188 protein-coding genes, 1 tRNA gene and 3 pseudogenes (1 of these 192 cut by a window edge) are annotated in these 230686 nt (G+C 33.4%); 98 read left to right on the plus strand and 94 right to left on the minus strand.

The window, feature by feature from the left end; genetic code table 11:
- Positions 1–88 precede the first annotated feature (88 nt).
- The 10 genes from E0F76_RS02170 to E0F76_RS02215 form a co-directional block, all read right to left on the minus strand.
- Positions 89–1273: a beta-ketoacyl synthase N-terminal-like domain-containing protein gene (locus E0F76_RS02170; RefSeq protein WP_132001630.1), complete on the minus strand. Its 1185-nt coding sequence runs from the start codon at positions 1271–1273 to the stop codon at positions 89–91.
- A 162-nt stretch (positions 1274–1435) separates the two neighbouring features.
- Positions 1436–2707: an adenosylmethionine--8-amino-7-oxononanoate transaminase gene (gene bioA, locus E0F76_RS02175; protein WP_132000803.1), complete on the minus strand. Its 1272-nt coding sequence runs from the start codon at positions 2705–2707 to the stop codon at positions 1436–1438.
- Positions 2708–2798: 91 nt separating this feature from the next.
- Positions 2799–3416 carry a dethiobiotin synthase gene (gene bioD, locus E0F76_RS02180; RefSeq protein ID WP_132000805.1) on the minus strand — a complete coding sequence of 206 codons (618 nt, stop codon included), beginning with the start codon at positions 3414–3416 and terminating at the stop codon, positions 2799–2801.
- Positions 3417–3468: 52 nt separating this feature from the next.
- On the minus strand, positions 3469–4659 hold the full coding sequence (locus E0F76_RS02185; RefSeq protein ID WP_132000807.1) for an aminotransferase class I/II-fold pyridoxal phosphate-dependent enzyme: 1191 nt from the start codon (positions 4657–4659) through the stop codon (positions 3469–3471).
- Positions 4660–4840: 181 nt separating this feature from the next.
- Positions 4841–5122 carry a F0F1 ATP synthase subunit epsilon gene (locus E0F76_RS02190; RefSeq protein WP_132000809.1) on the minus strand — a complete coding sequence of 94 codons (282 nt, stop codon included), beginning with the start codon at positions 5120–5122 and terminating at the stop codon, positions 4841–4843.
- 70 nt (positions 5123–5192) lie between these two features.
- Positions 5193–6704: a F0F1 ATP synthase subunit beta gene (gene atpD, locus E0F76_RS02195; RefSeq protein ID WP_132000811.1), complete on the minus strand. Its 1512-nt coding sequence runs from the start codon at positions 6702–6704 to the stop codon at positions 5193–5195.
- Between the two features lie 251 nt (positions 6705–6955).
- Positions 6956–9811 carry a TonB-dependent receptor gene (locus tag E0F76_RS02200; protein ID WP_132000813.1) on the minus strand — a complete coding sequence of 952 codons (2856 nt, stop codon included), beginning with the start codon at positions 9809–9811 and terminating at the stop codon, positions 6956–6958.
- Between the two features lie 321 nt (positions 9812–10132).
- Positions 10133–11980, minus strand: coding sequence for a glutamine--fructose-6-phosphate transaminase (isomerizing) (glmS, locus tag E0F76_RS02205; RefSeq protein ID WP_132000815.1), 1848 nt, complete (start codon positions 11978–11980; stop codon positions 10133–10135).
- A gap of 33 nt (positions 11981–12013) precedes the next feature.
- Complete coding sequence (locus E0F76_RS02210; RefSeq protein WP_132000817.1) at positions 12014–13672, minus strand: DUF4270 domain-containing protein; 1659 nt, start codon at positions 13670–13672, stop codon at positions 12014–12016.
- A 21-nt stretch (positions 13673–13693) separates the two neighbouring features.
- Complete coding sequence (locus E0F76_RS02215) at positions 13694–14500, minus strand: glycogen/starch synthase (RefSeq protein WP_132000819.1); 807 nt, start codon at positions 14498–14500, stop codon at positions 13694–13696.
- Between the two features lie 78 nt (positions 14501–14578).
- Between E0F76_RS02215 and panC the strand changes: the two genes are divergently transcribed.
- From panC to E0F76_RS02270, 11 genes are all read left to right on the plus strand, one after another.
- Positions 14579–15457 carry a pantoate--beta-alanine ligase gene (gene panC, locus E0F76_RS02220; protein ID WP_132000821.1) on the plus strand — a complete coding sequence of 293 codons (879 nt, stop codon included), beginning with the start codon at positions 14579–14581 and terminating at the stop codon, positions 15455–15457.
- Between the two features lie 14 nt (positions 15458–15471).
- Entirely contained in the window at positions 15472–15822 is a 351-nt protein-coding gene (gene panD / locus E0F76_RS02225; RefSeq protein WP_132000823.1) for an aspartate 1-decarboxylase, read from the plus strand.
- 108 nt (positions 15823–15930) lie between these two features.
- Positions 15931–16497 carry a phosphatase PAP2 family protein gene (locus E0F76_RS02230; protein WP_132000825.1) on the plus strand — a complete coding sequence of 189 codons (567 nt, stop codon included), beginning with the start codon at positions 15931–15933 and terminating at the stop codon, positions 16495–16497.
- A 19-nt stretch (positions 16498–16516) separates the two neighbouring features.
- On the plus strand, positions 16517–16801 hold the full coding sequence (locus tag E0F76_RS02235) for a hypothetical protein (protein ID WP_132000827.1): 285 nt from the start codon (positions 16517–16519) through the stop codon (positions 16799–16801).
- A gap of 81 nt (positions 16802–16882) precedes the next feature.
- On the plus strand, positions 16883–17095 hold the full coding sequence (locus E0F76_RS02240) for a response regulator (RefSeq protein ID WP_132000829.1): 213 nt from the start codon (positions 16883–16885) through the stop codon (positions 17093–17095).
- A gap of 2 nt (positions 17096–17097) precedes the next feature.
- Positions 17098–18459: a DNA repair protein RadA gene (radA, locus tag E0F76_RS02245; RefSeq protein WP_132000831.1), complete on the plus strand. Its 1362-nt coding sequence runs from the start codon at positions 17098–17100 to the stop codon at positions 18457–18459.
- A gap of 46 nt (positions 18460–18505) precedes the next feature.
- Entirely contained in the window at positions 18506–20149 is a 1644-nt protein-coding gene (locus E0F76_RS02250) for a carboxylesterase/lipase family protein (protein WP_132000833.1), read from the plus strand.
- A gap of 190 nt (positions 20150–20339) precedes the next feature.
- Entirely contained in the window at positions 20340–20750 is a 411-nt protein-coding gene (locus E0F76_RS02255; RefSeq protein ID WP_132000835.1) for a hypothetical protein, read from the plus strand.
- Between the two features lie 80 nt (positions 20751–20830).
- Positions 20831–21277, plus strand: coding sequence for a hypothetical protein (locus tag E0F76_RS02260; protein WP_132000837.1), 447 nt, complete (start codon positions 20831–20833; stop codon positions 21275–21277).
- A 169-nt stretch (positions 21278–21446) separates the two neighbouring features.
- Positions 21447–23408: a transglycosylase domain-containing protein gene (locus E0F76_RS02265; protein WP_132000839.1), complete on the plus strand. Its 1962-nt coding sequence runs from the start codon at positions 21447–21449 to the stop codon at positions 23406–23408.
- 140 nt (positions 23409–23548) lie between these two features.
- Complete coding sequence (locus E0F76_RS02270) at positions 23549–24916, plus strand: PQQ-dependent sugar dehydrogenase (protein ID WP_132000841.1); 1368 nt, start codon at positions 23549–23551, stop codon at positions 24914–24916.
- On the opposite strand, the gene E0F76_RS02275 is transcribed toward E0F76_RS02270, so the two are convergent.
- From E0F76_RS02275 to E0F76_RS02285, 3 genes and pseudogenes are all read right to left on the minus strand, one after another.
- Positions 24917–25954 (minus strand): NADP(H)-dependent aldo-keto reductase, encoded by a 1038-nt coding sequence (locus E0F76_RS02275; RefSeq protein WP_132000843.1) that lies wholly within the window; start codon positions 25952–25954, stop codon positions 24917–24919.
- An 83-nt stretch (positions 25955–26037) separates the two neighbouring features.
- Positions 26038–26980, minus strand: a pseudogene (locus E0F76_RS02280) (OmpA family protein).
- A gap of 67 nt (positions 26981–27047) precedes the next feature.
- Positions 27048–27812, minus strand: coding sequence for an exodeoxyribonuclease III (locus E0F76_RS02285; protein WP_132000845.1), 765 nt, complete (start codon positions 27810–27812; stop codon positions 27048–27050).
- A 110-nt stretch (positions 27813–27922) separates the two neighbouring features.
- On the opposite strand from E0F76_RS02285, the gene E0F76_RS02290 reads away from it, so the two are divergent.
- Positions 27923–29725, plus strand: coding sequence for a GNAT family N-acyltransferase (locus E0F76_RS02290; RefSeq protein WP_132000847.1), 1803 nt, complete (start codon positions 27923–27925; stop codon positions 29723–29725).
- A 53-nt stretch (positions 29726–29778) separates the two neighbouring features.
- Here the strand turns inward: E0F76_RS02290 and E0F76_RS02295 are convergent, their stop codons facing one another.
- The 3 genes and pseudogenes from E0F76_RS02295 to E0F76_RS02305 form a co-directional block, all read right to left on the minus strand.
- Complete coding sequence (locus E0F76_RS02295; protein ID WP_132000849.1) at positions 29779–30243, minus strand: DUF2752 domain-containing protein; 465 nt, start codon at positions 30241–30243, stop codon at positions 29779–29781.
- Entirely contained in the window at positions 30218–30601 is a 384-nt protein-coding gene (locus E0F76_RS02300; RefSeq protein ID WP_132000851.1) for a DUF4234 domain-containing protein, read from the minus strand. Before E0F76_RS02300 ends, E0F76_RS02295 begins: the two co-directional genes overlap by 26 nt.
- Before the next feature lie 449 nt (positions 30602–31050).
- Positions 31051–31989 (minus strand): annotated as a pseudogene (locus E0F76_RS02305) (2-hydroxyacid dehydrogenase); the annotation flags it as partial.
- A gap of 170 nt (positions 31990–32159) precedes the next feature.
- On the opposite strand from E0F76_RS02305, the gene nhaA reads away from it, so the two are divergent.
- Complete coding sequence (nhaA, locus tag E0F76_RS02310) at positions 32160–33326, plus strand: Na+/H+ antiporter NhaA (protein WP_132000853.1); 1167 nt, start codon at positions 32160–32162, stop codon at positions 33324–33326.
- A gap of 71 nt (positions 33327–33397) precedes the next feature.
- Here the strand turns inward: nhaA and proC are convergent, their stop codons facing one another.
- The 9 genes from proC to E0F76_RS19220 all read right to left on the minus strand — a co-directional run bounded on the left by proC (position 33398) and on the right by E0F76_RS19220 (position 41685).
- On the minus strand, positions 33398–34174 hold the full coding sequence (gene proC / locus E0F76_RS02315) for a pyrroline-5-carboxylate reductase (RefSeq protein WP_132000855.1): 777 nt from the start codon (positions 34172–34174) through the stop codon (positions 33398–33400).
- Positions 34175–34184: 10 nt separating this feature from the next.
- The gene (gene mgtE / locus E0F76_RS02320) at positions 34185–35534 is read right to left on the minus strand and encodes a magnesium transporter (protein WP_132000857.1); all 1350 of its coding nucleotides are present in this window, start codon (positions 35532–35534) and stop codon (positions 34185–34187) included.
- The gene (rsmA, locus tag E0F76_RS02325) at positions 35524–36303 is read right to left on the minus strand and encodes a 16S rRNA (adenine(1518)-N(6)/adenine(1519)-N(6))-dimethyltransferase RsmA (protein WP_132000859.1); all 780 of its coding nucleotides are present in this window, start codon (positions 36301–36303) and stop codon (positions 35524–35526) included. The genes mgtE and rsmA overlap by 11 nt, the downstream gene beginning before the upstream one ends.
- A 236-nt stretch (positions 36304–36539) precedes the next feature.
- The gene (locus E0F76_RS02330) at positions 36540–36851 is read right to left on the minus strand and encodes a DUF4286 family protein (protein WP_132000861.1); all 312 of its coding nucleotides are present in this window, start codon (positions 36849–36851) and stop codon (positions 36540–36542) included.
- A gap of 71 nt (positions 36852–36922) precedes the next feature.
- Positions 36923–38701, minus strand: a complete 1779-nt coding sequence (locus tag E0F76_RS02335; protein WP_132000863.1) for a tetratricopeptide repeat protein — start codon at positions 38699–38701, stop codon at positions 36923–36925.
- A gap of 258 nt (positions 38702–38959) precedes the next feature.
- On the minus strand, positions 38960–40231 hold the full coding sequence (gene serS / locus E0F76_RS02340) for a serine--tRNA ligase (RefSeq protein WP_132000864.1): 1272 nt from the start codon (positions 40229–40231) through the stop codon (positions 38960–38962).
- A 231-nt stretch (positions 40232–40462) separates the two neighbouring features.
- On the minus strand, positions 40463–41002 hold the full coding sequence (locus tag E0F76_RS02345; RefSeq protein ID WP_132000866.1) for a DMP19 family protein: 540 nt from the start codon (positions 41000–41002) through the stop codon (positions 40463–40465).
- A 167-nt stretch (positions 41003–41169) separates the two neighbouring features.
- Positions 41170–41397, minus strand: coding sequence for a CDGSH iron-sulfur domain-containing protein (locus E0F76_RS02350; protein WP_132000868.1), 228 nt, complete (start codon positions 41395–41397; stop codon positions 41170–41172).
- 117 nt (positions 41398–41514) lie between these two features.
- Positions 41515–41685 carry a hypothetical protein gene (locus E0F76_RS19220; RefSeq protein WP_165932619.1) on the minus strand — a complete coding sequence of 57 codons (171 nt, stop codon included), beginning with the start codon at positions 41683–41685 and terminating at the stop codon, positions 41515–41517.
- Between the two features lie 230 nt (positions 41686–41915).
- Between E0F76_RS19220 and metG the strand changes: the two genes are divergently transcribed.
- From metG to recA, 5 genes are all read left to right on the plus strand, one after another.
- On the plus strand, positions 41916–43988 hold the full coding sequence (gene metG / locus E0F76_RS02355) for a methionine--tRNA ligase (protein WP_132000870.1): 2073 nt from the start codon (positions 41916–41918) through the stop codon (positions 43986–43988).
- 57 nt (positions 43989–44045) lie between these two features.
- Positions 44046–44732, plus strand: a complete 687-nt coding sequence (locus E0F76_RS02360; protein ID WP_132000872.1) for an HAD family hydrolase — start codon at positions 44046–44048, stop codon at positions 44730–44732.
- A 161-nt stretch (positions 44733–44893) separates the two neighbouring features.
- Positions 44894–46159: an OmpA family protein gene (locus E0F76_RS02365; protein ID WP_132000874.1), complete on the plus strand. Its 1266-nt coding sequence runs from the start codon at positions 44894–44896 to the stop codon at positions 46157–46159.
- A 340-nt stretch (positions 46160–46499) separates the two neighbouring features.
- Positions 46500–47720 carry an OmpA family protein gene (locus tag E0F76_RS02370; protein WP_132000876.1) on the plus strand — a complete coding sequence of 407 codons (1221 nt, stop codon included), beginning with the start codon at positions 46500–46502 and terminating at the stop codon, positions 47718–47720.
- 450 nt (positions 47721–48170) lie between these two features.
- Entirely contained in the window at positions 48171–49178 is a 1008-nt protein-coding gene (recA, locus tag E0F76_RS02375) for a recombinase RecA (RefSeq protein WP_132001632.1), read from the plus strand.
- Between the two features lie 103 nt (positions 49179–49281).
- On the opposite strand, the gene E0F76_RS02380 is transcribed toward recA, so the two are convergent.
- Complete coding sequence (locus E0F76_RS02380; RefSeq protein ID WP_132000878.1) at positions 49282–50061, minus strand: lysophospholipid acyltransferase family protein; 780 nt, start codon at positions 50059–50061, stop codon at positions 49282–49284.
- A gap of 77 nt (positions 50062–50138) precedes the next feature.
- Here E0F76_RS02380 and trpS point away from each other — a divergent pair, with 77 nt between their 5' ends.
- The gene (trpS, locus tag E0F76_RS02385; RefSeq protein WP_132000880.1) at positions 50139–51110 is read left to right on the plus strand and encodes a tryptophan--tRNA ligase; all 972 of its coding nucleotides are present in this window, start codon (positions 50139–50141) and stop codon (positions 51108–51110) included.
- A 181-nt stretch (positions 51111–51291) separates the two neighbouring features.
- On the opposite strand, the gene E0F76_RS02390 is transcribed toward trpS, so the two are convergent.
- Complete coding sequence (locus E0F76_RS02390; protein ID WP_132000882.1) at positions 51292–51600, minus strand: GIY-YIG nuclease family protein; 309 nt, start codon at positions 51598–51600, stop codon at positions 51292–51294.
- A gap of 155 nt (positions 51601–51755) precedes the next feature.
- A complete protein-coding gene (dprA, locus tag E0F76_RS02395) occupies positions 51756–52856 on the minus strand; it encodes a DNA-processing protein DprA (protein WP_132000884.1) in 1101 nt (366 codons plus the stop codon).
- Between the two features lie 102 nt (positions 52857–52958).
- Between dprA and E0F76_RS02400 the strand changes: the two genes are divergently transcribed.
- From E0F76_RS02400 to bioB, 7 genes are all read left to right on the plus strand, one after another.
- Positions 52959–53894: an HU domain-containing protein gene (locus E0F76_RS02400; RefSeq protein ID WP_132000886.1), complete on the plus strand. Its 936-nt coding sequence runs from the start codon at positions 52959–52961 to the stop codon at positions 53892–53894.
- 304 nt (positions 53895–54198) lie between these two features.
- Positions 54199–54873, plus strand: coding sequence for an aminoacyl-tRNA hydrolase (gene pth, locus E0F76_RS02405; protein WP_132000888.1), 675 nt, complete (start codon positions 54199–54201; stop codon positions 54871–54873).
- A gap of 126 nt (positions 54874–54999) precedes the next feature.
- A complete protein-coding gene (locus tag E0F76_RS02410; protein ID WP_132000890.1) occupies positions 55000–57102 on the plus strand; it encodes a M43 family zinc metalloprotease in 2103 nt (700 codons plus the stop codon).
- Positions 57103–57190: 88 nt separating this feature from the next.
- Entirely contained in the window at positions 57191–59326 is a 2136-nt protein-coding gene (locus E0F76_RS02415) for a M43 family zinc metalloprotease (protein ID WP_132000892.1), read from the plus strand.
- A 102-nt stretch (positions 59327–59428) separates the two neighbouring features.
- A complete protein-coding gene (locus E0F76_RS02420) occupies positions 59429–60355 on the plus strand; it encodes a bifunctional riboflavin kinase/FAD synthetase (protein ID WP_132000894.1) in 927 nt (308 codons plus the stop codon).
- Between the two features lie 140 nt (positions 60356–60495).
- Positions 60496–60933, plus strand: coding sequence for a hypothetical protein (locus tag E0F76_RS02425; RefSeq protein ID WP_132000896.1), 438 nt, complete (start codon positions 60496–60498; stop codon positions 60931–60933).
- Between the two features lie 99 nt (positions 60934–61032).
- Complete coding sequence (gene bioB, locus E0F76_RS02430; RefSeq protein ID WP_132000898.1) at positions 61033–62118, plus strand: biotin synthase BioB; 1086 nt, start codon at positions 61033–61035, stop codon at positions 62116–62118.
- A gap of 123 nt (positions 62119–62241) precedes the next feature.
- Here the strand turns inward: bioB and E0F76_RS19825 are convergent, their stop codons facing one another.
- The 3 genes from E0F76_RS19825 to E0F76_RS02445 all read right to left on the minus strand — a co-directional run bounded on the left by E0F76_RS19825 (position 62242) and on the right by E0F76_RS02445 (position 73329).
- Positions 62242–65076: a glycine-rich domain-containing protein gene (locus tag E0F76_RS19825; RefSeq protein WP_165932621.1), complete on the minus strand. Its 2835-nt coding sequence runs from the start codon at positions 65074–65076 to the stop codon at positions 62242–62244.
- A 239-nt stretch (positions 65077–65315) separates the two neighbouring features.
- Positions 65316–69230 (minus strand): T9SS sorting signal type C domain-containing protein, encoded by a 3915-nt coding sequence (locus E0F76_RS02440; RefSeq protein ID WP_132000900.1) that lies wholly within the window; start codon positions 69228–69230, stop codon positions 65316–65318.
- 373 nt (positions 69231–69603) lie between these two features.
- A complete protein-coding gene (locus tag E0F76_RS02445; RefSeq protein ID WP_132000902.1) occupies positions 69604–73329 on the minus strand; it encodes a T9SS sorting signal type C domain-containing protein in 3726 nt (1241 codons plus the stop codon).
- A 246-nt stretch (positions 73330–73575) separates the two neighbouring features.
- On the opposite strand from E0F76_RS02445, the gene E0F76_RS02450 reads away from it, so the two are divergent.
- Positions 73576–74058: a regulatory protein RecX gene (locus E0F76_RS02450; protein WP_132000904.1), complete on the plus strand. Its 483-nt coding sequence runs from the start codon at positions 73576–73578 to the stop codon at positions 74056–74058.
- 411 nt (positions 74059–74469) lie between these two features.
- Here E0F76_RS02450 and atpG read toward each other — a convergent pair whose 3' ends face one another.
- The 12 genes from atpG to E0F76_RS02510 all read right to left on the minus strand — a co-directional run bounded on the left by atpG (position 74470) and on the right by E0F76_RS02510 (position 85784).
- Complete coding sequence (atpG, locus tag E0F76_RS02455; protein WP_132000906.1) at positions 74470–75330, minus strand: ATP synthase F1 subunit gamma; 861 nt, start codon at positions 75328–75330, stop codon at positions 74470–74472.
- 85 nt (positions 75331–75415) lie between these two features.
- A complete protein-coding gene (gene atpA, locus E0F76_RS02460; RefSeq protein ID WP_132000908.1) occupies positions 75416–76993 on the minus strand; it encodes a F0F1 ATP synthase subunit alpha in 1578 nt (525 codons plus the stop codon).
- A 16-nt stretch (positions 76994–77009) separates the two neighbouring features.
- Positions 77010–77543 carry an ATP synthase F1 subunit delta gene (gene atpH / locus E0F76_RS02465; protein ID WP_132000910.1) on the minus strand — a complete coding sequence of 178 codons (534 nt, stop codon included), beginning with the start codon at positions 77541–77543 and terminating at the stop codon, positions 77010–77012.
- Position 77544: 1 nt separating this feature from the next.
- A complete protein-coding gene (locus tag E0F76_RS02470) occupies positions 77545–78045 on the minus strand; it encodes a F0F1 ATP synthase subunit B (protein WP_132000912.1) in 501 nt (166 codons plus the stop codon).
- A gap of 84 nt (positions 78046–78129) precedes the next feature.
- Positions 78130–78321 carry an ATP synthase F0 subunit C gene (gene atpE, locus E0F76_RS02475; RefSeq protein ID WP_073367797.1) on the minus strand — a complete coding sequence of 64 codons (192 nt, stop codon included), beginning with the start codon at positions 78319–78321 and terminating at the stop codon, positions 78130–78132.
- Between the two features lie 102 nt (positions 78322–78423).
- Positions 78424–79557 carry a F0F1 ATP synthase subunit A gene (atpB, locus tag E0F76_RS02480; protein ID WP_132000914.1) on the minus strand — a complete coding sequence of 378 codons (1134 nt, stop codon included), beginning with the start codon at positions 79555–79557 and terminating at the stop codon, positions 78424–78426.
- A gap of 117 nt (positions 79558–79674) precedes the next feature.
- Positions 79675–80073, minus strand: a complete 399-nt coding sequence (locus E0F76_RS02485) for a hypothetical protein (protein WP_132000916.1) — start codon at positions 80071–80073, stop codon at positions 79675–79677.
- Positions 80074–80081: 8 nt separating this feature from the next.
- The gene (locus tag E0F76_RS02490) at positions 80082–80315 is read right to left on the minus strand and encodes an AtpZ/AtpI family protein (protein WP_132000918.1); all 234 of its coding nucleotides are present in this window, start codon (positions 80313–80315) and stop codon (positions 80082–80084) included.
- Positions 80278–80688 (minus strand): bactofilin family protein, encoded by a 411-nt coding sequence (locus tag E0F76_RS02495; protein ID WP_132000920.1) that lies wholly within the window; start codon positions 80686–80688, stop codon positions 80278–80280. Before E0F76_RS02495 ends, E0F76_RS02490 begins: the two co-directional genes overlap by 38 nt.
- Before the next feature lie 5 nt (positions 80689–80693).
- Positions 80694–83495: a type IX secretion system periplasmic lipoprotein PorW/SprE gene (porW, locus tag E0F76_RS02500; protein ID WP_246021957.1), complete on the minus strand. Its 2802-nt coding sequence runs from the start codon at positions 83493–83495 to the stop codon at positions 80694–80696.
- A gap of 68 nt (positions 83496–83563) precedes the next feature.
- Positions 83564–84259 (minus strand): ABC transporter ATP-binding protein, encoded by a 696-nt coding sequence (locus E0F76_RS02505; RefSeq protein ID WP_132000922.1) that lies wholly within the window; start codon positions 84257–84259, stop codon positions 83564–83566.
- A 61-nt stretch (positions 84260–84320) separates the two neighbouring features.
- Positions 84321–85784: a DUF5687 family protein gene (locus E0F76_RS02510; protein WP_132000924.1), complete on the minus strand. Its 1464-nt coding sequence runs from the start codon at positions 85782–85784 to the stop codon at positions 84321–84323.
- 122 nt (positions 85785–85906) lie between these two features.
- Here E0F76_RS02510 and E0F76_RS02515 point away from each other — a divergent pair, with 122 nt between their 5' ends.
- The 5 genes from E0F76_RS02515 to yiaK all read left to right on the plus strand — a co-directional run bounded on the left by E0F76_RS02515 (position 85907) and on the right by yiaK (position 90184).
- Positions 85907–86959, plus strand: a complete 1053-nt coding sequence (locus tag E0F76_RS02515; protein ID WP_132000926.1) for a 2Fe-2S iron-sulfur cluster-binding protein — start codon at positions 85907–85909, stop codon at positions 86957–86959.
- A 259-nt stretch (positions 86960–87218) separates the two neighbouring features.
- Entirely contained in the window at positions 87219–87527 is a 309-nt protein-coding gene (locus E0F76_RS02520) for a hypothetical protein (RefSeq protein WP_132000928.1), read from the plus strand.
- A 40-nt stretch (positions 87528–87567) separates the two neighbouring features.
- On the plus strand, positions 87568–87942 hold the full coding sequence (locus E0F76_RS02525) for a ribosomal maturation YjgA family protein (protein WP_132000930.1): 375 nt from the start codon (positions 87568–87570) through the stop codon (positions 87940–87942).
- A gap of 151 nt (positions 87943–88093) precedes the next feature.
- Positions 88094–89083 (plus strand): aldo/keto reductase, encoded by a 990-nt coding sequence (locus E0F76_RS02530; RefSeq protein WP_132000932.1) that lies wholly within the window; start codon positions 88094–88096, stop codon positions 89081–89083.
- 87 nt (positions 89084–89170) lie between these two features.
- A complete protein-coding gene (gene yiaK, locus E0F76_RS02535; RefSeq protein WP_132000934.1) occupies positions 89171–90184 on the plus strand; it encodes a 3-dehydro-L-gulonate 2-dehydrogenase in 1014 nt (337 codons plus the stop codon).
- Positions 90185–90335: 151 nt separating this feature from the next.
- Here yiaK and E0F76_RS02540 read toward each other — a convergent pair whose 3' ends face one another.
- Complete coding sequence (locus E0F76_RS02540) at positions 90336–91358, minus strand: glycosyltransferase family 9 protein (RefSeq protein WP_132000936.1); 1023 nt, start codon at positions 91356–91358, stop codon at positions 90336–90338.
- A gap of 47 nt (positions 91359–91405) precedes the next feature.
- On the minus strand, positions 91406–92011 hold the full coding sequence (locus E0F76_RS02545; RefSeq protein WP_132000938.1) for a DUF4254 domain-containing protein: 606 nt from the start codon (positions 92009–92011) through the stop codon (positions 91406–91408).
- Positions 92012–92099: 88 nt separating this feature from the next.
- On the opposite strand from E0F76_RS02545, the gene upp reads away from it, so the two are divergent.
- Positions 92100–92753: a uracil phosphoribosyltransferase gene (upp, locus tag E0F76_RS02550; RefSeq protein WP_132000940.1), complete on the plus strand. Its 654-nt coding sequence runs from the start codon at positions 92100–92102 to the stop codon at positions 92751–92753.
- Here upp and E0F76_RS02555 read toward each other — a convergent pair.
- Positions 92748–93677 (minus strand): DUF6427 family protein, encoded by a 930-nt coding sequence (locus E0F76_RS02555; protein ID WP_132000942.1) that lies wholly within the window; start codon positions 93675–93677, stop codon positions 92748–92750. The two genes, upp and E0F76_RS02555, sit on opposite strands and share 6 nt — an antisense overlap.
- A gap of 134 nt (positions 93678–93811) precedes the next feature.
- Here E0F76_RS02555 and E0F76_RS02560 point away from each other — a divergent pair, with 134 nt between their 5' ends.
- On the plus strand, positions 93812–94045 hold the full coding sequence (locus tag E0F76_RS02560; RefSeq protein ID WP_132000944.1) for a DUF6341 family protein: 234 nt from the start codon (positions 93812–93814) through the stop codon (positions 94043–94045).
- Here the strand turns inward: E0F76_RS02560 and purD are convergent.
- Positions 94034–95314 (minus strand): phosphoribosylamine--glycine ligase, encoded by a 1281-nt coding sequence (purD, locus tag E0F76_RS02565; protein ID WP_132000946.1) that lies wholly within the window; start codon positions 95312–95314, stop codon positions 94034–94036. The two genes, E0F76_RS02560 and purD, sit on opposite strands and share 12 nt — an antisense overlap.
- Positions 95315–95527: 213 nt before the next feature.
- Between purD and E0F76_RS02570 the strand changes: the two genes are divergently transcribed.
- From E0F76_RS02570 to E0F76_RS02585, 4 genes are all read left to right on the plus strand, one after another.
- Positions 95528–96862: a phenylacetate--CoA ligase family protein gene (locus tag E0F76_RS02570; RefSeq protein WP_132000948.1), complete on the plus strand. Its 1335-nt coding sequence runs from the start codon at positions 95528–95530 to the stop codon at positions 96860–96862.
- A 61-nt stretch (positions 96863–96923) separates the two neighbouring features.
- Positions 96924–97403: an ORF6N domain-containing protein gene (locus E0F76_RS02575; RefSeq protein WP_132000950.1), complete on the plus strand. Its 480-nt coding sequence runs from the start codon at positions 96924–96926 to the stop codon at positions 97401–97403.
- A gap of 59 nt (positions 97404–97462) precedes the next feature.
- Positions 97463–98548 carry a non-hydrolyzing UDP-N-acetylglucosamine 2-epimerase gene (gene wecB / locus E0F76_RS02580; protein ID WP_132000952.1) on the plus strand — a complete coding sequence of 362 codons (1086 nt, stop codon included), beginning with the start codon at positions 97463–97465 and terminating at the stop codon, positions 98546–98548.
- Positions 98548–99732 carry a glycosyltransferase family 4 protein gene (locus tag E0F76_RS02585; RefSeq protein WP_132000954.1) on the plus strand — a complete coding sequence of 395 codons (1185 nt, stop codon included), beginning with the start codon at positions 98548–98550 and terminating at the stop codon, positions 99730–99732. The genes wecB and E0F76_RS02585 overlap by 1 nt, the downstream gene beginning before the upstream one ends.
- Here E0F76_RS02585 and E0F76_RS02590 read toward each other — a convergent pair.
- Genes E0F76_RS02590 through E0F76_RS02605 form a run of 4 tightly spaced genes read right to left on the minus strand, consistent with a single transcriptional unit; the run spans position 99729 to position 104847 of the window.
- Positions 99729–101084: an exopolysaccharide biosynthesis polyprenyl glycosylphosphotransferase gene (locus tag E0F76_RS02590; RefSeq protein WP_132000956.1), complete on the minus strand. Its 1356-nt coding sequence runs from the start codon at positions 101082–101084 to the stop codon at positions 99729–99731. The genes E0F76_RS02585 and E0F76_RS02590 overlap by 4 nt on opposite strands.
- A gap of 56 nt (positions 101085–101140) precedes the next feature.
- Positions 101141–102823, minus strand: a complete 1683-nt coding sequence (locus tag E0F76_RS02595) for a DUF6909 family protein (protein ID WP_132001636.1) — start codon at positions 102821–102823, stop codon at positions 101141–101143.
- A 38-nt stretch (positions 102824–102861) separates the two neighbouring features.
- Positions 102862–104343, minus strand: a complete 1482-nt coding sequence (locus E0F76_RS02600) for a GH3 family domain-containing protein (RefSeq protein ID WP_132000958.1) — start codon at positions 104341–104343, stop codon at positions 102862–102864.
- A gap of 3 nt (positions 104344–104346) precedes the next feature.
- On the minus strand, positions 104347–104847 hold the full coding sequence (locus E0F76_RS02605) for a peptidase (RefSeq protein ID WP_132000960.1): 501 nt from the start codon (positions 104845–104847) through the stop codon (positions 104347–104349).
- A 212-nt stretch (positions 104848–105059) separates the two neighbouring features.
- Here E0F76_RS02605 and tatA point away from each other — a divergent pair, with 212 nt between their 5' ends.
- A complete protein-coding gene (gene tatA / locus E0F76_RS02610) occupies positions 105060–105239 on the plus strand; it encodes a twin-arginine translocase TatA/TatE family subunit (protein WP_132000962.1) in 180 nt (59 codons plus the stop codon).
- 228 nt (positions 105240–105467) lie between these two features.
- On the opposite strand, the pseudogene E0F76_RS19960 reads toward tatA, so the two are convergent.
- The 3 genes and pseudogenes from E0F76_RS19960 to E0F76_RS02625 form a co-directional block, all read right to left on the minus strand.
- Positions 105468–105809: pseudogene (locus tag E0F76_RS19960) on the minus strand (DUF5615 family PIN-like protein).
- 69 nt (positions 105810–105878) lie between these two features.
- Positions 105879–106037 (minus strand): DUF433 domain-containing protein, encoded by a 159-nt coding sequence (locus E0F76_RS02620; protein ID WP_246021961.1) that lies wholly within the window; start codon positions 106035–106037, stop codon positions 105879–105881.
- Between the two features lie 39 nt (positions 106038–106076).
- Positions 106077–108200 carry a Tex family protein gene (locus E0F76_RS02625; RefSeq protein ID WP_132000964.1) on the minus strand — a complete coding sequence of 708 codons (2124 nt, stop codon included), beginning with the start codon at positions 108198–108200 and terminating at the stop codon, positions 106077–106079.
- 57 nt (positions 108201–108257) lie between these two features.
- On the opposite strand from E0F76_RS02625, the gene E0F76_RS02630 reads away from it, so the two are divergent.
- Positions 108258–108533, plus strand: coding sequence for a DUF1294 domain-containing protein (locus tag E0F76_RS02630; protein ID WP_132000966.1), 276 nt, complete (start codon positions 108258–108260; stop codon positions 108531–108533).
- A gap of 85 nt (positions 108534–108618) precedes the next feature.
- On the opposite strand, the gene E0F76_RS02635 is transcribed toward E0F76_RS02630, so the two are convergent.
- The 3 genes from E0F76_RS02635 to E0F76_RS02645 all read right to left on the minus strand — a co-directional run bounded on the left by E0F76_RS02635 (position 108619) and on the right by E0F76_RS02645 (position 110838).
- Entirely contained in the window at positions 108619–109530 is a 912-nt protein-coding gene (locus tag E0F76_RS02635) for a cation diffusion facilitator family transporter (protein ID WP_132000968.1), read from the minus strand.
- A gap of 3 nt (positions 109531–109533) precedes the next feature.
- The gene (gene rpiB / locus E0F76_RS02640) at positions 109534–109965 is read right to left on the minus strand and encodes a ribose 5-phosphate isomerase B (protein ID WP_132000970.1); all 432 of its coding nucleotides are present in this window, start codon (positions 109963–109965) and stop codon (positions 109534–109536) included.
- Between the two features lie 639 nt (positions 109966–110604).
- Positions 110605–110838: a DUF2007 domain-containing protein gene (locus E0F76_RS02645; RefSeq protein ID WP_132000972.1), complete on the minus strand. Its 234-nt coding sequence runs from the start codon at positions 110836–110838 to the stop codon at positions 110605–110607.
- A 108-nt stretch (positions 110839–110946) separates the two neighbouring features.
- Here E0F76_RS02645 and rnr point away from each other — a divergent pair, with 108 nt between their 5' ends.
- From rnr to E0F76_RS02660, 3 genes are read left to right on the plus strand one after another with little or no spacing between them, the layout of a single operon-like run.
- Positions 110947–113127, plus strand: a complete 2181-nt coding sequence (gene rnr / locus E0F76_RS02650; protein ID WP_132000974.1) for a ribonuclease R — start codon at positions 110947–110949, stop codon at positions 113125–113127.
- A gap of 11 nt (positions 113128–113138) precedes the next feature.
- Complete coding sequence (locus E0F76_RS02655) at positions 113139–113804, plus strand: head GIN domain-containing protein (protein ID WP_132000976.1); 666 nt, start codon at positions 113139–113141, stop codon at positions 113802–113804.
- Between the two features lie 35 nt (positions 113805–113839).
- On the plus strand, positions 113840–114520 hold the full coding sequence (locus E0F76_RS02660) for a LysE family translocator (RefSeq protein WP_132000978.1): 681 nt from the start codon (positions 113840–113842) through the stop codon (positions 114518–114520).
- 864 nt (positions 114521–115384) lie between these two features.
- Here E0F76_RS02660 and E0F76_RS02665 read toward each other — a convergent pair.
- A tRNA-Cys gene (locus tag E0F76_RS02665) sits at positions 115385–115455 on the minus strand.
- Between the two features lie 115 nt (positions 115456–115570).
- Positions 115571–115930 (minus strand): dihydroneopterin aldolase, encoded by a 360-nt coding sequence (folB, locus tag E0F76_RS02670; RefSeq protein WP_132000980.1) that lies wholly within the window; start codon positions 115928–115930, stop codon positions 115571–115573.
- 107 nt (positions 115931–116037) lie between these two features.
- Here folB and E0F76_RS02675 point away from each other — a divergent pair, with 107 nt between their 5' ends.
- The 4 genes from E0F76_RS02675 to E0F76_RS02690 all read left to right on the plus strand — a co-directional run bounded on the left by E0F76_RS02675 (position 116038) and on the right by E0F76_RS02690 (position 119422).
- On the plus strand, positions 116038–118158 hold the full coding sequence (locus E0F76_RS02675; RefSeq protein WP_132000982.1) for a glutamine--tRNA ligase/YqeY domain fusion protein: 2121 nt from the start codon (positions 116038–116040) through the stop codon (positions 118156–118158).
- Between the two features lie 283 nt (positions 118159–118441).
- The gene (locus E0F76_RS02680) at positions 118442–118771 is read left to right on the plus strand and encodes a YtxH domain-containing protein (protein WP_132000984.1); all 330 of its coding nucleotides are present in this window, start codon (positions 118442–118444) and stop codon (positions 118769–118771) included.
- A gap of 34 nt (positions 118772–118805) precedes the next feature.
- Positions 118806–119156 carry a competence protein gene (locus E0F76_RS02685; RefSeq protein ID WP_132000986.1) on the plus strand — a complete coding sequence of 117 codons (351 nt, stop codon included), beginning with the start codon at positions 118806–118808 and terminating at the stop codon, positions 119154–119156.
- A 2-nt stretch (positions 119157–119158) separates the two neighbouring features.
- Positions 119159–119422: a DUF6327 family protein gene (locus E0F76_RS02690; RefSeq protein WP_132000988.1), complete on the plus strand. Its 264-nt coding sequence runs from the start codon at positions 119159–119161 to the stop codon at positions 119420–119422.
- Between the two features lie 28 nt (positions 119423–119450).
- On the opposite strand, the gene E0F76_RS02695 is transcribed toward E0F76_RS02690, so the two are convergent.
- On the minus strand, positions 119451–120434 hold the full coding sequence (locus E0F76_RS02695) for an SPFH domain-containing protein (protein ID WP_132000990.1): 984 nt from the start codon (positions 120432–120434) through the stop codon (positions 119451–119453).
- A gap of 77 nt (positions 120435–120511) precedes the next feature.
- On the opposite strand from E0F76_RS02695, the gene E0F76_RS02700 reads away from it, so the two are divergent.
- Positions 120512–121150: an outer membrane beta-barrel protein gene (locus tag E0F76_RS02700; RefSeq protein ID WP_132000992.1), complete on the plus strand. Its 639-nt coding sequence runs from the start codon at positions 120512–120514 to the stop codon at positions 121148–121150.
- 33 nt (positions 121151–121183) lie between these two features.
- On the opposite strand, the gene gltX is transcribed toward E0F76_RS02700, so the two are convergent.
- Positions 121184–122689, minus strand: coding sequence for a glutamate--tRNA ligase (gltX, locus tag E0F76_RS02705; RefSeq protein WP_132000994.1), 1506 nt, complete (start codon positions 122687–122689; stop codon positions 121184–121186).
- Between the two features lie 155 nt (positions 122690–122844).
- On the opposite strand from gltX, the gene E0F76_RS02710 reads away from it, so the two are divergent.
- From E0F76_RS02710 to E0F76_RS02735, 6 genes are all read left to right on the plus strand, one after another.
- Positions 122845–126150 carry an ABC-2 transporter permease gene (locus E0F76_RS02710; protein ID WP_132000996.1) on the plus strand — a complete coding sequence of 1102 codons (3306 nt, stop codon included), beginning with the start codon at positions 122845–122847 and terminating at the stop codon, positions 126148–126150.
- Positions 126147–126566: an rRNA maturation RNase YbeY gene (ybeY, locus tag E0F76_RS02715; protein ID WP_132000998.1), complete on the plus strand. Its 420-nt coding sequence runs from the start codon at positions 126147–126149 to the stop codon at positions 126564–126566. Before E0F76_RS02710 ends, ybeY begins: the two co-directional genes overlap by 4 nt.
- Positions 126567–126856: 290 nt before the next feature.
- On the plus strand, positions 126857–128728 hold the full coding sequence (mnmG, locus tag E0F76_RS02720) for a tRNA uridine-5-carboxymethylaminomethyl(34) synthesis enzyme MnmG (RefSeq protein ID WP_132001000.1): 1872 nt from the start codon (positions 126857–126859) through the stop codon (positions 128726–128728).
- A 155-nt stretch (positions 128729–128883) separates the two neighbouring features.
- Positions 128884–129732, plus strand: coding sequence for a class I SAM-dependent methyltransferase (locus tag E0F76_RS02725; protein WP_132001002.1), 849 nt, complete (start codon positions 128884–128886; stop codon positions 129730–129732).
- A gap of 244 nt (positions 129733–129976) precedes the next feature.
- Positions 129977–130594, plus strand: coding sequence for an OmpH family outer membrane protein (locus E0F76_RS02730; protein ID WP_246021962.1), 618 nt, complete (start codon positions 129977–129979; stop codon positions 130592–130594).
- Positions 130595–130694: 100 nt separating this feature from the next.
- Entirely contained in the window at positions 130695–132962 is a 2268-nt protein-coding gene (locus E0F76_RS02735; RefSeq protein ID WP_132001004.1) for a helix-turn-helix domain-containing protein, read from the plus strand.
- Between the two features lie 107 nt (positions 132963–133069).
- Here E0F76_RS02735 and E0F76_RS02740 read toward each other — a convergent pair whose 3' ends face one another.
- The 7 genes from E0F76_RS02740 to E0F76_RS02770 form a co-directional block, all read right to left on the minus strand.
- A complete protein-coding gene (locus tag E0F76_RS02740; RefSeq protein WP_246021963.1) occupies positions 133070–133993 on the minus strand; it encodes a DMT family transporter in 924 nt (307 codons plus the stop codon).
- 1 nt (position 133994) lies between these two features.
- On the minus strand, positions 133995–134819 hold the full coding sequence (locus E0F76_RS02745) for an NAD-dependent epimerase/dehydratase family protein (protein WP_132001006.1): 825 nt from the start codon (positions 134817–134819) through the stop codon (positions 133995–133997).
- Positions 134820–134880: 61 nt separating this feature from the next.
- Positions 134881–135738 (minus strand): L,D-transpeptidase, encoded by an 858-nt coding sequence (locus tag E0F76_RS02750; RefSeq protein WP_132001008.1) that lies wholly within the window; start codon positions 135736–135738, stop codon positions 134881–134883.
- Between the two features lie 465 nt (positions 135739–136203).
- Positions 136204–136599 (minus strand): hypothetical protein, encoded by a 396-nt coding sequence (locus E0F76_RS02755; protein ID WP_132001010.1) that lies wholly within the window; start codon positions 136597–136599, stop codon positions 136204–136206.
- A 74-nt stretch (positions 136600–136673) separates the two neighbouring features.
- Entirely contained in the window at positions 136674–139052 is a 2379-nt protein-coding gene (locus E0F76_RS02760; RefSeq protein ID WP_246021965.1) for a M28 family peptidase, read from the minus strand.
- Positions 139053–139069: 17 nt separating this feature from the next.
- On the minus strand, positions 139070–139417 hold the full coding sequence (locus E0F76_RS02765; protein ID WP_132001012.1) for a hypothetical protein: 348 nt from the start codon (positions 139415–139417) through the stop codon (positions 139070–139072).
- The gene (locus E0F76_RS02770; RefSeq protein WP_132001014.1) at positions 139417–140943 is read right to left on the minus strand and encodes a bifunctional GNAT family N-acetyltransferase/carbon-nitrogen hydrolase family protein; all 1527 of its coding nucleotides are present in this window, start codon (positions 140941–140943) and stop codon (positions 139417–139419) included. Before E0F76_RS02770 ends, E0F76_RS02765 begins: the two co-directional genes overlap by 1 nt.
- Before the next feature lie 188 nt (positions 140944–141131).
- On the opposite strand from E0F76_RS02770, the gene E0F76_RS02775 reads away from it, so the two are divergent.
- Positions 141132–141467, plus strand: a complete 336-nt coding sequence (locus tag E0F76_RS02775; protein ID WP_132001016.1) for a single-stranded DNA-binding protein — start codon at positions 141132–141134, stop codon at positions 141465–141467.
- 332 nt (positions 141468–141799) lie between these two features.
- Here the strand turns inward: E0F76_RS02775 and E0F76_RS02780 are convergent, their stop codons facing one another.
- The 7 genes from E0F76_RS02780 to E0F76_RS02810 all read right to left on the minus strand — a co-directional run bounded on the left by E0F76_RS02780 (position 141800) and on the right by E0F76_RS02810 (position 149769).
- Positions 141800–142312: a ferritin gene (locus tag E0F76_RS02780; RefSeq protein WP_132001018.1), complete on the minus strand. Its 513-nt coding sequence runs from the start codon at positions 142310–142312 to the stop codon at positions 141800–141802.
- 99 nt (positions 142313–142411) lie between these two features.
- Positions 142412–142921 (minus strand): acyl-CoA thioesterase, encoded by a 510-nt coding sequence (locus tag E0F76_RS02785; protein WP_132001020.1) that lies wholly within the window; start codon positions 142919–142921, stop codon positions 142412–142414.
- Between the two features lie 104 nt (positions 142922–143025).
- Positions 143026–143409, minus strand: coding sequence for a DoxX family membrane protein (locus E0F76_RS02790; RefSeq protein ID WP_132001022.1), 384 nt, complete (start codon positions 143407–143409; stop codon positions 143026–143028).
- A gap of 3 nt (positions 143410–143412) precedes the next feature.
- On the minus strand, positions 143413–144561 hold the full coding sequence (locus tag E0F76_RS02795) for a DNA polymerase III subunit (RefSeq protein ID WP_132001024.1): 1149 nt from the start codon (positions 144559–144561) through the stop codon (positions 143413–143415).
- Positions 144562–144653: 92 nt separating this feature from the next.
- On the minus strand, positions 144654–147740 hold the full coding sequence (locus E0F76_RS02800; protein WP_132001026.1) for a glycoside hydrolase family 95 protein: 3087 nt from the start codon (positions 147738–147740) through the stop codon (positions 144654–144656).
- 18 nt (positions 147741–147758) lie between these two features.
- Positions 147759–148097: an L-rhamnose mutarotase gene (locus tag E0F76_RS02805; RefSeq protein ID WP_132001028.1), complete on the minus strand. Its 339-nt coding sequence runs from the start codon at positions 148095–148097 to the stop codon at positions 147759–147761.
- 28 nt (positions 148098–148125) lie between these two features.
- Entirely contained in the window at positions 148126–149769 is a 1644-nt protein-coding gene (locus tag E0F76_RS02810) for an alpha-L-fucosidase (RefSeq protein ID WP_132001030.1), read from the minus strand.
- A gap of 253 nt (positions 149770–150022) precedes the next feature.
- On the opposite strand from E0F76_RS02810, the gene E0F76_RS02815 reads away from it, so the two are divergent.
- From E0F76_RS02815 to E0F76_RS02870, 12 genes are all read left to right on the plus strand, one after another.
- Entirely contained in the window at positions 150023–150901 is an 879-nt protein-coding gene (locus tag E0F76_RS02815; RefSeq protein ID WP_132001032.1) for a helix-turn-helix domain-containing protein, read from the plus strand.
- A gap of 467 nt (positions 150902–151368) precedes the next feature.
- On the plus strand, positions 151369–151827 hold the full coding sequence (locus E0F76_RS02820; protein WP_246021967.1) for a hypothetical protein: 459 nt from the start codon (positions 151369–151371) through the stop codon (positions 151825–151827).
- A 155-nt stretch (positions 151828–151982) separates the two neighbouring features.
- Positions 151983–153272, plus strand: a complete 1290-nt coding sequence (locus E0F76_RS02825) for a hypothetical protein (protein ID WP_132001034.1) — start codon at positions 151983–151985, stop codon at positions 153270–153272.
- A 164-nt stretch (positions 153273–153436) separates the two neighbouring features.
- Positions 153437–154822 carry a T9SS type B sorting domain-containing protein gene (locus E0F76_RS02830; protein ID WP_165932622.1) on the plus strand — a complete coding sequence of 462 codons (1386 nt, stop codon included), beginning with the start codon at positions 153437–153439 and terminating at the stop codon, positions 154820–154822.
- 1 nt (position 154823) lies between these two features.
- On the plus strand, positions 154824–157769 hold the full coding sequence (locus E0F76_RS02835; RefSeq protein ID WP_132001038.1) for a PorP/SprF family type IX secretion system membrane protein: 2946 nt from the start codon (positions 154824–154826) through the stop codon (positions 157767–157769).
- A gap of 150 nt (positions 157770–157919) precedes the next feature.
- Positions 157920–171197 carry a T9SS type B sorting domain-containing protein gene (locus tag E0F76_RS02840; protein ID WP_132001040.1) on the plus strand — a complete coding sequence of 4426 codons (13278 nt, stop codon included), beginning with the start codon at positions 157920–157922 and terminating at the stop codon, positions 171195–171197.
- 45 nt (positions 171198–171242) lie between these two features.
- Positions 171243–172205 (plus strand): PorP/SprF family type IX secretion system membrane protein, encoded by a 963-nt coding sequence (locus E0F76_RS02845; protein WP_132001042.1) that lies wholly within the window; start codon positions 171243–171245, stop codon positions 172203–172205.
- A 379-nt stretch (positions 172206–172584) separates the two neighbouring features.
- Positions 172585–173772: a phosphoglycerate kinase gene (locus tag E0F76_RS02850; protein ID WP_132001044.1), complete on the plus strand. Its 1188-nt coding sequence runs from the start codon at positions 172585–172587 to the stop codon at positions 173770–173772.
- A 107-nt stretch (positions 173773–173879) separates the two neighbouring features.
- Positions 173880–175922 (plus strand): LysM peptidoglycan-binding domain-containing protein, encoded by a 2043-nt coding sequence (locus E0F76_RS02855; RefSeq protein ID WP_132001046.1) that lies wholly within the window; start codon positions 173880–173882, stop codon positions 175920–175922.
- A 71-nt stretch (positions 175923–175993) separates the two neighbouring features.
- Complete coding sequence (locus E0F76_RS02860; RefSeq protein ID WP_132001048.1) at positions 175994–176653, plus strand: 3-keto-disaccharide hydrolase; 660 nt, start codon at positions 175994–175996, stop codon at positions 176651–176653.
- Positions 176654–176736: 83 nt separating this feature from the next.
- Entirely contained in the window at positions 176737–177711 is a 975-nt protein-coding gene (locus E0F76_RS02865) for a DUF4837 family protein (RefSeq protein ID WP_132001050.1), read from the plus strand.
- A 12-nt stretch (positions 177712–177723) separates the two neighbouring features.
- A complete protein-coding gene (locus tag E0F76_RS02870; protein WP_132001052.1) occupies positions 177724–178170 on the plus strand; it encodes a GNAT family N-acetyltransferase in 447 nt (148 codons plus the stop codon).
- On the opposite strand, the gene E0F76_RS02875 is transcribed toward E0F76_RS02870, so the two are convergent.
- The 3 genes from E0F76_RS02875 to rnpA all read right to left on the minus strand — a co-directional run bounded on the left by E0F76_RS02875 (position 178171) and on the right by rnpA (position 181070).
- Positions 178171–178953, minus strand: a complete 783-nt coding sequence (locus tag E0F76_RS02875; protein ID WP_246021969.1) for an OmpA family protein — start codon at positions 178951–178953, stop codon at positions 178171–178173.
- 8 nt (positions 178954–178961) lie between these two features.
- Complete coding sequence (locus E0F76_RS02880) at positions 178962–180599, minus strand: S41 family peptidase (RefSeq protein ID WP_132001054.1); 1638 nt, start codon at positions 180597–180599, stop codon at positions 178962–178964.
- A gap of 78 nt (positions 180600–180677) precedes the next feature.
- The gene (gene rnpA / locus E0F76_RS02885) at positions 180678–181070 is read right to left on the minus strand and encodes a ribonuclease P protein component (protein ID WP_132001057.1); all 393 of its coding nucleotides are present in this window, start codon (positions 181068–181070) and stop codon (positions 180678–180680) included.
- Positions 181071–181196: 126 nt separating this feature from the next.
- On the opposite strand from rnpA, the gene E0F76_RS02890 reads away from it, so the two are divergent.
- The 4 genes from E0F76_RS02890 (at position 181197) to E0F76_RS02905 (ending at position 184758) form a co-directional block, all read left to right on the plus strand.
- Complete coding sequence (locus tag E0F76_RS02890) at positions 181197–181928, plus strand: lysophospholipid acyltransferase family protein (protein ID WP_132001060.1); 732 nt, start codon at positions 181197–181199, stop codon at positions 181926–181928.
- Between the two features lie 139 nt (positions 181929–182067).
- A complete protein-coding gene (locus E0F76_RS02895; RefSeq protein WP_132001062.1) occupies positions 182068–182802 on the plus strand; it encodes a lysophospholipid acyltransferase family protein in 735 nt (244 codons plus the stop codon).
- Between the two features lie 66 nt (positions 182803–182868).
- Positions 182869–183855: an acyl-ACP desaturase gene (locus E0F76_RS02900; RefSeq protein WP_132001065.1), complete on the plus strand. Its 987-nt coding sequence runs from the start codon at positions 182869–182871 to the stop codon at positions 183853–183855.
- Between the two features lie 249 nt (positions 183856–184104).
- Positions 184105–184758, plus strand: coding sequence for an HD domain-containing protein (locus E0F76_RS02905; protein ID WP_132001068.1), 654 nt, complete (start codon positions 184105–184107; stop codon positions 184756–184758).
- 117 nt (positions 184759–184875) lie between these two features.
- Here the strand turns inward: E0F76_RS02905 and E0F76_RS02910 are convergent, their stop codons facing one another.
- From E0F76_RS02910 to E0F76_RS02935, 6 genes are all read right to left on the minus strand, one after another.
- Positions 184876–185271 (minus strand): hypothetical protein, encoded by a 396-nt coding sequence (locus tag E0F76_RS02910; protein ID WP_132001071.1) that lies wholly within the window; start codon positions 185269–185271, stop codon positions 184876–184878.
- A gap of 93 nt (positions 185272–185364) precedes the next feature.
- The gene (locus tag E0F76_RS02915) at positions 185365–186147 is read right to left on the minus strand and encodes an enoyl-CoA hydratase/isomerase family protein (protein WP_132001074.1); all 783 of its coding nucleotides are present in this window, start codon (positions 186145–186147) and stop codon (positions 185365–185367) included.
- Positions 186148–186159: 12 nt separating this feature from the next.
- Positions 186160–187632, minus strand: a complete 1473-nt coding sequence (locus E0F76_RS02920) for an ATP-binding protein (RefSeq protein ID WP_246021971.1) — start codon at positions 187630–187632, stop codon at positions 186160–186162.
- A 69-nt stretch (positions 187633–187701) separates the two neighbouring features.
- A complete protein-coding gene (locus E0F76_RS02925; protein ID WP_132001077.1) occupies positions 187702–188250 on the minus strand; it encodes a CopD family protein in 549 nt (182 codons plus the stop codon).
- Positions 188251–188332: 82 nt separating this feature from the next.
- Positions 188333–189346 carry a ferrochelatase gene (gene hemH, locus E0F76_RS02930; protein WP_132001080.1) on the minus strand — a complete coding sequence of 338 codons (1014 nt, stop codon included), beginning with the start codon at positions 189344–189346 and terminating at the stop codon, positions 188333–188335.
- Positions 189347–189389: 43 nt separating this feature from the next.
- Positions 189390–190262, minus strand: coding sequence for an AraC family transcriptional regulator (locus E0F76_RS02935; protein WP_132001083.1), 873 nt, complete (start codon positions 190260–190262; stop codon positions 189390–189392).
- Positions 190263–190489: 227 nt separating this feature from the next.
- Between E0F76_RS02935 and hemA the strand changes: the two genes are divergently transcribed.
- The 9 genes from hemA (at position 190490) to E0F76_RS02980 (ending at position 198117) form a co-directional block, all read left to right on the plus strand.
- Complete coding sequence (gene hemA / locus E0F76_RS02940) at positions 190490–191794, plus strand: glutamyl-tRNA reductase (protein ID WP_132001085.1); 1305 nt, start codon at positions 190490–190492, stop codon at positions 191792–191794.
- Positions 191795–191839: 45 nt separating this feature from the next.
- Positions 191840–192766 carry a hydroxymethylbilane synthase gene (gene hemC, locus E0F76_RS02945; RefSeq protein ID WP_132001088.1) on the plus strand — a complete coding sequence of 309 codons (927 nt, stop codon included), beginning with the start codon at positions 191840–191842 and terminating at the stop codon, positions 192764–192766.
- On the plus strand, positions 192767–193432 hold the full coding sequence (locus E0F76_RS02950; RefSeq protein WP_132001091.1) for a uroporphyrinogen-III synthase: 666 nt from the start codon (positions 192767–192769) through the stop codon (positions 193430–193432).
- 77 nt (positions 193433–193509) lie between these two features.
- The gene (gene hemE / locus E0F76_RS02955) at positions 193510–194538 is read left to right on the plus strand and encodes a uroporphyrinogen decarboxylase (RefSeq protein ID WP_132001094.1); all 1029 of its coding nucleotides are present in this window, start codon (positions 193510–193512) and stop codon (positions 194536–194538) included.
- Between the two features lie 186 nt (positions 194539–194724).
- Positions 194725–195276 carry a hypothetical protein gene (locus E0F76_RS02960; protein WP_132001097.1) on the plus strand — a complete coding sequence of 184 codons (552 nt, stop codon included), beginning with the start codon at positions 194725–194727 and terminating at the stop codon, positions 195274–195276.
- Positions 195277–195400: 124 nt separating this feature from the next.
- A complete protein-coding gene (locus E0F76_RS02965; RefSeq protein WP_132001100.1) occupies positions 195401–195781 on the plus strand; it encodes a hypothetical protein in 381 nt (126 codons plus the stop codon).
- On the plus strand, positions 195781–196683 hold the full coding sequence (gene hemF / locus E0F76_RS02970) for an oxygen-dependent coproporphyrinogen oxidase (protein WP_132001103.1): 903 nt from the start codon (positions 195781–195783) through the stop codon (positions 196681–196683). The genes E0F76_RS02965 and hemF overlap by 1 nt, the downstream gene beginning before the upstream one ends.
- A 46-nt stretch (positions 196684–196729) precedes the next feature.
- Complete coding sequence (gene hemB / locus E0F76_RS02975) at positions 196730–197722, plus strand: porphobilinogen synthase (protein WP_132001106.1); 993 nt, start codon at positions 196730–196732, stop codon at positions 197720–197722.
- 2 nt (positions 197723–197724) lie between these two features.
- Positions 197725–198117 carry a c-type cytochrome gene (locus E0F76_RS02980; RefSeq protein WP_132001109.1) on the plus strand — a complete coding sequence of 131 codons (393 nt, stop codon included), beginning with the start codon at positions 197725–197727 and terminating at the stop codon, positions 198115–198117.
- Between the two features lie 444 nt (positions 198118–198561).
- Here E0F76_RS02980 and E0F76_RS02985 read toward each other — a convergent pair whose 3' ends face one another.
- On the minus strand, positions 198562–199629 hold the full coding sequence (locus E0F76_RS02985) for a T9SS type A sorting domain-containing protein (RefSeq protein ID WP_132001112.1): 1068 nt from the start codon (positions 199627–199629) through the stop codon (positions 198562–198564).
- A 245-nt stretch (positions 199630–199874) separates the two neighbouring features.
- On the opposite strand from E0F76_RS02985, the gene E0F76_RS02990 reads away from it, so the two are divergent.
- The 6 genes from E0F76_RS02990 to E0F76_RS03015 all read left to right on the plus strand — a co-directional run bounded on the left by E0F76_RS02990 (position 199875) and on the right by E0F76_RS03015 (position 206668).
- Positions 199875–200348 (plus strand): methylated-DNA--[protein]-cysteine S-methyltransferase, encoded by a 474-nt coding sequence (locus E0F76_RS02990; RefSeq protein ID WP_132001115.1) that lies wholly within the window; start codon positions 199875–199877, stop codon positions 200346–200348.
- A gap of 71 nt (positions 200349–200419) precedes the next feature.
- The gene (locus E0F76_RS02995) at positions 200420–201574 is read left to right on the plus strand and encodes a serine hydrolase domain-containing protein (RefSeq protein WP_132001118.1); all 1155 of its coding nucleotides are present in this window, start codon (positions 200420–200422) and stop codon (positions 201572–201574) included.
- 12 nt (positions 201575–201586) lie between these two features.
- Positions 201587–202300, plus strand: a complete 714-nt coding sequence (locus tag E0F76_RS03000; protein ID WP_132001121.1) for a 3'-5' exonuclease — start codon at positions 201587–201589, stop codon at positions 202298–202300.
- A 186-nt stretch (positions 202301–202486) separates the two neighbouring features.
- Positions 202487–203926 (plus strand): nucleoside recognition domain-containing protein, encoded by a 1440-nt coding sequence (locus tag E0F76_RS03005; protein WP_132001124.1) that lies wholly within the window; start codon positions 202487–202489, stop codon positions 203924–203926.
- Between the two features lie 243 nt (positions 203927–204169).
- Positions 204170–205771, plus strand: coding sequence for a fumarate hydratase (locus tag E0F76_RS03010; RefSeq protein ID WP_132001127.1), 1602 nt, complete (start codon positions 204170–204172; stop codon positions 205769–205771).
- A 180-nt stretch (positions 205772–205951) separates the two neighbouring features.
- On the plus strand, positions 205952–206668 hold the full coding sequence (locus E0F76_RS03015; RefSeq protein ID WP_132001130.1) for a (Fe-S)-binding protein: 717 nt from the start codon (positions 205952–205954) through the stop codon (positions 206666–206668).
- A gap of 25 nt (positions 206669–206693) precedes the next feature.
- Here the strand turns inward: E0F76_RS03015 and mfd are convergent, their stop codons facing one another.
- Positions 206694–210056 carry a transcription-repair coupling factor gene (gene mfd, locus E0F76_RS03020; RefSeq protein ID WP_132001133.1) on the minus strand — a complete coding sequence of 1121 codons (3363 nt, stop codon included), beginning with the start codon at positions 210054–210056 and terminating at the stop codon, positions 206694–206696.
- The gene (locus E0F76_RS03025; protein WP_132001136.1) at positions 210049–210651 is read right to left on the minus strand and encodes a hypothetical protein; all 603 of its coding nucleotides are present in this window, start codon (positions 210649–210651) and stop codon (positions 210049–210051) included. Before E0F76_RS03025 ends, mfd begins: the two co-directional genes overlap by 8 nt.
- A gap of 220 nt (positions 210652–210871) precedes the next feature.
- On the opposite strand from E0F76_RS03025, the gene E0F76_RS03030 reads away from it, so the two are divergent.
- The 3 genes from E0F76_RS03030 to E0F76_RS03040 are packed head-to-tail and all read left to right on the plus strand — an operon-like array spanning position 210872 to position 215682.
- A complete protein-coding gene (locus tag E0F76_RS03030; protein WP_132001139.1) occupies positions 210872–211816 on the plus strand; it encodes an NAD-dependent epimerase/dehydratase family protein in 945 nt (314 codons plus the stop codon).
- Between the two features lie 46 nt (positions 211817–211862).
- The gene (locus tag E0F76_RS03035; protein ID WP_132001142.1) at positions 211863–213899 is read left to right on the plus strand and encodes a M3 family metallopeptidase; all 2037 of its coding nucleotides are present in this window, start codon (positions 211863–211865) and stop codon (positions 213897–213899) included.
- A gap of 31 nt (positions 213900–213930) precedes the next feature.
- Positions 213931–215682, plus strand: coding sequence for a DUF885 domain-containing protein (locus E0F76_RS03040; RefSeq protein WP_132001145.1), 1752 nt, complete (start codon positions 213931–213933; stop codon positions 215680–215682).
- Between the two features lie 55 nt (positions 215683–215737).
- Here the strand turns inward: E0F76_RS03040 and E0F76_RS03045 are convergent, their stop codons facing one another.
- The 3 genes from E0F76_RS03045 to E0F76_RS03055 all read right to left on the minus strand — a co-directional run bounded on the left by E0F76_RS03045 (position 215738) and on the right by E0F76_RS03055 (position 220248).
- Positions 215738–217633 carry a M1 family metallopeptidase gene (locus E0F76_RS03045; RefSeq protein ID WP_132001148.1) on the minus strand — a complete coding sequence of 632 codons (1896 nt, stop codon included), beginning with the start codon at positions 217631–217633 and terminating at the stop codon, positions 215738–215740.
- Between the two features lie 48 nt (positions 217634–217681).
- Entirely contained in the window at positions 217682–219322 is a 1641-nt protein-coding gene (locus E0F76_RS03050; RefSeq protein WP_132001151.1) for a S8 family serine peptidase, read from the minus strand.
- Between the two features lie 65 nt (positions 219323–219387).
- On the minus strand, positions 219388–220248 hold the full coding sequence (locus E0F76_RS03055; protein WP_132001154.1) for an MBL fold metallo-hydrolase: 861 nt from the start codon (positions 220246–220248) through the stop codon (positions 219388–219390).
- A gap of 207 nt (positions 220249–220455) precedes the next feature.
- Here E0F76_RS03055 and E0F76_RS03060 point away from each other — a divergent pair, with 207 nt between their 5' ends.
- The 7 genes from E0F76_RS03060 (at position 220456) to sufD (ending at position 225511) form a co-directional block, all read left to right on the plus strand.
- Positions 220456–220785 (plus strand): HesB/IscA family protein, encoded by a 330-nt coding sequence (locus E0F76_RS03060; RefSeq protein WP_132001157.1) that lies wholly within the window; start codon positions 220456–220458, stop codon positions 220783–220785.
- 71 nt (positions 220786–220856) lie between these two features.
- The gene (locus tag E0F76_RS03065) at positions 220857–221264 is read left to right on the plus strand and encodes a four helix bundle protein (protein ID WP_132001160.1); all 408 of its coding nucleotides are present in this window, start codon (positions 220857–220859) and stop codon (positions 221262–221264) included.
- 119 nt (positions 221265–221383) lie between these two features.
- Entirely contained in the window at positions 221384–222832 is a 1449-nt protein-coding gene (sufB, locus tag E0F76_RS03070) for a Fe-S cluster assembly protein SufB (RefSeq protein ID WP_132001163.1), read from the plus strand.
- Between the two features lie 41 nt (positions 222833–222873).
- Positions 222874–223071 (plus strand): DUF2683 family protein, encoded by a 198-nt coding sequence (locus E0F76_RS03075; RefSeq protein ID WP_132001166.1) that lies wholly within the window; start codon positions 222874–222876, stop codon positions 223069–223071.
- A complete protein-coding gene (locus E0F76_RS03080) occupies positions 223062–223334 on the plus strand; it encodes a Txe/YoeB family addiction module toxin (protein ID WP_132001168.1) in 273 nt (90 codons plus the stop codon). The genes E0F76_RS03075 and E0F76_RS03080 overlap by 10 nt, the downstream gene beginning before the upstream one ends.
- Before the next feature lie 14 nt (positions 223335–223348).
- On the plus strand, positions 223349–224101 hold the full coding sequence (gene sufC, locus E0F76_RS03085) for a Fe-S cluster assembly ATPase SufC (RefSeq protein WP_132001171.1): 753 nt from the start codon (positions 223349–223351) through the stop codon (positions 224099–224101).
- A 93-nt stretch (positions 224102–224194) separates the two neighbouring features.
- Positions 224195–225511, plus strand: coding sequence for a Fe-S cluster assembly protein SufD (sufD, locus tag E0F76_RS03090; protein ID WP_132001174.1), 1317 nt, complete (start codon positions 224195–224197; stop codon positions 225509–225511).
- A 149-nt stretch (positions 225512–225660) separates the two neighbouring features.
- On the opposite strand, the gene E0F76_RS03095 is transcribed toward sufD, so the two are convergent.
- Complete coding sequence (locus E0F76_RS03095; RefSeq protein WP_220398889.1) at positions 225661–225930, minus strand: hypothetical protein; 270 nt, start codon at positions 225928–225930, stop codon at positions 225661–225663.
- A 293-nt stretch (positions 225931–226223) separates the two neighbouring features.
- On the opposite strand from E0F76_RS03095, the gene E0F76_RS03100 reads away from it, so the two are divergent.
- Together E0F76_RS03100 and E0F76_RS03105 are read left to right on the plus strand one after the other, a co-directional pair.
- Complete coding sequence (locus tag E0F76_RS03100) at positions 226224–226979, plus strand: DUF5995 family protein (protein ID WP_132001177.1); 756 nt, start codon at positions 226224–226226, stop codon at positions 226977–226979.
- 135 nt (positions 226980–227114) lie between these two features.
- On the plus strand, positions 227115–227552 hold the full coding sequence (locus E0F76_RS03105; protein ID WP_132001180.1) for a c-type cytochrome: 438 nt from the start codon (positions 227115–227117) through the stop codon (positions 227550–227552).
- Positions 227553–227562: 10 nt separating this feature from the next.
- Here the strand turns inward: E0F76_RS03105 and E0F76_RS03110 are convergent, their stop codons facing one another.
- The 3 genes from E0F76_RS03110 to E0F76_RS03120 form a co-directional block, all read right to left on the minus strand.
- Positions 227563–228195 (minus strand): nucleotidyltransferase family protein, encoded by a 633-nt coding sequence (locus E0F76_RS03110; RefSeq protein ID WP_132001183.1) that lies wholly within the window; start codon positions 228193–228195, stop codon positions 227563–227565.
- Positions 228185–228946 (minus strand): xanthine dehydrogenase accessory protein XdhC, encoded by a 762-nt coding sequence (gene xdhC / locus E0F76_RS03115; RefSeq protein WP_132001186.1) that lies wholly within the window; start codon positions 228944–228946, stop codon positions 228185–228187. Before xdhC ends, E0F76_RS03110 begins: the two co-directional genes overlap by 11 nt.
- A gap of 258 nt (positions 228947–229204) precedes the next feature.
- On the minus strand, positions 229205–230686 hold the 3' portion of the coding sequence (locus E0F76_RS03120) for a xanthine dehydrogenase family protein molybdopterin-binding subunit (protein ID WP_132001189.1). The gene runs 699 nt beyond the window's last position; only the last 1482 of its 2181 coding nucleotides appear in the window; its start codon lies beyond the right edge, outside the window; its stop codon occupies positions 229205–229207.

Here is a 230686-nt window from a genome sequence, read left to right on the forward strand (position 1 = left end):
ACCTAATTTAATTTTTAAGAATAAATGTAGGAGTCAACATGAGATATAAAAATTCACTTTTGCTGTGACCTAACAAACACGACAAAGTTTAGATAGACAGCAAAACACTCACGGCATTTCCACCAAAACCCACTGCATTAACCAATACTTTTCGGATTTGTTTTCTTGGTTTTTGAACTTCGGCAAATGGAACGCCTATAAATTGCTGATGTTGCATCATTAAAATGGCCATTTCAATACTCAACATTCCTGAAGTACCAAAAGTGTGGCCAATTTTCCATTTGTTGGTAGTAAGCATTGGTAAATCACCCTGAGCTGAGACTGAAGGTAAATCTGTTGTAGAAAATACTTTTTGAATCGCTTTATATTCAGTTAAATCTCCTGCTTTTGTTCCTGGAGCGTGCATCACGATGGCATCCACTTCGGATAATTTAGTGTTTTCTAAAGCCATTTTCATCGATTTCTGAAAACAAATTGCTTCTGCCGAAATAGAAATGTTGTGTTCCAATATTTCAGTAGCATAACCAATGTTTTCTATATAAGCCAATGCATTATCTTTTTTTCCAATTTCCAAACAACATACTGCTGCTCCTTCACCAAGAATTAATGTGTTTTGTTTTTTATCAAAGTCTAAAGCACGGCAAGGAAATTCTTCGTCACTATTCGAATAAATTTTCAGCGCTCGCATTTGGGCTATTGTGAAATCGGTCAACGGTGCTTCGCTTCCTCCAACCAAGAATTTGCTGGCCATTCCAGATCGAAGCCATGCTACACCATTAAGCATCGCATGCAAAGCGGTAGAACAGGTTATTGAATGGGAAATCTCTGGTCCTGTACTTTGTAAATCATGAGCTACCCAAGACGAAATATTCCCCAAAGTAGTCGTAGGCGAAGCCAAGGTTTGCGCTTTGCCTGTTGCTAAATATTCGATATGATGTTTTTCAAACAATTCTGTTGCCCCACGGGAGGAACCTATGTTGATTCCGAAATTATCAATATCATTCCAACCTGCATTTTGAATCGCTTTTCGTGAAGCGGCCATCGCATACAAAACCGTTTTGTCGAGTGATTTGTATTTAATGTCAGCATTTTTTAAATCTTGAACCGACTCTCTAGATTCATTATCGAGTGCTGCAACAACGGTGTTTTTATGGTCTAAAAACAGTTGCGTAAAACAAGGTTTGCCACTGAGGTAATTTTCCCATATTGTTTTGGGATTATTTCCTAAAGGTGAAATCGAAGCTAAAGCGGTTATAGAGATAATTTGTGACAAGGCTACTTTATTTTGACGCAAAGGTCGGGAAGTTTTTGCGAAAATGGCACACGGATGACACAGATTAAAACAGATTAAAAACGGATTTCTTTTTTTAAAGATTTGACCCTTTTAAATAATCCGTGCCAATCCGTTCAATCGGTTTAAATCAGTGGCTAATTACTATGCTATTTCTAACGCATTCTCAACAACCTCATATACTTTTTGCAATTGCGCATCGGTAATGACATAAGGAGGTAAAATATAGACAATATTGCCAACTGGTCTCAGAACCACACCGTTTTCAATAAAGAAATCATAGAGTTTGTTGCGTAAGGTGCCATAATAACTTTCAGCACTTTCTATCTTAATTTCCAATGCAAAAACAACTCCAAGGACTCGAGTTGTTGTAACTTTTGGATGAGATTCGATGTGCTTTTGAAATGCCAAATGGTTTTGGTGTACTCGAGCAATATTGGCTTGCATTTCTGGGGTCTGCAACAAAGCCAAACTTGCTAATGCCGCTGCGCAACCTGTTGGATTAGCAGTAAAAGTATGCCCATGAAATAACGCTTTGTTGATGTCGTCATCATAAAAAGCATCGAAAATGTCTTGGGTAAAAGTAGTAATCGCCATTGGAATGGTACCTCCAGTCAAGGCTTTCGACACACACATCATATCGGGTTTTTCAGATAAATAATCACAAGCAAAATTTTTGCCCGTTTTCCCAAAACCTGTCATTACTTCATCGGCAATCGTGAGTACTTTGTTTTTTTGACAAATCCTGATTAATTCGTCAAGCGATACTGGTTCATACATTACCATTCCTGCAGCTCCTTGAATCAGCGGCTCAAATATAAATCCAGCACAATTATTGTTTTTTATGACTTCCTCTAATGTTTGAAAACTTATATGTTCCTGTCCTTTTACAGGAACTGGAATCCGAATAACATCAATCAACATTCCTTGAAAAGCTTCGGTAAAAAAAGAAATTCCACTTGCGGCCATTGCTGCAAAAGTGTCGCCATGAAAGGCATTTTCGAACGCAATTATCGTTGTTCTTTTTTCGCCTTTATTAAAAAAATATTGCAAGGCTACCTTTATTGCCACTTCAACAGCGGTTGAACCATTATCAGTAAAAAATAATTTTTGTTGGTTATTTGGCAAAATTTCCATCAGCTTTTCAGATAATTCAACTGCTGGAGTATGAGTAAATCCTCCAAAAAGGACATGCTCTAAAGTGGTAAGTTGTTTGTAAATCGCATCGGCAATAAATTTGTTGGAATGTCCATAAGGATTCACCCACCAAGATGCAATCGCGTCGATATATTCTTTGTTATTTTCATCCCAAAGTAATGCGCCTTCACCTTTAGTTATCGCAATTGACTTTTGAGCGGTTTTGTGTTGAGTATAGGGATGCCAGTTGTGCTTTAGATCTCTTTCTGATAAAGTCATTTGATTGTAGATTTTTTGATTTTAGATTTCTGAATTGAGATTTGAGATTGCTATTGATTTTTGCTATTGAAATTGTAATTGAATTTTGCTATTAAAGTTCCAACAGTTTTTCTCGAAACAAATCGGCGTATTCCCTAATAACATTCTGGTCGAAATACGGTTCTTCTTCTATTCTTCCAATAGTTTGTAATCCTGTTTTCTTAAGGATAATTGATTCGGTGGCGATATTTTCGTCTCCACTAAAAATAATTCCAGCGATGTTTATTTTTCTGTTTTGTAATGCTTCAATCGTCAATAAAGTGTGATTGATACTTCCCAAATAATGTCTGGCTACCACAATCACTTTATAGTCATTTTGGATTACATCAATAATACATTCGGTGTCGTTCAAAGGTACAAATAGCCCTCCAGCACCTTCAATGACAAGATGGTTTTTTGTTTTAGGTTCTTTGATTTTATTAAAATCAATCGTGATTCCATCCAATTCAGCTGCTAAGTGCGGACTGGCTGGTGTATTCAATTTATAACTATTATCGTGAATGATCGTTTTGCCATTTGAAATATACTTTTTGATTTTATGGCTATCGGAATTTTCCAATTCACCTGCTTGAATTGGTTTCCAATAATCTGCTTCAAGTGCTTCGACTATAATTGATGATGCAATGGTTTTGCCCACATCGGTTGATATTCCTGTTATAAATAATTTCATATACTATATTTTATCCCTGTCAGGGTTCTGAACCCTGACAGGGATGTATCGACTAAAAAACAAAAGTACTCAACAATTCCAAGACTTCCGAAATTTGCTCCTTCGAATTGTAACTATGAATACAAAACCTGAGTCTTTCTTGACCTTCAGGAACCGTTGGTGATAAAATTGCTTTGACATCAAATCCTTTTTCTTGAATTTGACTGGCAATGTGCTTTACATTTTGATTTCCTGGGATAATTGCAGATTGAATCGCTGATTTACTTTTGACAAACATGGGCTTTAAGCTTAATAAATGCTGAGCTTGATTGAAATGAATAATGTTTTCTCGTAATTGTTCTATGGCTTGTTTTTCTGATTCCAAATGTTGATATCCTATTAAAATCGTAGCGACCGAGTGCGGCGAAAGTCCAGTAGTATAAATAAAACTTCGTGCGAAATTGACGAGATATTCTTTTAACTCAAAACTTCCAACAATCGCGGCTCCATGACAACCCAATCCTTTTCCGAAAGTCACAATTCGAGCAAAAACCTGATTATGCAAACCTAACATCTGGACTAATCCTTCCCCTTTATCTCCAAAAACCCCTAAAGAATGCGCTTCGTCAACAACTAAATAACAATTATATTTGAAAGAAAGTGTTGCCAATTCTTCGAGATTAGGTGTATCTCCGTCCATTGAAAAAACAGATTCTGTTACGATATAAATGATTGAATTTTTTAAATTGAAATTCTCATCGTCACTGAAATTACTATTGTTATTGCTACTGCTACTGAATTTGACAATTTTTTTTTCTAAATCTTCAAAGTCATTGTGATCAAATTTATACGCTTTAGCATTTGAAAGCTGGATTCCGTCACGTATGGAAGCGTGACACAATTCATCGTACAATATTATATCGCCTTTTTGAGGAACTGAACTAAAAAACCCCACATTGGCATCGTATCCCGAATTGAATATTAATGCGCTTTCCGTTTGATGAAATTGAGCGATATAATCTTCAGTATCTTGATATACTTTGTGATTACCAGATATTAATCGAGAACCTGTAGCTCCGTTTTGAATGCAATTAGTATCAATTAAATACTGGTGAGTCATATCAAAAATGGATTTATTTCTTGAAAACCCAATGTAATCATTAGACGTAAAATCGATTAAATTGTTTGCTATAGGTAATTGCCTTAAAGCATTGTTTTGTTTTCTGGTTTCGAGTTTGGATGTTATATTTTTTGGAAACTTCATATTAGCAAAGTTATCATTTTAAAAATAAATTGTATTGTTTTCTTGTTTTTTAGCCCAGATGGAAACGGCATCCTCTTGTGGCGGTGTTCGCCACAAGAGATATAGTGGACAGCTGGATTAGCTTCAAAAAAAAAAGTCACACATTGCTGTATGACTTTTTGGTTTTTATATAGAAATTGAATTAGTCGGCTAAAACAATTACTTTATTGTCTTTCATTTCGATAGTTCCAGAATTGATAGCAATCGTAAAATTTTGATCATTTACTTTGGTAAACAATTTTTCTGATTCACTAGTAAATTTGAAACTTGGAGCTGTAATCTTTACATTCCCTTTTTGAAGAATCGAAACTATTGGCGCGTGATTATTTAATATTTGAAAATGACCATCAACTCCCGGAAGGGAAACTGAAGTGATTTCTCCTGAAAATAATTTTGCTTCTGGTGATACTATTTCTAATAACATATTTTTTAGTTTACAGTCTCAGTTCACAGTTTCAGTACTATTACTGAACACTGAACACTGAACACTAATTTTAAGCTTCCGCCAACATTTTTTCTCCTGCTTCGATAGCGTCTTCAATAGTTCCTTTAAGGTTGAAAGCTGATTCTGGCAAGTGATCTAATTCTCCATCAATGATCATGTTGAATCCTTTGATGGTATCTTTAATATCAACCAAAACTCCTTTTAATCCTGTAAACTGTTCTGCTACGTGGAAAGGTTGTGACAGGAAACGTTGAACACGACGTGCTCTAGAAACTGACAATTTATCTTCTTCAGAAAGTTCTTCCATACCAAGAATCGCAATAATATCTTGCAATTGTTTGTATTTTTGAAGAATTTCTTTTACTCTTTGTGCACAGTCATAATGCTCATCTCCAATAATTTGTGGAGTCAAAATTCTTGAAGTAGAATCTAGAGGATCCACTGCAGGATAAATACCTAGCTCAGCAATCTTTCTAGACAATACTGTTGTTGCATCAAGGTGAGCAAACGTTGTTGCTGGTGCTGGATCCGTTAAATCATCCGCAGGTACGTACACCGCTTGTACAGATGTAATAGATCCTTTGTTTGTAGAGGTGATACGCTCTTGCATCGCTCCCATTTCGGTAGCAAGAGTCGGCTGATAGCCTACCGCAGATGGCATACGACCTAAAAGTGCCGATACCTCAGAACCTGCTTGTGTAAAACGGAAGATATTATCCACGAAGAACAATACATCTTTACCTTGGTCTGTACCTGCTCCATCACGGAAATATTCTGCGATAGACAAACCTGAAAGTGCTACACGAGCACGAGCTCCAGGTGGCTCATTCATTTGTCCGAAAACGAAAGTAGCTTTAGACTCTCTCATTCCTGGCATATCCACTTTAGATAAATCCCATCCTCCATTTTCCATAGAGTGCATGAATTCATCACCGTATTTTATAATTCCTGACTCCAACATCTCACGAAGTAAGTCATTTCCTTCACGTGTTCTTTCTCCTACTCCTGCGAATACTGAAAGTCCACCGTGACCTTTTGCAATATTGTTGATCAACTCTTGAATTAATACTGTTTTACCAACACCAGCACCACCAAACAATCCAATTTTTCCTCCTTTTGAGTAAGGCTCAATCAAATCGATTACTTTAATACCGGTAAATAAAACTTCAGATGAAGTTGATAAATCTTCGAATTTTGGTGCTTGACGGTGAATTGACATTCCGTTGTCACCATCTTTTGGTAAATTTCCTAAACCATCAATTGCATCTCCAATTACATTGAATAAACGTCCGTAAACATCTGCTCCAATTGGCATTTTGATTGGGTTTCCTGTTCCAACTACTTCATAACCTCTGCTCAAACCGTCTGTTGAGTCCATTGATATGGTACGTACAGTGTTTTCACCAATGTGAGATTGTACTTCAAGAACTAATAAAGTTCCGTCTTTTTTTGTGATTTCTAACGAATCATAAATTTTTGGAAGTTCAACATCTTTACCGTTGAAAACTACATCGACAACTGGTCCGATGATTTGGGCAACTTTTCCTATTACTTTTGACATTGCTTATGTATTTATTAAATAGCTATTCAGGTTATATAAATGTAATGAGCCGAATACAATCGGAACAGATACATTTTCAGTGCGCAAAGGTAATTTTTTAAAATCTAAAAATCAACACTTTTTTTATAAAAAATCAACAGCTTATTAAAGGATTGTTTGTAAACAGAAAATAAATCAAGAAAAGTGCTTATAAAGAACAAAAACCATCCCTTATGAGGGATGGTTTTAGATAAAAATTTGATTTGAAATAATTATGGATTAATGGTCCATGAAACAAAATATTGTTGTCCTATAGATCCTGCTCCTAATACTTGAGTGTATTCTTTACCCGCAATATTAGTCGCTCCTGCTTTAATTACAGATTTTAATTTTGGCAGACCATAGTTTATTTGCGCGTCTACAACTGTTGCAGCAGCAATTACCCCATCAGCAAATGTTGATTGCCATAAATATTCACTATTCCACCTTACACTAGCATTAAATCCAAAGTTTTCGAACAACTTGTTATTACCAACAGAAGCTTTTACTCTATGTTTTGGTGTATTGAAACTTGCTTCAAAATCTGGGTCTTTTGCTTGGTCAAAATCAAATTGAGCATAGTTATAGCTAATTCCAAAATCATAATTTCCAAACATTTTTTCAGAAAGCCCAATTCCAACACCAAGTGAATGAATTTCTAATGGAGTATTGGTATATAACTGATATCCTCTAAAATTACTATTTTGAAGTGCATGTAGCGTCTGCGTCCCTAGATCAGTTGCACCACCAGCAGGATTTGGGGCATCTTGTGCTTTACCATAATATGGGGCAACGGCAGATACATTTCCTATAAAGTTATTATAAACATTATAATAGCCGTTAAGATCAACATTGATTTTGTTAATTTGAGAACGGTATCCTAACTCAAAGGCTTTTACTTCTTCTGGCTTTACTAATCCCACATTTGTTTTCCGTAACAATGCTGGATTACCCGTAGCCAATAATGCCCCTACTGAAGCTTTTGTATAAGAATTGTAATAAGCGTTTTCACCATTCAAAGTCGCTGTTGCTCCACCTGCGAAAAATTGACCTGTTGGGGTTGCTACAGCGAAAGTTTCTTTATATCTTGTTAAGTTATCAGGTGCTGAACCAATAAGTGCACCATATCCAACATTGAATCCAATATATTGGTCTTGGGTAGTTGGATTTCTAAAACCAGTTTGATAAGATGCTCTGAAATTATGTTGTTTATTTTCGCCCGCAGCATATACTAATGAAACTCTTGGAGAATAATTTCCGTCAAAGTTTTTTGCTTTATCATAACGAACAGATCCCGTAAATTTAAATCGATCATCCATAAATTTCTTTTGCAATTGTGTATAAAAACCATATTCATCATATTTAATTGGCCCATTGGCATCGGTATAAATTCTTCCATGAGAATCTAATTGATAGGCTCTATAAGAACCTCCAACTTGAATTTCACCAAATTTAATAATGTCTTTTAAATTATAATTGGCATCTGAATGGTAGATCTTTGAATTATCCACTAATTTCGATCCTGTCAAAGAACTTGGATCCGCAATTACTGTATTGAATGCGGATTGAAAAGCAGCAGTACCAGGCAATAACCTACCTACATCTGCTTTTCCTCTTGCAAAAGCATTAGATCCAGATACATTCCCAAATAAAGGACTTGCAGGATTGTTAATTGCCCCAGCATAATTTGCTGCATAAGTACCATACCAAACGTTATCTGATTTCCACATTTCGTTTATATGAGTGGCTGTAAAATTCATGTCATAAGATTTACCTCCATCTTCTGTTGTGGTATATCCTCTCACAAAAAAGTTATTTCCTTTAAATTCTAATTTATGCTGTTGCATAAAAAAATTGTTTAGATAATACCTATCAGCACCTTGATACACCGCATTACCATAGCCAAATTTACTTTGCCAAATGACTTCGAGCTTTTCATTTCCGAATGGTCGAAAATGAAGAGAAAAATCAATCTTAGTGTTAGACGCTTTATTGTTAGTTAAGTCAACTTCATCGTAACCCGTTCTAGTCACATAATCTTTTGGTAAAGTAGCAGCCCATGCCGCTGGCAAACCGGCCGCAGCCCAACTTCCATTTGCCACCATTGCTTGTCCAAACTGATTTAAATTATATGTTTTTGCTTCATCACCATATATGTTGATTCCATCATAACTGTTATTACTTCTAGTAATTCCTTGTCCTTGACGGTTTCTATCATCATAATTAGTTGCATACCAATCCGTTCCATTCAAATAAGTAAAATTAGCTTTGGCAGCAAAATAATTATTGAAGGCATGTGCCATTCTTATACCGTAATCATAATATTCATTCGTTCCAGCTGCTTTTTGACTAGTTGAGCCGTATTTTAAATACGTTGAAATTCCTTGATAAATAAAAGGACTTTTACTATTCATAAACATGATACCATTAAATGCATTGGCACCATATAATGCTGATGATGCACCAGGTAATAATTCTACATTTTGAACATCGATTTCTGAAACTCCAATCATATTTCCCAAGACAAAGTTTAATAAGGGTGAAGAGTTGTCCATTCCGTCTACTAATTGCATAAAACGAGTGTTCGAAACAGTTGCAAATCCACGCGTGTTTATAGACTTAAAAGTCAAACTACTCGTATTCATTTGCACTTCTTTTAAATTCTCCAATCCATCATAATAACTTGGAGATGCAGTACTTTTAATATCCTTAAGACTCATTCTTTCGATTGTTACGGGCGACTCCATAATTCGTTCCGGCGTTCTAGAGGCCGAAATAACAACTTCATTAAGCTTAGTCTCTGCTCCAGAAAGTACTACGCTTACATTTTGATTTTTTGAAGTAATGTTTATTTTTTTTGATTCAAACCCTAAACTGCTAACTTCAATTGTAAATGGAAGTTTATTAGATGAATTTAAAATAAATTTTCCCTCACCATCAGTGATAGTTCCTAATTTTTCACCATTAATCTGGATATTAGCTCCAGGTAATGGTTGATTGTTATTATCAGTAACTAACCCTGAAATTGAATTTTGGGCAAAAGCAATGCTACAAAAAAACATCATTAAAATAAATAAGTAGTTTCTCATTTGGTTAATTTTTAGATTTAGGACAATTAATTTTAATAATTTATATAGTAAAAATAAAAATATTTTTTATATTATCACAAAAAGACGCATAAAAAATAATTATCAACAATGAATTTCATTAATTTGTATTAATTACATAATTATTGTTTTACATGTAATTTAATAAAATCATTGCCAAAAGAGTTGTTATTTAGTATGCATGCATATTATTTTATTGCAATTTGATAATTATTTTTAACAATTTAACATTACAGCACTAAAATAAAAATAAAAAAGCGAGAAAATATCTCGCTTTTAAATTAATCTTATATAAGAATTTACTTATTCAACAGTAACCGACTTTGCTAAATTTCTCGGCTGATCTACATTACAACCTCTCATTACAGCGATATGATAAGATAAGAGTTGTAAAGGAATTGTAGTTATAAGTGGAGAAAGTGCATCAGAAGTTTCTGGAATTTCAATAACATAATCTGCTAATTCACGAACTTGAGTATCTCCTTTTGTTACTACAGCTATAATAATACCGCTTCTGGATTTAATTTCTTGTATATTACTTACAATTTTATCGTAATGTCCTAATTTAGGAGCAATAACAACAACAGGCATATACTTATCAATCAAAGCAATAGGGCCGTGTTTCATCTCTGCAGCTGGATAACCTTCGGCATGTATGTAAGATATCTCTTTAAGTTTTAAAGCCCCTTCGAGTGCAACAGGAAAATTATACCCTCTTCCTAAATACAAACAATTATTTGAATTTTTAAAAACTGCAGCAATTTCTTTTGCTTTGTCATTCGTGTCTAAAGCTTCTTTTACTTTTTCAGGAATAAGTTCCAATTCTAGTAAATATCTATGAAAGTCAGTATTCGACATGGTTCCTTTTGCTTTCGCTAATCGTAAGGCAATCATTGTCAAAACAGTGATTTGGGTAGTAAATGCTTTTGTGGAAGCGACACCAATTTCTGGACCTGCATGTGTATGCGAACCTGCATGTGTTTCGCGAGAAATCGAAGAACCAACAACATTACAAACACCATAAACAAATGCTCCTTTTTCTTTAGCTAATTTAATAGCGGCCATAGTATCAGCAGTTTCACCTGATTGTGAAATAGCAATTACAACATCTTTTGCAGTAATAATTGGGTTTCTATATCTAAACTCTGAAGCATATTCTACTTCAACAGGAATTCTTGTAAATTCTTCAAAAACATATTCTGCGACTAATCCCGCATGCCATGATGTCCCGCAGGCAATAATTATAATTCGTTCGGCATTCATGAATTTCTCCAAATTATCTTCAACACCTGACATTTGAATAATTCCTTCATTGGCATGAAGCCTACCGCGATATGTATCTTTTATAACACTTGGTTGCTCATAAATCTCTTTCAACATAAAATGTTCATAACCCCCTTTTTCTATTTGCTCCAAATTCATTTTAAGCTCCTGAATATAAGGATCAACTAAAGAGTCGTCTTGTATTTTTCGAACTTTAATAGGTTTATGCAATCTAATATTTGCCATTTCACCGTCTTCTAAATATACAGCATTTTGGGTATATTCAATAAATGGTGACGCATCTGATGCTATAAAATATTCTCCTTCGCCAATACCAATTGCCAATGGACTACCTAATCGAGCAACAACTATTTCATCTGGATTTTTTTTATCAAAAACAGCAATTGCATAAGCTCCTACTACTTGGTTTAGTGCCACTTGAACGGCTTTACCTAGTTTTAATTTCTCGTTTATTTGAATCTCTTCTATAAGATTTACAAGAACTTCTGTATCAGTATCGGAGTGAAAAACATATCCTCTTTTTATTAATTCTATCTTTAATGGAGCATAGTTTTCTATAATTCCGTTGTGAATTATAACTAAATCTCCAGAATTTGAAACGTGAGGGTGAGAATTCACGTCATTTGGAATCCCGTGAGTTGCCCATCTTGTATGTCCAATTCCAATTGTACCGTTTGTTGTAATTTCTTTTGCAGCTTTCGTTTCAAGATCTACAACTTTTCCTTTTGTTTTGGACAGTTTTAAATCTTTTCCGTCATATAGCATAACTCCTGCACTATCATATCCTCTATATTCCAGTCTTTTTAATCCTTTAATTACTATAGGATAAGCTTCTCTATATCCAATATATCCGACAATTCCACACATAATATCAGGTTTTAATTTGGTTAAAATTTATTCTTAATTCGGTTTTGTGTAATAAATTTTTAGTTTTAATCTTTTATCTTCAGCAACATTTGCACTACTTCCGTATAGAATTGTTCCTAATGGGTTCATTACTGAAGACACTGGATAAAAATATGCATTTTTTTGTAATGCGGATAGGTCTTTCCATATAGAATAAGCAGGGCTATTGAATTTTTTCTTATAGATAATATTCGAAATTGCTTGTGAAACTGAAACTCCTATTTGCACATTTGTAGAATCATGGTTTACTAGATTTCGAATATAATTAGTAACTCTGATCTTGTATTTTAAACCACGACCATTTGCGTTTTTTTCGATGATTCCACCATAAATTTGTTTAGTATAGTTGGCAGAATTTCCTGTTGAACTGTCATAATAGTAATCTAAAAGCGGACGTTTATTATTTATTTCATATAAAAATATTCTACTTGGTTCTGTAACTCCTGCCATTGCAGTTTGATCTACGTAAAAAGTCAAACTGGCTTCGTTAATTAACCATCCTTTAGATTTTATATAATCTAACTCGTCAGGGATATTGTTATTACCTGCTTCTATCTTTTTTGTCGTTCTATTGTACTTCACTACATCAACCGCAGAATTAAACAATTCAATTTGACCAACACTACCCTCACCTCCTCTTAAATACATTCGGTCTGCTATCGGACTCGAATTGTATGCTGTGCCAGATGCACTAAAATCATTGTTTAATAAATTTACAGAATTTCCTGTTAGATTTAATGCGATCGATTTATCTACTAAGGTAGCGTCAGTTGCTGATGTTTTTTCTTTGTAGTATACAATAATTTTTCCGCTTTTAAAATTCATCAGTGCTAATACACCTTTAACATCTGCTTTTTCGACATCAAAATACAATCCTTTAAAATATTTTTCGAAAACGAGATTAGTTGTCATATAAGTACTTGAACCTGCACCAAAAAATAAAGTTTGAAAAAAAGCTTTGTCTAATTTCAATTTCAATCCTGGAGCGGTATATGTTGTAATTGCGGCTGTTGTTCCAACTGCTGGTGTCACAACTTTAAATTCTTTTGGACTAAAAACAAATTCACTAGTGGTATTTAATAATTGTCCTTTGTAACCATTAAAAATACTATTTTGATTTGTATAATAAAATTGAGGATAATTTGGGTCTAAAAGTGGCGCTCCTCCACCTTCGGTGTTTTTAGAATCAAGTAAATATTTATTTTCATAAACACTTAATTTAATTTTCGCTGTTTTTTCACCATAAATAGAATCTAATGTATAAGTATGGGCGCCAGTAGTAGCATTTGTAACAACTGTAGCATTGGTAAAATAAGGTACATAAAAGGATACACTATCTATAGCTTGTAATAAAGCTAAGTCAATTACAGGATTTTCACTAGCTAATTGAACTTGTGTTGCAAACCGAGCGTTTGTTTGACCAAAGGCACTATTATCTAAAACACCCAATGCATTTACATCCAAATTATTTGATGCAATTGCTCCTGTTTTCGACCAAGACGATTGCACTGTACTCAAAGAATCATTCGCTAAATCAAAATGGTTTTGTCCAATTAACGAAGCTCCTATTTCATTATATTCTTTATCACAGGAAACAAAAAAGACAACAGTTAAAGCGAATAGAATTTGCTTAAAAAAAAATTTATTATACATATTTAATAGAAAATATTTAATTTACAGGACAACGTTTTTATAGAAATCTGAATACACTTCAGCGAATTTATCTTTCGGGGTGAAAGGTAAAAAAGGTTTTCCTGAAGATTCTATAAATTTTGTTAAACTTGGTGACAGACTTTCGGAAGCAATGATAACGGCATCCGAATGATTAATGGCGACTTTCATTATGTTTTCGTAATCAGGATTTTCCAAGTCTTGAATAGCTTCTTTTGGAATACCGTCAAATGCAACTTTATTAATCATTTCTGTATCTAAAGTGCCGTCAAATGACTGTCCATAAATAGAAGTAACAATTTTAGTCTCTGAAAATAAAGCTTCGTTTTTATAATAATGTTTCATATAAATGGGTAACATCGCTGCCATCCATCCATGAACATGAATAATATCGGGAACCCAATTCAGTTTTTTAACTGTTTCTACCACCCCTTTTGCAAAGAAAATAGAGCGTTCATCATTATCAGGAAACATAATTCCAGCTTCATCAGTAAAAGTAGCTTTCCTCTTAAAATATTCGTCATTATCAATAAAGTAAACTTGAATTCGTTCTTTTGGAATCGAAGCTACTTTAATAATTAAAGGCATATCAAGGTCATTTACCACCAAATTCATTCCTGAAAGTCGTATTACTTCGTGTAATTGATGCCTTCTTTCATTGATATTTCCATATCTTGGCATAAATATACGAATTTGTCCACCTTGATTATTTATCATTTTTGGAACTTCATAAGACATCGAAGAGACCTCATTTTCAGCCAGATAAGGCACAACTTCTGAGGACACATATAATATTCTCTTATCTTCCATATTGTAATTTACTTTGTTTATTGTCAATAAAAATCATGCAAAATTACAAAAATTTATGCAGTTATGGACTAAAATATTATGTTTGCATATTATTTGAACAAAACACTTATGCATATTTTCTATAAGAATGCAGCTTTGACTGATTACTTAAAATCCATAAATATCCAACAAACCTCAATAGGATTTGTTCCCACGATGGGAGCTTTACATCAAGGACATTTATCTTTGATGGAGCGATCAATGTTAGAAAACGAAATTACTGTAGTAAGCATTTTTGTCAACCCAACTCAATTTAACAACTTAGAAGATTTAGCTAAATACCCAAGAACATTAGACGAAGATGTTAAAAAAATTGAAAGTTTAAACCCAAAAATAATAATTTTCGCCCCTAATGTTGAGGATATTTATGACGGAAAACCAAGTTCAGAATCTTTTGATTTTGATGGGTTAGAAAACCAAATGGAAGGTAAATTTAGACCTGGACATTTTAATGGCGTTGGTACCGTGGTACAACGCCTATTTGAAATTGTAAAACCAACGAACGCCTATTTTGGTGAGAAAGATTTTCAACAATTACAAATCATAAAGAAAATGGTTGCCAAAAAAAATATGGGTATCAATGTAATTGGATGTCAAATATTCCGAGAACCGAACAAATTAGCCATGAGTTCCAGAAACGAGCTTATGTCGCCAAATGAAAAACAAGAAGCTTCACTAATTTACGAAACTTTACTAAATGCAAAGGAAAAATTTGAGACCAACAGTGCACACGCAGTTACGGATTATGTTCAAAAAACATTTAAGAAAAACACCGATTTTAAATTAGAATATTTCCAAATTGCTGATGAAGTTACACTTTTGCCTTGTTTAAGAAAAAACAAAAACAAGAAATACCGTGCATTTATTGCCGTTTTTATCAATAAAATAAGATTGATTGATACCATTTCATTAAATTAAATTACTTTTGCAAAATGCAAATACAAGTCGTAAAATCAAAAATTCACCGGGTTAAAGTAACTGGCGCCGATTTAAACTATATCGGCAGCATAACCATTGACGAAGCATTAATGGAAGCTTCTAATATTATTGAAGGTGAAAAAGTGTCTATTGTAAACCTCAATAATGGGGAGCGATTAGAGACTTATGCTATCAAAGGAGAGAAAAATTCGGGAGAAATCACCCTGAATGGTCCAGCTGCCAGAAAAGTACAAAGAGACGATATTATCATCATAATTTCTTATGCAACTTTAGACTTTGAAGAAGCAAAAACCTTCAAACCTTGGATCGTTTTCCCTAATGAGAAAGACAATTCTTTAACTTAGACTTATTTTTATTTTATTCAAATTAGATTGTTTTTTAATTAAAATTTTATCGAACTATTGTATTTCTTTGTCTAAATTTGAATTTCAAATTAGTTAGGAATATAAAAAATGCTCGAAAAAATAAACCATATTGATACAGAATTGTTTTTATACCTCAATAGTAAACACAATACTTTTTTTGATCCAATTATGTATTGGGCAAGCGATAAACTATTTTGGATCCCTTTCTATTTATTTATTATATTCCTACTAATCAGGGAATATAAAAAACAAAGTGTTTATGTGCTAATCAGTATAGGCATTCTTATCACACTTTGCGATCAGATTGCATCACATTTAATAAAAAATGCAGTAAAACGCTTGCGTCCTTCTCACGAACCTTTTTTAGAAGATTTAATCCATCTTAGCAAAGCGGGATCCGGAGGTCAGTATGGCTTTGTGTCGTCCCATTCTGCAAATGCTTTCGGACTGGCTACTTTTCTAATACTTTTACTTCCCAAAAGTTACAATCCGTTAAAATGGGTTTTAGGATTTTGGGCATTTTTAGTGGCTTATAGCCGAATTTATAATGGAGTTCACTATCCTTGTGATGTAATTGTTGCCGCGCTAATTGGTATCCTTTTAGCGATTATGATCTTAAAAATTTTGAAATATAAATTTTTAAGATCTTTGTAAATTAATAAATAATAAACCTATGAAGAATAAAACGGCCTTTCGTATTTATTTCGAAAGCGGCACCAAAATTAAAGGTCTTTCATTTTGGAAAAACTTGTGGGATAATAATTTTGCTCCCGAATTAATTAAAAGAGCGAAAGAAGCTGGTTTAGAACAAGCTATTTTTTTTAATGTAACATCCGGGTATTTGAAAAATCAATTTGATATTATAGAAGTAAAAAACATAAATCTCCTTCAATGCGTTGAAATAACAGACGCCAAAGATAAAATTGATTTATTTTTATTAGAAAATAAAGTTTTTTAGCCGATTGTACTGTACTTATGGTAAAAAGTAAAATAGTTCTAAAACCATAATAAATTAAAAATTAATTCCTCCATTTACCAAATGAAAATTTTACTAATAGAAGACGGAAAACAGTTAGCTAATAGCATTCAAAGTTATTTATCTGGCAATGACTTTATTTTTGAATGGGTATCTAATATTCATTTGGCACTGGATAAAATTTCAGTTTATGAATACGATTGTGTTTTATTAGATTTAATTGTATCTGATGGAAATGGATTTGGAATATTGAACAACCTAAAAAAAATGATTTAAAAATGTCAAAAGTAAAAACTTCCTTTTTTTGCCAAAACTGTGGTGCACAATATTCAAAATGGCAAGGTCAATGCAATTCGTGCAAAGAATGGAACACCATCGCTGAAGAAATCATTCAAAAACAAGAAAAATCAGCTTGGAAAAGCGAATCTGTTTCCAATTCGAAAGCTCCAAAACCATTACGCATCAACGAAATTGATTCTAGTCAAGAAATCCGAATGGACACAACAGATGGTGAACTCAATCGTGTTTTAGGCGGAGGAATTGTTCCTGGTTCTTTAATACTTTTGGGAGGCGAACCCGGAATTGGAAAAAGTACGCTTTTACTTCAAATTTCCTTAAAATTACCTTATAAAACTTTATATGTTTCGGGTGAAGAAAGCCAAAAACAAATCAAGATGCGTGCCGAAAGAATCACACCAAACGGTGATAATTGCTACATTCTTACAGAAACCAAAACCCAAAATATCTTCAAACAAATTGAAGCAATACAACCTGAAATAGTCATTATTGATTCTATTCAAACGTTACATACGGATTATATCGAATCAACTCCAGGAAGCATTTCGCAAATTCGTGAAACCACAGCCGAATTGATAAAGTTTGCTAAAGAAACCAATATCCCTGTGATTCTGATTGGACATATTACAAAGGACGGAACGATTGCTGGACCAAAAATTCTGGAACACATGGTGGATACCGTTTTGCAATTTGAAGGTGATCGTAACCATGTGTATCGTATTTTACGCTCCCTAAAAAACCGTTTTGGTTCGACTGCCGAAATTGGGATTTATGAAATGTTAGGCAATGGTTTACGAGAAGTTTCTAATCCCTCCGAAATTTTAATTTCACATAAAGACGAAGAATTATCAGGAACCGCAATTGCTTCAACACTAGAAGGAATGCGTCCGTTGATGATCGAAATTCAATCATTAGTAAGCACCGCCGTTTACGGAACACCACAAAGAAGCACAACAGGTTACAATGCCAAGAGATTGAATATGATTTTGGCCGTTTTAGAAAAAAGAGCCGGATTTAGGCTTGGTGCCAAAGATGTCTTCTTGAATGTCACTGGAGGTATTTCAGTGGATGATCCCGCAATTGATTTGGCTGTTGTCGCTGCCATTTTATCCTCAAATGAAGATATTCCGGTAAACAAAGATTTTTGTTTTGCTGGCGAAGTCGGACTTTCAGGCGAAATACGTCCTGTAAACCGAGTTGATCAACGCATTCAGGAAGCCGAAAAACTAGGATTTTCCACCATTTTTGTATCCAAATACAATAAAGTTTCCTTGAAAAACACCTTGATAAAAATCCGATTGGTCGCAAAAATTGAAGATGTAGCAAGCGAATTGTTTGGATAGAAAACTGTTTTTAGAAATAATACACACACAATAAAACAAATAAATTATGAATCTAAAAACCTCATTTATTGGACTGTTATTTGTCGCAATTCCTTTTATTTCGAATGCACAGAACGCCATAAATAAAAATTCGTTTCCAGTCCAAGTAACCACAACAAATGGAATAATCGAAGGTGAATTTGACGTCAAGACGAGCATTCAAAGTTTCAAAGGAATACCGTTTGCTCAACCGCCAGTTGGTGATTTACGTTGGAAAGCCCCTCACGCAGTTTTGAATTGGACTGGAGTAAAACAAACCAAAAAATTTGGTCCAAGAGCCGTTCAATCGTATATATTTGGTGATATGGTTTTTAGAAGTGATGGTATAAGTGAAGATTGTTTGTACTTAAACGTTTGGACTCCTGCCAAATCCTCCACTGAAAAACTACCCGTTTTAGTCTATTTTTATGGTGGTGGTTTTGTTGCCGGCGATGGTTCAGAAAATCGCTACGACGGTGAAAACATGGCCAAAAAAGGAATCATAACGCTAACTGTAAATTACCGTTTGGGGATTTGGGGATTTTTCTCCCACCCAGAATTAACCAAAGAATCTCCTAATCATGCTTCGGGAAATTATGGTTATTTAGACCAAAATGCGGCCTTAAAATGGGTTCAGGCAAATATTGCACAATTTGGTGGTGACCCAAAAAGAGTAACCATTGCTGGAGAATCTGCAGGTTCAATTTCAGTAAGCGCACAAATGGCTTCTCCATTATCCAAGAATCTAATTGCAGCTGCCATTGGCGAAAGTGGCGGCTCTTTCTTCCCTACTTCAGCACCAATTCCATTGGCGGAAGCCGAAAAAATAGGTCTTGAATTTGCACAGAAAATTGGTGCAAAATCGTTAAAAGAGCTTCGCTCTATGTCCACTTTAGAACTCTACCAAAAATCAAGCGGAGCAAATATGGGATCCTTCAAATCAACTATAGATGGTTATTTTCTTCCAAAATCGTTACCAGAAATTTTCGAAGAAAAACAACAAGCAATGGTTCCATTGTTACTGGGATGGAATTCAGAGGAAATGACCTATCGTACTTTAACTATTGGAAAAGACTTGAGTACTGAAAGTTATATTCAAAAAATTAAAGAATTATACGGCGACAAAGCTCCAGAAGTTTTGCAATTATACCCAGCGGGAACTCCAGAAGTAACAGAACAATCTGCCACAGATTTAACCGGCGACCGGTTTATTGCTTACAGTACTTGGAAGTGGTTCGATTTGCATCGAAAAAACAGCAATCAACCAGTATACCGATATTATTATACACATCCTAGACCTGATATGCGTAAGAAAGATGTACAAACTGGCCTTGCGGATGGCGTTATCAAAAAAGATAAAAATGCACCAAAAACTAGCAAACTTAAAGGTGCAGTTCACTCTGCAGAAATTGAATATGCGATGGGAAATTTGGCAACCAATAAGGACTATAACTGGACAGAAGACGATTATAAAGTTTCGGAAACAATGATGAATTATTTCGCCAACTTTATCAAAACTGGGAATCCAAACGGTGATAAACTTCCCGTATGGCCTGTTGCTTCTGAAGATAAAAATCCAGAAATTATGGTAATTGATTTGGATTCCAAATCAATAAAAACCAACAACGATGCGCGTTACTTATTCTTGGACAAAGAATATATAAAAAAGTAAAATTGACCCCTCGAAAATCTTCTGCAAAAGGCGGTGTCAAATAAATGACAGCGCCTTTTTTATTGAATTCATAAAGCTGTAAATCAATAGTTTAACTTATTTTATTTTTAATAAAAACAAAAAGTCGTATGCTATTCATTGTTTTTTTGTAAATTTAGGTGTTAATTATTTTACAATTAAAGATACAAAAATGAAACCATCAGATAAAACCATGATTCATTTTTACCAACAACTAGGTAAATTGTTCTACAGCATTGCATCAGCAGATAAAGAAGTTCAAAAAGAAGAAGTTGCTCAACTCAATAAATTAGTTAAAAAACAATGGGTTCCACAGGAAGATTCCATAAATGAATTTGGGGATGATGCGGCTTACCAAATTGAAATTGTATTTGACTGGTTATTGGCAAATGAATGGCATTTTAGAAATGTAATCCCTAATTTAAAAAATTATAAAAAAGAACACCCAAGTATATTTACTCCTCAAATGAATGACTTAATCCTAAAAACAGCACATGCAATTGAAGAATCTTTTTCGGGCGAACAAAAATTGGAATTGGATTTAATTAATGAATTAACAGATCTTTTACATCAAGAAAATTAAATTTATAGAAGCATATTCATTTCTCGAAAAGTCTAATATAGTATTAATAAATTATTCGTTTTAACGTTAAAAATAATATTATGGAAAAACTAGTAGGAATATGGATTGACACCAAAAAGGCAATTATTGTAACTTTAGATGGCAAAAAAGAAGCGAAAATCACAGAAATAGACTCAAAAATTGAAAACAGAATGTATCACAATAAAGAAAGTGACAAAGGAACATTTTCGGGCAATCGTAACTTCGATAACAAATTAAATTTTGACCGTAAACGAAACGAACAAATGAACCATTATTTGGATGCTGTTACGAACTATATTAAGGGTTCTAATTCCCTTTATATTTTTGGCCCTGCTGAAGTTAAAATAAAATTGGAACAACGAATACATAACGAAAAACCACCTTCTAAAATCACCTTAAAAGGAGTCGAAACAGCCAACAGCATGCCTTTGAACCAAATTGTAGCTCAAGTTAAAGATTTTTATAATCAGCTCCAACGCAAAGCAATCATGCTGTATATGATCTAAGTTTATGATACTCTTTTCAACTTATAGCCACAACGTATTTTGTTGTGGCTTTTTTATGATTCAAAAAATAAGAGGTAACAGAAAATAGCAAAGAGAATCATAAAATTATTTCTGTTACGGATTTTTTCCTTTTCTTTATAAACCTAAAATATCGATTGGATATTAATTTATGAGAACCCCTAAGCAAAAAATACTATTGGCATTAAAAATTATAGTTGTAACTTTTATTACAACGATAATAGCTTTTTTTGTTTTTAGAAATTTACTGTTAAAACAGGAGATTACTAGGGTTTCTTCCAAGATGGAACGCGATTATAACTGTTCTTTTTCTATAAAAAACGCTGTATTTGTTGGTTTATCGGGATTAAAATTGTCTGAAATAATATTAGTCCCAAAAAAAGCCGATACCCTTTTTAAAATTCATCAATTGGAAACTAGCGTAAGTTTAATTCACTTGTTAGTTGGAGAAATTCAACTTGGAACTTTAGAAATTAATAACGGATATGTTCAATTAGTCAAAAACAAAAACGGAAGAAATTTTCAAGCTTTTCTAAAAAAAGACAAGGACGACAAATTATATTCCGAGAAAAGAGATTATGCCAAATTCGTCTATAGAATCATCTCAAAAGTGCTCAATTTAGTCCCGACAGATATGAAAATTGAGAATCTTACTTTCAAACTTAACGACGACGGCAAAAAAGCCACGATTAATTTTCAAAAGTTGCGATTGGTCAACAAACAACTTGAAACTTCAATAAAAGTCCAGACTAAAAACTTTACACAAAGAATCCGAATTCAAGGATTTGCAGATCCAAGAAATAAAGTGGCCGATATTCGATTCTTTAATATTGATACTGGCGCTATAAAAATGCCGTATCTCGACGAAAGATTCAACTTGAAATCGAGCTTTGATTCCATACGATTAAATATTCAAAACATTGATAAATCAGGAGGGGAATTGCATATCGATGGTTTTGCTTCCATCACTAATTTAATGATCAATCATGCTAAAATTGCCAACAAAGATGTGGTGATAAAAAATGCTCGTTTCGATTATCGTTTTCTATTGGGGTCTGATTTTATTTCGATTGATAGCAGTTCGACTGTACAATTCAACAAAGTAAAATTTCATCCTTATTTGGCTTATGAAACCGAGGAAGACACGATTTACAAACTCAAAGTCGCTATTCCAAAGATGAAAGCACAAGATTTTATTTCATCACTTCCTGATGGTTTGTTCACTCATTTTCAGGGAATGGAAGCTGAAGGTGATTTTGAATACAAATTGGATTTTAATTTCAATAAAAACAAGCCCAATCAACTGGTTTTTGACAGTAAAATGAAAAAAAATAACTTACTTATCACCAAGTATGGCGAAGCCAACCTCAACAAACTCAATGGCGAATTTGTGTATCGAGCTATCATCAATAATGTGCTACAACGTCCTGTTTTGATTGGCTCAACCAATCCAAATTACACCCCAATAGACCAAATTTCTCTTTACTTGCAAAAATGTGTTTTAACGTCGGAAGATCCTTCCTTTTTCTCACATCGGGGTTTTATCAACGAAGCGTTTAAGCAATCCATTATCAAAAATATTCGTACTAAGAAATTCTCTCGTGGTGCCAGTACGATTAGCATGCAATTAATCAAAAATGTTTTTCTAACAAGAGAAAAAACTGTTTCTCGAAAACTAGAAGAAATCTTATTGGTTTATATACTCGAAAATAATCGAATCGCTTCTAAAGAACGAATGCTTGAAGTGTATTTCAATATTATCGAATGGGGACCAAATATATATGGTATTGGCGAAGCGGCGCAGTTTTATTTCCAGAAAAAACCTGCCGATTTAACTTTGAAAGAATGCCTATATCTCGCTACAATTGTTCCAAAACCAAAGAAATTTATGTGGCAATTTGATAAAGAAGGAAAACTAAAACCGTTTGCAAAACAACAGCAAAAATTTCTGAGTACTATAATGTTGAGAAGAGCTGTTTTAACCCCTGAAGACACCATCGGCTTTTCTAATCCTTTAATTTTAACCGGTGTGGCTCATTCCCTATTGAATTTGAAAGTAAAAGATTCATCAGCTATTGATTCTCTTACTGTTGAAGAACCGTTTGGGTTGTAATAAAAAAATTAAGGTCAACGTTTAAAAATGTATTATTATTTTCTATTTAAAAAAAATTAAATCATTAATATACAGCTAGTTTAATATTTTAAATTATTTTTATTTGTAAATTTGAGATTATGAACTAACCTCATTTGATTATGAAAATAGCTGTTTTATTGCTCACGTTGTTTTCTTTGCACTATTCAAGTTCCCAAACCATCGGATTGGAAACTTTTGCATCAGGTTTCTCAAGTCCTGTAGAAATTACAAATGCCGGAGACAGTAGGTTGTTTGTTGTAGAAAAAGGTGGCAGAATAAAAATATTAAATTCAAATGGAACTATAAATCCCACTGCTTTTCTTAACATTTCTGGTCTAGTAAGCACTGGTTCAGAGCAAGGTTTGTTAGGTTTGGCTTTTCACCCTAATTATTCCTCTAATGGACTTTTTTTTATCAATTACACAAACACTTCTGGGAATACTGTAATTGCCAAATACGCTGTGGATTCAGGAAATCTAAATAGTGCCAATGCTTTAAGTGGTAGTGTTCTTTTAACAATTGTTCAGCCTTATGCCAATCACAATGGAGGAACCCTGAAATTTGGCCCCGATGGTTTCTTGTACATTGGTACGGGTGATGGCGGTAGCGGTGGAGATCCTGAAAATAGAGCCCAAAACAGTACTGTATTATTGGGAAAAATGCTTCGAATAGATGTGAATTCTGGTATTTCTTATGGCATCCCAAATGACAATCCATATGTGGGAGTTACGGGAGCCGATGAGATTTGGGCTATTGGACTCCGAAATCCATGGAAATTTTCCTTTGACAAAATCAGAAACAATTTATATATTGCCGATGTTGGGCAAAATAACATTGAAGAAATCAACATCGCAAGCACAGCCCAAGCAGGTTTAAACTATGGTTGGCGTTGTTATGAAGGAGATGCGGCGTATAACACAACAGCGTGCCCTACTCAATCTTCCATGAAGTTTCCACTCACTGTAATAAATCACTCCACAGGAGCTTGCTCAATTACAGGTGGATACGTTTATAATGGCACAAGCTACCCTAACTTTAAAGGATTGTATTTCTTTACTGATTACTGTAACCCAAAAATAGGAATGATGACAACAGCTGGAACAATTAGCTATTCTGAAGTTTTTACAGGAAACAATTTTTCAACTTTTGGAGAAGATACTAATGGTGAACTATATATTGCAGCCATAAATAAAGGCACCATTTTCAAAATTAACGACACATCATTAGGCATAAACACTCCTGATATTTCTAAATTTACAACTTATTATAATGCATCTAAATCAGAAATTGTAATCCAAAAATCAAAAAAAAATTATCCTATAGAAATTACCCTATATGATTTGCAAGGTAAAAAGGTACTTCAGCAAAAAACCGAAAATAAAACCGAAAATAGTATCAAAACCAATAGTCTATCTAAAGGTTTTTACATTTTGACAATTAAAAACGACCAAGGACAACTTTCAACACACCGTTTTGTAATTAAATAGTTAAGGTGCTGGATTAGGAATCATAGCTTGCACCGCATTTATTTCTGCAATAATTTCATCAGTCAGAACCACATCAATCGAAGCGATGTTTTCCTTTAATTGTTCCATAGTCGTAGCGCCTATAATAGAACTTGTTAAAAAAGCTTGTTGGTTTACAAATGCCAAAGCCATTTCGGTTAGTGTCAAACCGTTTTTTTGTGCAATTACTTGGTACATTTTTGTCGCTTCGGTACATTGAGGGCTACTGTATCTAGTATATTGCGGAAATAAATTAATTCGGGCATTTGGGTGACTTTCGCCTGTTAAAAATTTTCCAGATAAAACTCCAAAAGCCAAAGGTGAATAGGCCAACAAACCTACATTTTCTCTCATACAAACTTCGGAAGAAGCCACTTCGAACACGCGATTGAGCAACGAATACGGATTTTGAATCGTTTTTATTCTTGGCAAATTATGATATTTGTTTTCTTCGATAAAACGCATAATTCCCCAAGCATTTTCATTTGAAACACCAATGTTTTTAATTTTCCCTTGTTTGACAAAACCTTCTAATGTTTCTAAAACTTCATGTATATTGTCTTCCCAAGAATCGTCTTGGACTTTAAAACCACGTTGTCCAAACATATTTGTTTTACGTTCTGGCCAATGCAGTTGATATAAATCTAAATAATCAGTTTGTAATCGGCGCAAACTTTGTTCTAAAGCCACTTGTATACTAGCAGCTGAGAAGTCTATTTTATCTCGCATATAGGTAAATGTCGGACTTGGTCCTGCTATTTTTGATGCTAAAACAATTTCTTCTCTACGTTTTGATTTTTTAAGCCAGGTTCCAATTATTTTTTCAGTGCTACCATAAGTTTCCTCACGCGCTGGAACCGAATACATTTCGGCTGTATCAAAAAAATTAACGCCTCTTTCAAGTGCATAATCCATTTGGGCGTGACCTTCGGCTTCAGTATTTTGTTGTCCAAAAGTCATGGTACCAAGGCATATTTTACTGATTTTAATATCGGTATTGGGTAATGTGGTGTATTTCATAAAGTCTCAAAGTTATAAAGCCGAAAGTCATAGAGCTAAAGATTTTTCTTTAAGACTTTATGACTTTCGCCTTTTGACAAAATTTAGTTGATTTCGTTTAACATTTCTGCTATTTCGTCTAATCTTGGCGTTAGAATAATTTCGATTCTACGATTTTTAGCTTTTCCTTCAGCAGTAGCATTACTTACTAAAGGTGAGAATTCACCTCTACCAGCAGCCGTAAGATTCTTTTTGTCGATTGCTTTGTTTTCGCTCAAAATCGCTACAATTGCTGTAGCTATTTTTGGTAGATAAATCCCAGTTATCAGCAATCGGTCCTGAACCTCCATAAGGATCATTATCCGTATGACCTTCAATTAAAACAGAAATGTCTGGGTTATCTCCTAAAACACTCCCTAGTTGAACTACTGCTTTCTTTCCTTCTGTACCTACAGCCCAACTACCGGAATTAAACAGCAATTTATTTTCCATAGACACATACACTTTACCATTTTTTTTCTCAATTGTCAAGCCTTTGCCTTCAAAACCATTTAAGGCATTTGATAAAGTTTCTTTTAATTTAAGCATGGCTGCTTCTTTTGCAGCAATCAAAGCTTCTAATTCGTTTAATCTCTTACTGCTAGCATTCAAACGGTCTTGTTCTAGTGCCAATGCTTTTTCTTTAGCTCCCAGTTGTTCTAACAATTCACGGTTTTTCGCCATATTGGCCTTCAACGCTTCACTGCTATTTTTTTCTAATGCATCATAAGAGTCGTTCAATAATCCATTTTTTTGATTCAAAGCATCGTAGTCTGCTTGTAACTTATTGCGATCTTCTTTCAATTTTAATAAATCATATTGCAAGGCTTTTTTCTCTATTTCGAGTTGACTTTTGGCTTTTTGTAAATCGGCATTTTCATCAGAAATGCTTCTATTTTCTTTTTTGGAATCGGCATATTTACTTTGCAAATCATTGTATACTTTCTTAGAAACACAGGAAGTTGAAAGCGCTAGTATTAACAAACCAAGGGAGATTTTTTTTATCATTTTTTTATTATTTTATTATTCTTATTTTCATTGAAAGTGTCATTGCCATTGAAATTGAAATTCCTATTTATTCTATTTCCACCATAATCGGACAATGGTCAGAGTGTTTGGCTTCTGGTAATATAACGGCTCTTTTCAGTTTTTGTTTTAAAGGTTCGCTAACCAAACAATAATCGATTCTCCAGCCCTTGTTTTGGATTCTTGCTGTGGGAACTCTTACCGTCCACCAAGTATAATTATCGGGTTCTTTGTTGAAAAATCGAAAACTATCTATAAATCCGTTTTTCATAAAAGTGTCCAACCAAGCTCTTTCTTCGGGTAAAAATCCCGATACTTTTTTGTTACGAACAGGATCATGAATGTCTATTGCTTCATGGCAAATATTATAATCTCCACAAATCACAAGATTTGGAATTTCTTTTTTCAATTCATTAATATAATTTTGAAAGTCGTCCATAAACATAAATTTATGTTCTAATCTTTCAATATTAGTACCTGAAGGCAAGTACAAACTCATTACGGACAAATCTTCAAAATCAACACGAATGGTTCTTCCTTCAAAATCCATATGTTCAATACCAGCACCAAAAACCACTTTTTTAGGTTCAATTTTAGACAATATGGCCACGCCACTATAGCCTTTTTTGGTAGCTGGAAACCAATAATGATAAGGATAACCCGCTAATTCAAAATCCAATAAGGGAATTTGATCCGGATTGGCTTTTATTTCCTGAAGACAAATCACATCTGGATTAGCTTGTTGTATCCAGTCAATAAAACCCTTTGAGATTGCGGAACGAATGCCGTTTACGTTATAAGAAATGATTTTCATTGTGTGTTTTTTGAAATTCAAATGTAATAAAAACTATAAAGATTGAAGGCTAAAAAGAAAGAAAATGGAGTTTTTTGCTATCTTTGTTTTTCGCTCAACACAAAAAAAATATGGGTTTAGTTACTGCTAAAGAAGTTGCCAAAACAATTAATACAGATAAGTACGGATTTTTAGGCACTTTTTCTGGATGGTTATTGATGAAAGTACTTAAAATTTCTACGATTAACAAACTATATGACAGAAATAAACATTTAAAAGAAGTAGAATTTTTAAATGCTTTATTAGATGATTTACAAATAAAATTCGAAATTCCCGAGCAGGATTTTAAACGATTACCTAAAGACGGTGCTTATATAACTATATCAAACCATCCATTAGGTGGAATTGATGGTATATTACTTTTGAAATTAATGCTCGAAAAAGAGCCAAATTTTAAAATTATTGCCAATTTCTTACTACATCGAATTGATCCGATAAAGCCTTATATAATGCCTGTTAATCCTTTTGAAAACCTCAAAAATGTTAAATCAAGTGTGGTGGGAATTAAGGAAACTTTACGCCATTTGAGAGACGGAAAACCACTAGGTATGTTTCCTGCTGGGGAAGTTTCTACCTATAAAGATGGGAAATTAATGGTCGATAAACTCTGGGAAGAAGGAGCGATTAAAGTAATCCGTAAGGCACAAGTTCCCGTTGTTCCTATTTATTTTCATGCAAAAAACAGCTGGTCTTTTTATTTTCTTTCTAAATTCAGTAGTACTTTACGAACTGCTAAATTACCTTCGGAAGTATTTAGCCAAAAAAATAGAGCTATTAAAGTACGAATAGGTAAACCGATTTCTGTTGCTGAACAAAACGAATACAAATCAATTGAAGAATATTCGGAGTTTTTAAGACGAAAAACATATATGTTGGCGAATCCATTCGAAAAGAAAACGCCTTTTTTACCAACACCAAATTTAAAACTCCCAAAGAATCCTAAAGCAATTGTTACTGGTGCAAGTCAAGAAAAAATCATAAATGAAATAAATTTACTACGAAATAATGAATTGCGTTTATTGCAAAGTAAAAACTACGAAGTCTTTTTTGGTGAAGCTCATGATATTCCAAATGTGCTTCACGAAATAGGACGATTACGAGAAATAACTTTTAGAGAAGTTGGCGAAGGAACCAACGAATCTATAGACATTGATGCTTACGATAAATATTACCGACACCTTTTTTTATGGGATTGTGATGCACAAAAAATTGCAGGAGCGTATCGAATGGGATTAGGTTCCGATATTTATCCTAAATATGGTGTGGACGGTTTTTACCTAACTGATCTTTTTAGATTTGAACCCGAATTACACGATATGCTTCACAGTTCAATAGAAATGGGTCGCGCTTTTATTATTAAAGAATACCAACAAAAACCAATGCCTCTTTTCTTACTTTGGAAAGGAATTATACACATTACATTACGTCATCCTGAACATAAATTTTTACTAGGCGGAGTGAGTATTAGCAATCAATTTTCTAATTTTTCAAAATCTTTGATGATTGAGTTTATGAAATCCAATTTCTATGATCCTTATATCGCTCAATACATCCATCCTAAAAAAGCATTTAAAGTAAAGTTAAAAGATGCCGATAAAGATTTTATTTTTGATGAAGCGGAGGCTGATTTGAACAAATTCGACAAAATAATTGATGAATTAGAACCAGGTTCGTTGCGATTGCCTGTTTTGATAAAAAAATACATCAAACAAAATGCACGCGTAGTGGCATTTAATGTAGATCCATTGTTTAATGATGCCATTGATGGTTTAATGTACATTAGAATTTCCGACATTCCAGAAAGCACCGTAAAGCCAGTTATGGAAGAATTTCAAACTGAATTAGAACGAAAATTGGCCGAAAAAGAGGATTAGTTAATTGGCAGTTATCAGAATACAAACCCTATCATCGTGATCAAATATTAAGTTTATCTCCAAATGGATTGATGCAAAATATCATCAATTGAATTGGTTTTAATGAAATAAATTATCCGAATAAAATGGTAGGTTGCTAAAAAAATTCCCAAACCATACGCTAGTTTTTTATTAAAAAGCCATTTGTTAAAATATTCCTTTTTGGTTATTAATTCTGTACTGAGAACTACAATTGTTACTATACAAAACGCAATTACTAAGGGGCCTAGAATATGATAATAAACGCTTTTTAGAATATCTCCTTCATAAAAATAGACCATCGATTTTGTGATGCCACATCCAGGACAAGGCAAACCGGTAAGCATCTTGAAAGGACAAAAAGATTGAGCGGTATCAAGATGATTTTCTTGATTAAAAAAAAGCAAAATATTCGGAACCATCAGCGTTATAAAAGCACCTAAGATTCCGTAAATTTTACGTCTGGATTTTGTATTAATTGTAAAGTCTATTGATGTCATTTTGAACAATCATTGCGGCAGCCATTGGAAAGAAAAACCCCAAAATTATCAATAATGTAGAATCGTCTTTTTGTGGATATCCGATGCGTTTATACACTTCAGGTAAACCTTCTCTACCTGCCAAATAAAAGAAATACACATTAATGGGAAAACAACATCCTGCAAAAACAGCAACAGGTGATGAAATTATTTCTCGTTCTGAAACTGCATTTAGGACCTCGGCTACTTTGATATTCCAATAAATATGATACAAGCCACACGTAATAACACCTAAGATCAACACTAATAAAGGATCTACTTTAAATACTGGAATATTATTGTTTGGTCGGTTCCAATGTTCTGTTTTTGTGGTTTCCATTCTCTGGTAATAAATTAGTTTGTTATAATTAATAGTAATTACTCGAAAGCTTTATCGATTGGTTCCCAAAGTTCTATTTTATTTCCTTCAAGATCCAGTATCCAACCAAACTTTCCGTACTCATAAGTCTCCATCTCCCCTATAATTGTTACACCTTCTTCGGATAATTTAATTAACAAATTTTCTAAATCAAATACGCGAAAATTTTGCATAAACTGTTTTTCACTAGGCTCAAAATAATTGGTATCTGCTGCAAACGGTGACCATTGGGTAGAACAATCATTTCCATTGGTGTCCTTCCACCAAAAAGTCGAACCATAATCATCTGTTTTTAATCCCAAATGTTTCCCATACCAAGTTAGCAATTCTTTTGGTTTCGTTGATTTGAAAAACATACCTCCAATTCCAGTAACTCTTTTTTCTGTTAATTGCGTTTTGGTTTGACCAAAATATTTCAACTTGATTTTATCGACAATAACTTGGGCTAATCGTTCGTGGCTTTCAAAGGTCCAACCAGCAATATGTGGGGTGAGAATTGCGTTTTTAGCATTCAATAAATACTGGAAAGCCTCCGGTGTTTCTTTGTCTTGAAACAAGGTTTCAAAAGACAATTTTTCATATTCTAAAACATCCAAGCCAGCACCAAGAATTTTATTTGATTTCATTGCTTGAACCAAATCGGATGTGACAATATTTTTTCCTCTTGACGTATTTATTATCCAAAACGATTTTGCAAAAGCGCTGATATATGCTGAGTTGACCATTTTATTTGTTTCAGGTGTCCAAGGAACATGCAGACTCAACACATCGGTTTTTAGCTGCAATTCTTCGAGTGAAACTTGTTTGGCATTGGCATCGCCCACATTTTTCAGAATATCATAACACAAAACGTCCACCTCAAAACCTCGCAATTTCTTAGCAAATGATTTTCCCATATTTCCGTAACCAATGATTCCAACGGTTTTTCCGTCAAGTTCATGACCACGGTTTTTTTCTCGGTTCCAATGGCCTGATTTTACTTCATTGTCGGCTTGATTCAAATTATTAAAAAGCGATAAAATCATTCCCAAGGAATGCTCGGCAACTGCATTTCGGTTGCCTTCTGGCGCTGCGATAAGCTCAATATTTTTACTTATTGCATACTCACAATCGATACTTTCTAAACCAGCACCAACACGAGCAATGAATTGTAAATGAGTCGCTTTGTCTAAAAAGACTTTATCTATTTTGAATCGGCTGCGGATAACTACACCTTGATATTCGTGGATTTTTGATTCAATTTCTTCTTTTGTAGAAATAAAATCTTCGTGATTGATAAATCCCGCTTGTTGCAATTGTTCCCAAAGTAATGGGTGATTGCTATCGATGTGAAGGATTTTGATATTCATAAAAAGTATTGCTAAATTTGACATACCAAATTAACAAAAAAATAGTGGTTTAACCTTTTGTATGGAGAAATTAGTCTCATAAATAAGTAAGTTTGCAAAAATAAAACTCAAATCATCTGTTTTTTCAGAATTTAAATATTCCCAGAAAACGACTAAAACCAAATCCATATATGAAAGTAACAAAAATGTTTTCAGAATTTTTCGAAAGCGAGAAAGCTGGTGGACTGCTTTTACTTTTTGTAACTATTCTATCGCTATCCCTTGCCAATTCCCCTTTTCAAATCGAATATATCCAATTTTGGACAACCAATATAGGTCATCATTCCATCACTCATTGGATAAATGATGGGTTAATGGCTATATTTTTTCTGCTTATTGGACTAGAATTAGAACGAGAGATTTATCACGGCGAATTAACCAGTATCAAAAATGCGGCGCTTCCTATATTTGGCGCAATTGGAGGAATGCTAGTTCCGGCTGGTTTGTTTTTATTATTTAATTTTGGAACAGCAACACAAAATGGTTCTGGTATACCAATGGCTACTGATATCGCCTTTGCCATAGGAATTTTGTCTCTTTTGGGAAATCGAGTTCCAACTTCCTTAAAAGTATTTCTTACTGCCTTGGCTGTAATGGACGATTTAGGAGCCATAATTGTGATTGCAATTTTCTATACAACAACTATAGCTTTTGTAAATTTAGCCATTGCTTTGGGTATATTTGGTATTTTACTTATCCTTAACCGAATGAAAGTGTACAGCCTAATTCCTTATCTTATTGGTGGGGTTATCATGTGGTATTTTATGCTTAACTCTGGAGTTCACGCTACAATTACAGGTGTTTTGTTGGCCTTTGCAATTCCCTTTGGAGATGGAAAGAAAAAATCATCTTCTTATAAGCTCCAACATTTTTTACACAAACCAGTTGCCTTTGTGATTCTACCTTTATTTGCTATAGCAAATACCTGTATCTCCATTCCTTCTGATTGGAGTGAAGGCTTGAATCAGTCGAATTCATTGGGCATCATTTTAGGTCTTGTTATTGGAAAGCCTTTAGGCATCTGGCTTTTATCATTTATTGGTGTTAGTTTAGGACTTTGTTCGTTGCCAAAAGATTTGAAATGGGGCAGTATTATTGGTGCTGGAATGTTAGGTGGAATTGGATTTACCATGTCAATTTTTATTACACTTCTGGCTTTTCCCGGAAATGAGGAAGTGAAAGTCAGTTCAAAAATCGCCATTATAATTGCTTCATTTATTTCAGGAAGTATTGGCTTCATTTGGTTAAAAATCATCCTTAAAGAAAAAGCTAAAAAAAATAAAAAACACCAAAAGTAAAATTAAATTAACAAAAAAAAGGTGTTTAGTAATTGATACTAAACACCTTTCTGTTCCTTTTAATTCTCAAATTATCCTTTTATCTTTTTTAAAGCCGCTTTGATTCCACGAACTAGTGAAGAACTGAAACCATGTGTTTCCATTTCACTCAAGCCTGCAATAGTACAACCCTGCGGTGTAGTAACACGGTCGATTAACTGTTCTGGATGTACTTTCTCTTCCATAAGCATCTCGGCAGCCCCTTTTACGGTTTGAGCAGAAATGGCTAATGATGTTTGCCAGTCAAAACCTATTTCGATACCTGCTTGCATAGAGGCTCGAATATAACGCAAAGCAAAAGCAGTCCCACTAGCTGCTAAAACAGTAGCAGCATCCATTAATTTTTCGTCAATAATAGGAGCTGTTCCTAAATCTTGAAAAAGTGAAACCACATTTTGAGCTTGATCACTATGTTTTTCATTGAAACTAATACAAGTTGCCGAAGCTCCAAATTGTGCTGCTATATTTGGCATGATTCGGATAGCATAATTAGAATTACCAATTTTACTTTGCAAATTTTCGATTGACAAACCACTTACTCCAGAAGCAATTACTTTATTAGAAATTACAGGAAGAATTTCAGCTAAAACCGCATCCACTTGATAGGGTTTTATAGTCAAAATAACAACATCTGCTTGCTGAATTCCATGCGTATTATCCGTTGAAACAGTAATTCCTAATTGTTCCAAATGAAGGATACTAGACGTATTTCTTCTAGTTACCGTAACTTGGTTTGTTTTTGAAAATTTGGCAATCCCTTTAGCAATTGCAACCCCTAAGTTTCCTCCACCTATTATGTGTACTTTCATTTTAAATTTTTTAATATCCTAATATCATTTTTGCTACTCCAAAATAAATAATTATCCCAAAAATATCATTAGCCGTTGTAATAAATGGACCTGTTGCTATCGCAGGATCAATTTTGTTTTTATGTAGAAAAAGCGGAACCAAGGTTCCTAAAGTTGCTGCAAATAATATTACAACTGCCATTGAAATCGATATTGCCAAACCTACAAGATATTGCTGATACATAATGGAGTGATATCCCAATAAAAGCAATGAAATAATAGAGCCTGATATCATGGCAACTCCTATCTCTTTACTAAAATAACTCCGGCTAAATTCTTTTAAAGAACCATTTGCTAACCCTTGAACCACAATCGCCGAGGCTTGCACTCCAATATTTCCTGCTGTTGCAGAAAGCAAGGGTACAAAAATTATTAATGTTGAATATTTTTGAAAAACACCTTCGTTACCTTTTAATACAAATGATGCAACTATTTCAATTATCATCCCGATTAATAGCCATGGTAAACGCGCTTTAGTCAATTCAAGAATACTATCGCTAGCTTCAATGTCTTGGGTAATACCTGCTGCTAATTGGTAATCTTTTTCAGCTTCATCTCTAATTACATCCACGATATCATCGATGGTAATTCGTCCCACCAATCTTCCCATGGCATCTACGACAGGAATAGCTTCTAAATCATATTTTTGCATGATTCTCGCCACCTCGACATCTTCGGCATCAACATTTACAAAAGTTACTTTGTTAATATATATTTCTGAAATATGTGTTTTTGTTGAAGTCGTTAATAAATCTTTGAGTGATAATCTCCCCTTTAATCGGTTTTCATCATCAACTACATAAATAGAATGGACTCGAGATACGTTTTCGGCTTGTGCTCGCATTTCCTTGACACAAGTTAATACGTTCCAATTTTCATTGACTTTTACTAACTCTTTTCCCATTAACCCACCTGCAGTATCTTCGTCATACCGCAACAAATCGACAATGTCTTTTGCGTGTTCAACATCAATAAGCTCAGAAATTACTTCTTGCTTCATCGACTGAGAAAGTTCTGCAATAATATCCGCAGCGTCATCCGTGTCCAATTCGTCAAGCTCTTCTGCGATTTCTTTTGCTGAAAGTCGGCTTAATATGTTTTCACGTAAGTCATCTTCTAACTCTAGAAGAATTTCGGCGGTTTTTTCACTATCTAAAACCTTGAAAATATAGGTAGCCTCATCAAAATCGAGCTCGTCAAGAATTTCTGCAACATCAGCGTGGTGCAAATCATTCAATAAAACTTCCAATTGCTGGTCGTCTTTATTTTGAATGAGTTGTTCTAACTCTTTTACAAATTCTTTGCTGATTTTAAACTCCATCGGCTTCGATTTTTTGGGTCAATTCAATAAATTGTTCTACACTAAGTTGTTCTGGACGTAGATTAAACACTTCGTCTTCTCTTAATTTATCTGACAAATTTAAGGTTTTTAAACTATTTCTCAATGTTTTTCTTCTTTGCTGAAAAGCAGTTTTCACGACCGTAAAAAAAAGTTTTTCTCCACATGGTAAACTATAATCTTTTTTTCTTCGCAAACGCAAAACACCCGATTTTACCTTTGGTGGCGGTATAAAAACGTGCTCATCCACAGTAAACAAATATTCGGCATCATAAAATGCTTGCGCCAAAACCGAAAGTATCCCATAGGTTTTACTTCCTTTTTTTTCACATATCCGTTCGGCCACTTCTTTCTGAAACATTCCCGCAAATTCTGGTATTTGGTCTCGAAGTTCTAATGTTTTAAAAACAATTTGTGTTGAAATATTATAAGGGAAATTCCCAATTATTCCAAATTGCTTTCCTTGGAAAACTTCGTTAATATCGTATTTCAAGAAATCTTTTGAGATGATTTTACCGTGTAATTTGGGATAATTAGCATTGAGATAATCCACTGATTCGGTGTCAATTTCGATAACATAAGTGTTGATTGGTTTTTCCAATAAATATTTGGTCAAAACACCCATTCCTGGACCAATTTCTAATACTTCGTCATAACCTTCCAGATTGATTGTTTCTGCGATGGCTTGCGCTACGCTTTCATCTTTTAAGAAATGTTGTCCGAGGTGTTTTTTGGCTTTTACTTTTTCCATTTTGTTTGTTTTTGGCTAATAAGGCACAAAGGTTTGTTTTTTGCCGCTAAGGCACGAGGGCGCAAAGTGTCCTATGTTTAAATATCATATTCAAATGGAACACAGATGATCCGGATTTTACTGATATTCACGGATTTTTTATATTAAATATTGAAGAATCTGTAGCAATCCATTTTATCTGTAGCCGCTTTATTTTTTAAACTGATTACTAAAAACTGACCACTGACCACTTTCTTCTAGTGTTCTGAAATCACTTCCAATTCCGTTCTGAAAGATAGCATTTTGTCTCCAAATAAGTGTATTCCTTCTTCGCGTAATGTCGGTGCGTCTTCAAGGTAATATTTTTGTAAAGTTTCTTTACTATCAGTCGTATATTGTACCGAATAGGTGAATCCACCCATTTCTTCTTCTACTAAAACACGAACCATCTTTGCCGAAGTGAATTTTCCTGTGGCCAACATCTCAGGAATGTGTTTGTGTTGCATCCAAATCATCCATTTCTCTTGAACGCTTTCGTGTATGTTTGTGGTTACGTTGTAAATTATCATTTTGTTTATTAGTTTAACTGGTGATTTGGTTAATCGGTCTTCCAAATAAACGATTAAGCGATTAACTATTTTTACAGATTGGTATCTCCTCGCAATTGTCGGTATTTTTTTCGAGCATCAACAAAGTAAATACTGTCTTGATGATTGAAAATTATTTTCTCGTAAAGCGGTTTTGCCTTTTCGGGTTCCTTTAACTTATTATTCTCAATTTCTGCCGAAAAATACAAGGCTTCATCTATATAAATTCCGTCTGCGTGATGGTCGATAATATTCTGATATTGGCTTAAAGCCAAATTGTATTCTCCTTGTTTTTCGTAAATTTTCCCCAAGCGCAATTGGGTTACTGCTTCTATCTCTTGTCCCTTGAAACTTTTCAAAATGAACTGAAACTTTGCAATCGCTTCTTGATTCCTGTTTTGATAGATCAAATAATCCCCTTTTGCAAATTGTTTCAAGGCTGTTTGTGTCGAATCGGCAACGGTATTGTCATTGATTAAAAGGAAATATTCCATGGCATCATTTGCAATCAACTCGGAATTTGCCGCTTTCAATTCTTTGAATTGCTTCAAAGCCCAAACAAAATCACCTTGAAAATAACTCGTTTTGGCCGCTTTCAAACTCGCTTCGTGCGCTACCACATCGTTTTTTAAATTCTCTTGAATTTGTGAATAATAGAGCATAGCCTGATTGAATTTTTCTTCGTAAAGCAAAATATCTGCCAACTCCATTTTGGCCTGAGCCTCTTCATAAGGATTTAATTGCAATCCCATTGTATTCTTGATTATCGCTTTTCCTTCCTCGGGTTTTCGCAAATTAAAAGCAACAAAATGGGCCTGAATCAGCTGCAAAGATAAGGTAAACGGATTTATTTCATATTCTTTTAACAAACCAGTTAATTCCGTATTGATAGCGGCAAAATCCTTTTCATTCGAATTGTCGATTTTCATTTGAATTAAATAGGAATTTGCTTGTATTAGTAACTCTAAATTTTTGGTGTTTTCCAACACAAATCCTAAAATTTCTTTTGCATTTTCGGCATCATCTTCTTCAATGGCGAGTTGCGCCAAATTTACAATACTAGAAAGTGATTCTGGATTTCGTTTGTAAATCGCTTTTTCTTGAATAAAGGCTTTCGCAAACTCTTTTTGTTGCACATAATACCAACTCAAATATTGGTTCCAATAAACATCTTGGTCTTTCTGAGCTCTTATTATTAAGGCTTTGCGCAAAGTTTCATTGAAAGTGTCGTTCCCTTCATCAGCCATATAACGCGCCAATTGATTTTGAATTTGTATCGAATTTAACGGATTGGCGTATCCTTCGTCCAAAAAATTAGAAATCATCATTTCAGAATTCCCCAATTGTCCGTAAAGGAGTGCCATTTGGAATCTAAAATTATATTTTGGCTCTATTTGAGTGGCTATTTGATACGATTTTAAAGCGTATTCGAGCAATACTTTTTTCTCGAAAGCATTGGCAATTCCGTAGACTTCATTTGGATTTTTCTTGATGCGCTCTATGGCTTCGTCGTAGTTTTTTTTGGCGGAAGCCTCATCCTTTTGAAGCTGATAATTATAACCCAATTCTACTAAAAGATAGCCTTGTTTGTACTGATTCAAACGCTCTCGAATGGATTTGTCAGCAAGATCAAAAAGCTGTAATTGCTGATAACAATCAATAGTACGTTGAAAATAAAGAAAATTCGAAGGTTGGTTTTTTAATAATTCTTCGAAACTAATTTTGGCTTTCTCAAAATCGCCCTTTTCGAAATAATACTGCGCTAATTGTTCGTTTTGCGAAAAACAGACCAATGAAAAAAACAGGAAAATATGTAGAATTAAGTGTTTCATTGTTTAAGTATTCAGTGGTCAGTGGTCAGTGGTCATTGCGAAAGAGTATTCAGTGGTCAGTTTTTTAGTATTCAGACTAATTACCAAACAATTATTATCTATTCACTTATTATTTATTTCTTTCTACAAACTAATCATGTCATTCTAAACATTGATCACTGATTATTTATTCCAATAAACTGATCACTATAATACTGACCACTGATCACTAATTATTTATTTCAAAAAACTGATTACTAAAAAACTGACCGCTGACCACTAATTTATAATGTCAAAGCCGCAATAGCTTCTCAAAACCTCAGGAATTACGATTCCTTCGGCTGTTTGGTAATTTTCTAAAATTCCTGCAAGTACTCTAGGCAAAGCCAATGAACTTCCGTTTAGGGTGTGTGCCAATTGGTTTTTTCCGTCTTTGTCCTTGAAACGTAATTTCAAACGATTCGCTTGAAAAGTCTCGAAATTAGAAACCGAACTTATTTCTAACCAACGCTCTTGTGCTGTAGAATAAACCTCAAAATCATAGGTCAAAGCTGATGTGAAACCCATATCGCCACCACATAGTCGCAATACTCTGTAGGGTAATTTCAATTCTTGCAAAATGCTTTTTACGTGTTCGACCATTTCTTCCAAGGCTTCGTAAGATTTATCAGGATGTTCTACTCGCACGATTTCGACTTTATCAAATTGGTGCAAACGGTTCAGACCTCGAACGTGAGCGCCATAAGAACCTGCTTCACGACGGAAACAAGGGGTGTAAGCTGTGGTTAAAACTGGCAATTCGTTTTCACTTAAAATCACATCACGAAACATGTTCGTTACCGGAACCTCAGCCGTTGGAATCAAGTATAAATCATCGGTTTTATCATGATACATTTGCCCTTCTTTGTCTGGCAATTGACCCGTTCCATAAGCCGAAGCTTCATTCACCATGTGAGGCACTTGAACTTCATTGTAGCCTGCAGCCGCGTTTTTATCCAAGAAATAATTGATTAAGGCACGTTGCAACTTGGCTCCTTTTCCTTTGTAAACCGGAAATCCTGCGCCTGTTATTTTGTTTCCTAATTCAAAATCGATGATGTCGTATTTTTTTACCAAATCCCAGTGTGGTTGAGCACCTTCGTGCAAAACCGGAATTTCGCCCTCTTCAAAAACGTTTAGGTTTTCCTCTGGTGTTTTTCCATTGGGAACAAGATCGGCAGGAAGATTGGGTAAAGTATATAATTTTTCTAAAAGATCGGCAGCCAATTGATCGGCAGTTTCGGCCAAGGCTTTACTTTTTTCTTTTAACAGAACTGTTTTTTCTTTGAGAATAGCGGCTTTTGCTTTTTCGCCACTTTTCATCAATTCGCCTATATCTTTGGACAATTTATTAGATTCTGCTAGCGTATTATCAAGTTCTACCTGAGTAGCACGACGATTTTCGTCTAGTTTCACGACTTCTTCAACAACAGCGGTGGCATCCATATTTCTTTTTGCCAAAGCTTTGATTACTTTTTCTTGATTCTCTCTAATAAATGCAATTTGTAACATAGTTTTATTTTTTAAACGCTAACTTTTATAATAACGGTAGCAAATTTAAGGAAATGTTTGATACTATTGGGACAAATTTTTTTTAGAAAAGCTATTACGTGTAATTTTAGAAAAGCTATTTCACTAAGGTTCGCAAAAGAGACTCAAAGATTCACGAAGTTTTCAATTTCAACTTAAAAATCCTTTGCGTAGCTTCGTGTTTTGCTTTGTGTGTCTTTGTGAAATAATCAGCTATTCTCTTTTAATCTCGTGACCCACAAATTCTTCCAAAGTAGCGAACATATCATCTACGGAAAGCACTTCGAAATCGGGGTGTGATTTCAGAAAATTAGCGTTCAAAACAACTAGGTTTTCGTCTAATTCGTAAAAAGTGTCGTTGTTGAGCAAATCTCTAATAGGATTTACGCCTTCTAGTTTTCCTTTTAAGAATTTATTGAGCTTGACGCTGCTCATTAGTTTTACTTTTTTGGATTGTTGTTGGAACAATTTCAAATGCTTTTCGGCGCCAATTAAGGCCAAACCTTCTTCGATTAATTCGTTTAACTCGGAATTCCATCCCGAAACATGGACAAATTGTGCAAAGTTTCCAGCAACATATTGAGAATAATAATAGTCTAAATAATAACTCATCAAGGCATCTTCGTGAATGAATTCGTCGTCGATTTTTTCCTCCCGCATGAGATTGATTACCGAAATATTTGAATTGATAATATCTTGATTATTTTCACTATTCATTGCTGTTTCTGAAACTATTATTCTACCGAATTCCATGGGTTTTGTGTTTTGAAAGTTTACTGCAAAATTCGGGTAAATTAAAACAGGAACGAAATTTTGTTTCACCTTTGTCATATTTTTCAATTTTACAGAGGTTTTCAGTAAATAAAAAAGCTACATCGTTGAAAATGTAGCTTTGAAAATGCAAGTTGAAAAACGATTCTTTATTTCGTTTTCATTGGTGGTAAGTCAAATGCTTTTGATTCACATTCGAAATTATTACGATGTGAACCATCACAAAATGGTTTGTTGGAGGATAATCCACAACGACAAAGTCCCAATGCTGTTCTTCCTTCTAGACCATAAACGACACCGTCTTGATCCATTATTTCAAAATCGCCTTCGATCTTTATTGATCCATTTTTGTTGATTATTAATCTTGTCTTGCTCATAATGATTTTGGTTTTAAGAGGTCAAAGGTTGTGAAAATTATCCGTACCTACGGCACTTTTTAGAAAATAATTGCATTTTGGATGGATTAAAATCCATCTCTACAAAATGTGTCGAGCCTACGGCTCTATTGGTTGGTCATTATTTTTTTTCTCATTCATTTTGGTCACTAAAGCTTTCAACCGCAAGGCTTTTTCTTTTTTCTCTTCATGAAGTTTAGTCTTCTTTCGATTGAGTAATTTGGTATGCAAAGCCTTATTTTTGGTGTTTTTTTCGGGTCCTTTTGCCATAATTTATAGTGTCATAGAATTGTGTCTGCAAATATAAACAAAGCCAAATTAAAAATGAGGAATTGATTAGAATCACAAATTACCTAGCCCAGATAGTAGTGGAAATCCTTTTGCTTTTTTCTTTAAAAAGCAAAAGATTGCAACGGATAGCGGGAAATAGCTTCAGATTGCCACGTTCCTCGCAATGACAATAATAATTTGCTTATTTTTGCAGCAAATTAAACTGAATTATGTTACAGAATCCAAAAAGATACACCATTACGGCGGCATTGCCTTATACCAACGGACCCATACACATTGGGCATTTGGCGGGCGTTTACGTGCCTTCGGATATTTATTCTCGTTATTTACGATTGCAAGGAAGAGATGTTTTGTTTGTGTGCGGAAGCGACGAACACGGCGTGGCGATTTCGATGAAAGCCAAAAAAGAAGGGGTTACACCTCAGGAAGTAATCGATAAATATGATGGCATTATCCGAAAATCATTCACGGATTTTGGAATTTCGTTTGATAATTATTCGAGAACATCGGCTAAGATTCATCACGATACGGCTTCGGAATTTTTTAGAACGCTTTATGAAAAAGGCGATTTTATCGAGGAAGTGACCGAACAATTGTATGATGCAAAAGCAGACCAATTCTTGGCAGACCGTTTTGTGGTGGGAACTTGCCCACGCTGTGGCAACGAAGAAGCGTATGGCGATCAATGCGAAAAATGTGGTTCGACTTTGAATGCTACGGATTTGATTAACCCAAAATCGACAATTACGGGAGAAAGTCCGATTATGAAATCGACAAAGCACTGGTTTTTGCCTTTGGATCGTTATGAGGAATTTTTGAAAGAATGGATTCTTGTGGGACATAAAAATGACTGGAAACCCAATGTTTACGGACAAGTTAAATCTTGGATTGACGGCGGATTAGAACCTCGTGCGGTTACGCGTGACCTAGATTGGGGAATTGATGTTCCTGTTGAAGGTGCCGAAGGAAAAAAATTATACGTTTGGTTTGATGCGCCGATTGGCTATATTTCCTCTACGAAAGAATGGGCTGCAAGAGAAGGAAAAGATTGGGAGCCGTACTGGAAAGATCAAGATACGAAACTGGTTCATTTTATAGGGAAAGACAATATTGTTTTTCACTGTATTATTTTCCCTGCGATGCTAAAAGCCGAAGGAAGTTATATTTTGCCAGACAATGTGCCGGCGAATGAGTTTTTGAACTTGGAAGGAAATAAATTATCGACGTCTAAAAACTGGGCAGTTTGGTTGCACGAATATTTGGAAGAATTTCCAAATCAGCAAGATGTGTTGCGTTATGCTTTGACATCGAATGCGCCAGAAACAAAGGACAACGATTTTACCTGGAAAGATTTTCAGGCGAGAAACAACAACGAATTGGTAGCGATTTTTGGAAATTTCATTAATCGTGTGGTGGTTTTGACCAATAAATATTACGAAGGAATTGTTCCGAGTCCAAACACTTTTTCGGAAGTGGACGAAGCGACATTAACCGAATTGAAAGCCTATCCAGCCGTAATTTCGAGTTCGATTGAGCGTTATAGATTTCGTGAAGCTTTGGGTGAATTGATGAATGTGGCTCGTTTGGGAAACAAATATTTGGCCGACGAAGAGCCTTGGAAAATGATAAAAACAGATGCGGGTCGTGTACAAACTCAAATGTATGTGGCTTTGCAAATTGCAACGGCTTTGAGTTCACTTTGCGAACCTTTCTTGCCTTTTACCGCTACGAAATTATCCCGTATTCTTAAAATTGAAGACAAAATTGATTGGAAAACCGTATCTGAGAATTCTGATTTGAATCCTGCCGGACATCAAATTGGCGAAGCGGAATTATTGTTTGCTAAAATTGAAGACGAAGAAATCCAAAAACAAATAGATAAATTGGAAGCGACGAAAACAGCCAATACAGCCGAGATTGCTTCGTCCCTCGCAATGACAGAAAAACAAAAAGAATCGATTCAATTTGATGATTTTGCCAAAATGGATATCCGTGTGGGAACGATTCTCGAAGCAGAAAAAATGCCAAAAGCGAACAAACTATTAATCCTAAAAGTAGATACTGGACTTGATGTTCGCACCATTGTTTCAGGAATTGCCGAGAGTTTTAAACCCGAAGATATTATTGGAAAACGAGTAACTGTATTAGTAAATCTAGCACCTAGAAATCTTCGTGGTGTAGAAAGTCAAGGAATGATTTTGATGTCAACTAACGCCGAAGGAAAATTGGTTTTTGTAAATCCTGATGCAGATAGTGTTGCGAATGGTGAGACGATAAATTAAGAATTTTAAACAACCCAGTCAGGGTTTAAAATCCTGACTGGGTTAAAAATAAAACTAATGAACCTAAAAGTAATTGCTTTCGACGCTGATGATACTTTATTCGTAAACGAAACCTATTTTCTAGAAACGGAAATGAAATTTTGTGATTTGATGAGCGACTATTTGTCTCAGAAAGGGATTTCGCAGGAACTTTTTAAGGTTGAAATCGATAATTTGAAAATCTATGGATACGGAATCAAGGCTTATATTCTTTCGATGATTGAGGCTGCAATGAAAATTTCCAACAATACAATTCCTGTTGAAGTCGTTGAAAAAATCATTGAATTCGGAAAAGAATTACTCGATAAACCCATTGTATTATTAGACGGGGTCGAAGAAACATTACAAGCTTTACACGGAAAATATAAACTAGTTGTCGCCACCAAAGGTGATTTATTAGACCAACGCAGAAAGTTACACAATTCGGGTCTAGGGCATTATTTTCACCATATCGAAGTGATGTCTGACAAACAAGAAATAGATTATTCCGATTTGATAAAACGATTGGAAATTCAACCTGAGGAATTTTTTATGATTGGAAACTCCCTGAAATCGGATGTTTTACCCGTTTTAGCCATTGGCGGACATGCCATTCATATTCCGTTTCACACTACTTGGGAACACGAAAAAATAAACCATAAGGTCATACACGAAAATTTTAGTACTTGCGAAAAAATGACTGATGTTTTAAAAAAAATTGGATAAAACAAATACTAAATATTGCAAAATTCTGATTTACAATATTTTACGCTATTTAGTTGCCTATTAAGTTGTAGAATTTCTATAATTTTTTACATAATTAACAGATTAATACTATTTATAATATTTATCGATGTAAATTTGTTAAGAACTTAAATTATCATATTATGAAAAAAACACTACTAACATTAGCCTTTGCCTTCGCTATAAATACTATAAGCGCGCAAACCGAAACGATTGAAAAAAAAGAAATTGGATTTAATCAATGGTCTGTTGAATTATCCGGTGGTTTTAACAAACCTCAAAACCATGTAACTCCTGGATATGCATTGAGCGTACTCAGTCCTTATACTATTGATTTAGGAGTAAGGTATATGTTTAATAATAAATTTGGTTTGAAGCTAGATGGTGGATACAATCATTTTTCTGAAATGAACAATACTCCTTCATTTGACTCAAAGTATTACAGAGTAGACCTTCAAGCTGTTGCTAACTTAGGTAGAATTATGAGTTTTGAAACATGGACTAATACATTAGGATTATTAGGTCATGCGGGTTTTGGAACTGGAATGATTAAAGGAAATGGGAAAGATGATAATGTAACCAACTTCTTAGCGGGTGTTACTGGTCAAATTAAATTATCGAATCGTATTTCTTTAACAGCTGATTTTACAACAATCATCAACGCTAGACAAGAACTTAATTTTGATGCTAAATCAAAATCTCCAGGAGGAGGTTTCAATTCTATTCTTTATAATGGAACGGTTGGTTTAACAATTTACTTGGGTAAAAACGAAAAACATGCTGACTGGGTAGTTCTAGATAATAAAAAAACTGAAGACAAACTAATAGAATTAGAAAAAAGGGTTGCTGATCTTGAAACTTTATCAAATGATACAGATAGAGACGGTGTTGTTGACTATTTAGACGTTGAACCAAATTCAATTGGTGGTGTTATGGTAGACACAAAAGGAAGAGCTATTGACTTAAACAACAATGGAGTTCCAGATGAATTAGAAAGTTATTTGACTAAAACATATGGCGACCCAACTGCTACTTCTCTTAAATCTGAATCTGGTAGCGAATTAGTTAAAAACTTAATCAACAAAGGTTATGTAACTACTTATTTTGATTTCGGTAAATCTACTCCAACAAATGTTTCTACAGAAGGAATTGATTTCATCTTAACTTACTTAAGAAACAATCCTACAGCTTCAGTTGATATTATAGGTCATGCTGACGAAATTGGAAGATCAGCTTACAATGACAAATTATCTACTGCCAGAGCTAACAATGTAAAGAACACTTTAATTAAAGCAAATATTGATCCATCAAGATTAAATATCATTGCTGCTGGTGAAGACACCTCAGTTGAGAAATCTTCTTCAGATGCAAGAAGATTAGTTAGAAGAGTAACATTCGGTGTAAGATAATCTATTTTTTTTATATCATTAAGCCCTAAAGGAAATTCCTTTAGGGCTTTTTTTATTTCCTATACTACTGAAAAAGCAGGAGTACAAAAATTTAAGAAAATGAAAATTGTTAAAGGTTATTTTTAAAATATAATACTAAAGACCCTTTATACTTATATCATAAAAAAACGAACATTAAAGACCCTTTATTCAGAATAAGTTGACCGTCAATCATAAAATACTAAAAATCACTCCATTTTAGCTTCATTATACATCTTTAATTAAAAATTTTAAAGATTTATGAAATATTTCCTATTCCAAGAATAAAAATTTGAGTTACTTTTACAAAAAAAAATAAACGATGAAAAAACTTATTATTATTCTAGTATTTGCTATTGTTTGTATATCAGTAAATGCTCAAAATGACAAAAAAGAAACCACTGATAATGACTATAATAAATGGTCTATAGAATTAGCTGCTGGTGGTAATAAACCACAAAGACCGTATACATCAATTAATTATTATACATCGACACCAAGTCCTTATGTAATTGACTTAGGGATTAGATATATGTTAAACAATAAATTTGGTATAAAAGCTGACTTTGGTTACAACAGCTTTAAACCAAATACTGATTCCTTTGATTTCAATACTCAATATTACAGATTTGATATACAAGGAGTTGCGAACTTAGGTAGAATAATGAACTTTGAATCTTGGACAAATACTTTTGGATTATTAGGACATACAGGTTTTGGTGTTGGAAGATTAGAAGATAAAAATTCTACTTTGAATGAGAATATGGGTAATTATATTGCTGGTGTAACAGCTCAAATTAAATTATCAAACAGATTTGCCTTAACTGGAGATTTCACAACTATTGTTAATTACTCTCAAGATGTTGCTTTTGATGCTCAATCTAATATTAACCCAAAAGAATTCAATGGAGTACTTTATAACGGAACGATAGGTATAACGTATTACATAGGTAAAAATGAAAAACATGCAGACTGGGTTGTCTTAAAAGACAAAGATGTTCTTTCATTGGAAGGGGAAATTGCTGAGTTAAAAGCAATGAATGTTGACAGTGACAAAGATGGTGTTTTAGATTTTTTAGATCTTGAACCAAATACTGCTCCTGGTAAAGTAGTAGATACTAAAGGTAGAACTATCAAAGAAAAAATAAATACAGAATCAGTTAAAACTTTGGATAGCGCAACATTAGATAGTGAAACTATCAAAAAACTAGTTAATGAAGGCTATATATGTGCGTTTTTTGACTTTGATAAATCAACTCCTACAGAAGAATCTAAATTTTCAGTTTCGTTTCTTTTAACGTATTTAAAAAACAATCCTTCAGCAACAGTTGATATAATTGGACATGCAGATGAGATAGGAAGTACAGCATATAATATTAAATTATCTGAAAAAAGAGCCATTTATATAAAAAATATTCTTTTAAACTTAAATGTAGCTGAATCAAGATTGAATATAGTGGCGGCGGGTGAAGAAAGTACAATTGATCAAAAAACGGAATACGCTAGAAAATTGGTTAGAAAAGTAACTTACAAATTAAAATAAACAATTTCTAAATTTTATAAGCCCTAAAGGATTTTTCTTTTAGGGCTTTTTCATTTTTATGAATTATCTTAAAAAGGGTCGGCAAAAATGTTTAAATAATGTCTTTAGAAAAAAAAAGAACTTAAAAGCCGTTAGCCCCAACAGTAGTGGAAAGCCTTTGCGAGTTGAAAACCACATTTTATAGCGGTTGCAGAGCGACCAAAGGAAGCTCCTGCAAGCGCTAATAAAATGGGTTTGAAACCTGCGAAGCTTGAAACGAATGGTGGGAATAGCTCCTGAAAAAAAAGAATAATATTTTGTGAAAATTGAAATTTAGCCCGAAAAAAAGAAGTATTTTTACGGTGGATTTTATAAAAAAACAATCAGAATTGGTGATGTATAAATGCTAATTATCAATTTATTAGAGCGATAAAACAATACAAATTAATGAAAGAAAAGGTAAAAGAGACGATAAGTTCAGAGAAAGAAGCCAAATTAAAAGCACTACAGCTAACACTTGACAAACTAGACAAAACCTACGGAAAAGGGACTGTAATGAAGATGGGCGACAAAGCCATTGTAGAAGTTGAAACTATTTCCTCTGGGTCATTGGGAATCGATTTAGCATTAGGAGTTGGTGGTTATCCAAGAGGAAGAGTGATTGAAATTTATGGTCCGGAATCTTCAGGAAAAACAACTTTAACATTGCACGCTATTGCCGAAGCTCAAAAAGCGGGTGGAATTGCTGCTTTTATAGATGCGGAACACGCTTTCGATAGAAATTATGCCGAAAAATTGGGCGTTGATATTGAAAATTTAATTATATCGCAACCTGACAACGGGGAACAAGCATTAGAAATTGCCGAGAATTTAATTCGTTCTGGTGCGATTGATATTGTAGTCATTGACTCCGTTGCCGCTCTGACTCCAAAAAGTGAAATTGAAGGAGAAATGGGAGATTCTAAAATGGGTCTTCACGCACGTTTGATGTCTCAAGCCTTGAGAAAATTGACTGGAACTATTAGCAAAACCAATTGTACGGTTTTCTTCATCAACCAATTGAGAGAGAAAATTGGGGTTATGTTCGGAAATCCAGAAACGACTACGGGTGGTAATGCCTTGAAGTTTTATGCTTCGGTACGTTTGGATATTCGTCGTTCGACTCAAATAAAAGATGGTGACAATGTTCTTGGTAACAGAACAAAAGTTAAAGTAGTAAAAAACAAAGTAGCTCCACCATTTAAAGTTGCCGAATTTGATATTATGTACGGTGAAGGTATTTCGAAAACAGGCGAAATATTAGATTTAGCTGTAGAATTTGAAATCGTTAAAAAAGCGGGATCTTGGTTCAGCTATGGTGATACCAAATTAGGACAAGGTCGTGACGCTGTAAAATCGTTAATTAAAGACAATCCTGAATTAGCGGATGAATTAGAGGAAAAAATTAAGGCTAGAATTAAAGAATTGGCCGATGCTTAAATATTAGATAAGAGTCTCGCAAATGCGAGACTCTTTTTTGTTTAATTTTCATTGCGAGGAACGGGCGCCATCGCATTAAGAGATTATTTACACTGAGCAGCTACTAAGATGGCGCCCGTTCCTCGCAATGACTATTATACTTTTTCTTCTCAAATTCCAATAATTGGTTGTGGATAGTATTCCAAACTTGGGTTTTAAGACTACTCTTTGCGTTCATTGGTAATCCTAATGTTTCCACAAAAGAATGAATTTGAACTCTCAAAATCCCGGGACTTCCACTAAAAAAAGTGTAAGAATATCTTTTTTTATTGTCTCCAAAAGATATCGGAACAATTGGTAATTGATGCTCTATTGCCAATCGAAAAGCACCGTCTTTAAAAGTGTCTAATCGAATTGATTCATCATCAGGAACACCTCCTTCAGGAAAAATGCAGATACTCAATCCTTTATCAATTCTTTTTTGAGCACGTTGAAAAACACTATGTTTACTTTTTGAACATGATCTATCGACTAAAATGCAAGTTCGTTTGTAGAAAAATCCAAAAAGAGGGATCTTAACCAACTCTTTTTTTCCAACAAATACGAATGGTTTTTTGATTGCTACAAGCATCAACATGATATCTACCATCGAGGTATGATTGGCGACAAGCATATAATTTTTGTGTGGTTCTAATATTTGTTCTCTTTCTATTTTATAATAAAATCCCATCCCGAAAAGAATGATTTTTGCCCAAATTCTGGCCATTCGAAAAAAATAAGGATAACCACTTTCGGTCAAAATAGAAGCCACCAAAAAGGGGAACATTATAAGTATAGGAATGGCCATCAGTACATGGAACCAAATGCGCCAAAGAACCCAAAAAATAATTTTTACTATTCTCATGGAGTCAAAAGTAAGTAAAACTATGCTATTATTTTTAAAAGCATTAAATTTGAAAACTTATTAAGTATAAAAATACAATGGCAAAAATACTCACTGGCGTTCAAAGTACTGGAACACCACATTTAGGAAACTTACTTGGCGCAATCATTCCAGCAATAGAATTATCGAATAATCCCGTAAACGAATCATTTCTTTTTATTGCTGATTTACATTCTATCACTCAAATAAAAGAGGGCAAAACATTAAGAGAAAACACCTATAGCACAGCAGCAGCTTGGCTTGCTTGTGGTTTGAATGTGGAAAAAGTAGTGTTTTACCGTCAATCTGATGTGCCACAAACAGCCGAATTATCATGGTATTTGAGTTGTTTTTTTCCTTATCAAAGATTAACATTGGCCCATTCGTTCAAAGATAAATCCGATAGATTAGAAGATGTCAATGCCGGATTGTTTTCATATCCAATGTTGATGGCCGCTGACATTTTACTATACGACGCTCAAATAGTTCCTGTTGGAAAAGACCAATTGCAACACTTGGAAATTACGCGTGATGTAGCGGCACGTTTCAACCACCAAATGGGAGAAACTTTCGTACTTCCTGAAGCTAAAATTCAAGAAAACGGCATGTTGATTCCAGGTACCAACGGCGGAAAAATGAGTAAATCGGCCAATAACATCATCAATATCTTCTTGGATGACAAAGCTTTGCGCAAGCAAATCATGAGTATTGAAACCGATAGTACCCCATTAGAAGAGCCTAAAAATCCAGCTACTTGTAATGCTTTTGCGATTTATTCCTTACTAGGCACTCCTGAACAAATTGAGGCGATGAGAGCCAATTATTTGGGTGGAAATTACGGATACGGTCATGCCAAGCAAGCTTTGTTTGAATTGATTTTAGAAAAATTTAAAACCGAAAGAGAAAAGTACAACTACTATATCAACAACCTTCCTGAAATAGATGCATTATTGAAAATTGGTGCCGATAAAGCAACTGTTGTTGCCAATGGTGTTTTAGCAAGAGTTAGAACAAAATTGGGTTATGAGTGAAGATATTTAAGACACTATAATAATAATTGACCTCTCTATTTGTCACGCTGGAAGCCTCTCAATAAAGTTCCTGTTGTGTATTGCGACACTTCCACCGTGACAAATAAAAAGAATAAAAACGAATGTGTTTTCTAAAATGATTCTCAAATATTTTCAGAATTATTTTTAAAACCTCAACAAATTAAAATAAATTGTTTAAAAAATCCCAATTTGGATTAATTGTGTTAATTAATATTTCTTTTTTATCCCGTTTCAAATCCTTAATTTCTTTCTCACGTGCAATAGCAAGTTGTATCCAAGTAAAATGTTCATAATAAAGCAAAAATTCTACATTATAACGTGCTGTAAAACATTTTGAATTTATTTTTTCTTTATGTTCCCTTAAGCGTCGTTTAAGGTCATTTGTAACACCTGTATAAAGTACTGTTTTATTTTTGTTAGTCAAGATGTATACATAAAAATTGTAAATGCCTTCAGTATATTCTATCATAATTATTTAAATAAAGTCAATTGTTATGTCCTTCGCGAAATGAGACGCTTCCAGCGTCACAAACGTAGTAGCGCGTTTTGGTTGCTCACATTATTTTCACCTTAATTGATTCTTGCAATTTATTACGCTGAAAGTTTCTAATTTATTTATTCCTTTTATATTGCTTCAAAAAGTTTCCCAGGCAAAGGTCGAATCACACCTTTGAGTTCCATGTTCAGCAACATTCCCGAAATTTTATAAATAGGAAACTCACAACGTAGGGCAATAATATCCATCAATTCTTTTCCGTTTTTTAAGAGGTAATCATATACTTTTTGTTCTTCGGCTTCGAGCGTAACAAACAATTGTTTTTGCACAGGTTTTGTTTTGGTTTCAATGTCCCAGTTTAAGATGTAAACCAAATCAGCAGCGCCTGTTAATACATTCGCTTTTTGGGTTTTTATCAAATTATTGCAACCTGCGCTGTATTTATCGGTTGTTCTACCTGGAACAGCAAAAACATCACGATTGTAATCATTAGCGATATTTGCTGTAATTAATGAACCTCCTCTTTCGGCAGATTCTATGACAATTGTGGCTTCGGTCATTCCTGCCACAATACGGTTTCTTCGAACAAAATTTTCTTTCTCAGGATTCGATGAACTCCAAAACTCGGTCATAAAACCACCATTTTCTTCCATTTTAGCAACATATTTCTTATGAACTTTTGGGTATATTTGGTTCAATCCATGAGCAACAACGCCGATGGTTTGGAGATTGTGTTCCATTGCCAATTGATGAGCATAAATATCGACTCCATAAGCAAAACCACTCACAATTACGGGATCTAGCGGCGCCAAATCTTCGATCAATTTTCGGCAAAATTCCATTCCATAGGAAGTAATTTGCCTTGTTCCAACTATGCTGATAGTTTTTTTATTTTTCAAGTCAATTTTTCCAGAAGTAAACATCAAAACTGGACCATCGATGCATTGTTTCAGTCGTTCTGGATAATTTTCGTCTTGAAAATAAGAAATATTGATTTGGTTCGATTTTATGTATTGAAGTTCTCTTTCTGCTTTTTCGAAAACCGATTTGTCTTTTAATTTATGCAATAAAACAGATCCAATTCCATCAATGGCTGCTAATTGGGACGTTTTCGTCATAAAAACCGCTTCAGCATTACCACAATGGCTTAGAAGTTTTTTGGCCATAATATCACCTACACCTTCTACTTGCAGCAATGCCAATAAAGGAATTAAATCTTGGTCTGTCATACTAATCGTTTGAGGCTGAAATGTATAAAAATTAATGCGGATTGTTAATAAAAATTGTGAATAAAATTTTGATAACTATTTTCAATGTATAACTTTGTAACTATGAATATCGAACCATACATCGCGCAGCTTTTATACCGTTACCAATGTGTAACCATCCCGGGTTTCGGAGCTTTTTTGACTGAAATTCAATCCGCTCAATTAATTGAAAGTTCCAATTCTTTTTTCCCTCCAAAGAAAGTGATTTCTTTCAATGCTAATATAAAAAATAACGATGGATTATTGGCCAATCATATCGCTCAAGCCGAAAAAACATCTTATGAATATGCCATAAGTGCAATTCAATATGAAGTGTTTAATTGGAAAAAATCGCTACAAGATACTGGATTATTCTCGATTAAAAATGTGGGTAATTTTTCACTTAATATTGACAATAGTTTGATTTTTACTCCTTATGACCAAACTAATTATTTAACCAATTCTTTTGGACTGAGTGCTTTTGTTTCGCCAATGGTGAAAAGAGAAATTTTCGAACAAAAAATCGAAGCACTCGAGCAAGAAGAAGTAATTGAATTTATTCCAGTAAGAAGAACTGCAAGTGCCTATTTGAAATATGCCGCCATTTTTGTTTTAGGAATAGGTTTAACTGCTGCTGTTGCTTATCCTATTTACCAACAACAAATTGCATCAGAAACTACTCTTGTAGAACAATCCGTTCAAAAACAAGTGCAACATAAAATTCAAGAAGCTACTTTCTTTATTGAGAATCCTGTTCCAGCAGTTACCCTTACCATAAAAGAAGAAAAAATGTCCTACCATATTATGGCAGGTGCTTTTAGAGACGAACGAAATGCAGAAAAGATTTTCAAAAAATTATCTAATCAAGGATACAAAGCGCGTAGAATCCCTATGAATAAATATGGTTTATATCCCGTACTTTACGGAAGTTACGCCACTTTTGCAGAAGCTGAAAAAGCAAGACAGGAAATCAAAAAAACAGACAATCCTGATGCTTGGGTTCTTATAGAATCACTATAATTTACAAACCTATTCTTAATCGAATAGGTTTTTTTTTATATATTTCCCACTTCTTACTGCACTTATTTTACTAAAATCCGATTAGAAACGATTTCCTTTTTAAACTAAATCCTCATAACTCCTGTAAAAATTAAGATTTAATAACACAATTGCATCTTCTATAATCACTCCTTTCGATATATCGAATCAAACAAATTATTCTAATACGATGAGCATATTGAAACCCAATTACATTTTGATAGATTTAATTTAAAAAATATTCTTGTAAATTCTAAACTAAAATGGTATTCACTACTTTTGCAAAATGCTAAAATGGTTAAACACCCTGTTTTCAAAAACAAAAACAGACGATACTATAGATTATACGAAACCGGAGGTTCACGAACACCAAAAAAACAATAAAAAATGCATGAGTAATAAATTTTTAATCGTCGGACTCGGCAATATTGGAGCCGAATATGTAAACACTAGACATAATATTGGCTTTAAAATCGTTGATTTTTTTGCCAAAAAAGAAGCAATTAATTTCGAAACCGTGAAATTAGGTGCACTTGCCCAATATAAATATAAAGGCCGAACTTTTTTTCTTTTGAAACCCAATACCTATATGAATTTGAGTGGTAAAGCGGTGAAATATTGGATGGACAAAGAAAACATTCCACTTGAAAACATACTCATTATTACTGATGATTTAAATCTTTCGTTTGGAAAAATACGCATCAAACCAAAAGGAAGTGATGGCGGACACAACGGATTAAAAAGTATACACGCCACTTTAAACACGACTGATTACACTCGTTTCCGATTTGGCATCAGCGACGAATTCAAAAAAGGGAAACAAGTAGATTATGTATTGGGTGACTGGGACGATACCGAAAAAATTGCCCTTCCGGAACGACTAGAATTGGCTTATGAAATCATAAAATCTTTTGGAACTGCGGGTTTAGAAAGTACAATGACGACTTTTAACGGAAAATAAAAAGAGGGAAAGTATATTGAGTTTGAATTGACATAATTAAAATTAATTAATCAGTTTACTGAATTTTTCAAAATATCATTTTCTATATAGTAAAATCATTAATTTTGATAAAACTTTTTCCATTCCATGAAAACATTCTCCTCATATTTCACTCATAAATTATTAATAGTTATTGTGTGCTTGCTTGCTTCTAGTACAAACTATAGTCAAGATAACATATCACCTGGTAAAACGGTATTTGGCAAAACAGTAACTTCAAAAAATATAAATCCAACCAATGGATTGATTCGTTGCGCCACCAACGAATACGAACTATTTCTTCAAGAAAAAAACCCAAAAAGAAGATCTGCTGAACAATTCGAAACTTGGATAACCCCATTAGTCAATTCATACAAGGCTTCACGAGCTAACTCCAAAACTTCAGGCACTATTATTACTATTCCTGTTGTTGTACATGTTATACACAATGGTCAAGCAATTGGAGTAGCGCCAAATATCACTGATGCTCAAGTACTGTCTCAAATTACAGTATTGAATCAAGATTATAGAAAATTGTTAGGTAGCCCTGGTTATAACATAAACCCTGTTGGTGCAGATGTAGAAATTCAATTTACTATGGCTCAGCAAGATCCAAATGGAAATCCAACAAACGGAATAGACCGAGTAAGTTTATGTGAACCATCTTGGACTGAAACTGAGCTTGATATAACTGTAAAACCTGCTACAATTTGGAATCCATCATTATATATGAATTTATGGTGTGTAAAATTTACAGATGACACCATTTTAGGTTATGCACAATTTCCAGATAATTCTGGTCTTTCAGGTGTTGATTCAACAAATGGAACTGCAAATTCAGATGGAGTTGTTTCAAGCTATAGCGTATTTGGTAGTAATGCTTTTAATGACGGCTCTTTTATATTAGACAAGACTTACAACAAAGGAAGAACCATGACACACGAAGTTGGGCATTGGTTGGGATTAAGGCATATTTGGGGTGATGCAAGCTGTGGCAATGATTATTGTGTAGACACTCCAATTCATCATGATGCTAATTATGATTGTCCTACAAAAATTCCCATGAGTTGTGACGTTCCTGCAGTTCCTGAAATGATTCAAAACTACATGGATTATACGGACGATTCCTGTATGAACATTTTTACACAAAACCAAAAGGACAGAATGCTAACCGTGATGAATAATTCACCCAGAAGGAAAGAGCTAAAAACTTCAACAAAAGCTACAACCATTCCCCTTTTTGCAAACGATGCCGAAATTAAAATGGATGTTAATTGTCCAATAGAAACTTGTGACTTTATCCCTAATCAAATTACACAACAAATAACTATTTATAACCGTGGCACAACTACTTTGACATCCGCCACATTGAATTATCAAATAAATGGCGGAAGTAACATTCCCTATACATGGAACGGGAGTTTAGGTACTAATAAATCAGCCCGATTTAATTTAACCATAAATTCTACTGCAAACGGTATTGTTTCTGCAATTTTATCTACTGTAAATGGCAGTGCAGATCAGAGAACATCAAACGACACTGCAACTGGTACTTTTATCATTCCGCGACCACCTACAAATTACACTTTTAATGATTTACAATTTAATTTACAATTGGATTATTTTGGTAGTGAGACAACATGGGAATTAAAGGATGGATCTGGGAAAGTTAAATTTAGTGGCGGACCTTATAAAGACACTTATAAAAATGCCACAACACCATCAGTAATTCCAACTTTAATAACTGAAAACTGGACATTAGCAGATAATCAATGTTATACCTTTACAATAAAAGATGCTGCTAGTGATGGAATATGTTGCGGGAATCGCCTTGGTGATTCAGGGGACGGTTTTTTCAGTATTACATCTCTTGATGCTTTTTCCGTAATTAAATCTGGTTCCGTTTTTGCTTCCAGCGAAAGTGTTTCTTTTATAATTGACACTCAAGCCGTCCAAGAATTTTCAAAATCAAAGGATATTTATTTGTTTCCAAACCCAACAAAAGATGTATTAAACATAAGGATTCCAAATATTTTTAATTTGCCCAAAAGCTATTCAATTTACAATATAGCAGGTCAAATAGTTACTGAAAAAAAAATTCTAAAAGGAGACGACCTAACCATAAATACTTCTTATTTAAGTTCTGGCACTTATCTTCTAAACATTGAAAAAGAAGGTCTAAAACGTGTTTTTAAATTTATTAAAGAATAAATAATACAAGTATTTAATTAGGTTTCTATTTTCGGTTTTTAATTAATTAAAAAAAATAGCTGTATTTTTGACAAAATTTTTTATTTAAATGAAACAAACAGCCTCCTTATCTATCAAAATAATTCTAATCATTACTGGTGTGTTTTATTTAAGCAACACTTATGGGCAAGACGCTAATCCAACTGTTAAAACGGTATTTGGCAAACTTGTTACTTCAAAAAACCCGAAAAATGGATTGGTACGATGTGCAACAACCGAGTACGAACAATATCTTCAAGAAAAAGACCCAAAAAGGATGTCTAATACTCAATTTGAAGCTTGGTTAACTCCATTAGTCAAAAAATACAAGGCAAATAGAATCAATTCTAAAACAGCCGCAACAGTAGTTATTATTCCAGTTGTTGTTCACGTTATACATAGTGGACAAGATATTGGAGTAGCACCAAATATAACTGATGAACAGGTAATTTCACAAATAACTGTTTTGAACCAAGATTACAGAAAAATGCTAGGTACACCAGGAGGTACAAGTACAAACCCTGTTGCTGCAGATGTAGAAATTCAATTTGTTTTGGCTCAACAAGACCCAAATGGAAACCCAACAAACGGGATTGACAGAGTAAGTCTATGTGAATCCTCTTGGTCCGAAATTGACATTAATTCTACCCTTAAACCAGCCACTATTTGGGATCCAAATCTGTACATGAATATGTGGAGTTTGAAATTTACAGACAATACTCTCTTAGGATATGCACAATTTCCTGATAATAATTTTTCTCCATCCAATCCTAATTATTTAGAAGGTCTTGATACGTCAGGAGGTCCTTCAAGCACTGATGGTGTTGTTTCAAGTTATGATGTGTTTGGTAGTAGTAACTTTGGTAACAACTTCTTTTTAGTAAAACCCTATGACAAAGGAAGAACTATGACTCATGAAGTTGGGCATTGGCTTGGACTAAGACATATATGGGGAGATGGAGGAAGTCGTGATAAAAACACAAAAGATTGTACAGCCTCCGATTATTGTGCAGATACTCCACAATCAGGATGGGAAAATTATGAATGTGTTACTTCTGATTCTTGTCCCGCAGTTGCTGGAAATGACATGATAGAGAACTATATGGATTATACAAATGACGAGTGTATGAACATTTTTACACAAAATCAAAAGGAAAGAATAGTGGTCATTATGAATAATGCTGCCAGAAGAAGTTCTTTGAAAACTTCAACAAAGGGAGCTGCAATTACTCTAGTGTCAAACGACGTAGAAGTTAAACTATATGAAAGCTGCCCCATAAGTATTTGTGGAGGAGTTACTAACCAGACAACAAAAACCGTGGTATTATATAATCGTGGTACAACAACTTTAACTTCTGCAAAATTGAATTATAGTATAAATGGCGGAAGCAATGTAGAATATAATTGGAGTGGTACTTTAGCAACTAATAAATATGCTACTTTTAACGTAATCATAAATTCAACTTCAAACGGATTCATTTCGGTAAGTGTTGTTACTGCAAATGGCGTTACAGATCAAAGATCTTCTAATAATGCGGCTACAGGGACTTATATTGTTCCAAATTCTCCAACTAACTATACTTTCAATACCTATAAATTTACATTACAACAAGATTATTTTGGAAGCGAAACCACTTGGAATATCAAAGATGGTTCGGGAGTAATTAAATTTAGTGGCGGACCTTATACAGATACTTATGTAGATGATAAAAGTGTATCCGCAATTCCGGCTTTAATTACCCAAACCTGGACATTAGATAATAATCAATGTTATACATTTACTATAAATGACTCCGCTGGTGACGGAATTTGTTGTGGCTCTGGTCTTGGAGGTTCTGGAAATGGTAGTTATAGTATAAAATCTACAGATGACGCAATAACAATAAAATCAGGATCAAGTTTTACTTCAAAACAAAGCATATCCTTTACAACAAATACATTGGCAACATTAGAATTTGAGAATTCAAATGACATCTTTATGTATCCAAATCCTACTAAAAACACTTTAAACATAAGAGTTTCAGATAGTTTTGGGATACCAAATAACTATATTATTTATAACAACTTAGGGCAAATCATCGCTCAAAAGAAAGTGTTATCAGCATCTGATTTAACAATAAACACTTCTTCTTTAAGCAATGGAGTGTATTATATTACTGTTGAAAAAGATGATCATAAAAAATCTATACCCTTTATCAAAGAATAATTTAATTCCAGAAAAAGAGATTAAGAGGGTTGAATTATTTCTATCCTCTTTTTTTTATATCTTATTAATATCCTAAATTTACACCTTTATAAAACTATCTCATTGAAAATTTTCAATTCTATTTCCGATTTCAGTTCACCCAAAAAAACTATTCTTACATTGGGTACTTTTGACGGCGTTCACATTGGACATAAAAAAATTCTGGAAAAACTGACTCAAAATACAGAAGCTGGAAAATATGAAAGCCTAGTACTCACTTTTTTTCCACATCCCAGAATGGTTTTAGATGGACAATCAGAGGTAAAATTACTGAATACTATTTCTGAAAAAAAAGAATTATTAGAAAAATTAGGGATTCAAAACTTAGTTATTCACCCATTCGACGAATCCTTTTCGAGATTGTCTGCTCAGGAATTTGTTAAAACAGTTCTTGTGGATCAATTTCACATCCAAAAAATAATTATTGGACACGATCATCGATTTGGCAAAGATCGTTCTGCCAATATAGACGACTTAATCACTTTTGGAAAACAATATGATTTTGAAGTGGAACAAATTTCTGTTCAAGAAATCAATGATATTTCAATTAGTTCAACCAAAATTAGAAAAGCATTATTAGAAGGAAAAATGGCTTTGGCCAATAAATATTTGGGTTATAATTATTTTTTAACTGGAACCGTTTTCAAAGGAAAACAACTTGGAAGAACAATTGGATTCCCTACAGCAAACCTTAAAATTGAAGAAAACTACAAACTCATTCCTCAAAAAGGAGCTTATATTGTAAAAAGTATAATCAAGGAAAAAACTGTTTTTGGAATGATGAATATCGGATTTAATCCAACTGTTTCAGGGAATAATTTATCCATCGAAATTAATTATTTTGATTTTAATGGTGATTTATATGATCAAAAAGTAGCAGTCTCTATTCTTGAATACCTCCGTCCTGAACAAAAATTTGAAAGTGTTGCTTTATTAAAAGAGCAATTAGAAGAAGATAAGGAAGCATCAATTCGTTTCATATACAAATAAGACCCTTTTTTTTTCATTTCGAGTTTTTTCCTCAATGAATCTAATTTTTTCGTAATTTTGATATAATACTTTTTGTTTGCATAGTTACATTTTTGTTTAACTGAAATTTAATATTTTCTAACCCTCCAAAAATAAACCACATGAAATTATCAAAAGAATTAACAAACGGTTTTATTATTTTCCTAGGAATTTCTATTTATTTTCTTTTTATCAATGCCATTGGATATGGAGATAAAGCCTATTTACGCATGTTTAACGGTGTTTTTGTATTATATGGGGTAAATCGAACTTTAAAAATGAATATTTCAGAAGGAAAAGTAAATTTTGTTTCAAATGCCATTTCTGCAATTAAAACTTCGCTGATAGGGGTGTTTTTAAGCGTTATTGGATTGCTTATTTTTAGTTACATTAATGGAGGTGATTCATATGTACAAAATTTGCCCAAAACCTTTTTATTTACAGGAAACCCTACAATTGTAGACTTTTGTCTTAGCTTACTGTTCGAAGGAGTTGCCTCTTCTGTAATAGTTGCATTATTGTTAATGCTGTATTGGAACGATAAATATAAAGCTGATTAATTGATTCCTTTCCTTTATAATTGGAATCATATTTCGCAATTTCGTCTTTGCTTCTTTAGAACAATTTAACTACTTTTGATGAATCAAAAAATACATACAATGAGTATTACAAGACACAATTTGTCAAAAGACGAAATTATCGCAATATATAACAAACCTCTAATGGAATTGCTTTATGATGCAGCTACTGTTCATAGAGCACACCATGACCCAAATGTGGTACAAATTTCAACTTTAGTTTCTATAAAAACTGGTGGTTGTTCTGAAGATTGTGGGTATTGTCCGCAAGCCAAAAGATACCAAACGTCTATAGATTCAAACGATTTAATGTCGGTTGAAGAAGTAAGAGAAAAAGCTTTAGATGCTAAATCTAATGGGTCTTCTAGAGTGTGTATGGGTGCTGCCTGGAGAAATGTAAAAGATGGCCAAGAATTTGACCAAGTTTTAGAAATGGTGCGTACCATCAATAAAATGGACATGGAAGTGTGCTGTACATTAGGAATGATAACTGAAAACCAAGCCCAACGCTTGTCTGAAGCAGGACTTTATGCTTACAATCACAACCTTGATACTTCTGAAGAATATTATAAAAAAGTGATTTCAACTCGTGGATTTGAAGATCGTTTACAAACCATAGATAATGTTCGTAAAACAAATATAACCGTATGTAGTGGTGGAATTATAGGAATGGGCGAAAGTATCGAAGATAGAGCTGGAATGCTTGTAGCGCTTTCTACTTTAGTTCCCCAACCAGAATCTACACCTATCAACGCTTTAGTTCCTGTAGCCGGAACACCTCTACAAGAAGAAAAACTAGTTGAAATTTGGGAGATGATTCGAATGGTAGCTACCACAAGAATTGTATTGCCTGAAACTCAAGTGCGTCTTTCTGCAGGTAGAGTAAATATGAGTCGCGAAGGTCAGGCTATGTGCTTTTTGGCTGGAGCCAATTCAATTTTCTCAGGTGACAAATTGCTTACAACTCCTAATAACGACGCTAACGAAGATGCTAAAATGTTTGAAGTTTTAGGATTAAAAAACCAACAACCTTTTGCAAAAGTACAACAACGTGAATCCATTGGGGCTGAAGATTCAAAATTTGCCGCTCTTGGTGAAAAACCAAAATGGTCTCGACCTGGTCATACCATTGAAAGAAATTTAGAATTAAGTACAAAAGGGAAATAACTCTTTTTACTTTTTAGGATAGCTTAAAAAAAAGGCTGTTTCGCAAATTGTGAAACAGCCTTTTTTTTTTATGTATTTAATTTATTTGAATTTTAAAAAAATATTCAATTTGCTATTTGGGCCTTAATTAACAATAATTTTTTTATCGATAACACCCCTTTTTGAATTAACTTTTACTATATAAACTCCTTTACTTATATTTTTAATTGGAATCTCAATATTTGATTCTAAATTTGCTTCAACTTCCCAAAATCCTATTTGTTGACCCGTTAAATTGTAAAGAACAATAGATTTTAAAGTTGTAAGAACATCATTATTTCGAATAATCAAAACTTTATAATTACTCGAATAAAGAACTAATATACCATCGTCAGCTTTAAGCGATTCTACATTTAAAGTCTTATTGTTTGTATAACGCAAAACAAAACGATCGTTAAAAGTACCAGAAAAGGTGTTAAATGTATAATCACCATTTTTTAAATTGAATGTGTTATTGGTTAATTTGTCTTCAATAAATACATTTTGATTGGTTAATGAACCATCAACTTGGTCAATATTTATAGTAAATTCACCGGCTATTGTAGAACTATATCCTAAAGGCACTTCATCATTTTCAGCAAATGGCAATGCACGTCCTTGAATAGTTAATTTTTTGTCTTGATTTAAAGAATAAAAATCCACAAAGTCATTCCCATCAAAACTCTCTCCATCAAAACGATTGTCATATTCATTTGTAGCATCTGTTAAATAACCTATCAAAGTTTGTTTAAATGCTCCTTCACTGTTTGTTAAGTTCAACCAAATACGGTTTTTTTCGATAACGGAATCCGTTTTTGAATTTCTCTTTTTGAAAAACTGTTGATTAACAACTGTTCCGTCAACCAAAGTCAATCCAGCAATACGCATATTATTATTGAATGTCACTGATGAACTTGTTGCTTTACTAGTAGTAAAGAATGCTTGTCCCGCTGCTATTTTACCCGTAGGTTTAATTCCACCAATAATTGCTGCTACACCACCTGTTCCATTATAAGTTGCATAATCGTCTGAAGTATATGCCAATGTTCCAGAACCTGATTTGCCAATAACTATATTTGAAGCCGATTGAATTGCTGTATTGTGTGTCCATAAATAAATAGTACCTTCAATCACTGAACTATTTGCTGAAAAAAACTTGTCAGCATCTAATGCTGATGGATAAGGATTCCCTAACAAATTAGATGTCCCAAGAGGGCCAATTGCAATTGTTTTGATCCCATTATTTGGTTCCCCAATAAAACTAGCATTATAGGTGGATGCTTCTGATTGCGAACCTTTTAAAGAAGCTCGAATGATATATCCTTTGCCAATTTTCATAATAGTTGACGATCCTTCTTTAGACCAATTTTCAGGAGTTGCAAAATCATCATAGGAATAAAACAATCCCGATGCATAAGACGACGATATATTTAGGCTTTGGTTTAATACTGGCGAAGACCAATAAGTGTAATCCGATTTACGAACTGAAGATGAATTTCGAATATATGTTATATTTCCTGAATTTACAGCATCATTGTTATCTTGTACTAGACTAGCAGAATCTTCAAAACTTAAAGTACCATTTATCTTAATTTCATTAACTATCTTCATTGTTCTTCCTGACTTAATCACTACATTTTTACTTCCAATCACAAGACATGAACAACCATTTACATCCTCATCTTTACTATAATCAGCTGCAAAAACAATATTTTGATCCGTAGTAGTTAGGCCGTTATCCCAAGTCGATCCATTCCATTTATTTGTTTTCACACCGTCAATAGTTACAGAACTTGTAGCATTAGAAGTACAAGAACCATTTGAAGTCGTAAACGTATAATTACCTGCTGCTAAATTAGTAATGGTCATTGAGCTTCCTGTAATAGGATAACTAGCAGTAGCTATTCCTGATTGGTTGATAATTCCTGTTGCTGGTAATCCATTCAACACTACACTTCCTAAAGTATTACATTTTTCAGGAGTGGCTATTCCTATTAATGGAGTAGTTAAGCTTGAGTTTATTGTTATTGAAGCTGTTGCTTTCAATCCTGTACAACTTCCAGATGCATAAGTATAGGTTACAGTATAAGTTCCAACTACACTAGAGGAAGGTGTAATTGCTCCTGTAGAACTGTTGATGCTTAGGCCTATTGGAGAAGCTGTATAAGTTCCGCCAGAAGATCCAGTTTTTGTTACACTTTGCCCCGATGTCATTGAAGTGCAGTAAGGACTTCCTAAATAGGCTATCGTTGCCGCTGAAGGACAATTAAAAGTAATTTTAACTAAACCATTACCACCTTTTCCTCCGTAAGATTTTTGTCCGCCACCGCCGCCGCCGCCTCCAGGATTACTCCCAATTTCTGCTTCTTTATCTTTTCCATTTCCACCAATTCCACCAATTCCACCATTTCCACCATCTCCTCCAGCTCCTCCAGCTTTATCATTTGATTCAGAACTTAAAAAGCCGTTAGCGCCATTTTTATTAGAAATTGATGTTCCAGTAACAACATTTAAAAGGAAAACACCTCCGCCTGATCCTTTAGGGCTACCAGCATTACCCGCGTAGCCACCTCTAGCAACTAACAAAGAAGTACCGAAACTAGAATCACTTCCATTTCCTTCTATTTCGCCGCCAGCTCCAACAATATATTTATACTTAACCCCAGGGATAACTGTCAGTGTAGATTTGACATACCCGCCGCCGCCGCCGCCATTACCACCATTTGAATTATTACCATTTTCACCACCACCTCCACCACCCCATGCTTCAACGGTGATACTAGTTACTCCAGCAGGAATTTCAAATTCATAAGTGTTAGGTATACTTTGAGAGATTTGTCCGTGACCAGTAAAAGCTATTAGCAGGATAAAAAAAAGAAAAAATTGGCCATATGTTTTTGTTTTACAAATAGCATTGACCTTTGTATAATTGTAGTTCATTTGGTTTTTTTTGATTTGGGGAACTCATTTTCAATAGCATGACTTTCAATCAAAAAGTCTAATTATTGTGAGCGCAAGATATACTATTATTTTGAAAAAAAAATAAAAAAATCCGTTTAAATGCATTTATGATAGACAAACTACATATTTTAACATTGTGTTAACAAAATTTTGTAAGCAATAAATACTTTCACATCTAAGATTGATGACATTGGAAATTTAAACAAGTAAACTTTGAGCTATAAAATTATTTTATTGGTTATTGTTTTACCGTTTTTTAAACTCGTTTTCACAACTAAGGTTTGGTGGCTTGAAATTAAATTAGGTATCGACAATTCATTACTATTCACTTTGGTTTTTTGATAAATTTGTCTTCCGAGAAGATCATAAATGGTAACATTAACTATCGTTTCATCAAAGGAATTTAAGGTTATCTGTTTGTTTTTAATTGAAACTAAAACATTGTTTACTTGAGCCTCAAACTCCGTAGATCCTAAGGTAGTGTCAGCAGCCTTATACTTCAACACAAATCGATCATTGAAAATTCCTGCTACTGTGTTAAAGGAATAATTACCCTTTTTTAAGTCAAAAATGGTGTTTGTCAACTTGTCTTCTAAATAGACGGATTGATTTGAAAGCAAACCATCAATTTTACCAATAGCAACGGAAAAAGTGCCCTCGACAACTACTCTATATCCCAATGGCACTTCGTCATTATCATTGAAGGGTAAAGCTCTTCCTTGAATGGCAAGATTTATACCTTGATTTACGGAATAAAAATCTAGAAAATCATTTCCATCATAGCTTTCTCCGTCAAAACGATCTTCATAATTGTTTGTAGCGTCAGTAATATAGCCTACTAAGGCTTGTTTGAAAGCACCTTGAGTATTTGTTAAATTTAACCAAATGCGGTTTTTTTCGATTGTTTTAACTGTTTTAAAATTTCTTGTTTTGAAAAATTGTAAATTATCTTCTTTTAGGACATCAATAACTCCAACTCTCATCATATTGTCAAAAATGATTGGTGTTCCAGGAACAAATCCATCTATATTAGTTTTACTAGATCCAAAGAAACCTTGACCTGTTGCAATTTTTCCGTTTGGAATATTATCATTATTAATTCCAGGAACGCTGCTATTATCTGCTGTCCCAACTCCTCCTGTGCTGTTATAAGATGCATAATCATTTCCCGAGTAGGCATATAAACCTGAACCTGGATCAGGAGTACCAAAAGCTATTGGTGTGTTGTGTGTCCAGAAATAAATTGTTCCAATAAGTACATTTTGATTGGCATTTAAAAATGTATCTGCATCTAAAGCTGATGGGTATGGATTTCCTAAAAGATAAGATCTTTCCGGATTTATACCCTTAATTTCATAATGACCATTATTAGGAATTCCTTCAAAAGCAGCTTCATAAGTCGAAGGTGGCCTAGGTGCAATATAGTTCTGCGGACCTCGAATAATATAGCCGACACCAGGAACCATTAGCGATGCTGCTGATTCTTGTTTCCAATTTTCTATATTAGAATCAAAAGAATAAAACTTGTCTCCTTGCGTGTTTGGTGAAACCCTTCCTAAAGAAAATGGCAATACTGGAGTTGACCAATAAGTGTAATCAAATTTAGTTATTTTAGTGGTATTACGCTTGTAAATAATATTGCCTAAATTAGTATTTGACACATTATTTATTTGTACCAAACTGGCAGTATCTTCGAAAGTTAAAGTACCATAAACATTAACTTCATTTGATATTATTAAGTTACGTCCTGCATTTATTTTAACCTTTTTTCCCACATTTACGCTACATGAACAAGCTGTTATATCCTCATCTAGTATTGACAAATAATCTCCATTAAAAACTATCGCTTGAGTACTATTAGGAGTACCTAGTGACCAAGAAGATCCATTCCATGTATTTGTCGGGATTTTAATTTCTACTGCTGTAGCAATAGAGACACAGCCAGTGTTCAATTTCGCTGTTACATTATAAATTCCAATAGGAACTAATGTGAAAATACCTGAAGTGTTTGAGTAGTTTACACCATCAATACTATAAGACATACCAGTAGCCGCTGGCGCAGTAATTGTAATTGTTCCTGTTTTTACGGTACAACTTGGCTGTTTAACTTCTGGTGATGGCGCAACTGGTATTGCATTAATTACAAAAGTCGTTGGATTACGACATGATGAATTTGTTGAGCATGCTGCAAAAAAAGTAGTTGTTCCTGGTGTATTTGTATCTACTAATCCTGAACCTGATATTCCAACTGGATTAAAAAAAGACCCAGAACCAATTTTTACTCCCCCAGATGAAGCCGTGTACCAATCTAATGAACCTGGAACTGTATATGTTATTTCAACACTAATATAATCTAAAGATGCCGTTTTAGAACTTTTAGTCGATTCCTTTGCTGAAAAAGCAACACCAAAATTACTTGCTTTAATTTGAGCTACAGTCAAACTTGGAAATCCCCAATTATTTGGAGAATAAGAATAAAAACTAGAACTATTTGATGTTGGCCAATAAGTCGAATTATCTGCCATATTAATACCTTCAGATACACCACCAACAATTAGAAATAAAGAATTGTCTCTAATACAATTCGTTTTACTTGCTTTACGTCCAATTGCTACTTGAACAGTAATGATTGAAGCATTATCAGGAATTGCAGAAAAATCAAAATTTGTTGCACTAAGAATTGCAGAAGAATTGCTTTTTATAGTACTCGAAGCAAAATTATTATCATTATTATACACATTGGTTGGATTATCCCAAACATTACCCGATTCGGTAGTTGCTGCTGTTGCTAATTTTGTCAATGAAACAGGGTTTTCATTTTCACATACAAAGGCTGAAGTCAAAAATCCTGAGTCTCCTGCACAAATAGTAACCCCAGTTGATGTTAATCCTGTTACTGTAATTATACCAGTGGCACTATCTACACTGCAACCGCCTGAAAGAGGAATACTATAGTTAAATACTCCAATAGCAGTTGGCGCTCCACTTAAAGTAATAGTATTTGATGCCCAACTTGCTGTAACACCAGCTGGTAATCCAGTAGGACTTCCTATTCCTGATGCTCCAGTTGTACTATGGGTGATATTTGTAATAGGTGTATTAACACAAACTGTTGGTGAAGACGAAGCTACACCAGCCGTATTGTTTGCAAAAACAGTAAGATAGGCTATTTTTCCACTAAATGTAGTTTCACAACTTTCTAAAGTTAATTTAGATATTGTGATTGTAATGGTTCCAGCAGTTGTTAAATCACTTACAGTAAAACTACCAGTTCCAGCAGTTGAAACTGTCATGCTTGCAGTAAGCGCAGTTGCTGAAGGCGAACTTTTATCATATGTTACCATATAGGATCCGACTGGTAAACTTGATGCATCTGCGTTGATTGTAACTATTGAAGTTCCTGAAATACAAGTATTAGTTGCGGACAAATTACTTATTGCAAATATTGGACATGGTACCCCATTTATTATTACCTTACCATTACCCCCATCGCCATTTTTATAACGGCCTTCTCCACCTCCACCACCTGGGTTAGTTCCATTATCAGCGGTTTGATTACCATTGCCTCCATTTCCACTAATACCACTCTCTCCAATACCTCCATTACTAAAATAAGCATCACTACCATTTCCTGTGTTTCCTGCAGAGCTTCCACCACCACCATAATATATAGAGGAACGATGACCATCACCACCAGAATATTTTATAGTTCCAATACTGCCGGATGATTTTCCTCCTTGATGATAAGCGTTTTTTCCACCACCTTCTGCTTTTACTAATAATGTACTTGGGGAACTCGATACAGATATGCTAGAATTATCACCATTATCACCATGTGAGCCAACAATAATTGTATAAGTGTCACCAGTAGTTACCTTAAAAGTACTTTCAGCATAAGCTCCTCCTCCTCCTCCTCCATAATCACTATTATTTTTGCCATCTTCACCAGCACCCCAAGCTTGAACTGTAATACTAGTTATACCTGTAGGAACAATAAAAGTGTAAGTTCCAGGTGTGCTATGAGAGATTTGTCCAAAACCAGTTGCTCCAACTAATACCAAACAAAGAAATAAAATAAGAGTATGTGTTTTTATAAATATGGAAAAAGTATTCTTAAGGTAATCGTAGTTCATAAGTTGATTTTTGATTCTGGGGAAATCATTTTCAATAGCTTGATCTTCAAATAAGAAAGCAGAGTCATTTTAGGTGCGAATTAAATAATTAGTTATATAAATACAAAAAAAAACTGTCAAACTGTAATTAGAATAGACTAACTACTTAATTTAACATTTAAAAATGAAATTTTTATGTAAAATGAAAAGTTGCTTATAATAAAACATCGAAACTGTATACTAATTTTTTAAGTTTTCCGTAGTGAAATTAAATCGGAAAATTGAACTATTGATAAATGTGTATAGCTGATAATTTATTTTTAAAAAAAAATATAAATTTTATATTTCTATTTTTTACTTCATAGTTATTTATCATTCGATTTAAAGTAAAATGCTAAAAAATTATTTTATTGGTTACTATTTTTCCATTTAATAAGCTCGTTTTTACAATAAAAGTTTGGTGATTTGGGACTAAATTAGCTATCGACAATTCAAAATTATTTATATTGTTTTTTTGAAAAATCTGCTTTCCTAACAAGTCATAAATAGTGACTTTAATAATCGATTCAACAAAAGAGTAAATTTTTATTTGTTTGTTTTTACAGGAAACTAAAACTTTGTTTTCTGTAAAATTTAAATCAGAAGACCCTAAAGTTTTTTCAGGACTTTTATATTTTAAAATAAAACGATCGTTAAAAGTTCCAGTAACAGTACTAAATGTATAATTTCCATTTTTTAAGTCGAAAACAGTGTTTGTTAATTTGTCCTCAATAAATACCGCTTGATTGATAAATGAGTCATCAACTTGACCAATGTTTATTGTAAAATTACCGTCTATTGTCGTTCTATATCCTAAAGGAACTTCATCATTTTCCTCAAAGGGTAATGATCGTCCTTGAATTACCAAATTTTTGTTTGTGTTTATAGAATAAAAATCTAAAAATTCATTGCCATCAAAACTTTCTCCATCAAAGCGCTCGTCATATTCATTGGTGGCATCTGTAATGTATCCAATTAATATTTGTTTGAACGCTCCTTGCGTATTAGTTAAGTTTAACCAAATACGCTTTTTTTCGATTGTTTTAATGATTTTAGGATTTCTAGTTTTGAAAAATTGTCCATTTACTATTGAACCATCTAACAAAGTTGTTCCTCCTGCTAAACGCATCCTATTATTAAATACAATTGAACTACCAGAAAGAGTAGTTTTACTTGAACCAAAAAAGCCTTGTCCAACAGCTATTGAGCCGTTTGGAATAGTATTATTATTAATTCCTGTATTGCCACTTGGAGCTGCACTGGTATTGGAACCTAAATCTGGTAGAGAAGCACCAACACCACCTGTCGCATTATAAGTTGCATAATCATCATTAGAATATGCAATAACCCCACTGCCTGGATTTGATACATTGGTACCTATTTTTGTATTATGAGTCCAGAAATAAATTGTGCCATTCAAAACACCAGCATTGGCTGCTAAAAACAAATCTGCACTTATAGCCGATGGATAAGGATTACCCAAAAGATACGATTTATCTGAAATAATTGAAGTAATTAATAGATTCCCATTATTAGGTTCCCCAACAAAAGAAGCCTCGTAAATACCTAGAGGAGCTGGTATCGGTGGAGAAATTATTGGTTCAGGGCCGCGAACAATATAACCTATGCCATTTGTCATAACTGTTGCTGCTGATTCTTGTTGCCAATTTTCTAAAATCGAATTAAAAGAATAATACTTGTCTGAAAGCGTTTTGTTTTGAGAAACCCCACCTAGAGTGTACCCTTTAACAGGAGAAGACCAATAGGTGTAATCCGTATTTCGAATGGAGGCATATCGCTTATAGATTATATTCCCTGTGTTTGCTCCAATAAAAGTATTTTTTTGTACCAAACTTGAAGAATCTTCGAAGATTAATGAGCCTGGCGAAGTGACAGTTAGTTTTCCATCTAATATTAAATTGTTTCCAGAAGGGATCGTAACGATACCCGAAGTCACAGTACAAGAGCAAGCTAAAATATCAGCAGTCGAGGTATAATTAGCATTAAACTCTATATTTTCTGTACTAATTGGTGATGTACTATTAGACCAAACCGAACCATTCCAAACATTATTTGCGCTTTTTAAAGTAACACTTCTAGTTGATGAAATACATCCTGATAAATTTTTAATAATTACATTATAATTCCCAACTACCAATCCAGATTTAATATTACTTATCTGATAACTAAGTCCGTTATCGAAGCTGTATGTATCGCTTGACGTTTGAACAGTAACGGTTATTGTGCCAAAAGCTGAATTACATGTGGGCTGTATTACATTAACTGATGGAGTAAGTAACAATGGTTGAAAGGTAATCAATCGGGTTCGGGATGTACTACTCACATTACAATCGGCACCTGATGAATGAAAAGTAACAAATACTCTATATTCTCCAGATTCTGAAGGCGTACCGTTTAATATTTTTAATGTTGCAGTAGTAGCTCCTGTAAAATGAACCCCATCGACAACATCATTCCACGACCCAAAAGCTACCGAGCTTTTCCATTTATATGAAACAACATATCCTGGAGATGGTGTCGAAGTAGAAACCGTATAAGTATAACCTGTGCCATAACATTGAGTAACTGTTGTACTTCCTGTTACTCCTGTAATTTCATTCACCAAAAGTGTTGCTGCCGTTGAGGTTACACTACAACCACTACTATTATTAACAATAACTTGATATAATGTCCCACTAGGTGACTGTGCACTTCCTACATTATCTACTTTAATCTCACCTATTGATGGATAGGATATATTTCCTTCAACAGGAATTGTGATAAAATTCGAATCTAAAGGTTTTTTCCGTTGCCAAGTAAAAGTTAGCCCTGTTCCTGATGCAACAGCTTTAAACTTTACAGATGCACCTTCGCAATCTAACTGGCTTATCGGTTGTGTAGTTATTGTTAGAGCTGATGCATTAACTGTCAAGATACCATAATTTCCATTTTTTGTACATGTTGTTGGAGATCCAGCTGTAATTTTAGCCCTATATTTAAAATTATTCATTAAAATATCAACACCAATTATTGTAAGATTGGATGTTGTTACTCCACTATAAATCAACCCATTTGTTAAATTCACCCAGCCAGAACCATTAGTATTAACCTGCCATTGATAGGTAGGAGTAGTACCAGAAGTTGAAACAGTAAAAACAACATTAGATCCAGAACAAACAGTAGCATTTGATATATTATTAACAATAAATGTACAGTCTCCTCCATATATCACTGTATTAACAATACCTATTAATTCTGCAGTTTCTCCTGAAGGAAAAGTACCTGGAATGACATTATTATTTATACTTGTCGGGGTAATATCTACAGTGGCATATGGATCTAAAGCATAAATAATACCCGCTCCAGCTTGTCCAGAAATATCGAATTTACCTATTATGTCGCCACCCACAATCACATTACCATTGTTTTGTAATGATGAAGTAGATGGAGTAATTAAATTACCTCTTATTAATACATCACTTTTGTAAAAAATAGTTTCTCCATAATTAGTATAATTTCCATAAACTATCACTGTAGATTTATCGCTTCCGGATCCCAATGAAAACATTCCTCCACTGTTTACTGTAAAATTACCTAAGACAGTTTCGCTTCCTACTTTGAAAACCAAACCACTATTTACATTCAAAGTAGCGCCATTGTTTACAATTACACTTCTCATAACTGCACTTACATTTAATGTTACAGTAGTCCCATCAGAAATTAAAACATCATCCTTAGATGTAGGAACAACTTGAGCCTTATATAAAATGTCAGTATTATTTGAATTAGCATTTGCAACTAATGTCAATGACGTATTACTCGCAATATTTGCAACGGTTCCAATCGTATTTCCTCCTGAAGTTATAAGTATGCTTCCAACCGCCAATTCTGTTAAAAAAGAAGTCCCAGCACCGCTAATATTTATAGTTGTGGTAGATGTTGTAATTGTACCAGTCATTGAAACTGAAGCCCAAGTTAATGCTGAAGCCCAATTGCCTGAAGTGGTACTAGTGATAGTTGAACCAAAACTAACTGTTTCAAGGAAAAATAAAAAAAACGAAAGTTGTAATATTTTGTACATAAATTTATTTGTGCTAAATAATAAATTTTCCCTAAGTCATTTAATATCAATATAAAAAGGATTTAAAACAAAGAAATAACACATTATCAATAGCATAAAATAAAAACGATAATCTGCACAATAATCTGTTATACTACTTATTGTAAACCATTGTTGTTTAGGTATTTATAATAATAAATAAAAAACTTACATTTGTCTAAACAATGGCAATAGTGTTTTGTATTAAAATTATGATAATATTCATTTATGAAAAAAGTTTCAACTTTTAAAGAAGCCCAAAAAAAGATAGAACATTTCTGTGCCTATCAAGAGCGTTGCCACGAAGAAGTGGTTTCAAAGTTAAGAAGTATGAATATGACAACAGATGAGATAGATCAAATAATGGTTCATTTAATCACCGACAATTTTCTAAATGAAGAACGATTTGCCTGCAGTTTTGCTAGAGGAAAACATCGCATCAAACATTGGGGGAAAATCAGGATTATAAATGAATTAAAGTTCAAAAAAATATCACAAACATTAATTACAATTGCACTCCAAGAAATCAAACCTGAGGAATATGCAACTACATTTCATGCTCTGTCTGAAAGACATTGGGAAACTATTCGAGAAATCAATATTTTAAAAAAAAGGAAGAAATTTTGTGACTATCTGCTTCGGAAAGGTTTTGAAAGCAATTTGATTTTCGAAAAAGTGAAAGAATTGGAAGCTTCAATAAGTTCAAATTAATAGTATTAGAATTAGTTGTTAGCAATTAAACTTATTAAGATGCTATAAAAAATTCTCTGCATATTTATATTCAGTAAAAGTTTGACCATAAAGACTAGTTTGTAATTTTATTTGGAACATTAAGGTTTTTAACTAACTAAGGTTTAAAACACGCTTATTTCTAGCCTACTCAACATGTGATTTCCATTTCAAATTACCTGAATGCAAAAACTAATTGTCTTGAACTAATTCCGAAAAAATTAGTACCTATTCATTTTGAAGTCGTTTTTATAAAAAGAAACTTTAACAATAGAAAATAATGATGTAAATAAAAGCTATAAACAGCAATGAAGCCAGCAATATTTGCTGGCTTCATTGTTTTATTTACAAATCTAAATTCGATATAATCTGCATTCAAAAATCTGCGATCGACTATCCTTTCAAAGCTTCAGCTCCACCAACGATTTCTAAAATCTCGTTAGTAATCGCAGCTTGACGTGCTTTGTTGTATGTTAATTTCAATTGATCTCTCAATTCGGTTGCGTTGTCTGTTGCTTTGTGCATGGCAGTCATACGCGCTCCGTGTTCAGAAGCAAATGAATCTCTAATTCCTTTATATAATTGTGTTTTCAATGATTTTGGAATCAAAGTCAATACAATTTCTTCCTTAGAAGGTTCAAAGATATAATCTCCAGTTGAAGCTGGTTTATCTGTTTTAATCGCTGCTAACGGTAAAAACTGTTCTACTTGAACGATTTGTGTTGCCGCATTTTTAAATTGGTTGTAAACCAATTCAATTTTGTCATACTCACCAGTAACAAATTTTTGAGTCAATGTTTCCGCAATTACAGTAACATTATCAAATGTTAAATGATCAAAAACCTGACTTTGATTGTCTACTACTGATAAAGTTTTCGTTAGAATATCGTTTCCTTTTTTACCAATGGCAAAAACGTCTACTTGTTTTCCTGTGTAATATTCAGCACGGTTTTTAACTTCTTTAATTACATTACTATTGAAAGCACCACACAATCCTCTGTTTGAAGTAATAGCAACAACTAATACTTTTTTAACTTCGCGTTGTGTTGTGTATTCTCCACCAGCATCACCATCAAGAGTTGCTGAAAGATTTTGAAGTAATTCCGTTAGTTTTTCGGCATAAGGTCGCATTGCTGTAATGGCATCTTGTGCTTTTTTTAGCTTTGCAGCAGAAACCATTTTCATTGCCGATGTAATTTGCATCGTAGATGAAACGGAAGTAATTCTATTACGGATTTCCTTTAAATTTGCCATTGTAAATAGTTGTTGGTTGTTAGTTGTTGGTTGATAGTTAATTGGATAATTCCAACAACCATCAACCAACAACCATCAACTAATATTAGTTATATTTCGCTGAAACTTCTTTTGCTGCTGCTTCTAACACATCTGTGATTTCGTCAGTCAGTTTACCTGCTTTCAATGCATCAAGAGTTGCTCTGTTTTTGTTGTTTAAGTATTCTAAGTAATCTTTTTCGAATTCTTTTACTTTAGTAACAGGAACATTTCTCAACAAGTTTTTAGAACCTGCATAGATAATGGCAGTTTGGTCTTCAACAGTATAAGGGTCATTAAGATTTTGTTTTAAAATCTCTACGTTTCTTTTTCCTTTTTCAATTACGTTCAAAGTTACAGCATCTAAATCAGAACCAAATTTAGCAAAAGCTTCTAATTCACGGTATTGCGCTTGATCTAATTTTAAAGTACCTGCTACTTTCTTCATAGATTTAATTTGTGCATTACCTCCAACACGAGATACCGAAATACCTACGTTAATCGCTGGACGAACTCCTGAGTTAAACAAATCTCCATCCAAGAAAATCTGACCATCAGTAATCGAAATTACGTTTGTTGGGATGTATGCAGAAACGTCACCAGCTTGAGTTTCGATAATTGGTAAAGCAGTCAAAGAACCACCACCTTTTACGATACCTTTTAATGAATCTGGTAAATCGTTCATGTTTTTAGCAATTCCATCATCAGCAATTACTTTACAAGCTCTTTCTAATAAACGAGAGTGTAAGTAAAAAACGTCTCCAGGATATGCCTCACGTCCCGGTGGTCTTCTTAATAAAAGAGAAACCTCACGGTAAGCAACAGCTTGTTTAGATAAATCATCATAAACAATTAAAGCTGGACGACCTGAATCTCTAAAATATTCTCCAATTGCAGCTCCGGCCATAGGCGCATAAACTTGCATCGGAGCTGGATCAGAAGCATTTGCAGCAACAATAACGGTATACGCCATTGCACCTTTTTCTTCTAACATTTTAGCAATTCCTGCTACAGTAGACGCTTTTTGTCCAATTGCAACATAGATACAAAATACAGGTTTTCCTGCATCGTAAAATTCTTTTTGATTTAAGATAGTATCGATACAAACAGTTGATTTACCTGTTTGACGGTCACCAATAACTAGTTCACGTTGTCCACGACCTACAGGAATCATTGCATCTACTGCTTTGATACCAGTTTGTAATGGCTCAGTAACTGGTTGACGGAAGATAACTCCAGGAGCTTTTCTTTCTAAAGGCATTTCGAATAATTCACCTGTAATTGGTCCTTTACCATCAATTGGAAAACCAAGAGTGTTTACTACACGACCTACAATTCCTTCTCCAGTTTTTAGAGAAGCAATACGTTGTGTTCTTTTTGCAGTTGAACCTTCTTTGATTCCTGTAGATGGTCCTAAAAGTACCACACCCACATTGTCTTCTTCTAAATTCAAAACGATACCTTCTAGTCCGTTATCAAATTCTACAAGTTCACCATATTGAACATTAGAAAGTCCGTAAACACGAGCAATTCCATCTCCAACTTGAAGTACAGAACCTACTTCTTCTAATGTAGCACCAGATTCAAAACCTTCTACTTGCTTTTTTAATATTGCTGAAATCTCAGCAGGTTTAATTTCCGCCATAATTATGTATAAATAACTAGTTACTTAATTCTCTCTTTAATACTTGTAATCTATTAGCAACAGAAGCATTGTATTGCTTGTCGCCTATTCTTAATATAAACCCTCCAATAATAGCAGGATCTACTGTGTTTTCAATTGTAATTTTCTTGTTTGAAAATGTTGCTATTTTTGCTAAAACTTTAGCTTCTAACGCCGCATCCATAGGAATTGCTGTAGTAACTTTTGCTACTTCAACACCTTTCATAACATCAAACAATTTATTGTATTCTACTGCAATAGCACCCAAGATTTCAAATCTTTTGTTTTCCAGTACTAATTGAAATAGACTTTTAGTTATTGGATTTACAGAAGCAAAAACTTCAGAAACAACATTATTCTTTACATCCGTTTTTGTAAGCGGATTTTGTATAAAAGAACTTAATTCTGTATTTCCTTCTATTGTGTTTGCAATCAATGCCATATCAGCACTCACTTCAGAAGCCACTTTTTTGGAGACGGCTATTTCTAAAATAGCTTTTGCGTAACGAATTGCTGCTCTTGTACTTGACATATTAGTTTAATTTAGCGTCCCCTAACATTTTTTCCACCAATTTCACTTGAGCTTCTTTGTTAGACAATTCGTCTTTTAATAATTTTTCGGCAATTTCAAGTGACAAAGTAGAAACCTGAAGTTTCAATTCTGCCATAGCTGCATTTTTTTCACTTTCGATAGCAGCTTTAGCTTGTTCGATCATTTTTAGACCTTGAGCTTGCGCTTCATTTTTTGCGTCAGCAACCATTTTATCTTTCATTTCACGAGCATCTTTTAATAAAGAATCACGTTCCATTCTTGCTTCTTGCAAAATACGTTGATTATCGTTTTGAAGGTTTTGCATTTCTTTTCTAGCATTGTCAGCAGAAAGTAACGCATTTTTTATTCCTTCTTCTCTTTCGTTAACGGCATCAAGAATTGGTTTCCAAGCAAATTTTTTCAATAAGAAAATCAATCCTACAAAAATTATTGTTTGCCAGATAAACAATCCAAACGAAAAATCATTTATTAACTTTTCCATAGTATATTTTTAATTGTATTCTTTATAATTTAATTTTAGAAACAAAAGCTGCAACCAACCGTTACAGCTTTTTGTTTTGAAGAATTATACAGCAAATAAAGCTGCAAATCCAATACCTTCAATAAGCGCAGCTGCAATAAGCATAGCTGTTTGAATTTTTCCAGTAGCTTCTGGTTGACGAGCGATTGCATCCATTGCAGAACCACCGATTCTACCAATACCAATACCTGCTCCAATAACTACTAATCCTGCTCCAACGATTTTAGGAATTTCCATAAAAATATGTATTAAAAATTAAACATTCAATTTGATTGTAGATTTGTGATTTTAGAGTTTAGATTCGTGAAAATCTGAAGTCTGAAATCTAAAATCTAAATTTTAGTGCGCTTCTTCATGATGATGCTCTTCTACTGCTGAACCGAAGTACAAAGCAGAAAGCATCGTGAAAATATACGCTTGCAACAAGGCAACTAATATTTCGATAATTGAAATAGCGAATGACAACATAAATGACAAGCTACTTCCTAACCAACTTTTGAAAATAAATATCAATCCAATTAAACTCATCAAAACCACGTGTCCTGCAAAAATATTTGCGTACAAACGTATCATTAATGCGAATGGCTTAATAAATACTCCCAATAATTCTATAGGTGCCAGAATAATTTTCATTGGAGTTGGTACACCTGGCATCCAGAATATGTGTCCCCAATAATTTTTATTTGCTGTAAAAGTTGTGATTACAAATGTAATTACTGCTAATCCAAAAGTAATAGCAATATTACCCGTTACGTTGATTCCTAGCGGAGTCAATCCGAAGATATTCAAGAACCAAACAAAGAAAAAGATGGTCAATAAATAACTCATGTATTTTTTATAGTGTTTTTCGCCAATGTTTGGAATTGCAATTTCGTCACGAATGTAAATTACAATTGGTTCAAAAAGTCTACCTACACCTGAGGAGATTCCACCGTTTTTTGCATACGATTTTGCTAAACCTGCAAACAATAAAAACATTAACAAAGCCACAACCATAATAGTCAAAACTCCTTTAGTTATAGATAAATCTATTGGTTGAAAGTTTATTGGATGACCGTGCGCTTCTGTTAAAGTCCCAGCAGCATCTGTTTTATATATTTTTTCGTGGTGTATTACGTAATAGTTCCCATTAGACTCGGCAACAGCTTCTCCGTGTTCGAATTTAGAAGAAGAAAAAAATTGAACCCCATTATCCCAAAGAATGATTGGTAATGGAAAACCAATATGTTCACCTTCATATTCTAAAAGAGAAAATTCGTGACCATCAAGAACGTGGTGACCAATAACTTCTTTAATTTGTTCCTTAATCTCTGATGACTCGTCTGATGATTCAGCCGAAGCTTCGTGTGCAACAGCAGTTGTTTCAGTTTGTGAAGTAGTGTTTTCCGAAGGGTTATTTGCAAAACCTAATATTGGAAGACAGGCTATTAAAATCGCTATTATAAATTGAAGTGGTTTGTTTGAAATCACCATAACTGTTAATTATCTTAATTTTTAGTTTCTGAAATTGGGTGCAAAGGTACATTTTAAATTAATATGCTAAAAGCATTAAATAAAAAAATTTGATAGAATTGTCATTTTGAAGCATAATTACTGCTTATTATTTAGAAATCGTATAGTTATAACCGTTTCTATTGTTAGAAATAAGGCGAAAACAATGAAGAAATTTATTTTTTCGAATCCTAGGTTTAAATTTTTTGATTCTGAAATGGCGGCTAAAACTGCGTATGAAAGTCCCATTTTAATTAAAGTTGCCCAAATAAAGCCAAATCCAACACTATCAATGTTCTTATCTTTTACCTTAATTAACGCAAAAACAATCAAAATAGAACATATTAGAAAAAATCCATAAATAGTTTCTAATGAAAAATGAAAATCTTGAAATTTTGAATTACTAGCGTTTAGCCAAAAAATTACTTTATGCAACAAATAAACTAGAACCGATATAAATATTGTTTCTAAAATAGGTTGGTACTTTTTAGTATTCATCTCGATTTTTAGGAGTTTTTATTAATGTCTTTTAGCTGTCTGTTGATGTTATAAAAAGCGAGTGCTACACCAACAAGGGTTAAAATTTTGACAAATATATTATGCGGATTAGTATACTTATCATCTAACCAATTTCCAAAGTATGAAAACAGAAAAATGATCGCGCCCATTTGTATGGGAATATTAATAAATGCAAGCCATTTATTATTGGTTTGTTTGTTCGGTTTTTGATGGTCCGTCATTTGTAATCTTGTTATTTAGATTTGATTTCATCATACAAGAAGCACTAAAATCAGCTCCTGGATCAACGGATAATTTACCCACAATTACTTCCCCTTGAATACTTGCTTTCGACTTCACATTCAATATTTCTGTAACTTGCATTTTGCCGATAAATTTTCCTTCAATATCTGCATTATTACAAACTATGTCTCCGACGACACTTCCTGCAGGTCCAATTACAATTTTTGCTTTCGATTGAAAGTTGCCAATTAATTCTCCATCCAATCGAAAATCAGCATGAGATACAATATCTCCTTTAATAACGGTTCCTTCAACAATTCTATTTGTCTTTCCGAGAAGTTCTGTATATGATTTTGCGTTTTTTTCAAACATAATTTCTACTTTGGGGGTGAATTAGGATTTTGATTTTCTTCCAAACTCTGCTGGTATCCTGAAGATGGTTTTGTTCTTAAAGGCTTTTTTGAAATTTGATCTGCTGGTTTTGGATTTAAAGGCTGTTTAACTTCCGTTTGAACAGGAACAACGGCTGTTTTTGACATTGTCAAATATTCCTCTAAATTTTTCTTAATTTGGACTACACTGTAATTTTCATTTGTAATTACAATTGCTGGTTCAGAAATTTTATATTTCTTTTCATCTTGTAATACATAAGAAATGTTTTTAGCCTCATTTTCTGATTTTAATCCTTGAAGAACTACTAAATTTTCTTTTTCTGAATAAACATCGATTGAATAAGTTAGCAATCCAACATTTTCACTTGCTATTAGTTTCTTAATTTTTTCTTCCAGTACCTTCGTGTTTTTGCTGTCATTGACATCGATTTTATAAAGAATTTTCCATTTTTTCGTGTCGGTCATGGTAAAAACTCTTTTTTCTAATAAGGGTATTTGAGTCGTCAAAATTTCTTGTGCATTTCTACCTTCATCACTAATAGGGTAATTATCTAAAACGAATTGCATTGCTTTTTTATAGTCTTCTAGTCCTCTTAGTTTTCCTATTGTATTGGCTTTTAATAATTCAAATTTAGGTGCTATTTCATCTCCTGTAAAATCTATGATCAAGGTATCTATTTTTTCTAATACCAATCTGAACTGTTCGTCTTGATACAATTGATACCATTTATTATACACCGCTTCAGTAGTCTCAATTGATTCTGTTTTTGGATCTGTATTGTTTATAATAAGTGCATAACGAGAATCCGGATATTGACTAGAAATACGTTGTTTCATATCTTCTGCCTTTGCAATATCTGTAATTTGATAAATTTTATACAAATTATACATCGAAGGAAGCACTAGCTTTTGTTCCGGGTTTTGCACCAATAATTTCTCTAATTTATTGCTTGCCAATTCATATTCTTTGAACTTTTCTTTGTAAATAATCCCAAGTTGGTAATAGGCTAAATTGCGTTCTTTGGCAATTTCATCAACCTCTAATTGTGTTTTAGGCAGTTGTTTTATATAAAATTCGCTTGTGTATTGTTCCGGTGTTTCCTTCTCTACTACCTTTTCTTCTACCTTTTCTTCTGAAGTAGTTTCGTTTATATTGTTTGTAACCACTTCTTCAACAGCATCAGCACTTGTCGTTGACAATCTCCAATTGCTTCCTAAAGTTCTTTTTCCCCATCTTTTTTTAAATTCAGATTTACCATAAGCTACAGTTGCTGGATTGTAAAAATAGAATGTGTTTGCAGTTACATTTCCAGAAACAACGTTGATTGATGGCGGCGCTAAAGATTGTTTTTTTGGTGGCATTCCCGCCTTTTGAACTATTGCAGCTGGATCATCAGAAGAAGTTAAATTATTTCTGACTATATTTTCAAGGATTTGTTTTTGTTTTTCTTCTAAAATTTTCTTTTTTTCATCTTCCTTTTTTAATTTTTCGATATAATTTTCAAAATACAATACCCTGTTTTCGTCTGACATACCAACAACATTTAAAATACTGTCATTTATCTTAGCAATAGATTCATATTCTATTACTTCGTCTAAATCTTTTCTAACTTTATTGATGTGAATGTATTCTCTAGTTTTAACTTGGAGTTTAACCAATGTACTGTCATAATATTTTGCCGCTACGGCATAATCTGTGTTTTTAAAATGCATGTTTCCTATATTCCTGTAATTTGAAGCAACCAAATACGGATCCGAGGATGCTTTTTTTAGTGAAGCATTATAAAATTTTGAGGCTAATTTTTGATCATTAGTTTTATCATAAAAAACACCCATTTCATAATAAATTACACCTAGAAAAGGTCTGTTTTCACGATCTGCAGCTAACTTTTCAAACGTTTTCACAAAAGACATTTTGTCTCCTTTTTCGTAATCAAACAATTGTGCTTTTTTGGCATAAGCCTGAATAGTAAATAATCTTTCTGCTTTTCGATTCATATCAATAACAGATTGATAGAATATATTAGCGCTGTCTTTTTTTCCTAATTCTTGATACAATTGCCCAAGAATAAACCGATATCTTGCTTTTTCTGAGTTTACTTTGGTGAAGATTTCGGCAATTTTTAATTTAGAAATAGCACTATCTTTTTCTTCTAAGTTTAAAAAAGATTCGGCCAAAAGTGCATTTGCGTCTGCACTATTTTGTTTTTTAATTCTTTTATCATCAAGGAGTTTGCTGATGTTTTTGATTACTTGAACATCGTTTCCTAATCGCATATTGGTTTTCTCACGCCAAATTTTAGCTTGATATATTTTATCACTATTGGAATATTTATATAATATATAATTAAAAGCGTCTAAAGCTGGAATAAATCTTTGGTCATAATACCTCGCTTTACCGAGCAGTAAATAGGCTTCGTCCATTTGACTGTTTTTTTCACTCCCATTAATATTCATGGAGTGTTTTTGAATTGCCTTAGTTGCTTTAGCTTCCGCAAGTTCAAAATTTGTATTTTTATTTTTTATATCAGCATCATCACTAATTTGCATTCGCTCAATAGGCAATATTTTCCAAAAATTATCTTTGGTGTTTAATTTAATATCTTCAATTCCTTTTTCTAGAGCAATTTGACCATTGTAATCAATATTGTATTTTGTACTGAGTGCATGTGATTTTCTGGCAAGAAAAGTATCTTTATGAGTAGAACAGGCTGCCACAATAATTAAAAAAACTATTGCGAAAAAGGATGTAAGTGTCTTGGTTTTCAATGGGAAACTGTTTATCATTTAACTTTTAAAAGTACATTTTAGTATAATGACTGGTAAAAATACGTTTCTTTTTGAAATATCGAAATTTAAACTGCAAAAAACGTTTCCAATTCCTGTAAGGTTTCTTTTGATGTTTGAATATCCTTTACCACTACCCCATTATTTAATGCAACAATCCTATTGCAAACCTCCACAGTATGTTGCAAATCATGGCTTGAAACTAGAATGGTCACCTTTGGATTTTCGGAAAGATTTTTGATTATTTTTTTTAATCGGCTAACGGTTGTAGGGTCTAAATTAGCAAAGGGTTCATCAAGAACAATTACTTCTGGATTACCTATAAGAGTGGCAATAATCCCCACTTTTTTTTGGTTCCCTTTGGATAAATCCCTCAGGTATTTTTTGTTTTTTAAAATTTCACCATTAAAAAATTCCTCGTGTTTGGCTAAAAGAGCATCAACATCGGACTTGTTTTGATTGCGTAAATCACCAATGAAATAGAAATATTCTTCGGCGGTGAGATAGCCTATCAGGAAGCTTTCGTCTAGGAAAGAAGACGTAAATGGTTTCCAATTTTCGGAATTATTAACCTGAACCTCGTTGTTCATTATATTCCCAGTTGAAGGTTGAATTAAATCCAATAACAAGCTGAAAAACGTGGTTTTTCCTGCTCCATTGTTACCTACCAAACCAAAACTTTGTCCTTTGGGAATTTCTAATGCATCTATTTTTAAAACCGTAGTTCCGTTGTAAGTTTTTGAAAGATTACGTACTTGTATCATCTTTATTTTAGAATTATGATTTTAGATTTTTTATTCGTAGAAACGTTGCATTGCAACGTCTCTACGATTTTTGTTTGTATGCCGCTATGGTTTTGTATTTCTCGGTTTTGTATATTTTTTCAATTTTAGTAAAAACCTTATCTCTCAATGCAAAACCTAAAATTCCTGCAACTGCTACAAATACAAGCCCTAAATTTGGATTTAGCAAAAAAGTCCCCAACCAATACAGTAAAATTGGCAGTACTAATTTAGGAAGTGTTATGAGCATCGTGCTAGAATTAAATGCCTTTTTATCTCCAAAAGCGCCTTTGCTCATCGTTAAATCTATAGGTGTTTTTGTATAAGCACCCGACAATAAAACCAAATGAGAATTGACACCAATATTGTAAATGGCTCCAACTACAATGGTGAGATACACTTGCCAACCATAAAACAAATAAAAAGAGGCTAAAATCGTCGAGATAAATGTCGCGATAACCACAAGCCACCATTTTGAACTCAAATAGTTTTTATACGAAATATTTTGAGACATCATTAATTGGTAATAGGAACTGTCCCAACTAGGCACAAATTGACCAAAAGTGAACATAAACCCACCTGAAACAAATATTCCGGCTAAAATTCGCATCATTTCAGGTTGATGGGAATTCGAATTGAAAAAGAGTAGTCCGTAAAATAAAAACACAAAACTCATTAAAACGGTTGTCCGCGAGCGTTTGTTCCTTTTGATAAGTTTAATATCATTCTTTAAAAAAGTTCCCAAAGTCCCAAACTGATTCAGCCAAGTTAGATTTTCGGTTGTGGCGATTTCGTGTTTTGGCGAAAGCCCTGCATCGAGATATAAATTGTTTTTCAGGTAGTTAAACGTATAATAATACAAGCTTATTAAGAAAAAAACTGGAATTAAAAACAGTCCTTTTGTGTGAAACAATCCATCAAAAAACACAGCAGTGTAGGTTGTTATATTAAAAAAATGATAATAATGAAGTCCGGCAATAATCAACACAATTCCAATGAAAAAGGCAAAGATATTGTCTTTATTGGTCAAAATAATATTCAAGAAATTATTAGTGTAAACAAGTGAAATCATAGCTAAATGCCAAAAAATAACATTCATAATATCGTATCCTTCAATTAGTAAAACAATTGTAAAAGGCAGAAAGAAAAAAATATGAAGAATATTAAAAACCGATAAGACTGTTTTACCAAGGGAGAAATTAACTATTGTATGTCTTTTAAAAGGCAAAGCTAGCAAAGGTCTAATATTCATTACTGGTATTTTTTGCAATAACAAACGAATGGCCAAATCTATTAAAAAATAGTAAATCAAATAAGTATTGACTTCATGCAAAGGATCCAAATTCATTTCTTTTATTCCATAAAACGCTCCAATTCCTAACATTAATAGAAGGAAGGCGTATAAAACTGCTAAAAAACCCAATAGGATTTTTAGCGCCAAATTACTGGAGAAAGAAGCAGATCGAATAAAAGATTTCCATTCGAGATAAAGAAATTTTTTAATCATAATGAATAGAATTTTCCATTGAGATGATAAATGTAAGGAAATGTTACAGGAATTTTAAATTTCTAAACACATAAACTTCTAAACTTTTTTTAGGTTTACTATCTTTGTAAAAAATTATACTAATGCCATCATTTAAAAAATTGGTTATAAAAGAAATAAAGCGCGAAACCAAAGACGCTATTTCCATTCTTTTTAACGTTCCTGAAGAGTTAAAGCCAAACTATGTTTTTATAGCAGGACAATATGTCAATATACGATTAACCCTTGACAGTCAAGAAATTCGTCGTGCTTACTCTATTTGCTCTTCACCCGAAAGTGGCGAGTTGCGCATTGCCGTTAAGGCCGTAAAAAACGGAGCTTTTTCACAATTTGCCAACACAAAACTGAAAGCAGGTGATGTTCTTGAAGTAGGAAAACCGGAAGGAAAATTTATTTTCGAACCACATAATGACAATTTAAAAAATTATGTTGCTTTTGTAGCCGGAAGTGGAATAACACCTGTAATGTCTATTCTAAAATCAGTTTTAAAAAGCGAACCCAACAGCTCATTTATTTTGGTTTACGGAAATAAAACGCCAGAAGAAACAATATTTCACCAAGAGTTACATGACTTATTATTAAAATATACAGGAAGGTTATTTGTACATTATGTATACAGTCAAGCCAATATTGAACATGAATTATTTGGTCGAATAGATAAATCCGCTGTGAATTATGTATTGAATAACAAACACAAAGAACAAGAATTTTCTAGTTTTTATTTATGTGGTCCAGAAATAATGATAAATACCGTTTCTGATGTTTTGAAATCGCATAATGTACCTGAAAAAAGCATCAAATTCGAATTGTTTTCGACTTCATTAATAGTAAATGAAATCTCAAAATCAATCGATGGACATTCGAAAATAACGATATTGGTTGATGACGAGGAAACGACTTTTGAAATGTCGCAAAAACAAACCATTTTAGATGCCGCTTTAAAACAAGGAATCGATGCTCCCTATTCATGCCAAGGTGGAATTTGCAGCAGCTGTTTGGCACGAGTTACGGAAGGAACTGCCGAAATGAAGAAAAATTCAATTCTTAGCGATGGCGAAATCGAAGAAGGTTTGATTCTTACTTGTCAAGCACATCCAACATCGGCAACGATTGTGGTGAACTATGATGCTGTATAAACCAATTTTAGACTGCAGATTTTAGATTGCAGATTCTAATAATTAGCAAAAGCTTCTCTGAAAAGGGAAGCTTTTGTTGGTTAAAATAAGGTCTTTATTTTTACTATATTAGCGAATTAAAATTAATTTATAATAGCCTAAATTCTTGTTCTAATTGCTTTTGTACGATTCGAAAACGTAAATAATGTGCTATTTCATACAGTTGCTTCTAAATTCCCTACAGAAAAAACAATTTCAATATTTGATAAAGTCTTACATTATGAAATCTATTCGCGAAATTTTCAAAAACAATCCCTCGCTTTTGAACGAACCTGAAGTAGTTCAGCTTTTGGACTATTGTGAACAATTACAAGACGAAATCGTAGAATTTAAATTCCAGAAAACAAATAATAAAGAATTGGCGATGCTAGATATGCTCAGAGAAGTAATCAAAGGGTGCGACGCTTTTGAGAAAGAACAAGCTGAACACGAACGTTTTGGTTTTGAAGCACCTGATTATCTCTCAACAATTTCGAATTTAAAAAAATATATTTTGGTGCGCAGCCAAGAGGAAAAAATTTGGCTTTAAAAAGTCATTTTCAAAGTGTAATAAAATATCCTTTTAGTGTATGATAAGGTTCAACAAAAACTATTTCCTACTAGCTTTTTTAATTTTTTGGATTGAAGTTTTTATTGCGCTTTATGTTCATGATGCTTTTGTCAGACCATATATAGGCGATGTTTTAGTAGTAATTCTAATCTACTGTTTCGTAAAATCGTTTTTCGACTGTCCTGTTTTTCCTGTTAGCTTATCAGTTTTACTGTTTTCATTCGCTATAGAAACCTTACAGTATTTTAATGGTATAACACTACTAGGTCTTGAAAATTCAAGTCTTGCTAGAACCTTTATTGGCACCTCATTCGCTTGGTTGGATTTGCTGACCTATGTTATAGGAATTGTTATAGTTTTAGTAGTAGAAAAGATGGTTATTAAAAAAACATAGAATTTATTTCGAAAATTCTTTAAAGAAATTTTTATTTAATAGTACTGATACAGCAAAAGCAATTTATAAATTTTAAAAGCAAAGTATATAGTTTACCTTTGTGTAATCGATTAAATAAAAAGGAATTTAGAACAAATATTTATTTATTATCATGGAATATAAGAAATTAGGGAATACCGATTTGGAATTATCTGCCATTACTTATGGAGCATTTGCTATCGGAGGAAATATGTGGGGAGGTAATGAGGAAAGAGATTCAATCGAGTCTGTTGTTGCATCATTAGAAAATGGAGTTACAACATTAGATACCGCACCTTTTTATGGATTTGGTTTAAGCGAAGAAATCGTTGGTAAAGCCATAAAAGGAAGAGATAGAAGTAAAATTCAGTTGTTGACTAAATTTGGAATGATTTGGGATGAAAGCAATCACGGAAAAGGAGATTACTTTTTTGATACTGAAAAAGATGGTCTAAAAACTCCAGTGTACAAATATTCTGGAAAAGCCAGCGTTATTCAAGAAGTTGAAAACAGTTTAATTCGTTTAGGAACGGATTATATTGATTTATTACAAATCCACTGGCCAGATAGCACTACTCCAATTGAGGAAACTATGGAAGCCATGGAAATCCTTCTTCAACAAGGAAAAATACGCGCAGCTGGAGTGTGCAACTATTCAGTTGAACAATTGCAAACAGCCAATAAAACCGTTTCAATTGCCAGCAATCAAGTGCCATATAGTATGTTGAAACGTGATATAGAAAAAGAATTAATACCTTATTCTATCAAAAATAATTTTGGAATTATTGCTTACAGCCCAATGGAACGTGGACTTTTGACCGGAAAATATTTTACCAAAGGGAATTTAAAAAGCAATGACCACCGCAACAATTATTTTGGTCAATATGATATGGCAAAAGTGAAAGCAGTTGTGGACTCATTAATCCCAATTGCTGAAAGTAAAAAAGTAAGCGTTCCCCAATTAGTTTTGCGTTGGACTACTTTGCAACCTGGAATTACAGTAGTGCTTGCAGGAGCAAGAAATGCTACTCAAGCCGAAGAAAATGCAGCTGCTATTCAAGTATCACTATCCGCAGAGGAATTGACTTTTATGAATCAGGAATTAATTAGATTTGGTTTTTAAATAATAAAACAGGGTGAAAAATCACCTTTTTTTATTATTCTATTTTAAAATTTACAAACTTTTATCATTGTCAAATAACTTAATAACATGAATAACAATCAGCTATTAATTCTGTCAGAAAAAATGCAGGATGTATTAAACACCCTTTTTCTTAAATATAAATTTTCAGAAGAAAAAGCACAATTAATGGCAGAAATTTTTACTGAAAATTCATTGGCAGGAGTATATTCCCATGGTATAAATCGTGTTGCTCCTTTTATTCAATTTGTAAAAGAGGGATTAGTAAATGTAGATGCAGAAGCCGAAAAAGCAAGTACTTTTGGAAGTATAGAACGTTGGGATGGGAATTTTGGTCCCGGCATAGTCAATGCTTCAAAATGCACTAATCGAGCAATTGAATTAGCCAAAGTTCACGGAATGGGCTTAGTTGCTTTGCGCAACACAAATCACTGGATGCGGGGCGGATATTATGGATGGCAAACCGCAAAAGCGGGTTGTATAGGAATACTTTTTACCAATACACTCCCAAATATGCCACCTTGGGGAGGTAAAGAAAGCCGAATAGGCAATAATCCTTTCATAATTTCAATCCCAAGAGCAAATGGTCATGTGGTTTTAGATATGGCAATTTCACAATTCTCTTTCGGTAAAATTAATGAGTACCAACAAAAAGGCGAACAACTTCCTTTCCCAGGAGGTTGGGATGAAAATGATACGCTGACTACCGATCCTGAAAAAATTATGTCCAGCCTTCGTGGAGTTCCAATTGGTTACTGGAAAGGTTCTGCTTTATCCATGGTATTGGATATGTTGGCGACTTTACTTTCAGCTGGTGACTCTACCTTTAAAATAAGTCAAAAAGAACAGGAAACTGGTATTTCACAAGTATTTATCTGTATTGATCCTGAACGATTTAATGACAAAAATATCCAAGAAAAACTCCTTAACGAAATCATTGATTACACCCATAATGTTGAAACGATGCAACCAAGCGATAAAATATATTATCCTGGAGAACGCACTTCAATAACTCGCGAAAAAAATTTAAAACAGGGAATTCCAGTAAGTGAGGAAATTTGGAATACGGTTATTAATCTATAGAAAGTAGATAAATAACATATTCTTTTTTAGCAAATTACCAGAGTTTTATGGTAGAATCTTTTGGATTGAAGCCCTAAAATTTGCAATACTAAATTCCACAATTTTGAAAAAGCTGCAGTTGTAGTTTTTATCAATTCGTTAAGAAATGAAGTTATTGTATGGATTTTAAAAAACTTGATTGAATTTTAGAAACAATTTTATCCACAGGAATTGTTTGCATAGCATCTTTATAACCTTCCACTTTTTTATTTCCATAAACAGAAGTTGGTAATTTAGGAAACAGATTTCTATCTGAAACCAAAGCATTTTCTAATGGTTGATCATAGGGAGAAAAACCAGCATATGGATGCGTTGCGCCCCAAAGTGTGATCACTTTTACGCCCAACATCGCAGCTATATGCGCATTTCCAGAATCCATAGAAAGCATCACATCAAGATTGCTGATGAGTTGTAATTCTTGTTGAAACTTGATTTTTCCGGCTACAACCAGAACATTTGTTTTTCCTTCAGCAAAGGATTCTAAAATCGCTATTTCTTTTTTTCCACCTCCAAAAAGCAAAATAGTATGCTCTTTGTTTTCGGATAATTTATTGATTACCTCCAGCATTAAGTCCAGCGGATACACCTTAGAATCATATTGTGCAAATGGAGCAATTCCGATTAATTTTTGAGTTGAATTACCAATAAATTTTAGAGTTTCTTGATCTAAAATAGCTTTTTCAGGAAATACAGCTTGAGATAAATCCAAAGGAAAACCAAGCTCTTCAAACACTTTTGCGTGTCTTTCGAACATACTTGGTAATGGCTTGAAAACTTTATTTTCGGCACGAGTCAATTCTTTTTTACCTTCACGACCTTTATCAACAGCTGCTATTTTTTTTCCATTTAAAGCGAAAAAAGTCCGAACAATTTGGGAACGCAACACATTATGCAAGTCGGCAAAAACATCAATGTTAAGTTCTTTTAATTCTTGGAACAAGCGATACAATCCTAGAAATCCTTTGTGTAAAATTTTATCGTCGAAAGCAAAAAAAGAAATATTGGGAATCGTATCAAATAGTGGTTTGAAAAAAGGGCGGGAAATAACAGTGATTTTGACTTCGGGATATTGATTTGCAAAAGCATGTAAAACAGGAACCGTCATGGCGACATCTCCCATTGCGGAAAGTCTCATGACGGCTATATGTTTGATTTTTTTTGACAATATAAATTTGTCGGGAATTATTTTTTGTTTTGATACAAAACTGGATTCAAATCATCATCATTGTACATTTTCATTTGCTTGTACACCTTCATAAATTTATCTCCTTTTTCGATGTCAGTTAATAAATCTTCAATAGCGGTTGACAAGTCTGTTCTTTGTTCCAATAAAATATTTAATTTTTGTTGGCATTTATCACGGTGTTCCTGTGAAGCTTCAGCACGAGTGGCTTCTTCATTCATGTGATAGATTTTCAATGCTAAAATAGACAATCTGTCAAACGCCCATGCAGGACTTTCAGAATTGATTCTCGCATTGTCTTTTACTTCAACATGAGCATATTTTTGAAGAAAATAACCATCAATATATTCTACCATATCCGTACGCTCCTGATTGGAAGCGTCAATTCTTCTTTTTAAAGTCAATGCAGCTACAGGATCAATATTAGGATCACGAATAATATCTTCGAAATGCCATTGAACAGTATCAATCCAGTTTTTTAGATATAATAAATGCTCAAATTTTTCCTTAGGGTAAGGATTGTTTATAGGTTGATCAACATTATCAAATAAATGGTAATCTTTGATGCTTTGTTCGAAAACGGAATAAGCTAATTTTGAAAACATATCTTTATTTTTTATAATTACAAATATACTTTTAATACTTTTATAGTCAATTAAAAACGTAATAAGTTTGGTTCAAAAATAAAAAACAATGCAAATACACTATTTATTCGAAGAAAACAGCATTCTAAATCACTTTTTAGGCCAAATCAGGAATGTTAATGTTCAAAATGATAGTATGCGTTTTAGAAGAAATATTGAACGTATAGGCGAAGTCATGGCACTCGAGTTAAGTAAAGATTTACACTATATGGATGTGGAAATAAAAACTCCACTTGGAATCAAAAAAACCACTGAAATTGAAGATAAACTCGTATTATGTTCCATTCTTAGAGCAGGACTTCCACTCCATTTAGGGTTTTTGAATTATTTTGACAATGCCGAAAACGGGTTTGTTTCGGCCTATAGACATCATCCAAATAATGATGAATTTTTTGATATTTTAGTAGAATACCAAGCAGTCCCAAATATTAATAATAAAACTTTATTGCTAATTGATCCTATGCTTGCCACTGGACAATCGATGGTGGCCGTTTTTAATAAATTAATGGAAAAAGGACAACCGAAAGAAATTCATATAGCCGTAATTATTGCTGCTCCAGAAGGTGTTGCATTTCTTGAAGAAAATTTACCCGACTCTTGTCATCTTTGGGTAGCGACGTTAGACGAGAAATTAAATGATAAAAAATACATTGTTCCAGGTCTAGGCGATGCAGGTGATTTAGCTTATGGCAATAAATTATAACTGTGAGAAAAATGCAAATAAACTACACAGTATAAGAACTGATAAGACAATTTCTTGTTTTAATTTTAACTGTTTAATTTCAATATGACTTGTTGCCATTATGGACAATGGAGCAATTGTAAATAGTAATATATCATTGCTTTTGTTTGATGATAGTACAAAAACAGCAACTCCAAGAAAGAAAGAAAGAATGATTTTTTTGAAGGAAGATTGTAACAATTGAGGCTTATTTGATAATGATGCAAACATTGAAATTATAAAAAACAAGGCAATAGTTAAATAAATAGAAAAGGCCGCATTTTGATAATTATTGGTGAAATAATCTAATTTAAAACTTACCCTAGTATGAGTATATATAAATTCAAGAATGTCAATTGAGCATATTAAAGCTACCACTATATAACAAATTCCCACAGCAAAAAAAGCGATAAAAGGCAATACCCAATTCCGGTAATCTCTAAATGTGTGAAATATTATGGAGATAAAAACTAATACTATATAAATTATACTCCAAAAATGAAACAAAGCTGCAATAAATATCCATATTGAAGCATCAAATATTTTTTCTTTTGATGCTTTTAGCGATTGTAAAGAAATTAATCTGCGAAGGGCTAACAAGATAAAAAAATTGGATAAAATTAAGTTCGTATTATCCAGTACAGAAGGAAAAAAAAGTAAAAATAAAAAATAGAATAATATCGTGTAGCTACTGTCTTTACTCAATCCATTTTTTTTAGATATAAAATTGGTGATAAAAACAGACGCTAATAAAACAATAAAAAGCATTGTTTTTATTAAAATAGAAAACGTAGAATTTATCCAAGATAAGTCTTGAAATTGGTAGATCAAAAAGAAAACCAGCATTAAAATTACAACCAAAAAAAAATTTATTGGGGTAGATTTTTTAAAAACACTTGTTATCATAAGGATATTTTATACTTTTGTGACTGTAAATATAATACTTGTATAATGATGAAACGAGCTAAGTATTTTTTTTTCATTAAAATAAATACAATTGCAATTAACATCAAATACAATTAACAAATAAAATTAACGAGATGAAAGCATTTTTTGAAGGAATTCAATGGTTATTTGAAAACATATTTTTTGCTCTACACAATTTTCTTAAAGAATTAGAATTAACTCACTGGTTTGCTGCTAATACCATCAACTGGATTTTTATGATTATCTGTGCAGTAGCAATGGTTTATTGGATTAAACAATTGAAACTACACGAAGAAGAAGGTCAAGAGAAACAAGATACAACAGCGCATTCTTTCTTAGGAAAGTAAGTCGAAGCCAATATCTTTTCTAAAATACATCTTATCAAAATTTAGCTTGTCTATGTTTTGGTAAGATTTTTTTATGGCCTCTTGGAAGTTATCTCCATACGAAGTGATTGCCATAACTCTTCCACCATTTGAAAGTACATTTCCATTTTCGTCTAATTTAGTTCCTGCGTGAAAAACAATTGAATCTTCAATATTTTCGATACCAGAGATTACTTTTCCTTTTTCAAAATCTTCAGGATAACCTCCGGATACCAGCATCACTGTAGTAGCACTTCTTTCGTCAATTTCTAGTATGAAATCTCCAAGTTTTTCATTGGCTACAGCCAAAAACATTTCCACTAAATCTGATTTCATCCTTGGAACCACCACTTCGGTTTCAGGATCACCCATTCTCACATTGTATTCAATTACAATTGGCTCGTTGTTGACATTAATTAAACCAATAAAAACAAAACCTTTGTATTCGATTCCATCTTTCTGAAAACCTTCAATCGTTGGTTTTACTATTCGTGACTCGATTTTTTCCATCAAAACAGCATCAACATATGGAACTGGAGAAACCGCTCCCATTCCGCCTGTATTCAAGCCTGTATCGCCTTCACCAATGCGTTTGTAATCTTTGGCTGTTGGCAGGATTTTATAGTTCTTTCCATCAGTTAATACAAAACAACTCAATTCGATTCCGTCAAGAAATTCTTCGATAACTACTTTTGAACTGGCATCACCAAATTTTTGATGCACCAACATATTTCTTAATTCTTCTTGGGCTTCCGCCAAATCTTGAATAATCAAAACTCCTTTTCCTGCGGCTAAACCATCGGCTTTTAAAACGTAAGGTGATTTTAAAGTGGCTAAAAATGCACAACCTTTTTCTACAGTTTCAGCAGTGAAGCTATCATAAGCTGCCGTTGGAATATTATGTCTCATCAAGAATTCCTTGGCAAATTCTTTACTTCCTTCTAATGTTGCTCCTAATTTAGAGGGGCCAATTACTGGAATATCTTTTAAATCGGTGTCATTTTTGAAAAAGTCGAAAATCCCTTTTACTAATGGATCCTCGGGTCCTACAACTACCATTCCTACTTTTTCTTTTAAAACAAGTGCTTTAACTGCAGTAAAATCTGTTGGATTTATCGCGACATTAGTAGCAATTGAAGCAGTTCCTGCATTACCTGGAGCTACAAATAGTTTGTCGCAAAGCGGACTTTGAATCATTTTCCATGCAAAAGCATGCTCTCTTCCTCCTGAACCTAAAAGTAAAATTGTCATTGTGTAGTTGTTAATTGTGCAGCAAAAATAATTGCTTTTGAACTTAAAAAATAATTAAATCTTAAAAAGTTGTTACTTCTTGTACATTAGTTATCCTTAAATATTATTTTTGGTAAAAATATATTTCGAAAAATGTTTCGATTTACAGTATAGCAATAGACACAAACCAAATAAATTGCTAGTAAAATAAAGGACTAAAAAATCAACACAAAAATGAGTCTCTATAGCAAAATCTTTACTACTATTTTACTACCTATAAGTGAATTCATTTTTTCTATACCACTTTCTAAAGAAATTGAAAAACTTGATAAAACCACTAAACTTTCAGAAATTGAAATTGAAAAATATCAAAAAGAAAAATTGTCGGAGTTACTTTCGCATGCAATAAAAAACGCTGAATATTATACAAATCTAGGGATTGCAGTCGATCCAAACATGCCTATGGATAGTTTGAAACGTTTTCCGATTTTAACTAAAAAAATCATCAAAACCCAAACCGACTCATTGCTCACTCTACCCAAAGAGGAATTATTAAAAAACGGAAGTAGTGGTTCTACTGGCGAACAAACTATTGTTTATTGGAGCAAAAAAGAACAAACTTTTAACCGTGCAACGCAATTGTTGTGGTGGCAATGGGCAAAATATAATCTTGGGGACAAACTAATTCAAACCGGGATTAATCCTAAAAGACAAGGATTAAAAAAATACAAAGACTTTTTTTTTAGAACAAAATACATCCAGGCGTTTTCGCATAACAAAGAAGATATTCTACATATTTTGTCGAAATTGAATAAGAATCAGGAATATACCTTGGCGGGTTATGCTTCTTCATTATACGTTATTTCTCAAATAGCGATCGAAAACAAAATAGAGTTAAAAATAAAAACTGCTATTGCATGGGGCGATAAATTATTCGATCATTACAAAAAAGCTGTTTTCGAAGCCTTTAATTGCAGGGTATATGAAACCTATGGTTCTGCCGAAGGATTAATGATTGGCGCCCAAAAAGACTTAGACTATTTGTATTTAATGACAACAAATGTCGTGGTAGAACTACTTGACGATGCAGGAAACGAGGTTGAAGATGGGAAAATAGGTCATGTTGTGGTTACTAATTTAAATGGTTATGCAATGCCTTTAATTCGGTATAAAATTGGTGATTTGGCCATTAAATTGCCTCGAAAAGACTATCCAAAAAACAGGGAATTGAACTTGCCTATTCTTCAAAAAATTATTGGAAGAGATACCGATATTGTAAAAACACCCTCCGGAAACTTTATGGTGGTTCATTCGTTTACAGGGATCTTTGAACATATTCCCGAAATAAATCAGTTTTGTGTTGTGCAAAATGACTTGAATGGAATAGTTATCAATTACATCAAAGGAATTAATTTTAAACCCGAAATTTTAACTTCTATTTCAAAGCAAATAGAAAGTCAACTCAACGAACCTTTTATTATAAATTTTAATGAAGTTTTGGAAATAAAACCTAGTAAATCTGGGAAACCTCAATTAATTATTTCAAATTTGAAAAATAGAAACCATTAATTTCCTAATGACATAATTGGAGGTTACAAATTGTGATCTTAAAGAAGATAAACGATAATAGATGGAAAATGAGATACTACTTTCTGAAGAATTGATTTCTGATAAGATATACTATATTAGAAACCAAAAAGTGATGCTTGCTGTAGACTTATCTACACTTTACAATGTTGAAACTAGAAGGTTAAAAGAACAGGTTAAAAGAAACTTATCCCGATTTACTGAAGATTTTATGTTTCAATTAACTGAAAATGAATTCCAAAAATTGAAGTCGCAAGTTGCGACATCAAGTTGGGGTGGCACTAGAAAATTACCTTATGCTTTCACAGAACATGGCGTTCTTTTGTTATCAAGTGTTATAAATAGCACAAAAGCAATTCAGACTAATATTCAAATAATGCGCATATTTTCGAGAGTGAGACAAATGCTTTTCGATACTATCGATTTGAAAATAGACATTCTTCAAATCCAGAAAAAACTGGAAAATCACGTGATTGCTTCGTTCCTTGCAATGACAAATTGGAATCTTATTGAGACGAATTGACCGAGAAAAAAGTAGACGATAAACCAAGAACAAAAATAGGTTACTAAAAATAACAATTAATGAAAATCACCATAGTTGCAGGCGCAAGACCTAATTTCATCAAAATCGCACCCATAATCAAAGCGATAGAAAAAAAGCAAACCGAAGGAGCCGCTATTTCTTTTCGCTTGGTGCACACAGGGCAGCATTATGACAAAAACCTCAGCGATACTTTCTTTGAAGAGTTGAATATCCCAAAACCCAATAGCAATCTAGAAGTAAAAAGTGGTTCACAAGCCGAGCAAACAGGCGCTATAATGGTGGCATTTGAAAAAGAATTACAGCAAAATCCTTGCGATTTAGTATTGGTAGTTGGCGATGTCAATTCGACCATGGCTTGTGCCATTGTAGCCAAAAAACAAAACATAAAAGTGGCTCATGTAGAAGCCGGAATTCGTTCTGGCGATAGGACTATGCCTGAAGAAATAAATAGAATCGTAACCGATAGCATTACCGATTATTTCTTCACAACCTCTGAAACGGCGTCCGATAATTTAATGAAATTTGGAATTGAAAAATCCAATATCCATTTTGTAGGCAATGTAATGATCGATACTTTATATCAAAATATAGAACGAATTGTTGCTCCTGATTTTTGGAACCAATTTGAATTAGAAACCCAAAATTATATCATTCTTACCTTACATCGACCTTCCAATGTAGATGAGGAAAAGTCGCTAATTAATTTGCTTCAAGGCATTGACAAAATGACCGATGACAAAAAAGTGATTTTCCCAATTCATCCTCGTACTAAAGCTATTTTGGGAGAAACAAATTTAGTTTTAAAAAACATCCTTTTTGTCGAGCCACAAGGTTATTTGAATTTTATGTATCTTATTAAAAATAGTTTTGCTGTTATAACAGATTCTGGTGGAATTTCGGAAGAAACCACAATACTTGGAATTCCTTGTTTTACGATGCGAAACAACACCGAAAGGCCCGAAACTCTTAACATTGGAACCAATACTTTGGTAGGAACATCTATAGAAAAGCTGGAAAAAAAGTTTACAGAATTCTTGAATATTGGAAAAATAAAAGCGGGAATTCCAGCACTTTGGGACGGAAAAGCCTCGGAACGAATTATTGAAATTTTGCTTAAAAAATAATGGAAAAAATACTAATCATATCTAATTATTACCCACCTGAAAAAGGTGCTGCTGCAAATAGAATCGAACAGTTGGCTTTGAAATTAGATCAAAACAAATACAAAGTTACTGTACTTTGTCCTTTAGGGAATTACCCAAAAGGAGCATTGTTTCCGGAATATAAAGGAAAGTTATTGGTGACTGAAAAACACCATAATATTACAGTAAAACGATTGTGGATTTATCCAAGTATCAGCAAAAACATCTTAAAAAGAATGCTATCGGTATTATCCTTTTCGACTGCTTTATTTTTCTATTTAATATGCAAAAAAATACCTCATAAAGTAGTGGTTCAATCGCCACCATTGATGCTCTCTTATATTTCTGTTTTGGTGCTTTCGCTAATGCGAAAAAAGATAATCTTGAATGTTTCTGATTTATGGCCATTGGCGGCAATTGAATTAAATGCGCTTAAAAAGAATAGTTTTTCACATAAAGTTTCTTTGTTTTTTGAACGATTTATCTATTCAAATTCCAATATAATCCTTGGTCAGTCTAACGAAATAATTACTCACATTCATTCGATTTATCCAGAAAAAAAATGCTATTTGTATCGCAATTTTCCCGAACATAAAAGTATAGAACCGCAATTTGATGTCAATCCCGATGAACCAATAAAATTATTTTATGCTGGTTTATTAGGAATTGCACAAGGTATTTTTGAATTATGTCAAAAAATTGATTTACAAAATTTAAACATGGAATTGCACATTTTTGGTGATGGAGCTGAAAAATCTCAAATTGAGGAATTTATTCAACAAAACCCACAGAAAAAAATCGTATTTCACGATATGGTTGAACGGGACAAATTACACGAAAGCTTGAAAAAATTTGACATTGCCATCGTTCCACTTAAAAAAAGAATTTATGGTTCTGTACCATCAAAAATATTTGAATACAGTGCTTTGGGTTTGCCAATACTTTATTTTGGTGGTGGTGAAGGAGAAACAATTGTTGCCGAAAATAATTTGGGTTGGGTTGCCCATGTTGGTGATTTTGAAAGTTTAAATACTACATTAATTGAAATCTCAAAAACCGGAAAAGAATCGATTCAAATAATGAAAAAACAGGTTTTCGAATGTGCAGAAAATAAATTCAATCTTGATTATCAAATAAAAAAATTAATGAATGAAGGTGTTTTTTAAAATGCTTTTTCGTCTCCTTTTAAAGTAATATAAATGGTGTTAAAAATGATTTCAATGTCCAATAAAATGGACCAATTTTCCATGTAGAAAATATCATATTTTACTCGGTTGATGATATCTTCATCAGACTCCACTTCTCCTCTAAAACCTTTGGTTTGGGCAAGTCCCGTAATTCCAGGTTTCACAAAATGACGCACCATAAATTTATCCGTCATTAAGGCATATTTATCATTATGGCTTACCGGATGTGGTCTTGGCCCAACAACTGACATATCTCCCCATAAAACATTGAAAAATTGAGGCAATTCGTCAATGCTGTTTTTTCGTATAAAACGACCGATTTTGGTTATTTCAATATCATTTTTTAAAGCTAAATCCACATCTGAATGAGAATTGAACTTCATCGATCGGAATTTATAGCAATTAAATACATTGTAATTCAAACCGTTCCTTTTTTGAACAAAAAACACGGACCCTTTTGAATCCAATTTTATAATTATAGCCATAATTGGAATTAACCAGGACAATATTCCCAAGATTATTATTGTAGAAAACAAAAGATCAAAAGCACGTTTTATGATTTTATTCATAGTTTGATCTTGTAGAATATCTCTAGAGGAAATAACAGGAATATAATCATAATATTCGAACTTTATATTACGGGAAAGAATTTGTTTTTCATCTGGAATAAACTTCAATGTTTTTAGATTATTATCGGCAAAGTTGATGATTTCTCTAATTTGTTTGTCAGATAAATCAGCTGTAGCACAATATATTTCATCTATTTTTTTTTCAAATACAAAGGATAGACAAGCTTCTATTTTTTCGCTTTTATGGTTTTCTAAAGTAAAACTTTTTATTAATTTATACCCATAATCTATATTTTCAGTAAAAAATGCTTTTAACGGATGCGTGTTTTTAGTGTTTCCTAATAACACCACTGTTCTAAAATTTCTGCCCACTAAAAGCCTATATCTTCTAAGAAAATAATAAATAAAAAGTTTAACAGATAATATGAGGGATAAGGAAATAAAAACAAATAAAACAACTTTCTTTTGATATAGAAAATCAGAATAAAACAACTCCAATGCCAAGCAAAAAAGAGTGTATAAAAAGCCCTGTTTTAAAGTGCAATTTAGAATAGCAATTACTTTTGTATAACGGTATACTTCATAAAAACCTAAATAAATTGCAATTAAAACCCAAGCTAAAGTGATGAAAACAGCATAGGAAAATGAATTATTAGCATGAAACGGAAAAATATAAAAAGCCGTTACATTGATGATAATCAAATCTATCAAGTAAGAAAATGGGCGAATAAAGCCAGAATATCTCGCTGTTTTAGTTTTCAAATTATTGGGTATTGGTTTTTAGCACAGGAATATTTCGACTGTTCGATTCGCTACTTTTAAATTACATTAAAAATTTGTTCCAAAATCTTGATTGTAATCAAATAAGTTGGCTTCACTCCCGTTGTTCCTAATCCTCCTGAAGCTAATGTACTTCCTGTTTCTAATGGATTATCTGATGCATAATAAGCATATCGAACTTTAACATCAGGTGGAATACTTTTTCTGATTTTTGATGCTGATTGAATGGCTTTTTGATAATAAGAACCTTCCATTTCCAATCCGATAACACCCCAAGTTGATTCGTGAAAGAACTTTAATAAATCTTTGTTTTGCAATGAAGTACCAAGAACTGTAACCATGGGTCCTTCGAAAACAGCAATATCATTGCCTTCAAACATTTTACCTGACAACTCATTTTTAAAAAAGTAATTATCGGCTGTACCCTCATTGATGTGAGCAGATGGTATCATAATATCACCTTTTCCTCCTTCGAGAATCCCGGCTTTTCCCATAATTGAAATGGATACCACGTTTATTAAACTATTGTTTTTCTTGAATGGTTTCAAGAGCTCATCGATAGTTTCATAAGCTTGTTCTCCAAAAGCATAATCCATTACTATTAAAACAGGTGCTTTCTCACCAATTTGAGCTGTTGGAAAAGATGATTTTGCCCAATCTATTTTTGCGGTATCAAAAATTTGAACATTTATATTCGTTCCAGAGGCATCTGGAACTGAAATCATTCCATATTGAATTGCAAATTCCTCCACTTTATCTCGAACCTCATTGGCACCCGATTTACTCAGTTCTTCATAAATAAAGAAATCTGATTTGTCTTTAAACTTTGTTTTCAACACTGTTGTGGCAAAAATAGAGTTCATTACACTGTGCATATTGGCACTAATAACGTGAATTGGACGTTCTAAAAGATTGTTTTCCTTCAGAACTTCCTTGATGTTAGTAGCCCAAATTTCACCATGAATATGATGCCCTAATCGTTCTCTTAAAATTGGACTGAATGTAATCGTTCTTTTGTTGTCTTCTACCACTTCTTCGATGGCTAATTTTCCAAGCCAATAAATGACATGCAAGAATCGATCAGGAGCTAATTCTGATCCAAATGCATCATAAATATCTAAGACTTCTATAAATGTTCTTCCTAAGATGTTTGCAGCATGCGAAACTGCTTTTTCTCTTTCAATTTGTGTCAGCTTTTTCTTTTGAAATACTGCTTGTTCTATCTTTAACCAATCGCGTGAAACTTCTCCAGCTTCATCAAGCAAAACCCTATTCCTTATTTTATGGGATTCAATGAAAATGAACGTCAAATGTGTCAAAATATCATAAATATCTGAACGACCTCGCGTAATTTCAACATTCATTTGTTCCTCGTCTATACGATAACAATTTCTTTTTCTTTTTGGTGGAACTATAGCATGAAAGTGGGATTTAGAATAGCCTTCATCTGAAGTTAAATTGATAAATCGGCATTCTTCAATTCCTATTGGAAGTCGTTCAATAACATATAAAAGTCCGCTTAATTCTACTTTTTCTTCAGCAATGTTTCCGTAAATTTCGGGACGTAACGACAATAATGCTTCGCGCAAAGTTTCGCCAGACACTCCCATAGGTTTATAAAAACCGCGGTTAAACAAATGCCGCATCGTTATGTACATTTTTTCAATTGCAGCAGATGACTCTTGGGCTCTAGATCGTGATATATTCTTTATTTCTTTCATTAGGTTTTCCTCTAGCAACAAATTTATAGTTTCCAATTTTATTTTAATAAATCAACAATTTTTCTATCGTTACTCAAACGAGGAAGCTTGTTTTGTCCACCCAGTTTTCCTATCGATTTCATGTAGTCTTGAAAACCATTTTTAACCACAGTAGTAACGACCACTTTTCGCAATACTTTACCAATAATTAAATCGTCATAATACAAGTTTTGTTTGCACATTGCTTGATCTAGCTTATCTGCAAAATCATCAAGATTATCGGGTTCATTTTCGAACTCAATAAACCATTCATGATAAGGTAAACCTTCTTTTGGGTTGATTTGTGGCGCTACCGTGAATTCATTGATACGGATGTTTGTTCCAATAATAGCTTCTTGCAAGGCGCTTTCAACTTCTTTTCCAATGACGTGCTCGCCAAAAGCGGAGATAAAATGTTTGATTCTTCCTGAAACTATAATTCGATACGGTTTTAAACTCGTAAACTGAACGGTGTCGCCGATATTGTATGCCCAAAGTCCTGCATTGGTCGAAATAATCAACACATAATTGACTCCTAATTCAACTTCACCAATAGTATGTCTTTTGGGATTTGAGTTGTAAAATTCCTCGCTTTTTATAAATTCATAAAAAATTCCCGAATTCAATAACAGCAACATTCCTTTTTCTTTTTGGGAATCTTGATAGGCAAAAAATCCTTCTGAAGCGGGAAACAATTCAATGCTATCTACTTTCCGTCCAATAAGATTTTCAAACTTGGCACGATACGGCTCATAATTGACTCCGCCATAAATGAATAAATTGAAGTTTTTGAAGATTTCTCCTACAGGCTTCCCACCTTTTTGGTGCAATTTCTCAAAATACATTTGCACCCAAGATGGAATTCCCGAAATCACTGTCATATTTTGGTCAAAAGTTTCCTCGACAATCGTGTTTATCTTTTTCTCCCAGTCTTCAATACAGTTCGTTTCCCACGAGGGCATTCTATTTTTTTGTAAATATTTAGGAACAAAATGAGCTACAATTCCTGATAGTCTGCCAAAATTTATTCCGTTTTCTTCTTCTAATATTGGACTTCCTTGAAGGAAAATCATTTTTCCATCTACAAAACTGGAGTTTCCTGTTTCGTGAATATAATGTAAAATAGCATTTCGAGCGGATTCGATATGAAACGGCATCGATTCCTTTGTAAGCGGAATATATTTGGCTCCTGAAGTAGTTCCTGAAGTTTTAGCAAAATAAAGTGGTTTCCCTTTCCAGAGAATATTTTCCTCCCCGTTTACCACTTTTTCAATGTAGGGTTTTAAATCTTCATAATCCCGAATCGGTACATTTTTTGCAAAATCGTCGAAGGTTTTAATTTGGTCAAAATGGTGATCTGCACCAAATGAAGTTTTTGAAGCCTGATGTAGTAAATCTTTGAACACTTTACGCTGTGTTTCAATTGGATTTGAAGCCCAAGCTTGTGTTTTATGATAGATGTTTCGGGCAAATATTTTAGCCAAAAAAGGTTTTAATGCCATGAATTAGTGTTTTTTTACCTTCACTTTTTGAAGGTTCGTTTTTTCCTCTTTTGCTACTTTTTCTCTTAATTCCAATTCTTCTTTTGAAGGGGAAAAGTCGAATTTCGAAGGTGTATCAGTGCTCGATGCAAGAATGGAATCTTTATTGAATTTTGCATATTCTAATTCACCAGTAAGTACCTTCCGAATTGCTTTTATATAAACTTCATTTTTCTTTAAAGCCAAAGTTAGTGAATCCGACTTTAATGCTAATTCAGTTGCATCTTTTTTAAGTTTAGTAGAAGAATATCCAGGTATAAGTTCACGCAAAGGAGTGAAAGCAATGATAAATGTTGTTATTGATATTAGAAAAATAGCACCAAGGGTAGCTACTATAAAAACGTTCATAAGATTCAATTTGAAAGAAAAAAGTTCTTCAAAGGTATCTTCATTCAAAATGACCAATCGGTTTTTTGTAAATAATTTATTTTTGAGTTTTTTCCTTTTAAGCCTTTTTTCGGACATTTTTATAAGTATATTTTACAAATATAATAATTTAATATCTTGTTATTAACCCTATTTTTACTTGTTTACAATTATATAAAAATAAATTTTACCAAAGTTTTAACGCTTTTGAATCTAAATAATTAGGCTAAAATGAAATTAAGTAAAATAATTCTATTTACCTTTGTCTTCATATTTATTAAAAATTTGCTCCGGCAACAAATTATTCAATTATGGGAAGATTAGGTGTTACAGAAATCCTTGTTATATTGGCAGTTGTATTATTACTTTTTGGAGGTAAAAAAATTCCAGAATTAATGAAAGGGCTTGGAAGTGGAATAAAAGAATTTAAAAATGCAGCCAAAGACGACGAAAAAAAAGAAGATAAAAAAGAAAGCGAAACAAAAGAGTAAATTTCTTTAATTTTCGACATTAAAAAAGTTCCAATACACAAGTCATTTATTTACTTGTAGTTTGGAACTATTTCTTTACTAACCATCGTCAACTGTATTCTTTTCCAATCCTCATTCATTTCAGTTACTCTGACAGTAACATGCGAGTGTATCACAACTTCGTTTACATCGCTCACAAAGCCAGCTTTGAGTTGGAAAATGTGAACCTAAGACAATAGCAATTATATTCTAATTGGTGTATATTTCAAAAATATCGTTTTCATTAGTAGAAATAAAATTTATTATTTTATCCTTACTTTCAAGGAAAAGCTCTATTAATTTTTTGGTGTCTAGATTATAGGTTTTAAGAAAGATTAACTTCGGTGGTGCTTTCCTTAAAAGTACAATTTTCTCAAAATCATCATCTTAACTTACTATTGTAAATCCATTTTTTTTTGCATAATTCCAAATACCAATATCATCTGCAGGTGGATTTAATTGTAATTCTGAAGCGGGAACAACTTCTTCAAAAAATGGACTAAGCTTTTTTATCATTCGCCAAGAAAAATTTTCATCTAATAATAACTTCACGAGGCAAAAGCAATCTTAGTTATAGTATCTCGATAAGCAGCAAACGAGAGTGTTGCCATTATTTTTTCTTTATCTAATTAAAGGAAAATCTTCGATAATCTCTTCCATCGACATTCCTGACGCTAAATATGATAACACGTCAGAGACCGTAATTCTTGTGCCAGAAACACAAGGTTTTCCACTTCTAATGCCTGGATTTATGCTAATGTGTTTTTGCCAATTTTCCATAATTTAGTAATCAAATTTAATCAATTTTTTTGATTCTTTTTAAATCACCATCGTCAATTGAATTCTTTTCCTGTCCTCATCCACCTCAGTGACTTTTACTTCAACGTGTTGGTGCAATTTCACCACCGTGTTTACATCGCTCACAAAGCCTGCTTTGAGTTGGGAAATATGAACCAAGCCACTTTCTTTGATACCTAAATCGACAAAACATCCAAAATTGGTAATGTTGTTGACAATTCCGTTTAAAATCATGCCTGTTTTCAAGTCTTTGATGGTTTTTACATTCGGGTCAAATTCAAAAACCTTGGCTGATTTTCTGGGATCTAATCCTGGTTTTTCGAGTTCTTTAATGATATCTTTTAAGGTCAATAAACCTATTTCTGGTGTGATATAATTTTCAGGTTTTATTAAGGCTGTTTTTTCCTTGTTGCCAATCAAATCGCTCACTTTTAGTTTCAAGTCTTTTGCCATTTTCTCCACAATTGGATAAGCTTCAGGATGCACCGCCGAATTATCCAAGGGGTTTTTTCCTTCTTTAATTCGGATAAAAGCCACTCCTTGTTGATAGGCTTTTTCGCCCAAACGAGGTACTTTTTTGAGTTGTTTTCGGTCTTCAAATGGGCCGTTTTCGGAACGATATTGCACTATATTTTCTGCCAGCTTCTCTCCTATTCCACTCACATAACTCAACAAATGCTTGCTCGCAGTATTGATGTTTATCCCAACCGAATTCACGCAACGAATCACCGTGCTATCCAATTCTTCTTTTAACTTGTTTTGATCCACATCGTGCTGATATTGACCTACTCCTATTGCTTTGGGATCAATTTTTACCAATTCGGCCAATGGGTCACTCAATCGCCTACCGATAGAAACCGAACCACGGACCGTAACATCATAATTTGGGAATTCTTCACGAGCAATTTTCGATGCCGAATACACCGAAGCTCCCGCTTCTGAAACAATAAAAACCTGAACAGGCTTATCGAAAGCTATTTTCTTTATAAAAAATTCCGTTTCTCTAGAAGCGGTTCCGTTTCCTATTGAAATTGCATCAATAGAATAAGCATTTACCATTGATTTTATCTTTTTCATTGCCATGGCCGTTTCGTTTTGAGGCGCATGCGGATAAATGGTTTCGTTGTATAATAAATCACCTTTTTCGTCCAAACAAACTATTTTACAACCTGAACGAAATCCTGGATCTATAGCCAAAATACGTTTTTCTCCCAAAGGTGGCGCCAACAATAATTGTCCTAAATTGTTCGCAAAAACCTGAATCGAATTGGCATCTGCTTTGGCTTTGGCTTCTTGCAAAGCTTCGTTGGAAATGGCAGGATTGAGCAATCTTTTATACGAATCTTCAATAGCCAATTGCACATGTGGCGTGCTGGCACTTTGTCCTTTTAAAATCAATTCGTCAATTATATCATACGCTTCGTCTATATCAACTTCGACTTTAAACTTAATAAAACCTTCGTTTTCGGCGCGTAGCATGGCTAATAATCGATGCGATGGTGCTTTTGTCAAAGGTTCTGACCATTCGAAATATTGGTTGAATTTTTGAGCCCCTTCTTCGTCCCTTTTGGTTTTTACTACCTTAGTTGTGATGGTTGCTTTGCGTTCATACAGGCGTCGCAATTGTTTACGAACATAAATATTTTCGTTTATCCATTCGGCGATAATATCTCGTGCACCTTGCAAAGCTGCCTCTTCATTGGTTACAGCCTCATTCAAATATTTCGTAGACAAAAAATCGACATCGTCTTTGCCTTGCGCCATAATGATTTTGGCCAAAGGTTCCAATCCGTTTTCGCGGGCTACATCGGCTTTGGTCTTTTTCTTCTTTTTATATGGTAAATAAAAATCCTCTAACTCTTGCATATCAAAGCTCTGCTGGACTTTTTTATCCAATTCGGGCGTTAAGGCATTTTGTTCTTCGATTGATTTTAAAATCGCCTCTTTTCTCTTTACAATCGCTTCGTATTGCTTTTGAAGTTTGGCTATGTTTTCTATTTGCACTTCATCGAGATTTCCTGTAGTATCTTTTCGATACCTTGAAATAAACGGAATGGTGCAATCTTCTTGTAATAATTGAACGGTTTTCTGAATGTTTATGGCGGCTGTATGTACAGTCTTGGCGATGAATTGTATGTTGGTCATTGTTTGTTTTTTTTTCAGTCCGCTAAAATAATATCTTTGGAGCTTAATAGTAGCTAAATGAATGTTATATTCTACTCTTTTTTGATTTTAAATGCAATCGCTTTTGTTCTAGTAGGCTATGATAAATATTTAGCAAAAGCACAAAAAAATAGAATTTCAGAACGCACTTTATTGGGTTTTGTCTTCGTTGGTGGAACTATTGGTTCTGGATTAGCAATGTTTATTTTCAGTCATAAAACTTCAAAAAACTCCTATTTGTGGAAGTATTGGGGTATTGTAATTTTTCAATTCTTGCTTACTTTTCTTTGGTTTTATTTTAAACTTTTTAAATAATAAAGTCAAAAAAATATTTTTTTTAAAAATAAAAAAACGTTAATTCGGTCAGTAGACTGACTGAATTTCTAATATTTATAACAAATTAATCCTGGACAATAAAATCCTTTGAGGTTTCCTCTTTTTTATATTCTGGTTGAATATTGATGTGATTAATCTGAAATTTTTCGAATAAAACATGTTCAATTTTTTGTAAAATCTCGTTGAATTCAGTCATTTTAATATCTTCCTGACATTCAAGATGCGCTTCTAGATGTAATTCGTCTTCATTAAGATACCAAACGTGAATATGGTGTAATTTTTCTATTCCTGGAATAGTATGCACTTCGGTAATAATTTCTTTTATATCAATGTGACTTGGAGTAAAAAGCATTAACATTTGAGTCGATTTTTTTAGTAAATCAAATCCAACAAAAAGTAAGTAAATTGCAATTAACAAAGTCAATACACTATCAACCCAATACCATTGAAAAAATTTCATCAACAATCCACCGATTAAAACAGCTACTGAGGCCAACATATCTGTAAACAAATGCAAATAAGCCGATTTCATATTTAGATTTTTATCGGCATCATTTTTTAACATGATAACCGATAAACCATTTACTATTATTCCTAAAAGCGAAAGCCAAATTACTAAATCAGATGCAATTGTATGTATGTTAAAAAAACGTTCTATTGCTTCATAAATTAAAAAAAAAGCAACAATTATAAGCGTCATTGCATTTACGAAAGCGGCAATAAGTTCGGCTCTTTTGTATCCGAAAGTTTGATTTATTGAAGCTTCTTTTTGAGATAATTTATGAGCTACATAACTAAAAACCAATGAAAGAACATCGGAAAAATTATGCAATGCATCCGATAATAAAGCCAAACTTCCTGAAATAAGTCCACCGATAACTTGTGCAACAGTTATTACAAGGTTTAAAATTATTGAAAATAATAAGTTTTTACCTTGAACTTCGTGATGATTACCGTGGCTATGGTTGTGTCCCAAAATTTATAAACAACTTATTTTATTCACTCTAGTTTGATGTCTTCCTCCTTCGAATTCTGTGGTTAAGAATGTGTCAACAATTTCGACTGCTTGAGGAATTGAAGTGTAACGAGCTGGAATACTCACTATATTAGCATCATTATGCAAACGGGTTAAATAAGCAATTTCTTTAATCCAACACAAACCCGCTCTTACCTTTGGATGTTTGTTCACTGTCATAGCAATTCCATTTCCAGAACCACAAATTACAATTCCAAAATCAGCTTTTCCTTCAGTAATATCATTAGCAACTGGATGCGCAAAATCTGGATAATCAACACTAGCTTCAGAATCAGTTCCGTAATTAGTTACTGTATGACCTTTAGACTCTAAATACTGTACAATTGCTTTTTTATAATCTGGTCCAGCGTGGTCGTTTCCTATAGATATTTTCATCTTTTTTTAATTTAATTATAGAATTGCAAATTTACTGAAAGTATTGTTTTTAATTACTTTTCTTTATTATTAAATAATAATATGTTTTAATATACTGATATTTAGCGCACTAATTAATTTTACATTAAACATAAAAAAACTATTCAATCTACTTATAATGTTAATTTACCGTAATGTTAATAGCCATTTATAAATAACTGAAAATCAGTTAACCTTATGTTAACATAGAATGTTGATAAGTTGAGATAGAATATTAGAACTATTATTTGTTTGTATGGAATAAAAAGCTAATCCAAAACCGAGTTGAAATAACCTAATTTAGTTTGAATGATTTTTATAAAAGTTATTGATACTAAAAACTGCTTTGTTAACAAAAATGCAAGTCTAAGTTGTTTACAAAATTGAATGTTATCTAATTGTTAACAGTTGTTTATTAAAATATAAAAACACTTGTTTCTAAGTGTTTTATATATAAATAACTATGTTAATAAAATAATATAAAAACATATATCTTATAAATAATGGATTTAAAAATAAACTTATAGTAACTATTAACATGCTATAATAACCATTAAAAAATAAATTTAATTTCCTTTTTCTTTTTGTTGTATTTAATATATGTTGACAACTTTGAAAAAATTAAACAATTTTTAAATTTGAATTTAAATTGTCTAATATGTTTTGCACTCTTTCAAAATCATTGGGGTGAATTTTTAAATTGATTCCACCGTAAGCAAAACTAGCCAATGGATCTATTGCTATTAGATTTTCGTTTTGAAAAAAATAACGAATTCCTTCATGTTGTAAAATGGATTTTAAAACTAGAATTTCATGAACAAAAGTGAAGGTTGCAATAGTTTTGAATTCTTCCATTGGAATTGTTTTTATAAAGATACAAAAGTTATTATTTCTTTAAAACTATTCATAGAATAGTATACACTGAATACAATTTTGTAATTTTAGACTTTTAAGAAAAGATTTATGAGTAAAAAACTGAGAAAACCAGTAAAAAGTGAGAAAGATTTCTCTGATAAAATTATAAAAATACTAGCTCAAAATGCTAATAAAGCATTTAATTATAAGCAAATAGCAGCAATTTTAGATTTAGATGATACAAAAAGCAGAAATGAAATCATTAGAGATTTAAAAATTCTAGCTTCAATAAATAAAATTATTGAAACAGAACCAGGCAAGTATCTAGTAAAAGCGATTAGTCAAGATTATTACGAAGGAACAATTGATATGACTGGCCGGAAAACAGCTTATTTTGTATGTCCTGAATTAGAAGAAGACGTATTTATTCCTACTAATAATTTAAACAGAGCTTTTGACAAAGACACTGTAAAAGTATATGTTTATAACAGAAGAAAAGGGAGAAGACCTGAAGGTGAAGTCATTGAAGTTATCGAAAGAAAGAAAACCGACTTTGTTGGTGTAATTGATATTCAAAAGAATTTTGCTTTTGTTTCAACTGCCAATCCAAAAATGTATACCGATATTTTTATTCCAAAAGATAAATTAGGAGAAGCTGAACAAGGTGATGTTGTGTTAGTTCATATCGAAGATTGGCCTAAAAGAGCCGACAGTCCTTTTGGAACTGTGGTTAAAGTTTTAGGAAAACCTGGAGAACACGATACCGAAATTCATGCCATCTTAGCTGAATACGGTTTACCATCAGAATTTCCGATAGAAGTGGAAGTATTTGCTCAAAAAATAGATACTTCAATTAGTGAAGCTGAAATACTAAAACGTCGTGATATGCGCGATACACTTACTTTCACAATTGATCCGAAAGATGCGAAAGATTTTGATGACGCCTTGTCATTTAAACAATTAGAAAACGGAAATTATGAAATAGGAATTCATATTGCCGATGTTTCTCATTATCTTCAAGAAGGAACTATTCTTGATGATGAAGCCTATCAACGAGCTACTTCGGTATATTTAGTAGATAGAGTAGTGCCCATGCTTCCAGAAGTGCTGTCTAATTTTGCCTGTTCGTTACGACCACAAGAAGAAAAATTTACTTTTTCGGCTATATTTGAAATTACCGAAAAATCTCAGGTTGTTAACCAATGGTTTGGAAGAACAGTAATTTATTCAGATCAACGTTTTGCTTACGAAGAAGCACAATATATCATAGAGACAAAAGACAATACTATTCCGGCAGAGACATCCATTACTGGAAGTGCGTATCAAGTTTCAGATGAAATTGTAGCAGCGACGCTTAAAATGCAAGATTTAGCTATAATTTTAAGAAGAGACAGAATGAACCATGGTGCTATTTCATTTGACAAAGTAGAAGTAAAATTTAATTTAGATCAAGATGGAGAGCCGGAAGGCGTTTATTTTAAAGTTTCAAAAGATGCGAATCATTTGATTGAGGAATTCATGCTTTTAGCCAATAGAAAAGTGGCAGAATACATTGGAAAACAAAAGAAAACTTTTATTTATCGTATTCACGATGAACCGAATGAAGACAAATTAATCGCTATGCAAACTGTTATTGCTAAGTTTGGTTATAAAATTGATTTTAGAAATAAAGGAGATATATCAAAATCATTGAATCAGTTGTTGGCAGATGTAAACGGAAAAAAAGAACAGAATTTAATTGATACGCTGGCTATTAGAACCATGAGTAAAGCCAAATATTCAACAGATAATATTGGACATTATGGTTTGGCTTTCGATTATTACAGTCATTTTACCTCTCCAATTCGTCGTTATCCTGATGTTATGGTGCATCGATTATTGCAACATTATCTTGATGGAGGAAAATCAGTTGATGAAGATAAATACGAAACCAAATGTTTGCATTCATCTACCATGGAAGGTTTGGCAACCAATGCGGAAAGAGATTCTATCAAATACATGCAAGTTAAATACATGCAAAATCATAACGATCAAGAATTTTTGGGTGTAATATCTGGAGTAACTGAATGGGGAATTTTCGTAGAAATTATCGAAAATAAATGCGAAGGAATGGTAAGAATCAGAGAAATAAAAGATGATTATTACACCTTTGACGAAAAACAATATGCATTGGTTGGTGCAACTACAAAGAATTTATTACAATTAGGAGATGAAATTTACGTTAAAGTAAAAAATGCCGATTTAGTAAAAAAACAATTGGATTTTAATTTTATTAGAAGAAACGAATAAATAAAGAAAAAATGAAAAATCTACTACTAATTACTTTTGTATTATTAACTCAATTTACATTTGCACAAGTTAGTAAAAACCTTGGTGATTTTTATTCCGTTAAAGTATTTGATAAACTAAATGTAAAACTAATTCCTTCTCAAGAAAATAAGATAATTATCACAGGAAACAGAGAAAATGAAGTAGAAATAGTGAATAAAAATGGAGAATTAAAATTAAGAATGCCATTTCCAAAATTGTTATCTGGAGATGATATTGTAATACAACTTTATTATATAAATCTAGAAACAATTCAAGCAAATGAAGGTTCTTATATTTCTGCTGACCAAAGTTTCAAGCAAACAATAATTGATATAGACGCTAGTGAAGGATCAGAGATAAATTTAGATTTAGATGTTGATAAAGCAAATGTTAGAGCGGTAACTGGTGGAATTATAGAATTAACAGGAACAGCAACCAATCAAAATGTAATTATTGCTTCAGGAGCTATTTATAAAGGGAATGATTTGAATACTTCACAGACTACAGTTACTGTTTCAGCTGGTGGGCAAGCAGCGGTTTATGCTACTTTATTAGTTGATGCAAAAGTAAGAGCAGGTGGTTCAATAGATATTTATGGGAAACCAAAACAGATCAACCAAAAAACTATTTTAGGAGGAACAATAAGACAAAAATAATATAGGTAGTATATATTCTATTTTAAAAACAAATAATGGTAAACGATATTTTATCAGGAATTCCATGGGGAATTTTTTTAAGTTTTATGATTGGTCCTGTTTTTTTTATATTACTAGAAACCAGTATTATAAAAGGATTTAGGGCTGCTTTAGTGTTTGATTTAGGGGTAGTTTTAGGAGATATTGTGTTTATAACAATTGCTTATTTAGGTAGTTATCGATTAATTACAAGTCTAAAAGATAATTCAGGCCTTTTTATGTTTGGGGGAATTTTAATGTTAGCTTATGGAGTTATTTCCTATATCAGTTTACGAAAAGAAAAGAAGATTGATACAAAAAAAATTGACACCGAAATTATCAGAAAAGATTACTTTGGTTTATTTTTAAAAGGATTTTTTCTGAATATTATTAATATTGGTGTATTAGGATTTTGGTTGGCTGTTATTATATCGGTTGGACCAAAATTAGAAATGCAAAATTCTAGAATGTTTACTTTTTTTGCAGCTGTAATTCTGACTTATTTGCTAGTAGATTGCGTTAAAATAGTTTTAGCTAAGCAATTAAAAACAAAATTAACCCCAATAAATATTCTTAAAATAAAAAAAGGAATTAGCATTGTTTTAATGGTTTTCGGTATTGTTTTAATAACTCAAGGTTGGTTTCCAAAAGAAAAAGAAAAACTAAAAAATGCTTTGGAAAGGATTGATAATCAATAAAATAAAAAAATATTTCATTACTTTCTATGAAACTATTTCATTATTTTTAGGTATTATATTCTCAAAAAATTCAGGTTTATCTGATGTATTTAAATTCAAATTTTATAGTTTTTAGAATAATATAATTTTTTTATATTCTATAAGTTATTAAAAAAAGTGACATATTTCAACTGCTTTATTTTTTAAGTAAAGTCTGTATTTTAAAGATAAATTTATCTAATTTTTTCTAAAAATGATATAAAAAAAAGAGACACATTTCTGTATCTCTTCTAGAATTTATTATGATTAGAATTGACAACTTTTTAAAAGTTGTCAATTCTTTAAATTCATCATTTTTCTGTATCTCTTCTGGAGGTATCGTTTTGATTCGAACCATAACTTTAGCTAATTTTTTCTAAAAATGATATAAAAAAAAGAGATACATTTCTGTATCTCTTCTAGAATTTATTATGATTAGAATTGACAACTTTTTAAAAGTTTTCAATTCTTTAAATTCATCATTTTTCTGTATCTCTTCTGGAGGTATCGTTCGGATTCGAACCATAACTTTAGCTAATTTTTTATAAAAATGATATAAAAAAAAGAGATACATAAATGTATCTTTTCTTGAGGTTTCGTCTGGATTCGAACCATAACTTTATCTAATTTTTTCTAAAAATGATATAAAAAAAGAGACACATTTCTGTATCTCTTCTAGAATTTATTATGATTAGAATTGACAACTTTTTAAAAGTTGTCAATTCTTTAAATTCATCATTTTTGTGTATCTCTTCTGGAGGTATCGTTCGGATTCGAACCATAACTTTAGCTAATTTTTTCTAAAAATGATATAAAAAAAAGAGATACAGGAATGTATCTCTTTTGAGGCATCGTCCGGATTCGAACCGGAGTAGGAGCTTTTGCAGAGCCCAGCCTAGCCACTCGGCCACGACGCCAATTATTTATTGGATTGCAAAAGTAACTAAAAAGTTTAAAAGTTTAAAGTTAAAAAAGGTTTTTTTATGAATTTATCATATGCAATCTAAAATTTGAATTCTGCAATGTAAAATATTAACTTCTGTATTCTTTCATTTCGATAGTAACTGCTTCAACATCACCACCAATAGGTGGATTCAGTTTTGAAACTGCCAATTTAATCCTTGAGATTGCTGGTACTTCATCAAAAACTCTTATTATAATTCGATGGGCAACATGCTCTAATAAATTGGATCGAATTGCCATTTCTTGTACAACTATACGGTTTAACAATACATAATCAACAGTATCTATTAGATTATCAGAAACAGAGGATTTACTTAAATCTGTTTTTACTTCTATATCTACTGAATAATCAGATCCAATTTTTCCTTCTTCAATCAAACAACCGTGGTAAGAATAGGTTCGGATGTTTTTTAGTTTTATAATTCCCATAATTTTATAATTCGCTTTGCAATTTGTTAAATAAAACAGCATCTATTATCTAAGCTGTCTATTATCTATCATCTAAATTTTTATCTTTGCTAAAATTAAACAAAATTATGGCAACCGAAGAGAAATCACTTCATTTTATAGAACAAATTATAGAAGACAGCTTAGAAAGTGGTTTTCCCCAAGACAAATTAAGATTTCGCTTTCCTCCAGAACCAAATGGCTATTTACACATCGGTCATGCCAAATCCATTTGTTTGAATTTTGGCTTGGGATTAAAGTACAATGCGCCAGTAAACTTACGTTTTGACGATACAAATCCAGCCAAAGAAGAACAAGAATATGTTGATGCCATCAAAGAAGATTTGCAGTGGTTGGGTTTCAATTGGGCAGAAGAACGTTATGCTTCTGATTATTTTCAACAGTTGTACGATTGGGCAATTGTCATGATAAAAAAAGGAAAAGCGTATGTTGATAGTCAATCCTCTGAGGATATGGCAATTCAAAAAGGAACTCCAACGCAACCAGGTGTTGATGGCCCTTATAGAAATCGTTCTATTGAAGAAAATTTTACTTTATTTGAAGGTATGAAAAATGGCGATTTTCCTGAAGGAAGTCATGTTTTACGTGCAAAAATTGATATGTCTTCGACTAATATGTTAATGCGAGATCCTATGATGTATCGAGTTTTACATCGTCATCATCATCGAACTGGAAATGATTGGAGTATTTACCCAATGTATGATTTTGCACATGGTGAAAGTGACTATATTGAGCAAGTTTCACATTCTATCTGTACCTTAGAGTTTGTGATGCACAGAGAACTTTATTATTGGTTTTTAGACCAAATTTATGATGATAACAAGGTTAGACCACAACAATACGAATTCGCCCGTTTAAACTTGAATTACACTGTAATGAGTAAGCGAAAATTATTGCAATTGGTTCAAGAAAAAATTGTAAACGGTTGGGATGATCCAAGAATGCCAACTATTTCTGGCTTACGGCGAAGAGGTTATACTGCCAATTCTATTCGGAAATTTTGTGATATAATAGGTGTTGCTAAACGAGAAAATATCATTGATGTATCGCTATTAGAATTTTGTTTACGTGATGATTTAAACAAAACTGCTCCAAGAGTAATGGCAGTTTTAGATCCAGTTAAGGTGGTAATTACCAATTATCCAGAAGGAAAAGAAGAACTTTTGGATGCTGAAAATAACCAAGAAGATGAATCTGCCGGCTTTAGAAAACTTCCTTTTTCAAAAGAATTTTACATCGAAAGAGAAGATTTTCTTGAGGTTGCTCCAGCTAAGTTTTTCCGATTATCATTTGGTAATGAAGTACGTTTAAAAAATGCCTATATCATAAAAGGAGAAAGTGTTGTAAAAGATTCAAAAGGAAATATTACTGAAATTCATGTGACTTACGACACGGATTCTTTGAGTGGAAGTGGGAGTGAAGCATCTAAAAGAAAAGTAGCAGGAACCCTGCATTGGGTTTCTATAAAACACGCTGTAGAAGCCGAAGTTCGTTTGTATGACCGACTATTTATTGACGAAGCGCCAGACAGTCACAAAGAGAAAAACTTCCTTGATTTTATGAATTCTCATTCTTTAGAAATTGCAAAAGGATTTGTAGAACCAAGTCTTTCTACTGCTGTTTCAGGCGATAAATTTCAATTTCAACGTTTGGGGTATTTTAATGTTGATAAAGATTCAACATCTTCAAAATTAGTATTTAACAAAACTGTTGGACTAAAAGATGCTTGGGAAGAAAAAGGAAAAAAAGAGATTAATAGTATCAATAATGCTCTAAAAGATATAAATAAATATTTTAAAGTAGCTACGAGAGATGAACGTATTGCAATTAGAAAAGCAATAGGAGAGACTTTGGCTGGAATTGAAAATTATAGTTTGTTGCAGAATTCTTTAAAAAAGAATATCAATAACAATAAAAGTTCTTTGTTGTTTGCTCAATTTATTTTAAAATATACATCTTTAAGTTCATCTGATTTTGAGAAAGAGGAAATTACTAAATTGTATTTGATGTCACTTAGAAGTGAATCTACATTTGTGCGTTCTAGAGCACTATTAAATTTATACACTTTAAACTACGATATGGATTTTGTAGATTCCTTTAAAGAGGAAATTTTAAAATTAAAAGAGAATCCCTCGAAAAGTACAACCGAAAGAGAAAGGGAATTTATTGAACAAATTTTAAATAAATGAAAACTATTGAAAGCGCTTTAATCAGCGCTTTTTTTTATTATTTTTAATTCTTATTGTTTTTTAGTTTTTAATAGTTTTTAACAATTAAAAACAGCTTTTATATTTCTTTTTTAAGGCTCTTTTATTTAGATTTGGATATGAATTATGTTTTAATACTAATTACTTCTTTAAATTCGCTTTAAATAACTTTTAACTATTTAAAAACACAATTTTTTAAAGTATCACAATGAAAAATAATTTTTTTTTTGTAACTTTACTTTATTATTAATTTAATTCAAAGAACATGTCAAATAATACAGGAAATTCATTGATTGCACTTGTTACAGGTGCCGTTATAGGAGCGGGAGTTGGAATTTTATTTGCTCCAGACAAAGGATCTAAAACCAGAAGTAAATTAAAAGAGGGTTATAAAGATGCTGAAAAAGATTTTAAAAAAAAATTTGAAAGTCTATCTGAAGAAGTAAAAAATAAATTTGCAACAGCTAAAGTAGATTTTGAAGGAAGTTATGAAGATTTACTTTCTAACATGAGTTATAAAACGGAAGATGTTATTTCTTTTTTAGAAGTAAAATTAGCAGAACTAAAAGACAAAAATGCTAAACTTCAAAAATAAAAGTTTTTTTTAACTGATTATTAAAAAAATAAATATGGCTTTTGAAGAACTAAAAGATAATGTAGAACACATCCATGAAGAATTTAATTCTTATATTAAAAACAGCATTGGTTTTTATAAGTTAAAGTTATTCAAACTTTCAATGAAATTATTGATAGTCCTTTTTAAGTATTCATTGATTTTGGCTTTCGTTTTGATGGTTGTTTTCTTCAGCTCAGTTGCTTTGGCTTTTGCTTTAAGTGAATATTTTGAAAGTTATATTACTGGATTTAGTGTTGTAGGTGGAGGGTATTTCATTCTTGGCTTACTATTCATTTTACTTAAAAAGAAATGGATAGAAAGATTTATTATAAAGAAATTTTCTAAAATATTTTTTAATAATTAATTATGAGTAAAATTATGTACACAAGCTTTGAACAAATAGAGGCAGATCTTGAAATTTTAAATCTTGAAAAAGAAATTAATCATCAAAAAATTATATTAGGATTTCAGAAAATCAAAGAACATTTTACACCTAGTGGGCTTACTAAAAATATTTTTAATACATTTAAAAGCATTTATTCAGGCATATCAAACACAAATAACACTGTATTAAGTATAATTATACCTTTTGTTATAAAATGGATAATTGATAAAAAAAGAGGCAAGTAAGCCTCTTTTTTTATGAAAGTAATATAAATTAAACCTCTGTTTCAGGTTCTTCTGGCTTCTCAGTTGTTTTTAGATTTTCATAAGCAGTAGATTTTAGCTTTTTTCTATTCCCTTTTTTCATCATTTCTCCTACTTGGTTGGAAGCAGAGAAGGAGGCTACCATGTTATTCAACATCTCACTACCGGCTTGAGGAGAATTAGGCAATAATATTAAATTAGAGTTGGCATCCGCTCCAATGGCCTGTAACGTATCGTAGTGCTGTGTTACTACAATCAGTGCAGAAGCCTCTTGCGAATTGATTCCCACTTTATTTAAAACATCAACACTTTCTACTAATCCTCTAGCAATTTCGCGTCTCTGATCGGCAATACCTTGACCTTGTAAGCGTTTGCTTTCTGCTTCTGCTTTCGCTTTTGCCACGATTCTAATTCTGGATGCTTCTGCTTCAAATTCTGCTACAGTTTTTTCTCTATCGGCAGCATTGATTCTGTTCATGGCATTTTTTACTTGAATGTCAGGATCAATATCGGTTACCAATGTATTGATAATGGTATAACCGTAAGTAGTCATTGCTTCATTTAATTCTCTTTTTACAGCTACGGCAATATCATCTTTGCGTTCAAAAACATCATCCAATTTTAGTTTGGGAACCTCGGCACGCACAACATCAAAGACGTAGGATGTAATTTGGTCGTGTGGATATTCCAGTTTGTAAAATGCATCATAAACTGTTTCTTTTACTACCATAAACTGTACTGAAACTTTAAGTTTCACAAATACATTATCTTTAGTTTTGGTCTCTATAATAACGTCTAATTGTTGAATTTTTAAATTCACTCTACCAGCAACTCTATCTATCAAGGGGATTTTTAGTTGTAGTCCTGATTGTCTAATGCTTAAAAATTTTCCGAATCGTTCAATAACGACTGAAGTTTGCTGTTTTACCGTAAAAAAAGAAGACAGTAAAATAAATAATCCAAATACAATAAAAATAATCAATGTAATGTCCATAAGATTTTTAATTTAGTTTAAAAAGTTCTGTTAAATTACAAAAAATCTTTAGGTTTGTCTCTGTTTAAATTAATTTTATGAAAACAAGATATTTTACTTTTTTGCTTCTACTATTATCTATGACGATGTTTGGCCAATATAAGTACAGAGATGCTAACAGAATTGGTATTTCATTTGGGCTTAATCAGTTTTCTTTAAACACATCAAATTTCCAAACTAAACCCGGAAAAGGGTGGAATGCAGGTCTTTCTATGAGAGGAAATTTTTATGATAATTGGGATATGGTTTATGCAATGCAGTTTAGCGAAAATAATTTTACAGTGAACACAAAAAGTGGCTTTATTACTGAAGACACTAATTATAAATTGCCCTCCGCACAAATATCTTTAATGTTGAGTTTTAAAATTGTTGAAAATCATTTGAGTATTGAATTTGGACCCGTTGTTCAAATCAACGGTAAGCTAAATGTAGATTCAGGTAGTGCAAACAATACCATTTCTGGAACTACATTATTAGCCAAAGATATTGTGGATATTTCTCCATTTAATTTGTATCCTGCTGTTGGAATTACTGCAGGTGGCCGTCACCTTCGACTTAGTATTTCTTATCAATATGGTATTAATAATATGCTTAGTAATTTAAATAACAAAAACGTAGATGTTAATTTTAAAGGAAATCCTGGGATACTAAATGGCAATTTAATTATTTATTTATAAAAAAAGTCCCGATACACTCGGGACTTTTAAGTTTTATAAAGTATCAATTGCTTTCTCGATTCTTTTAATCGTTTGTTCTTTTCCAATGAGTTCCACGATATCAAATAGGTGAGGACCTTTAAGAGCGCCAACTAAACTCAATCGGAACGGTTGCATTACTTTTCCCATCCCAATTTCATTTTTCGTCATCCAATCTTTTACTATGGTTTCGATATTCATTGAAGAGAAATCGGTTATTTCGCTAAGAACAGAAATCAATTCTTGCATCAAAGCTGGTGTTTCTGCTTTCCAGTTTTTCTTTGCTTTCTCATCATAAGAAGTTGGAGCAACAAAAAAGAAATCACTCAAATCCCAAAATTCGGAAACGAAATTTGCTCGTTCTTTAATTAGACCCACAATCCTGATTAAATTATTTTCTGATACACTAACTTCTTTTTCTGATACGATAGGAGCGAAGACTTTTGCCAAATCTTCATCATTTTGTTTTACTAAATATTGATGGTTGAACCATTTGTTTTTTTCTGGGTCAAATTTAGCTCCTGCTTTATGTACTCTATTTAAATCAAATTTGTTTTCTAATTCTTCTAAAGAAAACAGTTCTTTTTCAGTTCCGTCATTCCATCCCAATAGTGCTAGAAAGTTAACAACTGCTTCTGGTAAAAAACCTTTTTCTCTGTAACCTGATGAAATACCTTCAGCCGTTTTCCAATCTAAAGGAAATACTGGAAATCCCATTTTATCACCATCTCGTTTGGATAATTTTCCATTTCCAACAGGCTTCATAATTAAAGGTAAATGTGCAAATTCAGGTGCTTCCCAACCAAATGCTCGGTATAATAAAACGTGTAAAGGCATTGACGGCAACCATTCTTCACCACGAATTACATGTGAAGTTTCCATTAAATGATCATCTACAATATTTGCTAAATGGTAAGTTGGCATTCCATCACTTTTGAAAAGTACTTTATCATCAAGCAAATTAGTTTCAAATTTCACTTCTCCACGAATGATGTCTTGTAAATTCAAGGTTTCGTTCACAGGTGTTTTAAAACGAATAACATAATCTTCGCCACTAGCAATTCTTATAGCTGTTTCCTCTAAAGAAATAACCAAAGAAGTATCTAATTTTTCACGATTGTGCCAATTGTATATAAATGTTTTTCCTTGTTCCTCATGTTGTTTTCTGTGTGAATCTAATGCTTCGGCAGTATCAAAAGCATAATAGGCATTTCCAGAATTGATTAATTCATCGGCATATTGCTTGTATAAGTGTTTTCTTTCGGATTGTTTATAAGGACCAAATTTTTCATTTTTTCCAATAGTTTCATCTGGTGCAATACCAAGCCATTCTAAGGCTTCCATAATATATTCTTCGGCACCAGGAACAAAACGATTTTGATCAGTGTCTTCAATTCGAAGAAAGAAAATACCATTGTTTTTTTTGGCAAACAAATAATTGAATAGGGCAGTACGAACTCCGCCAATATGTAATGGTCCAGTTGGACTTGGTGCAAAACGCACCCGAACTTGCTTCGACATTTTTATAGATTTTGTTGCAAAGATACAATTTTAGTGATAAGGCAAAAGTCATTAGTCATTTCTAAAAGCAGATTAAAATATTTTAATATACTTTTGGCTTATGCCTAATGCCTAAATTTATTACTTTTATCGGTTATAATAACAAGTTATGAACAGTGGAAAAATCTAATTCTATTTATCTTAAGCTGGAACTTTTCATTAAGAAGTTTTACACCAATGAACTCATCCGTGGAATTATTTTTTTTATCGGATTAGGATTGATGTATTTCTTGTTTACGCTTTTTGTGGAATATTTCCTTTGGCTTAAGCCAAAAGGAAGAACGATTTTGTTTTGGTTTTTCATTGGAGTAGAAATTTTTCTGTTTCTTAGATTTATTTTGTTTCCTTTATTTCAATTATTCCAGCTTAAAAAAGGAATTGAATATAATTATGCTGCCAAGATTATTGGAAACCATTTCCCAGAAGTCAGTGACAAACTAACTAATTTTCTACAATTGTCTAATGATAATAATCAATCGGAATTGTTGTTGGCTTCTATTGAACAAAAGGCAAATTCATTGCAACCCATTCCTTTTGGGAATGCAATAAATTTTAATTCAAATAAAAAGTATTTGCCATTTGCATTACTTCCAATTTTTGTTTTTGCTGTTTTTTATATTTCGGGAAACAATACTATTCTTTCTCAAAGCTTGAATAGGGTAGTGCATTTCAAAGAAAAATTTTCACCACCGGCACCATTTCAATTTGTAATGCTTAATAAGCAATTACAAACAAAGCAAAATCAAAATTTTATTATTAAAATAAAAACGGAAGGCAAAATAATTCCAGAAAACGTTAAATTATTTATTGATAACGAAAGTTATTTTATGGAGAAGATCAAATTAGACGAATTTCATTTTACAATAGAAAAACCTTCAACCAACATTTTGTTCCACGTGGAGGCCAATTCAATTTCTTCTTCTGATTATGAACTTTCTGTTATTGCAGTTCCATCAATTGCTAATTTTGAAATGTACTTGCATTTTCCTTTTTACCTTAATAAAAAAACAGAAATCATTAAAGGAAATGGAAATGCAATAATTCCTGAAGGAACAACTGTCTTTTGGAAAATTAAAACTATTTCTACTCAAAGTATTATATGGAAAACTATAAATTCTAATTTCTATTTTACTAATAAAGAAAACACTTTTTCGTTTTCTAAAACAATTAATCAAAATACAGATTATCAAATTCTCACTTCGAATAGTAGTGTTAAAAACTATGAAAAACTGAATTTTCAATTGGTTGTAATCAAAGATCAGTTTCCTACCATTACTGTAAGCAGTACTCCAGACAGTGTAAAGGTGGCTAAAAATTATGTTTTAGGTCAAATATCAGACGATTATGGACTAAGTAAACTTCAAGTTGTTTATTATCCTATTAACAAGCCAGAAATCAGTAAACGTGGAACTATTTCAATTGAACGAGAAAGCTACGATCAATTTGTTTTTGCATTTCCATCGAATTTAGCTGTCGAACAAGGTGTAACCTATGAATATTATTTTGAAGTTTTTGATAATGATGCGATTCATAATTTTAAAAGTTCTAAATCCGCTGTTTTTTCAAATCGGATAAATACAGATTCCGAGAAGGTAGACCAAGATTTGCAACAGCAAAACAATAACATAAATAGTCTAGAAAAGTCATTAAAAAATCAAGATAAACAAATATCTGATTTAGAAAAAATTCAGAAGATCGGAAAAGAGAAAGATAATTTAGAATTCAATGATCAACAAAAAATAAATGATTTTATAAAAAAGCAGCATCAACAGGATAAAATGATGAAAGACTTTGCTGAGAAAATGAAAGATAATCTTGACAAAACAAAGACGGCTAATAAAGATGAGTTCAAACAAGAATTACAAAAAAGATTAGAAAACGTAGACAAGGATTTAGAGAAAAATAAAAAGTTATTAGAGGAACTTAAAGAACTCAGCGATAAAATAAAGCAAGAAGACTTGATGGAGAAAATGGACCAGTTTAAACAAACAGCCAAAAACCAAACTAAAAGTTTAGAACAATTAGTAGAGCTTACTAAAAAATATTATATTCAGAAAAAAGGGGAACAAATCAAAGATAAAATAAACAAGCTTTCAGAGAAACAAGATCTATTACCAAATAAAGAGCAAGATAATAAACTCGATAGACAGGAAGATATTAATGCTGCATTTGATAAAATCCAAGATGAATTAAAAGATTTGGATAAAGAAAATAAGGAACTTAAAAAACCACTGGACATTGGCGCAGATAAGGAACAAGAAAAAAGTATTGATGATGACTTAAAGAAAGCAACAGATGAATTGCAAAAAGATAATAAAGTAGCGGCTAAACCAAAACAGAAAAGTGCTGCGAAGAAAATGAAACAAATGTCCCAAAAAATGGAACAAAGTATGGAACAAGATTCAAAGGAACAATTAGAAGAAGATGTAGCAATGTTGCGTCAAGTTTTAGACAATCTTTTAGCTTTTTCATTTTCTCAAGAAGACCTTATGGCTAAATTTAAAAGTATCAAAGTTGGTTCTCCATCTTTCAATAAAAACTTAAAATCGCAACAAGATTTAAAATTGCAATTCAAACATATAGACGATAGCTTGTTTGCTATGTCGTTGCGTAATCCAAAAATTGGAGAAGATATTACCAAAGAAATAGGTAACGCACAGTATAATTTAGATAAATCAACGGAAACTTTTGTTGATGCACAGTTAACGAAAGGTATATCTCACCAACAATATGTTATTTCATCAGCTAATAAAATGGGGAATCTATTGGCGGATATTCTCAATAATATGCAAATGTCTTTATCAAGTATGGGATCTGGTAAACCTAAGCCTGGACAAGGTGAGGGAATGCAATTATCAGACATCATTAAGAAACAGGAGGGTTTGGGTGAAAAAATGAAAAAAGGAATGGAGAAAGGGAATAAACCCGGCGAAGACAAAGATGGGGAGTTGGGTAAAAAACCAAACTCTAGTGGAAGTAAAGGGGAAAGTGGAGAAAATGGAGAAGATGGAGAAGGCAATGCTAAAGATATAATGGAAATCTACAAAGAACAACAACAACTTCGTGAATCTTTACAAAATGAATTAAATAAGCAAGGAATTGGAGGAAGTGGTCAAAGTGCAATTTATCAAATGAAGGAGTTAGAAAAACAACTTTTGAATAAAGGTTTTAAAAACGAAACTCTTCAAAGAATCCTTAACATTAAACAAGAATTATTAAAATTGAATACGGCTATTCAGCAACAAGGGCAAGAAAGTAAGCGACAATCGCAGACAAATAAAAACGAGTTTAATAATCAATCGAATGTGTTGCCAACTGCTCTAAGGGATTATTTAAACAGCATTGAATTATTAAACAGACAATCATTACCTTTGCATTCCAATTTTAATCAAAAGGTTCAATACTATTTTAAAAACAAATGATAAATTTTAATTACGAAACTGAGTTTATATTAGAACAAGAAGAAGCAATTGCAACTTGGATTTCGAGTGTAATTACATCAGAAAACAAGAATGAAGGAGAGATTAATTATATTTTTTGCGATGACGATTATTTGCATAGAATGAATGTGGAGCATTTAGGGCATGATACCTTAACGGATATAATCAGTTTTGATTATTGTGTTGGCAACGAATTAAATGGTGACGTATTTATATCTATTGAAAGAGTTGCTGAAAATGCAGTAGATTTCAACGTCACATTTAACGATGAATTAAAGCGCGTTTTGGTCCATGGAGTATTGCACTATTGTGGCTATAAAGATAAAACTGAAGCGGACGAATTATTAATGCGTTCTAAAGAAGATGAGAAATTAGCTTTGTTTCACGTGGAACAATAAGATATTATAGATTGCAGAATATAAATTTCAGATCAATTTTTCGACATCAAGATTCTTTATTTGCTTGTTTCAAGTGGAACATTAGCTTAATAAATATTCCTTGAGTAATGAGTAATTTGAACGTACATTTATAAAAGCAGATATGAATTATGTTTCACATTGAACTTTTTTTGAGTAATCTAAAATCTGCAATCTAGATTATTTAATCATTAAGTGTTTCACGTGGAACAATTGTATAAAACCAAGATTGAGGTATTAGTAATAATCTATAATCTAAAATCATAAATAAAATGTTTCTAGTAGAATATGATGTAATAGTAGTTGGTGCAGGTCACGCTGGTTGTGAAGCTGCAGCGGCTGCCGCCAATTTAGGTTCAACAACCTTATTGGTAACAATGAGTTTGCAAAACATTGCGCAAATGTCTTGTAATCCTGCTATGGGTGGAATTGCCAAAGGACAAATTGTTCGCGAAATTGATGCCTTAGGCGGGTATTCCGGGATTGTTTCTGACAACACTGCCATTCAATTCAAGATGTTGAACAAGTCAAAAGGTCCTGCCATGTGGTCGCCAAGAGTACAAAGTGATCGAATGCGTTTTTCGGAAGAATGGAGGTTGATGTTAGAGGGAACGCCAAATCTTGATTTTTACCAAGAAATGGTCAAAGGATTGATTATCGAAAACGGAAAAGTTATTGGAATCAGAACTTCCTTGGGAGTAGAAATAAAATCAAAATCGGTTGTTTTGACTAACGGAACTTTCTTAAATGGATTGATTCATATTGGCGAAAAACAATTCGGTGGGGGAAGAGCAGGAGAAAGTGCTGCATATGGCATAACTGAAGATTTAGTGAATGCAGGTTTTGAATCGGGTAGAATGAAAACGGGAACACCTCCAAGAGTAGATGGTCGTTCTTTGGATTATTCTAAAATGAATGAAGAAAAAGGAGATGCTAACCCTGATAAGTTTTCTTATTCAGATGTTACAAAACCTTTAGCGCATCAAAGATCTTGTCATATGACGTATACTTCTCTTGATGTGCATGATATTTTAAGAGAAGGTTTTGATCGTTCGCCAATGTTCAACGGAAGAATACAATCTATAGGACCGAGATATTGCCCGTCTATTGAAGATAAAATAAATCGTTTTGCAGATAAAGAAAGACATCAACTATTTGTAGAGCCGGAAGGTTGGAAAACATGTGAAGTATATGTCAACGGTTTTTCTACTTCGTTACCAGAAGATATTCAATTCAAAGCTTTGCGTTCTGTTGTTGGTTTTGAAAAAGTGAAATTCTTTCGTCCTGGATATGCAATTGAATATGATTATTTTCCACCAACGCAATTAAAACATACTTTAGAAACCAAATTAATCGAAGGCTTGTATTTCGCTGGACAGATTAATGGAACTACAGGATATGAAGAGGCAGCTTCGCAAGGATTAATGGCAGGTATAAATGCGGCTTTAAAAGTTCAGGAAAAAGCGCCACTTATTCTAAAAAGAGACGAAGCTTATATTGGAGTTTTAATTGATGATTTAATTACCAAAGGAACTGAAGAGCCTTATCGTATGTTTACATCTCGTGCTGAATTTCGAACCTTGTTGCGTCAAGACAATGCAGATTTTAGATTGACACCTATGTCTTTTGAAATTGGTTTAGCATCTGAAAAAAGATTGCGTCGCATGGAACATAAATTGAATGAATCCGAAAAAATGGTAACTTTTTTCAAGGAAACAAGTGTTTCAATAGCTGAAGCAAATCCTATTTTGGAATCAAAAGGGACAGCTTTAATTACGCAAGGAGATAAAATGTTTAAAGTATTTTCTCGTCCACAAATCGATTTGGTAGATATTATCAAATTCGAGAAAGTTGCAAATTATGTTAACGAAAATAATTTAGATCAAGAAATATTGGAACAGGCAGAAATACAAGTTAAGTATTCTGGCTATATAGAAAAAGAAAGAAACAATGCTAATAAATTGACTCGTTTAGAGGATGTGAAAATTCCAGAGAATTTTGATTATCACAAAATCAAGTCGATGTCGATAGAAGCAAAACAAAAATTAAGTAAAATACGTCCCGTAACAATCTCACAAGCATCAAGAATCAGCGGAGTTTCACCTAGTGATGTTTCCGTTCTATTGATTTATATGGGAAGATAAGATTTTAGATTGTAGACTGTCGATTAACGATTTTTGATTTAAATCTGAAATCAAAAATCGTTAATCGACAATCTTATATCATTTATGTTCCACGTGAAACTACTTTGCCAAACCTTGTTATTATTAAGAATATTAAAAAAAGCATCTATTTTATAATGGACATTTCAAATAAAAAACATTTTCTTACTGTAAAAGATTATTCTGTTTCTAAAGAAACTTTCGAATTGTATCAGGATGAATCCTTAGACATGTTGATTACTTCTCCACAACCTAGTTTGGAAAATTTGGATAAGTATTACGAAAGCGATGATTATATTTCACATACTGACAATAAACGCTCTTTGTTTGAAAAGTTGTATCATTTTATAAAAAACATAGCTTTAAAAAATAAATTAAATTTAATAAACTCGCTTCAAACCAATAAAGGGAGACTATTAGATATTGGAGCTGGAACTGGAGATTTTTTATCTGTTGCGAAAAAGGATGGCTGGCAAATAGTAGGAGTAGAGCCAAGCGAAAAAGCAAAAGCGATTGCAAAAAACAAAGGAGTTTCTTTTGTAGAACAAACATCTGAATTAGAAAATAATTCCTTTGATGTAATTTCAATGTGGCACGTTCTAGAACATGTTCCCGATCTGGATGCTCAAATTAAAGAACTGAAACGATTATTAAAACCAAGTGGGACTTTAATTATTGCCGTTCCTAATTTCAAATCTTTCGATGCAACTCATTATGGAAAATTTTGGGCGGCTTATGATGTTCCGATTCATTTTTGGCATTTTTCGAAAACAGCTATAAAATTACTTTTCGAAAAAGAAGCAATGAAATTGGAAAAAGTCTTACCCATGAAATTTGATTCCTTTTATGTGAGTTTACTTTCAGAAAAATACAAATCTGGGAAAATGAATTTTATCAATGCTTTTTTTATTGGTTTACAATCAAATAGGAAAGCTAAACAAAATTTTGAGTATTCTTCCCATATTTACATCATCAAAAATACCTAAAATCAATTTTAAAAGCATTTAAGCCGCGATTTTACTCTAAATAGTAGTTTGTTTTGGCTTTTTCAAGAAAAGAGCTTAAATTTAAACTGGTGAAGTCAAATTTTATAGCTTTACATTATCGATTTCCTAAATTCAATAATAAAAATTGATATGATAAATAAAGTAGCAATTTTAAAACTTTATTAAGTTGCTACTTATTTTTTTATATTTTTGTGAACAATACTTAAAAAAGAAAAATCTTAAAATGAAATCAACGATTCACGATTACCAAAAAAACAATTTTAAAAATATGAGTAAAAAAGCATTATTAATTATCGCATTTTCGGTTTCCATTGTTTCATGTAACAAAACTGCTGAAGTTAAAGAAGTAAAAACAGCTTATGTTGACACTGCTGTTTTAATGAAAGAATATACTGAGTCAGTAGACATTCAAGCAAAATACAAATCGAAAGCAGAAGAAAAAGGGAGACAACTAGAAGCTGAAGTAAATCGTTTTAAACAAGATGCAAGTAGTTTTCAAACACAAGCACAAGCAAATGGGCAAGCATGGGCGCAACAAAAAGGAGCTGAATTGCAAAAAAGACAACAACAATTAGAGTATGCTCAACAAGCACTTTCTCAACAATTGCAACAAGAAGGTGGCGCAGAAATGGATAGTTTAGTTCTTAATGTAAAAAAATTCATAAAAAATTACGGAAAAGAAAAAGGATATGCCTACATATATGGTTCTGGCGAGCCCGCTACTATTTTATACGCTGAAGATAAATTCGACATCACAAAAGAGATCGTTAAATTATTAAACGACAAGTACAAAGCTGCAGCCCCAAAAGAAGAAGTTAAAAAAGAAGAGGTTAAAAAATAATTTCAGCTTAGATAATATATAGAATGTCACGCTATTGCGTGACATTTTTTGTTAGATCAAATTATAAGATCTATTTTTAAGCCATTAAATTACACGCCAAATGCAATCCATTTCCGAAGCGGCAAAATATACTTTGCAATTCATCAATCAAACACAACGCTCCGTTTTCCTAACTGGGAAAGCAGGTACAGGTAAAACAACACTTTTGCGTGAAATAATACAAACGACTCACAAGAATACGGTTGTAGTTGCACCTACTGGAATTGCGGCTTTGAATGCTGGTGGCGTTACGATTCATTCTATGTTTCAGCTGCCTTTTGGCGGGTTTATTCCGGATAATTCAGCACCACAATTTTCCGAAAACACTAAATTTGAAACCAAAGCTACATTGCGTAGGCACTTTAGAATGAGTGGTTTGAAGAAATCGGTTATTCGAAATATGGAATTATTAATCATTGACGAAGTCAGTATGTTACGTGCTGATTTATTGGACGCAATGGATTATATGATGCAAACAGTACGAAAAAAAAGTAGTCCTTTTGGTGGTGTCCAAGTTTTATTTATTGGAGATTTATTGCAATTGCCACCCGTTATTCGGGATGAGGAATGGAGAACATTAAAAACATATTATAATGGTAAATTCTTTTTTCATTCGCATGTAGTGCAACAAAATCCACCTTTGTATATTGAATTGTCTAAAATTTTTCGGCAAACCGACGATACTTTTATTTCCATTTTAAATAATCTTCGCAACAACCAAATATCTGCTGCAGACATTCAATTTTTAAATCAATATGTAAAACCAGATTTCGATTTAAAAGCCAATAAAGGTTACATCACACTTACGACTCACAACAACAAGGCTGATTCTATGAATGCACAAGCTCTAAATGATTTGGAAGGAAATCTTGTGATTTATAAACCAGAAATCGTAGGCGATTTTCCAGATAAAATATTTCCGGTTGAAGAGCAGCTAAAACTAAAATTAGGAGCCCAGGTCATGTTTGTTAAAAACGATTTGTCGTTTGAAAAGAATTATTTCAACGGAAAAATGGGAATCGTTAAATCGCTTTCCAGTAAAGAAATTCTCGTTCATTTTCCTGATGAAAACAAAACCATTGAAGTCGAAAAATACGAATGGCAAAATATTCGCTACAAAGTAGATGAAACCACCAAGGAAATAGAGGAGGAGGTTTTAGGAACTTTTGTACATTACCCAATTAAACTCGCTTGGGCAATTACGGTTCATAAAAGCCAGGGGTTAACGTTTGACAAAGCAGCACTCGATGTTTCGCAAGTTTTTCTGCCAGGACAGGCATATGTGGCATTATCGCGTTTACGTTCCTTAAACGGCTTAATTTTGCTTTCTCCGATACGAATGAATGGTATTTCGAACGATCAAGATGTGATGGATTATTCGCTCAATAAAGCCTCCGAAGAATTATTGAAAAATTCTTTGCATTTTGAAACTAAGAATTTTATCCATAACTATTTGACAAATAGCTTTGATTGGGCCGAATTGGCTCAGGAATGGCGCAATCACAAATTCAGTTATGCTGATAATTCCGAGAGTTCGACTAAATCAAAACAAGCCACTTGGGCAGCAAAACAATTGGAAGCCATCGATACGATATTGGGTCCATCCCAAAAATTCATAATTCAATTAAATAAAATATTTGTTGCAGAAACAGTTGATTTAATTCATGTTTCCGAGCGTTTTCAGGCAGCCTATAATTACTTCATCAAACCATTGGATGACTTGGTTTTTGAAATTCTTTGGAAAATTGAAGAAGTAAAACGACTCAAAAAAGCCAAATCTTTTTATGACGAATTGATGGTTTTAGAAGAACTACAAACCAAAGCCGTTTTGCGATTAATGAAAGCCAAGTTATTAATTGAAACCGTTGTGGCAGGTGAACCTATATCCAAAGAAAAATTAACATCAAACCTAATAAAAAAATATATCGCTCATAAAACTGAAACTATTCAGGCGCAATTCAAGGAAATGAATATCACTTTGATTGATGATGAAGCGGATGCAGAACGCTATACCAAAAAGAAAAAAACGATAAAAGAACCCAAGAAGTCTACGATTCAAGAAACTTATGAATTGTGGATCGAGAAAAACACGATCAAGGAAATTGCTGCCATTCGAAAATTCACCGAAGAAACCATATTAGGTCATTTAACCAAATTGATTATTGCCAAAGCAATTAAAATTGAAGAGGTGCTGCCTGAGGATAAAATCCAGGAATTAACCGAAGCATTTTATGGTTACAAAGAAGAATCCGTTTCGCCACTAAAAGAGCAATATGGCGATAAATTCTCTTGGGAAGAGCTACGAATGTTCAAAGCGAGTTTGAATTAAAATAATTATAAGATTATCTTTAAGAGATTCTAACTGCACTCAAAAATATTGGTTAGCAGTTTTTTAGATTAGATAAAATGGTCAAAAATAGTTGGTAATTTTAAATTTTATAATCTTGCTTTTCTAATCGCATAATTTACTAAATACAAGCCACTTAAAGTGATGGCACCGCCAAGTGCAATCGCAAAAGTTAAAGATTCTCCAAAAATTAAAGCGCCAAACAACACTGCAACAATTGGATTGATATAAGCATAAACACTTGATATTTCGGGAGGTAGATTTTGTAAAGCATAAATAAAAGCAATAAAAGTTAACACTGACCCAACGATCACTAAATACCCAATTGCCCACCAAGAAATGGCAGGAATTGCAGTAATATTTACTCCTGTTCCAGTGGCACCTGTAACTGCCAATATAATTATGCTAGAAAGAAACATTTGCAATCCTAGACTGAAATAGGGATTAAAACTAGCCGCTTTTTTCTTGGTATATAAAGTTCCAAAAGCCCAAGTAATTGTAGCGATAATTGAAATACCAATTCCAAATCTAAAGTCAGGAATAAAAAAATCACTCAAATGTTCATAAAAAATAATACAAATTCCTCCAAAACTAATTGCTAATCCAAATACAGCCAATCGCGCTATTTTTTCTCCTCTAAACAAAGTAATGATAACAATCCATAACGGAAATAAAGCAGCTAAAATAGCTCCTAAGCCACTGCTTATGTACTTAACTCCCCAAGTGCTGAGCCCGTTGCTTAAAGCAAAATTGAGTATACTTAGTATAAAAATTGTTTTCCATTGTCTGCCTTTCGGCCAAGGTGCTTTTTTATAAATAAAGTAAGCAACGTAAAGTGATCCGGCGATTAATTGTCTAATACCTGCCAATTGTAAAGCGGGCATGTGTTTTACTCCTTCTTTTGAAGCGAGCCAAGTGGTTCCCCAAAAGAAGCTTACCCAACAAAGGGCTATTATGGGCAGGCCTATAGCGTTTATTTTGGTCGAAACCGCACTTTTTATTTTAGCTTTCACTTTATAAATTTGGTTCGGTAAAAGTATACTTTAAAACAGATATTATTTTGCCATTCAAAATTGTTTTTCCAACGGAATTGAACTCGTTTTTAAATTCAGGTAAATCAAGGTTTTTTTCTATGGCTTTTTGAGTATAATAATCCTTTCGACTCGGATGATAAGGAGTAACTGCGTTTAAGGTTTTCCCCCAACAATTTTGTTGTAGAATGGCTAGAATTACACCACTACAATCATTTTGATGAATTAGATTGATTGGTGCCATAGGATTGTCAAGATTCTTTTTTCCTGCTAGAAAACGGACTGGATGTCGATCTTCTCCAATCAATCCGCCGAAACGCAAAACAGTAGTTTTAAAATTCTGATTGGTTTGCAATAATTGCTCCGATTGCAATAATTGCCTGCCGCTTTCTGTATTTGGTAAGGGTATAGTTTCTTCCGTCACCATAGAATCACTGCCTCCATAAACCGAAGTCGAACTGATAAAAAGTACCTTTTCAACAGTTGATTTTTCTATATAAGGAATTATATTTTTGATTTTCTCAACGAATGTCCTCCTAAGTGGAGAGGAAGAACCTTGCTCTAAACTGCGAAGTTTTGGCGGAATGTCAATAATCAGAATCTTGGAATTTTCGAGAAATTTGTATGGATCACCATCGACTTTGTTTTCAGAAAGGGTAATTAAAAAAGGTTGAATTCCTGAGTTTTTCAATACTGAAAGCTTTTCACTCGAAGTAGTAGAACCATTTACTGAAAATCCATTTTCTAACATAGCTTTCGCCAAAGGCAAGCCCAACCAACCGCAACCTAAAATGCTAATCTGTTTCATCATTAAAAAATAAAGAACCCAAAAGTAGTTTAAATATACAGCATTTGAAAATGGTAACTCTTTAAGATTTCGTTCTTTTTCCTTGTTCCGTTAAAATAGTTGCTATAAAAGGTTTGGTGATATTTTCAATTTCATTTTCAGAAATTGTTAAGGCTTTGGGATCTTTGATAAGTTGCAACCATGGTTTTGGTGCATCAAAATTATAACTTCCAAAAACTACCACGGGAGTACCTTTAAATTTTACGTTTTCTTCATCTGCCAAAACCCATTGATCCGCCCATTCATATAAATATTTGGCATCTTTTTCTTGCAACCTTAGACACGAATGGGAGGCAGGATAACCCGGCAAACTGTATTGATGAAAACCAATACCTTCTTTGTTTTCTATATTAAAATTCCAAAGCAATTTCCATTCATCATCAACTGTGCTGATTGTTTCTTCTGCTTTCCAATTTGTAAAAAACAGTCCTGTAGGGGTTTTTGCCTTTGCTTTACCCATATTTGTTGGGCCAGTATAGGTTAAAACCCCGTTTTCATATGCAGCAAAAGTTTGAGAAGGGTAGGAAAAGAAAATTATTTTATCAATATTCTCTAAATAGGAAACTTGAAGAGGAAAAGGTAAATAAAAGGCAAGGTCACCAGTCATATCCTTTGGAATAATAATAGAATCTATTTTAGCAAAATTCTCATTATCAGTTCTATTTATAGCAATTACAATTTCTAGATTAGAAGGACTTTCATTTTTTTGCAACCATTTTTTAGTGCTTTCTAGAGTATAGGAAACAGACTTTGGTTCTTTTCGAACTGGTGCTTTTTTAACAATAACAGCTGTTTTTTCAGTATTGGTATCTTCAACTTTTTTACAGGAAAAAAATGTAAATGCAAATATAATTCCAAGTAGTACAATCGATTTTTTCATAACAAATTTCTTTAATGTAAAAATGATTCAATTATTAGAGTTAAGTGTTACACAATTATTGGAAATAGTTATAGTTTTTACGGTTGTGAAATGGAAAACCCAATTCAGTTAGGTAGTTAATGTTAGTCTGGGTGTTGGATTCACACTAGAAAATATTTCGTTTTTTTCTCAATATCATTATTTTATACTAAGTTTCTGCACTTCGTTTCACTTAAAATGATGGGACAATTATTAAAGACTTAATTCCTGATTTTTAAAAGTGAAAATTTACCTTATGAAGTCGTCTAATTTTTTATTTAAAATCTATTTTCAAGTATTGATTTCGCCTGAGACAAAGCCAAACTATCATAACCAAGAATACTCACAATTTTCACTTTGATATATTTTATAAAAAGATAAAACAGCCTACTAAAAATTTTTTATAGAGTGATTTTTTTGTTTTTTTGTAACTATTAATTATAACCATTATCTTATTCCTGTATCAATAGACACTTCAAGTACAGTAGTTTTATTACTACTTATCACTACTATTGCTGGTAAATTTTTGCCAAAATAGTGTTGCATATCAAGATCAACAACATAAGTTCCTATTGGGAGATCCACCTTATAATTACCATTTAAGTCGGGTTCAATTAATACAACTTTATTTTTCTTATCAGCTGTCCAGACAAAAACGGGCCAATTTTTGTACGTTTCTGAGGTTGGCTGGCATTCTGGTTTTGGAGGAATTGTTTCAACTGGGCAAAGAGGTCCAATTGTAATTTTTCCTTCTAAAAAACCTTTATCTGTATTTTGAGTTGAATCACAACTCAAAATCAATACCGTAATAAGCAGCAGAGATAATTTTATAATTAGTTTCATACCTTTTGGTTTTTAAATGTTATAATCTAAAAATCTGATAGCATAGTTTTTTCATTTTTTTGCTTCAATTCCTTTTAATTTTCACCATTAATGGTATCAGTTAATACGGGATTTAACAACGTATTATTTACTTCAATTGTATTGATGGGAATTAGCGATGGTGTTATTTTTTGTTGTAACAACACAGCATCAGTCAAAACAAAAGGGGTTGGCATCATCCAATTGGCTCGTTTAGAAATTGAAAATAAAGGATTGTTCAATAAATCAAAGGAGCTTTCTATTAGATGCATATCTAAAACACTGGATGCAGGAACATTAAATTCTAATTCTAGGGGTATTTGATCCACCACATAATAACTTAAAAGTAACTTGCCTTTTCGTTCGTATTTTGACGTTTTTTGACCTGTCAGCGACATGCCATTGGCTTTGAAGTTTTGAATAACAATATGTTCATTAGCAAAAATATCGTATCGATTGACTTTACGGTTAGGTGTAATTCGGATTTTTAAAAAGCGATTAGCGCCTACAAAACTGTCTTTTAAGAATTCAATAGTTGGTTTCGCTATTTTTTTCATTGGCGCATAGGCCATATAACTAAATCCAGATTTGTATTTACTTGGCAAAGGGAATGTGTTTATTTCATTTGCCGCTCTTGGATTTTGTCCTAAATATTCTTTTGTCCAATTATCAAGATTTGTATCATAAGTAGCCCAGTAGGATTTGTTTTTATCCGCGTCAAATAGATATACCAAACTATTCGATTTGGCTTTGCCCATTTCGTAACCGGAATAATAATGCGCTTTTGCAAAAAATCCAATTGCTAGAATAAACAAGATTATTGATGTCAACCCTTTTCGAACAAAAGATCCAAAAATGGGCAATAATAAACCAAAAGTTAAAACAGTTAATATGGCACTTCCAAACAGTACTTTTAATCCCAAACCTATTGGGAACATTTGTATAAAAGGGGCGATTAAGAGCAAAGCAGGAATACTTAAAAACAGGTTTAGAGTCCATTTTGATTTTTGGGTCAAAACAAAAGTCCCTAACATGATCAATCCGGCAAAAGCGGGAATAATCAAAAAACCACCCCCTTTTAGAAAAAATGCAAATCCTACATTGATGCAAATCCAAACAAATAATGGTCCTACAAAATGGTTCATTGTTCGCTTTTTGATGGAGTAATAATGGTAAAAAGCAAAACATATCGCTAAACTTAACAAAACGAAAGCTGCAATATAATTATGACCGTTATACGTAAAACCATTAAGTAAGTCATTGTATTGAGGATATAGCAGTAACAATGTTTTCCATCCCAAAAAAGCAATTAATCCAGATGCAATTAGAGACCCTAGTAGTGGAATGAATCCTTTCATAATTTCTTTGAAAGAAAGAATTCTTTTGCCAATTCCTACGAAAACTAAAAACAAGAGTAATACTAATGCGATAATTACCATTGGTAAAACCCAGTCAAAAGGGTAACTAATAATTGTAAAAGGAATGGTGAAATAAACCGCTTCATCATGAGTTTGTGTAGCGTTTAAATTGGCATTAGAAAAATAATTTAACAAAGGCATCAGATATTCTCCCTGATGTGACAATGAATTTTTCTCTAAATGATTGATGTCATCTTGAGCCGTATGATAATTATAATGATCATCTATAAATGCAAAATTGTAGCCTTGAATATTACCTACTTCTCTAAATACGGTTAAATCAGTAAAGTTGGGCATCAATTTATAAATGCTATAAAACAGAGAATTTGATACAGGATGCAAAGTGTGGGCAGCCTCAAATTCTTTTGCCAAACCAGCATTCCCTGAATTAGTTTCCATAAACATATAACTTGGACCAGAAGAGCCACGTGCTTCAAAATTGATCACCAATCCCACTTCTTTTGCCCAGGAATGCTGTGTTACAAAAAGCGTGGCACCGTTTAATCCCAATTCTTCTGCATCCGAAAACATAATAATAATATCATTTTTGTGGACTGTTTTATTGTACACAAAAGCACGAACACTTTCTAGTATTGCTGCCACACCAGAACCAGCATCACTGGCACCTAGAGAATAAGAATTAGGTGCGCTATCATAATGGGAAAGCAACATCAAAGCTTTGTTACTATTTGCGCCTTTTATTCGAGCCAATATATTCTTGCTTTTTGTCAAGATTCCCTTTTCAGTGAAAGAATAGCCTTCCTGAACGGATGTTTCCAAACCCAATTTTTGTAATTCTATTTGAAGATAATTGGCTACTTCATCGTGATATTCAGAACCTACATAATGAGGTTTTTTAGAAATAATTTTTACTTGTTCGATTGCTCTTTTTGTCGAAAACTCCGAAAGTGGTATATCACTATTGGATATCAATTGAGGCTTCATTGTTATGAAGACAAAACCAAGTGTTCCAAGGATAAATAATACGGATAAAATTGAGGGATAATTTTTTTTCATGACTAAAGATTTGGGATCTAAATTTCTTTTTTGACAAGCATATAATATTCATCCTCTAAAACGCGATAACCTTGATCGTAAACGAAATAATAGCGGTTTCCGGTTTTAGTTTCTAAAATATTGGTAAAAAACTCAAAATCAAATCCTTTACTCAATAATTTTGCTCTGGTTGTTTTGCCCTTTCCATCCACATTCAATGCCGATAGAATGCGGTAATTTTTTCGCAATTTGTTGTTCACATTGCGCATAAAATTAGTGCTGTCTTTATTAATTTTGTTGTTGTAGGCATTTCGACAACCATCACTACAGAATTTTTTGTCTTCCCGACCTACAAGCTTTTCTCCACATTCCAGGCAGTTTTTCATTATTTTACTTTTTTAATCTCATATAAATCTTTTCTACGATCTTTAAGGATTTTCACACTTCCGTGTTCATGTAATTCTTTTAATAAATCTAAATCGACATCTACAATTAATGTCATCTCCGTATTTGGAGTTGTTTCTGCTTTGATACCGTTACTAGGAAAAGCAAAATCAGCAGGGGTAAATACCGCCGATTGTGCGTATTGGATATCCATGTTATTTACTTTTGGTAGGTTGCCAACACATCCTGCAATAGCAACGTAACATTCGTTTTCAATCGCTCTAGCTTGGGCACAATGTTTTACTCTAGTGTAGGCATTTTGAGTGTCAGTCAAAAAGGGTACGAATAAAATATTCATTCCCTCGTCCGCCATTAATCGGGATAATTCAGGAAATTCGACATCATAACAAATTACAATTCCAATTTTTCCACAATCGGTATCAAAAGTTTGTATGTTATTTCCGCCAGTTATACCCCAATGGAACACTTCATTTGGAGTTATGTGTATTTTGGTATAGGTTTCGTAAGTACCATCTCTTTTGCATAAAAATCCAGAATTGTACAGCGTACCATCAACTAAATGGGGCATACTACCTGTAATAATGTTGATATTATAGGATATGGCCAATTCTTGAAAACGGATTCGAATGGGTTCAGCATATTTAGCTAATTCTCTTATTGCATCCGCTTCCGACAAATGGTTGTAATCCGCCATTAAAGGAGCGATGAAAAGCTCTGGGAAAACGGCAAAATCACTTCCATAACCAGAAACAGCATCAATAAAAAATTCGGATTGTTCGAATAAGGCTTCTAAATTAGCAAGCGAACGCATTTGCCATTGTATCAAGCCCAATCGGATTATACTTTTGTCTAGGTTAATTATTTTGGGACTTTCGTCATAATAAATATTATTCCATTCCAATAAAACGGCAAATTCTTTAGAGAGTTTATCGCCTTCTAAGTAATTTTTCATTACACGTAACACATGGAAATCATTACTCAACTGAAAAGAAAGAACAGGATCGTGTAATTCTTTTCTTTTTACTTTTTCGATGTATTGTTTGGGTGTTAATTCTGATGCGTATTTACCATAATTTGGAATTCTTCCTGCAAAAACAATTGATTTTAGATTTAATTGTTCGCAAATTTCTTTTCTCGCTTCATACATTCGTCGCCCTAATCGCAACCCACGGTATTTTGGATGTACAAAAACATCAATTCCATAAAGCACTTCTCCCTTAGAGTTATGTGTTGAGAAAGTAAAGTTTCCTGTTATTTTTGCGTAATCGTGGTTTTTATCTACAATACTTTTATTTACGATTAATGATAAAGCGGAACCTACAACCATACCATCGACTAAAATGACGAGTTGACCATCGGGAAATATTCGTAAGAGATTTTTAATATGGGATTCTTGCCAATGTGAATCTATCATACCAGGATAGGCTTCTATCATGGAATCTTTCAATTCTTTATAATCTTCAATTCTTAAATTTCGTAACTCTACTTTATTAATTTCTGTTTGCATAAAAAGTTTTTAATTTGAACGAAGATAGTGAAAATAATATCCATTTACAAACGGTTACAAATAATTACAACCGAAAGTAAGTAGTAATCAACCGAATAACTTTCGATCTAGGTCGCATCTTTGCCCTGTTGATTAGATAGAACATCTCAACAAAATAGATACAAACAACAATTTAAAAATTACACGCCATGAATGCAATGAAAAACACAGTACAGTTAATTGGAAACGTAGGAAATGATCCAGAAATCAAAAACCTTGAAGGTGGACGTAAACTAGCTAATTTGACTATCGCCACAAACGATAGTTACAAAAACGACAAAGGAGAGAAAGTAGAACAAACGGAATGGCACAAAGTAGTTGCTTGGGGGAAAACTGCAGAAATCATTGAAAAATATGTAACCAAAGGCAAAGAAATCGCTATTGAAGGAAAATTGACTCACAGAAGTTACGAGGATAAAAACGGTGAAAAACGATATATTACGGAGGTAATAGTAAATGAAGTGTTGTTACTTGGGAAAGCCTAATACAGTTTAGCGTAAATTTAAAATGCCCTCTTTTCGGAGGGCATTTTTGAATTTATTAATTTAAATCGAATTTTGGACATCGGTCACAACGCTTCTTTTCCCCTTTTAAATATTTATCACAACATTTCGATTTGCAGTTTTCTACAGTCGAAATGTCTTTAAGGTGTTTTTTCTTTTTGTTCTTTTTTTTCTCTTTTCCTTTTGTACTCAATTTGTAAGGTATTAAAAACTAGTACAAAGGTATGTTATTTTTATCTATTCTAAATAAAAATAATGTGAATATTTGAAATTTTAGTTAAAAAAAAAGGTTGTACTATGGATGGAAATGAAATCTAAGGAATTCGTTTAGGAGCCACAGTTATCATTTGCTGAATATCTCTATCAAATAAATACAAACCACCTTTATCATCTCCAATTAAATTGATTTTGTCTAGAATGTTTTTTGCAGTTGCTTCTTCTTCGATTTGTTCGGAAACATACCACTGCAAGAAATTATGAGTCGCATAATCTTTTTCAGAAAAGGTGATGTGTACCAATTCGTTAATAGAATCTGAGACAAATACTTCATGTTTGTACAATTCTTCAAACATTTCTTTGAATGTTTTGTAATTGTTTCTTGGTGCTTTTAATGCTGAAATTTCAGCACTTGCACCACGTTCGTTTACGTATTTTATAAGTTTTAGCATGTGGATGCGTTCTTCCTCGGATTGAGCATACATAAATTGTGAAATTCCTTCAAGCCCATGTATTTCAGCCCAGCACGCCATTGAAAGATAGGTTTGTGAGGATTCGGCTTCGATGCGAATTTGTTTGTTTAAAGCGACTTCTATATTTTTTGATAGCATAACTTTGTGTTTTTAGTAAAACTACAAAAAATATTAATTTATTGATTCTTGAATGCAACTAATTAATACAACTTTAGCAAAAATATAAAGAGGTTTTTTTTAAACAAACAATGCTTTCAATTCTGAAGCATCTTCGGGTTTCATTTTTCCAGCAAGAAGCAAACTCAATTGTTTTCTTCTCAAAGCATCATCATAACGATGTTTTTCGAGTTTGGTTAAAGGGTCAATTTGAGGAACTTCAACTGGTTTTCCGTTTTCATCCACCGCTACAAAAGTATAAATGGCTTCATTTGACTTAATTCTTTCTCCTGATTCACGATCTTCAACCCATACATCGATATAGATTTCCATAGAAGTTTTGAAAGCTCTTGATACTTTAGCCTCAATAATAACAACACTTCCCAGCGGAATGGATTTGTTGAAAGCCACATGATTTACTGAAACAGTTACGGCAATTCTACGCGAATGTCTTCCTGCAGAAATACTTGCTGCACGATCCATTCGGGCTAGCAATTCGCCACCAAATAGATTATTCAACGCATTGGTTTCACTCGGTAAAACTAAATCAGTTAATATGGTCAACGATTCAGAAGGATGTTTTGGAGTCATATTTTGAAGTCTAAATATTTTTTGACACTAAGAAACAAAGTAGCAAAGTTTTTTAAATTTTTATTAAAAATTGCCATTGAAATTGCCATTGAAATTGATTTTTTCTAATTCAACCAATATACCGCCATAACGGCTGGAATAAAATAAAGTACGATAGTTCTTGCGCCATCATAATCTTTTGCCATTCGTTGTCCGAAAAGCATCATTAACAAAGAAATACACGAAAAAACAGCTCCGTATAATCCGAATGTTCTTCCGTTGCTAACAAATAATTCAATTGCACCAACAACGCATAATACTCCCGAAATTAATTCTAATACCAAAAGGTGTAATAAGGCTAAACGAACTAACTTTTTGAGGCGAGTTTCGGCAAAATGTTCTTTCATGAAATCGAGATTTTCTTTCCAATGAAACAATTTGTCATAACCAGATTGTATAAAGGTTATGGCCAAAAAAACTAAAATTAAAATAGAGGCAGCATTGTTCATAGCTTATTTTTTATGGATTAAACGGGTCAGTTTTATAGATAAATCGGTTAGGATTATTTTCGCATTTCCGTTGCGTTCAATATGGTAAATAGCATCGGATAATTCCTGAAATATTTCATGGATATTATTACCATTGACAAAAGGTGCAAATTTAGAGATCGAAAATTTTTCGACTGTTGGTTCTAGATATACTAAACTTGGTGATTCATAATTATACATCAAGGCTTGACGAAATAAATCAATACAAAATTGCAAGAATTTCTTTTGAGTTTCTCTTCCTAATGCAGCAATTTGTTCACTCCAACTAATTAAATCAGCAATTACCGCAGGATTTCCTTTGGCTTTAAAAGCGGCTCGAACCCAAACGACAAACCATTGTTCAAAAGGAAATTCATCGCTGTCATCTTTTAGTAAATGCAAAGCTTTGTTGTAATTTCCTTGTGCTTGGTGGGCGATTTTCGCTGCTATTTTTGGTTCAATTTCTTCACGAAAAACTAATCCATCTGCAATGACTTGCTCACTCAAGCCGTTGAAATGTAGTACTTGGCAACGAGAACGAATCGTTTGAATTATATCCTCTTCATTTTCCGATATAAGTATAAAAACTGTTTTTTCTGGGGGCTCTTCCAATAATTTTAACAATTTGTTAGAAGCGGAAATATTCATTTTATCGGCCATCCAAACAATCATAATTTTATAACCGCCTTCGTATGATTTTAATGATAATGATTTTAAAACTTCCTGTGCATCATCAACCCTAATTTCGCCTTGTTTATTTTGAACCCCTAAAACGGAATACCAATCGAATAAACCGCCGTATGGGTTTTGGGTTATAAACAATCTCCAATCTGCAATGAAATCAATACTTTTGGGTTTTTTGTCTACTTTTTCGGTAGATACTGTAGGATAAATAAAATGTAAATCGGGATGCGAAATCTTTTGGAATTTAAGATTGCAACTTTCGTTTGCCCCAAAATTTTCTCCATTCTGATTGCTACATAAAATGTATTGAGAATAAGCAATTGCCATCGGTAAAGTCCCACTTCCTTCTGGTCCAATAAATAATTGCGCATGAGGAATTCTACCTAAATCGGCACTTCGAGTCAAGTGGTTTTTGATGTAATCCTGTCCTAAAATTTCTGAAAACTGCATTAGGCAAAGATAGCAGAAATTGGTTTAGTCTAAAATTTTGGATAATAAAGTTTCAAGTCTTGATGTTTGAAATTTAGACAAAAAAAAGGGGTTCAAAATTGTAATGTAAATATTTGACCAGGACTGCTTTTAGGAAGTTTAAAATGTCCGGAAGAGGCTTTCAAAAGCGTAGATTTACCATCAATATCCAATTGTATTTTTTTTGCTTTAGTGTAATTAACAAACATCGGTTTTCCGGTTATATTCAAAATTTTAGCATTTTCTAATGTTCCGTTTTTCCAAGTCATTTCGATTTGAGCTCCGTTTTTGGCAATAATACCTTTGATTGTTCCCTCTTTCCAAACAGATGGCAAGGCAGGTAAAAGATAAATAGCATTAGTATTGCTTTGCAACAACAATTCCTGAATTCCTGCTGCTGCTCCAAAATTTCCATCGATTTGAAATGGTGCGTGAAAGTCAAATAAATTAGAATAGGTGCGTTGTGCCAATTGGTATCTTAATAATTCCAAAGCTTTGTCGCCTTGTTGTATGCTAGCCCACATCAAAAATTTATTAGCAATTGACCATCCCGTTGCATCATCACCGCGTTTTTGCAAAACAATTTGAGCTCCTTTTTGAAATTCGGGAGTTTGCGGATTGATTAAATTTCCAGGATACAGTCCCACTAAATGGGAAATATGTCGGTGATTGGGATCTCCCAAATCTTTGCCGGTTGCATCCTTATTGTAACTTGTTTCTTGGCTCCATTCTTTAATTTGACCGTCGGTTCCAAGTTCTACGGGTTTTTCCAGATTTGTTCTTAATTCGTTCCAAACTTTTTGCTTTTTCAGATCGATGTTTAAGATTTTTGCCGCTTCCAAAGTGTAATCCAAAAGTCCGGCAATTAATTGAAGGTCATATTTAATTCCCGTTTGATAAGGGCCGTGTTCTGGTGATCGCCCTTTACCAGTGGTGTAAAAATAACCTTTGGGATATTGTTTTAAATTAGCTGTTTTTACTTTATTGCCATTGAGATAAGCTGCATAAAAATTAGCGGATTTACGTAATATTGGGTATAATTGATTAGTCAACCATTTCTTGTTCTGACTGCGTTGGAAAAGATCCCAAAGATTGTACATCAAAAAGGCGGTATTTCCCGGCGACTGAATACTTGTCGAACCTGTTAAATCCGTTTGCCCGTTGATGGATTGTTTGGTATGCATTACAAAAACGCCATCTACAGTTTCATTTTTGGAAGGTTCAAAAACAATGTTTTTGTTTTTATCCAAATGATAAGACGAAGGAGTAACATTGTACATATTTTGAGCGGTCAAAGAGCCGGCAGGTATTTGTGATTCAATCCAGTTGGCAAGAGCTTTTCCACTATCAATAAGATTGGCTCCGCCAGCAAACCAATAGTTCATTTCTAAATTAATATTGATGCAATAAGTTGAACCCCAAATCTCAGCAACAGATTGATTCCATTTTCCTTGCAAAGTTGCTGGTAATGTGTTTTCGCGCGAGGAAGCAATCATTAAATAACGCCCATATTGATAAAATAATTCTTCCAAGTTGGTGTCTAAACTATCATATTCGGTTTTTGGATAAGAAATACTTTCTCCTGATTTTATTGCTTTGATCACTTTGGCGTAAGCAGCAACTCGTTCATTGGTAGGAATTGGTTTTGATGCAGTCTTATTACCTAAACTAAAAGTTACTCGATTAAATAAAGCTTGATAATCGGCGATGTGTTCTTTTTTTAGTTCTTCATACGTTTTGTTATTCGTGTTGGCGAGTCGTCCTTCTGCTTTTTGGATGGCAAATTCTAAACCATTTTTGTGCTTGAATTGAGGTATTTCTAGATTTACTTTTCCATCATCGTTGATGCTAAAAGCATTTGGATCATAATCTGTTGCCGAAGTGATAAATATAGTAACTCCAGTTGCGTTTTTAACTTCAACATTGCCGTAATGGTCTACAATTTCACCATCATCGGCAATTACTTTTATTATGGTGCAATATTCTAAATCCGACGGCTGGTTATAAGTAGCTTTTCCTCCTCCGGTATAAGGTTCGGAATCTTTCAGTTTGCCTGTTATGGTAACAATTCCATTATTAACTTGAATATTTCCGGGATGTGCAGATATTGGTTTTACGTTAAAATTCAACGCTTTTGCTTCATCGGCAGTGTATCGCAAAACGATAACTTTGGCGAGATAACTGGCGAAATATTCCCTTTTATAATTGACCTTTTTATATTGGTAACGAACAGAAGATACAGCTGTGTTTATATCTAAATCTCTGTAATAATTCAAGATATCAGGGTTTTGTGGCAAGTTAAAATCTACAAAAATATTTCCGCTGTTCATAAAACCGTTAATGCCTTCCCCCATTTTTTTGTTTACATTGTCTGAGGGAACTTTTTCCTGCACGCCTCGATAACCCGCTGCCCAAAAGCTTTCTTCGTTAAATTGGATATGATCTTTTCCAGGCATTCCAAAAAGCATTGCGCCTAAATAACCGTTTCCTATAGGCAATGCTTGTTCTTCCCAATCTTTTCCGTCTCGGTCATAAATAGTAGCTTTTGGGTCAAAAGCACCTGTTTTATACCACAATAAATTATCTTGTTTTCTTACTTGATAAGAATCATCATAAAGGTAATTTACATTTAATTTTATGGTGTTCTCAACTCCAGGATCAATACCAGCAGGAACTTTTTCTGGGTTCATCACTCCGGGACCGTTTCCGTATTTTGGGTGTGTAATCCAGTTGGAATAGATGGGGATTCCTTTATAACTTCCGCTTTTGAAATCCGCTGTAAAAAGATTTTTTCCTGCTTTTGAAATTAATGTAATGCGTAAAAATTCGGCTTGAGCCAAATCTATCGCCTTTTCGAATGAAATAAATTGATAACCTTCTGGAAATTTATTAAAATCTATAGTTGTTTTTATTTGATTAATCTGTTTTCCTTTGGTATCGAAAGCTCCCAAAGTAAGTCCTGCTTCAGACCAATTTTCAGTTTTTACATTTTTAAATTGTATTCCTAGAATTCCCGTGGCATCTTTTAAATTGGTTAATCCGCCTTGTAAAACTACACCAATAACCGCACTTTTATTTTCTTTTGGTGTTTGGGCAAAAGTTATACTCGAAATAAGAAAGATAAAGGCAAAGCTTGGAAAATAATTTAAAAAGTCTTTCATTTGAAATGAGGTTGTGAATTAAGGTAATTTATAAATTTGTTCCATTTCTATCCATTTTTCACCAGCTTTGGCACTTGGAGGAGCTTGTTGAAATTGCCACATCAGTTTTTCCCATTCTTGTACTTTTGGATTGGTGGCATCCATTTTTTGTTTGCGTTCTGGAGTATAGGTTTTGTCCACTTCCATAATCATAAACAATCGATTGGCAACGATATAAATTTCCATATCAATAATTCCTGCATCTTTGATGCTTTTAGTGATTTCAGGCCAAACTGCTTCGTGGTACTTTTTATATTGCTCTATTAATTTTGGATTATCCGCTAAATCACAGGCATAACATATTTTTCTTGAAGTCATAAATTTAAGTTTTTAAATTAAATTGCCTTTATATAATCTCCAAAACATTAGCATATGAAGCTTCTGGTTTCTGACTTGGAAAGTATACTTCAAGAGTATCTGAATTTTGTTTAAACTTCAATTTTTCTCCTGTACTCACCAGTTTTATCTGTGTGATTTTATCTGTATGATGTGGGCTTGATTTCCCTAGACTTTTAATAATTGCAGTACCGCTTTCAGGCCAAGCCATTACAGTTGTATAAAGTGTTTTGTCTTTTTGTGCAAAACGAATATCTTCTGATGTGTAAGGTTTTCCTTTTCCTTCGTTAAAACCTTGAGCAGTCAATGCTCCTGCACTTTCCTGTTGTGGGCCTTCGCCAAATATTTTCCATGGACGGGTTCCATAAATACTTTTGCTATTTAATTTCATCCAAACACCTATTTCCGTAACAATATCACGCTCTAATTCATCGATACTTCCATCTCCTCGCACAGGAATATTAAGCATCAAATTTCCATTTTTACTAACCACATCTATCAGTGTATGAATAACTGTTTTAGCCGATTTGTAACGTTTTCTATTGTAAACATCTCTATCATAGTGCCAGTTTCCAAGGCAAGTATCTGTTTGCCAAGGCAAGGGTTCAATAGCATTACTTTGGCCTTTTTCAATATCCCAAACTATGGCCTTTTTTTGTTGTTCATCTAATATTTTACCAGTAATTACTGCCTGAACAGCGTTGTTTTTTTGGAGACTTTTATTGTACATGTGTGCCGTGATCCGTAAACCTGCATCACTCACTGGCCAAAGCGGTACTGCAGTATCATCAAAATAAATCATATCAGGATTGTACTTATCAATCAAATCAATGGCTCTATCATGAAATTTTTCTATGTAGCGTTCCGAAGGTATTGAAGCACCGTCTTTCCAGTCCCATTGACTGTGTACAGATGACCTATCAGAAGGTTTTGTACTTAATGGATGATTTTGTACATACAAATCTTGAGGATCTAAACCTTCCCACCAAGTTCCTTTTCCATCAACCTTAGTCAATTTACCATCATAAGGAACACCTGCAAAAGCACCATCTTTATCTGCACCCTGAGAAGTATCAAACCAATTCCAAGCATGAGCCGCATGAACACTTACTGCAAATGGAAGACCAGCTTTTCGCGCGGCTTTTTCCCATCCGCCAATAATATCCTTTTTAGGTCCCATTTTAGTCGAATTCCAATTGGGTTGGTATTTACTGTCATACAAATCCAAATTATCATGGTGATTGGCCATTGCCATAAAATATTTTGCCCCAGAGTTTTTGTATAAATTCACCAATTCTTCTGGGTTCCAATTATCAGCTTTCCAAACATTGATGATATCTTTAAAACCAAATTTGGATGGATGTCCATATTTTTCGACATGAAATTTATACTGTCTTGAACCTTCCTGATACATGCCACGACCATACCAATCTCCAGCTTCAGGTTCACATTGAGGTCCCCAATGTGCCCACATTCCAAATTTAGCGTCCCGAAACCAATCGGGCACTTGATATTTGCTCAAAGAATCCCAATTTGGTTCAAAAAACCCTTTAAAAGCAGGAGTATTAAGAATTGTAGATTGACCTAACAAAGGAGACAAATAAAGTCCAGCTAAAGCCGACACACCAAGTTTTAAAGCATTTCTTCTGTCCATTTTTTTATGATTTGAATACTAATTTATACATTTCCGATTTATCCAATTTATTTTAATGTTAAATTTTGTTCTAAAAATAACCTTAAAGTAATTTTATAACAACAATTTTCCATGTAAATTTGATTATTAGTTTTTTTAACCTTTAATTTTTGAATTTATTAAAAACAAATATAACTTAGTCGCAACTAATCATTTTTATTCAAAAACGATTTTTTTTTATTCAAAAACGATTTTTTTATAATTTAATGTTATTATGGCAAAAAACACTTTTAAACATTCATTTTCCTTATTACACATTGATTATGTGAAACTTAACAACAACTGGAATTTCAATAATGTAATTAGTCCGTATTATCGACTGTATTACATCGATGAAGGTATGGGGTCCATTTCAAACAGTTCGGATAAATTTATTTTAGAACCCGGTTACTTATACCTGATTCCAAGTTTTACCATTTGCAATTTGAATTGTGATGAATATTTGAGTCAATATTTTATTCAGTTTTTTGAGGAAACACCAGATGGAATTTCGTTGTTCAATCAAAATAGAAATGTGATCAAATTAGTCGCTACCGAAACTGATATTGTTCTTATCAAGCAAATGTTGTATCACAACCCAAGCAGAGGAATTAACCGTTCAAACAATCCAAAAGTGTATGAAAAAGAAGTGTATTACAAGGAATATCAATCTCTTAACAATGAACTCAAACCGTATCTAAAGTTTGAAAACCAAGGAACATTATTTCTTTTGATTTCTAAGTTTTTAAACACTAAAAATTTCAAACAAAACACTCCTCAAAGTACGCCCTCAAAAATTTTGGATACTATGAGTTATGTGCAACTCCATTTAGATGAAAATCTAACTGTGGCGGAATTAGCCAATAGAGTCAATCAGAATCAAGATTATTTTTCAAAACAATTTCTGATTCATACTGGGCAAAGACCTTTAAATTATATTCATGAAAAAAAGATAGAAAGGGCACAATACCTCATTGCCACCACTGATAAAACATTCTTGGAAATCGCTATGGATACAGGATTTTCTAATTTACCTCACTTTTCAAAAGTATTCAAACAAATGGTTAGCCTGACTCCGGGAGAATACCGTCATCAAAATTGTCATTTGAAATAAATATTTTTGGTGTTTTCTAATGCTTTCTTACTCGAACAGAGGTATAAATTTTTTTTAAAAGAGTTATTGAGATTATCAATTTCAAATATTTTCTTTTATGGTGTTGAATTTTTGCTGGTGTCATGTATTAAATTAGTTGCCGTAAGAATCTACTTTGTCAGGCAGGTTTTTTAGTTTTTAAAATAACTATTAAAAATAGTAGTATTCGACAAAAAGTATAATTTATAAAACAATTCTTTAAAATTATAATATATACTTATAAGTGTCGAAAAGTGTAAATTTAAAATTATTATTTTCAATTTCCATAACTAATTCAGTTATAACACCCTCGACAAAACACAGATTTATCCGATAAAAAACAATATAAAATTCATTTTGTAATCTTTTTGGCTTAAAAAACCAATTTATTTTTGATTTTATAGATTTTAATTATATATATTTGTTTTATAACTATAATATAGATTCAAATGATGAAAAGTAAAAGTTTAATTTTTAGTGTTATTTTGATAATAATCTTTAATAGCATCAATGCTCAAAATAAAAATTCAAAAGCACCACAAAGTATAATAAGTAAGTCCGCAAATATTAAGAAATATTATGATCTAAAAGAATTACAAGAGCTTAATAAAGGGCAATTAATAGAATTGTATACTGAGCGTATGAAAGTTCTTGTAAAGACATTACCTTATATCGCCTTAGCTACAAAATCAGGAGTGACAATGGTAGATTTAGGCATACCCGTAGATTCTCAAAACAAAAAAAACTTTGAAAATCAAGAAAAAGCGATTGAAGATTTTATTGAATCAATGGTTAGTTTTCAGACAAATATAATGCCTTACTCTGATAAAAAAAATCTAATTACAGCTATTATATTTTATGAAAGCACATTAAAATCTTGGTACGAATTAAGAGAATCCAATGAGTAAAAAATAACTAAATGCGTTTTTTTACTTTTATTTTATAAAAATAGTTTAGCAATAAATAGGCTTTATTTTCAACTTATCATAATTACAATCTAAAATGGATGATAACAAAAAATAAATAATAACAAAATGAAAAGTTTAAATTTAATATTTATCACATGAAAAATTCTACTCTAATTATAGGTATACTTCTCTTAGTCTTTTGTGGCGCAAATGCACAACAAGAAAAAGGAATTGTAGGGCTTACAAACTGGTTAAACAAATGGACAGAATTCAACCCTAATAAAGTGGAATATGGTGAAGCGAATCAAATATTAGCAGGAAATATCTCTGAAAATACTAAGTTGTACAAAAAAAATATTTATGAATTACAAGGCAATGTATTTGTAACCAAAAATGCAACTCTAACCATTGAGCCTGGAACGATAATAATTGGTAATTATGAATCTAAAGGAACATTAATAATCACAAAAGGGGCAACATTAATTGCTGATGGCTTGGAAACCGATCCAATTATATTTACTTCTAACAGAAGTATAAAAAAGGCTGGAGATTGGGGTGGAATAATTATTCTAGGGGATGCACCAACCAATAAATTTGGCAACCTAGCTAGTTTAAGTTATGATTTAGATCCAGTTTTATCCCTTTATGGAGGAACTAATTCTGATAGTAATTCTGGTGTTTTAAGATATGTTAGAATAGAATATGCAGGGAAAAAAATAAAAGGAAGTAGTAATTTTAATTCACTTTTATTGGCTGGAGTAGGGAAAAAAACAATAGTAGGAAACATAATGGTAAGCTTTTCTGCCGGAAATTCCTATGAAATTGATGGAGGAGAGCTTAGTTTAGACAAGCTGATTTCTTATAAGGCTATAGCCAATGATTATAAATTTAATTATGGAACACAATGTTTCATAAACAATTCGCTAGCTATTCGGTCTTCTTATTTATCAAGTAACACGGGTTCAAGATGTTTAGATATCGCTTCTTATACTAAAAAAGAAGAAGTAAATTTCACTAAAAAACAAACATTCGTTACTGCGACAAATTTAACATTAATTAATAATAGCAATAATTTAAGTGCGGATATTCAATCGGGTTTAGTTAAAGAAGCCGTATATATTGGAGAAAACACTAACCTTGAATTTAAAAGAACGGTTATTTCAGGTTTTAATCCAGCAATAGTATTGAATTCTGAAATTGAAATTAATGATGAGCATTTAAATAAAATAAAATTAGAAAAAACTTATTTTAATTTATGTAAGGGGAACATATTTTTAGAATACAATTCTAATAACGAGGATTTAGAAAATTGGTATGGAAATGCTGCCTTTTCTAATGTTTACTCTCAAGCGGAAAATAACGAGACATTTGTGGATTCTTTTAATAATAAAAGTCCAGATTATAGATTGAGAATGGGTAGAATAACAGTATCAAACGATGACTAATAACCTCTTTTTGTATGGAATAAAATTATATTAAGAAATAGCTTTTGGGGGAGCAATTAAAACTATTGCGTATGATATGTATTTTAAAAAAGCTTAAATGTACAAGTGTTGATAATTTAAAAAAGATTATAATTATTATATTACTATTTTTAACATGCAACAAGGTGGTATATTCTCAATCTATAATTCCTCAGAAATTACCTTTTGTTAAAATTTGTGCTCAATCTGATTTCAATACTTTTGAAGCTAATTTTAAATTTTCAGGATTTCCCGCTTTGACTACATTTTCAATTGAACTTTCAGATGACAAGGGGAGTTTTTCGAACCCGATATTGACTACTATAATTTCGATTGTAAATGTTTCTGCTTCAGAAAAAGTAATTTCTTTTACAGTACCTACTACCTTAATCGGTTCTGAAACATATAAATTAAGAGTTAAAAGTTCAACAGGAATTAGTAGTAATGAATTTAGTTCGTTTGACCTTAAAACTTCTTTTCCGGCTTATTATAAACCGTTTTCACAACCTTTTTACATTAATAATCAGCTACCAAATGCAAGTTTTTGTAATGGAGGAAATATGACTCTTGCAATAGATAATCCTACTCCAAATAAACCGGGTTCTTCACCAGCAATTTTTCCAGAATTAAAATACAAATGGTACAAAAATAACCTATTGATGTCAGGGGAAAGAGCTAGTTCATTAAATGTAAACGCTGTTGGTATTTATCATGTAGAAATAGATTATGGTTCCTGTTCAGATGCTAATTTTCGTTCTCAAGACGTAACGGTTAGTACAAGTTCTGGATCTTTTTCTACAATAACCTCTAGCCTATCCAACCCATTATGTTTTAACGCTGGTGCAACTACATTAACTGCATCAACGGGAAAATCCTATTTGTGGAAAAAAAACAATGTAGTGATTTCGGGAGCAATTGGTCAAACCTATCAAACCAATTCAGCAGGTAGATATACTGTTGATATAGATTATGGTGGATGTAAATCTACCGGAACAATTGATTTGGAAGTTTTTAAAATGACAAGTACAATCGATATTCCAGAAAAAAGTACAATAAGTGAAGGTAGTTCAAAAACGGTGACTGTAACCACAAATGCATTGAATCCAGAGTATAAATGGTATTTAAATGGAGTTTTAATTCCTGGAGCTGCATCAAGCTCTTATACCCTGACTGGCATAGGGAATTATAAAGTTAGTACAACTCAAACTTCAGGATGTTTTACTACAAACGAAATGCTATTTACAATAAACACGATTGTAGATACAAACTCAATTGACATTCCAAATTTAATCAGTCCAAATAACGATGGAATAAATGATCTTTGGATTATTCCACAAGAATATATTAGTGGAACTAAAACCCAAGTTGTTTTGATGAATTCTTTTGGTGAAATAGTATTAAAAACGGATGATTATCAAAATAATTGGCCGGAAAATGGGATGAATTTAAAAAACACAAATTCTGTCTATTATTATATCATTACTTCTCAAGGGGGTAATGTAAAAAAAGGTTCAATAACTATAGTAAAATAAGATGAGTAGGTGTTTTATAGTTATATTAGTATTTTTCTGTACGATGCAGATGGTTTATTCTCAAGAGGATGGAATTGTTGCGTTTACACTCCCGGTTAGGAATTCATTGAAATTTAATAAATTTATTATAAATCCCACTTTTAGTTTTGTAAGAGAACAAAGTCCTGTGCTAAGTTTGTATAGTAAAAAACAATGGGTACAATTTGACAATGCACCTCAAACTTTTTTGTTTAGTTATTCAGGAAGAATTTTAGAAAATTCGGGAGCGTCACTTGGATTTTTTCAGCAAGATTATGGTCTTTTAACTACTTTTGGCGCAGTTGCAAATTTCGCACAGAACATTACATTGCAGGAAGATAGTAACCTGACATTTGGATTAAATTTAGGATTCTACAAAAGCGGATTAAATAAAGGCAAAGTAATTTCTAACTATCCAGATCCTTCATTAGAAAACATCCCAGCAAATTCTTTATTTACCGTAAATCCAGGAATAAATTATGGAACCGCCTTTTTTGATTTTGGGGTATCTATGAATAATCTTATTTTATATAATCTTAATACATCAAAAATTATTAAAAATAATCCTGAAAGAACTACAGAAGCGCACATTATGTATACAGGCTTTATTGATTCCTTTGATTTTTTTGATGGAAGTAAATTTTCAGGCTTGATTAAAACGGAAGTAAAAAAAGATAAAACTATCTTTTCAGGATTAGCAATGTTAACATTACTTAAAGGAATTTGGGCACAAGCAGGTTATAATTCGCTTTACGGAATGTCTGGAGGAATTGGTTTAAATATAACTCCAAAAATAGCAATGGAGTATAATTATGAAAGAGGAACTGGAAATTTATCAAATTTTGGGGCTTCTCATGAAATTGTTTTTGCCTATAAATTTAAAAACAAAAAATACGACTACGGTGATGATGAGGACGAAGGGTCAATTATCCCAGCCGCTTCTGATAGAAAGAGTAGTTCAGGAAAACCTGTATCAAAAGCATCCTATAATGAATATTTGATATACAAAGAACAAAAGGAGGCCAAAATAAAAGCGAATAAAGAAGCAGGCGAGAAGTCTAAATCTGATACTAAATTGAATGCCGATTCAGAAGGAGCTACAAAAGCAAAATTAGCCGAAGAAGCCAGATTGAAATCGGATGCTGATGCCAAAGCCAAACTATTGGCCGATGCCAAATCGAAAGCCGATTCAGAAGCAGCTACAAAAGCAAAATTGGCCGAAGAAGCCAGATTGAAATCGGATGCTGATGCCAAAGCCAAACTATTGGCCGATGCCAAATTAAAAGCCGATTCAGAAGCAGCTACAAAAGCAAAATTGGCCGAAGAAGCCAGATTGAAAGCGGATGCTGATGCCAAAGCCAAACTATTGGCCGATGCCAAATTAAAAGCCGATTCAGAAGCAGCTACAAAAGCAAAATTGGCCGAAGAAGCCAGATTGAAAGCGGATGCTGATGCCAAAGCCAAACTATTGGCCGATGCCAAATCGAAAGCCGATTTAGATGCAGCTACAAAAGCAAAATTGGCCGAAGRATCCAGATTGAAATCGGATGCTGATGCCAAAGCCAAACTATTGGCCGATGCCAAATTGAAAGCCGATTTAGATGCAGCTWCAAAAGCAAAATTGGCCGAAGAAGCCAGATTGAAAGCGGATGCTGATGCCAAAGCCAAACTATTGGCCGATGCCAAATTGAAAGCCGATTTAGATGCAGCTWCAAAAGCAAAATTGGCCGAAGAAGCCAGATTGAAATCGGATGCTGATGCCAAAGCCAAACTATTGGCTGATGCCAAATTGAAAGCCGATTTAGATGCAGCTACAAAAGCAAAATTGGCCGAAGAAKCCAGATTGAAATCGGATGCTGATGCCAAAGCCAAACTATTGGCCGACGCCAAATTGAAAGCCGATTTAGATGCAGCTACAAAAGCAAAATTGGCCGAAGAAGCCAGATTGAAATCGGATGCTGATGCCAAAGCCAAACTATTGGCCGATGCCAAATTGAAAGCCGATTTAGATGCAGCTACAAAAGCAAAATTGGCTGAAGAAGCCAGATTAGCAGCAATTCCTAAAGATGAAAATGCCAAATCTATAGATAATTTGACTAAAATAGTTGCAGATACGAAAAAGGAACAACAAGATTTATTGAAACAGTTAACTAAAAAAGTTTCCGATAAAATAAATGCCTTGAAAGAATTGAAAGAGGAAAATGATTTGAGCGAGAAAGGTATTTTTAAAGAGCCAAAAGCATTCAAAAGTATTACTGCAGAAAACACAGCTTTGGAAAGTTTAAAATCTCAAATCTTAGATGTGAATAAAAATCAGAAAGAGAAAATTGTAGAATTAGATGAATTATACAAAAAAAGGATTAAAAAAGGTGTCGATTTAAATGATGAAACAAATAAATATTATTTAAAAACAATTGAAAATCTTAAAGTTGATTACGTTAAAGCAATACAATCAAACATAGATTTAGTTTCTGCTTTAGAAAAAATAAATGTTGATACCGAGATAGAGAAAAAGCGACGAATTAAAAAAGCAGCTTTTGCGAATAATCAAGATCGATATTTGGAAGATGTAGCAACATTAAAAAGGATAAAGCAAAATACAGCAATTAGCATAACACCATTAAAAGAATCCGATTTTGATTTTGGAGAAAAGCAGTCGAATGTTCAAGTTTTAAAAGATATTAAAAATGCAGAAAAAGGATTTTATCTTGTAATTGCTGTACATGAGGATGTATCAAAAAGAGATGAATTTTTAACAAAAACCGTTTCCTCTGGCCAGTCTAATGTTGAATTCTTCTATGACGTCAAATCAGGTAAATATTTTATTTATTATGATAAATTTGATTCGATAGAAATAGCGCAAAGAGCAATGGAAACAAAAGAGAATAAACCATATAATAGTAAAATGTCTGTGGTTAAAATTGAATAAAATTAGACAGATTGATTTTTATATAATGGGATTAAAAAAACAAATCGTCTTTTAGTTTTAAGTTTTTATAAAATATAATATTAAGTTACTTAATTATTTCAAAAACCCCATTGGAGTAATTTAAAAAGCAAAGATCTAAACATAAACACCATGAAAAAAACTATTTTTTCAAGAACAACTTTGGTCGTTTTATTACTTCTATTAGGGGTTATTTCATATGGACAAAATTTTGTTCCTTTTACTCCTAGATATGATAAAACACTTAAGGGAGATATACTTCTTATAGGGAATAACATCCTTAGTAAGGACGCAACAAGTAATTATAACACTACAGGTCAGGCGAATAACCAGATTGATCCTATGGTAAATGTTGATATTGACACTGACCCAACTACTTTTAATTCAAGTAGTGCAGATATGGCAATTCCTAATCCGGGTTGTTTTAAAATTGTATATGCTGGCCTTTATTGGAGTGCCGTTGTTAAAGGGAGTGAACCAATTACTACTATTAAATTAAAAACGCCTGGAGCGGCAGCATATTTACCTATTACAGGGACTCAAATATATTTTCAAAACGCAGCAAATAATAATAATTCAAATTCATATGCTTGTTATGCAGATGTTACCGCTTTGGTAACCAGTCTTTCTAATCCACAAGGAACTTTTACGGTTGCTAATGTATCGTCACTAACAGGAAATAAACCGAATGCAGAAGGACTTTCTGCTGGCTGGTCGCTTTTTGTTGTTTATGAAGATCCAACTTTGCCTAGTAAGTACATTACCTCTTTTGACGGATACAGCAGAATAGATCAAAACAATCCCCAAAATATTTCTGTTTCGGGTTTTAAAACAATACCAGTTGGCCCTGTACGTGCCAAATATGCTTTTAGTGCTATTGAAGGAGACAATCCTTACACTGGAGATTTTTTGCAAATTAATGGCGCTGTCATAAGTGCAATCAATGGAGCAGGAACAGTAATTCGTCCTCCGAATAATTTTTTCAACAGCTCAGTTTCCTATATAAATAGCCTTACAAATACACCCGAACTTTTTACTACAAGAAATCCGGCAAGTATAAATACTCTGGGGTTTGATGCCGGGATTCTAAGTATCCCAAATGCTGGAAACACGGTAATTAAAAATGGAGATACTTCGGCAACGATTCGTTTGGGTAGTAGTTTGGATATTTATTATTTTTATTTTAATGCTTTTGCTGTTGATGTTATCGAACCAAAGATTGTACTTACAAAAACGGTTTGGGATAATTCAGGAGCAAATATTGGCAATCAAAATGTGGTCTTAGGACAACAACTGAATTATGTTATTGGTCTTCAAAACAAAGGAAATGACAATGCCACTTCGCTAACCATTCGCGACCGTCTCCCTATAAATGTTATTTTTAATTATCCTGCAGATATTGTGAATTTGCCTGCAGGTGTAACAGTTAGTAGTTACAATCCTGCAACAAGAGATATTAATTTCAATATTAGTAATTCGATTGTTAAGGTTGGCGATGCTCTAAAGGAAATTCGTTTTAAAGTACAAGTTGTACCATTGTGTAATATGTTGAGTGATGCCTGTTCGAACATTATTGACAATATTGCGTATGCAACTTATAAAGGGTCGATAAATACTTCTTTTACCATTTCAGACGACCCCAGTTTTGATGTTAATACTGGATGTCTATTGGTGCCAAAAGCTACTAATTTCCTAGTGGATATTGATAACTGTCTTTTTACAAAGAATGAGGTTTTGTGTGGAGCTAGTGTTGATATAAAAGCAGCAAATGGATACGATTCTTATTCTTGGTCATCAAGTCCAACGGGTACCCCCGTTATTGGTACTAACCAAACACTTACAGTAACCAATCCAGGTAAATACTATGTGCATAATACTGCAATTGCACCATGTTTGTCTATTAATCAAGTAGTGACTGTAACTACGTTTGGAGGTACATTGACCAATCCAGTAATCCCTTTTGCAGATGAAGTCGTAACTTGTCCGAATGATGGAAAAAAACTTCCGAATATTTTTTTATGTGGAGCTAATGCTTTTAGAGATATTAAAACGGGTATTTCAGATGGTTCGGTTATCGTTTGGGAAAAGTTAAATGAAGCAAGTTGTACGGCGGTAGTTAATATAGATTGTGCAAACGAGAGCAATAGTTGTACCTGGTCGCAAGTTGGTTCTGGTCCAAATTATCAGGCAAATGCATCGGGTCAATATAGAGTAACTTTAAATTATCCAGGTGGATGTTTTAATCGTTATTATTTCAATGTTTATCAAAATTTATTAAACCCTACAGCGGTTACAAATGATATTATTTGTAATACTCCAGGTAAAATAACCGTCGGTGGTGTTCCTTCAGGTTATGAATATAGTTTGAAAGCTGCAGGTCCTTGGCAATCGAGTAATGTTTTTGCAATCAACGGACCTAATTCCTATACCGTATACCTTAAACAAACAGGAAATGCACAAAATCTTTGTGTTTTTAGTGTGCCAAATATTCTAATCAGAAAAAGAGATTTTACAGTAACACCAGTTATAACACAACCTTTTTGTCACGGGGACAAAGGAAATATAACGCTACAAATCAACGATGTTCAACCTCAATATTTTGTAACCGTAAAGCAAGCAGGAGTAACTATTTTCAGTTCTGGGCCAGATTCAAGTAATACCTATCATTTTAATAATCTTAATCCAGGTCAATATGATTATACAATAAGCACTGATGATGGTTGTACTACAAACTTGAGTGCTACAATTGTAGAACCAGCTGTTATTAAAGCAACTTCGGCATTGACAAAACCATTAACGTGTACTGATGGTGAAATTACGGTAACACCAACTGGCGGAACTCCTCCTTATTCTTATTTTGTCAACAGCACTACTGTTTTTCAAGGAACGCCACAAATAATTGTTACCAATCCGCTTCCACCAGGTGGAATTTACACGATAAAAGTAGTTGATTCCAATAACTGTGAAACTACAACTTCCATTACAGTATCAGCTACTATGCCACCAGCATTTTCAATCGCTAAAACTGATGTATTATGTGCGGGAACAAATACTGGAGTAATTACCATAAATGTTAGTAATGCTAATGGAAATACTTTGCGTTATAGCATTGACAATGGAGTTACATTTATTAATTCTAATGTTTTTAGTGGTTTGGCAGCAGGTAATTATGCGGTAGTAGTCGAATCTACATTGGCAGGTGATGTATGTCTTTCAGCACCACAAACAATAACCATAATTCCAACTTCTCCAATCACAGGTACAGCAACTTTGACAACACCTTATACATGTGGAGGAACCGCAACCATTACTGCATCAGCAAGTGGAGGAACCGCACCTTATTCTTATAGTATAGATGGAGTGACATTTCAAACAAATACTGTGTTTTCAGGATTGTATGCTGGTACCTATTCAATTACAATAAAGGATTCAAAAAATTGTACTTACACCATAAATCCTTCAATAGTTGTTTCTGCTTTAAAAGCGCCAACAGATTTAACAATTACAGCAACAGATTTGATTTGCCCAGAAAATGTTTCACATGTAAACATAGCTGGTGTTGATGGGATTTCACCACTGCGTTATAGAATAATTAGTGCTCCTTCAACGTATGCTGTTACTACAGTACCAAGTCCATATAATGCAGATGGGGAGTTTAAATATTTGCCAGGAGGAGTTTATGTTTTTGAAGTAAAAGATAGAAATGATTGTATTTATCAAGAAACTTACAATTTAGTTCCAATACCACCAATTTCAGTTACTGGTACTTTAATAAATAATGTAAAATGCTATAATTCAGCAACTGGAGCTATTAAATTTGATGTGTCTGGAAACTTTACGGGTGGTAGCAAAGTTTACTCCTATAGCATTTCTGGGCCAATAAGCAGTTCTGCAATAAATCAAACGGCACCAACAATTCTATTAAATAATCTCCTCGCAGGAACTTATACCATCACTGTAACAGATAAAAAAACAGGATGTACAGATTCCGCATCAGTAACAATTAATCAATCAGCAGCTGCATTAGTATTGGGTACTACTGTTTCTCCAATAAAATGCAGTTCTAATGGAAGTGTGGTTGCCAATGCTACAGGAGGATGGGGAGGAAACACTTTCACACTTAGCCAACCAGACGCAACAATTATTGGTCCTCAAGCTAGTACTACTTTTGTTAATTTAACTCAAATAGGATCGTATAAAGTTACCGTTACTGATACTAATGGATGTTCAGTAACAGATACATTTACATTAGCAGCCTCAACAACTCCCACAATAAGTATAGCTGGTTCCGATTTGTGTTATGATACTACCAATCAGGCAACGATAATAGTTACAACTTCGGGAGGAGTAAGCCCATATCAATATAGTATTAATAATGGTACTTCTTACCAAACCAGTACTACCTTTAGCAATTTAATACCGGGAAATTATACTGCACTTGTTAAGGATGCTTTCGGTTGTATATCCACTGCTTTACCACTAACAATTGCTCCACAATTGATTGTGAAGACTGTTTTAACTAAAGATTTAGACTGTTCCGCTTCGCCTGATGCATTGATTACAGGAACTATTACCGGAGGAACTTCAGGTTTTAAATATGCGGTTTCTATTAATGGAGGTGTTTATAGTGCTCCAGTTGCTGTTGTTGGAAATACATTCACGTATTCTGTTAGCTCTTCATCGGTAGTAGCATCTACAACTTATCAATTTCAGGTTACTGATTTAAATAATTGCCCAGCTCAATCTGGAATTATTACCATTAAGCCAATATTAGTTTATCCATCAGCTTCAGTTAGTACTGTGAGTCCGACTTGTAACGGTTCATCAAACGGAAGTGTTACTCTTGGAGCAAGTTTAGGAGTTGCGCCATATACCTATAGTTTTAACGGAAGTCCATTTACATCAACCACTTTATATACTGGATTAAGCGCTGGCGTTGCCTATTATTATCAGGTAAAAGACAGTAAAGAATGTGTGTCGCCAATGGGTTCTATTACTTTAACACAACCAATAGCGATTACGGGTTCCACTGCAATAACAACTCCATACACATGTACTGGAAATGGAGTGATAACAGTAACTGCTTCAGGAGGTAAAGCTCCCTATTCGTATAGTATTGATGGAGTAACATTCCAAGCTGGGAACACTTTTTCGGGATTGACCAATGGTAGTTATGTTTTTACTATTAAAGATGCTAGCAATTGTACACAGGTATTGCCAACAGTCATTATCGAAGCATTAACACCACCAAAAGATTTAGCATTTGCTGCAAGTAGTTTAACTTGTCCAAGTAATACCTCAAATGTTACCATTACCACAACAGGCGGCGCTTTGCCATTGACTTATCAAATAGTGTCACCAATTGCTGGTGTTTCTCAAGGCTCAAATGTATTTAATGGATTGGCACCTGGCAGCTATGCTTTCCAAGTTACCGATTCAAAAGAGTGTACTTACCAGGAATTTTACATTATAAAAGCATTGGCACCAATAACTGTGAAGGGAGTAGTTGTCAATAATGTAAAATGTTTTGGATCTTCAACTGCTTCAGTAAATTATACTGTTTCAGGCACAACTGCATATTCTTATAGAATTAATCTTGCTACTTGGATTACTGGACAAACGGCTTCTTCCATCAATCTTACTAATTTGGCCGCAGGAGTTTACTCGATAGAAATCAAAGATGATGCAACAACATGTACTGGAACAACATCGGTAACAGTTCAATCGCCAACTGCAGCATTGACTGTAACAACAACAGTTACACCAATTAAATGTGGTTCTAACGGAAATGTAACAGTTAATGCCACAGGAGGATGGGGAGGAAATAGTTACACACTTACACTGCCTGACGCAACAATTATTGGACCTCAAGCCAGTACTACTTTTGCTAATTTAACCCAAATAGGAACTTATACCGCTACAGTAATGGATAGTAATGGGTGTATAGTTTCATCCAATTTTACATTAACAACCCCAATTGCCCCAACTGCAAGTATTGTTGGTTCCGATTTATGTTATGATACTAGCAATCAGGCCACCATTATAGTTACAGCCTCTGGAGGAGTAAGCCCTTATCAATATAGTATTAACAATGGAACTTCGTACCAAGCAAGTACTACTTTTAGTAATTTAACACCAGGAAATTATACCATACTAGTAAAAGATTCATTTGGATGTACATCTACTGCATTTGCACAAAATATAGCAACACAATTAAATGTAAATACAGTTTTAACCAAAGATTTAGACTGTTCTGCATCGCCAGACGCTGTAATAACTGGAACTATCGCAGGTGGAACTTCAGGGTTTAACTATTCAGTTTCAATAAATGGTGGAGCTTATAGTGCTCCAGTTTCGGTTGTGGGAAATATATTCGCCTATTCTGTAACAGCATCTTCTGTAGTTGCAGCTACAACCTATCAATTTCAGGTAACCGATATTAATAATTGTCCAGCTACATCAGGAATAATTACCATTAAACCGATATCGATACCAGCGATTACGGCTGTAAATCAAACGCAACAAATTTATTGTAACAGCGACACTACTGCAGCTATAAATGTTGTGATTAATTCAGCAGTTGGTACAGCACCTTATGTAATCAATGTTTTGAATACCACTACTGGAACAAATTATGGTACTCAAACTTCAGGTTTAGCAGCGGGTAATTATACCATTACAATTACAGATGCTAAATTATGTACTGATACAAAATTGATTATTATAAATGAACCTGTTGCACTTACATCCTCGGTTACTTATACTGATATTACATGTACTGGAACGGGTACCTCTTTAGGATCTATTACTGGAACTCCATCGGGAGGTGTTTCACTATACACCTATACTCTTACAAATAATGTAGGCGCTGTTGTTGGGCCGCCAACAATTGTAGCGGGATCGTATACATTCGATATTATTAATTTTGGTGTTTATGAATTGAGCTTTACCGATGCGAATTCCTGTACCGTTAAAAAGACAATTAACATCGCTTCGCCTCCAAAGGATTTATTAATAAACACCACTTCAGGACCAGCATCGTGTACTACGGCATCAGTAGTTGTTAGTGTGAATCCATTTATTATTGGAGGACCCTACCATTTTGCTTTGTTTCCAATAAATTCAGGATTTACACCACCTTATGAATATGCTACAAATACAGGATCTTATCAAAATGCCGATGCTGGATTTCCGCTACAGGCTACTTTTTCTGGTTTGAATCCGGGCGTTATCTATTCTTTTATAGTTTATGATGAAGCAACAAATTGTTATTATTTTAAACAAGCAACTTCGCCAACTCAAACTGCATCGACCTTAACAAGTACAGTTAGTCCAAAAAATGTAACTTGTAAAGGAGCAAATAATGGAACTATTGATTTTACTTTTACTAATACTTATCCTGCTTTAACAAATGTTAGTTACGAAGTGTTTAATTCTCAAACGAATTTGACTACGGGAATAAATGGTACTGTAAGCGTTTTAACCGGAGGGCCTGTTACAAGTACTGTAACAGGAATTGGCCCATTAGCACTGGGAACTTATTATTTATTATTTAAAGAAATTAGTGGTGGTGCAAATAATGGTTGTACGAATGCTTCGGAAACATTTACCATTACCGAATCGGCAGTTGCTTTATCAGTAAGTGCATCGGTTATAAAAACTGAAAATTGTAATGCACCGGGTCAAATTTCAGTGCTTGGACAGGGAGGAACACCCTCTTATACGTATCAAGTAGTAGTAAGTACCGATCCAATTCCAACAGCTTTAACTCCAGGATGGGTAGCATCAAACACATTTAACTTAGCTGCGGGTAGTTATTCTGCTTACGTTAAAGATGCCAATGCTTGTATTATTGGAACACCAATTAGTGTACTATTAGACCCATCTCCAGTAATTGTTGCGACAGTAAACAATCAATGTACTGCAACTGAAGGTAATTTTGCTATAGATGTTACTTTGCCAACAGCAGGTATTGCTCCTTACAGTTTTAGTATTGATGGAGGTGTTTTCCAAACAAAAGCAGTCCCATTTACAATTGCTAATGTATCATCAGGTGTTCATACAATTGAAGTGAAAGATTTTAATGGATGCGGAAATCTAGTTTCAGTTCCAGTTCTAGCACCATTAGGAATGACTTCAGCTATTACGGCTTTGCCAACTTGTGCAACAAATGATGGTGTGATTACAGTGAATACTACTGGCGGATCAGGAACTTATAATTATTCGATAGCGCCAAATCCAGCATCAATAACTTTAGCTGGAAATGTGTTTTCAGGCGTACCAGCAGGAACCTATACCGTAACTATTACAGATATTTCAAGCACTTGTACAAAATCGGTACCAGTTACTTTGTCTGCACCAACCCCAGTAACCTTTAGCACCACAAATACTGATGTTAGTTGTGCTGGAGGTAGTAATGGTTCAATAACTGTCGATTTACCAATATCGAATGATAATCCTCCCTATACTTATGAGATTACTGCACCTATAATTGTTGCGGCTCAAAACTCCAATATTTTTACTGGATTAGCAGCAGGAACTTATACTGTAAAAGTAAATTCTGGTAGAGGTTGTTCAGCAATCAATAATTCAATAGTAGTTGGTCAACCACTAGCTTTAGCTGTTGATGCTTCATCAGCTGCATCGCCTTTTGGTTGTGCTGTCGATAATACGGTAAAAACAGCTACTGTAACAATTAATACCAAAGTTGGAACAGGTACAGCACCCTACACTTATAGTATAGATGGAACGAATTACTTTACCACAAATACTTTTACTATCAATGATAATGGAACTTCGTATAACTTAACTGTATTTATTAAAGATGCTAATGGATGTCTAGCAACTGGCAGTATTCCAATTACCACATTGCCAAAAATTACAGCTGCAAATGCTACTGTAAATGCAGCAATTGATTGTAATAACACAGGATCATTGATTGTAAATGTAGCAGGAGGTTCAGGAAACTTTACCTACCAAATGTTGCCAAGTAGTTCTGCTCAGTTATCAAACGTATTTGCTGTATCTACGCCAGGAGATTATTATTTCAGAGTAAATGATGTAACCACAGCTTGTTATTTTGATACAGCAGCATTTACAGTTGCACCGTTTAACACTATTAATGTAGTAGCAGCTGCAACTGCTCCGGTGACTTGCTTTGGAGATGCAAATGGCGCAATATCCATTAATGTAACTGGCTATTTAGGTGCTTATAGCTATGAAGTATTTAATAATTTAGGTGCTTCTGTAAAGGGTCCAATTGTAGCCAATACAACAACAAACCCACAGTCAATTTCAGGATTATTAGCTGGAAATTACACCGTAGTTGTGAAAGAAACAGTAAGTCCATTCTGCACGAAAACTTCAAATGTAGTAACTGTTGGTTCTCCAAGTTCATCAGTATCATTGTCATTTCTAACAGTTAATGATAACTGTAATGTAAATGCGGGACAAATAGTTGCTGAGGCAAAAGGCGGAACAACTCCTTATTTATTTCAAATTTTACCAGCATCTATTGCAGCTCCATTAGTGATAAGTCCAGGTTGGACAAATACCAACACATTAAACGCTGAATCTGGGGATTATGTGATTTATGTTAAAGACGCTAATGATTGTACTCAATCACTACCGGTGGCTATAGGGCTTGATCCAACACCAGTTATTGCAGTCTCTATAACTTCAGCAAATCAATGTTCAGCAACTGAAGGTAATTTTGCCATAAATGTAACAGTACCAGCGGCTGGTATTGCACCTTATAGCTTTAGTATTGATGGTGGCGTTTTCCAAAATCAAACAGTTCCATTTACGGTATCTAATTTATCTTCAGGAGTTCATACAGTGGAAGGAAAAGATGTTAATGGTTGTGGAAATCAAGCGTCAGTTACTATTCAACCACCATTAGGACTGACTCCCGTAATAACGGCATTACCAACATGTGCAACAAATGATGGTGTAATCACAGTGAATGCAAATGGAGGAGCAGGTACTTATACCTATTTTATAGCTCCACATCTAGGATCAATAACATTAATAGGGAATGTGTTTTCTAATGTCCCTGCAGGGAATTATACTGTTTTTATTTTAGATGCCACAACGACTTGTACGAAATCGGCAGCTGTTACATTATCAGCTCCAACCCCAGTAACTTTTTCAACAGCGGTCAAAGATGTAAGTTGTAATGGAAACAATGATGGAATAATTACGGTTTCATTATTGCCCGGAAACGACAATCCAACGTATACCTATGAGATTACGGCACCAATAGTTGTTGCAGCTCAAAACTCCAATATTTTTACAGGATTAGCTGCTGGAACTTACACTGTAAAAGTAAATTCGGGCAGAGGATGTTCAACGTCTAATAATTCAGTAATCGTTAATCAGCCAACACTTTTAACCGTAGATGCTTCTTCGTCTTTTAGCCAGTTTGGATGTAGGGTTAATAATACTGCAAGTACAGCAACAGTTACCATAAATGCTACCATTGGTACAGGAACTGCTCCCTATAGTTACAGTATCGATGGAACGAATTATTTTACCACAAACACTTTTAGTATTGTTGATAACGGAACTGCTTATAATTTACCAATTTATATCAAAGATTTGAATGGATGTTCAGCATCCAGTACTATTGCAATAACACCATTACCAAAAATAACGGTATCCGCAGTAGCTATTGTAACACCAATTGATTGTAAGAATACAGGTTCTATTGCGATTACTGTTTCAGGAGGTTCTGGTAATTTTAGTTATCAAATGTTGCCAAATGGTTTGCCTCAAGCCTCTAACATTTTTAATGTAATAAATCCAGGAAGTTATTATTTTAGAGTAACAGATACCACTACAACTTGTTATTTTGATACTGCTGAATTTGTAGTTACACCATTCGATACCATTGATGTTATAGCAACAGCGACAACTCCATTGACTTGTTTTGGAGATTCAAATGGAGCTCTAGAGATAAATGTTTCTGGATACACAGGCGCGTATACTTATCAAGTATTAGATAGAACAAGTGCAGTTGTTACTTCTGGATCAGGAAATACAACAACAAATCCACAACTTATATCTGGATTGACAGGGGGCAATTACACGGTAGTAGTTTCAGAATCAAATTCTCCTTTCTGTAAAATGTCTTCAAACACGGTCACAATAAATTCACCAGCTTTACCATTGACCGTTATAGCAACCGAAACATCGAGTGTAAGCTGTAGTAATAATCAAGGAACAATTAACGCCGTTGGAACTGGAGGTTGGGGTTCATTACAATATGAATTAGTGGGACCAATAAATGTACCTTATTCGACTAATAATCTATTCACTAATTTGAGTGCTGGAAGTTATAGTGTCAATGTAAAAGACAGTAAAGGATGCATTACTTCATCTGCGCCTGTAATTCTTAGTTTGCCTACTCCAATTGCTATAACAGCTTCATCTAGTACTCCTTTATTATTGTGCTATGGTGACAAAAACGCAACTATTACTGTTACGAATACCACTGGCGGTCAAGGAGGTAATTATTCTTACATTTTGAATACCACTTCGGCTACACCCCCAACAAGTTCTGGACCACAGTCTTCTACTGTGTTTGCTGGATTAGGAGTTGGAACTTATACCGTAACCGCAATAGATGGATGGAATTGTAGCCAAGTTTCAACACCAATTACCATTGCCCAACCAACTGAAATAATAGCAAGTTTAACATTAGCCAGTTCTCAAACGTGTTTAAATAAAGCTACTTTAAAATTAAGTGCTTCAGGAGGAACAGGTACTTATGTATATAGTGCAGATGGCATTGCCTATAACCCAACTAACTTTGCTACATCTATTACAATCCCAGTTGCTCCTGGAATTTATCATTATTACGTTAAGGATGCAAACGGATGTACAAGTGTTATTTCTAATGACATCGAAATTGTCCCTATGCCAATTTTAACTATCAATTTGGATCTTTCCAATGCAAAAATTAATTGTTATGGTGATAATACGGGTGTTATAGTAGCAAAAGCCGAAGGAGGTCTTGGCAATTATGTATATTCATTATTGGATGCAAATGGTGTTGCAGTAAGTCCTGCTCCAATGCAATCCAGTCCGGGCGTTTTTGTTCAACTAACTGTAGGCACTTACAAAGTACATGTGGTGAGTGGAGATTGTAATAAAACAACCGCTTCTATAACCATAAACCAACCTACTTTGCCACTTGTTGCTCCTTACGTTACAACAGATGTTAGCTGTAGTGGTGCTTCAAATGGGCAAATTGTAATTAATGCTTCTGGAGGAACGGGTATCATTAAATATGCTATTTCACCCAATTTGGATCAATTTTTCGACACCAATACTTTTAAAGATCTTAGTCCGAACAATTATAGTGTAATAGTTCAGGATGTATTGGGTTGTTATTTAACTTTCAACTTCCAAATAGATGAACCTTTGCCATTGCAAGCAACATTAATTTCAGGATCAATATTTCCTGAAGTTTGTTCAGGAGATAACGATGGGGAATTTAGTATTGAGATTAGTGGAGGAACTTCGTCCTATAAAGTAAGTCTTGATAAACAAAATGGACCATTCGTATCGGGAGCTATAGGGCAAACTGATTTTACTTTCAAAAACTTAAAAGGAGGAACTCATATTGTATATATTCTAGACGCTATGAGTTGTAGTACTAATTTGACGGTGGTTTTACCAGATCCTGTTTCTTTAAAACCTGTAGCGATAGTTGAATATGATTGTTTGAATAATTTACCAACCAACTCAGTTACGGTAAAAGTAGATTCAAGTATTTTGCCTGCAGATGTAGATTATGCATTGGATGGAATAGCTCCATTTCAAACAAGCAATTTGTTTACAAATGTACCTTCTGGCAGCCATTTTATAAGTGCAAGACACACAAATGGTTGTATTCAGAAAACCCAAAATTTCACTATTCTTCAAATAAATACTTTGGCAGTGATTTTGAACAATGGAGGGTTAAATGAGATTGTTGCCACAACAACTGGGGGTTCAGGTTCGTATCATTATACTTTTAATGGAACTTCCACTGGAACCAGCAATACTTATATCTATTATAGTACAGGAGATTACACAGTTGAGGTTGTAGATAGTGAAGGTTGTACAGCAAAAGATACTAAGGTATTCACGTTTATCGACATTAATATTCCAAATGTATTTACACCAGACGGTGATGGAAATAACGACACTTGGGGTCCAACAAATACAGCAAATTACCCGGATATCTTATATCATATTTATGATCGTTACGGACGTATTGTTGGAACCTATCATAGGGATCAATTTTGGGATGGGAAATACAACGGTTTCGAGTTGCCTTCTGGAGATTATTGGTATACTTTGAGGCTTAATAATGACAAAGACGGAAGAGAATTTGTGGGCCATTTTACCCTTTACAGGTAATGTATAAAATCAAATACGCTATTGTCTCCAATTAAAACGAATTAAATGAAAAATATAATTATATCATTTCTACTCCTTACTGTAACTTTTAGTTATGGTCAAGAGCTAAACATACCAGTAGCCACTCAATATTTGGCTGACAATCCATTTGTGATTTCGCCCACTTTTGCGGGTATTGGTGATAATCTTAGAATAAGAGCCAATGGAATGAAGCAGTGGGTTGGAATTAAAGATTCTCCAGAAAACCAATCCGTTTATGCCGATTTTAGAATAGCCGATCAATCTGGAGTTGGAGTATCTTTTTACAATGATAAAAACGGATACACCAGTCAATCAGGAGCCAAATTCTCTTTTGCACATCATATCATTTTAAATTATTATACCAAGCAATATTTATCTTTTGGATTGTCTTTTAATGTAAATAATTTCAAAATTGATATATCCCAACTTGTTCCAAATACGTACGATCCAAGTATTACAGACGATAGATTTACATCAAATAAAAACTTTGATGTTGGCTTATTGTATCGAAATAAAGAGTTTTACTTCAGTTTTAATGCAGGTAATATTTTAGATAAAAATCTCGATAAATTTTCTGGAATTAAGTTAGAACCGCGTTTGCTTCGCAATTACCAAATTTATTCAGGATATGTAATCAAAACTCAAAATTGGTCTGAACTAGAACCTTCAGTATTTTTTCAATATTTTGAAAGCGATGGACGTTCGAGTACAGATCTTAATATTAAATACAGAAAATACAATAACAACAATGATTATTATTGGGGCGGAATGACGTATCGTTTTTTGAATGATCAAATCTTAAAACCATTAGCGTTAGGACCTATGTTTGGTTTTAAAAAATCAGGGTTTTATTTTGGATATTCATATCAAATTACACTCAATCAATTGGCGGCTTTTAACTCAGGAACTCATGTTGTAACAATAGGATTCGATTTCCTTGCCAACATTAGTAATTGTCCTTGTACGCAAAGCCCAGTACACGATTAAAAACTGATTAAGTTATGTCGAAATTTACTTTTTTAAGTGTTTCTTATTATTCTTAATTAGTCATAGTAAGGATTCTGTCCAAAAAATTTATTACAACTGAATTAGTCTTTTAGAAAAGTAACAGAAAAGTCAAGATCTTTCGATTCTAATGTTTTATGAATAGGTTATCCAAAAAATAAGTTTTTAATAAGGTTGTATTTTTTTGAAAGAGTATTTTAGAAATTATATAAAAATCAAGAAAAGATAAAAAACAGATTATTTTTGCTTAATTACATCGTTTTCGATAATAAATAGTGCCGTTTTTAAAATAATTCTTAATTCTAAGTTCCTGAAAAGTTCTATATTTGTACCACTTTAAAAAAATAAAAACAGACACACAATGAAAACCATAAACGATTTCAATTTTAAAAACAAAAAAGCAATAATTAGAGTAGATTTTAACGTCCCTTTGGACGAAAATTTTAATGTTACAGATGCTACTCGTATCGAAGCTGCAAAACAAACGATAGATAAAATTCTTGCCGATGGAGGAAGTGTGATTTTAATGTCTCACTTAGGAAGACCAAAAGGAGTGGAAGAAAAATATTCTTTAAAACATATTTTAAAAACTGCAAGTGATATTCTTGAAGTTCCAGTTCAATTTGCTTCAAATTGTGTTGGAGTGGAAGCTAAAACAGCTTCAGATCAATTGCAAGCGGGTCAAGTTTTATTGTTAGAAAATTTACGTTTTCATGCTGAAGAAGAAGCAGGAGATATGGCATTTGCTAAGGAATTAGCGTCATTAGGCGATATTTATGTAAATGATGCTTTTGGAACTGCACATAGAGCACATGCTTCTACAACAATAATTGCACAGTTTTTCCCAACTGAAAAATGTTTTGGACTTTTATTGGCCAAAGAAATCGAAAGCTTAAATAAAGTTTTAAAAGATTCTAAAAAACCAGTAACAGCTATTCTTGGTGGATCAAAAGTATCTTCAAAGATCACGGTTATCGAAAACATTTTAGATAAGGTAGACCACATGATAATAGGAGGTGGAATGACATTTACTTTCGTTAAAGCATTGGGAGGTAAAGTAGGAAACTCTATTTGTGAGGACGATAAACAAGAATTAGCATTAGAAATTCTGCGATTGGCCAAAGAAAAAGGAGTTCAGATTCACATTCCAGTTGACGTTGTAGCTGCAGATGATTTTTCCGCTACTGCAAATACTCAAATTGTAGATGTTCGTGAAATTCCTGATGGATGGGAAGGACTTGATGCAGGACCAAAATCATTAGCAAACTTCAAAAAAGTAATATTAGAATCAAAAACAATCCTATGGAATGGTCCTCTAGGTGTATTCGAAATTGATAAATTTGCTAACGGAACTATCGAATTAGGGAACTTCATTGCAGAAGCTACAGCAAACGGTGCTTTTTCACTTGTTGGTGGAGGAGATTCAGTTGCAGCAGTAAAACAATTTGGATTTGAACACAAAGTAAGTTACGTTTCTACAGGTGGTGGAGCGATGCTAGAAATGCTTGAAGGAAGGGTTTTACCTGGAATCGCAGCTATTTTAGAATAAAAAACACATATTTAACAATATTTATTAAAAAATGTAGTTATTACATATTATGTTTGCACAGATTTTGATTGTATTTACATGAATAACAGTCTGTTGAAAATTAAATTATGAAGATAAAAAAAATATCCTTATTGCTTTTTTCGGTTTTGTCAATCCATTCTTATTCCCAGAATGGGTCTGATAATAGATTGTTTACAAAAACAGAAACTAATTACTCCTTTTTAGATTCCATTAAAAAAACATTCGTTGTTGATGAAATGGCATCCTGCGTTGATAGTTTGTGGATGAATGAAATGGCAAGTTTGGATATTTATAATGATATATCGGGTGAATTAAATACAGTCAATACAGATAAAAATGTTGATAGTGAATTGCCTACGGAATTGTTAAAAGCAAGACTGAAAGCAATGGACGAAAAATCTCCATTTCACATCGAATACAATCAAAGTCTTGAAAACTTAATCAAGTCGTTTCTTAAAAACAGAAAGAAATCATTTGGAAGACAAATGGCAGTTTCTGAATATTATTTTCCAATTTTTGAAGAAGCTTTATCCAGACAAAATGTTCCTTTAGAGATTAAATATTTAGCAGTTGTAGAATCTTCACTGAACCCAAAAGCGGTTTCTAAGTCTGGAGCAACGGGCTTATGGCAATTTATGTATCAAACCGGAAAACAATACAATTTAAATATTGATTCATATGTTGATGAGAGAAGCGATCCACTTAAATCAAGTGCCGCTGCAACTCAATACATGACCAATATGTACACCATTTTTGGAGATTGGGATTTGGTTTTGGCTTCTTATAATTCAGGACCAGGAAATGTTGCCAAAGCGATTCGTCGTTCAGGCGGACAACAAAATTACTGGAACATAAGAAAAAATTTACCTCTTGAAACTCAAGGATATGTACCCGCTTTTCTAGCTACAATGTACATTTATGAATATCATAAAGAACACGGAATTATAGCTGATAGAGCCATTTTAAAGCATTTCGAAACGGATACTGTAAGGATCAAAAAGCAAATGTCATTCAAACAAATTTCAGATTTGGTTGATGTTCCTGTAAAACAATTGGAATTACTTAATCCTTCTTATAAACTTGATGTAGTCCCTTATTATAGTGACCAGAACCATTATTTAAGACTTCCTAAAGAAAAAATTGCCGTTTTCACTTCAAATGAAAATCAAATTTATGCGTATATCCAACATGAATCTGACCTTCGTGAAAGACCTTATCAATCATCAAGAACTGCATTCGCAAAAGCTAATGGAACTTCATCATCCCAAACTTCTCAATCAAGTTCAACGTATTACACTGTTAAAAAAGGGGATAACCTTAGTGCGATCGCCGAAAAATATGATGTTAGTTTGGAAGATTTAAAAGAGTGGAATGGTTTAAAAAGCAATTCAGTTGATTATGGAATAAATCTAAAAATTATTTCTAACGAAAATGTAGCATCAGTTGTTAGAAACGAACCTAAAATTTTGAAAACAACGAAAGAAGTTGTTGCAGAAACTAAAAACAATAAGACAGATTCGTCTAAAAAATCAATAAAAGCGGACACCTTATCTACAGAAGCTGTGGCTTATCATGTAGTTCAAAAAGGGGATAATTTAGGTAATATTGCTAAAAAGTATAATGTTACAATAGATGAATTGAAAGAATGGAATCATATCTCTGATAATTCAATTCAGTTAGCGGCTGCTTTGCAAGTTGGTGTTAATGAGCTGAACGCCAAGGAAGAAATTGCTTTTGCACCAGTTCCTGAATTCGAAAATGTAGAATATATCGTTAAAAAAGGAGACAATCTTGGAAATATTGCCAAAAAATTTGGATCAACTATGGATGATTTGAAAGAATGGAATAATATACAAGGGAATAATATCGCATTAGGTAGTTCAATAATTGTGGCCAAAAGTGAGATTGCAATAACGAAAGCAACACCTCGTACAAATACTTTAAACAAGAAAGAAAGTTTAGTATATACTTCTAAAAATAGCACCAATGATTATTTAGTTAAAAAAGGTGATTCATTGTTTAGTATTGCTAAAAAATATCCAGGAGTAACTATTTCCGATATTAAAAAATGGAATGACATTCGTACTGAAGATCTTAAACCGGGTATGAAGTTAAAAATAAACGGATAGTACGAGTCACTTTTTAATGTTTTTCAAACTTTTATTAAAATCCTGTTTTATGGATTTAATCAGCAAGCATAATGTTCAAAAAATCAATATTCGCATTAAGTACACTTTTTTTATTAAATTCCTGCGCTGTTAAACAAATAAGCCTTACCGAGAATGATTGGTATACTTTTACAACAAAAAGCACTGATAAAATAGCTCCTTCAAAAGGGTATGAGTTCTCGAACGGTATGGTGAGAATGTATGGCGATGTCAATGGATATTTGATGACCAATAAAAGCTATAAAAATTTTGAACTTAGTCTAGAGTTCAAATGGAATATGGATGAAAACGTAGCTAAAGCAAAAGGTAAAAAAAACAGTGGTGTTATGTATAATATCCCAGTGGATTCACCAGATCACATTTGGCCAAAAGGCATTCAATTTCAAATTAAAGACGATAGCACTGGCGATTTTATTTTTTTGGACAGTATAACAGCAATTGTAAACGGAAAATTTATTGAGGGTGGTCAAAGCGTAAACTCTTTTAAATTTATGGCTAATGAAAATCCTTCTGGTGAATGGAACACCATTTTAATTCGATCTTTCAACGGGAAAATAACTCAATATTTAAACGGGAAAATTGTAAATGAATGTACTGATACAAGTGCTAGGGAAGGAAAAATTTCTTTAAATTATGAAGGGTCACCAATTGATTTTAAGAATATTCAAATAACCAATATTCGTAAAAAATAATTCTTCCATCACATTTTCTATAAACGGAGTGTGTTTTTTATATCTTTATTTGGGAATTGCCACTTTTATTTCAAACCGAATCAATGTATAATAAACTTATTTTCTTTTTTTTGCTTTCTTTCCTGATTTTTTCGTGTAAAAAGCAAGTCGATAATTTGCCAAGGAAAGCAACGGGTAAAATCAATACTATTTCGATTGTAATAGACGATCAGTTGTGGAATGGCGAGATAGGCGATAGTATTAGAAACAAGCTAGCATCTCCAGTAATTGGGTTACCCCAAGAAGAGCCGTTGTTTACGATTAATCAATACCCAGTAAAATTACTAGAAGGTTTTATGACAGATAGCAGAACAATTATCGTTGTAAAAAAAGAAGACAAAAACGAATTTGTTATCAAAAAAAATCAATATGCCACTCCTCAAAATGTGTTTCATATCACTGGAAAAACAATTGATGACATCTTGCTAATTTTTGAAAAAAACAACAAAAAGATAATTCAACTCATAAAAGAAACAGAAATTAAGGAAAATCAAAGAATCATAAATCAATCCCTTTTTGATTCAAAAATAGTCCAAGATGATTTTCATATTTCTTTAAGGATTCCAACAGGGTATATTTATGCTCTTAAAAAAACTAATTTTATATGGCTCAAGAAGGAAATCATAAGCGGAAATACCAGCTTATTGATCTATCAAGTGCCTATAAATTCACTTAAAAAAGATTATAATTTAATAGCGAACATTGTCAAAATGCGCGACTCCATTGGGAATTTGTATATAAGAGGAACTGAACCAGATACCCAAATGATAACAGAAGAAGGATATGCACCTTATCTTTTTAAAATAAAATTAGATAATAAAGAAACCTTTGAAACTAAAGGAACTTGGGAGCTGAAAAATGACTTTATGTCTGGACCTTTTGTTAATTACACTATTTTAGACAAAGAACACAATAGGATTTTGGTCTTAGAAGGATTTTGTTATTCTCCATCAAAAGAAGAAAGAGACCTTATGCACGAATTGGAGTCGATTATTAAGTCTGTTGTCATTTTAAAATAAAAACCCCGCAGAATGGAAATAAAATGGCTTATAAAGCCTTTCGAGGAACTATCAGTGAATGAGCTTTATGACATTCTGAGATTAAGAAGTGCGATTTTTGTAGTAGAACAAAATTGTGTTTATCAAGATATTGACGGTAAAGATAAAGTAGCACTCCATCTTTTTGGTGAATATGATGGTAAAATTGTGGCGTATTCCAGACTTTTTAGACCAGGAATTTCTTTTGATAATTCTTCAATAGGACGAGTGGTTGTCGCTACCAATTATCGAGATAAAAAATTGGGTCATGAATTAATGCGTAAAGCGATATCGGGCATTAAGGATCACTTTGGCGAAATCCAAATTACGATTGGAGCGCAATTGTATTTGAAAAAATTCTATGAAAGTCATGGATTTGTTCAATCCAGCGAAATGTATTTAGAAGATGATATTCCGCATATTGAAATGAAAAAAGAATAATTATAATTTAGTTATCATGAATTCGACTCTTCTGTCAAACTCATCTCCTTTGCCTAAAGGAAAACGATTTCCATATCCCTTATAAGTCATTCTATAAGGGCTTATCCCTTTTGAACGAAAGTAATTAAACACATTTTTAGCTCTATTTACAGATAAATTTCTATTTTGAGTTTCCTCATCAATAGCATCCGTAAACTTGTTTGAAGTACAGCAAACATGGCCTTTAATTTCAAATCGAAGCGTTTTGTGGTTTTTTAAAATTTCAAAAATTTTATCGAGTTCTTTTTTTGCCTTAAAGGAAAGAATACTAGAACCCATATCAAAAGTAATTTGGTTTAAAACAATAAGATCGCCTACTTTTGGATTTACAGGAAATGTGGTATAAGTAGTGTTTTTAATAAATATGAGTTCGACACGTCTGTTTTTGTCCCGTGTTTTTTCTAAATTTTTCACAGTGTCTTTGTCAATAATTACACGTCCTCGACCGTCACAAATAAAAATTTTATTTTGTGTAATCCCATTTGATAAAAGTATTTTTTGAACAGTAGCAACTCTGTTTATCGATAATTTATCATTGTAATAATCGCTTCCTCTATCATCACAATAGCCATAAAGTTGAATGGCTTCAAATTGCGACAATTGAATTGAGTTGACAAGACTGATAAGTGCTTTTATTTGGCTATCCTTTAAAGAATATTTATCAAATTCAAAATAAACAGTTTGCACAGTGTTTACTTGAGCAAAAAGTCCGAATAGGAAGAAAAAGGATGCTATAGTAAACAAGCGGCAAATCACATTTTTAAAATCTTTTTGTATTCAATACTATTATTCAAAACACTTGTCGCTTTCTGGATTTCGGAGTTATTTTGTAAGTAATATTGATACAATCCTTCTTGATATTGATACCGTTTTATGATTTCGTCAAGGATTAAATTTTGAATTTCTTTCTGATTTTTATCCAATAAATTGTTCTCGGTATTTTGAAGCGCCAATAGTAATTGTTGGTATTCCTTACTAATGTTTTCATCAATTTTTTCTTTTTTGGCTGTAGCCAAAGTGTTTTTTAAAGCCAATTCTGTTTCAGTGTCGAAGGAGAATTTTTCAGCCTTTAAAAAATCTTTGAAATCTTTGAAATCACCATTGGTAAATGTGGGTATTTGGTTGCCCAAATTTGGATTTTTATAATAATAGCGCGTTGCATAATTAAAAATTCCGTCATTTTTCACTAAGGCATCAGTAATAGGGCTCCATTTAGTTTCTTCGAGTTCAATGTCCGGTTGAATGCCGCCACCATCATAAACATTTCTTCCTTTTCTGGTTTTGAATGCATTATAATTTGCAGCTTCAGTTCTAATAGCAATTCCATTTTTATCTTTATGGGCATAATCTAAGGCTTGAATACATCTTCCAGATGGCGTGTAATATCGTGAAATGGTTACTTTTAGTTGGGTTCCATAAGTCAATTCTACAGGTCGTTGTACCAATCCTTTTCCAAAACTCCGGCTGCCTATAACCACGGCACGATCTAAATCTTGCAAAGCTCCAGACACAATTTCAGATGCCGATGCGCTTTTTCCGTTAACAAGAATGACAAGAGGTATTTCAGTATCTAATGGTTCTCTAGAGGTTTTATAAGTAGTGTTATGCTTTTCAATTTTTGACTTTGTGGTTACAATTATTTCGTTTTTTGGAACAAATAAATTACAAATATTCACCGCTTCATTCAGCAAACCTCCTGGATTACCTCTTAAATCTAGCACAATTCGTTCAGCACCTTCTCTTTTTAATTGTTCAACAGCTTCTTTGGTTTCAAGTGATGCTTTTTGATTGAAATGAGACAAAACTATGTATCCTGTTTTATCATCTATTTTTCCATAAAACGGCACAGATTTGATGGCAACTTCATCAAGAATAACTTGTGTACTGAGTGTTTTGCCTTGTCGAATGTATTTAACATCCACTTTGGTGTTTTTTGCCCCTCTAAAAAGTTGAGTAGCATCATCTTTAAAATCAGATAATAGCACATCACCTATTTGAAAAATTTCGTCCCCAGCCTTAAGACCAGCCTTGTCAGCGGGAAAATTTTTATAAGGCTCACGAATTATTAATTTAGCCTCTTTTCGGGTTATCAACGCACCAATTCCGGTATATTCTCCAGTGTTGTTTATTTTGAATTTAACAACATCTTGTTCGTTAAAGTAAACCGTATAAGGATCCAAACTGGCTAGCATTCCTTTTATTGCTTTGTCCATTAAATCACCGGGATTCGTTTCATCGACATAGTTTTTATTCAATTCCTTAAATAAAGTAGTGAATATTTCTATTTGCTTGGCGATTTCAAAAAAATCATCTTTGAAACTAACACCAACAAATAAAAACACCGAAGCTATTATAGGAATGATGAATTTTTTTTTGAAATAGGAATTCATAATTGGAGTCAATTTATTTTCAGATTACTAAATTAGGAATTAAAAATCAATTACAACGTTTGATAAAAAACAAATAATTTATTCTACTTTTTTTATCTGAAGGATAAACTTCTCAAACAACTGAATGGTTTTGGTATTGATTTCCTCGTAAGTCAATCGATCTTTAGTTTGATAAAAAAACATAAACGCATAGGGTTTGTCAAGGTGGTCAATAAGTAAATGTTTGTTCAAACGATAGGTTTCACGAAGCACGCGTTTGAAATAATTACGATCAACTGCTTTCTTAAAATATTTTTTAGACACAGAAACGCCCATTTTCAATTTTTGTGATGAACCTTCGGGAATACCATAATTACTTTCCACGTAAACCAGCCTCAAAGGATATTTGGATACGGATTTGCCTTTTGAAAAAAGTGAATCAATAGTAATTTTACTTTTTAGCTTTTCGTTTTTTGGATAAGTGAAGTTCATTTTAAGTTTAAAAATTTCAAAATATTTTAGGTGACAAAGGTACAATTAAACGCCAAAGTCCATAATTCTATGCATTAAAATCGCGCTTTAAATTTATTTGTTATTTTTGTGCCAAAATTAAAAGGGATGAAAAGAGTTTTACTATACATAATATCGCTGATTTATTATTTTTTCTTTTTAGTTGTTTTGTCTATTTTTCAACCAATTCAGTGGATTTGTTTCAAAATATTTGGATACAAAGGGCTTAAAAACACTTTTGATTTTGTGACGCTTTTATCTTTACAATGTTGTCATATTTTAGGTGTTAGATATACGTTTGAAAATAAGGAATTAATACCGAAAAATGTCCCAATTATATTTGTATCCAATCATCAAAGTTTATATGATACTGTTGGTCTCAATTGGTATTTGCGTCGATTTCATTGTGCGTTTGTAACCAAAAAAGAATTGGGAAAAGGGATCCCCAGCGTTTCTTATTATATTCGCAATAGCAAATGTGTGCAAATTGACCGCAAAAACCCCAAACAAGCAATTCCTCAGATAAAGGCATTGGCTGAATACATAGAAAGCAACAAAAGATCGGCAATTATTTTTCCCGAAGGAACACGAAGTAAAACAGGGGAGCCCAAAGAATTTGCCCAAAGTGGTCTCAAAATTTTATGCAAATATGCCCCATCCGCTTATGTGGTCCCGATAAGTATTAATAATTCATGGAAAATTGTTCAATATGGTTCGCTTCCATTGAGTTTAGGGCACCATCTTTTATTTACGGTTCATAATCCATTGACAGTAAGTGATTATTCTTTTGATGAAATAATACAAAAAACGGAAAGTGCTATTGTAAGAGGAATAAAATAGTAATTATTTGGTTTTATGCTTTATTTTTAGTACATTGTTATGTGGAATCCGCGGGTATAGGAAATGCTAATAATATCGAGATTTTTGTAAATAGCCTCCAACAAAAATATATTTCATATTTTTGCAAAAAAATTATAAAATGCAAAAAATTATATCGTATCCAATATCCTTTATTGCTGTAGTTATATTCCTTTTGACCTTAGTAATTTTTCATCCTATTCAATGGATTTGTTTCAATGTTTTTGGGTATCAGGCCCATAAAAAAAGTGTAGATTACCTGAACCTCGCCTTATTAAGAATTGGGCATATTTTAGGCACAAATTATAAAATTGAAAATCGAGAAAGTATTCCTAAAGGGGTACCAATTATTTTTGTGGCGAATCATCAAGGAATGTATGATATTATTGGGATGATTTGGTTTTTGCGTAAATTTCATCCAAAATTTGTAAGTAAAATCGAATTAGGAAAAGGAGTTCCAAGTGTTTCTTACAATTTAAGACATGGAGGTTCCGTTCTTATCAACAGGAAAGAACCCAAACAAGCGATTCCAATAATCAAAGGATTATCAGAATATATAGAAAAAACAAAAAGATCAGCGGTTATATTTCCGGAAGGAACGCGAAGTAAAACTGGGAAACCAAAAGAATTCGCACAAAGTGGTTTAAAAATATTATGTAAATATGCTCCATCAGCTTATGTGGTTCCAATAACCATTAATAACTCTTGGAAGTTCTTTAGATTCGGGATGTTTCCTTATGGCTTGGGAAATCACATCACTTTTACCATTCACGAAGCCATTGTAGTAAAGGATTATTCTTTTGATGATTTGATGTTGAAAACGGAAAATGCAATCATTCAAGGAATAAAATTGTAAAGTATAAATAAAATTTAATAAGTTTGGGAGAAATCCTAGATTCTAAACCAAAAATCTAAATTAAAAATGTCTATAAAAAACATTCGATTAGAAGTAATGCAACTTTTAGAAAAAAACGTTAGCAGTTACGTTGACCAATATTTAATTCCTGTGGAAAAAATTTGGCAGCCATCTGATTTTTTACCAAATTCCGAAGGAGATAATTTCTTGGAAGAAGTAAAAGAATTGAGAGAAATTTCAAAAGATTTACCTTATGACTTTTGGGTTGCAATGGTAGGAGATATGATTACAGAAGAAGCCTTGCCTACATATGAAAACTGGTTGATGGAAGTAGAAGGAGTAGATAATCTAGAAAGAAACGGATGGGCTCAATGGGTGCGTCAATGGACTGGAGAAGAAAACCGTCACGGAGATTTATTAAATAAATATTTGTATATGTCAGGTCGTGTTAATATGCGCGAAATCGAAATGACAACCCAACATTTAATCAGTGATGGCTTTGATATTGGAACAGGAAGAGATCCGTATAAAAACTTTGTTTACACCAGCTTTCAAGAATTAGCCACCTATGTTTCTCACAATAGAGTGTCTCAGTTGGCAAAAAGTTATGGCGATACCAAATTAGCCAAAATGTGTAAAATGATTGCAGGTGACGAAATGCGTCATCACATGGCGTACAGCGAGTTTGTAAATCAGATTTTCAAAATTGACCCAAGCGAAATGATGCTTGCTTTTCAATACATGATGAAGGCAAAAATAGTTATGCCAGCGCATTTCTTGAGAGAATCAGGACAAAAAATCAGTTCTGCTTTTGAACATTTTTCAGATTCAGCACAACGAATCGGAGTGTATACTGCCAATGATTATGTTGACATTATGCAAAAATTAATTGTGAAATGGGAAATCGACAAAATTGGTGGATTGACCGATGAAGCCGAAAAAGCACGGGATTACTTGATGAAATTACCAGCTAGAATGGCACGAATCTCAGAGCGAATAGTGATTCCTCAAGAGTCATTTCAATTTAAATGGGTAGAACCAGCTAGATTGTAGAATATAGATTTCAGATCTCAGTTTGGTTGGAACGGAAAGTTGATTTCAGATTAATAATTTATTGATTTTTGTCATTGCCATTGCCATTGCCATTGATATTGTCATTGCCATTGCCATTGATATTGTCATTGCCATTGCAATTGCCATTGAAATTGAAATTGCCAATACCATTGAAATTTAAAACATATACTGCTGATTTTTAAGTTCACACTTTAAAAATCAGCTTTTTTTTATAAAAAACACTTGAATATGATCCATCAAGATATAATAAATAAGACCATCCTTTTTGTTAAAGGAAAACTAGAAAATGCCGAAGGCGGTCACGACTGGTTTCATATAGAAAGAGTGTTTAAAAATGCCGTTTCTATTGCTAATAATGAAGTTTGTGATATAAATGTGGTAAAATTAGGCGCTCTACTTCATGATATTGCGGATAGTAAGTTTCATGATGGGGATGAAACTATTGGTCCAAAAACGGCCAGAGAATATCTTGAAAGCGAAAAAGTGGATGCCGATACTATTCAGCATATCATTAATATCATAGAAAACGTGTCTTTTAAGGGCGGAAAAACAGAAACGAAATTCTCCTCTATAGAATTGGATATCGTGCAAGATGCAGACCGTTTAGATGCCATTGGCGCCATTGGCATAGCAAGAACCTTTAATTATGGAGGGTTTAAAAATCGAACTTTATATAACCCAAATATTGCACCCAATCTTAATTTGACTAAAGAGGAATATAAAAATAGTGAAGCACCAACGCTCAATCATTTTTATGAAAAATTGTTGCTCTTAAAAGATAAAATGAATACCAAAACAGGTATACAAATCGCCCAAAAAAGACATCAATTTATGATTAGCTTTTTATCCCAGTTTTATGCAGAATGGGACGGGGAATTGTAGTGTTCAGTTGGCAGTGATCAGTGTTCAGAATTCAGTTTGCAGATTTTTAGAATTTAGACTGACCACTTTTATTTATTCCAACAACTGACCACTAAAGACTGATCACTGATCACTTTTTTAGAGCCCCTTTTCCTTCATTTCCAAAATGACATCCGAAGCATTTTTAAAAGTCGGGGATTGTGTTATGATCGTTCCCACTCTTTTTTTGTTGAGTTTAAAGGTAATATCATTTTCTGTTGTGAATAGAAGCGCAGTTAAAAACGGCTTATTCATATACGAAAGCAAAATCATATAAGTTTCGTCGATAGTGTGGAAGCTTTCTATTTCTTCGGTTTTGTAACGTGCTGTAACAGATAAACTGAAAACACCCTCATTCAAAACAGGGCGAACATAAATATTTTTCAATTCGGTATCGCCAATGGTTTTTGCCAAAGTTAGTTTGGCGTAGTTATAATTCGTGAGGCTTTCTTTTACTTTTTCCCAAAAGAGATCAAATTCGGCTTGGTAAGACATAAGGTATTTTTTGATGAATTTTTTTTCAGAAATGAGTTTTCAAAATTACAATTTTTTAAACTGCCAACTGCTACTGAACACTGAATACTAATTTTATTTCCCTTTAAACTCCGCTTTCCTTTTCTCTAAAAAAGCCGTTGTTCCTTCCTTGAAATCTTCGGTGGCAAAACATTCTCCAAATGCTTTTATTTCTACTTTAAATCCATTGACACCAGTAACAAAATTTGCATTTACGGATTCAATCGCTTTAGAAATGGCCGCAGGAGAATTTTTCATAATACGAGTAGCAAGCATCATATACGCGTCATATAAATCGGCTTGTGGTACCACATGATTGACTAATCCATACATTTTTGCAGTTTCGGCATCAATCATTCCGGCAGTTAAAATCATTTCCATAGCACGTCCTTTACCCACCAATTGAGGCAAACGTTGGGTTCCACCATAACCAGGGATTAGTCCAAGTGAAGTTTCTGGCAAACCCATTTTGGCATTATCAGATGCGATTCTAATGTGGCATGCCATAGCCAATTCCAATCCTCCACCAAGTGCAAAACCATTAATAGCTGCAATAACTGGTGTTTTCATGTTTTCGATAAAATCAAATAAGATTTCCTGTCCTTTTGCGGCCAATGTTGCTCCTTCCAATTCCGAAAAGTGAGCAAATTCGGCAATATCGGCGCCAGCTACAAAAGCTTTTTCTCCATTTCCGGTTATAATAATTACTTTGATTTCAGGATTAGCATTTATTTGTTGTAAGGTTTCATTTAATTCCTGTATTGTGGCTTTGTTTAAAGCATTTAATTTGGATGGACGATTGATAAATATGGTTGCAATGCCATTTTCCTGGTCTAAAATAATGTTTTCGAGTGCCATAATTTTTATATTTTATTGATTGATTATAGGAAGCGAAACAGTAAATGTAGTTCCAATTCCTTTTTTGGATTCCAATGTAATGGTTCCTTTATAATTTTCGATAATGTTTCTAATAATTCCAAGACCTAATCCCATTCCGCTGGATTTTGTTGTAAATTTAGGTTCAAATATTCTATTAAAATTTTCAGTTACAATTCCAATTCCATTATCTGAAACCGTGATTAACACATTGTTTTCATCTCTTTTTATGGTAACTAAAATTGCTTTTTCTTCCTGTTGACATGGAATGGATTGAATGGCGTTTTTGACCAAATTAGTGATAATACGAATGAGTTGGGTCCTATCAATTTTTGAAATGATTTCTTCTTCTTCTGCTTTAAAATGGACGTATTCCTCATTAAAAATATCCATCGTCAATTCGACAACATCAACCACATTCAGGGTTTCATTTTGCTGTGCAGGCATCGAAGCAAAATTAGAAAATGCCGAAGCTACGGAACTCATAGTATCAATTTGTTGTATTAAAGTCTCGGAATAATCATTTATTTTTTGCTTCAGATTGGGGTCATTCGCATCAAATTTTCTTTGAAAACTCTGCACTGTGAGTCGCATTGGTGTAAGCGGATTTTTGATTTCATGCGCCACCTGTTTTGCCATTTCTTGCCAGGCTTCTTCTCTTTCGCTTTGCGCTAATTTCAGGGCGCTTTCTTCCAATTCATCGACCATCGAATTATAAGCATTTATCAATAAATTGATTTCTTTACTACTAGCTTCGAGGACAATTTTTTCGTTTTTTTGACTCAAACTGGTTTCACTCAATTTGTCTGATATGGTCTTTAAAGATTTTGTAATATAGGACGATAGAAGATAGGCAACACCAAATGCTACCAAAAGCATAAATGTGTATACTTGAGCCAATCGAATCAAGAAGTTTTGCAGTTCCGTTTGATAATAACTATCGTCTTCTACATAAGGTAAGTTCAAAATTCCTAATGGCTTGAACTTGTCATCTTTAATTAAACTATAAGAAGAACGATTTTTTTGGCCGTCAATTGTTTTGATGTCAACATATCTTTTTTCGATAGAAGATTGAACGAGTTTAATGATGTATTTTGGAATTGGAGGCGCAACAGAATCAATTGAAAACCTTGATTTGGATGATTTTAATAACTTCCCTTCTAGACTGTAAATATTGATTTCCAGATTGTGTATATCGGATAATTCGTGAATTTTATCTTTAAAGATTAGAGAAAGATTCTTTGGAGTAAGAGGATAAGTGGTGTTCGATAGCACATAAATAATGTTTTCTTTTATGGCATCTTCCTTGTGTTCTAAACGTTCTTGATGGTATTGTTTGGCCTCATTTTTGAATTGAAAAATAGAAATGGAAGCCAATAATACAGAGGCAACAATAATCAATACAATCATCGAAAGGAAAATCCTGACACGTAAGGAAAGCATCGATAACTTGAAGTCTTTAAGCATAGTGTTTAGTGATTGGTAACTAGTAATTAGTAACAAGTGATTAGCTAATTACAAATCACTTGTCACTAATTACTTTCTTTCTCTAATTCGTTTATAAAATTTGAATCCCAACATTATTAAAACCGAAAATAAGAGGATTCCAATCACTCCATAAATCCAGTTAACAGCATTTTTCAGAATGACTAGAAATACAACTGCAAAAAGAATAATTGTAGCACCTTCGTTCCACAAACGCATAAAATTGGTAGTGTATTTTACTTGGTTGTTTTGCAATTCCTTGAATATTTTATGGCATTTATAATGGTACAAATACAACACAAAAACAAAGCCAAGTTTCACGTGCATCCAAGGCATTTGTAACCAAGCTTTACCCAAGTCAGTAAAAAACAACATCCAAAATGCAAAAAGACTCGCTAAAACAGCGCTTGGCCAAGTGATGATATACCACAAACGATAGGTCATTATTTTGTATTGTTTCTGCAAAATTTCTTTATCTGGCGATGGCATATCGTTAGCTTCTATTTGGTAAACAAACAAACGAACGATATAAAAAAGTCCGGCGAACCAAGTAATCACAAAGATGAGATGAAGAGATTTGAGGTAGTTGTAGAATTCCATTTATTTTTTGTTTAAAGATTTGACAACTTTTTAAAAGTTGTCAAATCTATCCGATTACTTAAAAGAACATTATCAAAAAATTTTAATTTGCCCAATCATCGATCCAATTTGCAACCGTTTCACACCATTCGTCACTATCATTTAAACAAGGAACAGCAAAAAATTCTTCGCCTCCGTGTTCCTTGAATTGATGGTTGGCTTCCATTGCAATTTCTTCTAATGTTTCCAAGCAATCCGAAACAAAAGCAGGCGTAACCACTGCCAAATTCTTGATGCCTTTCTCGGGCATTTTATTCACTTCAACATCAGTGTAAGGCGTAAGCCATTTGTCTCCAGCCAATCGAGATTGAAAAGTTTGGCTGTATTTTCCTTCGGGAATTCCTAATAGTTTTACCACTTGTTTCGTAGTTTCGTAACATTGATGACGGTAGCAAAATTCGTGCGCTGGAGAGGGCGTGTTGCAACAAGAACCGTCTATTTTGCAGTGCGATTTGGTAATGTCCGTTTTGCGAATGTGTCGCTCAGGGATTCCGTGATAGGAGAACAATAAATGATCGTATTCAAAACCTTCCAAATGGGATTGAATAGAATCGGCAAGGTTTTTCAAATAGTCGGGCTTATTATAAAAAGCAGGAACAATCGTAAATTTCATTTCTGGAAAATACTTTTTTCTATGCTCTTCAGCCAATTCTAAAATGGTTGTTGTCGATGCCATTGCGTGTTGCGGATACAACGGGAAAAGCATTACTTCGGTTACGCCTTTATCGTGTAATTCCTGTAATCCCGATAAAAGAGAAGGATTTCCGTAACGCATAGCCAATGCAACCGGAATGTCAACCAATTTTTTGACTTTTTCGTGCATTCTTTTGGAAATCACGACAAGCGGAGAACCTTCGTCCCACCAAATTTTGGCGTAAGCCGCTGCCGATTTTTTTGGTCTAGTTTGAAGAATGATGCCACGAACTAGCAATGCCCGCAACAAAAACGGAACATCGATTACGTATTTATCCATCAAAAATTCGTCTAAATACGGTTTTACATCTTTTGCTGTTGGACTTTCCGGCGAACCAAGGTTAACTAATAATACACCTTTCATTTTTTTTGTTTTTTATGGAAAAACCCCATTAGGGTTTGTAAATTTATTTATTTGGATTGATGGACATCAAATATTTCTTTGGAGTTGTTCCAAATTTCTTTTTGAAAGCGGCTATAAAATGACTTCCGGTGCTGTATCCAATTTTTAATCCCACTTCATTTACATTATAAGAACCACTGTCTAATAATTTTCGAGCGGAATCCATTTTATAATCAAAGAGAAATCCATAAACAGTATCACCATATATTTGTTTGAAACCCATTTTTAGTTTCTTCAAAGTCAGTCCCACTTCGTCGGCTAATTCTTGTAGTCCTGGCGGTTCGGCCATATTAGCCAATATAATTTCCTTAGCCTTTTTAATTTTAAATACATTTTCTTCATCAATTAAAAACGGACATTGTTCCGCATTTGGGTCTTCGGTACGATTGAAATACAAACTCAATAATTCATAACCTTTACCTTTGTAATACAAGTTTTTTATGGATGGATGCAAATTATAATGAAACAATTGACTCAAAACAATAGCCATCGAAGGGCTGATATCCCCTTCCTTATAATACTTTTTGTCCTTGTTGTCGTCACTTAAAAAAGTGATATAATTGGCTTCGGAAGAAAATAAATTATGAAATTTTTTAATAGAAATGATAACCGAAATAACCCAGGAATTTGGAGCCAATTCAAGATTAATAGGTAATTCTATCTGTGGATTGTACAGTAATAAGGATTTCTCTTCTTTCAAGTCTAAGGTATAATTCCCTTGATTGAAAAGGAATTTTGCTTTTCCTTTTAATCCAAAATGAAATTGAATCAATCCCTTTTTAACTTCGCGTTGTGTGCAATACACTTCTTCGCTGTCATTTTGTAATCGAAGTAGAGTAAAATCGTCTTCTATTGTTATTATATCCTGAGAACTCATTGCGATATTTTTTATTAAAACAGTTTATTAAAATCAGAATTTTATTTAGAATCAGTTTAAATATGTTTTTTAAAACACTTGATTTCAGTACAAAAATAATGTTTTTTACTATAAAAGATAGATTTATCGACTAAAAATCATTCAGCGTTACAAAAAGAACTTTTAGCGTTGTTTTTATAAAGTCCTTAGTAATAACTTTGTCAGTCCCAATTGGGAAAAGATTATTTATGAAAAACACAAGCATAACCAAACATAAAACTTTCTATGCCATAGGCTTAAGTTACCGTAAAGCAGATGCTGAGGTAAGAGGAAAATTCAGTTTAGATGGTGGTGGAAAGACAAATGTATTACTTCAAGCCAAAGATGAAGGCATTGAAAGTTTAGTAGTTACTTCAACTTGTAACAGAACTGAAATTTACGGTTATGCAGATCACCCTTTTCAACTTATCAAATTAATTTGCGAGAATAGCAATGGAACTGCAGAAGAATTCCAGAAAGTTGGATTTGTATATAAAAATCAAGAAGCGACGGATCATCTTTTTCGAGTAGGAACAGGTTTAGACAGTCAGATCTTAGGTGATTTTGAAATCATTGGTCAGATAAAAAACAGTTTCGAGGAATCACGTTCCTTGGGATTGATCAATACTTATTTAGACCGATTAATTAATATGGTGATTCAAACCAGCAAAAGAATAAAAAACGAAACTGAAATCAGTTCTGGAGCAACTTCTGTTTCTTTTGCAGCCGTTCAATATATCATTCGAAATGTAGAGAATATTGGAAACAAAAACATTTTACTTTTTGGAACAGGCGAGATTGGAAAAAATACTTGTGAAAATTTAGTAAAACACACTAAAAACAAACACATTACTCTTATAAATAGAACTAAAAGTACGGCCGAAATCTTGGCTGGAAAACTAAATTTAATTGTAAAAGATTATTCTGATATTCATCTAGAATTACAAAAAGCCGATGTTTTGGTCGTTGCAACTGGGGCTAAAAATCCAACTATCGATAAAGCACTTTTGAATTTAAAGAAACCACTTTTGATTTTGGATTTATCTATCCCGAAAAATGTAAATGCAGATGTGCAACAGATTCCAGGAGTAACCTTAATCCACGTGGATTATTTGTCACAAATGACCGATGATACTCTCGAAAGAAGAAAGCAACACATTCCAGCAGCCGAAGCGATTATCGAGGATATGAAATTAGATTTAAATACTTGGATGAATGGTCGAAAATTTGCGCCAACAATTCACGCCTTGAAAGCAAAATTGAACGATATTGTAGCGAGTGAGTTGAACTTACAACGCAAAAAATTACCCAATTTTGACGAAGAACAAGCCGATATCATCAGCTCAAGAATTATCCAAAAAATCACCAATCATTTCGCCAGCCACCTTAAAGACGAAGACACTTCAGTAGATGAAAGTATTGAATTTATCGAAAAAGTGTTTCAAATTGGACTTTCTACACCACAAAAAGAAATTTCTGTTATAGTAGAAAAATACGGCGTTAATTTATCCTAAAACAAAATGAACCATAATGTTTTATTGGTTTGAAAATAATAAAAAATGGCTCAAAAAGTTATACGAATAGGTACACGCGATAGCGAATTAGCACTTTGGCAAGCCCACACCGTCCAAAAAAAGTTAAATGATTTAGGTTATAAAACTGAAATTGTCGCTGTTAAATCACAAGGCGATATTGTTCTCGACAAACCCCTTTACGAACTCGGAATCACAGGAATTTTTACCAAAACTTTAGATATTGCCATGCTTAATGGCGATGTTGATATTGCTGTACATTCTATGAAAGATGTGCCAACGGCATTACCCATTGGTATTGTGCAAGGAGCGGTTCTTGAAAGAGCCAATACGGTCGATGTTCTGGCTTATAAAGGCAATCTCGATTTCTTGAAGGGAGAGGGGACAATTGCAACAGGAAGTTTGCGTCGTCAAGCGCAATGGCTTAATAAATATCCCAATCATAAGGTAGTAGATTTACGAGGAAATGTAAATTTACGCATGCGAAAATTAGCCGATAACGATTGGAATGGAGCTGTATTTGCTGCTGCAGGACTAGAACGCATTAATCTATATCCCGAAAATCATATTGCACTCGATTGGATGATTCCCGCGCCCGCTCAAGGGGCAATGCTTGTTGTTGCCATGGGAAATGACAATTATACACTTGATGCAGTAAGAGAATTAAATCATATTGAAACCGAAATCGCAACCTACATCGAACGCCAATTTTTGAAAACTTTAGAAGGTGGGTGTACTGCTCCTATTGGTGCATTGGTACGTTATAATGAAGACGATGACACCTTACATTTTCAGGGGGTTTTATTTTCACTGGACGGAAAACAAAAATTAGAAGTCGACAAAGTTGTTGCTATTTCAGAATGGAAAAAACTAGGCTATAATTCTGCTGAAGAAATTTTGAATAATGGCGGAGCTGAGTTGATGAAAACAATAAAAGAAACGATGAAAAAATAAATGAATAATCCAATAAACATTCTATCAACAAAAATACTTTTGAGTCATCAAAAGCAAGCTTTATTAGACGCCAATTTCAATCTAATTGAAATCGATTTTATCAAAACCGAAAACTCGGATTTTGATTTAAAAGAAGTCAATGAAAATTTGATTTTTTCAAGTCAAAATGCAGCACAAAGTGTTTTATTGCATCCAAAATGCGAAGAATTAAAATCTAAAAATGTGTTTTGTGTGGGTATTAAAACCAAGGCATTCTTAGAAGAAAATGGATTTAATGTAATAGTTTATGTAGATTACGCTTCTGATTTGGCCGAAATTATAACTTTGATTTATGCCAATGAAAGTTATACTTTTTTTAGTGGCAATTTGCGAAAAGAAACTTTGCCTAAAGCTCTGAAAGAAGCCAAAATAAAGTTCAATGAAATACAGGTTTATGAAACTACTTTGACGCCACAAAAAGTAAAAACCGCAGTTGATGGGATTCTGTTTTTTAGTCCTTCAGCAATAGAAAGTTATTTGAAGGAAAACAAAATAAAAAATGAACTTTGCTTTTGCATTGGAGAAACCACTGCAAGTGCATTAGAAACCACTACTAAAAATATTATCGTTGCAGATCAACCCTCTGTTGAAAATGTGGTTGAAGATGTAATCGAAGAATTTAAATAAAACAAATTAGCTTTTAGCATTTTGCTTTTGGCAACAATAAAACAATTTTAACAACTAATAGCTAACAGCTAAGAAAAATGATAAAGAACGACCTATTTTTAAAAGCATTAAAAGGAGAAACAGTAGAACGTCCGCCGGTTTGGATGATGCGTCAAGCTGGAAGATATTTGCCGGAATTCATCGCTTTGCGTAACAAATATGATTTTTTTACCCGTTGTGAAACTCCAGAATTAGCGGCTGAAATTACTGTGCAGCCCATTCGCAGAATTGCACCCGATGCGGCGATTTTATTCTCGGATATTTTGGTTGTCCCTAGAGCTATGGGAATTCACGTGGAATTGAAAGACAATTTAGGTCCCATTATCCCGAATCCAATTCGCACCATGGAACAAGTAAACCAAGTGTATGTTCCTGATGTAAATGAAACTTTAGGCTACGTTTTTGACGCAGTAAAATTAACCAAAGAAATGTTGAATGATGAAGTGCCATTAATTGGTTTCGCAGGTTCACCTTGGACTATTTTCTGTTATGCTGTGGAAGGAAAAGGATCGAAAAGTTTTGATACTGCTAAAGGATTTTGTTTCTCTAACCCAATAGCTGCGCATACTTTATTACAAAAAATTACAGACACTACCATTTTATACTTAAAAGAAAAAGTAAAATCGGGCGTAGATGCAGTTCAGATTTTTGATTCTTGGGGCGGAATGCTTTCTCCCGTAGATTATCAAGAATTTTCATGGAAATACATCAACCAAATCATAGAAGCTTTGGCTGAGGTTACACCAGTAATTGTTTTTGGAAAAGGATGTTGGTTCGCTTTGGGCGAAATGGGAAAAAGCAAAGCTTCAGCTCTTGGAGTAGATTGGACTTGTACACCTAGAAATGCCCGTTATTTGTCTGGTGGAAACATCACATTGCAAGGTAATTTCGATCCATCAAGATTGTTTTCTCCAATTCCTGTTATCAAGAAAATGGTACATGAAATGATTGACGAATTTGGAAAAGACAAATACATCGCCAATTTAGGTCACGGAATTTTACCCAATATTCCTGTGGATCACGCAAAAGCGTTTGTAGATGCGGTGAAGGAGTATCGAAAAAAGTAGGTATTGCATGATCTCCTGCAAGGTTTTTTTTAACCTTGTAGGTATGTTTTGAAAACATTAGCCTAAATTTATATTTTTAATGTTGAAAAGTTATGAATTAGTGTTATTCTGCTTAAAAGTAATACCTACAAGGTTTGGAAAAAAACCTTGCAGGAGGACAATTTTTCAATAGATAAAGGCTTTAATATGAAATTAGAAGTTTTAGAGAAAGACAGTTATTATCATATTTATAACAGAGGGATAAATGGTTGTTTAATTTTTGAAAATGATGAAAACAAAAGCTTTTTTTTAAAACAACTATCAAAATATTTATATGATAAAATTTCAATATTTGGATACTGTTTGATGGATAATCATTTTCATTTAGTTATTCGATTAAATGAAGAAGAACAAATTGTAACACAAGCTTTTTCTAATTTTTTGAATTCCTATGTAAAAGCTTTTAATAAAGAAATTGATCGAACTGGAAGTCTTTTTGAAAAACATTTCAAAAGGATAAAGCCGAATGATGAAAAGTATTTGAAGCAATTGATACTATATGTTCACTTGAATCCAAAGCATCATTTAGGTTTAAAATTCGAGGATTATAAGTATTCATCCTATCAGGCTTTTATTTCAAATAAGGTGACAAAAGTAGAGAAAGATGAGGTTTTGAAATTGTTTGGAGGTTTTGAAAATTTTATTTTTTGTCATAACCAGAAAAATGATTTTCTAACTGAAAAGTATACTTTTGAATAGACTACTTTTCATCCTGCAAGGTCTTTTTTTGACTTTGTAGGTATATTTGAAAATGTCGACCTGCAAGGAATACCTAAAAGGTTTGGGGAAAAACCTTGCAGGTGGACAAAACATACTATAAAAAATGCTCAACAAAGGCTTACGTGATCAAGAAAGTATTCGAATTGACAACATATTAAAAATGTTGCATTCTTTGACATTTGTGCCTAAATTTTGGAATTTAGAAGACCAACTAGACCTTGAAAATGGTTTAAAAGATTTAGGGATGAATATCGGAAGTCTCCAAAATTTTAGCCAAGAGGAATTAATCACTCATTTGCAACGACTTCATTTTGATTGGAATCATTTTGAATTATTTGCTGATTTTTTGATGGCGATGTCAAAAGAGAACCAATTTGATTTTACGGACAAAGCCATTGCCATTTACGATTATGTTCAAAAGGAAAGTAAGGTTTTTTCGTTTGGAATATTTAATAAGTTAGCTGCTGCTAAAGCAAATTTATAATGAAAAATAAATTTTACCAATACCTACAAAACCTCCAAGACCAAATCTGCAAAGGATTGGAAGATGCTGATGGCACAACTCAATTCCGTGAGGATCTTTGGGAACGACCAGAAGGTGGCGGTGGGCGAACCAGAGTAATCGAAAACGGAGAAGTTTTCGAAAAAGGAGGTGTCAATATTTCTGCAGTGTACGGAAAACTACCGGATAGCATGCAAAAACTATTCAATGTGGGCGAAGCTGATTTTTTTGCCTGCGGATTGAGTTTGGTTTTGCACCCACGAAGCCCAATGGTACCAACTGTTCATGCTAATTGGCGCTATTTTGAAATGTATGATGATAACGGAACTGTAATCAATAGTTGGTTTGGCGGTGGTCAAGATCTTACGCCTTATTATTTATTTGAAGAAGACGCTAAGCATTTTCATCAAACCTGTAAAACCGCTTGCGACAAACACAATCCGGATTTTTACCCAAAATATAAAAAGCAATGTGACTCCTATTTTTGGAATGCACACCGCAACGAAGCTCGCGGAATTGGAGGGTTGTTTTTCGATTATTGCAAAGCTACAGATACAATGTCCATGGAAAACTGGTTCAACTTTGTAACCGAAGTGGGCAATAGTTTTCTAGAAGCTTATATTCCAATAGTAGAAAAAAGAAAAAAATTACTATATTCGGATGACCAAAAAACCTGGCAGGAAATCCGACGTGGTCGTTATGTCGAATTCAATTTGGTACACGATAAAGGAACTTTGTTTGGATTGAAAACAAACGGTCGAATCGAGAGTATCCTGATGAGTTTGCCACCACATGTTCAGTGGGTTTACGATCATCATCCTGAAAAAGATAGCGAAGAAGAAAAATTAATAAAAGTGTTAGAAAATCCGATGGATTGGATATAGATATCGAGAGAAATCCTAATTCCTAAATCAAAAATCCTAAATTACTATGTTCCCATTACAAAGAAATCGCCGGTTAAGAACCAACGAATCAATTCGTTCCCTCGTTCGTGAAACCTCCTTAAGTCCAACTGATTTTATGTTGCCAATGTTTGTTGCCGAAGGCAAAGACGTGAAAATTCCCATTGCATCCATGCCTGGAATTTACCGTCATTCGTTAGATAACACAATCAAAGAAGTAAAAGAAGCTTGGGATTTAGGCATCAAAGCTGTCAATATTTACGTTAAAGTTAGCGATAGTCTCAAAGACAATGCAGGTGTTGAAGCTTGGAACAAAAACGGATTGATGCAACAAACCATTCGCGCCATTAAAGATGCCGTTCCTGAAATGATAGTGATGCCAGACGTAGCCTTGGATCCTTATTCTATTTATGGTCACGATGGAATTATCAAAAACGGGCAAGTCATAAATGATGCCACCATCGAAGCCTTGACATTGATGAGTTTGAGTCATGCTGAAGCTGGTGCCGATTTCGTTGCACCAAGCGATATGATGGATGGTCGTGTACTTGCTATTCGCAAAGCATTAGAAGAAAACGGCCATCATAATGTGGGTATCATGAGTTATAGTGCCAAATATGCTTCGGCATTTTATGGTCCATTTCGAGATGCTTTAGATTCTGCTCCAGTAGATTTAAACGATGTGCCAAAAGATAAAAAAACCTACCAAATGGATTATGCCAATCGTATTGAAGCCATTCGTGAAGCATTGGATGATGTGGCCGAAGGCGCCGATATTGTGATGGTAAAACCAGGAATGGCCTACCTTGATATCGTTCGTGAAGTAAAAAATGCTGTTCATGTTCCCGTTGCGGTCTATCAAGTTTCTGGCGAATATGCGATGGTCAAAGCCGCAGCCGAACGAGGCTGGTTGGATCACGACCAAATTATGATAGAACAATTGTTTTGTATCAAAAGAGCCGGTGCCAATATTATTTCAACCTATTTTGCCAAAGAAGCGGCAAAACTTTTAAATAAATAACTATGAGAAGTTTATTATTATTCATTATTTCGCTTTCACTTTTTTCTTGTAAAAAAGAAAGTTCAGAGTCTTTTGGAAAATCCGAAACCACTACTGAAACCATTGCCGAAGTCCAAAAACCAGAAGATTTAGGTAACGAAATATTTCACGGCAAAGGGGCTTGCATTGCTTGTCATAAAACGGATGAAAAACTTGTTGGGCCAAGTTTACAAAATATAGCCAGTATTTACAAAGAAAAAAACGGAGACATGGTTGCCTTCTTAAAAGGGGAAAAAGACCCAATTGTTGATCCCGAGCAATATGAATTAATGAAGCCCAATTTAGAACTCACCAAGACTTTTTCGGACGAAGAATTAAAAGCTCTGGAAGCCTATGTGAATTCGAATTTAAAATAATCTACGAAGAGCTTGCTGACGACTTAGGAGCTTAATCCTGCTGTCCACTATATCTTTGCGGCTGAACTCCAGCCACAAAGGATGCCGTTTCCATCAGGGCTACGAAAATACAGGAACCATTTGAGAAATCGAATGGTTTTTTACTTTCAACAACATCATTTCATAAAGGAATTAGCGTTTTTTTTCAATTTCCTATTCCTCCAAAAGTAACAAAATAATGGTTCGAGTGCCTTAGTATTCGTAAAAAACTCAAACACAACATTGGATCAAAAATAGTTTTTACTTACATCTTATAGGCAACTCCAAAAAAACAGTATTCTGAAATATCTCTAAATACTTTTGTTTTTTAAAAATAACAAGGATGATTCAATAGGTAATAGAGCAAAAAAAAACGGGGTTTTACATTGCAATGTAAAACCCCGTTTTAATTATATTATTTAAGTGTTATTCTACTACAATCTTTTTTGTTGTAGTACCATTTTCTGTTTGTACTTGTACTAAATAAATACCTTTAGATTGATTAGCCAAGTTTACCGTAGTACTATTTTTTGCAGACTGTACTTTTTTTCCAGTAGTATCAAAAACAGTAATCGTTTTTACTTCAGAAGTACTATTGATAGTAACTATACCACTTGTTGGGTTTGGAGAAACAGAAACGCGATTATCTGCTAAAGAGTTTTGTTTTACGCTTAACTGTCCTGTCAAAAGAAGTGCTGCATTTTTCCAAAGTGTCAGCATCTGAGGTGTTATGTTAGTACCATTACCAGCAGCCATTGCACCATAATTAAATCCAAAAGTAATCATTCTTTTTTGAAGAACGTCAGCAGCATTTGTTCCAATTTTAGTACCTGCAGGTATATCATTTATTAAAAGTGCTTTACTAACAACTGTAATCTCAGGAACTGTAGCTAACAAAGTACCAGTTGCCGAAAGGTCTAAACCATTCTCAACATCGATTGATTTTGGTCCTCCTGCCGCTCCATTATCCCCGAAGCCACTGCTGATGAAAAGAGGAATACTATTTCCTGAAAAAGTGATACCAGTAAACAAATCATTAGTCTGCTTGGAAGGATCTACAGTAACTGCTAAATTTGATGTAGCAGTTGTTGTAGCAATAGAAGTAATATGGTTTTTACTACCTTGAAAGGCATATACTTTGTTGAAAATACATGGAATTGGAATATTTCTAATGCCTAGTATTCCAGCTGGATCAAAGATAGTATTAGCTGAACCAAAAGTTTCTTGCACTATAACTAAATCATAATTACTTAGCACAGTTCCAGAAGAACCTGCACCATCATCTGTAATTACTGTAAGGGCAAAACGTGAGTCAGCATTAAACATCCTAATAATTGCATCATTAGTAACTGTAGAAGCTGAAGGATCCATCGTTTTTTGAAGTGTGATGTAGGCTATTTTTTTCTGAGCCATCATTTGGATTGGCAGAACTGCGACTAGTAACATTAATAAGAAAGCGGTTGTTTTTTTGTTTTTTTGTAATTTTTTTTTCATAATTTTCAATGATTAAAAAGGGTTAAAAATAAATTGTTTACAAATGTATTTTTTACATTTATCGTAAATATAGTGAAAATAAATTATGAACAAAACATTTTTTTTAAAAAACACAATCGATTACATCAATAAAAAGCAAGTTATAATTTGATAAATGACAAAACACACATATATATATTAAAAAAATTTAACTTATATTAAGTCCATAGTTATAACTTTGAGTGCTTATTTTTATTTTTAAAATCATGGAAACGACTTTTATAAAAACACCAATAGGCATTGCCAAAATTATCGGTGATGAAAATGGTATTCTGGTAATTTCTGTATCAGATGAAGGGGAAGTTTCTAATTTAGTTCCATTCATTTTACAAGATTCCGTTTCCCAACTGAACGAGTATTTCGAAGGAAAGAGAAAAGATTTCACTTTCAAACTGAATCCCGAAGGAACCAAATTTCAACTGAGAGTTTGGAAAGGATTACTTGAGATCCCATTTGGGAAAACAATGTCGTATCTAGAATTATCAAAAAAATTGGGTGATGTCAAAGCGATTCGAGCTGTAGCTTCAGCTAATGGAAAAAACCCATTGTGGATTGTCGTTCCCTGTCACAGAGTTATTGGAACTGATGGTTCTCTTACAGGTTATGCTGGCGGATTATGGCGCAAAAAATGGTTGTTGGAACATGAATGCCCTTCGCAACAGCAAACACTTTTGTTATAAGAAAAAAGACGAGCACTAAAAAAACCATCTTTTATTTATGTAAATTCGTACTCCAGCTAATATTTAATTTTATGAATAGACTTAAAAAGATCCTAATCGAATTAGTAGCTTTTATTACAATTGTAATTGCATCACTTTATCTATTAAATTATGATTATTTATTAAAAGCTGTTCGAATCACTTATTTGAACGGACATAAAACAGCTTTTTTAGACGACTATAAATATTTCAACAACCGAATCATTGAAAAAGGCAGTCTACCACAACCTTGGAATATTTCCAGAAATTACAACCAAGTACAACCTACTGCCCAACTTGAAAAACTACATCAAGAAATTGGAACTGTTGCCTTTTTAATAATAAAACAGGATAGCATTTGGAACGAAAGCTATTATGAGAACTACACGAAAGATTCCAAATCAAATTCTTTTTCAATGGCCAAAAGTATTGTTACAGCTTCCTTAGGCAAAGCAATTATGGATGGAAAAATTAAAAGTTTAGACCAAAAGGTTGCTGATTTTTTTCCAGAATTCAAAAAAGGAAAGTCCGCTAATATGACTTTGGGTGATTTAGCATCAATGGCGTCAGGATTGGATTGGGACGAATCCTATTACGATCCTTTTTCGATTACTACTCGTGCTTATTTTGAGGAAGATTTAAAATCAGTAATTGTAGGCTTAAAGGGCATAAACGAACCAGGAAAATCGTATAAATACCTCAGTGGTAACACCCAACTTTTGGCCATGTGCGTCGTTAAAGCCACTGGAAAAAACTTGGCTAATTATGTGTCCGATTCTTTTTGGAAACCTATGGGCGCCGAAAACGAAGCTTATTGGCAAACGGATTCGGCAAACGGAATCGAAAAAGCCTTTTGTTGTATCGCTAGTAATGCAAGAGATTTTGCTCGATTTGGAAAATTGTATTTACATAACGGAAAGTGGAATGGCAAGCTGCTTTTGGACAGTAGCTTTGTTGCCAAATCGGTAAGGCCACGATTCAAAGAGGCTCCACAATATGGTTATGGATGGTGGTTGTGTAATTATAAAAACAAAAATGTATTTTATATGCGCGGTCATTTAGGACAATATGTAATCGTAGTTCCTCAAGACGAGCTAATTATTGTTCGATTAGGACATCGTGATATTCCAAGTACTAACGGAACTCCTCATAGTGATGATTTTTATACCTACCTTGACGAAACCTATAAAATGTTGTCTAAAAAATAATTTTGAAAACGAATGATAGAAAAAATTAACCTCAATAACATTCTCTTTCTCGATATTGAAACCGTTCCAGAAGTGGCTAATTTCAATACGTTGGATGATGAAATGAAAGCTTTATACGAACAAAAAACCCAATACCAGCGCAAAGATGAATACACTCCTGAGGACTTTTATGACAGAGCAGGAATTTGGGCCGAATTCGGTAAAATTGTATGCATTTCAGTAGGTTATTTTGTCAATAAAAATGACATTCGAAACTTCCGAGTGACTTCGTTTTTTGGGGAAGAGAAAAAGATTTTAGTAGATTTTAATAATCTATTAAACAATTATTTCAACCAACCCCAACACGTTTTGTGTGGTCACAATGCCAAGGAATTTGATATTCCGTTTATCGCCCGTCGCATGATCATTAATAATATTGCCATTCCCAATAAACTGAATTTATTTGGGAAAAAACCTTGGGAAATTCCACATCTCGATACGTTAGAATTATGGAAATTTGGCGATTACAAGCATTACACTTCCTTGAAATTATTGTGCAAAATACTTGGAATCCCTTCTCCGAAAGGCGATATCGATGGCAGTCAAGTGGGGCATGTTTTTTATGTTGAAAAAGATATTGACCGCATTGTAACCTATTGCGAAAAAGACACCATTGCCGTAGCACAAATTTTTCTACGTTTGAGGCGAGAAGAGTTATTGATTGAAGATGAAATTATTCACGTTTAAGTTTTCAAAGTTGTTCTATTGGAGTAACCCAAGTAATTAATGATGTCAAGTCGAGCGCAGTCGAGAATAGTTGCTGAGTCTCGACTGCGCTCGACTTGACAAATTGCATAAAAGAAACATTATTTGACATTGCAATTGCTTTTTGACATTGCAATTGATTTGTTACATTTACAAAAATTATAGATTATGGTATTGAGTAGATTTTGGTTGGTGATTTTTATTTCATCTATTGTTTTTATTGTGGTGAGTTTATTTACAGGGAACAGTTACACTATAGATTTTGTGCTAAACGGTAAGAAAGACGAGCCTATTTTAATTTCCGAAAAATACATTAATCAATTGCCGGTTTTTATCAAAGACAGTATCGAAAAATCTGCTGATAAAACCTTTATTTTAAATAACATCAAGACTGATCTAGATACGACTTATGTTTATTCAAGTAAAACCGTAAAGATATTTAGTGGAGTTCAAAAATCGGACGGATTATTACCCACTTGTAAAAGCACATTGCTTGATTTAATAATTCCACTTATTGCCTATTTGGCATTCTTCTGTGGCTTGATGGAGCTTTTAATTATTTCGGGAGCTTCTGGAAAATTAGCGGAAGTTTTGAGCCCAGTATTTGTGAAAGTGTTTCCGAGTATTCCAAAAAATCATCCTTCGATATCCTATATGACCTTAAATTTTGCCGCTAATTTCTTGGGATTAGATTCGGCTGCTACACCTTTTGGACTTAAAGCAATGGAAAGTTTGCAAGAACTCAACCCAGAAAAAGAGAAGGCCAGTGATGCCCAAATTATGTTTATGTGTCTGCATGCTTCTGGACTTACACTTATTGCAACATCGATTATTGGATATCGTGCTGCTGCCAATGCTAGCAATCCTGCAGATGTGATGTTACCTTGTATAATAACTTCTTTTATAGGTACAATCGCCGCTTTTCTAATTGTTGGAATAAAACAAAAAATTAATTTCAAGAGTGCGTCTTTGGTGGTAGCTTTAATCTCATTAATTGCAGCCATTATTGGATTATTGATGTATGTAAATCATTTGGATTTAATTGGTAAAAATTATTTTACAGCTAATCTTTCTGCTTTAATATTAATAGCAATTATTGCTTTTACTTTGATATTCTCTTTCATTAAGGAGAAGAAATTTGCAGATGCCAATACTACTGTTTTTGATTCTTTTGTAGTGGGTGCCAATAATGGCGTTAAGACAGGAGTGGTAATTTTTCCTTATGTTTTAGGAATGTTAGTAGCTATCTCTTTGTTTAGAAACAGTGGCCTGTTTGAAATTATTAGTAACTGGATTGCTTTTATTTTCTCTAATATGGGTGTCAACAAACAAATTACAGATGCTTTGCCAGTAGCATTGCTTAGACCATTTAGTTCTGCCGGATCACGTGGATTTTTGATAGATTCTATGAATACTTTTGGAGCTGATTCGATGACAGGACGTTTGAGTAGTATTTTTCAATGTAGTGCCGAAAGTACGTTCTACGTCATTGCGGTTTACTTTGGATCGGTAAATATAAAAAACACTCGTTATGCTTTGCCAACCATGTTGTTGGTTGATTTAATTTGTGTAATTACGGCGATTTTTGTGGCCAGTTGGTTTTTTTAATCAAAAAAATAAAAAACGTTTTGTTTACAACGGACGATCTATAATAATGTGGAACGGAATAAATAATCTCAAAGTGATGGAACATTTAATTGTGTCGTATTTTATTAAAATGCATAAAAAAAATCATTGAGACATTCAAGACAACCCAATAATTTATAACAATTATAAACCATTACTTGATATAAATCAGTTCTGAATCTGTGAAGAATTCTTATCTTTGGGTTTCTAAAAAAAACTCAAATTATGGACTTTATATACCAGGATCCTTATCCAATTTTAAAAGACGATACCCAATACCGTAAAATCACTTCCAACTACGTAAAAGTAGAAAAACTAGGCAATAGAGAAATCTTAACCGTTGACCCAAAAGGGTTGGAATTGCTTTCTCAAGAAGCTTTGAAAGATGTTTCGTTTATGTTGCGTACTGCACATTTGGCAAAATTAAAAGCGATTCTTGATGATCCAGAAGCGACAGACAACGACCGTTTTGTAGCTTATAATTTATTACAAAATGCAGCAGTAGCGGTAGAGGGAGAATTGCCATCTTGTCAAGACACAGGAACGGCGATAATAATGGCCAAAAAAGGCGAAAATGTATATACAGGTGTCGATGACGCCGAATGGTTATCTAGAGGAATTTTTAACACCTACCAAGAACGCAACCTTCGTTATTCCCAAATTGTACCTATCAGTATGTTCGAAGAGAAAAACTCAGGTTCAAATCTTCCCGCTCAAATTGATATTTATGCTAAAAAAGGCGCATCGTACGAGTTTTTGTTTTTGGCAAAAGGAGGAGGTTCTGCTAACAAAACTTATTTGTACCAACAAACTAAATCTTTGTTGAACGAAAAATCAATGGATGCCTTTGTTCGTGCCAAAATTATGGATTTAGGTACATCTGCTTGTCCACCGTATCACTTGGCTTTAGTGATTGGAGGAACGTCTGCAGAAGCGAATTTAGCGGCGGTCAAAAAAGCATCAGCAGGCTATTTTGATCATTTACCAACTTCTGGCAACATGTCTGGTCAAGCTTTTCGTGATTTAGAATGGGAGAAAAGAGTCCAGTTAATTTGCCAACAAAGTGCCATTGGAGCACAATTTGGAGGAAAATATTTCACTCATGATGTGCGTGTGATTCGTTTGCCTCGTCACGCGGCTTCTTGTCCAGTTGGGTTAGGAGTGTCTTGTTCTGCCGATAGAAACATCAAAGGTAAAATTACCAAAGACGGAATTTTTGTAGAGCAATTAGAAGTAAATCCAAAACAATTTTTGCCAGAAACTGCACCCCATTTGGAACCGGCAGTTGAGATTGATTTGAATCAACCAATGGCTGATATTCTTAAAAAATTATCGCAATACCCAATCAAAACACGATTGAAACTAAATGGTACCTTGATTGTAGCTCGAGATATTGCGCATGCTAAAATAAAAGAATTATTAAATGAGGGGAAACCAATGCCAGAATACTTTAAAAACCACCCTATTTACTATGCAGGACCTGCAAAAACACCTGAGGGAATGGCTTCAGGAAGTTTTGGACCTACAACTGCTGGACGTATGGACGTTTATGTAGATGAGTTCCAAAAAAATGGAGGAAGTATGGTAATGCTTGCCAAAGGAAATAGAACCAAATCAGTGATGAATGCTTGTAAAGCCTATGGCGGTTTCTATTTAGGGTCTATCGGAGGACCTGCAGCCATCTTGGCCAAAGAAAATATACTTTCAGTTGAGGTTGTTGATTTTGAAGAATTGGGAATGGAAGCCGTTCGTAAAATCACTATCAAAGATTTCCCAGCTTTCATTATTACGGATGATAAAGGAAATGATTTCTTTGAAAATTTATAAAATTTAATTAAAAAGAAACACAATTTTTACCGCAGATTCGCAGGTTCATTTAAAGAAATTTAAAATCAGTGAATCTGCGGTTCTATTTAATAGAAACTCTAAGTAAACAAAAACTAATTGTATAAATTTACAAAGTCAAAGTAAAATCTATACTTAACAAGATTAGCCTAAAGTAGCAATATGAATAACAATTCCGATTTAAAAGTAGTTTACTTTCCTTCCTGTATTAATAGAAGTATGGGAAAAAATAATTTTCAAAAAGCGGATGATTTACAACTTACGGAACTCACAAATCAATTGCTAGTTCGTGCTGGTTTTACTATTATTTATCCTGAATCGATGGATTCACTTTGCTGTGGTATGCCTTTTTCATCGAAAGGTTTTGCCGATACCAATCAATCCCAATCCCATGCATTAGAAACAGCTCTTTTGAAAGCTTCGGAAAATGGTACATATCCCGTTCTGTATGATATGAGTCCCTGTTTTTATCATTCGAAAGAAGAATTTTCGAAAGCCTTAAAAATCGTCGATCCCATCGAATTTATGTTGGATTATGTAATGCCGCATTTGGTTGTAAAAAACAAAAAAGAAACTATTAGCGTTTTCCCTGTTTGTTCCGTTAAAAAAATTGGAAAAATGGATCAACTGCTAGCTTTGTCCCAACTCTGCGCCGATTCAGTTATTATGATTGACAGCAATTGTTGTGGTTTTGCAGGCGATAGAGGGTTTCTGGTTCCTGAACTCAACGAATTTGGATTGCGTGATTTAAAAGAGCAAATTCCCGCCAATTGCAAAGAAGGCTATTCTACCAGTAGAACTTGCGAAATAGGACTAGAAAGTATGAGCGGAATCGATTTTAAATCTATTTTCTATTTGATTGAAGAAGTGACGAGGTAGATAGTAATTGTGTTAAAAAAAACTTTTATTTCCCCAACATCTCCATCAATTCCAAAGCTCTTCGAGTCGTTTTTACATTATCAAAAGTCAATAAAAGACGCAATCCGGCTGGGGTTTGTTTTTCTTTCATTACACAAATAGTGCTGTTTTTTTGTACAAACTGCAATACTTGATGGAAGCGTTTGCTAGTGTAAAAATCCGATTGTTGATCGGCAATAAAATAGCCAATCATCTTGCCTTTTTTCATGACCAATTTTTCGATTCCCACTTTTGTAGCTACCCATTTGATGCGAATGCTGTTCATCAAGGCATTGGCTCTTGGTGGCATGGGACCAAAACGATCAGTCAATTTATTTTGGAAAACAAGCAATTCTTCCTCGTTTTTCACATTGCCCAATTCACTATACAAACTCAAGCGTTCTGTGACATTGTTGATGTATTCATCTGAAAATAACAACTCAAAATCGGTGTCAATTTGAAGGTCTTTTACGTATTCTTTTTCAATTCCAGTATCTTCGGTTTCATACAAATCCTTGAATTCGTTTTCTTTCAATTCGTCGATGGCCTCGTTCATGATTTTTTGGTAAGTATCAAAACCAATTTCGTTGATGAAACCACTTTGTTCACCACCCAATAAATCTCCGGCACCACGAATTTCCAAATCCTTCATCGCAATATTGAAACCACTTCCCAATTCCGAGAATTGTTCCAAAGCCTGAATTCGTTTTCGTGCATCATCGGTCATCGCCGAATAGGGCGGACATATAAAATAACAAAATGCTTTTTTGTTGCTTCGACCGACACGACCACGCATTTGATGCAAATCGGATAATCCAAAATTGTTCGCATTATTGATAAAAATCGTATTCGCATTCGGAACGTCTAATCCGCTTTCGATAATGGTTGTTGCTACCAAAACATCGAATTCTCCGTTCATAAAAGCCAGCATCAATTCCTCGAGTTTTCTGCCTTCCATTTGACCATGACCAATTCCAACTCGGGCATCAGGTACCAATCGCTGAATCATTCCCGCCACTTCCTTGATGTTTTCTATTCGATTATTGATAAAGAAAACCTGTCCGTTACGCTGAATTTCATAAGAAATCGCATCCCGAATTAACTCTTCATTAAATCCAACCACATTCGTTTCTATCGGATAACGATTGGGTGGTGGCGTAGTAATTACGGATAAATCACGTGCTGCCATCAACGAAAACTGCAAAGTTCTCGGTATTGGCGTTGCAGTCAATGTCAAAGTATCAATATTTGCTGCTATGGTTTTGAGTTTGTCTTTTACGTTGACTCCAAATTTTTGTTCTTCGTCTACAATTAACAATCCCAAATCTTTGAAAACTACATTTTTATTGACCAATTGATGTGTTCCAATAACAATATCGAGTTTGCCTTCAGCCAATTGTTTCAGTGTTTCGGCCTTTTGTTTAGCGGTTCTGAAGCGGTTCAAATAACCAACAGTAACGGGCATATCTTTCAACCTTTCAGTGAAAGTTCTATAATGTTGGTATGCCAAAATGGTTGTGGGAACCAAAATCGCTACTTGTTTGGAATTATCCACCGCTTTGAAAGCTGCGCGAATCGCTACCTCCGTTTTTCCGAAACCGACATCGCCACAAACCAATCGATCCATTGGGCGATCACTTTCCATATCGGCTTTTACTTCTGCGGTAGATTTGGTTTGATCAGGTGTATCTTCGTAGATAAAAGAACTTTCCAATTCGTTTTGCAAGTAACTGTCAGGCGCAAATTGAAAACCTTTTTCCAAACGTCTTTTGGCATACAACTGAATCAAATTGAAAGCAATGTGTTTGACTCTTGCCTTGGTTTTTTGCTTCAGAATCTTCCAAGCATTCGAACCAAGTTTGTATATTTTGGGTGGAGTTCCATCTTTTCCGTTGTATTTCGAAATTTTGTACAACGAATGAATGCTCACATAGACAATATCATTATCGGCATAAACGAGTTTAATTGCTTCTTGAGTTCGGCCTTCGACCTGTATTTTTTGTAAACCACCAAATCGTCCAATTCCGTGATCGATGTGGGTTACATAATCACCCACAGATAATGTCGTGAGTTCTTTTAAAGTAATATTTTGCTTCTTCGAATAATTGCTCTTGAGGTTAAATTTATGATACCGCTCAAATATTTGATGATCCGTATAAAAGGCCAACTGCAATTCTTCGTCAATAAAACCTTGATATATTGGAAGTACAACTGTATTGTATTGCTTGCGAATATTTTCGGAGTTTTCTTCGTCTAATGTTTCGAAGATGTCGTGAAAACGTCGTGCCTGATTTTCATTGGCACAAAACAAATAATTTTTGTAGCCGTTGAAATGGTTGTCATTCAAATTATTTAACAACAAATCAAATTGTTTATTGAAAGAAGGTTGTGGTTTGATATGAAATTCGAAAGTTTTCTTCGTTTTATAAATAGGTTTCGAACTCAATTCGACTACCGAAAAATCGAGACTCTTCTTGATAAATTCCGCCTGATTCAAAAACAATTGATTCGGTTCTACATGAGTTATAGTCGAATTTAAATTTTCGAAAATCTCTGACGCTTTCGCAAAAAGACGATCCAATTTAGAAAACAAACCTTCCGTATCTTGAATAAAAAGAATGGTTTTGTCATTGATGTATTCTAAGAAACTTTCGCGGTTTTCCTGAAAGAATTTATTTTCGACATTGGGAATAATAGTGATTTTTTTCTGCTTTTCGATTGACAATTGCGTTTCTACATCAAAACTCCGAATACTGTCCACTTCATTGCCAAAAAATTCGATTCGGTACGGATTATCATTCGAAAAGGAAAACACATCGACGATACCACCACGAACCGAAAATTCACCAGGTTCAGTAATAAAATCGACTCTTTTGAATTCGTATTCAAACAGCACTTCATTGATAAAATCAATCGAAACTTTGTCACCAACGGCTACTTTCAAAGTGTTTTTGTCCAATTCTTTTCGGGTCACTACTTTTTCGAAAAGCGCTTCGGGATACGTGACAATAACGGCTGGTTTCTGAAGCGAATTAATGCGGTTTAAGACTTCGGCGCGAAGCAAAACATTAGCATTATCGGTATCTTCAATTTGGTAGGGACGGCGATAAGAACCGGGGTAAAACAAAACATCATTTTCACCAATCATTTGTTCGAGATCGTTCAAATAATAAGCTGCTTCTTCCTTGTCGTTTAAAATAAATAGGAATGGTTTTTCGGTTTTCTTGAAAAGCGACTGCGCCACAAAGGAAAGCGAAGAACCAATCAATCCGTTTAGTTGGATTTTTTGGTTAGTTTGTTGTAAACTATCGACAATTTGCTTGATTTTTGGCGAATTGTCATAGAGACTATATAAATTATTTTTACTCAACTCTAGATAAATTTGGGTCAATTGGCGTGTTTGGAATGGCTCTTGTGGTATCCAACATTTTCAATAATTCAGATTCTCCTGCTTCTAGTGGAATCTTATTTTTTTGAACTATTTTATCCATTTGGTTTTGCAAGTTTACTAATTCAGTATTGATTTCAGTAACCAAAACCAGTACTTCCTTGTCTGGTATCTTGTCCAAGTGAATGAATAAATCCAACATTCTAACCTTGGTGATAACTATATTGATTCGGCTTTGAATCTGTGGTTTATTAAAAACTAGCGGAATATTATTATTTAAAGCCATCACTTTTTTAGAAAGTTCCGTTGCTTTTTTCTGAAAAGCACCAATTGTAGTTTTGGGTTTTTGATCTAGTTCAGTGAGAAATAATCCCCATTCATTCCATGTTTTGGTATTATCCAGCGAAGTAGCATTAATAGGTTTTGCATTAAAAACCCATCCTTTATTGATATTCGAAAAAATCACTTCTTTCTTTTGAGCGTCTTTTGCGCTTTCAATTAGTCGGCTTTGATCCTCTTTTTTACAAGAAAAAAGTACTAAAAGCAAAGAAAAGAAGTATATAAATTTAAAGTTCATTCCGATTTCATTAAGGTGCAAAGTTACGAACTAAATTTACAATTCCGAATTACTATAATAGAATAACATTACAATTTCAACAAGTCAATTAGCTTGCATTATTTGTAAAAAATTAAACTAAATGAACGTATTTTTTTGTATATTTTTAATAAAATTGTTATATTTTTGTTAGTTTTTGAATATTTATAAAGTAATAAGCTAATAATTCAAAATTCGATATATGAATCCTAAAATACTGATTATTGGTGCCTGTGGGCAAATTGGAACAGAATTAACCCATAAACTTCGTGAGATTTATGGAATCGAAAATGTTATCGCTTCAGACATTCGAAAATTAAACAATGATATCGTAAATACCGGCATATTTGAAGTCGTGAATGCGCTCGATTTCAATCAAATTGAACATCTAGTAGAAGTACATCATATTACTGATATTTATTTGATGGCCGCATTATTATCGGCCACAGCCGAAAAAAACCCCGCCTTTGCTTGGGATTTGAATATGAACTCTCTTTTTCACGTTTTGAATTTGGCGAAAGCCAAGAAAATAAAAAAGATATTTTGGCCTTCGAGTATTGCCGTTTTTGGCCCGACGACTCCTCAAGAAAACACACCGCAATTTACCATTACAGAACCTTCAACGGTGTATGGAATCAGCAAACTATCGGGTGAAAGATGGTGTGAATATTATAATACCCATTTTGGTGTCGATGTTCGAAGCGTGCGTTATCCGGGACTCATTAGTTGGTCAACTCCACCTGGTGGCGGAACAACAGATTATGCGGTAGACATTTATCATAAAGCATTGTCGGATAAAAAATACGAGTGTTTCTTGTCTTCTGAAACTAAAATGCCCATGATGTATATGGAAGACGCTATCGATGCAACTATTCGAATAATGCAAGCGCCTGAGGAACAAATTAAAATTCGATCTTCGTATAATTTGGCCGCAATGAGTTTTACACCAACTGAAATTGCTGCCGAAATCAAGAAACATATACCAGATTTTACAATAAGCTATCAACCGGATTTCCGTCAAATAATTGCGGATAGTTGGCCAGCCAGTATTGATGACAATCGTGCGCGCAAAGATTGGAACTGGCATCATACCTTCGATTTAGAAAGTATGACTATCGAAATGCTTAAAAATTTACAAATTGAATAAGTAGCAACCAATTTTATTTACAATTATAAATCAATAAATTTAATCAATGAAAAAATTATTTATTCTAGCCTTTTTCACTTTATGTGGGTTTGTTCAGGCACAAAATAAAACATCAAACATCCTATTACGACATGATAATAAACCTATCGATTTTACAAAAGTAAATGCAACAACAATACAAGAAGCAGTTACTCTAGTTATAAAATCATCTGATGAAAAAATTAAGAAAATTGTAAATGCAAATCCACAAACAGTTGCAAATGTTTTGACTGTTTCGGACGAATTGCAATATGAAATAGCTGATTTATCTATGAAAATTGGCTTGATTCAATCGACATTTTCTGATGATAAAATTAGAAATGCAGCCTATGAGCAAGTAGAAAAATTATCTGTTTATGCTAGTTCTTTAGGTTTAAATGAGCCATTGTATAAAGCTATAAAAAAGTTTTATACTGCTAAAAAATCAACTTTATCTAAATCTCAAAATAAATTTTTAACCGATCAAATTATTTCTTTAGAAAAAAACGGAATGAAATTAAGTACAGCTGATAGAAAACCATTGGAAGCTTTAAACAAAAAATTGATTGAATTTGGAAATGCATTTGATAAAAACATAGCCGAAAGCAGAGATAGTTTGGTCTTTGATTTAATTGATTTGAAGGGAATAGATGATGTAACACTTCACTCTTGGAAAAGACCAAATGGTAAATATGTGGTTAATGTAAACGGTCCAAATAGAATCATCATTTCTGAAAATGCGAACAATTCGAATACAAGAAAAATATATGGAGAACACTATAGCAACAGAGCCTTTCCACAAAATATTGCAGTTTTAGATAGCCTTTTGTACTATAGAAACTCCTACGCAAAAAAATTAGGATTTACTTCCTATGCAGCTTATGCACTGGTTGATAAAATGGCAGCTAATCCTGAAAATGTATGGAATTTTGAAAATGATTTAATTAAAAAATTAACCCCTTTAGTTACTGACGAAATAAATACACTGAAAGCATTTAAAAAAGATGTGAGTCCAACAGAATCGGACACTTTAAACGATTGGGATTTTTATTATTACAGCAAAAAAATGCTTAATGCTAAATATAAATTAGACATTGACGAGGTAAAAGAATACTTCGAAATGAACAATACTTTAGCTGGAATGTTTCATGTTTATGAATCCTTATTGGGAATTCAAATAAAACCAGCAACCAACATGCCAGTTTGGGATTCAAAAGTGAAGACCTATGAAATATGGAGCCAAGGCAAAAAAATGGGAAGTTTTTATTTAGATTTATTTCCAAGAACTAATAAATATTCTCATTTTGCTTGTTTCCCAATGAGTCAATACTCGAAAAAAGGAGCTGTTGAAACTTTACCACAAGCAGCGCTTATTTGCAATTTTCCTGAAGGAACAGCGACTGAACCTTCATTATTGCCACATAACGATGTAATCACAATGTTTCACGAATTCGGACATTTAGTACATTGGTTATTGGGACATCCTGTAATTGCTTCTCAACATTCATTTGCTGTAAAAGGTGATTTTGGTGAAGCTCCTTCCCAGTTTTTAGAAAACTGGTGTTGGGAATATGATGCTTTAAAACTTTTTGCCAAAAATTATAAAACTGGAGAAGTGCTGCCAAAATCGTTATTCGATAAAATGAAACAAACACAATTAGTAAATATTGGCAGCACTTATATCAGACAAGTATATTTAGGGCTTACGGATTTTACTTATGAAGACAAATATGAAGAAACAAAACGAAAAGGAGTTGTAGAAGTTTTTAAAGAATTATCATTAATGAATCAGATGCCGTTTGATGATAACAACCACATGATTTGCAGTTTTGGGCATCTTAGTAGTTATGGCGCCAATTACTATGGTTATTTATGGTCTAAAGTATTTGCTCAGGATATGTTTTCGATTTTTCAGAAAAACGGGGTTATGGATAAAGCCACTGGAATTAGATATCGAAAAGATATTTTAGAAAAAGGATCTACTAATGCAGAAATGGATATGGTAGAAAAATTTTTAGGAAGAAAACCAAACTCCGACGCCTTCTTAAAATCTCTAGGAATTTAAAAATAAACAATATCTAAATAAAATATAATAGATGAAAAAAGTTCTAATAGTTTCATTTTTACTAACACTTACTTTTGTAAGTTGTAATAAAAAAGACAAAAACACTTGTGAAAGCAATCCCAATTTTCAAAAACTTTCCGAAGAATATATAAAAGGGTATATGGATTGGCGCCCTCAATCTGGCGTCCGACATGGTTTGCACGAATATGACGGAAAAATTAATGATTTTAGTACACCGTCTATCGCAGCCGAAATAACAAGACTTAAAGATTTTGAAAACCAATTTTCTAAAATAGATTCCGCTTCTTTAAACATAAAAGAATATTATGATTTAAAAACACTTAAATCCAATATTAAAAACGAATTGTTTGCTATAGAAGATTTAAAAACCTACACTAAAAATCCAATGACTTATGCGGGTTTGATTGATGTCAATATTTATATCAAAAGGAATTTTGCGCCATTGGAGCAACAAATTAAATCCATCATCGCCATTGAAAATGAAGCGCCAAAGATTTATGAAAATGCCAAAGCAAATTTACAAGATTCACTGGCGTTGCCACACATTCAATTAGCAATACAAATTGCAAGAGGTTCTGCTTCTTTCCTTGAAAAAGATCTTTTAATTGCATTGAAGGATGTCAAAAATGACTCTTTGATGAAGGCGTTTACAACATCAAACCAAAAAGCGATTGAAGCCATAAAGAACTATGCAGACTTTTTAGAAAAAGAAAAATTACCAAAAGCCAATAACAACTACGCCATTGGCAAAGAAAACTATCAAAAAATGCTGTTGTATGGCGAAGGAATTACCATGTCGGCCGATGCAATTTTGGCCATTGGAATGAAAGAATTGCAAAAAGAACAAGCCTCATTTAATGCAGCCGCAAAAATTATCAATCCCAACAAAAAACCGATTGATGTGTACAACGATGTTCAAAAAGAGCATCCAACGGCGGAGAGTTTGATTCCGGATTCCAGAAAAAATCTAGAAACGATTCGCCAATTTTTGATTGACAAAAAAATTGTTACCATGCCATCTGAAGTCCGCGTAAAAGTAGAAGAAACACCTCCTTATGCTCGATCAACTTCGACGGCATCAATGGACACACCTGGGCCTTTTGAAACAAAAGCTACAGAAGCGTATTACTATATTACTCCTGTAGACCCCAAATGGACTCCAAAACAAAAAGAAGATTGGTTGGCCATGTTTAATTATTATACTACCGATGTAGTTTCTATTCACGAAGCCTATCCAGGACACTATACCCAGTTTTTACATTTGAATGCCTCAGATGCATCCAAAGTTCAAAAGATTTTTGGTAGTTATGCTTTTATTGAAGGTTGGGCTCATTACACCGAAGTAATGATGTTAGATGCCGGTTTTGGAAACAATGGTGACCCTGTAAAAGAAGCAAAATTAAGGATTGCGCAATCGGGAGATGCCTTGTTGCGAATTTGTCGTTTGTGTGTGTCTATAAAAACCCATTGTTATGGAATGAATGTAGATGATGCTACAAGGTTTTTCATGACTAACTGGTATCAGGGAGATAATCCATCACGACAAGAAGCAATGAGAGGGACTTATGACCCAGGATATTTGTTTTATACATTGGGTAAATTACAAATTCTGAAATTGCGGGAAGATTATAAACTTCAAGAAGGTAGTAATTATAGTTTGCAAAAATTCAATGATGCCATGTTAGACAACGGTATGATGCCAATTCAATCGATGAGAGAAATCTTATTGAAAGACAAAAAAACATGGAACGCTATTTTATAAAATAAACACTAAATTTCTCTTTTATTTGTAAAGGTCTGAACTCGAGATAGAGAGTTTAGACCTTTTTATAGTTGACTATTTTTATCTCATAAGCATTGTCCGCCTGTTTGATATCAGCCATTAATGCACTTGGATCGATAGTGATTTTAGATATAGAGGTTTTGTTTTTAGAAATTGTAAATTCATAAGATGGATTTGCCCATGCCCAATCGCTCAATACCGTTCTTTTTATTGCTGGAGTTGGGTTGTCTTTCTGGTAGTTCATCATTCGCAATGGAATGTAAAAACTCTCTTTTGTGCCATCAGTATATTCGACTAAAACATCCATTGGCATTGGTGTTCTGCCTATTCTTTCCAGTGAAATAATAGTTTTGTTTTCCCCTTCTTTCACGGCTACTATGCCATAATCTATCGTGTTTGTGGTTTGTGTCCAATCCGTTAAATACCAATCTAGGTTGGCACCAGAAACTCTTTCGGCTGTTCTTTTGATGTCGTTTGGTGTTGGATGCTTGAATTTAAATTCTTGATAATATCGTTTAAGCGTTTTATTTACATTCTCTTTTCCTATCAAATACTCTAATTGCGACAAGAAAATAGCGCCTTTGTAATAGGATGACGTAGAATAGAATTTGTTTTCATCATAACGATCCACTTGAGTAGATTGTGGCTGTTCCTTGCCTGATGCTATCAATTTATAATAGGACAAGTAGACTTTTTTAAATGGGTTGTCTTCCTTTTTTGAAGCAATTTCATTGAGTGCCAAATATTCGATATAGGTCGAAAAACCTTCATCCATCCAAGAATGTTTCGTCTCGTTTGAAGCTAAAACTTGTTGAAACCAGGAATGAGCCAATTCATGAGCTGCTGTTTTTAAAAGCGCCTCCACTTTTTTGTCTCCCAACATTAAGGTACACATAGCATATTCCATTCCACCATCGCCACCTTGAATAAAGGAATATTGTTTATAGGGATAGTCACCAACTTTTTTATTATAGAAATCCATAATTGAAACCATTTTAGGTTGTAATGCTTTCCAATTCCCAATAATACTTGGATTGTTTTTATACAGGAAATGTAAGTCAACATTATTGGGGCCTTTTACTATATCGTGAAGGTATTCTTTATCTGCTGCCCATGTAAAATCGTGTACCATTGGCGCATAAAAATGCCAAGTCAGGGTTTTGGAATTCTTAGGATAAGAAACGTGGATACCTTTATCTTGATAGCCATAACCAATTTCATTTTTGTTTTGCAAATATCCAGAACCTCCTAAAACATACTCTTTGTCGATAGTGATTTTTACATCAAAATTGCCCCAGACACCATGAAATTCTCTTGAAATATAAGGGTCAGCATGCCAACCTTCAAAATCGAATTCGGCTATTTTTGGATACCATTGCGCCATTGAGAATTCGACTCCTTCAGCATTGTTTCTACCAGAACGACGAATTTGTAAGGGAACTTGTCCGTCAAAATTGAGTGTTAAAGTGGTTTTCGAATGGGGTAAAATAGGCTTTGCCAAAGTTACTTCTAAAACAGTTCCTACTGTTTTTGTTTTTGCATCAACACCATCTTGTTTGAAATTTGAAATGTTCAAATAACCAAATTCATTTGGTTTTAAGTTTTTGATTCGACTTTCAAGAGTAGATATTCCATTAAATTTAATAGTGTCAATCATCCGTTTATCAGGATCCTTGATACTTTGAAGTCTAGCATCCATTTCGCTTCCCGGCTGAAAAGCATTATTGAATAAGTGGTAAAAAACACGGCGTAAAGTATCCGACGAATTATTGGTATAAACTAGTTCTTGAGTTCCTTTGTATTGGTAGTTTTTCACATCCATTACAACTTTCATTTTATAATCAACGTGTTGCTGCCAATAAGCAGTATTTTGTGCAAATACATTTCCGAAAATTAAAGAAATAATTGAAAGTAATACTATTTTTTTCATGTAGTGTAAAATAGAAAACAGAAGGATTTTCATCCTTCTGTATAAATTTTAAAGTATAAATTTTTTCTTTTTTGATAATTTTTCAGCCATTAACAAGGCATTGTATGCATTTACAATTTTACCAGATTGCGACAAAGTAGTAAAAGAACGAATGTCAGTTGATTTTCCTCCAACGATTACATCCGTTGTAATTGCCACACCCGAATCCATCAAAATATGTTTTACTTGTTTTGCAGATAGATTTGGATAATTCGAACGGATTAATGCTGCAACTCCCGCTACATTCGGTGCAGCCATTGATGTTCCTTGTAGGTATTTATAGGAATTATTTGGAGTCGTCGCATAAATTTTCACACCGGGTGCAAATACATCCACATTTAATTTGCCATAGTTAGAAAAATAGGCTACTATTTTGTCTCCATAATCAAAATTCAAAGCGCCAACAGTAATGACATTATCAGCAAATTCGGTTACTTTATCTTGAGAATCATTTGGAAAAGTAGCTTCGATATCAATGTCTTTTGCATCATTTCCAGCCGAATGTACGATTAAAACATCTTTGCTTTCTGCATATTTAATGGCCTCAAAAACCCATTGTTTTTGAGGCGAAAAGGATTTTCCAAAACTCCCGTTAATGATTTTTGCTCCATTATCCACTGCATAACGAATACCAAGTGCGATATCTTTGTCGTATTCGTCTCCCGCTGGTACAGCACGAACCGGCATAATTAAAACATTATTTGCGATTCCGTCACCTCCTTTATCATTGTTTCTCAATTGTGCTACAATTCCAGCGACATGGGTTCCGTGGAGACTAACAGGTTTGTTACTTAAAAGATAATTGTTTCCGTATTTTGTATCTGTTATGTCATTTGGGTTGTCCCCTAAAACTTTTCTAAAGTTGGTCTTAGCATTTTCTCCGTTTAGAAAGGCGTTGTAATCATCTATTTGTTTTTGAATAGTCAATTTGCGTTCTGAAACTGGAATTCCAATAGAAAGTATTTTTCCTATGATCTCTTTACTTTTTAGAATTTCTGGATCTTCAGTAACAATTGAATTTAAATCTCCGATTGAGTAAACCGATTTTCCGAGTCGTTTTTCTAATATCGCATCACTTTCATTGATGCTTGACAACAAGTTTTCTGATTTAACTTTTGCTTTATTGCTTTTGTCAAATTGGTTATCGTGAGCCGCTTTTGCTTCTAAGTAGGTTGCCTCGTCGACACTATTTTTATTACCAAGGATTCTGTCAAATTCGTAATTTTCATTTGTAATGTCACCAAGAAAATTCCATCCATGAATATCATCAATATATCCGTTTTTATCATCGTCAATCCCGTTTCCAGGAATTTCCTTTTTATTGGTCCAAATCACATCTTTTAAATCCTCATGGTTGATATCTACACCAGAATCTAATATAGCCACAATAACCGGAACACTTTTTTTTCCTTTCAATATTTCGGCATAAGCTCTATCAACACTCATCCCAGGAATGGTGTCTTTTACAATATCAAGTTGACTCCATCTTTTTAATTCATTTTCGCTAAGTGGAGCCTTTTTTTTACTATTCAAAGGGGCACTAATCGGAGGTAGTTTAACTGTAGAATTTGAAACTTGTTTTGTTGTGCTGCACCCTGCAAAAGTTAAGGTTGCAAAAGCAGATAAATAAAGTAATCTAGTAGTATTCATAAAAATTCAGTGATTTAAAAAAAACAAAAATATCATTATTTGTTATAAAAACACGTGGATTAACTTTAATTTAATATTTCATCACAATTGAAAACGGCCTTCATTCGAACTCCTTTTTCGGTGTTTTCTACAGTGATAATTTCATTATGAGCGTCGTGTTCCATGAAAAGATAATAGTTGTTTTCAACGGCAGCATTCAGAAATTTAGCTTTTTCGGGCATGGTTAATAGTGGTCTGGTGTCATAACCCATGACGTAAGGCAAGGGCAAATGACCAACAGTTGGTAACAAATCTGCCATAAAACAAATGGTTTTATCTTGGTATTGAATGTGTGGAATCATCATTTTCTCGGTATGACCATCTACATAATAAATTCCAAAACCCAATTCGGATGTAGTCAATAAATCACCTTCGGATCTTTTTATGAAATGCAATTGTCCGCTTTCCTGAATAGGTAAGATGTTTTCTGAAAGGAAGGAGGCTTTTTCGCGAAGATTTGGTTTTGTTGCCCACTCCCAATGATTTTCATTGGTCCAATATTTCGCGTTTTTAAAGGCAACTTCATATCCGGTTTTATCTTTGTTCCATTGCACACTTCCGCCACAATGATCAAAATGCAAATGCGTCAGAAAAATATCTGTAATGTCATCGCGATGAAAACCGTATTTAGCCAATGATTTATCAAGAGAATGAGTTCCCCAAAGCGAATAATAGCCAAAAAACTTTTCCGATTGTTTGTTGCCCATGCCGTTGTCTATCAAAGTCAATCGATTGCCATCCTGGATAAGTAAGCAACGTGCAGCAATGTCAATTAAATTGTTTTCATCGGCTGGATTAGTACGGTTCCAGATTGTTTTTGGTACAACGCCAAACATAGCACCACCATCTAACTTAAAATTGCCAGTTTCTATAGGATATAATTTCATTTTTTAGGATACGAATTGTAAAATTTGAGAATTAAAATAATTTAAGAATCTAAATAAGACTGCAATTTACGGAAATACATTAGCATTTAATAAGGCCAAATAGACTTTTTCTATCTAATTATAGTTATAAAAATGTTAGGATGTTTGACTTCAAGCCTAAATTGTAATACCTTTGCCTTTTATTTAGACAAAATCAAAATAACGATTATGATAAAAGTATCTGATACTGCCAAAAAGAAAATCATTGACTTAATGAAAGACGATGGTTTTGATGCTGCTGTCGATTATGTAAGGGTTGGCGTGAAAAGCGGCGGATGCTCTGGTTTGTCTTATGATTTGAAATTTGACAAAAACAAAGCAGACGATGATAAAATATTTGTTGACAATGATATAACAATTGCTGTCGAAAAAAAATCGTTTCTTTACTTAGCTGGAACGATTTTAGAATTTTCTGGAGGATTAAACGGAAAAGGATTTGTTTTCAATAATCCCAATGCAAGCAGAACTTGTGGATGTGGAGAATCATTTTCATTATAAAAAAGCGAAAAAATTAAAAAAAGCGAAATAATTTAAATATCCAGATTCTTTTTAATTAAGATACATTTTATATGGCAAAGTACAGTTCTTTCGAGGAAATGGAAGTGTATCAAAAAGCACTTCAATTTGGAGTAAAAGTATATAAATTGACCTTGACGAATGAAAAAATTGCTAAAGATTATGGTTTAAAAGACCAGTTGCAAAGGGCTGCGCTTTCTATTTCAAACAATATTGCAGAAGGTTTTGAAAGAGAAACTAAAAAAGAATTAACACGTTTTCTTTATTTTTCAAAAGGTTCAGCTGGAGAATGTAGAAATATGTTTAACTTTCTGAGATTATTAGAATATATTAATGAAGAAAATTTTTATAACCATCGAAATGATGTTATTGAAATTTCAAAACAGTTAGGGAATTATATAAAATATTTAAAAACCCTTGAACAACAAGATAAAATAAATCAAAAAAATCAAAAGGATTAAAAAAAGTAAAAAGAGCAAAAATCAAAAATAATGAATATCCTTGTTTTATATTTTTTAGATTTTTCGAGTTACTTTTTTTAGATTTTTTAGATTTTTTCAATCTTTTAGATTAATTAATTATGTCAAAATATACTGAAGACCATTTAAGAGTCGAACTCGAAACTAAGGAATACGAGTACGGATTTTATACTGATATAGAATCGGAAACGTTTCCTATTGGTTTAAATGAAGATATCGTTCGCGCCATTTCTCATAAAAAAGAAGAGCCTCAATGGATGACCGATTGGCGCATCGAAGCTTTTCGTGCTTGGGAGCAAATGATTGAACCTGAATGGGCCAACGTGAAATATGAAAAACCAGATTTTCAGGCTATTTCTTATTACTCTGCTCCAAAAGCAATTGACCCTAATAAAACATTAGACGATGTAGATCCTGAACTTTTAGAAATGTACAAAAAGTTAGGTATCTCTGTCGATGAACAAAAAATGATGAACAACGTTGCGATGGATATTGTAATCGATTCCGTTTCAGTTGCTACAACATTTAAGAAAACATTAGGCGAAAAAGGAATTATCTTTATGAGTATTTCTGAAGCCATAAAAGAACATCCAGAATTAGTTCGTAAATATTTAGGAACCGTTGTCCCACAAAGAGATAATTTTTATGCGGCTTTGAATTCGGCTGTTTTCTCTGACGGAAGTTTCTGTTATATTCCAAAAGGCGTTCGTTGTCCAATGGAACTTTCGACGTATTTCCGTATCAATCAAGCAGGAACAGGACAATTCGAAAGAACATTATTAGTTGCAGATGCAGGTAGTTATGTTTCGTATCTAGAAGGTTGTACTGCGCCAAGTCGTGACGAAAATCAATTGCACGCAGCGGTGGTGGAATTAATCGCTTTGGACGATGCCGAAATTAAATATTCAACCGTTCAAAACTGGTATCCTGGAAACAAAGAAGGAAAGGGGGGTGTTTTTAACTTTGTGACTAAAAGAGGAATGTGTCAGAAAAACGCAAAAATCTCTTGGACACAAGTAGAAACAGGATCTGCCATAACATGGAAATATCCTTCAGTTATTTTAAAAGGAGATAATTCAGTTGGTGAATTTTATTCGATAGCCGTTACCAATAATTTCCAACAAGCCGATACAGGAACTAAGATGTTTCACATTGGAAAAAACACCAAATCAACCATTATTTCTAAAGGAATTTCTGCGGGTAAATCTCAAAATAGTTATAGAGGATTAGTTAAAATTGGTCCAAATGCCGATAATGCAAGGAACTTTTCACAATGCGATTCCTTATTAATGGGAAACAATTGTGGAGCGCATACTTTTCCTTATATCGAAAGTAAAAATCCAACTGCAAAAATAGAACATGAAGCCACAACCAGTAAAATAGGTGAAGACCAAGTATTCTATTGCAATCAACGTGGAATTCCAACTGAGAAAGCCATTGCTTTAATCGTAAACGGTTTTAGTAAAGATGTATTGAATAAATTGCCGATGGAATTTGCAGTGGAAGCACAGAAATTATTGGAGATTTCTTTGGAAGGTTCAGTAGGATAATTTTTGTAAATTTGAAGTAACACTATTAAATTACAATAGATATGGAACTCATTTTAAAAAACGTCAAGAAAAAAGATTATCCAGTTTTGAAATCATTGGCAAAATCATTAGGTTTTGAAATTGAAGAAAAGATTGATAAACCATACAATCCTGAATTTGTAAAAGAAATCTTGGAGGCTGAACAAAGCATTAAAGAAGGAAAAGGAATAAGGATAAAATTAGAAGATTTGTGGAAGTAGTTTATTCAGAAAAAGCGCAAAAAGACAGAGAATATTGGAAAAAATCTGGAAATAAAGCTATTATGAATAAAATCACTGCTTTAATCGAAGATATTCAATTACATCCTTTTCAAGGAATAGGCAAACCAGAGCAATTGAAACACCAGCTTTCTGGAAAATGGTCAAGAAGAATAAATAAAGAACATCGCATTATATATAAAGTTACAGAAGAAAATACAATCGAAATACTAGACATTTTATCACTAAAAGGTCATTACGAATAAACAAAAGAAACAAAATGTTATCAATAAAAAATTTACATGCCACAATTGGCGACAAAGAAATTCTTAAAGGGATTAACCTTGAAGTAAAAGCAGGAGAAATCCACGCAATTATGGGACCAAACGGTGCTGGAAAAAGTACGCTTGCTTCCATCATAGCAGGTAACGATACCTATGAAGTTACTGATGGAGAAATTTATTTGGACAATGAAGATATTTCAGAATTGTCTCCAGAAGAAAGAGCACACAAAGGAGTGTTTCTTTCGTTCCAATATCCAGTTGAAATTCCAGGAGTTTCAGTAACTAATTTTATGAGAACTGCCATCAACGAAACTCGTAAAGCCAACAAATTGGAAGAAATGCCTGCCAATGAAATGTTGAAGTTTATTCGCGAAAAATCAGAATTGTTAGAAATCGACCGTAAATTTTTATCTCGTTCGCTAAACGAAGGTTTTTCTGGTGGAGAGAAAAAAAGAAATGAAATTTTTCAAATGGCTATGTTAGAACCAAAACTAGCTATTCTTGATGAAACTGATTCAGGTTTGGATATTGATGCTTTAAGAATTGTTGCTAATGGAGTGAACAAATTGAAAAGTAACAAAAATGCTATCGTTGTTATCACACACTACCAAAGATTATTAGACTATATCGTTCCTGATTTTGTACACGTTCTTTACAACGGAAAAATTGTAAAATCAGGTGGAAAAGAACTAGCGCATGAGCTAGAAGAAAAAGGATACGACTGGATTAAACTAGAACAAGAAGCTTAAAAAAATAGTCAAAAGTCGAATGTCTAAAGTTTGAAAGCGTCCACGCATTCGACTTTATGACCTTCGACTTTAAGACTTTAAGACTTAAATAAAATGGATTTAAAAGAAAAATTACTATCGTCTTTTATGGCTTTTGAAGAACGTATTGATGTTCATTCCGAACTTTATAATGTGAGAACAACTGCAATAAAAAACTTCGAAAATAAAGGTTTCCCTACCAAAAAAGAGGAGTCTTGGAAATACACTTCGCTAAATGCCATCTTAAAAAATGACTTTACCGTTTTTCCTAAAAATGAATCGACTATAGAATTCAAGGAAGTAAAAAAATATTTCATCCACGAAATCGACACCTACAAAGTAGTGTTTATTGATGGTGTTTTTAGTTCCCATTTGTCTTCTACCACTCACGAAGGATTGGATGTTTGTTTGATGTCATCGGCATTGAACAAGCCAAAATACAAAATGATTATTGATACTTATTTTAACAACATTGCAAGCAAAGACGAAAGTTTAACTACTTTGAATACTGCTTTTGCTAATGAAGGAGCATATATCAATATTCCTAAAAGTACAGTGGTTCGTAAACCAATTGAGATTATGTATTTCTCGACTGGTAATGAAGCTGCTTTGATGGTTCAGCCTAGAAATTTAGTGATTGTTGGAGAAAATTCACACGTTCAAATCATCGAAAGACATCAAAATTTGACTAAAAATCCAGTTTTGACCAATTCAGTTACGGAGATTTTTGCACAAAAACGGGCCATTGTGGATTATTATAAAATCCAAAATGACAACCTTGAAGCCAATTTAATTGACAATACTTATGTTTCCCAAAAACAAGGAAGTCACGTTTCGGTTCATACTTTTTCTTTTGGAGGAAATCTGACGCGCAACAACTTGAATTTCTACCATTTTGGAGAAAGATTGACAAGTACTTTGAACGGAATTACCATTATTGGCGACAATCAACACGTAGATCATTACACTTTGGTAAATCATGCTACACCAAATTGCGAAAGCTTCCAAGATTACAAAGGAATCTTTTCTGATAATTCAACCGGTGTTTTCAATGGTAAAGTATATGTAGAAAGAGAAGCTCAAAAAACCAATGCTTTCCAAAAAAGCAACAACATTCTTTTGAGCGACAAAGCAACTATAAACGCCAAACCGCAATTGGAAATTTTTGCCGATGACGTAAAATGTTCTCATGGTTGTACTGTGGGACAATTGGACGAAACAGCAATGTTCTACATGCAACAACGCGGAATTCCTAAGAAAGAAGCCAAAGCATTATTGATGTATGCCTTCTCAAATGCCGTAATCGAAAACATCAAAATCCCTGAAATAAAACAACGAATCACTAAGATTATCGCCAACAAATTGGGTGTTAAAATTGGATTTGATTTGTAGTACTAGTAATTGATTATAATTTTAAAAACCCAACAAATGTTATTATTTGTTGGGTTTTTTTATGGAGCTATTTCCCGCTATTCGTTGCAATCTTTTCTTGTTTCAAAGAAAAACAAGAAAAGGGTTTCCACTGCTATCGGGGCTAAAAATTATCCCTTTGAACTCCAATAGGCAAAAGATTGCGGTGGAGTTAAATTGTAATCTTCCTTCAGATTTGTAGGGATTTTAAACTTAGTTTTATTTTTAATTTGATTAGTAAAACCGTGTTTTCTATCTGCAAAATATTCATAAAAATAAGCTTCTGATATTCCAGAATATTCTTTAGTTTTATCCCAAAGCGTTGCAAGACCATATTTGAATATTTCGCCAATTTCAAATTCCCCGATAACTTTTTGCACTGGAGACGAAGCATAAACCAAAACCGAAGTGACATTTTGGTTTTTGAAAATAGCTTTTCTGAATTTAAATTTTTTTGTCCCATCAAATATCTAATTCGCATATTGGGGCTTAATTGATAGTACTACTTTCATTTTTAATTGATTATTACTGTAAATTTAATTAAATCTTTGAACTTTACATTAGTTCGTTTCAAATTAAAAGGTAATATTTACCTACTATTATTGTAAAACATTCACCTTTTTCTTTGTAAAAATCATCCCCATAATTCTACTTCAAACTATAAAAATCTTTATTTTTATTAAAAATAAAAAAAATGATTCCACAGGCAACAACTATCGATGAGGTAATTGTGTTACTTCATAACATTATTCTACAATCGATACAAGAAAAATCGACCAAAGGATATTTTTCTGTGCTCTATCTCAAAGTAACTCAAAAAGTGAAGGAGGGAATTGCAAAAGGCACTTTCCAAAACGGGCCAAGAATGGAAAAACTAGACGTAATTTTTGCCAACAGATACATCAAGGCCTATTATCAAAATCAGAAAAAAATGCCAGTTTCTGAATCATGGGAAATCGCTTTCAAGCTAACCGATAACTACTGGCTAATCGTACTTCAACATCTTTTATTAGGAATGAATGCCCATATCAATTTAGATTTAGGAATCGCTGCTGCTCAAGTTTGCCCAAAAGAAGAAATTCATAAATTGCAAAAAGATTTTAATACCATAAATGCAATCTTATCTTCCTTAGTTGCTGATGTAGAAAGAGACCTCTGTGAAATATGGCCAACACTTTTATGGATATTGAAAAAGACTAAAAATTTCGATTCCTTCTTTATTGATTTTAGCATGCAACGTGCAAGAGAAGGAGCGTGGAATTTTGCGCTAGAAATGGCGCCTCTCTCAGGAAGTAGTTTTGATGAATGTGTTTTAAAAAGAGATATTTGTATTGCGGAAAAAGCCAAATTAGTCACCAATTCAGGGTGTTTTACAGTCTCTCTATTCAAAATCATGCGTTTGTTTGAAATAGGCGATGTGGTTGAAAAAATAAAAAAATTAGAAGATTAACAAAAATAAATGAATCATCAATTATGGTCAAGCCCTAGATTTTACCTAATTTAAACGAAAATTAGCCAATTTTTATAATGAAAATCATATGGCTTACTTTTTGTTCATAAACCAATAATTCAAAACTTTAAAAAAATGAAAAAATATATTATAGGAATTGCATTAATCGCATTAGCGCTACAAAGTTTTAAAAGGGCATCTAGTGATTCCACTTGGAATGAATCCATTAGTTCTCCATACCAAGTTAGCATGCAGCCACAAGCAAATAACGGAAAAACCATTTATAATAAAGTTTGCATGTCTTGCCACCAAATGAATGGAACCGGTATTCCAGGAGCATTTCCTCCACTTGCAAAATCCGATTACTTAAATGCCGATGTCAATAGAGCAATAAAACAAATACTAAATGGTTCTTTGGGAGCAATAACCGTTAACGGAAAAAAATACACCACCCCAATGCCTAAACAGGAACTTAATGATCAGCAAATTGCAGATGTCTTAACGTATGTGTATGCCAATTGGGGAAATAATAAAGCTGTTATAACGCCAGAAATGGTAAAGAAAATGAGGTAGAAAAACAGCTTTATTTAGTTGTGTTTTTATAAACCAACCAATCATCTGGAGAATTCAAATTTTGTATACAGCACGAATCCTGAACCTCTATTTTAGTACGTTGTTCAGGATTTGTTTTTTTGATTTGGAAATCCAAACGGGCATTCTCATTCTTACAAACAATGGCTAAAAGAGGATTCCAGAACAAGGAAGACAACTTTATAGGATGACCATTTTTGCCATTGTAATTGGGTTGAACCACCGTATTTTGGGATTCTATAATTTTTTGTAATTCCGTTCTATTCAAAATAGGAATATCTACAGGCTGAATCAGAACTGATTTGCTTTTGGGGATATGCACTAAAACCGACTGCAAAGTGGAGAATGATCCTGCTTCTGGATTTTTGTTTAGAACCACTTTAATTTGCAGATTTTCGAATGCTTCAAATTGGTTTTGGGCTTTCGCCAAAAAAGGAATCGCTTCAAAATAGTCCTCAAACTGGAATCCCAAACCGATATAAACTTCGGTTATTGCGGTGTTAGTTATTCGATTTAATTGTTCTAAAATCCAAAACGTGTTTTTGTAAGCAAGCAATCCTTTAGGGACACCCATTCGTTCCGATTTCCCTCCAGCAAGCAAAACAAAAACGGAATTATTTTCCATAATAGACTTTCAATAATTCAGAGGCTATGCTAATCGCAATTTCTTTTGGAGTACTTCCTCCTAAATCCAATCCTATTGGGCAATGTACTGGAGCAATGCCTCCTTTTAAACCCAATTCATTAATTAACATCTTATTGAATCGGCTTTTTTTAGTTTTACTACCAATGAGGCCAATGTATTTCGTTTCAGAAACCAAAGCAAGAGCGGTGATTTCAAAATCCAATCGGTGGTCGTGAGTCATAATCGCAACATAACAATTGGCTCCCCAAGGAATCGTTTGTTTATAGAGATCAAATGGAATCGAACTGTATTTTATTGAGGGGTCTAAATCAATTGTCTCTCGCCAGTTCTCTCGGGTATCGTATAAATGAATGATAAATGGGGTGTCATTTAAAATCGAGCAAAGTGCAACTCCTATATGTCCAGCACCAAATAAATGTAATTCGGGAAATTGATTCATGGGTTCAATGATTAGTTCTACTTTTCCGCCACAACATTGTTCAAATTCAGGGCCTAATGTATAGCTGAAAGTGGTTATTTTATTTTCTTGAATGGCAATAACGGCTAGATCGATTACCTGAAATTCTAATTTACCTCCGCCAATAGTCCCGAAAATTGTTTTATCTTGGGTTACTATCATTTTCGAGGCCAATTTACATGGCGCCGAACCTATAATTTTGCTTACTGTAACGAGAGCTACTGGAATTCTCTTAGCCTTAAATTCTTGTAAAAGTTCAATCCAATTGTTCATTAAATGTATATGGTTTTAGTAGTAAGGGATAAATGATACGAATAACATCTTTTTTAAATTTGGGCGTGACCCTTCGTAAAAACTTCGGGTCGGGCTTTTCGTTCCCGCTTTTTTATATTTGGCGAAGAAAAATCGCCAAATAAAAAAAGAGCTCCACTGCAATCCCTCACGCAGAGGAACTAAATATAGGAATAAATAATCAAATTCTGTAAATCATAGACCCAAGTGATAGGGAGAAGGCGATGCAATTTAGTGGTATTATGCAATTTCATAATCACTCAAAGGCAAATTATAATATCGTTTTCCGGTTAGTTTATAAATTCCATTGATAATTGCTGGAGCAATTACAGGAACTCCCGGCTCGCCAACTCCGGACGGAGCTTCGTCGCTTTCTACAATTTCTACATGAATATTGGGTGCTTCATTCATTCGAACCAATCGGTAATCGCCAAAATTACTTTGTTCAATTGCCCCTTCTTTAGCTGTAATTTTTCCGTAAAGGGCTAACGACATTCCAAAAATGGCAGCTCCTTCCATTTGCGCTATTACCGTATTTTTATTAACCACTTTTCCACAATCAATAACGGAATAGACATTATGAATTTTTACCATTCCATCCATCATCGAAACTTCAACAACAGAAGCTACATAAGAGTAAAAACTATAATGAACCGCAATACCATAGGCATGTCCGTCGGGTAATTTTTTACTCCAATTAGCATTTTTCGCAGCCTTATTTAACACATTTTTGAGACGTGCTGTATTGTATTTTATCGGGTCTTTGGTGTCTTGGATTCGGTCCTCTCCAATTAATTTTAGCCTAAAATCTAAGGGGTCTTGATTAGCAGCATAAGCTAATTCATCAGCAAAAACATTGATAGAAAATCCATGTATGATATTAATTACGGAACGCAACCAACCAATTCGAACCATTGCCGGAGCATGTCCCGATTCTATTTTTAAATTATTTATAGCAAAAGGAACGTCAGCAGCACTTGAAGCTTCCCAACTCGCTGGATATTCGTTGCTAGAATCAAAGGTGGACCCAATTGATGGAAAAGCAAAACGATGCAACCATCCAGTAACATTACCCTTTGCATCGAGCGAAGCTTTCATATACTGAGCACTTACGGTGTGGTAATAACCGTGTTTTGTTTCATCTTCTCGAGTCCAGACGACTTGTACGGGAGCTTTGATGGCTTTAGATAGAATAACGGCTTCTACTACATAATCAGGTTTTGACTTTCGTCCAAAGCCGCCACCTAAGAAAGTGACGTTTATAATAACTTTATCATCATCAAATCCTAAATATTCTTTTAGTTCGGTATGTGCCGCTTGTGGATTTTGGGTAGGACACCAAACTTCACAACTATCTTCTTTTACCCAAGCCACTGCATTAGGTACTTCCATCGGGGCATGAGATAAATGAGGCATTTGAAAAGTGCTTTCGACAATTTTTGTAGCCTCTTTAAAGGCTTTTTCTACATCTCCTATTTCTTTATTGACTTTACCCGGTTTATGAACATTTTGCGTAATTTGCTCCATGTATTTCTCAGAATCATAAGTCACATTTTTACCATAATCCCATTCTATTTCCAAGGCTTCTTTTCCTTTAAAAGCGGCCCAAGTATTCGAAGCGATTACTGCTACGCCACCCAAAGCGCCAAAAGGTCTTTTGACTCTAGCAATTTCGATTATGGCTTCGACACCTGGAATTTTCATCGCTTCGGTTTTGTTGAA

The sequence above is a fragment of the Flavobacterium cellulosilyticum genome (assembly GCF_004349355.1).
GTDB classification, from domain to species: Bacteria; Bacteroidota; Bacteroidia; order Flavobacteriales; family Flavobacteriaceae; genus Flavobacterium; species Flavobacterium cellulosilyticum.

Bases quoted from the DNA above. Each gene is read 5' to 3' on its own strand.
- E0F76_RS02800 (WP_132001026.1), bottom strand. From the start codon at position 147,740: ATGAAAGACTTTTTAAATTATTTTCCAAGCTTTGCCTTTATCTTTCTT.
- E0F76_RS03055 (WP_132001154.1), bottom strand. From the start codon at position 220,248: ATGAAATTATATCCTATAGAAACTGGCAATTTTAAGTTAGATGGTGGT.
- E0F76_RS02230 (WP_132000825.1), top strand. From the start codon at position 15,931: ATGCTCGAAAAAATAAACCATATTGATACAGAATTGTTTTTATACCTC.
- E0F76_RS02965 (WP_132001100.1), top strand. From the start codon at position 195,401: ATGCTCAACAAAGGCTTACGTGATCAAGAAAGTATTCGAATTGACAAC.
- E0F76_RS02485 (WP_132000916.1), bottom strand. From the start codon at position 80,073: ATGAATACTAAAAAGTACCAACCTATTTTAGAAACAATATTTATATCG.
- E0F76_RS03000 (WP_132001121.1), top strand. From the start codon at position 201,587: ATGATAGAAAAAATTAACCTCAATAACATTCTCTTTCTCGATATTGAA.
- nhaA (WP_132000853.1), top strand. From the start codon at position 32,160: ATGAAAGTAACAAAAATGTTTTCAGAATTTTTCGAAAGCGAGAAAGCT.
- E0F76_RS02495 (WP_132000920.1), bottom strand. From the start codon at position 80,688: ATGTTTGAAAAAAACGCAAAATCATATACAGAACTTCTCGGAAAGACA.
- E0F76_RS02745 (WP_132001006.1), bottom strand. From the start codon at position 134,819: ATGAAACAGATTAGCATTTTAGGTTGCGGTTGGTTGGGCTTGCCTTTG.
- upp (WP_132000940.1), top strand. From the start codon at position 92,100: ATGCAAATACACTATTTATTCGAAGAAAACAGCATTCTAAATCACTTT.
- E0F76_RS03050 (WP_132001151.1), bottom strand. From the start codon at position 219,322: ATGAATACTACTAGATTACTTTATTTATCTGCTTTTGCAACCTTAACT.
- E0F76_RS03005 (WP_132001124.1), top strand. From the start codon at position 202,487: ATGGTATTGAGTAGATTTTGGTTGGTGATTTTTATTTCATCTATTGTT.
- E0F76_RS02910 (WP_132001071.1), bottom strand. From the start codon at position 185,271: ATGTCTTACCAAGCCGAATTTGATCTCTTTTGGGAAAAAGTAAAAGAA.
- E0F76_RS02585 (WP_132000954.1), top strand. From the start codon at position 98,548: ATGGAAAAAATACTAATCATATCTAATTATTACCCACCTGAAAAAGGT.
- E0F76_RS19220 (WP_165932619.1), bottom strand. From the start codon at position 41,685: ATGGCAAAAGGACCCGAAAAAAACACCAAAAATAAGGCTTTGCATACC.
- hemA (WP_132001085.1), top strand. From the start codon at position 190,490: ATGAAAAACACAAGCATAACCAAACATAAAACTTTCTATGCCATAGGC.
- E0F76_RS02755 (WP_132001010.1), bottom strand. From the start codon at position 136,599: ATGAAACTAATTATAAAATTATCTCTGCTGCTTATTACGGTATTGATT.
- E0F76_RS02440 (WP_132000900.1), bottom strand. From the start codon at position 69,230: ATGAACTACGATTACCTTAAGAATACTTTTTCCATATTTATAAAAACA.
- E0F76_RS02790 (WP_132001022.1), bottom strand. From the start codon at position 143,409: ATGAACAATGCTGCCTCTATTTTAATTTTAGTTTTTTTGGCCATAACC.
- E0F76_RS02890 (WP_132001060.1), top strand. From the start codon at position 181,197: ATGAAAAGAGTTTTACTATACATAATATCGCTGATTTATTATTTTTTC.
- dprA (WP_132000884.1), bottom strand. From the start codon at position 52,856: ATGACAGACCAAGATTTAATTCCTTTATTGGCATTGCTGCAAGTAGAA.
- E0F76_RS02330 (WP_132000861.1), bottom strand. From the start codon at position 36,851: ATGATAATTTACAACGTAACCACAAACATACACGAAAGCGTTCAAGAG.
- E0F76_RS02605 (WP_132000960.1), bottom strand. From the start codon at position 104,847: ATGTCCGAAAAAAGGCTTAAAAGGAAAAAACTCAAAAATAAATTATTT.
- E0F76_RS02595 (WP_132001636.1), bottom strand. From the start codon at position 102,823: ATGAAAGAAATAAAGAATATATCACGATCTAGAGCCCAAGAGTCATCT.
- E0F76_RS02815 (WP_132001032.1), top strand. From the start codon at position 150,023: ATGGCAAAAAACACTTTTAAACATTCATTTTCCTTATTACACATTGAT.
- E0F76_RS02520 (WP_132000928.1), top strand. From the start codon at position 87,219: ATGAAATCTATTCGCGAAATTTTCAAAAACAATCCCTCGCTTTTGAAC.
- atpD (WP_132000811.1), bottom strand. From the start codon at position 6,704: ATGTCAAAAGTAATAGGAAAAGTTGCCCAAATCATCGGACCAGTTGTC.
- E0F76_RS02235 (WP_132000827.1), top strand. From the start codon at position 16,517: ATGAAGAATAAAACGGCCTTTCGTATTTATTTCGAAAGCGGCACCAAA.
- E0F76_RS02300 (WP_132000851.1), bottom strand. From the start codon at position 30,601: ATGGAAACCACAAAAACAGAACATTGGAACCGACCAAACAATAATATT.
- E0F76_RS03035 (WP_132001142.1), top strand. From the start codon at position 211,863: ATGAAAAAATTATTTATTCTAGCCTTTTTCACTTTATGTGGGTTTGTT.
- mnmG (WP_132001000.1), top strand. From the start codon at position 126,857: ATGTTTCTAGTAGAATATGATGTAATAGTAGTTGGTGCAGGTCACGCT.
- E0F76_RS02895 (WP_132001062.1), top strand. From the start codon at position 182,068: ATGCAAAAAATTATATCGTATCCAATATCCTTTATTGCTGTAGTTATA.
- E0F76_RS02270 (WP_132000841.1), top strand. From the start codon at position 23,549: ATGAAAATAGCTGTTTTATTGCTCACGTTGTTTTCTTTGCACTATTCA.
- pth (WP_132000888.1), top strand. From the start codon at position 54,199: ATGCTAAAATGGTTAAACACCCTGTTTTCAAAAACAAAAACAGACGAT.
- E0F76_RS02695 (WP_132000990.1), bottom strand. From the start codon at position 120,434: ATGGACATTACATTGATTATTTTTATTGTATTTGGATTATTTATTTTA.
- yiaK (WP_132000934.1), top strand. From the start codon at position 89,171: ATGAATAACAATCAGCTATTAATTCTGTCAGAAAAAATGCAGGATGTA.
- E0F76_RS02600 (WP_132000958.1), bottom strand. From the start codon at position 104,343: ATGGCATTAAAACCTTTTTTGGCTAAAATATTTGCCCGAAACATCTAT.
- E0F76_RS02505 (WP_132000922.1), bottom strand. From the start codon at position 84,259: ATGATACAAGTACGTAATCTTTCAAAAACTTACAACGGAACTACGGTT.
- E0F76_RS02285 (WP_132000845.1), bottom strand. From the start codon at position 27,812: ATGAAAATCATTTCTTATAACGTAAACGGCATTCGTTCCGCAATCTCA.
- E0F76_RS02560 (WP_132000944.1), top strand. From the start codon at position 93,812: ATGAAAGCATTTTTTGAAGGAATTCAATGGTTATTTGAAAACATATTT.
- E0F76_RS02380 (WP_132000878.1), bottom strand. From the start codon at position 50,061: ATGAGAATAGTAAAAATTATTTTTTGGGTTCTTTGGCGCATTTGGTTC.
- E0F76_RS03075 (WP_132001166.1), top strand. From the start codon at position 222,874: ATGGAACTCATTTTAAAAAACGTCAAGAAAAAAGATTATCCAGTTTTG.
- E0F76_RS02275 (WP_132000843.1), bottom strand. From the start codon at position 25,954: ATGAAATACACCACATTACCCAATACCGATATTAAAATCAGTAAAATA.
- E0F76_RS02990 (WP_132001115.1), top strand. From the start codon at position 199,875: ATGGAAACGACTTTTATAAAAACACCAATAGGCATTGCCAAAATTATC.
- atpG (WP_132000906.1), bottom strand. From the start codon at position 75,330: ATGGCAAATTTAAAGGAAATCCGTAATAGAATTACTTCCGTTTCATCT.
- E0F76_RS02260 (WP_132000837.1), top strand. From the start codon at position 20,831: ATGGAAAAACTAGTAGGAATATGGATTGACACCAAAAAGGCAATTATT.
- wecB (WP_132000952.1), top strand. From the start codon at position 97,463: ATGAAAATCACCATAGTTGCAGGCGCAAGACCTAATTTCATCAAAATC.
- E0F76_RS02685 (WP_132000986.1), top strand. From the start codon at position 118,806: ATGGCTTTTGAAGAACTAAAAGATAATGTAGAACACATCCATGAAGAA.
- E0F76_RS02645 (WP_132000972.1), bottom strand. From the start codon at position 110,838: ATGGAAGAATTCAAAACTATTGCAACCTTCACTTTTGTTCATGAAATT.
- E0F76_RS02510 (WP_132000924.1), bottom strand. From the start codon at position 85,784: ATGATTAAAAAATTTCTTTATCTCGAATGGAAATCTTTTATTCGATCT.
- E0F76_RS02625 (WP_132000964.1), bottom strand. From the start codon at position 108,200: ATGACCAACATACAATTCATCGCCAAGACTGTACATACAGCCGCCATA.
- hemC (WP_132001088.1), top strand. From the start codon at position 191,840: ATGGCTCAAAAAGTTATACGAATAGGTACACGCGATAGCGAATTAGCA.
- E0F76_RS02810 (WP_132001030.1), bottom strand. From the start codon at position 149,769: ATGGACAGAAGAAATGCTTTAAAACTTGGTGTGTCGGCTTTAGCTGGA.
- tatA (WP_132000962.1), top strand. From the start codon at position 105,060: ATGGGAAGATTAGGTGTTACAGAAATCCTTGTTATATTGGCAGTTGTA.
- panD (WP_132000823.1), top strand. From the start codon at position 15,472: ATGCAAATACAAGTCGTAAAATCAAAAATTCACCGGGTTAAAGTAACT.
- E0F76_RS02515 (WP_132000926.1), top strand. From the start codon at position 85,907: ATGCCATCATTTAAAAAATTGGTTATAAAAGAAATAAAGCGCGAAACC.
- E0F76_RS02335 (WP_132000863.1), bottom strand. From the start codon at position 38,701: ATGAAACACTTAATTCTACATATTTTCCTGTTTTTTTCATTGGTCTGT.
- E0F76_RS02985 (WP_132001112.1), bottom strand. From the start codon at position 199,629: ATGAAAAAAAAATTACAAAAAAACAAAAAAACAACCGCTTTCTTATTA.
- E0F76_RS02920 (WP_246021971.1), bottom strand. From the start codon at position 187,632: ATGCTTAAAGACTTCAAGTTATCGATGCTTTCCTTACGTGTCAGGATT.
- bioD (WP_132000805.1), bottom strand. From the start codon at position 3,416: ATGAAATTATTTATAACAGGAATATCAACCGATGTGGGCAAAACCATT.
- E0F76_RS02210 (WP_132000817.1), bottom strand. From the start codon at position 13,672: ATGTATAATAAATTTTTTTTTAAGCAAATTCTATTCGCTTTAACTGTT.
- rpiB (WP_132000970.1), bottom strand. From the start codon at position 109,965: ATGAAAATATCTATAGGAAACGACCACGCTGGACCAGATTATAAAAAA.
- E0F76_RS02655 (WP_132000976.1), top strand. From the start codon at position 113,139: ATGAAAAATCTACTACTAATTACTTTTGTATTATTAACTCAATTTACA.
- E0F76_RS02995 (WP_132001118.1), top strand. From the start codon at position 200,420: ATGAATAGACTTAAAAAGATCCTAATCGAATTAGTAGCTTTTATTACA.
- purD (WP_132000946.1), bottom strand. From the start codon at position 95,314: ATGACAATTTTACTTTTAGGTTCAGGAGGAAGAGAGCATGCTTTTGCA.
- E0F76_RS02840 (WP_132001040.1), top strand. From the start codon at position 157,920: ATGAAAAAAACTATTTTTTCAAGAACAACTTTGGTCGTTTTATTACTT.
- gltX (WP_132000994.1), bottom strand. From the start codon at position 122,689: ATGTCGAAGCAAGTTCGGGTGCGTTTTGCACCAAGTCCAACTGGACCA.
- E0F76_RS02675 (WP_132000982.1), top strand. From the start codon at position 116,038: ATGGCAACCGAAGAGAAATCACTTCATTTTATAGAACAAATTATAGAA.
- E0F76_RS03010 (WP_132001127.1), top strand. From the start codon at position 204,170: ATGGACTTTATATACCAGGATCCTTATCCAATTTTAAAAGACGATACC.
- radA (WP_132000831.1), top strand. From the start codon at position 17,098: ATGTCAAAAGTAAAAACTTCCTTTTTTTGCCAAAACTGTGGTGCACAA.
- E0F76_RS02450 (WP_132000904.1), top strand. From the start codon at position 73,576: ATGAAAAAAGTTTCAACTTTTAAAGAAGCCCAAAAAAAGATAGAACAT.
- panC (WP_132000821.1), top strand. From the start codon at position 14,579: ATGTTTGCATATTATTTGAACAAAACACTTATGCATATTTTCTATAAG.
- rnr (WP_132000974.1), top strand. From the start codon at position 110,947: ATGAGTAAAAAACTGAGAAAACCAGTAAAAAGTGAGAAAGATTTCTCT.
- E0F76_RS19825 (WP_165932621.1), bottom strand. From the start codon at position 65,076: ATGAACTACAATTATACAAAGGTCAATGCTATTTGTAAAACAAAAACA.
- E0F76_RS02425 (WP_132000896.1), top strand. From the start codon at position 60,496: ATGAAATTATCAAAAGAATTAACAAACGGTTTTATTATTTTCCTAGGA.
- E0F76_RS02555 (WP_132000942.1), bottom strand. From the start codon at position 93,677: ATGATAACAAGTGTTTTTAAAAAATCTACCCCAATAAATTTTTTTTTG.
- E0F76_RS03030 (WP_132001139.1), top strand. From the start codon at position 210,872: ATGAATCCTAAAATACTGATTATTGGTGCCTGTGGGCAAATTGGAACA.
- bioB (WP_132000898.1), top strand. From the start codon at position 61,033: ATGAGTATTACAAGACACAATTTGTCAAAAGACGAAATTATCGCAATA.
- E0F76_RS02730 (WP_246021962.1), top strand. From the start codon at position 129,977: ATGAAATCAACGATTCACGATTACCAAAAAAACAATTTTAAAAATATG.
- E0F76_RS02470 (WP_132000912.1), bottom strand. From the start codon at position 78,045: ATGGAAAAGTTAATAAATGATTTTTCGTTTGGATTGTTTATCTGGCAA.
- trpS (WP_132000880.1), top strand. From the start codon at position 50,139: ATGGCAAAAATACTCACTGGCGTTCAAAGTACTGGAACACCACATTTA.
- E0F76_RS02400 (WP_132000886.1), top strand. From the start codon at position 52,959: ATGAATATCGAACCATACATCGCGCAGCTTTTATACCGTTACCAATGT.
- sufD (WP_132001174.1), top strand. From the start codon at position 224,195: ATGGATTTAAAAGAAAAATTACTATCGTCTTTTATGGCTTTTGAAGAA.
- E0F76_RS02845 (WP_132001042.1), top strand. From the start codon at position 171,243: ATGAAAAATATAATTATATCATTTCTACTCCTTACTGTAACTTTTAGT.
- E0F76_RS03110 (WP_132001183.1), bottom strand. From the start codon at position 228,195: ATGGAAAATAATTCCGTTTTTGTTTTGCTTGCTGGAGGGAAATCGGAA.
- E0F76_RS02490 (WP_132000918.1), bottom strand. From the start codon at position 80,315: ATGACGGACCATCAAAAACCGAACAAACAAACCAATAATAAATGGCTT.
- metG (WP_132000870.1), top strand. From the start codon at position 41,916: ATGTTACAGAATCCAAAAAGATACACCATTACGGCGGCATTGCCTTAT.
- E0F76_RS02190 (WP_132000809.1), bottom strand. From the start codon at position 5,122: ATGTTATTAGAAATAGTATCACCAGAAGCAAAATTATTTTCAGGAGAA.
- E0F76_RS02870 (WP_132001052.1), top strand. From the start codon at position 177,724: ATGGAAATAAAATGGCTTATAAAGCCTTTCGAGGAACTATCAGTGAAT.
- E0F76_RS02785 (WP_132001020.1), bottom strand. From the start codon at position 142,921: ATGACTCCAAAACATCCTTCTGAATCGTTGACCATATTAACTGATTTA.
- E0F76_RS02855 (WP_132001046.1), top strand. From the start codon at position 173,880: ATGAAGATAAAAAAAATATCCTTATTGCTTTTTTCGGTTTTGTCAATC.
- E0F76_RS03105 (WP_132001180.1), top strand. From the start codon at position 227,115: ATGAAAAAATATATTATAGGAATTGCATTAATCGCATTAGCGCTACAA.
- hemF (WP_132001103.1), top strand. From the start codon at position 195,781: ATGAAAAATAAATTTTACCAATACCTACAAAACCTCCAAGACCAAATC.
- proC (WP_132000855.1), bottom strand. From the start codon at position 34,174: ATGAAAGTACACATAATAGGTGGAGGAAACTTAGGGGTTGCAATTGCT.
- E0F76_RS02795 (WP_132001024.1), bottom strand. From the start codon at position 144,561: ATGCAGTTTTCAGAAATTTTAGGACAGGATTACATCAAAAACCACTTG.
- atpB (WP_132000914.1), bottom strand. From the start codon at position 79,557: ATGGTGATTTCAAACAAACCACTTCAATTTATAATAGCGATTTTAATA.
- E0F76_RS02445 (WP_132000902.1), bottom strand. From the start codon at position 73,329: ATGTACAAAATATTACAACTTTCGTTTTTTTTATTTTTCCTTGAAACA.
- E0F76_RS02345 (WP_132000866.1), bottom strand. From the start codon at position 41,002: ATGGAATTCGGTAGAATAATAGTTTCAGAAACAGCAATGAATAGTGAA.
- E0F76_RS02690 (WP_132000988.1), top strand. From the start codon at position 119,159: ATGAGTAAAATTATGTACACAAGCTTTGAACAAATAGAGGCAGATCTT.
- ybeY (WP_132000998.1), top strand. From the start codon at position 126,147: ATGATAAATTTTAATTACGAAACTGAGTTTATATTAGAACAAGAAGAA.
- E0F76_RS03015 (WP_132001130.1), top strand. From the start codon at position 205,952: ATGAATAACAATTCCGATTTAAAAGTAGTTTACTTTCCTTCCTGTATT.
- E0F76_RS02960 (WP_132001097.1), top strand. From the start codon at position 194,725: ATGAAATTAGAAGTTTTAGAGAAAGACAGTTATTATCATATTTATAAC.
- E0F76_RS02980 (WP_132001109.1), top strand. From the start codon at position 197,725: ATGAGAAGTTTATTATTATTCATTATTTCGCTTTCACTTTTTTCTTGT.
- E0F76_RS03065 (WP_132001160.1), top strand. From the start codon at position 220,857: ATGGCAAAGTACAGTTCTTTCGAGGAAATGGAAGTGTATCAAAAAGCA.
- E0F76_RS02185 (WP_132000807.1), bottom strand. From the start codon at position 4,659: ATGAAGTTTCCAAAAAATATAACATCCAAACTCGAAACCAGAAAACAA.
- E0F76_RS02775 (WP_132001016.1), top strand. From the start codon at position 141,132: ATGAATGCAATGAAAAACACAGTACAGTTAATTGGAAACGTAGGAAAT.
- E0F76_RS02215 (WP_132000819.1), bottom strand. From the start codon at position 14,500: ATGGAAGATAAGAGAATATTATATGTGTCCTCAGAAGTTGTGCCTTAT.
- E0F76_RS02860 (WP_132001048.1), top strand. From the start codon at position 175,994: ATGTTCAAAAAATCAATATTCGCATTAAGTACACTTTTTTTATTAAAT.
- E0F76_RS02660 (WP_132000978.1), top strand. From the start codon at position 113,840: ATGGTAAACGATATTTTATCAGGAATTCCATGGGGAATTTTTTTAAGT.
- E0F76_RS02935 (WP_132001083.1), bottom strand. From the start codon at position 190,262: ATGAGTTCTCAGGATATAATAACAATAGAAGACGATTTTACTCTACTT.
- E0F76_RS02240 (WP_132000829.1), top strand. From the start codon at position 16,883: ATGAAAATTTTACTAATAGAAGACGGAAAACAGTTAGCTAATAGCATT.
- E0F76_RS03100 (WP_132001177.1), top strand. From the start codon at position 226,224: ATGATTCCACAGGCAACAACTATCGATGAGGTAATTGTGTTACTTCAT.
- hemE (WP_132001094.1), top strand. From the start codon at position 193,510: ATGATAAAGAACGACCTATTTTTAAAAGCATTAAAAGGAGAAACAGTA.
- E0F76_RS02350 (WP_132000868.1), bottom strand. From the start codon at position 41,397: ATGAGCAAGACAAGATTAATAATCAACAAAAATGGATCAATAAAGATC.
- E0F76_RS02630 (WP_132000966.1), top strand. From the start codon at position 108,258: ATGAATGTTATATTCTACTCTTTTTTGATTTTAAATGCAATCGCTTTT.
- E0F76_RS02570 (WP_132000948.1), top strand. From the start codon at position 95,528: ATGAGTCTCTATAGCAAAATCTTTACTACTATTTTACTACCTATAAGT.
- E0F76_RS02770 (WP_132001014.1), bottom strand. From the start codon at position 140,943: ATGCAAACAGAAATTAATAAAGTAGAGTTACGAAATTTAAGAATTGAA.
- E0F76_RS02390 (WP_132000882.1), bottom strand. From the start codon at position 51,600: ATGATAGAATATACTGAAGGCATTTACAATTTTTATGTATACATCTTG.
- E0F76_RS02725 (WP_132001002.1), top strand. From the start codon at position 128,884: ATGGACATTTCAAATAAAAAACATTTTCTTACTGTAAAAGATTATTCT.
- rsmA (WP_132000859.1), bottom strand. From the start codon at position 36,303: ATGGAAAAAGTAAAAGCCAAAAAACACCTCGGACAACATTTCTTAAAA.
- serS (WP_132000864.1), bottom strand. From the start codon at position 40,231: ATGTTACAAATTGCATTTATTAGAGAGAATCAAGAAAAAGTAATCAAA.
- E0F76_RS03060 (WP_132001157.1), top strand. From the start codon at position 220,456: ATGATAAAAGTATCTGATACTGCCAAAAAGAAAATCATTGACTTAATG.
- E0F76_RS02575 (WP_132000950.1), top strand. From the start codon at position 96,924: ATGGAAAATGAGATACTACTTTCTGAAGAATTGATTTCTGATAAGATA.
- hemB (WP_132001106.1), top strand. From the start codon at position 196,730: ATGTTCCCATTACAAAGAAATCGCCGGTTAAGAACCAACGAATCAATT.
- porW (WP_246021957.1), bottom strand. From the start codon at position 83,495: ATGATAAACAGTTTCCCATTGAAAACCAAGACACTTACATCCTTTTTC.
- E0F76_RS03025 (WP_132001136.1), bottom strand. From the start codon at position 210,651: ATGAACTTTAAATTTATATACTTCTTTTCTTTGCTTTTAGTACTTTTT.
- E0F76_RS02545 (WP_132000938.1), bottom strand. From the start codon at position 92,011: ATGTTTTCAAAATTAGCTTATTCCGTTTTCGAACAAAGCATCAAAGAT.
- sufB (WP_132001163.1), top strand. From the start codon at position 221,384: ATGTCAAAATATACTGAAGACCATTTAAGAGTCGAACTCGAAACTAAG.
- E0F76_RS02925 (WP_132001077.1), bottom strand. From the start codon at position 188,250: ATGGAATTCTACAACTACCTCAAATCTCTTCATCTCATCTTTGTGATT.
- E0F76_RS02820 (WP_246021967.1), top strand. From the start codon at position 151,369: ATGATGAAAAGTAAAAGTTTAATTTTTAGTGTTATTTTGATAATAATC.
- E0F76_RS02850 (WP_132001044.1), top strand. From the start codon at position 172,585: ATGAAAACCATAAACGATTTCAATTTTAAAAACAAAAAAGCAATAATT.
- atpE (WP_073367797.1), bottom strand. From the start codon at position 78,321: ATGGAAATTCCTAAAATCGTTGGAGCAGGATTAGTAGTTATTGGAGCA.
- rnpA (WP_132001057.1), bottom strand. From the start codon at position 181,070: ATGAACTTCACTTATCCAAAAAACGAAAAGCTAAAAAGTAAAATTACT.
- E0F76_RS02250 (WP_132000833.1), top strand. From the start codon at position 18,506: ATGAATCTAAAAACCTCATTTATTGGACTGTTATTTGTCGCAATTCCT.
- E0F76_RS02735 (WP_132001004.1), top strand. From the start codon at position 130,695: ATGCAATCCATTTCCGAAGCGGCAAAATATACTTTGCAATTCATCAAT.
- E0F76_RS02255 (WP_132000835.1), top strand. From the start codon at position 20,340: ATGAAACCATCAGATAAAACCATGATTCATTTTTACCAACAACTAGGT.
- E0F76_RS02880 (WP_132001054.1), bottom strand. From the start codon at position 180,599: ATGAATTCCTATTTCAAAAAAAAATTCATCATTCCTATAATAGCTTCG.
- folB (WP_132000980.1), bottom strand. From the start codon at position 115,930: ATGGGAATTATAAAACTAAAAAACATCCGAACCTATTCTTACCACGGT.
- E0F76_RS02900 (WP_132001065.1), top strand. From the start codon at position 182,869: ATGTCTATAAAAAACATTCGATTAGAAGTAATGCAACTTTTAGAAAAA.
- E0F76_RS02865 (WP_132001050.1), top strand. From the start codon at position 176,737: ATGTATAATAAACTTATTTTCTTTTTTTTGCTTTCTTTCCTGATTTTT.
- E0F76_RS02765 (WP_132001012.1), bottom strand. From the start codon at position 139,417: ATGAAAAACTGCCTGGAATGTGGAGAAAAGCTTGTAGGTCGGGAAGAC.
- E0F76_RS02700 (WP_132000992.1), top strand. From the start codon at position 120,512: ATGAAAACAAGATATTTTACTTTTTTGCTTCTACTATTATCTATGACG.
- xdhC (WP_132001186.1), bottom strand. From the start codon at position 228,946: ATGAACAATTGGATTGAACTTTTACAAGAATTTAAGGCTAAGAGAATT.
- E0F76_RS02265 (WP_132000839.1), top strand. From the start codon at position 21,447: ATGAGAACCCCTAAGCAAAAAATACTATTGGCATTAAAAATTATAGTT.
- E0F76_RS02760 (WP_246021965.1), bottom strand. From the start codon at position 139,052: ATGAAAAAAAATTATCCCTCAATTTTATCCGTATTATTTATCCTTGGA.
- E0F76_RS02410 (WP_132000890.1), top strand. From the start codon at position 55,000: ATGAAAACATTCTCCTCATATTTCACTCATAAATTATTAATAGTTATT.
- E0F76_RS03045 (WP_132001148.1), bottom strand. From the start codon at position 217,633: ATGAAAAAAATAGTATTACTTTCAATTATTTCTTTAATTTTCGGAAAT.
- E0F76_RS02360 (WP_132000872.1), top strand. From the start codon at position 44,046: ATGAACCTAAAAGTAATTGCTTTCGACGCTGATGATACTTTATTCGTA.
- sufC (WP_132001171.1), top strand. From the start codon at position 223,349: ATGTTATCAATAAAAAATTTACATGCCACAATTGGCGACAAAGAAATT.
- E0F76_RS02950 (WP_132001091.1), top strand. From the start codon at position 192,767: ATGAATAATCCAATAAACATTCTATCAACAAAAATACTTTTGAGTCAT.
- E0F76_RS02825 (WP_132001034.1), top strand. From the start codon at position 151,983: ATGAAAAATTCTACTCTAATTATAGGTATACTTCTCTTAGTCTTTTGT.
- E0F76_RS02620 (WP_246021961.1), bottom strand. From the start codon at position 106,037: ATGGAAAATTGGCAAAAACACATTAGCATAAATCCAGGCATTAGAAGT.
- E0F76_RS02365 (WP_132000874.1), top strand. From the start codon at position 44,894: ATGAAAAAAACACTACTAACATTAGCCTTTGCCTTCGCTATAAATACT.
- hemH (WP_132001080.1), bottom strand. From the start codon at position 189,346: ATGAAAGGTGTATTATTAGTTAACCTTGGTTCGCCGGAAAGTCCAACA.
- E0F76_RS03040 (WP_132001145.1), top strand. From the start codon at position 213,931: ATGAAAAAAGTTCTAATAGTTTCATTTTTACTAACACTTACTTTTGTA.
- mgtE (WP_132000857.1), bottom strand. From the start codon at position 35,534: ATGGAGTTTAAAATCAGCAAAGAATTTGTAAAAGAGTTAGAACAACTC.
- E0F76_RS02750 (WP_132001008.1), bottom strand. From the start codon at position 135,738: ATGAAAAAATCGATTGTACTACTTGGAATTATATTTGCATTTACATTT.
- glmS (WP_132000815.1), bottom strand. From the start codon at position 11,980: ATGTGTGGAATTGTCGGATATATTGGATATAGAGAAGCTTATCCTATA.
- E0F76_RS02780 (WP_132001018.1), bottom strand. From the start codon at position 142,312: ATGCTATCAAAAAATATAGAAGTCGCTTTAAACAAACAAATTCGCATC.
- E0F76_RS02540 (WP_132000936.1), bottom strand. From the start codon at position 91,358: ATGAGACTTTCCGCAATGGGAGATGTCGCCATGACGGTTCCTGTTTTA.
- E0F76_RS02200 (WP_132000813.1), bottom strand. From the start codon at position 9,811: ATGAGAAACTACTTATTTATTTTAATGATGTTTTTTTGTAGCATTGCT.
- E0F76_RS02905 (WP_132001068.1), top strand. From the start codon at position 184,105: ATGATCCATCAAGATATAATAAATAAGACCATCCTTTTTGTTAAAGGA.
- E0F76_RS02530 (WP_132000932.1), top strand. From the start codon at position 88,094: ATGGAATATAAGAAATTAGGGAATACCGATTTGGAATTATCTGCCATT.
- E0F76_RS02295 (WP_132000849.1), bottom strand. From the start codon at position 30,243: ATGACATCAATAGACTTTACAATTAATACAAAATCCAGACGTAAAATT.
- bioA (WP_132000803.1), bottom strand. From the start codon at position 2,707: ATGACTTTATCAGAAAGAGATCTAAAGCACAACTGGCATCCCTATACT.
- E0F76_RS02525 (WP_132000930.1), top strand. From the start codon at position 87,568: ATGATAAGGTTCAACAAAAACTATTTCCTACTAGCTTTTTTAATTTTT.
- E0F76_RS02415 (WP_132000892.1), top strand. From the start codon at position 57,191: ATGAAACAAACAGCCTCCTTATCTATCAAAATAATTCTAATCATTACT.
- E0F76_RS02680 (WP_132000984.1), top strand. From the start codon at position 118,442: ATGTCAAATAATACAGGAAATTCATTGATTGCACTTGTTACAGGTGCC.
- atpA (WP_132000908.1), bottom strand. From the start codon at position 76,993: ATGGCGGAAATTAAACCTGCTGAGATTTCAGCAATATTAAAAAAGCAA.
- atpH (WP_132000910.1), bottom strand. From the start codon at position 77,543: ATGTCAAGTACAAGAGCAGCAATTCGTTACGCAAAAGCTATTTTAGAA.
- E0F76_RS02805 (WP_132001028.1), bottom strand. From the start codon at position 148,097: ATGACTTCAAGAAAAATATGTTATGCCTGTGATTTAGCGGATAATCCA.
- E0F76_RS02290 (WP_132000847.1), top strand. From the start codon at position 27,923: ATGGGTTTAGTTACTGCTAAAGAAGTTGCCAAAACAATTAATACAGAT.
- E0F76_RS02915 (WP_132001074.1), bottom strand. From the start codon at position 186,147: ATGGCACTCGAAAACATTATTTTAGACCAGGAAAATGGCATTGCAACC.
- E0F76_RS02370 (WP_132000876.1), top strand. From the start codon at position 46,500: ATGAAAAAACTTATTATTATTCTAGTATTTGCTATTGTTTGTATATCA.